Below are 214263 nucleotides of genomic sequence, written 5' to 3'. Positions count from 1 at the left end.
GGCTTCTCACGTTCTGGACCAGGCCGCACCACGCTGACCTTCACCAACACCCGCGATCATGCACCAGATCACACGTCAGCTGCGGAACCCAGGGGTGGGGGTGGCCGAGAGCCTGTCCGGGGAGCCGACGGGCGGCACCGGGCTCGTCCCGGCCCCGCCCTCGGACTCAGTTCGCCGGAGCGGGTCCCTTGCGCAAAATGCCCTCGTTGTAGAGAGCGGCGACCGCATCTGTGCTCAAGCCCAGTACGCCGGACATCACCTCGTCCGTGTGCTGGCCGATGAGGGGCGCGGGCCGACGCAGGCCGTTCGGACCGTGGTGTAGACGCCATGGGATGCCGGGCACCACGCGGGAGCCTGTCACCGGGTGGTCGATCTCGTCGAGCATGCCGAGGGCGTCCAACTGGGGGTCGCCGAGCCAGAGGTCTATCGGCGAGAGCGAGGGGAACGCAGGCACGCCGACGGACTGCAGCCTGCGGGTGACCTCCCACCGATCGAGCTCGCCGGACCAGTCGGTGATCCTCTTGTCGATCTCGTCCTCATGCTGCTCGCGGCCGGCGGCGGTGGCGAAGCGCGGATCCTCCAGTCGGGGAACGACCGAGCACAGGGCCTGCCACTCGGCGTCGGTCGTGCAGGCGATCGTCACCCACCTGTCCTCACCTGCGGCGGGATAGCAGTTGTGCGGGGTCCACTGCGGGTCGTGGTTGCCGCGAGGCGCCGGATCGACGCCGGTGGCCTGGTACTCCATCCACAGCTCTCCGAGGGTCGCTGCCGTCGCCTGCGTCATGGCGGCGTCGATGACGCTCGGCCCATCGCCGCCCGTGCGGGCGACGAGCGACGCCACCAAGGACCAGAGCGCCGCGACGCCCAAGCTGGGGTCGCCCACGGCGATGGCGGGTTCCATGACGTCACCCGGCTCGTAGCCGTTGGCCGCGAACTGCCCGGCGATGGCACCGCCGACCGGCCCGTAGGCGATGTAGTCGGCTCGTGGTCCCTGCTGGCCGTATCCGGTCAACGAGGCGATGATGACCGACGGATTCGCGGCACGGAGGTCGGCCTCGCCCAGGCCGAACCGCTTCATGGTCCCTGCGCTGAAGTTGTCGATGACGATGTCGCACTGCTTGACGATGTCGAGCACCAGTGCGCGTGCATCCGGCTTGCGCATGTCCACCGCGATGCTGCGCTTGTCGCTGTTGAAGACCTGGTACACCGCGGCAGTCTCGAGCGTCGGCTCCACGCCCTCCGGATGGATGGGCGTGCGTCGGAAGAAGTCCGGCCGATCGAAGGACTCGACCCGGATGACGTCAGCTCCGAGGTGGGCGAGGAGCTGTGTGCAGAACGGCCCCGCCCACACCCAGGTGAAGTCGCAGACACGCACGCCTTCCAGCGGCCGTGTTGCGTGCGCGGGCTGTGACGCCGGCACGCTTCGCGATCGAGGTCGCCAGTCGTCGCCGGGGACCGACTCCGTGTCTCGCAGATTCCACCAGGGCTGATCGATGTTGGTCAACGCGCCTGGGAGCGAGAGGCCGTCCGGCGCCTCGTGGAAGAAGCCCCGCTCCCGGAAGTGGTCGTCCTCAGCGAGCTGCGAAGCGCCGTAGACCGGTGTGACACAGACGCCCATCGCCTGACCGGTGTGGTAGACGTCGGCGACTTCCTTGTCCTTGAACCACTCGGCGAGGTACATGTCCAGCAGGTCGCGGTTGGCCTGCCGGTCGCGCGGCGTCGCGACGATCTCGAGGTCGGCCCACTCGGGGTTGCCGATCAGTTCGACCAGCGCTCGCCACTGGGTCTCCTCCGCCGCGAACGCATGAATGAGTCCGTCCCGGCAACGGTAGATGCCCCAAGGCGAGACCGCCTTGCTCCCCAGCCGTGTGGAGTTCTGGCCGAGATAGAGCGCCCGGGCCGGGGCCCACTCCGTCATCTTGGCCGCTGCTGCGAACATCGAGAAGTCGATGAGTTCCCCAACTCCCGTGGTGAGGGCCCTGTAGTGCGCAGCGAGGGCCACGCTCGCGGCGACCGTCGACACATTGATCGTTGCGTGGTGCCCGGGAGCCTTCAGCGGGGGCAGGCTGGGGTCGGTGGAGGCGGCAGGGGAGAGGAAGCCCCAACTCGAACCATGGATGACCGACAGCTCCTCGCCGCGGTACTCCGCATAGGGTCCGACGCTGCCCCAGGGGGTCAACGCGCAGACCACCAGTGCCGGCGACGACTTCGACAGCTGCTCGAAGTCGAGACCGCGCGCCCGGATCTCGTTGGGGGACAGGCCGTGGAGCACGATGTCGGCGTCTGCGATCAAGCGAGGGACGTCGACACCGGTGCTCGCCGATCTCTTGTTGCTGTTGAGCCACCTGTGAACCTCGAACGGACGGTCGGTGACCTGGTCGCCCTCGTCGTCGACCCGCAGAACATCCGCCCCGAGATCGGCCAGGAGCTTCGACGCCCAGGCGACGCCCACACCACCTGCGATCTCCAGAACACGGACCTCTGTCAACCCTGCCATCGGTCACCTCGAGCGTCGTCGATACATCGGAGGTCAGCTATTGAACTATAGAGTTTTCGGGCGGTCTAGATGCAGTCTGGCCGCTCGCGCGCCGCGGGGGAATCGTCCGTGCTGTGGGGTCGGCGGCCGCCGCGACGCACGGTTCCTTCGGCGGTCGACCGTCGGAGAGCGACGCTCGAGCCCGAGCTTCAGCTGCTTGCCTCACATACTCTAGGCCTATACTATCTAGGTCTGAGTCTTTGGGTCGATCGCGGAGGACAGTATGGGACGCGTCGAGGGCAAGGTTGCCTTCATCACCGGTGCGGCACGCGGGCAGGGCCGCGCGGAGGCTGTTCGCCTCGCGCAGGAGGGCGCTGACATCATCGCGCTGGACGTCGCGGCACCGGTCGAGACGAACATCGCGCCGGCGGCCACCATGGAGGATCTGAAGGAGACCGCCCGCGCGGTCGAGGCCCTCGATCGGCGGGTGATCCAGGGCCAATTCGACGTTCGCGACTTCGACGGCATGAACACCTTCCTCAAGGGAGCGGTGGCCGAGCTCGGACGCCTCGACATCGTCATCGCGAACGCCGGGCTCTGGAACTACGGGCTGACCGAGGAGATCACCGAGGAGGCGTGGCGGACGGTCATCGACGTCGTTCTCACCGGCGTCTGGCACACCGCCAAGGCGGCCGTACCCATCCTCAAGGAGCAGAGGCAGGGCGGTTCGATCATCTTCACCAGCTCGGTGGGTGGCCTCGCGCCCTACGCGAACGTCGCGCACTACGGTGCGGCCAAGCACGGCGTGGTGGGCCTGATGCGCACCTTGGCGTTGGAGCTCGGCCCGTCCAGCATCCGCGTCAACACGGTGCACCCGACGAGCGTCAACACGCCGCTGGTGCACAACGCTCCGACCTACGCCCTGTTCGCACCCGACCTCACGGAGGAGCAGCGCACGCCGGAGGCTCTCGAGCCTCGTTTCCAGGCGCCCCACGTGCTGCCCGTCGGACTCATCGAGCCGGAGGACGTGGCGAACGCGGTGCTCTGGCTGGCCTCCGACGAGGCGCGCTACGTCACGGGCGTCACGCTGCCCGTCGACGCCGGGAACCTGCTGACCTGAGCGTGAGTGCTCCGCAGGGTTGGAGTGCACACTGGAGCAGGTCGGCCTTGGAGGAACCATGAGCTCGAAGATCGTGTCCGTCGATGGGTGGACCCGCGCCGTGCTCGAGGAGGTGCTGTTTCGTGCGGCAACCCGTGTCGAGTCGGACGACGAGGAGCCGCGCGGCGATCTCCAGATCCCGTTGTCCTTCAGCATCACCGCCGACCCGGCCGGGGTGCTGACCCTGACGTTCTCAAGTGTCACCGAGGGTGACGTGGCCGTACAGCTCGAGCGCCCTTTCTAGTCGTTCAGGCCGGCCCGCCCGGTCCGGTCAGGCCGGGCTGTTCCGGCCTGCTGCATCTGTCGAGGAGACCGATGTCCCGACGCCATATCGGCCTGGGCCGCGAAGGCTCATCGAGCGGGCTGGCCGCGGTCCGCGTACTCGAGATCGCCGACGGTGTCGCCGTCGCGTGGGCTGCGAAGCTGTTCGCCGATCTCGGTGCGGACGTGCTCCGGGTGGAGGAACCGAACGATCGCGTGCGACAGCGTCCGTTCGATGTCCACCGCTGGTTGAACACGAACAAGCGTTCGGTGCGACGCGACGGTGGCTTTGCCGCGCTCCTGGCCGGTGCGGACGTCGTGATCCACGGGCTGGCGGCTGCAGATGCTCAGGCCGCCGGCCTGGACCACGCGACGCTGAGCACCATCGCTCCTCGGCTCGTGGTGTGCGCTCTCACGCCGTGGGGATCGACGGGCCCCTACGCCGGCTTCCGCGGCGAGGAGCTGTCGGTCATTCACGGCTCGAGCTGGGGTTTCCTCTCCCCGGCCGGCGCCACGCGCGTCGAGCTGCCGCCACTGAAAGCGCCGGGTCATCATGCGATGATCAACGTTGCGACATCGGCTGCGACCGCGACTCTCGCTGCGTTCGACGGTGCCCTGCGAACCGGGCAGGGCGAGTACATCGACTTCTCCATGTTCGGCGCGGCCGCGAAGATGACCGAGTTCGCTCCGGCCAAGGCGACGTTCTTGGGCAAGGACGCGTCGCGGTTGGGGAGCAAGTCGGTGATCCCGTGGGGCATCTACCGGTGCACGGACGGCCTGGTGCAGGTGTTGTGCCCCGAGGAGGATCAGTGGCGCGCCTTCCGGGCGATGATGGGTGACCCCGAATGGGCCCATCTCGATGTGTTCGACAGCGCTGAGACACGGTGGCGGAACCCTGATGTCGTCGACTTCTACCTCGCCGAATGGTTCTCGACGCAGACGGTCGCGGACGTCACCGACGCGGCGCAGAAGGTCGGCGTCTGCCTGACGCCGGTCAACTCCGTCTCCCAGTTCGCCGAGGACCCGCACGTGACCGAACGTGGGTTCGTCGTCGAGGATCCGACCGGGCTGCGCCTGCCGGGCGCGCCGTACCGCTTCGACAAGCCCTGGTTCGGCATCAGAACGGCCGCACCGGACCTGTGGGCGAACGACGGCGAGGGCTGGCGCGACGACCCGGCGTCCTTCGTGGACGAGGGCACGGACGAACCGGCGCCGAGTTCCGCACCTCACGGCCGCCCGCTCGAGGGCATCCGGGTCTGCGACTTCACCTGGGTGTGGGCCGGGCCCTTCTGTACCCAAGAGCTTGCTCACCTGGGCGCCGACGTCATCCGCATGGAGTCGCCCTCGAGGCCCGACTACTATCGTCGCGCCCCACTGCACCCGAAGGGGGTCACCCGATCCCTGAACACCTCGGGTGTGTTCCACATGTACAACACCGACAAGCGCAGCGTGGCGATCGACCTTCGGCACCCGGACGCGCGCGAAGTCGTCCTCGACCTCGTCCGGCACTGCGACGTCGTCGTCGACAACTTCAGCGTCGGCGTGATGAACGAGCTGGGGCTGGGCGTCGCCGACCTCCGCGCCGCCAATCCGTCGGTCATCGTCGCCTCACTGTCGGGGTACGGACAGACGGGGCCGAAGTCGCACTACAAGGCCTACGGCTCAGCTGCTGCCGCAATCACCGGCCTCGACGCCGCGAACGGCTACGAGCCAGGGGATGTGCTGGAGCCGGGGCTCTCCATCGGCGACCCGGGTACCGGCCTGGCCGCCGCGTGGGCCATCGTCGCGGCCGTCGTCGCCCGGCGCTGCTCGGGTGAGGCCGCAGTGATTGACGTGGCCATGGTCGAGGCGGTGGCCGCCACTGTCGGCGAACTCTGGATGGAGCAGGTCGCAACCGGTCAGGACCCGGCGCCGAGGGCCAACCGTGATCCCGGGTGGGCGCCACACGGGTGCTATCCGGCGTCGGGCGAAGACCGGTGGATCACCATCGCCTGCACGTCGGAGGACGAGTGGCAGGCGCTGTGCGGTGTCATCGACCCACGTCTGGCCGACGACCCGCGGTTCCGCACCGTCGACGATCGGCGTCGTCACGAAGACGAGTTGGACGCCATCGTGTCGGCGTGGACGCAGGCCCAGGACCGCTGGCAGACGTGCGAACGGCTGCAGGCCGTCGGCGTGCCCGCCTTCCCCTCGCTGTCGCCGCTGGAACTCTGGTCCGGAGACCCCCAGCTGGCTGCCATCGGCATGATCGACGTCATGGAGCATCCCGCGACCGGGTCTTTCGCGCTCCCCGGGGTGCCGTGGCGGCTCGCGAACGGACCGAACGGGCTGCGAGCGCCGGCTCCGTTGCTCGGGCAGCACACCGACGACGTGATGTCCGAACTCAACGGCTACGACTCGGAGGCGATCGCTCGCTTGCGCGGCTCCGGCGTCCTGCCGCTCGCGCAATGACGGCCGCTCCCAGAACTGAAGGGATCGACGATGAAGCCTGACGCGCCCGCCATGTACCCCGGTGCGTTTGCGCGCACGCACCCCGACAAGCCCGCCTACATCATGGCGAGCACGGGTGACACGACCACGTTCGCCGAGCTCGACACAGCGGCGAACAGGCTCTCGCAGGTGCTGCGCGATGCCGGGATCCAGCCTGGTGACCATGTCGCCTTCTGCCTGGAGAACCATCCGCTCTACCTGCAGATCGCGTGGGGCTGCATCTACGCGGGCGCTGTCTTCACACCCTGCTCGTCACGCCTCACGAGTGGTGAGCTCGCCTACATGGTCGAGGACTGCGGCGCGACGGTCTTCATCACCTCGGAGCGGCTGGCGGACCGCGCACGGGAGGTGGTCGACCTCACCCCGGGCGTTCGCCTGCGCCTCATGGTCGACGGGACGATCGAAGGGTATGCGTCGTACGAGAAGCTGACCGCCGCAGCGTCCTCCGACCCTCTGACGGAGCGCGTGGCCGGTATCGACATGTTCTACTCGTCGGGCACCACCGGGCAGCCCAAGGGCGTCAACCGCCGCTTCGTGCCGGAGCCGCTCGAGAGGGGGACGAAGTCGGCCAGGTCGACGACGAGGCTCGTCACGCGCCTGCAAGGCGCCTCCACCGAGAGCGTGTACCTCTCGCCTGCCCCGCTCTACCATTCGGCTCCGCTTCGATTCTGCCTCGCCATGACGGGCATCGGGGCCACCGTCGTGGTCATGGATCGCTTCGACGCGGAGGAGTACCTGTCGCTCGTCGAGCGTTTCAGGGTTACGCACAGCCAGGTCGTCCCGACGATGTTCGTCAGGATGCTCAAGCTCGACCCCGAGATCCGTCGTCGGTACGACCTCTCGTCACTGCAATGTGTCGCTCACGCCTCGGCCCCGTGTCCTGTTCCCGTGAAGGAACAGATCATCGAATGGTTCGGGCCCGTGATCCACGAGTACTACTCCGGCACGGAGGGCAACGGATTCGCCTACGTCACCACCGAGGAGTGGTTGGCGCACAGGGGATCGGTCGGGCGACCACTGGGCTGTCGTGCGCATGTCGTCGACGACGACGGCGTCGAGCTCGGCCCGCGTGAGGTCGGCACCATCTACTTCGAGGGCGGTGCCGGATTCGAGTACCACAACGACTCCGAGAAGACTCGCCAGGGCAGGCACCCTCATGGCTGGACCACCCTCGGTGACATCGGGTACCTGGACGAGGACGGATATCTCTACCTCACCGACAGGCAGGCCTTCGTGATCATCTCGGGTGGGGTGAACATCTATCCGCAGGAGGCGGAGAACGTCCTGATCACGCACCCGCAGGTCGTCGACGTCGCCGTGTTCGGCGTGCCCAACGCGGACTTCGGTGAAGAGGTGAAGGCCGTCGTCCAGCCCGTGACGATGCCGGCGAGTCAGTCTGATGCCGAGTCGCTGGTCGGTGAGCTGATCGCCTACTGTCGCTCCGCCCTCGCCGACCTGAAGTGCCCTCGGTCGATCGACTTCCGGGCCGAGCTGCCGCGCCAGGCAACCGGCAAGCTGTACAAGCGTCTCCTCCGTGACGAGTACTGGACGACGCCTGAAGGCGCATAGAGCTCGGGATCGGGGACGGAGTGTCTCCTCGCGTTCGTGATCTTCCACCACCTGGAGGACCGGGGCGAGACGAAGGAGAGTCTCATGTCTGAACCCGAATCCGCGTGTAGGCCTTGAGTTGCCTTCCGCGTCTGAGTTCGTGAACCAGGACTGGTCTGAAACACCCAGCCACTCAAGGGCTGGCTTGATCCGCTCTTGGGAGGTTGGAGATCATGTCGGACCCGTAGGCCCGCAAGGGGCGCAAGCGGCTGGCCCCGTCGGAGAAGTACGAGTGGTTCGTGCAGGTGCTGACCCAGCAGGCGACCCAGCGCGAGGCGGCGGCCAACTGGGGTGTGGACCGCTCCATGGTGGTGCATGTCTGCTGGGTGGCCACGCAGGGCGCTCTGGACGCGCTGGCCGCTTCGGTGCCCGGCCGGCCCGCCGGTTCGGCGGCCTCACCGGAGCAGACCAGACACGGGTCGTCACACCAGGACGGGCTCACCCGGGCCAGATGCGTGATCGCCTGCGCGAGCAGCGGTGCTGCCGCCTTGAGCCGCTGGTGGTGGCCGGGCTGGTTGGGCAGATACCGGAACAGGTGCCCGACCCGGCAGTAGGTCGAGTCCAACCAGGAAGTCCTCCCCGCAGCACTGTGCCGCCGCCATACCGACCAGTAGCTGCCCCGCGGACAACCCACGGTCCCGGGTATTGATCGGCACGACCGCGGCGTCGAGCCGCTCGATCACCCGAGCTGCTCGACCAGCTCGGTCACCGCGACCAGCCCGGGAGAACATGGTCAGCGACTCCTCCGGCGCGCCGAGCTGCACCCGCGCACGCCGGGCTCGCCGCTTGCGTACTCTTGCCACCCGATAGGTGTCCTTCCACCCGAGATCATCCAGTCGTCGTGAACCGGATCATCCCAGGTCAGCAAGGGCGCCCATCACCGTCTCTCACCCGCACACCGCGCAACTCGCGGATACGGGCCTGAGTCGGGACCTCAGCGGTACCGAGACGGTGGAGCATCGAGAATGAGCATCTTCGCCTCCACGTAGCTGTGCAGGCCCTCCGTGCCGCCCTCTCGCCCGATGCCGGATTGCTTGAAGCCCCCGAAGCACGTGGCGACATCGGTGCGCACGCCGTTGTGGCCGACGGTGCCGGACAGCAGCCGGCTGGACACGTCGCGGGCGCGGTCGACGTCATTGGTGAAGACAGATGCGTTGAGCCCGAACCTGGTGTCGTTGGCGATTCGCACCGCGTCGGCTTCGTTGGCAGCCGGGATGACGCTCAGCACCGGCCCGAAGATCTCCTCCCGACCGATGGTCGAGGAGTTGTCGACATTGGCGAAGACGGTGGGCTCGAAATACCAACCCCGATCGAGGTGCTTCGGGCGTCCGCCTCCGGTGGTCAGGGTGGCGCCCTCGGAGATTCCCTTCGCGACGAAATACTCCACCCGATCGCGCTGACGGCTGGAGGCCAGCGGCCCCATCTCTGTGCCCTCGGCGAACGGGTCTCCGACTACCACCTGGGAGAAGACGCTGGTGAGTGCCTCGACGAACTGATCGTGGCGGGGCTTGCTGACGATGATCCGGGTGACCGACGAGCACACCTGCCCGGCGATCCAGCACTCCGCACCCGACAACGCACGCGCCGCGGTCTCGAGGTCGTAGTCATCCAGAATGACGGCTGCGGACTTGCCGCCCAGCTCAAGCGAGAACCGAGCGAGCCGCTCTCCGCAGATCGACCCGATCCGTTGCCCGGCGGCGTTGGAGCCGGTGAAGGCGATCTTGTCGACGCGCGGGTCTCGGACGAGCTGCTCGGACACCTCTCGGTCCGCGGTGAGGAAGTTCAGGACGCCCGGGGGCAGGCCGATCTCGTCGGCGACCTCGGCGAGGACGTAAGCTTCGCCAGGCGCCTCAGGCGACGACTTGACCACTGCGGTGCAGCCCGCGATCAAAGCCGGCGCGATCTTCAGGGCAATGGTCCCGAAAGCGCCGTTCCATGGCACGATCGCGCCGACAACGCCGACAGGCTCGCGAACGATCATGCCGAACCCGTCACCGAAGCTCGTGGCAACAGGCTCCTCGAACGGGAATGTGTCGGCCAGGTCGGCGTAGTACTCGAACAGCTTCGCCTGAGTCTCGCCGTCGAACTTGGACATGGTGTAGAGGATCCCCGACTCGCGCGTCCAAAACTGCGCGAAGTCCTCAGAGCGGCGTCGGATCCCGTTGGCGAGTTCTCGCATGTACTCGGCGCGCTTCCGGTGGGACATGCGCGGCCACGGTCCTTCGTCGAACGCCGCCCTGGCCGCAGTCACCGCCGCCGACATGTCGGAGCTCTGCGCCTCCGGCACACGCAGAAAGATCTCCTCAGTAGCGGAGTCGTCCACCTCGAAGGTGGCGTCCGAGGAGGGGCGGACCCACTGCCCGCCGATGAAGAAGGCGTCCGGGTGGCTGAGTGCCGCCGGCGCCGTTTCCGCAATACTCATCTTCACTCCAGTTCGGATGGGAATCAGGCAGCCCATGTCTGGCGACAGGCGGGGTGGGATCGAGCAGGCAGACGTGTGCCGGGCCGGATGGCCGGCGGCTGCTCGCGCCCGGGTCCCACCCTGGTAGAAGCGTGACCGCCACAGTGCTCCATGACTCGATGGTTTAGTCTGCGACTAACTATAGCCCTGTGTGATGCGGTGCACAACCTGGCGTCGCGCCAAGGTCCACCGCTTGTCGACCTGAATACGGCGATGGCGCTGTCCAGTGAGGTGATCTCAGCAAGGAGTGGCGGGTGGCTGGGCCGACACGCCCAAGTGGGATGATCCGGGCAGGTCCGATGTGGACGCGGGGTCCTCAGGTGGAGGAGTTCTCACCACATGAACCTCTACCGCGACGAGGACCCCGCGTGATCGTCTATCGTGCCATGATCGACGCCCCCGGTGAACTCGTGCGGACGGTGTCAGCGCTGTTGCGCGCCGAGCGCCGCGCCCGCGGCACCCGGAAGGGCACCCGGGCACTGGCCGCCCAAGGCTGGTCGCACGTGATCGTCGACGGGAGGGTCTTCCGTACCGATCGCTGCGCCGAGACCACCACCAGCAAGAAGGGTGAGGCGATCAACGCCTGGTACTCCGGGAAACACCGCGCTCCCGGCGGAAACATCCACGCAGTCATGCGCCCCGACCCCGCTCCGGACAACCAGGCCTTCAACACCCCCGCTGCGGGCGACCCGCGGCCTCGGAGAACGCGGATTCGCCCTGCTCGCCGGACGCTGGCGAGCACTGCAACGCATCACCGCCAGCCCCTCCAGGATCATGCGGCTGGAAAACTTCAGCGCTCGATCATTGAGTTGTGGAGCGATGGTCGCTTGCCCTGTACGGTCTGCCTCAGCGCTCTCCGCGTGGCGGTCCAGCTGTCTGCGCTGCGCGCCGGGGAGGCTGAGCGCGAGGAGGGCACGTGGCAGAGATGCGTCCGACAGCGGCGGAGCACTACCGCAGCCAGGGCTGGTGGCCTGAGAGATCCGTCGGTGCAATGGTCAGGTCGCGGGCGGCACGAAACCCGGAGGGTCTGGCCTACATCGGGGATCGCGGCACGCTCAGCTGGGCGGAGTACGACAGTCGCGCCGACCACCTCGCGGCGCGACTGGCGGGCTTGGGCCTGCAGGTCGGCGATCGGGTCGCGGTGAGGATGCCGGACGGTCCGCCGCTCCACGTCGCGTACTTGGCCTGCGAGCGGGCCGGGCTGGTGATCGTCGGCGTTCCGCTGCGGGCTGGAGACCGGGAGGTCGACAGTCTCCTCCGAACGACCGAAGCGAGCGCGCTCATCTGCCCTCCGGCCGACCGGGATCGCGCGGCGGCCGAGTTCGTCCGGGAGCTCCGCACTCGCGGGGCCCGACTGAACTTCCACGTCGAGGTCCACGACGAGGAGGTCGTGTCGTTCGACTGGCGGGCCGGTGCGATGGAAGCGTTCCCCGACCAGGCTGCCCCGATCACCGGACGTGAGCTGGCTGTCGGCGACCTCTGGATGATCAGCCCGACGTCGGGCACCACAGGGCTGCCGAAGTGCGTGCAGCAGGTGCAGCTCAAGTTCATGTACATGGTCCGGCTCGCCGAGGAGGCCGCGAACCTGGGAGATGGCGACGTCATGATGGTCGTCGTGCCGAACTCCGTGGCCTTCGGCCTGTGGTCTGCGCACATGCTTCCCGCCCAGCTCGGCGTCCCCTGTGTCCTGCGCGAACGCTTCGACGCCACGGACATGATGCGGGCGATCGCCGAGCATCGGGTGACCGTGCTCGCCGCCGTGACGACGCAGTTCCTCCTCATGCTGACTGACCAGGCGTTCGCCGAGGCGGACCTGTCCTCACTGCGAGTCCTCTACACCGGAGGAGAGCGAATTCCGCCCGACCGGGCTCGGGAGTGGGAGGGTCGGACCGGCTCGACGATCCTCACGTTCTACGGGTCGAGCGAGATCGGACCCCTCACGTACACGAGGCTTGCCGACGACGCAGACGTGCGGCTCTCGACAGTCGGGCGCATCGTGCCCGGGACTGAGTGCCGCCTCTTCGACGAACAGGGGAAGGATGTCACCGCGTCCGGTGGACCTGCGCAACCCGGAGGCCGCGGGCCAGGGGTCTTCGGCGGCTACTGGCAGGACGACGAGGCCAACGCAGCGCTGTTCACGTCGGACGGCTTCCTCCTCATGCCTGACTTGGTCACAGTGGACGAGGAAGGGCTGATGCGGGTGGTCGGCCGAAAGGCCGACATCATCATCCGCGGCGGCAAGAATCTGAGCGCCGCCCGGATCGAGGAGGAGGTCGGCTCACATCCCGACATCGACCTGGTCGCGGCCGTCGCCGTGCCCGACCCCGTCTTCGGGGAGCGCGTGTGCGCGGTGGTGACGCTGCGAAACGCCCGGCGGAGCCTCTCTCTGGCCGACCTGTCTGACCATCTCGCCGACCGAGGGGTGGGCAAGGAGTACTTCCCGGAGCAGTTGCTCATCGTCGAGGACATGCCGCAGTCAGCAGGTGGGAAGATTGCGAAGAGTGAGCTGAAGGCCACGATCGCGGCACGGTCGACCGCCGGGTGAGCAGTCTGCGACTCGACGCGAGCAGAGTGGACCGCCCTCCTTCTTGAGCGCTGAGCCGCCGCTCAGCGCACATCACCGATGTCGACCGCAGGGTCGACACGAAGATCGACGAGGAGTGGCGGTCTCCCGCCGAGACTCTGCGACCGACCTCATCGAGGCCCGACTCACTGCGCACGGTCACTCCTGCGATGCCCGTTCCCCGCGCGACCTCGTCGAAGGACGGCCACGGAAGGAGCGAGAACTTCGGGTCGAGGCCCCGCCTTTCCAGTGAGGACCACTCCGGACCGCTCCAACGGCCATCATCACTGCCGCGCGCTCGTCGACCGCACCGACGTAGGGCAGACCCAGCGCCGAATGGCCCGGTGAACCTCTGTGGTCACCGCACTAGTCAGCGACTCGTCCGGAGCGCCGACCTGCACCCGCGCACGCCGGCCTCGCCGCTTGCGTACTCTTGCCACCCGATAGGTGTCCTCTCGACCCTGATGACTGTGTCGTCGCAAACACGATCATCGCAGGTGAGCAGGACACCTGTCGTTCTCTCACCGTCCGCGAGCGCCCACTACTCGCGGATACGGGCTGAGCACGCGCGACTGCACAGCGTCCAGTCGGACCGCACGTCCGTGGGCCCGGGGCCCCTGTGGAAAAGCCCGTCCCGCCGGAGACCAGCCCCGGCGTGTCGGGCCGGAGCACCGATCTTGCAAAGTCCCCCTCGTGATGCGGCCTCAGCCGACCGGCTCGATCAGCTCGGCGCCGTCGTGTCGTAGCGCATGGTGAATCTGATCCGGTCTCCGCGGATGCGGCGGCGCAGGTACATCGTGGGGATGAGGTCAGGGTCGACGTTGACGCCTTCGCGAAGCATCACCGGCCCGCCTGGGGGGATGGCCAGAAGGGCGGCGTCCTCCCTGTTGGCGACGCCGGCGGTCAGGGAGCGCCAGGAGTGGCGCAGTCGAAGGCCGTGGTGGTCCTGGAGGATCTGGAAGAGCGCGACGCGTTCGGTGACGTGGTGGGGGAAGCCGGGGAAGCGGGCAGCGTCGAGCCAGTAGCTGCTGACCAGGAGGGGCTGTTGGCCGGTGCGGACGAGAGTGTCGACGCGGACGAGTGGCCCGGGGGGTTCGAGGGCGTCGGTGGCGGCGGGGTCGGTGTCGTGGTCGGTCAGGTGGACGAGGGTCTCGGTCTGGTCCTCCTGGACGTGTTCGGCGAGGGAGGCGGTGCTGCCGGCGTCGGCGTCGGTGGAGGGCATGAGTGGGAGGTCGAGGTTCACGATCATCACCGGTTCGGCGACGTAGGTTCCCGAGCCCTGCCGGACGGTGACGTGGCCGGCGCGGGCGAGCTCGCCGATGGCCTGGCGGATGGTGAGGCGGTTGACGCCCCACTCGGTGGCGAGTTCGGTCTCGCTGGGCAGGCGTTGGCCGGGGCCGATTTCGCCGTCGCGGATGCGGCGGCGGATCTCGGCCTCGACCTGGCGGTAGACGGGCGGGTCGCCGCGGCGGCCGGTGCGGCTGGTGGTCATCGCAGTCCGGAGCGGACGAAGGCGTTGACGACCTGGCGTTGCAGGAGAAGGTAGACGGCGAGGATCGGCAGGCACAGGGCCCCGGCGGCGGCCATCATCGCACCGTAGTCGGTCCCGGCCTCGGTGATCAGGCTGCGCAGCCCGATCTGGACCACGGAGGCGGGGTCGGACAGGACGAGCAGGGGCCAGAAGTACTCGTTCCAGGCGGTGACGAACAGCAGGATCGCCAGGGCGGCCAGGGGGCCGCGCAGTGAGGGGACGACGACGGTCCACAGCGTGTTCCAGTGTGAGCGGCCGTCCATCCGGGCGGCGTCGAGCAGCTCACGCGGGAACGAGCGCATGTGCTGGCGCAGCAGCAGGACCGCGAAGGGCGCGGTGATCTGGGGAATGATCACGCCGGTGAGGGTGTTCAGCCAGCCCAGGTTCGACAGGAGCACGTAGTTGGGCAGCATCGTGACCTGGAACGGGACGAGCCAGGTCGCGACGAAGACGAGAAAGAGGATCCGTTCCCCGCGGAAGCGCCAGCGTCCGAAGGCGTAGGCGGCGAGGAGCGCGGTGAACAGCTGGCATGCTGCGACCCCGAGCGCCATGAGCGCGGTGTTGCCCACCAGTCCGCCGAGTGGCAGCAGCTGAGCGGCGGCACGCAGGTTGTCCAGACTGAGCCCGGTTGGCAGCACGGACTGGGTGAGCGCCTCGTCCCGCGGCCGCAGCGCCGTGAGGTACATCCACAGGATCGGCACCAGGCTGAACACGGTGATCGCGATCAGCACGCCGTGTCCGGCGGCGAGGCCGAACCGGCCCCGTGACAGGGACGGCCTCGCGATGGTGGTCGTGGGGTCAGTCATCGTGGAAGCTCCAGCGGTCCATCAGCCACACCGCACCCCAGGCCAGCAGCCCGAAGCCGAGGAAGAACAGCACGCTGGCGGCGGAGGCGAGCCCGACGTCGAAGGAGCCGAAGGCGGTGTCGTAGAGCAGGTAGTAGAGGTTGGTGGTGGAGTCCCCCGGACCGCCCTGGGTGAGGACCTGGATCATCGGGAACATCAGCTGGGCCGCCGAGAGGATGGTCAAGGTGACCATGAACAGCAGGGTCGGGGAGAGCAGGGGCAGGGTGATCCGGCGGGTGATCTGGCCCTCGGTCGCTCCGTCGGTGCGGGCGGCGGCGGCGTAGTCGTCGGAGATGCCCGACACTCCGGCGGAGACGACGAGGACCGCGAAGCCGAGCAGCTGCCAGCCGACGATGACCACGATCGACCACATGGCCCACGTGGGGTCGCGCAGAAACGAGATGGGCTCGACGCCGAGGAGCCCGAGCGCCTGGTTGACCAGGCCACCGGGGTCGAGCAGCCAGCGCCAGACGATCGCGGTGACGACCGGAGCGATCAGGTAGGGCGCGAAGATCGCGGTCCGGTAGAAGGCGCGGGCTCTGCCGTGGACGCGTTGGGAGACCAGGACGACCAGCACGGGGACGACGATGGTGAACGGCAGCAGTCCCAACAGGTAGAGCAGGGTGTTCGTGGTGGCCCGGCCGAGTTGGGGGAGGTCGAAGGCCTCGCCGTAGTTGGACCAGCCGGCCGGTCGGGCCGGGGAGGTCGGGACGAGGTTCCAGTCGTAGAAGGACAGCTGGATGGTCTGGACGAGCGGGGAGTACACCCAGATCGCCAGTCCCGCCAGCGCGGGGACGAGGTAGAGGTAGGGCGCGGCGCCGCCGGCGAGCCGGCGCAGCAGCGGGCGGCGGACCACCGGCCCCGGGACGCCGCGCGGAGCCGGCGGGGCCGGCTCCACGAAGTGCCCGGGGGCCGGGGCCGGTCGATCGAGCAGGTCGGTCATGAGGGTCCCGTCACGACGTGGGCATCAGGGACTGGGCACTGGCCTGTGCGGTGGCCAGGGTGGCGGCGGGGTCGGCGCCGCGGAAGACGATCTCGTCGGTGGCCTTGGCCAGGGTCGTGCGGATCTGCTGGTAGTTGGGGCCGGGGTAGGACACCCAGGGCTCGAGGCGGTCGAGCTGGGCGACGTTGGGCCGGACGAAGTCGGGGTGGGCGTCGGCGAAGGACTTGAGGTAGGCCGGGTCGTCGATCAGCGAGGCGCGCAGCGGGACGTAGCCGATGTTCGAGGTGATCGTGGTCTCGCTCTGTGCGCTGGTCAGGAACTTGATGAGCTCCCAGGCGGCCCGCTGTTTGGCGGGGTCCTTGGTCAAGATGAACAGCGCTGATCCGGAGTTGGTGGGGACCGACGGGGTGGTGCCGAAGCCGGGCATCGGCGCGGCGGCGGCCTGCCACTTGCCGTCGGAGGACTTGAGGATCGCGTTCTGCAGGGCGGCGGAGGTCAGCAGCATGCCGAGGTTGCCGCGCAGGAAGGCGTCCTGGGCGTCGTTGCCGGAGATGTTCGGCTGCGCGTTGGGGCCGGCCTGGGTGATTTTCTGCATGCCGGCGAAGGCGGCGACGGTGTTCGGGTCGGTCCAGGTCAGGGACTTGCCGTCGGCGGAGAGGAGCCGCCCGCCCGCGGAGCGCGCGATGCCGGTGAGGCACCAGTCGCCGCCGGAGGCGGCGTCGAGGCAGGACAGGTAGGCGCCGCCCGTCGTGCCCGGGACCTTGGCGATCGCCGCGGCCGCGGTGGCGACCTCGTCCCAGGTCTCGGGCGGGTTGCTCGGGTCGAGGCCGGCCTTGCGGAACAGGTCGGCGTTGAGGAACAGCATCGGGGTGGAGAACACGTAGGGGATGCCGTAGGTGGTGCCGTCGAGGTCGCCGAGGACCGCGGCGCGGGGCGCGTAGGGGTGCGGCCCGTCGGTGAGCAGCTTCTGGACCTCGTCGTGGCCGACGAGTTCGTCCAGTGGCTGGGCGCCGAGGTCGCTCGCGGTGTAGCGCAGGTCGGCGAAGGTGAGCTGGCCGACGTCCGGGGGGTTCCCGGCGACGACCTGGCGCTGCACGCTCTGGGCGATCTCGTTCGCGGCGCCCTGCGGCGGCACGGCCTCGACGTGGATGTTCGGGTGCTGCTTCTCGAACTCGGCGACCAGCTTGCGGGTGGTGTCGCCGAAGATGCCGGCGCTGGCGAGGTTGTAGGACTCCCAGCGGATCGAAACCTGCTGGTCAGGGGCCAGCTCGGGGATGATCGCGGTGGCGCTGTCCGAGCTCGCGGCGGTGGTGGTGGGGACGGCGGCGCAGCCGGCCAGGGCGGCGGCGAGGGCGACCACCAGGGCGGGGAGGGCGCGGCGGAGTGTCATGGACGGTGGTCCCTTCAGGACACGAGAGCGGGGGCCGGGGCCGGCTCCCAGGTGAGTCGACGGCCGCTCTGCCGCCCGAAGAGATGGATGTGCTCGGCGCGGACGGTGAAGGTCGCCGCGGCGCCGGGGGTGAGTTCGAGGGGCCGCGGTCCGCGGACGCTGACCCGGGCGTCGCCGACCAGGACCTCGGCGACCTCCTCGCTACCGAGGTTCTCCACGATGTCCACCCGTCCCCGCAGCTCGCCGTCGGCGGCCGGGACGAGGTGTTCGGGGCGGATGCCCAGCAGCACGTCGGGCACTCCGGGGTCGCCTCGGTGGGGCAATGACAGCTCCAGCCCCGCAGCGCGCAGTACCAGCCGGGAGTCGGGCCCGGTGCCCAGCTCGGCGGGCAGCAGGTTCATCGGTGGGGCACCCATGAACCCGGCGACGAACGCGGTCGCGGGTCGGTCGTAGATGTCCACCGGGGTGCCGAACTGTTCGATGCGGCCCTGGTCGAGCACGGCGACCTTGGTGGCCATGGTCATGGCGTCGATCTGGTCGTGGGTGACGTAGACGAAGGTCGTGTCCAGCCTGCGGTGCAGCGAGATCAGCCTGGTCCGCGTACTCGCCCGCAGCTTCGCGTCGAGGTTGGACAACGGCTCGTCCATGAGGAACGCCTCAGGCTCACGGACCATCGCGCGGCCCAGCGCGACCCGCTGTCGCTGCCCGCCGGAGAGCTCCTTCGGGCGACGACGCAGCAGCGGACCGAGATCGAGCAGATCGGCCACGTCGTCGACCCGGCGGCGCAGCTCCTCCTTCCCGGTCCTTCGCACGCTGAGCCCGAACCCGAGGTTGCGCTCCACCGACAGGTGCGGGTAGAGCGCGTAGTTCTGGAACACCATCGCCAGGTCCCGCTCACGCGGAGGCAGCGCGGTGACGTCCCGGCCGTCGACCAGGATCCTGCCCTCGGTGGGCTCCAGCAGCCCCGCGATCATGCGCAGCAGGGTGGTCTTGCCGCAGCCGCTGGGGCCGAGCAGGACGAGGAAGTCGTTGCGCTCGGTCGCCAGTGACACCTCCGCGACGGCGGTCGTGTCGCCGAACCGGCGCACGATCCCGTCGAGCTCGACGGCGGCCACTAGACCGCGGCCGCTTCGGCGGTCATCGCCTCGATCGCCTCGGCGATCTGCGGGACCTCGGCGGTGGTCAGCTGCGGCATCCCCGGCACCAGCGCGAACTCGGCGGTGACGGCGCCGTCGGCCACGGTGTACTCGACGTAGCCGAGCTCCTCGTGGGCGTCGGGCAGGGAGTCCTCGCCCGCAGCCAGGAACGCGGTGGCAGGCGCCCACACCTCGAGCGCATTCGCCCGCTGCGTCCGGCGGTAGCGGTGCAGGTGGCCACATCCGACCGCACGCAGCTCGACGCCCTCGAGCAGCGCGAGCAGGCGGTCACGGGCGACCGGGCCGACGTCCACCTGGTGGTCGACCGGCTCGTCGGAGACCGACCACAGCGGCTTGTGCAGGAACAGCAGCACGGGCTTGCCGGCGGGCAGCTCGACCAGGGTCTGCTCGAGCCAGCGCCACTGGTCGGCCTCGCGCTGCAACCCGGACCCGAGCAGCTCGCTGTCGACACCGATCAGAACGGCCTCGTCGGTGTCGTGGCGCCAGTGGTCGGGGCCGAACACCGCCTCGTGGGCGGCGACACGCGCGTCGGTCACGACGAGACCGGCCCAGGCGTCGACCCCCGGCATCCCGACGTCGTGATTGCCGGGGACGACCAGCAGCGGCGCGTCGATCAGGTCGAGGAGCTCGCGGGAGCGGGCTCGGTCGGCGGCGTCGTCGGGGTGCAGGACCTGGACGTCGCCGGAGTGCACGACCACGTCCGGGCGGACCTGCTCGTTGAGGTGGGCGGCGAGCATCCGGAACCCGGCCTCGGTCGGTCCGCCGGCCGCGGTCAGGTGGGTGTCGGAAATCTGCACGATCTTCATGGGACTCTCCCTGCTGGTCAGTCGGTGAGGGCGGCGTGGAGACGGTCGATCGCCTCGTCGGGCACGCCGTGCCCGACGAGGTAGGCGCGGGCGCCGTCGTACTCGTCCGCGAGCACCCGCAGCAGCGCAGTGACCGACTCGGGGCGGGCGCCGCGCAGCGTTTCGTCGGCGGAGTCCGTGGCACCGGACTCGGCGTGCACCGAGGCGAAGAACTCGGCCGTGAGGTACTCGGCGGTCAAGGCGTAGTCGGTCGCGACGACGTCGTCGGGCACCCCGATCGCGGAGAGCACCAGCGCGATCACCACGCCGGTCCGGTCCTTGCCCGCCGCGCAGTGCACCAGAGCGGGCAGCGCGCCCGGCGCGGCGAGATCGGAAACGATCTCCGCCAGTCGGGGGCCACGCTCGCGGATCAGGGCGACATACAGCTCGCCGAGGGGGTCGGAGGAACCGTCGTCCAGCGTCCCGAGCAGGGCGCGGGGGTCGAGGGGCCGGCGGACCACGGTCGGGACGACCGCGTCCAGGCCGGTCGGCAGCGCGACGACCTCGACGTCGTCCCGCAGGTCGATCACGGTCCGGAGCCCGAGCCCGGCCAGGTCGGTGTCGGCGGTGAAACGGGCGGCGTCGGATCGGAAGAGCCGACCCCACCGGGTCCTAGCGGCTCCGCCGATCGGATAGCCGCCGACATCACGCAGGTTGTAGGTCGCGCCGACCGGGAGCCGGCGCAGAGGAGCTGAAGTGGTCACCACGCCATTCATCTAGACGAAAGTGACGAGACCATCTCCGATCGGGTGAATCCTGTTTGACGCGGAGACATCTAGATGGATGGAATCACGTCACGACATCCGGCACCCCCTCGCTGGGGACCGGGCCCGGCCGACGACGCGACGGAAGCGGCAGACGGCGGACCGTCCTGCGGCATCCGATCCGCGGACCGGGGCGGCGGCACCGGCCCTCGACCCGGGGTACGTGACGACCGTGCCCGGCAGCCACGGGATCTTCCACGCCGACGGCGTCGACCCGGCCGTCCTCGAGGCCGACGCGCGGACGGCCACGACCACGCGGCGCGGCAGGCGAAGAAGACGAGGTCGAGCTCGTTGCGGACGTCAAAGTGCCAGTCCTCGTCGGACATCTCCGTCAGTGGGGCGAACCTCGGGGCCGAGGCGTTGTTGAACGGCACGTCGATGCCGCCGTGCTCTGCCGCTGCCGCGTCGATCCACGCGGTGGTCTGTCCGGAGTCGCCGAGGTCGACCGGCGCGGTGCCGGTCCTCCGCCCGCCGGTGGCGGTGACCTCCGCGACCGTCGCGTCGAGGTTCTCCTTGCGCAGGTCGCAGCCGACGACCGTGGCGCCCTCGGCCGCGAACCGAAGTGCGCTCGCTCGGCCCATGCCGCGGGCGGCACCGGTGCGGAGGGCGACCTCGCCCTCGAGACGCCCGCTCAGGGTCGCAGATGCCGGGCGAACCAGTCGCCCGCCTCGTTCGCGGCGACGGCCAGGCGGTCCTGGTCACTGTAGAGCGTCATGTGCGTGGTGCCGCCGAGGACGGTGAGGTCCTTCTTGGTGGTCGGCAGCGCGTTGAAGGCGCCGATCTCGAGGTCCCAGAGGGTGAGGTCGTCGTGCTCGGCGACGAGCATCTTCGTCGGCACGTCGTAGATCCGGCGGACGAAGGGCATGATGTCGTAGTTCAGCAGCAGGTCGACCGACTCCACCGTGGACAGGTTCTGGTAGAGCGGCGCCTCGGTCTCCTTGAGCGCCTTGAAGGTCGTGTAGGTCTCCACGAACGGCCAGGCGGAGATCTCGTTGTCCGGGTCGGGGCTGGCGTGCGGGAGGTACAGGCGCTTGTCCGGGTCGTCGTAGCGCAGCGCGCGGTCCTCGAGGATGGTCTTCCACAGGGTGCGGTACCCGCGGGTGCCGTGGACGCGGCGCATGTTCTCGTAGCCGTCGACGACGGGGATCTGCGAGACCACGGCCTTGACCCGGGGGTCGGTCGCGGCGAGCACCAGGACGTGTCCGCCGGAGTAGGAGATGCCCCACGCCCCGAGCCGGGCGGCGTCCACGTCGTCGCGGCGCTCGAGGTAGCTCAGGGCGTTCTGGTAGTCCCGGATCTGCATCCAGGGGTCGAGGTGCTGGCGGACGTCGCCGTCCGAGACGCCGAGGTTGCGGTAGTCGAAGACCAGGGCGCCGATGCCTCGGGAGGCGAACTCCTGGGCGTAGTAGGGCATCACGAGCTCGCGGACGTAGCACCAGCCGCCCGCGAGGACGACCGCGGGCGTGGGGCCGGTTGCGCCGTCCGGAGCGTAGTACCAGCCGCGGATGGTCTGCCCCTCGCTGGTGATCTCGATGTCGGTGCGGGTCATTGCAGCCTTTCAGTTCAGGACGAGGACGGGCTTGATCACCGAGTGGGGCCACGTCGCCCCGATGGCGTCGTCGGTCTTGTCGAAGTCGAAGGCGGCACCAGCCGGTCGAACGGGAAGCGGCCCGCGCGCCACTGGTCCAGCAGCGCCCTCCGTGTGGTCCCCGCCAGCCAGGCCCGGGTGTCGTGCGCCCCCACCACCGCGATGGACCGCGGACGGTAGAAGCTCGTGTCGTACTCGGGAGGCTCGCCCCTCGACGAGAAGCTCCTGCTCACGGGCCCGCAGCTCGGTCATCGTGCTCCTCCTCGAGGGGGCCCCGGACTTCGGTGCACCCCGTCGGAGGCTCGGGCGCGGAGGGTTAGCGGTGGCGTTACCGCGCGGCCTGCGGCCGCCGAGTAACGGCGCCGGTAATACGGGTCTGATGAGAGTGCCGTCACAACCCGGGCGCGCGGGACGTCTCCGCGCGCCCGCCGGGAAACCCGCCCCTGACGAGGAGGTCACGTGGAACAGCGAACGTCGGAATGGGACCCGCTGAGCGAGTACAGCGTCAAGTGCCCCGCCGAGCACGACAACGAGGTGCGCAGCAAGTGCCCCGTCGCCTGGTCCGACCAGTTCGACGGGTTCTGGGGCGCGTTCTCGCACGAGGCCATCACCCAGATCACCCGGGACACCGACTCCTTCGTCTCCGCACCGACCCAGACCTGGCCGCCGATGAACACCGGCGCGCCGTGGCTCCCCCTGCAGTCGGACCCGCCGCAGCACCGCCAGTACCGCAAGCCGCTCGTGCCCTTCTTCCGGGGCGAGCGGGTGGCGAGCTTCGAGCCGCGGATCACCGAGCTCACCAACGAGCTGATCGACAAGTTCGCCGACAAGGGACGTGCGGACCTCGCGTTCGACCTGAACATCCCGCTCCCGGCGATGGGCATCTGCCTGCTGCTCGGGCTCCCCGAGAAGGACTGGGAGTACTTCTACCGCTGGACCACGACGATCGTGGAGAGCTCCGCGGTGGGTGACCTCGCGGCGATCGGCACCTGCTTCCAGGAGGTGACCGCATTCGCCGACGAGTGGATCGCGCGGCGCCGCAAGGAGTCCCACGACGACATCGTCGACGCCATGCTGCGCAGCGAGGTCGACGGCAGGCCGCTCACGGACAACGAGATCCGCGGGACCTTCACCCTCATCTTCTCCGCCGGGCACCAGACGACCGCCGACGCACTGACGACGTCGATGATCTATCTGGCGAAGAACCCGGAGGACCGGCACCGGCTCGCGCAGAACCCCGACCTGCTGCCCGCGGCCACCGTGGAGTTCATCCGTCTCGCCGCGCCCATCCGGGCGCTGGCCCGGACGGCGGTGAAAGACACCGAGGTCGAGGGACGGCTGATCAAGGCGGGCGAGCCCGTCACTCTGATGTTCGGCGCGGGCAGCCGGGACGAGAAGGTCTTCGACAACCCCGACGCGTTCGACCCCGCGCGGGACAACCGCCGCCATCTCGCCTTCGGCACCGGCATCCACCGCTGCATCGGCGAGGAGCTCGCCAAGCTCGAGGTGCGGGTCGTGCTGCAGGAGCTGCTGCGGCGGATCCCGGACTGGGAGCTCGACGGTGAGGGCGACCGGTCGTCGTGGCCGACCAACGGCTACCACAAGCTGCCGGTCACCTTCCCGGTGGCGGGAGGTGCCCGATGAGGTCACGTGCGGCCGTCCTGACCGGGAAGAGCCGGGACTGGGAACTCGTCGAGGTCGAGCTCGACCCGCCCAAGCAGGGCGAGGTGCTGATCAAGTTCGTGGCCGCCGGGCTCTGCCACTCCGACGAGCACTCGCGGCGTGGCGAGTTCCAGCCCCGGCTGCCGATGATCGGTGGCCACGAGGGCGCCGGGATCATCGAGGAGGTCGGGCCCGGCGTCGTGGGTCTGGAGCCCGGTGACCACGTGGTGTGCAGCTTCATCCCGAGCTGCGGCAGCTGCCGCTACTGCTCGACGGGCAGGCAGAACCTCTGCGACCTCGGCGCGTTCGCGCTCGAGGGCTGCATGCCGGACGGGACCTTCCGCGCCCACGGGGACGGCCAGGACTACGGGCGCATGTGCCTGGTCGGGTCGTTCGCCCAGTACGGGGTGCTGTCGCAGCACTCCGTGGTCAAGGTCCCCGAGCACCTCCCGCTGGAGGTGGCCGTGCTCGTCGGGTGCGGGGTGCCGACCGGGTGGGGTGCGGCGATCAACGCCGGCGAGGTCCGGCCCGGCGACACGGCCGTCGTGTACGGGATCGGCGGGATCGGGATCAACGCGGTGCAGGGCGCCCGCGTCGCCGGAGCCCGGCACGTCGTGGCGGTGGATCCGCTGCAGTACAAGCGGGACACGGCGCTGAAGCTGGGGGCCACGCACGCCGTCGGCAGCGCCGAGGAGGCCCAGGAGCTGATCACCCGGCTGACCTGGGGGCAGGGCGCCGACCAGTCGATCGTGACCGTCGGGGTGCTGGAGGAGGAGGTCGTCCGCTCGGCCTTCGACGTCCTCGGCAAGGGCGGCGTCGAGGTGATCATCGGCCTGTCCTCACCGGAGGCGGTGAACATCAAGGTCCCCGGCTTCTTCCTGGTCAACTGGGAGCGGCAGATCCGGGGCAGCCTGTTCGGCTCGTCGAACCCGCAGTACGACATCCGCAGGATGCTCGCCCTCTACGAGGACGGGATCGTGAAGCTGGACGAGCTGGTCACCGCCCGCTACACCCTGGACGAGGTCAACCAGGGGTACGCGGACCTGGAGGCGGGCAAGAACATCCGCGGGATCATTGTGCACGAGCACTGAGCCCCTCCCCAGCACGACGGCGCCGCCCGGGTCGGACCCGGGCGGCGCCCTCGTGGTGGGGGTCAGACCGTGGCCGCGGTGGCGCGGTCCAGCGCCTCGATCTCGGCAGCGGGCACCCCGAGCTCCGCGAGCACCTCCCGGGTGTGCTGCCCGACCCCGGGCGAGGCCGTGCGTGCCGCCGCCGGTGTCCCCTCGAACGTGCAGGGGGTGTTCACCGTGCGGTACCGGGTGCCCGCATGCTCCATCTCCAGGAACGCCCCGGCGGTCGCCGTCCCCGGGTCGGCCACCGCCTCGCCGAGTGACCGCACCGGCGCGAAGGGGACGCCCGCCGCGGTGAGCCGCGCGGACCACTCCGAGAGCGTGCGCTGGCGGAAGAGCTCGTCGAGTGCCTCCACGAGGGCCGGGCCCGCCTTGGCCAGTGAACGCCGGTCACCGGAGCGGAAGCGTGAGTCGTCGTCGAGCCAGTGCGCGTCCAACGCGGTGAGCAGCGCGGACCACATGCGGTCGGGCAGCATGCACTGCAGCCAGAGCCACCTGCCGTCGGCGCAACGGAAGCAGTTGACCGTCGGCACGGGGGCCCGGGTACGGTCGTTCACGCGCTCACCCTCCGGTTCCCGCAGGGCGTCGGCGACGTCGGAGGCCATGAGCCACATGGCCGTCCGCAGCAGCGAGCCGGTCACGTGCTCGCCGACCCCGGTCCGCTCGCGGCGGAACAGCGCCGCGGCGATCGCCCCGGCGAGTGCCGTCCCGGTGGCCCGGTCGCCCATGCCGCCCGCAGGCTGCGGCGGCACCCCGTCACCGTCCGCGTAGAGTGCCGCGAGGCCGGAGGCCGACCAGAACGCGCCGTGGTCGTAGCTCGCGACGTCCTGTGCCGGGCCGAGCCCGTAGCCGGTGATCTGGCCGTAGACCAGCCGCGGGTTCCGGTCGCGCTGGCGCCGCGGGTCCAGCCCCGAGCCGGGCCAGCGCAGCGGGCCGCAGGTTGGTCACGAACACGTCGGCGCTCGCGAGCAGCCGGTCCGCGACCGCTCGGCGGCGTGGTCCAGGGGCGGTCCGGATCGCGCGGCCATCTCCGACCAGATCCAGGGCCCGGCGACCTCGCCGAGGCGGATGCTCGGGGCTACGTGTCGATCCGTGGGCGCAAGAAGGACATCGTCCTGCGCGGTGGGGAGAACATCCCGGTCACCGAGGTGGAGGACCTGCTGCACCGCCATCCCCGGGTCGGCGAGGTCGCGATCGTCGCGATGCCGGATCCGGTCATGGTGGAGCGCGCCTGCGCCTACGTCGTACCCGACGGCGTGGCTCCGACGCTCGCCGAGCTCACCGACTTCCTGCGCGAGCACCGGATCGCGCCCCAGAAGCTGCCCGAACGGCTCGAGATCGTCGAGGAGCTACCGAAGACCCAGTCCGGCAAGGTCCAGAAGTTCCGGCTGCGCGAGGCGATCCGCCGCACGATCGCCGAGGAGACCTCGGCGACCGCCTGACCGACCCAGCATCCCCGCACGACCTGAGGAGAACCGCACGTGGCGCGCTACAGCACGGCCGAGGCCCGGGAGTGGTCCGCTCGGAGATGAAGGGCGTCTGCAACGTCATCATCCCGTCCTACACCGCGGACCTGCGCGGGCTGAACGAGGCGGGGATCAGCCACGACGTCCGGCGCAACATCGAGCTGGGCTTCAGGGGCACCCTGCTCGTCTCCGAGACCGCGCTGACCACGGACGAGTACGTCCGGTTCGTCGAGGTCGCGGTGGACGAGGCGGCGGGGGAGCAGGTGCTGTTCTTCCACGCCAGCTTCAACACCCTCGAGGAGAACATCGAGCAGGCCAAGCGGGCCGAGGACGCGGGCGCCGAGATGGTGCTGCTGTCCTACCCGCCGAGCTTCTACCCGTCGTCGCTGCGGGACGTCTACGACTACACCGCCGCCTTCTGCGCGGGCACGAGCATGGCGGTCATGCTCTTCCCCGTCCCGCTGCGGGGGTTCGAGCGGCTGCACCCGGCGGGAATCCCGATCGAGATGCTCGAGCAGATGGTCCGCGACATCGTTGAGCGGCAGGGTAGCCATCGTCACGGGGGCTTCGTCGGGCCAGGGGTGGCCACGTCGGGGCCACCGACAGCGCGCGGCGGTCGACGCCCTCGCCCGCCCTGGCCGGCGCAGCGGGTGTGGCCCCCGGGGTGATGCCGTCTTCTGGGCAGTCCCTTCTCCTCGGAGTCGACTGCGTCCGTGTGGTGCGCAACGATGGCTCCGACGCTCCCGACGGTGAGCCCGGGCAACGCGGTCCCGGTGCCCCGGGCGCGCCCTGGAGTACGCGAGCACCCGGCCCGGACGATGGCCGGACCGGGTGCGGCGGACCGCCGGCGTCAGCGCGCCCGGCGGCTCACTTCAGCGCGTCGAGCAGGGCCTGCCGCTGCCGCTCGCCGAGGCCGGCGGCGCGGCGGGAGGCGTCGATGCCGGTGCGCTCGAGCAGCGCCGACACCTTGGCCGGGCCGTAGCCGGGGAGGCTCTTGAGCAGGTCCGCGACCTTGGTCTTGCCGACGATCTGGTCGGACTTCGCCCGGTCGAGGACGGCGGGGATGGTCTCCTCGCCCTTCGCGATCTTGTCGCGAAGCTCCTTGCGCGCCGTCCGGGCGGCCGCGGCCTTCTTGAGCGCCTCCTGGCGCTGTTCGGGGGTCAGGGTGGGCAGTGCCATGGTGAGTGCTCCTCTCCTGTCGCCATCGACCACCCGCTCGGGGGGTGCGTCGGTGGTCGTTCCTGGTACAGCGTGGCCCATAGCCTGGCAGAACGCCCAGGGCGCCACGCGAGAACCCCCAGTTCAGAGGCCCGAAAGCGCCGATAACGGCGTCATGGCACCGCGAACGGGCGGTTCGGCGGGTCAGGCGGTCAGCTGGCGGCGCAGCCGGACGTCGTCCCAGAGCGTCCGGACCGACACGATCCGGCCCTGCCGGACGGCCACCACCGAGACCGCCAGGACCCGCACCGGGCGCCCGGTCGGGGGCACGCCGGGCAGCAGCCAGGGCAGTTCGCGGTCGTGGGTGAAGGTCCAGCGGAGCTCGTCGACGAGACCGCGGGTGTCGACCGTGCGGGAGATCCGCCGGCGCGCCAGGTCGGCCGGCAGGTACGGGGTGACGGTCCCGGCAAGGTGCCGTTCGACCTCCGCCCGGTCGTTGCCGCCGGACATCGCGGGCATGTCGACGAGCACCGCCTCCGGGGCGAGCAGGGCTGTGGCGGAAGCCGCGTCGCCCCGCTCGTACACCGCCGACCAGAAGTCGTCCCAGACGCGCTCGACCTCGCGCATCAGGACCTGCATGGCCGGAGTCACAACCGAACGGTAGATCGCGGCCCGTAGATCGCCAAGGACGGTCCGCTACGCGGCTTCCTCGTGGTGTCTCGCGACCGCCTTCGCACCCGTCATGCTGATGAGGCGGTGCCCGCGGTGTCGCGCATAGCGCAGCGACCGGACCCAGTTGTAGAGCGTGCCCAGCCGGTTGCCCCAGCCGATCAGGAACATGACGTGCACGTAGCACCACAGCAGGTAGGCGAGGTAGCCGGTGATCCTGAACCCGCGCACGTCGGCGACCGCCTGGCGGGCGCCGATCGTGGCCATGCTGCCCTTGTCGAAGTAGCGGAACGGGGCGGGCGTGGTGGTGTCGCCCTTGGCCCGGTTCGCGATCTGCCTGCCCACGTAGGTGCCCTGCTGCATCGCCACCTGCGCGACGCCGGGCAGCCGGTCCACGGTGGTGACCATGTCGCCGATCGCGTAGACGCCCTCGGCGCCCGGCAGGCTGCAGTCCGGGTCGACGGCCAGGCGCCCGGCCCGGTCGGTCTCCGTGCCCGTGGCCTTGGCCAGCATCGCCGCCAGCGGCGACGCCTGGACGCCGGCCGCCCAGATCTTGGTCCGTGCGGTGATGGTGTCGACGCCCTCGGGGGACTTCACCGTGATCGAGTCCGCGTCCATGTCCGTGGCGGCGGTGTTGAGCCGGACCTCCACCCCCATCTTCTCCAACCGGTGCTGCGTGTACCTCTGCAGCTTCGGCGCGAAGGGCGGGAGGACGGACGGCGCGGCGTCGAGCAGGATGATCTTCGCCGAGCGGGTGTCGATGGTGCGGTACTCCTTCGGGAGCACGTACCGGGCGAGCTCCGCGAGCTGCCCGGTGATCTCGACGCCGGTGGGGCCGGCCCCGACCACGACGAAGGTCAGGTACGCGTCCCGCTCCTTCTCGTCCGACGCCACCTCGGCCAGCTCGTAGGCGCCGAGGATCTGGCTGCGGAGCATCCGCGCGTCCTCGATGCTCTTCATGCCGGGCGCGAAGTGGCTCCACTCGTCGTGCCCGAAGTAGGCGTGCGTGGCGCCGCCGGCGACCACGAGGTAGTCGTAGGGCAGGTCGATGTGCTGCTCGTTTGGGGCGAGCGCGTGCACCACCTTCGCCTCGACGTCGATGTCGACCACCTCGGCCAGCAGGGTGCGGGTGTTCGACTGCTTCTTCACCACCCGGCGCAGCGCAGGCGCGATCAGGCCGGGCGAGAGGATCCCGGTGGCCACCTGGTAGAGCAGCGGCTGGAAGAGGTGGTGGTTGGTCCGGTCGACGAGCGTCACGTCGACGTCGGCGTGGGCCAGCGCCTTCGCGGCGCGCACCCCGCCGAACCCGCCGCCGACGACGACGACCTTCGTCCGGCCCTCGCGGGCGGGGGTGTCCCCAGTGGTGCTCACGTCTGCCCCTCCCGGTGCGCCGGTCCCCGGGCCCGGGGGTGCCGGTGCCCGGAACGTGCCGGTGTCTGGTGTACCGCAGCCCGGGCGTCGTCGCAGGACCGCACACGACGAGGGTAGTCGGCGGGCCGCGGGGGCCCGTCGCCCGGCAGGGGTCAGTTCCCGCCGGTGCCGCTCCCGGCGCCGGCCTCGTGCCCGCTCCCGTCGACCGGCGCCGCCGCAGCGGCACAGGAGTCGGCGAGGGAGGTCGGGGCCGCGGTGCCCGCCGTGGTCTCGTCCGAGCCCGAGGACCCCGGGGTCGCGGCGGGGCCCGGTGCGGCCTCGGTCGTCGGCGCGGTCGCGGCCGCCGGGGGCGGGTCGATCGCGTCCTGCACGACCTTCTGCATGTACTCGACGTCCGGGCGCGAGGTGTCGAACCTCCCGTCGGGCTCGCCCGGGTCCGGGAGGTTCGGGTCGAACGAGATGCTCTGCAGGGAGAAGCCCTCGCCGGCCAGCGAGACCAGCGCCGGGAGCACCGCTTGCGGGATGTTGGTGTCGACGTTGTCCTTGGTGGCCTGCGCGACCTGCTGGAAGTTGGCCAGCAGGGCGGTCGGGCTCTGCTGGTCGAGCACCGCCTGGATGAGACAGCGCTGGCGGCTCATCCGCTGGTAGTCGTTGCCGTCGCGGCGGGAGCGCGCGAACCAGAGCGCCTCCTCGCCGTTCAACGTCTGGATCCCGGGCTGGATGTACCCGTCCGGCCGCACGTGTCGGCCATCGGCCGTGACGCCGTTGATCGGCAGCGGCACGGGGCCGACATCGACGGTCACGCCACCGACCGCGTCGATCAGCGTCGAGAAGCCCGCCATGTTGACCTCGAGGAAGTAGTCGATCGGCAGGCCCGTCATGTACGAGATCGTCGACTGCAACAGGTTGAGGCCGATGTCGTCCGTGGGGCCGGTGGGCGCCAGCACCGGGTGGTTGTGCGCGTAGGCGTACACCGCGTTGAGCAGGTAGTCGCCCGACAACGGGCTCGACGGGTCGTGGAAGCCGTCCGGGAACTCCTCGGCCATCGCCGAGCCCGGCGGGAACTCCGCCCGCTGGATGTTGCGCGGCAACCCGAAGATCGTGGTGCGGCCGGTCCTCGTGTCGATGCTGGCCAGCATCATCGTGTCGGTGCGGGTGCCGGTGCGGTCCGGACCGGCGTCGCTGCCGAGCAGCAACACGTTCAGCCGGGGCTTGTTGATCGCCTCGGCGGCGGCGGTGCCGCCCGCACCGCCGCCGAACAGGTCGTTGAGCAGCGAACGCTGCGAGTTGGCCAGGTCCGCCGCGTAGCCGAACGGCACCGCGACGGCCATGCACAGGGCCGCCGCGACGGTCACGCCCAGCACCTTCCGCCCGGTGCCCATGCTCCGCGGGCGCGCCAGGGCATAGGTCCGCGCGATCTGCGCGATCCAGCCGATCGCCGCGACGAGGGCGACGACCGCGCCGACGGCGAGGACCGTCGTCGACACGGCGTTCTCGAGCAGCGCCCTCCGGCTCATCGTCAGTGCCGCGAGGACGCCGACCCCCACGACCAGCAGGAACAGCCCGAGGATGAGGCCGCCGGTGCGGCGTCGGCGCAGGATCAGGTGGCCCGAGCCCGGGACGAGCGTCGACGCCGCCGTGGTCGCCAGCGCGGCGCGCAGGGTCCGGCGGGCCGTGCCGCTGCGGGTGTGCGGACGGTTCCCGCCGCTCCGCGTGGCGCCGACCTCGGCCTCGGCGCGCCGGCGGGCGGCGCGGTCCGCCGCCGCCTCGGTGGCCGGGGTGCGGCGGGGGGCCGCGCGGGTGCCCGCCCCTGTCCCGGCCCCGAGCCCGGTACGAGTCGCGGCCGGGTCTTCGCGGTCGGTGGTCCGGGTCGCGGCGGCGCGTGCCGAGCCCGGGCCCGCGAGTACGGCTGCTCCGGCCGCCGCGGATGCGGATCGTGCACCGGTCGGGAAGTCCGGCCGGGCAGGACGGCCGTCGATGCGGGTGTCGCCGGGACCACCCGGCCGGCCGTCGGGCGGCAGCGTGCCGCGCCGTCGCGGGGCCTGATCGGGGGACCGGCCGTCGGAGCCGACGGCGGCGCGGGTGCGGTGCGCGGCGGCACCTTGTGGCCGCCGCGTGCCCGGACGGTCGCCGGACCGCCCCTGCTGGGCGGGCTGCGCCGACGGATCGGGCCCTCCCTGGGGGCCGGGCTGTCCGGGCCCGGGCCGCCCCTGGCGGCCGGCCTGCCCGGATCGATCGCGCAGTCCCTGGTGGCCGGACTGTCCGGACCGATCGGGCTGCCCTTGCTGGCCGGGTTGCCCGGACCGAGAGGGCTGTCCCGGGTGGCCGGGTTGTCCCTGCTGGCCGGGTTGTGCGGGCCGGCCGGGCTGCTCGGGCTGTCCGGACCGGCCCTGCCGGCCCTGATCGGTCCGGCCCTGATCGGTCCGGCCCTGATCGGTCCGGCCCAGATCGGGCCGGTCCTGCCGCCCGGACGGGTCGAGTCGGCCGGGTCGCCCCGCGCCGGCCGGGGGACGTCCGGGGTCGGACGGGGCGCGGCGGGCCTGATCGCGAACGTGCCCGGACCCACCGGGCGCACCCGGGCCTCCGCCGGGCGGTGCGCCGGCGCTGCGGTCCCCGGGACCGGGATCGCGGGGGCGGGCCGGGGAGCCGGGACCGGGAGGCCGGCCGGGGCCGCGGCCCTGCGGCGGCCGCCCGCCCTCGGGACGCCGGGCGGGGGAACCGTTCGGGGACCCACCGGGAGGAGGTCCGCCCGCGCGCGCGGGCGGGCGACCGCTCGCTGAGCGATCGGACCGGTCGGAGCCGGCGGACCGCTCGGCGCTGCCGGGCCGGGCGGATCGGCCGGGATCGTGTGGTCGGCCGGGGTTGCCGGACCGGTCGGGAGGGCGCGGGCCCCCGGAGCGATCGGGGCCGCCCAAGCGATCGGGGCCGCCCCGCGGATCGAGGGCGGCCCCGCGGCCGCCGGGAACGCCCGCGCCGGGCCTGCTGCGGGAGGTCACGTCGGGGCCGATGGGTCCGGGAGCGCCGGGGCCGGGCACCGGCGGGGCGCCGCGGCCCGCCGAACCGCGTGGCGCGGACTCCGGGAGATCCGGGCGCGGGTCGCCGGGTGCGTGTCGTCGGGAGGGCCAGGGCTTCCGCGGGGCCGGGGTCTCGCTGTGGGGCCGGCCGGGCGTGCCCACGTGAGTCTCGCCGGAGCCGTTCGCCGCACCGGTGCCGGAGCCGTTGCCAGAGCCGTTCGGAGCCTCGTTCACCGCTCCGGTCCCGAAGCCGCGGAGCGCTCCGTTCCCCGATCCGTCGGCGGGCCGCCGGGGCGGCGCGGGCTCCTGCGCGAGGGGCCGTTCGGCACGCCGGGGCCAGGGCTCGGCGGGCGGCGAGGGACGGCGCCGGTCCGGGACGTCCCCGCCACCCCGGCCGTCGCGGAGATCCCGGGAGTCGCGGAGATCCGGGGCGTCGCGCAGATCCCGGGCGTCGCGGAACTCTCGCACGTCCTCGCGGGAGCGTCCGGTGCGTGCGTCGTCGACCACGTCGGACACCCCCTCTCCTTCGGACGACCCGGGACCGTACGTGCTGGTGCGTGAGGCGGGGATGTGCGGTGCCCCGTCTCGGGAGCACCGGGTCCACCGCCGGCACGCGGGATCTCGGCGGCGAGATCCCGGGGAGAATACTGCCCGTCACGGCCCGGCTGGGGGTACCCCTACTGGTAGGAGACGAACACCGGTCGTGCGGGTCCGACGGCGAGCGTCTCGACCGGTGCGAACAGGGGCCGGTCCTCGTCGTAGAAGTTCTTCCAGCCCCAGGTGACGCCAGGCGGGGCCCCCTGGTGCAGACGTTCCCAGGTGTTCATCTTCTCCGCGCGCGTGCCGAAACCGTCGGCATGGAGCAGGACGGACAATTCGTCACGTTCCGTGATCAGTTGCTCCCGGTCCCGGATCATCTGCGGCTGGAACTGGTGCAGCATCAGCAGCTTCTGCGGCAGTCGCGCCTCTCGGGTCAGGTCCGCGAGCCAGCTCGACACGTCGTTGACCTCGGCCGCGTCGACCGAGCCCACCTGCACACGGTGCTTCTGCCCCGGCCGCAGCCGCCATTCGGGGTCGAGCGCGAGTCCGACGTTCGGTCGCCGGAGCAGGTCCGTGTAGCGGCGGGCCTGGGTCAGGAAGTCGCTGCGGCCCGGCTGCAGGTCGAGCACGACGTACATGCCTGCCGCCGCGGCGGCGTCGACCCACGGGACCAGGTCCTCGGGCGCCGACCCTGCCGAGTAGTCGCCGTCGGCCCCGGGGGCCGAGCTCGCGACGGTCGCGATGATCTCGAAGGCCGGCACCACCGGTTCGGCGGTGTGCGGCGCGTACTGCGCGGCGAGGCGGCGGGCGCGCTCGACCGCGCCGTCGACTCCCTGCTCACCCAGCACGCCCAGCGCAGGGGCGCCCGGATGGCCGTAGAGGGCGACCATGGTGCGGCCCGGGAACAGGACGTGGCCCCCGCCGGGGAGCTCCGGCACGGGCGCTGGTGCGGGGGTGGTGGTCGTTCGCGGGACCGCTGGTGCCGCGGTGGACGGCGGTGCGGCCGCGTCGAGCGGTGCGGCGGCGCTGCCCGCGCACCCGGCGAGCGCGAGCAGGCCGGCGAGGAGGGGGAGCAGGAACCGGCCCCGCTGCGTCACAGCCATCGTCGGGCACGCTAGGTGACTCCCGATCGGGCTGCCCCACGACACGCGGTGCAGGCCGGGGGAGCAACCGCTCGGCTCAGCGGTCACGAGCGCGGACCACGACGGCCCGCACGGGCCCGTCGAGCGCGAAGGCCCGTCCGGAGGGAGCGGACGGCGAGGCCCCGGACGGGCCGTCAGCGGATGCGGGCGAGCGGGCCCGTCGGTCCCTCCTCGCGCGGCGGGCGCCCGCGCAGGATCCGCTTGAGCGCCGCGGTGTGCCGGCGGCTCACCGGCAGCTCCGGCGCGCCCGGCCCGTGCCCGATCCGCACGACGTAGCCGGAGCCCGACAGCCGCAGCTCGGTGATCAGCGGCAGCGACACGAGGTAGGCGCGGTGGATCCGGACGAACCCCGCCTCCCGCCAGCGCTCCTCGAGCACCGACAGCGGGATCCGGACGAGGTGGCCGCCCTCCGTGGTGTGCAGTCGCGCGTAGTCGCCCTGGGCCTCGACGAACCGCACGGTGGAGCGGGGGACGAGCTTGGTGGTGCCGGCCAGCTCGACCGGGATCACCTCGTCCTCCGGGGGCTCCGGCCGCGCCGGCTGGCCCGGTGGCGCCGGGTGCTGCTGCTGCGGTGCCGGGCGCCGGCTCCGCGCCCGGGTGGCGATCGTGCGGTCCAACGACCCGGCGAGCCGCTCGGAGCGCAGCGGCTTGAGCAGGTAGTCGACGGCGCCGATCTCGTAGGCGTCGACGGCGCGGTCGTCGTGGGCGGTCACGAACACGACCGGCGGCGGCGAGGCCATGGCCGACAGGACACGGGCGAGTTCCAGCCCGTCCAGGCCGGGCATGCGGATGTCCAGGAACACGACGTCCACGCCGGACTCGCCCGGGACGCTGCCGGGCCTGCTGCCCAGGATGCGGAGGGCCTCGGTCGCGTCGGGCGCCGTGAGCACGGTCCCGACGCGGTGGTCCTCGTTCAGCAGGTGGGCCAGTTCCTGGAGCGCCGGTTCCTCGTCGTCGACGGCCAGGACCGTCAGGCCGTCCGAGACCTGCGTGCTCACGAGCGCCTCCTCATGCCTGTCGGGGAGCGGGCCGGGGGAGCGGGCACCGCCACCTGTCGTGCCCCGACACCTGTGGGTGACTGCCGGGGCAACGCTAGCGAAGGGGTGCGGCCCGCTCGACGACCGGTCGACGGCTGTTCCTCCCACAGAGGCGAACGGCCTGTGCGGGGCCGCGGCACCGGCGTGTCCCGCGTGTCCAGTCCTCGGGCGACCGTCGGGGAACACCGGACGACCGCTCACCGTTCCGGTCCCCCTGGGCGCCGGGCCTCGCGCGCCGGAACCACCGCGTCCGAACCACCCGGGGCGGTGCCGCCGTAGGACCGCCCGCGCGACGCCGACGGCGCGGGGCGGGCAGCCGGCGAACCGCTGCGCCCCGGAGGGGGCTGTCGTCACGCTTCGTGAGCGCCGTTCCGGGCGCCCTGCCCCGAGACGTGCGGAGGCGCGGAATGGTTCCCGCCCGGTCCGGGATGTGACGTTGACCCGGCGTGACGGTAACCCGGTTGCCGCAGTAGCGGCGGCGAGGGCACTCTGGACTCCGTGATCGTGACTCGGGAGGTGGGAGCGGTGCCGCACGTGCCGCGTTCACCGCGTTGTCACGGTCGCCACGCGCGCGGCTGGTGTCGCGGTCACTGACCGTTCCCCGACCGTCGCCCGTCCCGGAGTCCCGATGCGCCGCCCCCCGTGCCCGTCCCGGTGCCTGATCCGTTCCCGAGCGGTCGTCACCCCGTCGATCGTCCGCGGACCGGGAGCGCCATGTGTCGGGCCGGCGTCCGGCCGCACCCCACGCCCCGGGCCGCCGTTCACGTTCGTCCGTAGGAGTACGACATGACCGCCCCGATCCACGACCCGGAGGCCGCCCCGGCGGCGCGGGCCGAGCAGGCCGCGAGCCTCGACCCGCCGACCGTCCGGCTGCCCAGGCCGGCCCGGGAGGATCGCCGCACCGAGATCGTCGACCGGCTGCTCGACGCGCTGGAGGACCTCGTCGTCCGGCACCGCGCCCTGGCGGGCGATCCCGAGCAGGTCGACCTGCACGCGGAGCTCATCGCCGCCGAGGTCGCCCACGAGCTGTCGGTGACCCGCTCGGCCCTGCGCCGGGCCCCGCACCTGCGCAGCACCGGCTGAGCGCGCCCGAAGACCCGACCGCCCGCCCCGACGGCCCGCGACGCGCCCCGCGTCCCGGGCCGTCGGCGTTCTCCGGCCCCGTCGCGCGGGGGAGGACGGATCCTGCCCCGTCGGACGGGCTGCGCGACGGGTTGGCCGGCTGCACTATGGCACCGAGTGCCGAAATAGTAGGCTGCGCGCAGACACACCGATCCGAGCTGCGAAGGGGCAGGCGCGATGGCCAGCACCAAGAATTGGTTCGAGACGATCGCCGAGGCACAGCGGAGGGCGAAGAAGCGCCTGCCCCGCTCCGTGTACCTGGCGCTGGTCGCGGGCACCGAGAAGGGCGTCACGATCTCCGACAACGTGGAGGCGTTCAGCGAGCTGGGCTTCCGCCCGCGCATCGCCGACCTGCCGCCGCAGCGGAACCAGGCGACCACGGTGATGGGTCAGGACATCTCGTTCCCGGTGATCATCTCGCCGACGGGTGTGCAGGCCGTCTACCCGGAGGGCGAGGTCGCCGTGGCGCGCGCCGCCACCGGGGCAGGCACCGCCATGGGCCTGAGCTCCTTCGCGAGCCGGTCCATCGAGGACGTCGCGGCCGTGAACGACAAGACCTTCTTCCAGATGTACTGGGTCGGCACCCGCGACCAGCTCCTGGCCCGCGCCGAGCGCGCGAAGAAGGCCGGGGCCAAGGGCCTGATCATGACCCTGGACTGGTCGTTCGACTCCGCCCGGGACTGGGACGCCCCGATGATCCCGGAGAAGGTGGACCTCAAGGCCGCGATGCAGTTCGCGCCCGAGGTCCTGCGCAAGCCGCGCTGGCTGTGGGACTTCGCGAAGTCCGGCAAGCTGCCCGACCTCACCACCCCCAACCTCGCGATCGACGGCGAGGCGCCGCCGACCTTCTTCGGTGCCTACGGCCAGTGGATGAGCACCCCGCCGGTGACCTGGGAGGACGTGGCCTGGCTGCGCCAGCAGTGGGACGGCCCGTTCGCGGTCAAGGGCATCATGCACCCGGACGACGCGCGCAAGGCCGTCGATGCCGGCTGCACCGCCATCTCGGTGTCCAACCACGGCGGCAACAACCTCGACGGCACGCCGGCCTCGATCCGCGCGCTGCCGGCGGTCGTCGACGCGGTGGGCGACCAGATCGAGGTCCTGCAGGACGGCGGCATCCGCCGCGGGTCGGACGTGGTGAAGGCCCTCGCGCTGGGCGCCAGGGCGGTGCTGATCGGCCGCGCCTACCTCTGGGGCATGGCGGCCGCGGGCCAGCACGGCGTGACCAACGTGCTCGAGGTGCTGCGCCAGGGCATCGACTCGACGCTGCTCGGCCTGGGCAAGGCCGGCATCCACGAGCTGTCCCGGGACGATCTGATCATCCCGGAGGACTTCGCCCTCAGGGCGAAGTGACCCGTCCGTCGCGTGCCCGTGGCTCCGTGGCGCACCCGGGCCCGGCCGGAGGTGCGTCACGGAGCAGGGCGGACTCGACGGGCCCGGGCCGGGTGCGAACGGGAGGTCCACCGGCCGCACGGCGCGGGTCACCGGTACAGGTCCGCGTGGGCCGCGCGCAGCGTGTACGTGAGCACCTTGCCGCCGACGGGGAGCAGCGCCTCGACCGAGTTCTCGCAGATCAGCAGCACCCGATCACCCGGGACGAGCCCGGCGGCGGCCAACGCCCGGGCGGTCCGGTCGGCCGTGTCGTCCGCCTCCCGGTAGGTGACCTCGGCGAACGGCTCCGCGCCGCAGGCCCCGTCGACGGCCCTGATCGCCGTCACGATCGCACGAATGCAGTCATCCTCGGTTCACTCGGCCGCGCCGGAATCCGGCTCCGGTGCGGGCTCGACGCCGAGGCAGGCGTGCGCCATCCCGTCGAGCAGGTCGGCCTGCCGCTCGTCGGCCAGCCCGCTGCGGAAGAACAGCGTCGACTGGATCGCGCCGATGGCGGCGTGCACGGCCAGTCGGAGTTCCCCGTCGGCCAGGTCGCGGCGCAGCGGGGCCAGCACGTGCACCCAGTCCTCGAGGTAGTGCCGCTGCAGCCTGCGGAGCCGCCGCCGGTCGTCCTCGGGCAGCGTATGGACCTCGCGGTGGTAGACGGCGAGCACGCTGCGATCCTCGATCGCGACCCGGATGTGGTCCCTGATCAGCGCGGACAGGTGACTGCGCTCGTCCCCGGGCCCGGTCAGCGCCGCCGCGGCGCCCTCCTGCAGCCGCCCCATGACCCGGTCGAGGAGGGCGACGAGGATCGCGGTCTTGCTGTCGAAGTGCCGGTAGACGCCCGAGCCGACGATCCCCGCCTCGGCGCCGATGTCCGCCATCCCGACGGTGTGGAAGCCGCGCCGGGAGGCCAGTTCGGCGGCGGCGGCGAGGATCCGCTCACGGCGCTCCGGGTCCCGCCGGCTGCGCCGGCCGGCCGTGCCCGACGCGGCGACGGTGGTGGGGACGGTCGACATCCGGCCATCATGGCAGCCGGGCGGTAGGGTTCGCCACGAGTGAACCCGAGATCACATTTCGGTGGCCGGCAGGGGCGCCGCCTCACGCGGAGGCGTGCGACCCTGCGGAGGGGATCCGGGTGCCGGTCCACCGGTCGGAGGAGGACGCGCGGGACGGACCCGCGGCGTTGCGCGACGAGCGGAACCCGGTGTGGAAGGGGAGGTAGCGATGCCCGTCTCGATGGCCGCGCTGGCCGACGACCTCGCGGCCGAGTCCGCGGAGCTGCGCGCGATCCTGGCGCCGCTGGACCACCACGGCTGGGCCCGCGACACCCCGGCCGAGGGGTGGACGATCGCCGACCAGGTGTCCCACCTGGCCTACTTCGACGACGTCGCCCTGCAGTCCGCGACCGATCCCGATGCCTTCCACGCCGAGCTGGAGCGCATCGGGGCCGAGGGTGGCGTGAACCCCGACGCGGTGGTCGCCCGGTTCCGCGACCTGTCCGGCCGCGAGGTGCTGCGCTGGTTCGACCTCTCGCGGGAGCGGCTGATCGACACCTTCCGCGGGCTCGACCCCGGGCTGCGGGTGCCGTGGTTCGGCCCGCCGATGAGCGCGGCGTCGTCGCTCACCGCGCGGATCATGGAGACCTGGGCCCACGGGCAGGACGTCGCCGACGCGCTCGGGGTGCTCCGCGAGCCCAGCGCCCGGCTGCGGCACGTGGCCCACATCGGCGTCGGGGCCAGGGCGTTCAGCTACGCGCTGCACGGTCGCGAGCTCCCGGCCGCGCCGGTCCGGGTGGAGCTCGACGCACCCGACGGCTCGCTGTGGACCTGGGGGCCGGCGGACGCGGCGGACCGGATCACCGGGACCGCCCTGGACTTCGCGCTGCTCATCACCCAGCGGCGGCACCGGGACGATCTCGCGCTCGTCGTCACCGGACCCGCGGCGCGGGAGTGGGTGGAGATCGGGCAGGCGTTCGCCGGTGAGCCCGGGACGGGCCGGGAGCCGGGGCTGTTCGTGGGGGGTGTCAGGGGCAGGCCGGCAGCGCCTCGCCGGTCTGGTCGGTGACCGCGTCCGGCGCGGTGACCTCCAGGATCGTGCGCACCACCAGCGCCGGGTCGTCGTACATCGGCACGTGCCCGACGCCGGGCAGCCGGACCCGCTCGGCCGCGGGGAACAGGGTGCGGAAGCGTTCGGCGTAGCGCGGGGCGGGCATCAGCCGGTCGTGCGCGGCCCAGGCGATCCGGACCGGGACCTCGGGGGCGGGCACGGTGAAGTCGTAGCCGAGGGCCGAGCGCAGCAGCGGGCGCAGGAAGCGGCAGCGGGCGTTGTCCCGCAGGAAGCCCGCGGCCTCCGCCGGGTCCAGCCGGTCGCCGTGCTCCACCCCGAGCCGCAGCAGGGCGCGGCGCGCGGGGGCGAGCCGGACCGCCCGGTCGAGGTACCGCTCCGTGCGGCGGGCGAGGTCGTGTGCCGGCACCAGCAGCCGCCAGACCCGGTGGACCTCCTCGCCGTCCGGCAGCCACCCGCCGGCGGGGGAGAGCGCCACCACGGACAATGCCCGCCCGCGCGCGGCGAGCTCGAGGGCCAGCCAGCCGCCGAGCGAGTTCCCCACCAGGTGCGCCCGGCCGATCCCGGCCGCGTCGAGCGCCGCCTCGACGCCGTCGACCAGCGCGGGCACGGTCGGGTGCACCCGCACCGGGAAACCCTCGCCGCCGACGTGGCCGCGCAGCGCGACGGTCCGGACCTCGTGCCGGGTCCGCAGGCCGGGCAGCACGCGGTCCCAGGCATGCACGCTGCCGCCGAGCCCGTGCAGGCACACGAGGGGCTCGCGATCGGTCTCGCGGGCGTGCGGGTCGACCATCCGGGCTCCTCCGTCGTCAGGTGACGACAGGGGAATCGTCCGGGCGGCCGGGAACGTCACGCCCCGGGGGAAACCTCCGCCGTCCGGGCGGGCGGGACCACCCGGTCGAGCCATCCCACCAGGTCGGCGACGACCTCGTCCCGGTTCGTCTCGTTGAACACCTCGTGCCGGGCGCCCGGCCAGATCCGCACCGTCACGTCCTCGACGCCGGCCGCCGCGAGCCGGTCCGTCAGGGGGTGCAGCAGCGCGAGCCCCCCGTTGACGGGGTCGGCGTCGCCGACCGTGACCAGGACCGGCAGGTCGGGCCGGATGCGCGCGACGCGGTCGGGGTCGGCCAGCGCCCGGCCGCCGGCGAACATCGCCTTCGACCCCGGCACGTCGAGCCCGAACCCGCACGCGGGGTCGGCGACGTACTCGTCGACCTCCGCCTCGTCCCGCGAGAGCCACTCGTAGCCGGTGCGCTGCTCGAAGGGCGCGTTGAACGCGGAGAGGTCGATCGGGCCGTCGAGGTCGAGGTTCGGCTCCAGCAGGTCGATCACGGCGGTGCCCGAGAGCACCAGCCCGTCGATCTCGCCGCTGTGGTCGAGCACCCACTGCTGCGCGGCGAACGAGCCCATGCTGTGCCCGAGCAGGACGACCGGACGGCCCGGGAACGCGGCCTTCCCGGCGTCGAGCAGGATCCCGATGTCGTCGACCAGCCCGGTCCAGCCGGCTGCGCCGAGGACGCCGTGCCGCTCCGGGGTCCCGGCGGTGGCGCCGTGCCCGCGATGGTCCTGGCCCTGCACCACGAAGCCGCGGCCGACCAGTGCCGCGGCCAGCCGGTCGTAACGGCGCAGGTGCTCGCCCATGCCGTGAGTGAGCTGCACGATCCCGCGCGGGGTGCCGGCGGGCTCCCACCGGTAGGAGGTGACCTCCGTGCCGTCGCGGCCGGTGATCGTGAACGTGGTCGGTGCTGGGGTCGGCTCGGTCACGGGACCTCCTCGTCGCGGTCGGGCGTGATCGTCGTCGGCGGCCCGGGAGGAGGTCAAGTGATCGGTCGGGGAAGGGGTCACGACGCCCCGCGGTTCCACGCCCCCAGCACGAGCAGGGTCTTGGTGCCGGTGACCGTGCCGGCGGTGCGCAGGGTGTCGATGACCTCCTGCAGGTGCGCGACGTCCCGGACCCGGACCCGGACCAGCGCGTCCGGGTCCCCGGCGATGGTGAACACGGACTGCACCTCGGGCACCGTGGTCGCGGTGGCCACGATGTCGGCGACGCGGGTGGTGCCGGTGTACCGCACCTCCGTGAACGCCTCGACGCCCCAGCCGAGTTTCGCGTGGTCGATCTGGGCGGTGAAGCCGGTGATCACCCCGACCTCCTGCAGCCGGTCGACGCGCCGCTTCACCGCGGCCACCGAGAGGCCGACGATCCCGGCCATGTCCGAGTAGGTGCGCCGGCCGTCCTCCTGCAGCAGGGCGAGCAGGCGGTGGTCGACGGCGTCGATCTCGGTCACGAGCGCTCCTCACGCAAACTCTTCCGGTCGTACCGACCATAGCGAGAGATTCTTTGCGTGTTTCGCCCGAGACCTGGCTCCTCGCTTGCGTGGCCTCCGGCGGTCCGGTGTGCTCGACGACACGTGCGCCGGGAACCGGTGCTCCGGGAGCGACGGGAGCCGATCATGGGCGTCGACACCACCGTGACCCTCGACGACCGCTACGCCGGCGACCGCGGACGGGTCCTGCTGACCGGGATCCAGGCGCTGGTCCGGCTGACCCTGGAGCAGCGCCGCCTCGACACCGACCGGGGACTGGACACGCGGGTGTTCGTGTCCGGCTACCAGGGTTCGCCGCTCGGCGGGCTGGACTCGGAGATGCTGCGCTCGCGGCGCTTCCTCGACCCGGCGGGCGTGGTGTTCCAGCCGGGTGTCAACGAGGAGCTGGCCGCCACCGCGGTCGCCGGCACCCAGCTGCTCGGGCAGCTCCCCGGCCGGCGGCACGAGGGCGTCGTCGGCTTCTGGTACGGCAAGAACCCCGGCCTCGACCGGGCCGCCGACGCCATCCGGCACGGCACCCTCGCCGGCACGGCCACGTTCGGCGGCGCGGTCGCCCTGATCGGCGACGACCCGGCGTCGAAGTCCTCGACCGTGCCCAGCTCGTGCGAGCCGATGGCGCAGAGCCTCGCGCTGCCGCTGCTGGCGCCGGGCACGGTGGCCGAGATCGTCGAGCTCGGGCTGCACGCGGTGGCGCTGTCCCGGGCGAGCGGGCTGTGGACGGGAGTCAAGATCGTCGCCGACGTCGCGGACGCCTCGGCGACCGTCGACGTCGAGGGCCTGCGCGTCGGGATCCCGGTGCCGCCCGCGCGACCGAGCCCCACGGCGGGTCCGCTCGTGGGCCCGGCCGCGCTCGACGCCGAGCACGACCTGCTCACCCGCCGCCTCGACCTGGCCCGAGCGTACGCCCGCGAGACCGGTCTGAACCGGGTCACCTTCTCCTCGCGGCAGGCCCGGCTCGGGATCCTCGCCGGCGGCACCGGCTACGCGGTGGTGCAGCGCGCGCTCGAGGACCTCGGGCTCGACGAGGCCGCGCTCGACGACCTCGGTGTGCGGCTGATCCGGCTCGCGATGCCCTACCCGACCGACCCCGCCGAGCTCGCCGCGCACACCCGGGGGCTCGAGGAGGTGCTCGTCGTCGAGGACAAGGTGCCGTTCCTGGAGGGGCACCTCAAGGAGGCCCTCTACCGGGTGCCGGAGGCGCCGCTCGTGGTCGGGCGGCGCGACGAGCGCGACCGTCCGCTGCTCACCGCGCGCGGACAGCTGGGCGCCGACGACGTGGCGCGCGCGATCGCGACCCGGATCGGGCCGGACCGGCTGCCCCGGACCGCGGCGGTGCACCTGACCGCGACCGAGCCGAGGGCACCGTCGCGGATCGGGCTGCCCCTGGCCGACACCGCGCGGACCCCCTACTTCTGCTCCGGCTGCCCGCACAACACCTCGACACGCGCGTCCGACGACACGCTGGTCGGCGTGGGCATCGGCTGCCACGCCATGATCGCGATCAACGGCGCGGGCCGCGGACACCAGGTCGGGTTGACCCAGATGGGCGGCGAGGGCGCGCAGTGGCTCGGCCTGGCCCCGTTCACCGACGACCGGCACTTCGTGCAGAACCTCGGCGACGGAACCTTCCACCACTCGGGCTCGCTGGCCGTGCGGGCGGCCGTGGCCGGCGGCGCGAGCATGACGTTCAAGCTGCTCTACAACGACGCCGTGGCGATGACCGGCGGCCAGCAGGCGGTCGGGCGGCTGTCGGTCCCGGAGATCACCACGTTGCTGGCCACCGAGGGTGTGCGCCGGGTCGTGATCACCACGGACGACCCGGGCAGCTATCGCGGCGTCGCGCTCGACCCGATCGCCTCGGTGCGCCACCGCGACGACTTCGCCGCGGCCGAGGCCGAGCTCGCGGCCCTCGACGGCGTGACCGTGCTGATCCACGACGACCGGTGCGCGGCGGAGGAACGCCGGCTGCGCAAGCGCGGGAAGCTCCCGACCCCGGCCGAGAAGGTCGTCGTGAACGAGCGGGTGTGCGAGGGTTGTGGCGACTGCGGGGACGAGTCGACCTGCCTGTCGGTGCAGCCGGTGGAGACGGAGTTCGGCCGCAAGACCCGCATCCACCAACCCTCGTGCAACTCGGACCTGTCGTGCCTGAAGGGCGACTGCCCGTCGTTCCTGCTGGTGGAGCCGGGTGTCCGCCCGCGGCGGGAGGTCCCGCCGCTGCCGGTGGCGCTCGTCGAGCCCGAGCCGCGGTTCGACGGCAGCGAGACGGTGATCCGGATGCCCGGCATCGGCGGGACCGGCGTGGTCACGGTGTCGCAGATCCTGCAGATGGCCGCGTACCTCGACGGCCGGTTCGCCGCGGGGCTGGAGCAGGTCGGTCTCGCGCAGAAGGGCGGCCCGGTCGTCTCCGACGTCCGGATCGCCAAGCAGCCGGTCCGGGGCTCGGTGCGGGCCTCCCGCGGCACCGCGGACGTGCTGATCGGTTTCGACCTGCTCGGTACGGCCGAGGCGGCCAATCTCGCCGTCGCGCGGCCGGGACACACCGTGGCCGTGGTCAACAGCGCCATCGTGCCGACCGCGGCCATGACGGTCGGGCGCGTCGTCCTGCCCGGCTCGGCCGACGACGCGCTGGAGCGGATCGCCGCCGCGACCGGCCCGGAGAACGTCCACATCGACGCACAGGGACTCGCCGAAGCGCTCTTCGCCGACCACATGCCCACGAACGTGCTGCTGCTCGGCGCCGCCTACCAGCACGGCTGCCTCCCGGTGAGTGCCGAGGCGATCGAGCAGGCGATCCGGCTCAACGGGGCCGCGGTCGGGACGACCCTCGCCGCGTTCCGCTGGGGGCGGGCCGCGGTGCTCGACCACGAGGCCGTGGTGGCCGCGGCGCTTCCCCCGGTCCGGGCGACGGTGGAGGTCTCCACCCGCTCCCGGGAGATCGCCGGTCCGATCGCGGAGGGGCTCGCCGAGGTCGTCGCGCTCCGGGTCGAGGACCTCACCGGCTTCCAGGACGAGGCCCTCGCCGCCCGCTACGCCGAGGAGGTCCGCCGGGTTGCGGCGATCGCCGCGGAGAAGGCCGGCGCGCCCGGCGAGCGGGTCGCCCTCGCCTACGCCCGTGGGCTGCACACGTTCCTGGCCTACAAGGACGAGTACGAGGTCGCGCGGCTGCACCTCGATCCCGTCGAGCAGGCGCGTCGCGCCGCGGAGTTCGGGCCGGACGCCGCGGTGTCGGTCCTGCTGCACCCACCGGTGCTCCGGGCGCTGGGGATGAAGAACAAGATCCGGCTCTCCGGGCGGACCGCCGAGCTCGCCTTCCGCGGCCTGCGCGCCGCGAAGAGTCTGCGCGGCACCCCGCTCGACGTCTTCGGGTGGGCGGGCGTCCGGCGCACCGAGCGGGCTCTGGTCGGCGAGTACCAGGCGCTGGTGCGGTCGGCACTGGAGGCGCTGACGCCGGAGACCGTGGACCGGGTGGTGGGGATCGCGGAGCTGGCGGACGAGGTCCGTGGCTACGAGGAGATCAAGCTCGCCGCCGTCGGGCGGTTCCGGAGCGAGGCGGCGCAGGCCCTGGCCGCCCTCCTCCGCGGTCAGCGGCACTAGCCGGAGCGGCTCCTGCTGTTCACGGGGAGGTGGCCGCGCTCGACCTGCGCCGCCTCGCCCGGCAACCGCCGGATCCTCGGGGCATCCTCGACGCGGGCCACGGCCTGCTGACCCAGATCCGCATCGGGAGGAACCTGGCATGAGCTCCGACACCGTCGTCGGGACGGAGGGCCGGCTGGTCCGCTCCGGCGTTCGCCGGGCCGGCCGCCGGCTCATCCCCCTGCTGATCCTGCTGTACTTCGTCAACTACCTGGACCGGGTGAACATCGGCTTCGCCGGGCCGAACGGGATGAACGAGGAGCTGGGCCTGTCGGCCACGCTGTTCGGCGTCGCGGCCGGGGTGTTCTTCATCGGCTACCTCCTGCTCGAGGTGCCCAGCAACCTCATGCTGCACCGCTTCGGCGCCCGCCGGTGGATCGCCCGCATCCTGGTGACCTGGGGGATCGTCGCCACGGTCATGGCCTTCACGCCGAACGCCACGGTGCTGATCGTGCTGCGCTTCCTGCTCGGCGTGGCCGAGGCCGGCTTCTTCCCGGGGATCATCCTCTACCTCACCTACTGGTTCCCGGCGGCGCAGCGGGCCCGCATGACGGCGTGGTTCATGACCGCGATCCCGATCTCCACGGCGCTCGGCGCCATCGTCTCGTCGCTGATCATCGAGCACGGCGACGGACTGTTCGGGCTCTCCGGCTGGCGGGTGATGTTCCTGCTGGAGGGCATTCCGGCGGTGCTGCTCGCCTTCGTCGTGTGGTTCTTCCTCACCGACCGGCCCTCGGCGGCGTCGTGGATGCCGCAGCCGGAGCGGGTCGCCCTGGAGCGCGCGCTCGCCGCGGAGGGCCGGGAGGTCTCCGAGGCCGGCCCGGGGTCCGTGCTCGGGGCGCTGCGCAGCCCGCGGGTGCTCGCGCTGTCCTGGGTGTACTTCGGGGTGGTGTACGGCCTCTACGCGCTCGGCTTCTTCCTGCCGACGATCGTGAAGGGCTTCGCCGCGCAGTACGGCACCCGGTTCACCACGGTGCAGCAGGGGCTGATCACCGCGATCCCGTACGTCGTCGGGTTGGTCGCCATGATCGTCTGGACGCGGCGCTCGGCGAACCCCACGGTGCGCGTGGCCGTGCCGGCCCTGGTCGGCGGGCTGGCGATCCCGGTGGCGCTGTACCTGGCGAACCCCTGGCTGGCGATCGTCGCCGTGACGATCTGCGCCTGCGGCGTGCTGGCCGCGCTGCCCGGCTTCTGGTCGCTGCCCACGGCGTACCTGACCGGCGCCGCCGCCGCGGCGGGCATCGCGCTGATCAACTCGCTGGGGAACCTGTCCGGGTTCGTGGCCCCGTACGTCACCGGTGCGCTGTCCGACGCCACCGGCAGCAACCGCCTCGGGCTCTGGGTGGTCGGGGCGTGCATGGTCTCGGCGGCCGTGGTGACCTGGCTGTTGCGCCGCACCCGACGCCGTCCCGCGGCGACGAGGGCCGACTGAACCACTACGGGTGGCGGCGCGCGACCACGGCGCGGGCCGCCTCCACGATCCGCTCCAGGCCCTTCCCGTGGGCGCCGTGCCAGTACACCCGCCCGCAGGAGCGGCAGCGCGCGAACTCGGCGTAGCTGCGTCGGGTCCCGGCCTCGAGCTCGCCGGCCACCTCGTCGGCGGCGACGGGTGCGAGCTCGCCGTTGCAGGCCGTGCACCGGGTGCAGGGGGCGAGCCGCGGGGCGAAGCGGTCGAGGACGTCCGCGAGCTGGTCGTCCGGGCGGTCGCCCCGCACGTGCGCCCCGGCCCAGAGCGCGCGGCGCATGAGCAGGCCGCGGTCCTGGGTGAGCAGGATCCGGTGCCGGGCGGCGCCCTCCCGGACCAGCTCGGCATCGGCGGCGTCGTTGCGGTAGGCGGCGTCGATCCCGAGCACCCGCAGCCGGCGGGCCAGGGTCCCGAGGCCGACATCGAGCAGGAAGCCGGTCGCGCCCGGCACCTCCTGCGGCCGGTCCACCGGCAGGATCGCGAGCGCGGCCCCGGGCGCCGGGCGGTCCTGCGGCGCGGCCGGGCGGCCGTCGAGCCGCAGCGCGCCGACCTCGGTGAGCGGGACGCCGAGGCTCTGCACCACGTGGCCGAGGGTCGCGTCGCCGTCCCACGCCACGGTGGTGCGCCCGCGGCGGTGCGCGCGCGGGAGCAGGAACCACAGCGCCGGGTCGGGGTGCACGACCAGCGCACCCGGTGTGCGGTGCCCCGGGGACATCACGGCGACGCTACCGGCGGCCGGTGGAGCCGTGCTGCGCCGTCCGGGGCACGAGCCGCTCATCACGTGGCACACCGGCCCCCCGGAACGGCACGATGCGGGACGTGATGGACCGCCCGTACGTGATCGCCTCCGCGGCGGTGTCCCTCGACGGCTACATCGACGACGTCGCCGAGGCGCGGCTGATCCTGTCCGACGAGGAGGACCTGGACCGGGTCGACGAGGTGCGGGCCTGGGCCGACGCCGTGCTCGTCGGGGCCAACACCATCCGCACCGACGACCCGCGGCTGCTCGTGCGGTCCGCCGAGCGCCGCCGGGCGCGCGTCGAGGAGGGTCGGCCCGGATCGCCCGCGAAGGTCACCCTGACCCGGTGCGGCAAGGTCGACCCGGGCGCCCGGTTCTTCACCGCCGGCGACACGCAGCGCTTCGTCTACACCTGCGACTCGACCGTCGAGGAGGTGCACTCCAAGCTCGGCGGCGTCGCGACCGTCGTCGGGGCGGGGGACCCGCTGGAGCTGCCGCGGATGCTCGCCGACCTGCGCGACCGGGGCGTCGAGCGGCTGATGGTCGAGGGCGGCGGGGCGGTGCACACCCTCTTCCTGTCCGCGGGCGTGGTCGACGAGCTGCACGTCGTCTACGCGCCCTTCTTCGTCGGGCAGCGGGAGGCGCCGCGGTTCGTCAACCCCGCGGACTTCCCCCAGGGTCCGGGCTCGCGGATGACCCTGGCCTGCGCCCGGCAGATCGGCGATCTCGTGTTCCTTCGGTACCACCCCCGCCATGACTGAGCTCGCCCTGTGGCTCGACGCCCCCGGTCGTGTCTCGCGGCACGAGGTGGAGGTGCCCCCGCCCGGGCCGGACGAGGTGCTGGTCCGGACCCTGTACACGGGCGTGAGCCGGGGAACCGAGGCGCTGGTGTTCCGCGGCGGGGTGCCCGCGAGCCAGTACCGCGCGATGCGGGCACCGTTCCAGGAGGGCGACTTCCCGGCGCCAGTGAAGTACGGCTACCTCAACGTCGGTGTGGTCGAGCAGGGCCCGTCCGCGCTCGCCGGGCGCACGGTGTTCTGCCTGTACCCGCACCAGACCCGCTACGTCGTGCCCGCCTCGGCGGTGACCCCGGTCCCCGACGGCACGCCGCCGGCCCGGGCGGTCCTCGGCGGGACCGTGGAGACGGCGGTCAACGCGTTGTGGGACGCCGCCCCGCTGGTCGGCGACCGGATCGCGGTGGTCGGGGGCGGGATGGTGGGGTGCTGCGTCGCCGCCCTGCTCGCGGGCTTCCCGGGGGTGCGGGTGCAGCTCGTCGATCCGCTGCCGGCCCGTGCCGCGGTCGCCGAGGCGCTCGGCGTCGCGTGGGTCCCGCCGGAGGAGGCGGCGACGGGTTGCGACCTCGTGGTGCACACCAGCGCCACCGAGGCGGGGCTCGCCCGGTCCCTGGAGCTGCTCGGGCCGGAGGGCGAGGTGGTCGAGATGTCCTGGTACGGCGACCGCCCGGTGCGGGTGCCGCTCGGCGAGGCCTTCCACCCCGGCCGGCTGACGATCCGCAGCAGCCAGGTCGGGATGGTGTCGGCCGCCCGGCGCTCCCGCCGGACCTTCGGCGACCGGATCGCCCTCGCGCTGCGCCTGCTGGCCGATCCGCGGTACGACGCCCTGGTCACGAGCGAGGGGTCCTTCGCCGGGCTGCCCGCGGACCTGCCGCGGATTCTCGGGGAGGGTGGTGAACCGTCCGGGCTCCTTCACCGTGTCACCTACTGACACCGAGGAGGAGCACGTTGTTCGGGATCACCGTCCGCGACCACATGATGGTCGCCCACAGCTTCCGCGGCGAGGTCTTCGGGCCGGCGCAGCGGCTGCACGGCGCCACGTTCGTGGTCGACGCGACCTTCCGGCGCGCCGAGCTCGACGCCGACGACCTCGTCGTCGACATCGGGCTGGCCACCGCGGCCCTGCAGGCGGTGCTCGGCGAGCTCACCTACCGCAACCTCGACGACGACCCCGCCTTCGCCGGGCGCAACACCTCCACCGAGTTCCTGGCGAAGGTCGTCGCCGACCGGCTGGCCGGGCGGGTCGCCGCCGGTGAGCTGGGGGAGGGGGCCCGGGGCCTCGAGGGCGTCGCGGTGACGCTGCACGAGTCCCACGTGGCGTGGGCGACCTACGAGCGGTCCCTTCCGTGACCGTGGCCGCGCCGGTGGTGGCGGCCGTGCTGCCCGCCGACGTCGATGACCCGCGGCGGCCCAGCGGCGGCAACGTCTACGACCGCCGGGTCCTCGCCGGCTGGGACGGGGTGCACGAGATCGCGGCGGCCGGGAGCTGGCCGCACCCGTCGACGGCCGACCGGGCTGCGCTGGCGGCGTCGCTGGGGTCGCTCCCCGACGGTGCGGCGGTGCTGCTCGACGGGCTCGTGGCCGGCGGCGTCCCCGAGGTCGTGGTCGCCGAAGCCGCGCGGCTGCGGCTCGTGGTGCTCGTGCACCTGCCGCTGGCCGACGAGACCGGCGCCGATCCCGCGCTCGCCGAGCGGGAACGGACGGTGCTGCGGGCCGCGGCGGCGGTCGTCGCGACGAGCGCGTGGTCGGCCCGGCGGCTCGCGGAGCGGCACGGCCTGACCGACGTCCCGGTGGTCACGCCCGGCGCCGACCCCGCACCGCCGGCGCCGGGGTCGGGCGGGGGCGCCCTGCTGTGCGTGGGCTCGGTGACGCCGACGAAGGGGCACGACCTGCTGGTCGGGGCGTTGGCGGAGGTCGCGTCGCCGTCGTGGACCTGCCGGCTGGTGGGGCCGCTCGACCGGGCACCCGGGCACGTCTCGCTCGTCCGGCGTGCGCTGGACGGGCACGGCCTGGCCGACCGCGTTCGGCTCGAGGGCCCGCTCACCGGTGCTGCGCTCGACGAGGCCTACGCGAGCGCCGACCTGCTCGTCCTCCCCTCCCGCGCCGAGGCCTTCGGCATGGTCGTGCTGGAGGCGCTCGCGCGCGGGATCCCCGTCCTCGCCACGGACGTCGGCGGGGTCCGGGAGGCGCTGGGCACCGCCGCCTCCGGCGAGGTGCCCGGGCTGCTCGTGACGCCCGATGCCCGGGAGATCGCCGTCGGGCTGCGGCGGTGGCTCGACGACGCCGCCCTGCGCGCCCGCCTCCGCCGCCTCGCCCACGAGCGCCGGGAGACGGTCCCGGGCTGGGAGACCCCCTCCGCCGCCCTCGCCGCGATCCTCGCGCAGGTGCGCCCGTGAACGCCCCCACCACTCCGGAGGGGAATGCTGGAGCCCTGATGCCCTCGGACCCTGCTGCGGAGGTGCGTGATGGAGCCATAACACCCTCGAACGGGGGGGCTGAGGAGCGTTGTGGAGCCATGACGCCCTCGGACCCTGCTGCGGAGGTGCGTGATGGAGCCATAACGCCCTCGAACGGGGGCGCTGAGGAGCGTTGTGGAGCCCTGACGCGCTCGGCTGCCGGCGCCGAGATGCGTCCTCGATCCGTGGCGCTTGCGGGAACTGTGGCGCTTGCGGGAACCGTGGCGCTTGCGGGAACCGTGGCGCTTGCTGGATCCGTCGCGCGTGCCGGGGCCGGAGCGACACTGCGCTCGGCGATGCCGAGGCTGGTGCGCTCGTCCCAGCTCCGGACCGTGGCGGCGGTCGCGCTGCTCGCGGTGGTGATCTGGCGGCTCGGAGCGGGTCCGGTGCTCGACGGGCTGCGCGCCCTCGACCTGCCCGCCGTCGTCGCGGCGCTCGGCATCGGCGCCGCGACCACGCTGTGCGGGGCCGCGCGGTGGGCCCTCGTGGCCCGGCGGCTCGGCATGGAGCTCCGGCTCGGTGCGGCGGTGGCGCACTGCTACCGCGCGCTGTTCCTCAACTCGATGCTGCCCGCCGGGATCCTGGGCGACGTGGGTCGGGCGGTCGAACACGGGCGCGCCGTCGGCGACGTCGGCCGCGGCGCCCGCGCCGTGATGCTGGAGAAGGTCGCGGGGCAGGTCGCGCTCGTGATGGTCGGCACGGTCGTGCTGGTCGCGGAGCCCGATGTCCTCGGCGCGCTGTCCCTGCCGAGCCAGGTGTGGGTCCCGGCGCTCGGCCTGCTCGTGGCCGGCGGCGTCGTCGGACTTCGGGTGGCCCGGGTCCGCGGCGTGCTGAGGACCCTGCTCGCCGACGCCCGCCGTGGGCTGCTCGCCCGCGACGCCTGGCCCGGGGTGGCCCTGCTCTCCCTCGCGGCGCTCGCCGGCTACCTGGGGCTCTTCCTGGTGGCCGCCCGCACCGTCGGCGCGACCGCGCCCCTCGAGCAACTGCTCCCGCTGCTGGTCCTGGCCCTGTTCGTGATGGGGCTGCCGGTCAGCGTGGGTGGGTTCGGTCCGCGCGAGGCCGTCGCCGCCGTCGCGTTCGGAGCGGTGGGCCTCGGTGCTGCGCAGGGCCTCTCCGCCGCCGTCGCCTACGGGGTCCTGGCGGTCGTGAGCACTCTGCCGGGCGGGTTGGTCCTCCTCGCCGGCGTCCTCCGCCGCCCCTCCGGCCGCCTCGCCACCGCCTGATCGCCGGCCGCGTGCGGTCGGAGCTCGCCCGGCGGCCCTCACCGCACGCAACCGCTGATCGGCCGGGCATGATCGGCGGGTGCATGCGTCCACGTCTCGGCGCGGATCCCGCGCACGACGAGACCCCGGCCCGCCCGGACCGGGGTCGATGTTCGAGAGATGTTCTGTGTGTCCGAGGACCGAGTTGGACCATAACCCCACCGTCTCGCACGCTGCTGACCTGCGGCTTTAGTGAACCCGCCGCTACCTGACTTCTTCGTCCCGAAGGAATGCTGACCGGAGCCCTGCCTGGTGTTCGTGCCGCTCAGCGCCTTGCCGACGTCCGGCGTCGTCCCACTACAGGGCCGGGTGGGTGTATTCGCGTAGTGGTGGCCCCTCAGCCGGGCTCTCACAGCGCGTGGGCCGGGCCGGTCGAGCTCCCCGACCCTTATCCGGGTCGTGATCCGTGAACAACGGCGAGGATGCGGTCGGCCGGGCCCGCAGCGTGGAGGTCAGGGGTTACGCGGCCGTCGCGCTGCTCGTCGACGCCCAGCGGTCGACCGGGTAGATCGGCTTCGATGTCGAGGCGTTGGCCCAACTCTCATACGAGAGTACGGATCAGCAGCCGCTTCCAGCGCGCCAGCAACGGCTCTGTGGTCGGATCTCGGTCGTGCAGTGCGTAGGTGAGCCCCACGCCGCGCATGCTGGTGAAGACCAGGTCGCGCACCTCGGCGAAATCAGGGTGGCTCGACAGCACCGGTCCGTACATCGCGTCCACGACGGTCTCGATCGTGCCGAGCAGCCTGCTCTCGGCGTGGAAGAGTGCCATGCGGAGTTCCGGTTCGGTACGTGCTGCCGTCCACAACTCCATCGCTGCCCAGAAGTAGGGCTGGCGAAACGTCTCCCACAACAGGTCGGTGGCATGTTCGATGCGCTCGGCACCGCTGGCGCGTCCATGCGGAGAGCGGGCGATCCAGTCATCCATCTCCGTCAGACGCTCTCGTGCCAGATGCTGAGCGGCCGCGATCAACAACTCCTCACGGGAGGGGAAGTGGTGCAGCAAGCGACCGCGTGTTACACCGGCGCGGGCCTGGATCGTGACGGTGGTGGTACAGCGGTAGCCGTCGCTGACCAGGCCCTCGATCGCTGCGTCGAGGATGAGGGAACGGCTGTCGGCGGTGCGTTGTCCTTGGGTACGCGGCAGACGTCGTTCTGGTGCGGCCACGACGAGACGATAGCCGACGGTGTGCGAGAGACGGGTCGGGTGCGGAGCTGAGACCGCACGCCCTGACTTGGGCGAACCCCTAGTCCTGATCACGCTGCGTCGTAGATCCGCATCGCAGAGGGCCGGTTGGCGGACCGACTACGGACCGAGCGGTCCCCCCGCCGCGCGCATCGCGAGCACGACGGCGAGGACGGCGGCGAAAGCGATCAGCGCCATGATGACGAGTTGCGGGTCGAAGGTCAGCTCTCGGAATCGGCCTCCCGACCGTTCGATCTCCGGCATCGGCGGTCCCATCCAGTCCAGCACGTGGAACCTCCGGTCGAACTCCTCGGCGTCGTCGACCCCCGCCAGGAGTTCGCGGGTGGGGCCGTTCGCCACGATCCGCCCGTTCGCCAGGACCGCGAGCCGGCCGTCGAGGGCCTTCGCCAGGTCGATGTCGTGGGTGGTGATGAGCATCGTCGCGCCGCTGCGCCGTTGGCTGGTCAGGATGGCCTCGACGGTGCGCGCGGTGGTGGGGGCGTCCAGGCCGAGGTCGACATCGTCGAGGACGATGAGCGGCCTGTCTCCCACCATCGCGGCGCCCAGGGCGACCCGTCGCCGCATGCGGGCCGAGAGCTGTTCGGGTAGCTGGTCGGCAACCGTGTCGAGGCCCAGTGTCTGCAGCCACCAGACCGTGGTGGCGTAGATCGACTCCTCGTCCACGTTCCGCAGGTGCAGTGGCAGGGCGAGGTTCTCGCGCACCGTCTGCGACCCGAACACGGACGGCTCGAACAGGGTGGCCCCGCCCAGCAGCACCCCCATCTCCGCGCGCAGCGCCTTCAACGACTTCGGGTCGAGATCCCACACCGATCGTCCGCCGACCAGGACCCGCCCGGTGTCGGGGGGGACCAGGCCGACCAGATGACGGACCAGCGTGGTCTTGCCCCCTCCGGAGGGGCCCATCAGTACGGTGATCTGGCCGGCCGGTATCTCCGCCCGCAACCTCTGGTGGACGACCTCGCCACCGAGCGAGGTCGAGATGTTCTCGAACCGGATGTCGGGCGCTGCGCTGTCGGGCACGGGATGACCTCCGATGGCTCGCACAGCCGACCGGCCCGTACGGACGGACGGATGGGCGCATCCTGCCCTACCCCGAATGGCGCAGTCGACCGGTCCACGAACCCGAGTCTCGACTGTTCAGGCCTGTCGTGACGGCATGTAACCTCCGCGCACGGACGGTCACCAGACGGTCCGACGGATTCGGGAGGCACACATGTCCGCCTATCGGTCGATCGTCGTCGGCACGGACGGCTCCACCACCGCCCTGCGCGCGGTGCAGCGTGCGGCGCAGGTCGCGCGGGACGCGCAGGCCCGTCTGGTGATCGTGTCGGCCTACACGCCCGCGAGTCGCGAGGACGTCGACGTTGCCGAGGACGCTCTGGGCGACGAGTCGTTCCTCGTCCGCGGATCCACGCCGGCGGAGGAGAACCTGCGCGTCGCCGCGACCGCGGCGAAGGAGCTGGGTGTCGAGGAGATCTTCACCCAGGCGGTGGACGGTGCCCCCGTCGACGTCCTGCGCAAGGCGGTCCTCGACCATCGCGCAGACCTTCTGGTCGTGGGGAACCGCGGTCTGAACACCCTCACCGGTCGCGTCCTGGGATCGGTCCCGTCGGCCGCGGCCCGCACCGCCGGTGCGGACGTCCTCATCGTGCACACGACGAGCTGACGGTCCGCGGCAGAGCTGTCGACATCGGCCCGCCCGGGCCACCGATGGCCCGCGGCGCCCGTCCACGTCACCGTCCGTCTCGTGCACACTCCGTTGCGTTGTAGTCCCGGTCACAGTGCAGTGAGGAGAACCCGACGATGACTTCCGCGGTGTCCGAGGCGATCGACGGCGTCCGCGACGTCCTCTCCCGAGCGGGGGAGAGCATCGTCATCGGGGGCAAGCCGGCCCCGGCCTCCGACGGCCGCCTCATCGAGACCTGCGACCCGGCCACCGGGGAGGCCATCGCGTCCATCGCCGCGGGAAGCGCGGCCGACGTGGACCGCGCCGTCGCCGCGGCGACCCGGGCCATGGGCCCGTGGGGCGACCTCAGTGCCGCCGGTCGGGCCCGGGTGCTCTTCGACATCGCGTCGCTGATCGAGGCCCACGCCGAGGAGCTGGCAACCCTCGAGACGCTCGACAACGGCAAGCCGCTCACCGAGTCGATGTTCCTCGATGTGGGCATCGCCGCCGAGGTGTGGCGGTACTACGCGGGCTGGTGCACGAAGATCGGTGGGCAGACGCTGCCGGTGTCACCGCCGGTCGGCACCTCGTTCGCCTACACCCGCCGCGAGCCGCTCGGCGTCGTCGGGCTGATCGTGCCGTGGAACTTCCCGCTGCTCATCGCGTCCTGGAAGATGGCTCCCGCGCTGGCGGCCGGCAACACCGTGGTGCTCAAGCCCTCGGAGATGACCTCGCTCAGCGCGCTGAGGCTGGTGGAGCTGGCGAACGAGGCCGGTATTCCCCCCGGCGTGGTCAACCTGGTCACCGGTTACGGGCACGAGGCCGGGCAGGCCCTGATCGAGCACCGGGGCGTCGCGAAGATCTCCTTCACCGGCTCGACCGCGACCGGGCAGAAGATCGTCACAGCGAGTGCGGCGAGCCTCAAGAAGCTCACCCTCGAGCTGGGCGGCAAGTCCGCCAACATCGTGTTCCCGGATGCGGACCTGCAGGGCGCCGCCCAGGGCGCGCTCACCGGGATCTTCCTGAACCAGGGCCAGGTGTGCTGCGCCGGTTCACGGCTGTTCGTGCACCGCAGCGTGCATGACGAGTTGCTCGGTGAGCTCGAGTCCGCGGCGCGGGAGATCCAGCTCGGGCACGGTCTCGCCGACGGCACCGAGATGGGCCCGCTGATCTCACCCGCCCAGCGCGAGCGGGTGGAGGGCTACCTGCGGTCGGGTTCCGAGGAGGGCGCCACCCTCGTGTGCGGTGGACAGCGGCCCGACGGCGACCTCGCGAGCGGCAACTTCCTGACCCCCGCGATCTTCAGCGACGTCCGGGACGACATGCGGATCTCCCGGGAGGAGATCTTCGGCCCGGTCCTGACCGTGCTGCCCTTCGACGACGAGGCCGAGGTGGTCCGCCGGGCCAACGACAGCGAGTACGGCCTCGCCGCGGGCCTGTGGACCTCGGACGTCACCCGGGCCCACCGGGTCGCCCACCGGCTGCAGGCGGGCACGGTGTGGATCAACCAGTACAACATGCTCGACCCGGCAGCCCCGTTCGGCGGCTACAAGGCCTCGGGCTACGGCCGCGACCTCGGCGAGGAGTCGCTGCTCGGCTTCACCCAGACCAAGTCGGTGTGGGTCAGCCTCGACTGAGGCCGACCCATCCCGGCGCCGCACACCGTTCCACCACAGAAGGAGAAGACACATGGGCGTGTTCACCGACGAGTCCGAGGTCTACACCTACCTCGGCGGCATCTTCGAGCTGGCGACCAAGAAGGACGGGCTGTCCGACAAGCTCGCCGGGTCCGGGGTGGTCCTGCGGATCCACTACACCGATCCCGACGCAACCATCACGGTCGACATGCCGAACAAGGAGGTCGAGACCGGCGCCGGCAGCACCAAGGAGCCCAACGTCGAGCTGTTCATGACCGCCGACACCGGCAACAGGTTCTGGCTCGGCAAGGTCAACCTCTCGGTGGCGATGGCACGCGGCACGGTGCGTGCCAAGGGGCCGGTGCCGAAGCTGCTCAAGCTGATCCCCACGGCCAAGGAGCTCTTCCCGGAGTACGAGAAGATGCTCACCGAAGCCGGCCGTGACGATCTCGTCAACGCCTGACCGCCGCGTGCCCGTCGAGATTGGAGTGCCGCCGTGCTGAGCACGATGCAGAACAGCCCGCTCACCGTCGGATCGGTGCTGCGGCACGCGTCCACCGTGCACGGTGCCCGCGAGACGATCACCGCCGTCGCGCCGGGGTCGACCCGGCGGACCAGCTACGCCGAGCTCGGTGAGCGGGCGGCGCGGCTGGCGAACGCGCTGCGCGGGTTCGGTGTCACCGGCGACCAGCGAGTGGCCACGTTCCAGTGGAGCAACCAGGAGCATCTCGACGGGTACGCGGCCATCCCGTCGATGGGCGCGGTGCTGCACACCCTCAACCTGAGGCTGCCCCCGCACCAGCTGTCCTACATCGCCGACCACGCCGAGGACGGCGTGCTGATCGTCGACGACTCGCTGGCACCGCTGCTGGCCCGCGCTCTGCCCGACATGACGACGGTGCACACGGTCCTGGTCACCGGCGGCGGAGACCTCGCGCCGTTGGAGGGCCACGGCAAGCAGGTGCTGCGCTACGACGAGGTCCTCGCGGCGCAGTCCCCGGTGTTCGACTGGCCCGAGGTGGACGAGAACTCGGCTGCCGCGATGTGCTACACCTCGGGCACCACCGGCAACCCGAAGGGGGTCGTGTATAGCCACCGTTCCATGTGGCTGCACTCCCAGGCGGCCTGTACGGCGAACGCGTTGGGCGTCGGTTACGACGACACGATCCTGGCGATCGTCCCGATGTTCCACGCCAACGCCTGGGGCCTGCCCTATGCGGCCATGATGGCGGGTGCCCAACTGCTGCTGCCGGGCCCGTTCCTGCAGGCCGCACCGCTGGTGGCGATGATCGAGTCGGAGCGGCCCACGATGTCGGGTGCGGTGCCGACGATCTGGAACGACATCCTCAACCACGTCCGGGAGAACCCCGGGCACGATCTGAGCTCGCTGAAGTTCGTGGCCTGCGGTGGCTCCGCGGTGCCGCGCTCGCTGATGCAGGCCTTCGACGAGCTCGGGGTCCGGATGGTGCAGGCCTGGGGGATGACCGAGACCTCGCCGCTGGCCTCGGTCGCGCTCCCGCCCGCCACTGCGACCCCCGAGGAGGAGATGCACCTGCGCGGTACGCAGGGTCGTGTCGTCGCCGGGGTGGAGGCGCGCATCGTCGACGACGAGGGCACGCCGCTGCCGCACGACGGCAAGTCGGTGGGGGAGCTCGAGGTCCGCGGGCCCTGGGTCACCGCCTCCTACTACGGGGACGAGGACCCCGAGAAGTTCCATGAGGGCTGGCTGCGCACCGGCGACGTCGGGCTGATCGATCCGGCCCAGTTCATCACCCTGACCGACCGGGCCAAGGACGTGATCAAGTCCGGCGGCGAGTGGATCTCCTCGGTCGAACTGGAGAACGAGCTGATCGGCCACCCGGACGTCCTGTCGGCGGCGGTGATCGCGGTGCCGGACGAGAAGTGGCAGGAACGCCCACTGGCCGCGGTCGTGCGCCGCCCCGGGTCGTCCGTCACGCCCGGCGAGCTGAACGATTATCTCGCCGACAAGGTCGCGAAATGGTGGCTCCCGGAGCGATGGAGTTTCATCGACGAGGTGCCGCTGACCGGAACCGGGAAGTACGACAAGAAGGTGCTCCGTAAGCGTTACAGCGACGGGGAGCTTTCTGTGGAGAACGTATCCGGCTGATCTACAACCGGTTTCCGCCGTCACGATGGATGCCCCGGAGTCGATGAGGACTCCGGGGCAACATCGCATTTCGACGGTTTACTTTTCGCCGCGTCCGAACGGGTCAGCCAACCTCGTCGCGGCGCCGCCCGGCTACGTGTCCGGCGAGCGCTCCGACCACCAGGGCCGCTCCGGCCGCGGAGACGATCTGCGCGAAGTCGAGACCGGCCCCGGCGGGCGGAAACCAGAAGACGAGCGGGAGTACGAGCAGGAAGCTGCCGAGTGCTGCGCAGGCTCCGTGCACAGGGGCGAGTTCCGCATCGCCCACCTGGCTGCCCGCCGCGGCGAAGGCGACCACCGAGACCAGTAGCAGCCAGAACTGGCCCACCACCGGCAGGTAGGCCTGCGCGATTGGGGTCATCAGCCCGCCGAGGAGTAGGACCGTCAGACCCGTCGACGCCGCTCTGACGGCCGCTGCCACGTCCACGGGGACGGGGGCTGGACCTCGCGCCGACGCGCGGCCTGCTGAGTTGCTCATCACAAGAAGTCTACAGTGGGCGATCCCCAGTTCCCGCCGGGCCGGCCACCGGACGGCACCACGGTTCGGAGGAACAGATGGCTCCTCGCCACCCGGCCGACAAGCAGGCGCCACCCGACCCGGCCGTGAGCGTCGACCGTGTCGAGCTCGCCCGGCTGTTCCTGTCGGCGACCGAACCGACCGAGGTCCTCGACGCGGTGGCCCGGGCGGTGTGTGAGCGAACCGCGTTCCGACGGTCGGTGATCATGGCTGTCGACCCGGTCCGGGGGGTTGTGCATGGTCGTGCGGGCTTCGGCGTCGACCCCACGAAGGTCGTCGCCGCCGGCGGACCGGTGGGGGACTACCGGGTGATCTCGAAGCTCAGTGGTTCGGCTGTGCCCCTGGTGGTACCCACCTCCGACGTGGCCGACATGGTGCCCGGCCAGTGTCTGCGGCTCTTCGACGTGCACGGCCCGATCGCCGTCCAGCTGCTGCGCAGTGACCGGCTGGGGCTGCTCGGGGTCGTGTTCTGTGATCACGGTGCGACGTCGGGCTTCCGGCCGAGTGCGGCGGACCTCGCGACGCTCACCGAGCTGTCCGAGGTTGCTGCCCTGGCGTTCCAGCAGGCGCTGCTGCTCCGACGATCGGTCTCGTTGCAGGAGCTGCGCGAGCGGTCCCGGATCGCTGCCGCGCTGCACGACGGGGTCACCCAGCAGTTGTTCGCCGCCACTCTGGAGGTCGAGGAGCTTCGCGCCGGCGGGGCACTGGACGAGCAGGCGACCGTCGGTCTGGAGCGGCTGGCGGACCGTCTCGGTACCGCCCTGCAGCAACTGCGGGTGGCGTTGGTCGAGATCGCCAGCGGGGGAGTGCCCTACGACCGCGGGACGCAGGAAGGCGACCAGGCGGTGGCGTCCAGGATCCGCAGCGTGCTCGCCCGGGTCGGGGCCGGTGGCGGGCCGACCCCGGACCTGGACGTCACCGGCGAAGGGCCCGAGCCCGACGCCGTGTCGGCCGACCTGCTCGTCCGGGCGGTGCGGGAGGGCGCGGCGAACGCCGGGCACCACGGGCACGCCACCCAGATCGCGGTGCACCTGCGCCGGGGCGGATCGTGGTGGACCGTCGAGATCGACGATGACGGGTCGGGCGATGCCGTCGATGTTCGACGGGTTCTGAGCGGGCACGAGAACAACTCGTTCGGCCTGCCGAGCCTGGCGAAGGAATGCGCGCGGGTCGGCGGACGCATCTGGGTGAGTGACGCGCCGCGCCTACACGGCCTGCGACTGGGCGTTGCGGTTCCCTTGACCGCCCGCTGACGGCGGTCGACCGGTCGACCCCCCGATCGGGGGGACTTCTTCCCCCCCAGTTGTCGGCGTATCCCCCCCATTCCTCGCGCGTTACCCAGATAACGCGATCGTAAGCTGCATCACGCGGGCGATTTCATCGCACACGACTGACGGTTGCCACTGTCGACAGTTGCTGCCCCGGCGCCGCTCGATGTGAGCCGACTTCGATCGATCAGGAAGGAACCGACCGTGAGTTCGCCGACGACAGTCTCGATCCCCAAGGACTCGACCAGACGTCTACCCCGGGTGTCCAACCCGCTCAAGGGTCTTGAAGGACCGCTGGTCCAGGCCGGCGAGATGACCCGGCTCATGTTCCAGGTCCTCTGGATGGCGGTGCGCCACCCACTGGGCTACTGGTCCGACGTCCGGGACCAGATGTTCGACATCCTGAAGCTCTGCTGGATCCCGATGGCGGTGTCGACCACCGCCTTCGGGCTGGGTGCGCCGGGCCTGCAGGGCGGCAACCTCTTCGCCCTCTTCGGCATCCCCGAGCGGCTCGGTTCGTTCTTCGTCATGGCGAGTGTCCGGGAGTTCGCTCCCTGGGTGAACGCCATGGTCGTCGCCGGCGTGGTGGGTACGGCGATCACCGCCGACCTCGGCGCCCGGCGCATCCGCGAGGAGATCGACGCCATGGAGGTCCTCGGCGTCGACCCCATCCGGACCCTCGTGCTCCCTCGGGTCGTCGCGCTGTTCATCATGACCGGCCTGCTCGACCTGGTGGCCATCATGTTCGGCCTGCTCGGCGGCTACATCGCGGCGGTGCCCATCCTCGGTGCCAACCCGGCTGCCTTCGCCGACAGTCTCTTCGCGAACCTCTCCGCCACCGACGTGTGGGGCAGCGTGGTCAAGACCGCGTTGTTCGGCCTGATCATCGGGGTCGTCTGCTGCTACAAGGGCCTCAAGGCGAGCGGTGGCCCGATCGGTGTCGGCAGCGCGGTCAACCAGGCGGTCGTCATCGCGTTCGCGGCGATCTGGATCTTCAACATGGTGTTCACGACGATCCTGCTCGGTCTGAACCCCGACATCCAGGTCTACAAGTAGAGGAGCGCGTGACATGACCAGCACGATGGATCGTCCCGGTCCCGCGGGCCCGCCTCCCGGACCTCCGAAGAAGCTCGGACCGAAGATCACCTTCGGTGAGCAGAAGGTCAAGGAGGCCTTCACCACCGGCGGCGAGATCGCCAAGTTCTCCACGCGGATCATCCGGGACCTGCCCGACGTCCGGCACTACGCGTCCGAGGTCTTCCGGCAGTCCGGCGTCCTCATCCTCTCCAGTGGCCTGATCATCTGGCTGATGATGTTCGTCATCGGCTACCAGTGCGGCCTGGAGGCTAACTACACCCTCAAGCAGATCGGCGCACCGCTCTACTCGGGCATCTTCTCCGCCTGGTGCGCCATCCGTGAGATGGGCCCCTACATGTGGGGCTACATCCTGGCGGCGAAGGTCGGATGCGGGCTGGTCGCCGAGCTCGGCTCGATGCGGATCTCCGACGAGATCGACGCCATGGAGGTCATGGGGGTCCGCTCGCGAAGCTACCTCGTGGGCACCCGCATCATCGCCACCTGGATCGCGATGCCGTTCCTCTACGTCGTCGGCCTCGGCATCATGTACATCGCCGAGTACCTGACCGTCGTCATCCAGCTCGGCGGCGTCTCGGCGGGCGGCTACTCCTTCATCTTCTGGCTCTACCAGAACCCACTCGACTTCGTCTACTCGCTCTCGAAAGTCATGGCGATGGGCACGGTCATCATCTTCGTCGGCTGCTACTACGGCTACAACGCCAGCGGTGGCCCGGTCGGCGTGGGACGAAACACCGCGAAGTCGATGATGCTCAACATGGTCCTGATCCACGTCGTCGGCGTTCTCGGCACCCAGCTGTTCTGGGGTCTCGCCGCCAACGCGCCGATCGCCAACTAGTCCACCACGTCGGGGCGACGCCGCCCCATCCCCGGAGGTCTCCGATGTCCCCGAGAGCCGAACCAGTCGGTGCCCATCCTCCAGCAGGCCTTCACGGGCAACGTGGACGGGACGTCGGCAGTGCCGCCGGACCGCCTCCCATGTCGGTGCGCAACCTGCACAAGGCCTTCGGGTCGTTCAAGATCCTCAGGGGGCTCGACCTGGAGTTCCAGGACAACGCGATCACGACGATCCTCGGGCCGTCCGGTACCGGCAAGAGCGTCCTCATCAAGCACCTGGTCGGGCTCCTGGAGCCCGACCAGGGCGAGGTGGTGATCTTCGGCCAGGACATGTGGCGGATCACCGAACGTGAACGTTACGAGCTGCGCAAGCGGTTCGGGGTCCTGTTCCAGGACGGCGCCCTGTTCGGCTCCATGAACGTCTACGACAACACGGCCTTCCCGCTGCGCAAGCACACTGACATGTCCGAGGGCGACATCCGCGAGATCGTGATGTCGAACCTCGTGGAGGTGGGCCTGGAGGCGGCCGTCGGGAAGTTCCCCAGCGAGGTCTCGGGTGGCATGCGCAAGCGCGCCGGGTTCGCCCGCGCACTGGTCATGAACCCCGACATCGTGCTCTTCGACGAGCCGGACTCCGGCCTCGACCCGGTCCGCACCAGCCTGCTCTGCGACCTGATCCTCAAGATCCACGCGGAGCACGGCGGCTGCTACATGATCGTCACCCACGACATCAGATCGGCCAGGAAGGTCAGCGACTACGTCGGCCTGATCTGGCAGGGCAACGTCGTGCACTACGGCGACGCCGCGGGGGCTTTCGGATCCGACGACCCGTTCGTCCGCCAGTTCCTCGCGGGCGAGTCCGCCGGACCCCTGGGGATGGACTGACGTGCAACGCATACTGACCGCGGTGGTGGTTGCAGTACTGGTCCTGGCCACCACCGCAGCCGGCGTCATGTCCTTCAGCGGCCCGTACCGGGTCACCGTCGTGCTCGACAACGCGGCCAACCTCATCGAGGGCACCCTGATCAAGGTCAACGGTTTCGACGCCGGCCAGATCGAGGATCTGGAAGTGGTCGACGGCCGGGCCCAGTTGACGCTCGTCCTCGACCGAGAGTTCGCGCCGCTGCACGACGGCGCCACCGCGAGCGTGGTCTGGAAGGCCCTGCTCGGCGAGCGGCTCGTCAACCTGACCGACGGGCCCGCCGACAACGCGGAGATCCCCTCGGGCGGGATGCTGACTGGGGACCAGCCCTCCCCGGTCGAGCTCGACACCGTGCTCGCCGCGCTCGACCCGCCGACCCGGGAGAAGCTCAACTCGTTGACCCGCAACCTGGACGAGACGCTGGCGGGCAGCGAGGGCGACCTCAACGCCACGCTGAAGACCGCGGGCCCGGCGATCGGCGCACTGGGTGACGTGCTGCGCGGCCTCGGCACCGACGGGGAGGCCGTGCGCCAGCTGGTCACCCGGCTCAACGAGACGATGACGATCCTGGCCCGCCGCGACGGTGACGTGTCGCGCGTGGTCGACCAGCTCGGCGGGGCCGTCGACCAGATCGTCGCGCAGCGTGAGGCACTCGGCGGCACCCTCCGGGAGCTGCCCCCCACACTCCGGCAGGCCCGTACCACGCTCGACAGCGTGCCCGGCACGGTCGAGGAGGTGACCCCACTGCTCGAGGCGCTCGAACCGGCGACCGCGCGGCTGCCGGGCGTCGCCGCCGACCTGCGCCCGCTGCTCAGCGATCTCCGCCCGGCCATCGCCGACCTGCGGCCCACCCTCGACTCCGCGTCGGAGCTGCTGCAGTTCACCCCCGGGCTGCTCGACAGCGGTACCGCGACGGTTCCGGCAATCGAGGAGACCGTCGCCGGGATCACCCCGGCGCTGGCCTTCCTGCGGCCGTACACACCCGAGCTGGCGGGCTTCCTGACCAACTGGAACTCGGCGAACGCCAACTTCGACCGCAACGGTCACTACGCCCGCATCTACGTCACTGCGGGCGCGGAGAACGTCAACGTGAACCCGGGCGTCCTGCCCCCGGGCACGACGAAGAACCTGGCGCCGCTGCCCGGTGAGCTGGTCGACCAGCCCTGGACGGACGCCTTCGGAGAGGGAATGCGATGAAGCTCTCGACGCCCCGCGCGCTCGCGGTGGGACTCGTCGCCGCGATCGGGGCCACCGGCGCGATGAGCGGCCTGGCCGCGGAGAACCCATCGGCGCAGGGCATGGTCGTGGTGGCCGAGTTCGACTCGGCCGGCCCGCTGCTGACGCGCAACGAGGTCAAGGTCGACGGTGTCGTCGTCGGTGAGGTTGGCGACATCGTCGTCGACGGCGACCACGCCGACGTCCTCCTCGACCTCGATCCCTCGGCACTGCCCCTCTACCAGGATGCGACGGCCACCATCCGGCCCATCAGCCTCCTCGGTGAGCGCTACGTGGACATCGAACGCGGCACGCCCGGCACGGCCACGATGGCCACCGGCGGTACGATCCCGCGGGACCGGACCGGTACCAACGTGGACCTCGACGAGATCCTCAACACCGTCGACGAGCCGACCGGCGAGTCGCTGGCGTTCCTGGTCACCACGCTCGGCGACGGGCTGCGCGACAACGGCGGCAACGTCGACGCCGCGCTGAAGGCATTGGCCCCGGCGCTGCGCGACACGGAGGGCCTGACGGCCGTCCTGGAGGACCAGAACGTCCTGCTCGGGTCGCTGGTCGACCGGGTCGAGCCGGTGGCCGGTGCGCTGGCCACCGACGGCGGCGCGTCGCTCGACCGGCTGGTGGCGTCCGCCGATCGGCTGCTGGCGGCGAGCAGCCGCCAGCAGGAGGCACTCGACCAGACCCTGGCCGAGCTGCCCGGTGCGCTGCGCTCCGCGCGGACCACGCTGGGCGAGCTCGCCGGCACCGCCCAGGAGACGACCCCGACGCTGCGCACGCTGCGGCCGGTCACGGAGGACCTCTCGGAGATCTCCGGCGAGCTGCGGACCTTCGCCGACTCGCTCGACCCCGCCCTGGCCCAGGCCGAGCCGGTGCTCCAGGAGGCGCGCAAACTCCTGGAGGAGGCGCAGCCGGTGGCGGCCGACCTGCGCACGGCCTCACCCGACCTGCGCACGGCGTCGGCCGACGCCCGCCCGCTCGTCGAAGACCTCACCGCCAACCTCGACAACGTGCTGAACTTCGTCCGGTACTGGGCGCTGACCACCAACGGCTACGACGGGCTGTCGCACTACTTCCGGGCCCACATCATCGTCAACCAGGACTCGGCGACGAACTTCCTGCCCCAGGCCGTGCCCGTTCCCCCGCTGTTCGGCACTCCGCCGCTGATCGGTGGCGAGCAGCCCGGCAGCGACGTCCCCGGCACACCCACCAGCCCCCCGGTCGGCGGCTCGTTGCTGCAGGCGCCCGGCCCCGACGACGACGGTGCCACCGGACTGACCCCCGAACAGGAGAGCGGCATGCTCGGTTCGCTGCTGGGAGGCGGCTCGTGAGGCTCCTCCAGAAGGCCTTCAACTCCCGCTCCTCGGCCCTGTTCATCGGCATCACGGTCGTGGTCCTGTTCGTCGCCTCCGTCGTGTTCGCCTTCCAGGCGCAGTACGGCATCCCCGGCGCGACCGTGACGATGGTCCGAGCCTCCTTCGACGACGTCGGCGCACTGCGCCGTGGTGACGACGTCCGGATCGCCAGTGCCCGCGTCGGCACCGTCGACGCCATCGAGTACTCCGAGGCACAGGGCGCGGTCGCCGTGCTCAAGCTCGACGGGGACCGCCCGATCTACCGCAACTCCAGCGCGGCGACGGCGTCGGTCGGCGCCCGCTCGGCGTTGGGCCAGAAGTTCGTCGACCTCGACCCCGGCAGCGAGGACGCCGGCCTGCTCGGCGAGGACGAGGTCATCCAGAAGCGGATCACCCGCGGCGCGCAGGAGGTCAGCGACCTGTTCAACGTGTTCGACCAGCCGACCCGCACCGCGCTGGGATCGACGCTGCGTGAGCTCGGCGGCGGGCTCGCCGGCCGGTCCGAGGACCTGGCGGACGCGTTCCGGACCTCCCCGGAACTGCTTCCCGACCTGGGCACGGTGTCCCGGTCCCTGAGCGCCGGTGACGGCGCCGACCTGGTCGGCCTGCTGCAGTCGGCCGACACCCTCGCCGGCCGCTTCGAGGGCCGGGAACAGGAGATCGCCTCCCTCATGACGAGCCTCAGCAACACTCTCGACGCGGTGGCGGTGGACGACACCGGGCCGTTCGAGCAGACCCTCGAGCGGGCCCCGGGCACCCTGCGGGACGTGCGGTCCGCCCTGGACACGCTCAACGGCCCGCTCGCCGACACACGGGTGGCGGTCACCGAGCTGCGCCCGGGCGCGGAGGCCCTCGGGCGGGCCACCCCGGACGTCCGGGGCGTGCTGCGCGAGGGCGTGGGGCCGCTCGACCGGGTGCCGGGCGTCGCCGACGTCGCCGAGCCCGCGGTGGTGGACCTGACCGAGCTGATGGCCGACGCGCGGCCGCTGACCCCCAGGCTCGTGCAGACGCTGCGGGAGGCCGCGCCGCTGCTGGCCGACGCCGCGCCGTTCTCCCCGGAGATCTCGCAGTTCTTCACCAACGCGACGAGCGCGCTCAGCAACGGTGACGCGGCGGGACACTGGCTGCGCTTCTTCCCGATCGTCTCGGCGGAGTCGGCGTCCGGGGTGCTGCCGGTCGAGGATCCGACGGTCGCCCGAAACGGTGACCCGGAGCCCGGCGAGCTCGAGACCGACCGCCAGCCGCTGCCGCTGCTGGGGGGGCGCAACTGATGGCCACCCCTACGTTCCGTCAACGCAAGCCGCTGTCACCGGTCGGCATCGGCATCCTGGTCACGATCGTCCTGCTGCTGCTGGGGGTGGCGCTGTTCAGCAAGGCGCAGATCCTCACCTGGCTCAGCCCCGGGGACACGATCCGGGCGAATTTCAGTCAGGACTACCGGATGCGCGCCTACCAGACGCCGGTCAAGATCGCCGGTGTCCCGGTTGGCGTCGTCACCGGAGTCGAGCGCGCGGACGACGGCTCCGCCCTGGTCGAGATGAAGCTCGACCCGGGTGAGAAGGACAAGCTCGGCTCCGCGCCGAGCGCGGCGATCCGCGCCACGACCCTGCTCGGCGGCAGCTACTACCTGGAACTCGAACCCGGCGGCGACCGGGGCGAGGTGCAGGACGACATCCCGGTCGACCGCGCCTCGGTGCCGGTCGAGCTGGACCGGGTGGCGGCGGCGCTGCAGCCGGACGCTCTCCTCGGGCTGCAGCGCAGCACCGGCCACCTCGACGACACCCTGTCCCGAGGTGGGTCCGAGGCCCTGCAGGATCTGGCGCGGACCGCCCCGGGCACCCTCGGGCCGGCCGGCGGTGTGCTGCAGGCCGCGCGTGGCACCCGGCCGGAGGTCGATCTGACCGAGCTGGTCCAGGGACTGGAGTCCGCGTCGCGCGCGCTGTCGGAGAACAACGGCCAGCTCGACGACGTCGTCACCGGACTCGACTCGCTCTCCGGCGTGCTCGACCGGCGCGGCGGTGACATCGCCGCGTCGCTGCGCAACGCACCCGAGACACTGCGCATCGCCAACACCGGCCTGCACAACCTCGACGGGACCCTCGCCGAGCTGCGGGACACCGCGGGACCGGCGCTGCCGGTCGTCGAGGAGCTCGACGAACTGCTCGACACGGCCGAGCCCGTCCTGGAGGAGGCCCGACCGGTGGTCGCCGACCTGCGCGGTCTGCTCGTCGACGCTCGCCCGCTGGTCGACGACCTCGTCCCGGCCACCCAGGGCCTCACCACCGTGCTGGACAACCTGGAGGGCCCGGTCCTCGACCGGGTGAACGGACCGGTGCTCGACACCATCAACTCCGGGTTCGACGGGACCGGTCCCTACGAGGGCGGTGGCGGTGACAACCCGTTCTACACCGAGCTGGCCTACATGGTCACCAACCTCGACAGCGTCTCGGCTCTCACCGACGAGAACGGTGCGGTCATCGGGTTCAACCCGGGCGTCAACGGCGGCAGCGTCGCGGGGCTGCCCGGGGTCAGCGTCGAGCAGCTGTTCGCCAACCTCGCCCAGTTCCAGGAGATCCAGCGATGAGCGCCACGACCCACAAACAGGGTTGGCTGCCCCGCATGTGGGCCCACGCCCGCAGCGAGCCGGGCCTGTTCCGCAACATCGTGGTCATGGCCGCGCTGATCGTGCTCGGCCTCGGGGTGGGTGGCTACATCCTGAGTCAGCAACGGTTCAACCCGCCGTGGGAGAACGTGCTGATCTTCGAGGCCACCTTCGACGCCACACCGGCGATCAGCCCCGGCAACGGGCAGGAGGTGCGGATCGCCGGCGTGGCGGTCGGCGACATCCGCGAGGCGCGGGTCTCCGACGAGGGCGACGCGGTGCTCACCCTCGCGGTGGCGGCCGAGTACCCGGTCTACGACAACGCCCGGGTCGTGTTGCGGCCCAAGAGCCCGCTCAACGAGATGTACGTCGAGGTCAGCCCGGGAGGCCCGCCCGGCATCCCGCTGGAGGACGGTGCGGTACTGCCCGTGGGGCAGTCCTCGGAGCCCATCCAGATCGACGAGGTGACGGGTTACCTGGACGAGAACGCCCGCTACGCCCTGACCAGCCTGCTGTCGGAGTCCGACACGGCGCTGGCCAACGCGCCCGCGACGCTGCCCGATGGGCTGCGGGGCGCGGACGCGGTGCTCACCGACCTGCAGCCGGTCGTGGCCGAGCTGGACGTGCGGCGGGACAAGATCGCCCGACTGGTGACTGCGCTGAGCCGGATCTCCTCCGCGCTGGGCCGCGACGACGAGCGGATCTCGCGGCTGGCTGCCAGCCTGCAGACGACCTTGACCACCGTGGCCGGGCAGAGCCAGCCGTTGGACGACGCGCTCGCCCAGCTGCCGGACCTCGACGCCCAGCTGCGTGCGGCCACGCAGGGCGTCACGGAGCTGGCCGGTGAGCTCGACCCCGCGCTGGTCAACCTCCGGGAGGCCACTGACGTGCTGCCGGGGGCGCTCTCCCGCACGAACGACTCCGTCCAGCGGCTGGACACGACCCTGGACACGCTCACCCCGGTGATCGCCGCGGCGCGCCCGGTGGTCGGTGACCTGCGGCCCGTGGTCGGCGACCTGAACGCCAGCCTCGACGACCTGGTGCCGATCTCCGAGCGGCTCGAACCGGTCACCGCGGGCCTCGTCCCGTACCTGACCGACCTGCAGGCATTCGTCTACAACACGAACTCCGTGACCAGCCTGCGCGACGCCAACCGGGGGATCCTGCGCGGCCTGCTGCAGGTGACACCGACCTCGCTCCCGCTTCCGCTCCAGGGTCTCGCGACCCCGACCCCTCGATAGGTGCCGGACATGCGCATACCACTGTTCCTGGTGCCGATCCTGCGGACCCTCGTGGTCCTGGCGTTCGTCGGCCTGTCGGCAGCCATCTTCGGATTCCTCTGGCTCAACTCCGGTGGCACCATCCCGCTCATCTCGCAGGCCGGCTACCGCGTGACGCTGGCGATGGACGACGTGGACAACCTGGTGCCGCAGTCCGATGTGCGGCAGGCCGGTGTCGTGGTCGGCCGGGTGCAGGACGTGCAGGTGGAGGGAGGCTCCGCGGTCGTCACCCTGGATCTAGACAAGGACGCCGGGCCGCTGCACGAGGGCGTCACGGTGACGATCCGCAACAAGACACTGGTGGAGGAGACCTACGCCGACATCGACGACGGCTCCGGCGCGGAGATCGCCACCGAAGCGATCCTGCCGCGCAGCGCCGCCCGGTCGAGCGTCCAGCTCGACGACGTGCTGACCAGCCTCGACCAGCCCACCCGGGACGCTCTGGGCAGCACCATCCGGTCCGCGGCGCTGGTCACCGACGGGTCCCGCGAGGACATCGCCGACGCCGTGGCCGGGCTCGGTGCGCTGGGTCGCGAGGGCGGCAGCGCCCTCGACGCGCTGGCCGCCCAGTCGGAGGACCTCGTGGAGGTCACCGGCAACACGACCGCCCTGTTGCGGGCGCTCGACACCGGCCAGGGCCGGATCACCGACCTGGTCCGCGACGCGGACCGGATCACCCAGGTGGTCACCGACAACCGGACCGATCTGGAGGCCGTGCTGCGTGAGCTGCCGGGCGTGCTGGACACCGCGCGGGACGCCAGCGGAAGCCTGAAGACGCTCGCCGGCTCGCTCGCCCCGGTGGCGGCGAACCTGGAGGCCGCCGCGCCCGACCTGTCCGCCGCGCTGCGCGAACTGCCCGAGACGTCGGCGGACCTCAGGGGCCTCCTGCCGTCGCTCGACACCACTCTCGAACGCGCGCCGGACACCCTGACGCGGGTGGGCGGCTTCACCGACGTGACCCGGGACCTCGTCCCGACGTTGCAGGTCAACCTGTCGGACCTGAACCCAGCGCTGGCCTACCTGCGCCCCTACGGCAAGGACACCGCGCTGTGGTTCGCAGGCCTGTCCCAGACCCTCGGAGTCTCGGCTGACGGGAACGGGACGGCGCTGCGCGCCTTCGTCGTCGTCAACGAGAAATCGGTGAACCAGCCGCTAAACACCCAGTTCGGCCCGCTGGAGAAGTACAACCCGTACCCCGAGGCGGGCGACAACTCCGACCCACGCCGGTCCTTCGACGGCGAGTACCCGCGGGTCGAGCGGGATCCAGTCCCCGAGAACTGAGGGGAAGGAGCCCACTGGCGGTGACCCGGCCCCCGGGTCACCGCCATCACGTGATGAGGATGATGGTGCGATGACGGTGACGAGGCCGGCAGGGTGACGGGCCCACGCGAGCAGGAATTCGGGGACGGCCCGCCCCGCCGTCTCGGGTCGCCGCGTTCGCCCGCCCGGTGGGTGGCACGGCTCGGATGGCGCCGATGGGTGGCCGGGCTCCTGGTGGCCGGCCTGGTCGGTGCGGTGCTGATGGGCCTGCTGAAACTCCGGGTCGACACCGGCGTGAACTCCGTCGTCGTGCCCGACGACCCCGCCGCCATCGCGCTCGCCGAGGTCGGGTCGTCGTTCGGTGGTGACCCCGTCGTGGTGCTGCTGGAGTCTGTGCAGCCTCGGCAGCTGCTGTCCGCCGACACATTGCCCGCCCTGCTGAAGCTGGAGGGGCAGCTCGCCCGCACCCCGGACGTGGCCGCGGTCTACGGCCCGGCCACGGTGCTGAACCAGGTGGCCGGGCGGGCGCAGGAGCTCCTCGCCGAACTGTCGGGTTACCGCGACGGGGTGCGTGCCGCCGCGGCCGAGCGGGTCATCGCCGAGGGCGGGTCCGAGGCTGCGGCCCAGGATGCCGCGGCGGCCGCCGTGGCCGAGTTCGACCAGCGCTACGGGGCGTTCATCGTGCAGGGGTTGCCGGGCGGGCTGCCCACGCTGCGCAACGACGAGTTCGTCAGCTCGGTGATCTTCGGAGGCGGCGGCGAGCCGCGCCCGCAGTGGAGATTCGTGGTGCCGGAGGCCTCGGCGGTCGCGGTGCTCGTCAGGCCCCGTCAGGATCTGGATCAGGCCGGCGTGGAACGACTGGTCGCCGACGTCCGGGGCGCGGTCGCGGTGGCGGGACTGGACGCCGAGCGGGTCACGGTGTCCGGGGTGCCGGCCGTCGCGGCCGCACTGGGCGACCGGGTCCGCACGGAGGTCCCGTTGCTCGGGGGCATCGCCCTGCTGGCGGTCGGGGCCTGGTTCCTCGCCGTGCGCTGGGCGGACCGGCGGCACCGGGTGCTGCCGCTGGCGGCCACCGCGGTGGGCACGGTGATCACCCTGGGGGTCTTCGGCTGGGTCGACCGCCCGCTGTCGTTGGGGGTCATCGCCTTCCTCCCGGTACTGATCGGTGTCGGCAGCGACTTCACCACCTACCTCGCCACCGGTGCGTCGCGGAGGCTGGTGCTGGTCGTCGGCGCAGCGACCGCCGCGAGCTTCGGCGCCCTGACGGTCAGCCCGATCCCGACCGTGCGTGACCTCGGGGTCACCCTGGCTGTGGGCATCGCCGTCGCCGTGCTGACCGGGGTGGCGGTGACCTGGCGGCGGGGCGCCCCCGTCGCGGCGGGACCGGAGCCGGAGCCGGCGCGCACGCCGGCGCCGCGGGGCTCGACGCGGACGCGGATCGCCGCAGCAGCCGCGGCCGTGGTGCTCGCCGGGGCGGGCTGGTTCGCGCTGGTCGATCTGCCCTTGCGCGCGGACCTGCAGGGGTTCGCCGGAGGTCTGTCCGTGGTCGACGACGCCGAGTACGTCGAGGACGTGCTGGGGTCGAGCGGGGAGTTCACGATCCTGCTCTCCGGCGGCGGCGCGGCGACGCCGGAGGCGCTGGAGTGGATGCGTGCCGCGGAGCAGGCGGTGATCACCGCCGAGGGGGACCGGCTGCGGCCGATCATCTCGCCACCCGGCCTGCTGGGCTTCCTCGGCGAGACGCCGACCGACGGCCAGCTCGCCTCCGCGCTGCGGCTGCTGCCCCGTTACCTGACCGGTAGCGTGATCAACTCCGATCGCTCGCTCGCGGTCATCACCTTCGGAACCCGGCTCGACGATGCGGAGCAGTTGCTGGACCTGCGGGAGTCCGTGCGCTCGGTGCTCCCGCCGCCTCCCGCGGGCATGCAGGTCGAGCTGACCGGCCTGCCGATGGTGGCCGTGGGGTCCTACGAGACGATCTCCGCGGACCGGTACCTGGCGAACGTGCTGGGCATCGTCGTCGCCGGACTGGTCCTCGCGGTCGGTCTACGAAAGCGCTCCGACGCCGTTCTCGCCGTGGTCGCAGCCGCGCTGGCCACCGGATGGGGCCTGGCGGCGATCTGGGTCGCCGGGATCGGGCTGACCCCGGTCACGATCGCGATCGGGTCGCTTACCGCGGCCGTCGGCTGCGAGTTCACGGTGCTGGCCGCGGAGGCGGCGCGCCGCAACGACCGATCGCTGCACCGTGCGGTGCTGCTCGCGGCCGCCGCGTCGGCCACCGGTTACGCCGTCCTGATGTTCTCCAGGTTGTCGGTGGTGGCCCAGTTCGGGTTGCTCCTCGCGGTGTCGGTGGGTGTCGCGATGGGTGCGGCGGTGTTCGCCGTATGGCTGGCTCGCATCTCGGGGCCGGCCGAGCCGTTAGACACCATGGACCGTGACCGCCGTCTCGTGGGAGTGCAGTGATGAGCCAGCAGGGCACGGAAGGTGTCGACATCGACGACGCCACCGGAGTTCAGACAGCGGACGTGGACGCCGCACCGGAGTCACCGGTGGCCGCGGCGAACGGCTCATCGGGTTCTCCCGACGTGGCCGGCGAGGGCGGGTCCGCACCGGAGGGCGGGGCCGGTGCCGAACCGGTGCCGGGTGATTCCGCGGACGGTGGTGATCCCGTCCCCGACGCCGGCGATCCCGCTTCCGACGGCGCCGAGCAGCCGGCCGGCACGGAGAGTGCCGACGCCGGCGAGGCGGAGGGTCCCGAGTCGGCGGAGGACGCCGAGTCCGCGGAGTCCGCGGGGACCGGGCCGAATCGGCGCGGGCTCCGGCTGCCCACCACATGGGCCGGTCGCGCGGCCGCCGCAGCCGTGGTCGTGGTGGTGGCGGCCGCCGCTGCGGGTGCGGTGTGGTGGCAGGCTTCCGCGTTGCCCGCCGATGCCGCCTACCGGCTCGACGGCCGCACCGTCACGGTCGAACAACTCGACCAGCGCGTCGTCGCGCTCCAAGCGCTCTACGGGGTGCAGGCCCCCGAGGACCCTGCGGCCGCGGACGGTTTCCGGCGCGACGTGGCCAAGTCGGTCGTGCTCAGCGACATACTCGACCGTGAGGCCCTGGAGCGTGGGGTGGTCGTCGCCGACAAACAGGTCACCGACACCCGCGATCGCTACATCGAGGAGCAGTTCGGCCCCGGCGGCCGCGACGCGTTCGTGCGGGCGTTGGGCAACGTCGGTACGTCGGAGGAGTCGGTGCTCGACGAGATCCGGCGGCAGATGACGGTCGGGCTGCTGATGCAGGACGTCGTCGGCACCGTCACGGTGACCGACGAGGAGTTGCGCGCCGCCTACGCCGATCGACAGGACACTCTCGGCACCCCCGAACGACGAACGCTGCGCAACATCGTCGTGGAGTCCGAGGAGCAGGCCCGGGCCGCCTTCGACGAGATCCGGGGTGGCGTCGCCTTCGAGCAGGTTGCCGCCGACCGCAGCCGGGACGAGAGCACCCGTGGCACCGGGGGGCTGTTGGGCGACCTCGCGCGCGACGAGCTGGAGGCTCCCGTGGGCGACGCCGCGTTCGCCGTGGCGCCCGGAGAGCTGTACGGGCCGGTGCAGGGACAGTTCGGATGGAACGTCGGGCGGGTGGATGCGGTGATCCCCTTCGTCCCCGCATCCTTCGACCAGGTCGCCGACGGGCTGCGGCAGGCCCTGCAGGTCGAGCGCAGCCTGGCGATCTGGCAGGACTGGATCGCCCAGCAGGTGCGGGACGCCGACGTGGTCTACGCCGAACACTTCCGCCCGGCCGATCCGGACGCTGCGCCGTCGTTCGGGTCGCCGGCGCCCGCCGAGGGCACGCAGGCGCCACGGTGAGCGTCGTGATCGTCAACCTGGTGGGGTCGGTGGTGCTGGGAACCGCCGTGCTCCTCGTCGGGGTGTGGGGACGCCGCAACGCCGCGAGCCTGCTGCCGGCGACCTTGCCCACCGAGCACCGCCGGCGCAAGGTGGTCGTGTATCGCCGTGGGGCGCTGGCGTGCCAGATCGCCGGGGTACTCCTGATCTCCGTCGGTGTCGTCTCCACCCTCTTGTGAGCGAACCGTGCACGACGCGCGTGCGAACATCCCTCCGAGCCGTTCGGCGGCCGTTGGGTCGGCCCGAGGGGAGACGGCGGTGATCAGACCGGGGCAGCGGCAGGCGACGGACCCCGCACGGATGCATTTCGAGGAGGGCCGGCTCACCGCCGTACTGGTCGACGACCACGAGTTGGTGTTGGAGGGGCTGCAGCGAGCGCTTGCCCGAGACGCCATCGACGTCGTGGGGGCATTCCTCGACGGGGAGGGCGCACTGGAGTTCCTGGCCGGGAAGATGGCCGCACACACCCGGCTCGACCTGGTGGTCGTCGATCTCCGGCTGAGTGGCCGCTCCGGGATCGGCCTGGTCGAGGACGTGGTCCGGCTGCGCCCGGACGTCCGGGTCGCGATGCTGACCAGCTTCGAGGATCGGGTCGCGGCGGTGGCCGCCGTCCAGTCCGGCGCGAAGGGCTTCTTCCTCAAGGACTCCTCGTGCGGCGAGTTGTCCGCGGGTCTACGCCGGGTCGCCGAGGGCCATCTCGTGATCGACTCGCGGCTGGCCCAGGCGGTGCTGGGCGGTGACCCGAGCTGCCGGTTCACCGCGCACGAGCTGTCGATCGTGTCGCTGGTCGCCGACGGCATGACCAACCGGCAGATCGGGGAGGAGCTGCACCTGTCGTCCTACACGGTCAAGGAGTACCTCTCGCGGGTGATGCGCAAGCTCGGCACGGCGACCCGCGCGGAGACCGTGGTGCGTGCGGTCCGCGAGGGTCTGCTGCCCGAGAAGTACCCGGGACAGAACTGGGAGAGCTGAACCGGCGTCGGCCGCGTCTCACGCCCGGACGGGCAGGGCCAGCCGGGCGACGAGCCCGCCCCCAGGACGTGCGGACAGGGTCAGCGTCCCGCCCATCGACGTCGTCAGCTCGCTGACGATCCACAACCCCAGACCCGCGGTGCCCCGCTTGTCCCCGAGACTCACGTACTTCTGGGTGACCTGGCCGAGCTGGTCCACCGAAAGGCCGGGCCCACGGTCGCGGACCTCGACGACGAGGTCGTCGCGCTCCCGGGCGAGGTACACCTCGACCGGTTCGCTCCCGCTGTACCGGGCGGCGTTCCCGGCCAGGTTGCCGATCATGCGGTGCAGCCGCTGAGGGTCGCACCGCACCGTCGCGTCAGGAGGGCGGACGACGATCGAGCGGCGTTCCTCGGGCAGCCCCGCGCCGGCGAGAGCGGCCAGGGCAAGGTCCTGCAGGCGGACGGACCGTTCACGGACCCTGCCGACCGCCCCGCCCTCTGTCACCGCCACCTCGGCGAGCCCGTCGAGCATGTCCTGGAGATGCTCGGCATTCGCGGTGATCAGATCCAGCATCGGATCGGGTGCCGACCGGGTGGCGGCCCGGGCGAGCGCGGTCAGCGCGGAGACCGGTGCGCGGAACTCGTGCAGGATCACGCGCAGGCCGTCGAGCCGTGCCTGCTGGGAGTCGAGCAGCCTGCTACGCAGGTCGCGTTCCTCGACGACGGCCTGGTGCTCGGCGATCACCTCGGCGCGGGATTCGGCCACCGCACGGTACTGCCTGTCGAGCCGCCGCACGAACACCCCGGTCAGGGTGGCCACCGCCACCAGGTAGAAGGTCCACCACAGCCCCGCGGAGATCTGCGCATCGACCGTCGTGGTGGACGGGCTGCCGACGATGCAGGCTCCGAGGTACGCACCGCCCACGAGCAGCGCGAACAGCTCGCCGCGGCGGCTCTCGGTGCGCAAACCGTTGGCGATGACCACGAGTGGGAGCACGGCGACCGCGAGGCTCACCACGCCTCCGGTCAGTGTGACGGCCAGCAGCGCGAGGACGGCGTCGGTACCCGACACCACGATCGGTCTCGGTCCGCTCCCGCGGGCCAGCCGGGCGAGGGCGAGCAGCACCGCGTAGCCGGCGGCGACGGCGACCAGGGCGAACACCACCGCCAGCGACGCGCGGACTGCCGGGTCGGTCAGCACGGCCAGCGCGCCCAGGGACGCGACCACGCCGATCCGGACCGCGATGACGATCAGGTCGTCAGGCCCGGATCGTGGGGTGTCGCGGTCAGCGAGCATCCGGCACGGCGAGGAAGCGGTGCGCGCTCGGCAGGACCATCGCGAACGCGCCCAGCGTCACCAGGACGAACGCCGCGACGGCATGCCAGGTGCCGCCCGCGGCGAAGACCACCGCGACGAACAGCCCGAGCCCGACGAGGACGAACCGGGGCCACGCACGACCCGACAACAGCGCCGCGGTCAGCACCACGGTCGACACCGCGGCCAGGATCGCGATCACCGCGGTCGAGGCGACGGCGGGCGGCCCGCTCACGGCGTCGGGGCCCAGCTGGGTGGCGACCCGGTCGGCCTCCGAGTCGAGACGGTTGGCTGCGAGTGAGTCGGCTGCGGCGTAGAGCTCGACGAGTGCGAGTCCGATCCATGCGACGGCGGCGAACCAGAGGGTTCCGGGGATCCGCATGGCGCCGCGGGAGCGGTGCGGGACGGGCCCGCTGGGCGAGGACATGGCGAGGATCGTAGCGGCCCGCGCGGTCCGTGCGTCGCCGCCGGCGCGTCCCGCGGTGGCCCACCCGGGCCACCGTTGGCGCGGCCGGCCCGGTGACGCAGCGGCAGATCGTTGTGACGCTGTGCACAGCATCTCGATGGTGAGGAGTAGTCAATGAAGACGAAGGCAGCAGTGCTCTGGGGCCTGGGCCAGAAGTGGGAGGTCGAGGAGATCGACCTCGATCCGCCCGGGCCCGGCGAGGTCCTGGTCAAGCTGACCGCGAGCGGCCTGTGCCACTCCGACGAGCATCTCGTGACCGGCGACCTCCCGTTCCCGCTACCCGTCGTGGGCGGGCACGAGGGAGCGGGCACCATCGTCGAGCTCGGTGCCGGGGTCGAGGACCTCGAGGTCGACGACTCGGTCGTCCTGACCTTCCTGCCGTCCTGCGGCCGCTGCTCCTACTGCGCCCGCGGCATGACGAACCTGTGCGACCTCGGCGGTGCCGTCATGATGGGCCCGCAGCTCGACGGGGGCTACCGCTTCCACGCCCGCGGCGAGGACATCGGGCAGATGTGCCTGCTCGGCACGTTCTCCGAATACACGGTCGTGCCGGTCGCCTCCGTCGTCAAGGTCGACCAGGGCACGTCGCTGGACAAGGCCGCGCTGATCGGGTGCGGCGTCACCACCGGCTACGGGAGCGCGGTGCGCTCCGCCGAGGTGCGTGCCGGCGACACCGTCGTGGTGCTCGGTGCCGGCGGCATCGGCATGAACGCCATCCAGGGCGCACGCATCGCGGGCGCCCGCTACATCGTCGCCGTCGACCCGGTGGAGTACAAGCGCCAGCGGGCCGCCGAGTTCGGTGCCACGCACGTCGCCGAGTCCGCCGACTCCGCCTGGGAGATCGTGAGCGGCCTGACCCGCGGTCAGCTCGCCGACGCCTGCATCGTGACGACCGGTGTGGCCGAAGGAGCCGAGACCGGCTCGGCGCTGGCCCTGGTGGGCAAACGCGGCCGGGTGGTCATCACGGCGATCGGTCATCCGGAGGAGACGACGATCACCGCGTCGCTGCTGGAGATGACCCTCTACGAAAAGACGATCAAGGGCGCGCTCTACGGGTCGTCCAACGCCCAGCACGACATCCCCCGGCTTCTGGAGCTCTACAACAACGGACAGCTCAAGCTCGACGAGCTGATCACCCGTGAGTACCGCCTCGAGGAGATCAACCAGGGCTACGACGACATGCGGGCCGGGCTCAACATCCGCGGCCTCATCCGTTACTGACAGCAGCGCGAACCGACCCCACCGCTACGACCTGAAGGAGACCGGACATGGCCATCGACCGGATCATCGAGCACAACAAGCGCAACGGCTGGGGCAGCTTGTCCCACGACGGTCTCCGCATGGAGTCGTTCCCGATGCGCCTGTTCCGCAAGGGCAACAAGAAGTTCTGGAACCCCGAGGACATCGACTTCTCGCAGGACAGGGCCGACTTCGAGGCGATGACCGAGGACGAGCAGCGGATGACGCTGGTCCTGGCCTCGCAGTTCATGGCCGGTGAGGAGTCGGTGACGCAGGACATGCAGCCGTTCGCGCACGCGATGGCGGCCGAGGGTCGGCTGGCCGACGAGGCGTATGTCACGCAGTTCATCTTCGAGGAGGCCAAGCACATGCAGGCCTTCCGGCTGTGGTTCGACGCGGTCGGCCTGAGCGCAGACCTGCACAGTCACGTCGAGTACAGCCCGGCCTACGACACGATCTTCAAGCAAGAACTGCCGAACTCGATGTACGCCCTGATGACGGACCCGACCCCGGCCAACCAGATCCGGGCCTCGGTCACCTACAACCACGTCGTCGAGGGCACCCTGGCGCTCACCGGCTACTACGCCTGGGCCAAGGTGTGTGCGAGCCGCGACATCCTCCCCGGCATGCAGCGCCTGGTGAAGCTCATCGGCGACGACGAGCGGCGCCACATGGCGTGGGGCACCTTCACCTGCCGTCGCCACGTCGCGGCCGACGACAAGAACTGGGACGTCGTCGACGAGCGGATGCAGGAGCTCCTGCCGCCCGCCCTGCAGCTCATCGTCGCCCTGTTCGACCAGTACGAGAGCGAGGGCAAGCCCACGCCGTTCGGCATCTCCATCGACGAGATGAGCGACTACGCGCTGGACAAGGTGAACCGGCGGATGGAGTCGATCGAGAGCGCGCGCGGCCGCGACGTCTACGAGATCGACGAGGACTACTCGCCGATGGAGATGGAAGACCACTTCGGCGACTCGGACGAGCGCGAGATCAAGGCTGCGCTGGTCGGCGCGAACGCCTGACGACGCCGGCGCCGGGCGCAGTCCACGCGGCGCGCCCGGCGCCGTCCCACCTACCCCCGAGGAGTCCCCGTGGCATTCGTGATCGGCCCGTCGTGCGTCGACGTCATGGACAAGTCGTGCATCGAGGAGTGCCCGGTCGACTGCATCTACGAGGGCGGCCGGATGCTGTACATCCACCCCACGGAATGCATCGACTGCGCCGCCTGCGAGCCGGTGTGCCCGGTCGAGGCGATCGTGCCGGGCCAGAAGGTCACGGCTGAGTGGAAGCCGTTCCAGGAGTCCGCGAAGGCATTGTTCGACGAGGTGGGGTCGCCCGGCGGCTCCTCGAACGTCGACGTGCTGACCGACACCAGCTTCGTCGCCGGATTCGAGAAGGACGAGGACTGAGGTCCGCGAAGGAGCCACTGCCATGCCCGACGACATCGACGTCGACCTGCTGCTGATCGGCGCCGGCCCGGCCGGCCTGTACGGCGCCTACTACGCGGGCTTCCGCGGGCTCCGCACCGCCGTCCTCGACGCCCAACCGCAGCTCGGTGGACAGGTCAGCGCGATCTACCCCGAGAAGAACATCTACGACGTCGCGGGCCTGCCGGCCGTGCGGGGCCAACAGCTGGTCGACGGCCTGGCCAGCCAGGCCGCGCAGTTCGACCCGACCTACGTCCTGGGTGAGCAGGCGGTGGAGCTGGAGCGCTCCGGGCAGCGGTGGACGATCCGCACGGCCACCGGACGGCGGATCCACGCCGGGGCGGTCGTGATCACCAGCGGGGTGGGCGCGGTGACCCCGCGGCCGCTGCCGTGCTCGGCCGAGGACTTCCTCGACCGCGGGCTGCGCTACTTCGTGCCGCAGCTCGACGTGCTCGACGGCAAGGACGTCGTGGTCGTGGGAGGCGGTGACTCGGCGGTGGACTGGGCGCTCGCGGCGTTGCCCCGCGCCACCTCGGTCACCCTGGTGCACCGTCGCCTGCAGTTCCGCGCGCACGAGCACTCCGTGCAGCTGCTGCGCGCCAGCGCCTGCCGGTTGATCCTCGACGCCACGGTGAACGCGGTGCGGGGCAACGGTGCCGTCGACGGCATCGAGGTCCAGGCGAAGGGCGAGGAGCCGGAGGTGCTCCCGGCCCAGGTCGTGGTCGCGGCGCTGGGCTTCCTGATGAACCTCGGGCCGATCAAGGACTGGGGACTGGAGCTGGACGGCCGGTCCATCCGCGTCGACACCGCCATGCGCACCAACCTGGACGGGATCTACGCCGCCGGTGACGTCACCACCTATCCCGGCAAGGTGAAGCTGATCTCCGTCGGGTTCGGGGAGGTCGCCACGGCGGTCAACAACGCCGCGGTCGCCCTCGACCCCGACGCGTCCCTCGCCCCCGGCCACTCCAGCGACGCCCTCCCCGCCACCTCACCCGCCGCGGTCTGAACCCGCGCAACGACTTCCGGCCACCGCGGCCGGGGAACCGACGGCATCCTGCCGCCGGCACGACCCGACGAAGGAGATCACATGGCTCGGCGCTCCAACTCCCTGACCAAGTTCCTGCAGGACGTCGTCGACAACAGCAAGGACCTCGTCGACGACCTCATCGACCGCGGCCGTGACGTCGAGTCCGACGTCCGCACCGGTGTCTCGAAGGCCGTGTCCAACGAGGACGACGACCACACCGACGCCGACCTGGCCCGGCTCCAGGCCTCGCTCGCGGAGCTCAGCGCCAAGGTCGACACCCTGGCCAAGGCGAAGCCGGCCACCACGGCCACCCGCTGATCGGTGCACCCCCCCGGCGGTGGGCCGTCCCGGCGGCCCACCGCCGCTCCGTAGGAGGACCACGATGGAGTGTCCGCCCATGCGGCTGCGGCGTGACGAGGCCGGGCTCTACGACCTCGACGGGCGGCACGTGGTCGCCTTCGAGCGCCTGGCCGACCACGTCCGGTCCGGCGGCACGTTCACCGCGGTCGCGCACGACACCGGCACCGACTGCACGCGTCTGGTGCTGGCCGACCTGCTGCGCCACCAGGCGCGGCAACAGTCCTCGGGCGCCCTCGCCCAGGGTCTGGGTACTCTGCGCGATGCCGTCACGGCACTGCTGCCCGCCGTGCTCGGCAGCGGCCCGTCGACCCGCGACCCCTGGGCGGGCGCCATCCGCCCGGACCGGCCGGCCGAGCGGCGGGCCAGGGAGGCGCCGGGTGACCGGCGCGATCGATCCGACGATCGGAACGGGATGGAACACGATGCGCATTGAGGCCGACGAGACGCGGTCGTTCGCCATCCCGGCGGAGCGGGTCTGGCCGCTGGTGAGCGTCGTGCACGGGTACCTCGACTGCATCCCCGAGGTCATCGCCTACGAGACCGACTCCGCGGACCTCACCGCCGCCTTCGACGCGCGGCTCAAGGTCGGTCCGGTGCAGTGGAAGATCCCCGGCAGCGCCGCGGTCACCCCCGTGGTCCCGGGACGGGAGGTGGCCGTGCAGCTCACCGCGCCGAAGCTGGTTCTCGGCTACGCGGGAACGCTCACCCTGACCGACGTCGGCTCCGGCGCCGTGCGCGTCGGCTACCGGGGCGCGATCACCTGCGAGCACGGCATGATCGCCCGCCTGCACTTCCTGCTCCGGCAGATCCTCGTCGACCACGTCGACCTCGTCCTGGACGGCATCGTGGGGCAGGCCGAACGCTCCTACCAGGCGGAGCAGGCACTGCTCGGGCGCTCCGGTGCGCCGCACCGGCGCTCCTGATGGCCACCCGCGACCGCGTCCGCCTGGTGGCGCGGGTGCTCGCCGGGCTCGTGGCGGGCGAGGTGGCCGGCTCGGTCGGCATCCGGCGCGGCGGCAGGGGCAACGTCGACGGCTCGCGGCGCCGCGCGCGGGCCGTGCGGGCCGCGCTGGAGGACCTCGGGCCGCTTTACATCAAGGTCGGCCAGATGCTCTCGACCCGGCCCGACCTCTGCCCGCCGGCCATGATCGAGGAGTTCCAGAACCTGCACGAGCAGGTCACCGTGCGGCCCTTCGCCGACTTCGAGCCGGTCCTCGAGGCCAACCTCGGCCCCGCCTGGCGCGAGATGTTCGCCGAGATCAAGCAGGACCGGCCGCTCGGCGCGGCCTCCCTCGCGCAGGTGTACAAGGCCACGCTGCGCAACGGGGAGGACGTGGTCCTCAAGATCCAGCGGCCCGCCGTCCGCGAGGCGATGCAGGACGACATGGTCGTGCTGCAGCGCGCCGTGCGGATGGTGGCCAAGCGCACCGCGCGGTTCAACGAGGTGATCGACATGGAGGCCATCCTCGACGTCATCTTCACCGCGATGCGCCCGGAGCTGGACTTCCGGATCGAGGCCGAGAACATGGAGCTCGGGCGACCGACCGTGGCGCGGTTCGACCGCCTCCGCATCCCCGAGGTCGTGCACGACACCCCGCAGGTGCTGGTGCAGACGGTGGCCTCGGGCGGGTCCATCCGCGACGTCAACCGCGACCGGTTCGCCGACGACGAGCGCGACGAGATCGGCCGCCAGCTGCTGGCGTGGTCCTACCGCAGCTTCTTCGTCGACCGCGTGTTCCACGCCGACCCCCATCCCGGCAACGTCTTCGTCCAGCCCGGCTCCCCGGCCTACATCATCGACTGGGGCATGGTCGGCAAGGTCGACACCCGCACGTCGGTCGCGCTGGCGCTGCTGCTGCTCAACATGGCGCTCAACGACGGCGCCGGGTTCGCCCGCTCCTGGCTCGAGCTCGGCCGCGCGACCACGTGGGCCGACCTGCCCGGCTTCGCCAGCGACGTCACCCGCTACCTCCCCACCGTTGGCGGGGCGTCGATGGACAACCTCAACCTCGGCGTCTCCCTGACCAACGTGCTTCGGTTCGCGACCGCCCGCGGCGTGGCGACCAGCCCGATGATCGCCCTGATCACCAAGTCGTTCGCCAACATCGACGGCTGCGTGCGCTACCTCGCGCCGCACCTGTCCATGGTCGACGTGTTCCAGGACGAGCTCAACGACATCCTGTTCGCGATGACGCGCGACTACCTGTCGCCGAACCTGGCGATCCGTACCGGGGTCGAGACCCTGCTCGCGGCGACCGAGGTCCCGCACGCCGCCCGCACGTTCCTCGCCGATGTCGTCGACAAGGACCTGACGTTCCGGATCGGCGACGCGCACCGCCGGGGCTCGCTGCAGGAGGACCGCGCCGACATGCGGGCCCGCCGCCGTGACCGGGCCCTCCTCATGGCGGCGGTCGGCGGGGCATGGGCGCTGGGCCGCGGCAGGCGTTGACCCGCTCCGGCCCGCTGGGCCCGGGATCCCCGTCGCTGCCGCGCTCGGGGCTGCCACCGGGGGCCGCGACCGCACGCCGCCCACCGCGCTGGACGAGGTGAACCGGCGGATGGAGTCCATCCAGGACTCACGCGGCCGGGCCGGGCTCCGGATCCTGGCCGAGGAAGCGTGTCACCACGGTCGCGATCTGCTCGGCCACCGTCGACGCGTCGTGCAGGGGGGTCACGACGTGGCTGATGGCGAGCCGGGTGGCCACCTCGGACGCGGTGGTGACGTCGCGCGGGTCCAGTTCGGGCCAGCGTTGCAGCAGGAAGGTGCTCGCCCGGTCGCGCGCCACCTGCACGACCGGCTCGCTCTGCGTGGTGAGCAGGGGGAGGAGCTCCTCGCTGCCGTGGCCGGTCAGGATGGCGCGGAGCAGGGGATCGTCGCCGGCACGCCGGACCGTCATCCGTACGGCCGCGACCCAGGCCGTGTAGAGATCCCGCTCGCCGCCGAGCGCCACCTCCACACTGTCGAGGAACTGCTCGGTGAGTCGGAGGACCAGGGCTCCGGCCAGGCCCTGCTTGCTGGAGAACTCGTTGTAGAGGGTCTGCCGGCTTACCCCGACCCGGTCGGCGACGTCCTGCAGCCGCAGGCCCCGCCACCCACCCGCGACGAGGAGGTGGGCGGCGACGTCGAGGGCCTCATCGCGCATGAGTCGATGGGTCCGCTCGGCGAGGGAACGGGCGACCATGCACGGAGTCTCGACGCCAGAGCCTACTGAGTCAAGGCGCTGGACACATTTTGCATCTGTGTCTAACGTGGTGCCATTCATTCCTTCGGAGGTACTCATGGTCCCGCAGATGGTCCGGGCGGCTCGCGAGCGGCTGTCCACGGTGTTGCTGGCGCCGCTGCCGGCTTCCGTCGATGCCGCAGTGCTGCGCGGTGCGGTCCGCGGTCGCCCGGTCGATCTCGCCACCGCGCCGCCCGGCCTGGCGGCCGTTCCGGGTCACCAGGGTCTGCCGGTGCTCGGGCGCACGCTCGAGTACATCCGGTACGGCAGTGACTTCACCCGTGCCCGGCACGCCCGTTACGGGCCGGTGTCCTGGACCGGTTTCCTAGGCGAGCGCGTGGTGATGGCCGCCGGCCCGGAAGCCACCCGTGCGGTGCTGGCCAACGCGGACAAGGCCTACTCGCAGGACGGGTGGCGCTACCTGATCGACCGGTTCTTCGGGCGTGGACTGATGCTGCTCGACTTCGACGAGCACCGCGCGCACCGCCGCGTCATGCAGCATGCCTTCACGGCCGACCGGCTCGCCGGCTACGTCGACCAGACGGTTCCGTGCGTCCGCGACACCGTTCCGACCTGGCCCACCGACCGATCCGTCCGGATCTACCCCGAGCTCAAGCGTCTGACTCTCGACGTCGCGACCAGGGTCTTCATGGACGAGCGCACGGGGCCGGAGACCGAGCGGATCAACCGAGCGTTCGTCGACTGCGTGCGCGCGGCGAGCGCTCTGGTGAAGTGGGACGTGCCCGGCACCCGTTGGCGCGCGGGGTTGCGTGGCCGGGCGGTCCTGGAGAGCTACTTCGCGGAGAACCTGCCGGGCAAACGCGCGCAACCGGGCCACGATCTGTTCTCGGCGTTGTGCCAGGCCCGTACACCGGACGGGGAGGCCTTCAGCGACGCCGACGTCATCAACCACATGATCTTCCTGATGATGGCGGCGCACGACACCTCCACCATCACCAGCGCCGCGGCGGCCTACTACCTCGCGGCGAACCCGCAGTGGCAGGAACGGGCGCGCGAGGAGTCACTCGCCCTGGGTGATGCGCCCCTGGACATGGCCGCCCTGCGCACCCTGCGCACGCTCGATCTGGTGGTCAAGGAGTCGCTGCGGCTCGTCGCGCCGGTCCCGGTCGTCATGCGCCGCACGGTCACCGACACCGCCCTGCTGGGCCACCACATCCCCCGGGGCACGCTGGTTCTGGTCGCCGGAGCGGTGAATCACTTCGACCCCGGCTGTTGGACCGACCCCGACACCTTCGACCCGGACAGGTTCGCCGAGCCCCGCAACGAGGACAGGTCGCATCGCGACGCCTGGATCCCGTTCGGGGGTGGCGTGCACAAGTGCATCGGGATGGCGTTCGGCACACTGGAGGTCACCGCGATCCTGCACGAGATGTTGCGGACGCATCGGTGGAGCGTCGAGCCCGGGTACCGGCCCCGCTGGGACAACACCTCGCTGCCCGTCCCGGCCGACGGGCTCCCGGTGCGCCTGACCCGGCTCACCGCGTGATCGCACAGGGGCTCGCGGGGGCCGACCCGGACGCGGAGCAGACGCTGATGGAGGTGCTGCTGACCGACCACGGGGCCCCCGGCCCGTACGCCGGGTACCGGCGCCTGCGCGAACGGGCACCGCGGCTGCGGACCGCCGCCGGTCTGCTCGTGCTCAGCGGGTACCGCGACTGCGAGGCGGCGCTACGCAACCGGGCGCTGGGCAAGATGGACGAGTCGCTGGGCTTCCAACTCGCCGCCGTGCCCGAGGACCTGCGTCGGCAGGCTCTGCGCCGGTTCCGTCGCACCATGCTGTTCCGCAACCCGCCCGACCACACCCGGCTGCGGCGGCTGGTGTCGTCGGTGTTCACCCCTCGGCACGTCGAGGCGCTGCGCCCGGCGGTGGTGCGGCGGATCGACGCGCTGCTCGACGGGTTCGCCGGGCGTGACGTCCTCGACGTCGTCACCGAGCTGGCCCTGCCGTTGCCGGTCGGGGTGATCGGCGACCTGCTGGGTGTCCCGGACATCGACCTCGCGGTCGCCGCGCCGTGGGTGCGGCACCTGGTGGCCCCGCTGGAGCCCAGCGCCGACGTCGCTGCGGTGGAGGCCGCGGTGCACGCCGAGGACCAGCTCGCGGCCTACGTCGGCGACCTGCTCGCCGAGAAGCGACGACGCCCTGGCGACGACCTGCTCAGCCGGCTCGCCACCGCGCGCGGCGAGGACCAACTCGACGACGACGAGTGCGTCGGCACCGCGATCCTGCTGTTCGCGGCGGGCTTCGAGACCACGACCAACCTGATCGGCAACGGCCTGGCGGCGTTGCTCGGGGCGCCGGTGCAGGCCGCCCTGCTGCGTGAGCGTCCCGGCCTGGCCGGGCACGCCGTGGAGGAGATGCTGCGGTTCGACGCCCCGGTGCAGACCGACGGCCGGACGGCACTGGTCGACACCGCGGTCGCAGACGTCGAGGTCGGGGCAGGCCAGGTCGTCCTGATGCTGCTCGGCGCCGGCAACCGTGACCCGGAGGTCTACACCGATCCGGACTCCCTGCACATCACCCGCCGTCAGGCCGCGCCCCTTTCCTTCGGCGGCGGCCTGCACTTCTGCCTGGGGGCACCGCTGGCCCGGTTGGAGGCGGTCGAGCTTTTCCCCCGCCTGCTGGCCCGGTTCCCCGAGCTGGCCACCGCAGGCACGGCGACCTGGCGTCCCGGCCTGTCGTTCCGCGGCCTCGCCCGCCTTCCCGTCGCGCCGGGCCGTCCGGCCTGACGTCCGAACCAGCCCTTCCGGAGGAACCATGAGCGCCACCCGATCCCCGTGGATGAACACCGACCTCGACGACTTCCGCGACATGGCCCGCACGTTCTGCGAGAAGGAGCTGGCTCCCCACCAGGACCGCTGGATGGAGCAGAAGCAGGTCGACCGGGAGTTGTGGAACAAGGCGGGGGAGGTCGGCCTGCTGTGCCTGTCGATCCCCGAGGAGTACGGCGGCGGCGGCGGCAACTTCGCGCACGAGGCCGTGCTGATCGAGGAGCAGGCCGCCTGCGGGGACAGCTGCTGGGGAGTGGCCCTGCACAACGCGATCGTGGCGCACTACGTGCTCGCCTACGGGACCGAGCAGCAGAAGCTGGGCTGGCTTCCGAAGCTGGCCAGCGGGGAGTGGGTCGGCGCCATCGCGATGACCGAGCCCGGCACCGGATCCGATCTCCAGAACGTGCAGACGAAAGCGGTTCGTGAGGGCGACGACTACGTGGTGAACGGCGCGAAGACGTTCATCACCAACGGTGGCCAGGCCGACGTGGTCCTCGTGGTGGCCAAGACCGACCCCGCGGCGGGTGCGCAGGGTATCTCGTTGCTCGTCGTGGAGGCCGAGCGCGCGGGCTTCCGCCGCGGGCGGATCCTGGACAAGGTCGGGCTCAAGGGCCAGGACACCGCCGAGCTGTTCTTCGACGACGTCCGCGTCCCGGTCGGGAACCTGCTGGGCGGTACCGAGGGCCAGGGCTTCGTCCAGCTGATGCAGCAGCTTCCCCAGGAGCGGCTGCTCATCGGGATCACCTCGGTGGCCGCGATGGAGATGGCCGTGCGGGAGACCGTCCGCTACACCAAGGATCGCTCGGCGTTCGGCCGTGAGGTCTTCTCGTTCCAGAACACCCGCTTCACCCTGGCCGAGGCCGCGACGGAGGCCCGGGTGTGCCGGGTGTTCCTCGACGACTGCATCACCAAGCACCTCGCCGGGGAGCTCGACATCCCGACGGTCGCGATGCTCAAGTGGTGGACCAGCGAGCGTGCGATGCGCGTGATCGACGAATGTGTACAGCTGCACGGCGGCTACGGCTACATGAGCGAGTACCGGATCGCCCGTGCGTGGACCGACCAGCGGGTGCAGAAGATCTACGGCGGGACCAACGAGATCATGAAGGAGATCATCTCGCGCACGCTCTGAACGAGGCCGGACCCGATCCGGCACGAGACCGGGGTCCGATACGGTGTCGACATCCGAGCGGGGGAGGCGCGATGTCCGAAGCCGTGGCCGGGGTGCGCTGGCCCGCGGAGTGGCCGAAGCGGTCGATGATCGGGCTCGTCCTGCGCTCGGGGTGCGTCCTCGGATTCGGTGCGCTGCTGCTCTGGACGGGCGTGGTGAGCATCGGTCGCGACGACGTCGGGTCCGTGATCGGGTCGGTGCTCGTGCTCGCCGGGGTGGCGCTCGTCGGCTCCGCGGTGATCGGGATCGTCGCCGCGGCGGCGCACCGCCCGCGGCGGCTGACCGTGGTTCGGGGGCGCTCCGAGCGTTTCGACGAGAACGGCGTCGCCGTGCCCGGGGCCCGTGGCGTCGCCGTCGCCTCGGCCGTCACGGCGGGAGCGGTCGCCCTCACCGCCGGGGCTCTGCTCTTGGCGCCCGGCCCGGCGTGGGTCGTGGCATGCCTCGGGCTGCTCGGCGTCGCCTGGCCGGTCGCGGCGGCGGTCCGCCGGCTGCACGGCGTCGAGGAGCTCGTCGTCGTCCCGGCCGGGCTCGAGTACCGCTCGCCGTCCGGATCGGTGGCTGTGGAGTGGGACGCCGTCGTCTCGATCGTGGCCCGGGCGCCGTACCGCGGACGCCTGATCGGGGTGGTGACGAGCGCGCCCGCGATGCGCAGACGGGGGACGGACGGGCCGTGGTCGGCCGAGGAGGTCCCGACCTGGAACGGCGGGCTGCCGCTGCCGGTCGACCGGCTCGACGCCGACCCGTTGCTGGTTCTCGACCTGCTCGACCGTGCCCGTACGGACCCGGCTCTGCGCGCCCGGCTCGGCTCGGACGTCGACCCGCGCTCCGCGGTGCGCTGACGCGACTTCCCCCGTCGCGCAACTGTCGCCGAGCGCACCGGGCGTTAACCGCGGCTAACTATTTTGGGCGATGACCGTTACCTCTGCCTGCCCGGCCCGTTGAGACCAGCATCACGGTCCATCTCCGGGCCACGAGCGGAACGAGGGGACGCGGTGACCGCAGCAGGTCGATTCCCTGGTAGCACAGCCCTGCAGGAGATCGGGCAGCTCCTGGCGCTCGCGCGGGAGGTCGGCCGTGCCCTGTTCCGCCCCCCGTTCCAGACCAAGGAGTTCATCCAGCAGTCGTGGTTCGTCGCGAGCGTGACGATGTTGCCGGCCGCGCTGGTGTCCATCCCGTTCGGTGCGGTGATCGCCCTGCAGTTGGCGTCGCTGACAGAGCAGCTGGGTGCACAGTCGTTCACCGGGTCGGCGGGCGTGCTGGCGATCGTCCAGCAGGCGGCGCCGGTCGTCACCGCGCTGCTGATCGCGGGGGCGGGCGGCTCGGCGATCTGCGCCGATCTCGGCGCCCGCACCATCCGCGAGGAGATCGCCGCGATGGAGGTGCTCGGCATCTCCCCCATCCAGCGGCTCGTCGTCCCCAGGGTGCTGGCCGCGATGCTGGTCGCGGTCGTGCTCTCCGCGATGGTCAGCGTCGTGGGCGTGTTGGGCGGCTACTTCTTCAACGTGGTGCTGCAGGGCGGCACGCCCGGGGCGTACATCGCGTCGTTCTCCGCGCTCTCGCAGCTCTCCGACATCGCGATCGGCGAGATCAAGGCGGCACTCTTCGGGCTGATCGCCGGGATCGTCGCCAGCTACCGGGGCCTGAACACCCCGCCGGGCCCACGTGGCGTCGGGGACGCGGTCAACCAGTCGGTGGTCATCTCCTTCCTCCTGCTGTTCCTGTTCGACCTCATCCTCACGGCGATCTATCTGCAGGTCGTCCCGCCCAAGGGATCGTGATGTCCGCCGAACGCGACAACCTGCGCCTGCTCGTCGACCCGCGGCTGCGGCGTGCTGCCGGTGCCCCCGTCCGGTGGCTGGACGACCTCGGCAGCCAGATGCTGTTCTTCCTGCGGACCCTCGCCTGGGGACCGCGCACCGTGCGGCGCTACAAGCGCGAGGTGATCCGGCTGCTGGCCGAGGTCAGCTTCGGCTCCGGTGCGCTCGCGGTGATCGGCGGCACCGTCGGCGTGGTCACCGCGATGTGCTTCTTCACCGGCAGCGTCGTGGGCCTGCAGGGCTTCGCCGCGCTCAACCAGATCGGTGCCGCGGCGCTGACCGGTTTCATCACCGCCTACTTCAACACTCGCGAGATCGCGCCGCTGGTCTCCGGTATCGCGCTCTCGGCCACCGTCGGCTGCGGCTTCACCGCGCAGCTGGGTGCGATGCGCATCTCCGAGGAGATCGACGCCATCGAGGTGATGGCCGTGCCCAGCCTGCCCTTCCTGGTGACCACCCGCGTCGTCGCCGGTCTGGTCGCGGTGGTCCCGATCTACGTGATCGGGCTGGTGTCCTCCTACGGCTCCTCACAGGTCGTCACGACCCTGTTCTACGGACAGTCGGCCGGCACCTACGAGCACTACTTCGAACTCTTCCTCCCGCCGGGCGACGTGCTCTGGTCCTTCGGAAAGGTCCTCCTCTTCGCGGTGGTGGTGATCATGGTGCACTGCCGGGCGGGCTACACCGCGAGCGGCGGGCCGGCCGGCGTCGGCGTCGCCGTCGGCAACGCGGTGCGCACCTCGCTGGTCGCGGTGACGCTGCTCGACCTGATGCTGAGCCTGGCCATCTGGGGTTCCACGACCACCGTCCGGATCGCCGGATGAGCGGGCAATGGAGCCGGACCGCGATCCGGATGCTCGGAGTCGGGTTCATCGCGATGGTCATCGGCGCCGTGGTGCTCACCGTGGCGCTGTACCAGAAGGCCTTCACCCCGGTCGTGCCGGTGACGCTGCAGCTCACGGAGCTCCCCGACCAGTTCGAGGAGTCCGCCGACGTCAAGCTCGACGGACTGATCGTCGGCGCCGTCGAGTCCATCACCCAGCGCGACGGGTTGGTCGAGGTGCGGCTCGGACTCGACCCCGCAGTCGTGGATCAGATCCCGGCCGACGTGTCCGCCCGGCTGGTGCCCAAGACCCTCTTCGGGCCGCGGTTCGTCGACCTCGCGACCACCGGGTCGACGACAGCGCCCCTGACGGAGGGCGCGGTCATCGGCCTCGACCGTTCATCGAGCGCGATCGAGCTGCAGCGCCTGCTCGACGGCCTGCTCCCGCTGCTGCGCCAGGTCCAGCCGCAGGACCTCGCGATGACGCTGAACGCGGTGTCCACGGCGCTGTCGGGCAACGGCGCGGACCTGGGGGAGACAGCGGTGCTGTTGCAGGACTACGTCGCCGAGCTCAACACCGTCCTGCCGGACCTGCAGGCCGACATCAGCGGGCTGGCCGACACCGCCGACCTCTACACCGACGCGGCCCCGGACCTGCTCGACGCCGCCGAGGACCTGACCGTCACCAGCCGGACCGTCGCCGAGCTGGAGGCGCAGCTCGCCGCGCTCTATCCCATGGTCACCACCGCGTCGGACGACCTGACGCAGTTCCTCGACCTCAACGGCACCACCGTCGTCGAGCTGGCGGCGGCGGCCAACCCGACCCTTGGCCTGCTCGCGCAGTACTCACCCGTGTTCGCCTGCACCTTCGACAACCTCGCCGTGATGGACGAGCGGCTCGCCCGCCTGTGGGGCGGCGGGCGCGAGTTCCCCGGCCTCTACCTCGACATCGAGGTCGGTGGCAGCCGAGGCAAGTACGTGCCGGGCCAGGACGAGGCCCGCTACGTCGACGACCGGGCCCCGTACTGCGTCCCCGGACCGCCGGAGGGGATCAACGCCTCTCAGTACGCCGGTGGGGAGCACCCGGAGTACTCGCTGCCCGGCGGGCCGATCGAGGACGGGTCCGACCATCCGCTGCCCCCGCGCTACCAGAGCGAGACCGACCCCGTGGCGAACCTGATCGGAGGCGGACGATGAGTGTCGACCTGCGTGGGGTCGTCGCACCGCTGGTGAAGATGCTCGTGTTCATCGTGGTCACGGCCGTGGCCACGACCGGTCTGGCGATCGTCATCACCAACTACAGCCCCGGGGACCGGACGAGCTACACAGCGCGGTTCACCGACGTCACCGGGCTGGTCGAAGGCGACGACGTGCGGATCGCCGGAGTCCGCGTCGGGTCCGTCGAGGACATCCGGGTGGTCGAGCAGACCCTGGCCGAGGTGCGGTTCACGGTGCTCGCCGACCGGTCGCTGCCGGGGACCTCGACGGCCGCGATCCGGTACCGCAACCTGGTGGGCCAGCGCTACCTGGCGATCGGGCGCGGCGACGCCGCCCCCGGACCGGCGCTGGAACCCGGCGCGACCATCCCGCTGGAGCGCACCACCGGCCCGCTCAACCTGACCGCCCTGCTCAACGGGTTCCGGCCGCTGTTCCAGGCGCTCTCGCCGCAGGACGTCAACCAGCTCTCCTACGAGATCATCCAGGTGCTGCAGGGTGAGGGCGGCACCATCCGCAGCCTGCTCACCCGCACCGCGGACCTGACCGGCGCGATCGCCGACCGCGACGCGGTGATCGGCGAGGTGATCACCAACTTCGACGAGGTGCTGGGTACGGTCGCCGACCGGGACACCGAGCTCGGCGCGGTGCTCACCCAGCTCCAGCAGCTGGTGAGCGGGCTGGCCGAGGACCGCCGCCCGATCGGCGACGCCGTGGCGGCGCTGGGGGAGCTGACCGACACGACCGCCGGCCTGCTCGACGAGGCCCGTCCCGCGCTGCGCAGCGACATCGCCGCGCTCGGTGACCTGTCCCGCCGGCTGGCCGACCAGGAGGGCGAGATCGAGCCCGCCCTGCAGAACCTGCCGATCAAGGCGGAGAAGATGGTGCGCAACTTCAGCCAGGGTGGCAGCTTCTTCTCGTTGTTCCTGTGCTCGGTGTCCACCCAGATCGGCTGGTCGGCGATGGGCATCGAGCCGGTCCAGCTCACCGACATCTACCCGGACGCCACGGTGCTGGCGCCGCAGCCGAGGTGCGTGCAATGAGATTCCTCCTCGAGGGCAACCGGATCCCCACGGCGGTGATCGGTCTGACGGTCATCGTCGCCTTCATCCTCGGTGCCTTCTTCGTCGACGAGCTCCCGGTGATCGGGAGCGGTCCCAGCTACCACGCCGAGTTCTCCGAGGCGGCAGGGCTGCGCGACGACGACGAGGTCCGGGTCGCCGGGGTCAGCGTCGGCCGCGTGGAGTCGATCGAGCTGGCCGGGGACCGCGTGCGGGTCGGTTTCACGGCCGACGAGGCCTGGGTCGGAGACGCCAGCTCGGCGTCCATCGAGATCAAGGACCTGCTGGGTCAGAAGTACCTCGCGGTCGAGCCCGCGGGGTCGGCCGCCCTGGAGCCCGGCGCGACGATCCCGCTGGAGCGCACCCGCTCGCCCTACGACGTGACCCAGGCGCTGGAGGGCCTCAGCGACACGGTGGGTGAGCTGGACACCGCGCAGCTCGCCGAGGGCATGCGGGTGGTGGCAGACACGTTCGCCGACTCCCCGGAGGAGGTCCGCGGGGCACTCGACGGGCTGTCGCGGCTCTCCCGCACCATCTCCAGCCGGGACGCCGAGATCGCGTCGCTGCTCGACGGGGCGAACACGGTCAGCGGCGTGCTCGCGGACCGGGACGAGACCTTCGCGCGGCTGCTCTCCGACGGCGAGCTCCTGCTGGCCGAGCTGTCCCGGCGCCAGGAGGCGATCGACTCCTTCCTCGCCGGCGCGCGCCGGATGTCGGCGCAGTTCACCGGGCTGGTGGAGGACAACCGCGAGCAGATCGGCCCGGCACTGGCCGAGCTGGAGCGGATCACCGCGATCCTGCAGCGCAACCGCGACAACCTCGCCCTCGGGATCGAGCGTCTCGCACCGGTCATCCGGGTGGGCGCGAACATCATCGGCAACGGCCGCTGGTTCGAGGCGTACTTCTGCAACATCGCGCCCCCGTCGGTGGGCCCGATCAACTCCGAGGGGTGCACGCTGTGAGCGCCGGGTCCTGGATCGAACAGCACTCCCGCCCGATCGCGGTCGGTGCGATCGCGGTGCTGGTCGCGCTCGGCGTCGCCGCGGCCCTCGGCGGGCCCGAGCCGCGCCGGGTCACCGCCTACTTCGGCTCGGCGGTGGGGCTCTACACCGGGTCTGACGTGCGGGTGCTGGGTGTCCCGATCGGCCGGGTCGCCGAGGTGGTGCCCGAGGGTGACCGGGTCCGTGCCGAGCTGGAGCTCGACGACGGATGGGATGTCCCCGCGGACGCGCTCGCGGCCGTGGTCATCCCCACCCTCGTGGCCGACCGGTACGTGCAGCTCGCCCCGGCCTACACCGGCGGCGAGCGGCTCGCCGACGGGGCGGTGATCCCGCTGGAGCGCACCGCGGTGCCGGTCGAGCTGGACGAGATCGTCTCGTCGGTCGACGACCTGACCACCGCACTGGGCCCCGAGGGTGCCAACCGCGACGGGGCGCTGTCGGAGCTGCTGCAGGTGGGAGCGGACAACCTGGACGGCAACGGTGCGCTGCTGGGCGACACGATCACCGAGCTGTCCGGGGCGACCGCCACGCTGTCCGGGTCGCGCGAGGAGCTGTTCGGGACGATCGCCGGGCTGCAGGAGTTCACCAGCACGCTGGCGGCGAACGACGACGACGTCCGCGCCTTCACCGAGCAGCTCGCGCAGGTCAGCGGCTTCCTCGAGGAGGACCGCCCGCAGCTCGACGCGGCCCTGCGCGAGGGTGCGGCCGCGCTCGGCACGCTGGCCGGGTTCGTGGCCGACAACCGCGAGGCGCTCGACACCGACGTCGAGCAGCTGGTGTCGGTCACCGGGGTACTGGTCGAGCAACGCGACGCGCTCGCCGAGATCCTGGACGTCGGGCCGATGGCGTTCAACAACCTGCTCAACACCTATGACCCGTCCAGCGGCACCCTGCACGCCCGGCTCAACGTCAACGAGCTGGCCTACCCGCCGCTGCTGACCGCCTGCGATCTGGTGGACCGGATCCTGCCCGAGCCCGAGGGACAGGTCACCGAGGAGGTCGAGGACCTGTGCCGGCCGGTGCAGAACGTGCTCGACGACGTCGTCCGGTTGCCCACCGGGACCGAGGTGCTCACGGCGCTGCAGACCGGCGACCTCGGGTCGCTGCCGCTGTCGCTGTTCCCCGAGCCCGGCGACGAGCGGACGGGTCTCTACCAGCCCGAAGGGGGCAGCCGATGAGTCGGCTCCGATCCGCGCTCGTCGCACTCCCGCTCACGGTGCTGGTCGCCGGCTGCGGCAGCGGCGGCGTGTACGACTTCCCGTTGCCCGGCGGCGCGGACGTCGGTGACCGGCCCTACACGGTGACGGTCCAGTTCCAGGACGTGCTCGACCTCGTGCCGCGGTCCATGGTCAAGGTCGACGGGGTCGAGGTCGGCCGCGTCGAGTCCGTCGCGCTGGCCGCGGACGGGTGGACCGCAGACGTGCTCGTCACCCTGCCCGGCGACGTGGCGGTGCCCCATGACGCGACCTTCAGCCTGCAGCAGACGAGCCTGCTCGGCGAGAAGTACGTGTCGATCTCCGTGCCCGAGGGGGCGACGGGCAGGATCGCCGCCGGCACCGTCGTCCCGCTGGCCGCCACCGACCGCGGGGTGGAGGTCGAGGAGGTCCTCGGCGCGCTGTCCATGGTCCTCAACGGTGGGGCCGTCGAGCAGGTCCGCACGATCGCCCAGGAGGTGAACGCGGCCCTGGAGGGCAACGAGACCGAGGTCCGGGCCCTGCTCGGAGACCTCGACACCTTCGTGGGCGGGCTCGACGAGCAGCGCGCGGAGATCGTGCGCGCGCTCGACTCGCTCAACGCGCTCGGCGGGCAGCTGCAGGCCCGCACCGGGCAGATCGCCGCGGTGCTGGAGGGGATCGGCCCGGGCCTCGCCGTCCTGGAGTCCCAGCGCACCGAGCTGGTCGGCATGCTGGCGTCGCTGGACCGGCTCAGCGACGTCGGGGTCGACGTGATCAATCGCAGCCAGGACGACGTCGTCGAGGACCTGCGGCTGCTCACCCCCACGCTCGAGCAGCTGGCCGTCTCGGCCGAGGACCTGGCCGTCAGCCTCTCCGTCGTGCCCACCTACCCGTTCCACGACGAGTACATCCGGGCCGAGCAGGGCGACTACGTCGACGGATTCATCCGGGTCAGCGGGGACCTCACCGACATCCTCGGCAACCTCGGCCGGACCCAGCAGCCGATCCTCGACCCGGAGATCCTGGGCGGGCCGCAGGCCGGTGGCGTCGAGCAGCCACCGCCGGCCTCACCGGGGGAGATCCCGCCCGTCCCGATCCCCGCCCTGCCCGGCGGCGGCGGGCAGGGCGGCCTCGGCGACCTCCTCGGCGCCGTCATCGGAGGTGGCTGATGCTCACCCGCACCGTCCGGATCCAGGTCACGGTCTTCCTGCTGATCGCCGTGCTCGGCGTCTCCTACACCGGCATCCGCTACGCCGACCTGGGCCGGTTCGTCGGCCTGGACGGCTACCGCGTCGACGTCGAGCTCGCCGAGTCGGGCGGGATCTTCGCCAACGCGGAGGTCACCTACCGCGGCGTCCCGGTGGGCCGGGTCGACCGGCTGGAGCTGCGCCCCGGCGGGGTCACCGCGGTCCTGGGGATGGACCGCGGTGGTCCGGACATCCCGGCCTCGGCGTCCGCGGTGGTCGTCAACCGCTCGGCGGTCGGCGAGCAGTACCTCGACCTGCGCCCGGACGCCACCGGCGGCCCGGCCCTGGCGGACGGATCGATCATCCCGGTGGGCCGGACCAGCGTCCCGCTGCCGATCGAGCAGGTAGTGGCCAGTGCCGACGGCCTCGTCCGATCGGTGCCGCTCGACGACCTGAGCACGGTCGTGGAGGAGCTGGGTCTGGCGTTCTCCGACACCGGTCCGGCGCTGCGGTCGCTGGTGGTGGACGGCCAGGCCCTGACCCGGGCGGCCATCGAGGCGAAGGACCCGACGCTGCAGCTGATCCGCGACGCCCGCACCGTGCTGCAGACCCAGAACGACCTGGCTCCGCAGGTCCGCTCGTTCAGCGACGACCTGCGGCTGGTCGCCGAGCAGCTGCGGACCTCCGACCCCGACCTGCGCGGGCTGGTCCGGACGCTGCCGCAGCTCGCCGGTGAGGTCCGGAACGTGCTCACCGACACCGGTGCACCCCTGGAGGGCCTGCTCGCCGACCTGCTGACCACCTCGCGCCTGCTGGAGCCCCGGACCGACGGGCTGCGCCAGCTGCTGGTCACCTTCCCGGTGATGTCGGCGGGCAGCTTCAGCGTGGTGCCCGAGGACGGCATCGGCAACATCCAGCTCGACCTCAACCTGGCCGAGCCGCCCGTGTGCACCCGTGGCTACGAGGGCACGGTGCGCCGCCCGGGGTCGGAGACCTCCGACGACATGCCCGCCAACTACGAGGCGCGCTGCGCGGAGACCTCCCCCAGCCCCATCGGGGTGCGGGGCGACGGGAACGCCCCCGACTACGGTCCGGCCCCCGAACCGACCGAGCCCGGCGGGTTCCGGCCCACGGGCACCCGCCTGTCCGCCGGGCAGGACGACGACGTCCCCGGGTTGGCCGGCGCCGCCGGGCTCCCCGGCCCCCCGGCGACGATCGCCGGACCACTGGAGGCGCAGCGATGACCGTGACCGACATCGAGCCCGCCCTCGACCCGTCCGGCGGGTCACCCGAGGCCGGGGCGGCCGGCCCGCTGTGGCGTCGGCTCGCCACCGGCGCGCTCGTCCTCGCGGTGTGCGGGGTGCTGTGCGCCGCCGGGTTCGGCGTGGCGCTCGCCCTGGCCGCCGGGTCGGAGGACGCGGGCGTGGCCCGCGCCCGGGACACCGTCCGGCTGGACGCCGAGAACGCCGCGGCGGTACTCAACACCCTGTCCCCGGACACGGCCGAGGAGGGCATCGACCGGTGGGAGGAGGTGGCGACCGGGCCGCTGCTCGCCGAGCTGACGCGCAGCCGCGCGGCGTTCGTGGAGACCATCCAGCAGGCCCGGCGGAGCACGGAGGCCCGCCCGCTGGACTCCGCCGTCGCGACGCTCGACCTCGCCGGCGGCACCGCCACGGTCCTGGTGTCCACCGACATCCTCACCACCCCGCCCGACGGGGAGCCGGTGACCAACCGGCAACGACTGGAGGTCGTCATGACCCGCACCGACGAGGGCTGGAAGGCCAGCGGCGTGCGCGTGATCGGGCTCAACCCGTGACCCGCGGCCGCCGGCCCGCTGCCGCCGCAGGTCCTGCTGCGACGAGCGCGCCTGTCCCCGACACCGCAGCTGCGCCGGTTCCGGCGGAGTCGGGGACCGATCCGGAGACCTCGGCCGCCGCCGAGCCGGAGGACCGGGCCGCCGGCGACCCTCCCGCCGTCCCCGAGGACCCGGCGCCCAGCGGCGGCCCGGGCCGACCGAGGGGCACGGCGGTGCGCGGCGAGCGGGCGCGCGCGCAGGCGGTCCAAGTGTGGCGAGGCATGATGGCGAGGCCGGTGCGCACCACCGTCGTCGCGACCGTGGTCGGCCTGCTCGGCCTCGGTGCTGCGGTGGCGATGGCGGCCCAGGCGGACGAGCTGCGCGGCCCGGCCGCGAACACCGCGCTGGTCGACCAGGAGAGCACCGCCCGGCTGCTCGGCGACGTCAACGCGGCCGTCGAGCGGACCTACGGCTACGCGTTCGACTCGCTCGACGCCGACGAGCGCGCCGCGCAGGACGCCGTCGTCGGCGCCTTCGCCGACCGGTTCCGCGAGGAGTTCGCCACCGTGCGGGAGCTGGCCCCGGCCCAGCAGGCCACGGTCACCGCCACCGTGCGGGAGTCGGCCGTGCAGAGCCTGCGGGGGAGTCGCGCGGAGGTGCTGGTGTTCGTGGACCAGACGATCCGCAACCTCGAGCTGCCCGAGGGAGCCGCCAGTGGCGCCCGGCTGGTCGTCACCGCCGAGCTGGTGGACGGGCGGTGGCGCATCGCCGACGTGCTGAGCCGATAGCGGGCGGGTCGCAGCCCGTGGATCCCGACGTGCGCGTCTTTCGGCATCGGGTTGACACCGCACGGATCCGGGACCCCCGCACGGGTCACCCGGTCGAGAGGACCTCTCGGAGGTAGGGCCCGATGAGTTCGGCGATCTCACCGGCCACGGTGTCCACGTCGCGGTCGGGCAGCACCACGTGGCTGACCAGCAGCCGGGCCAGTGCGTCGGCGGCTACCGCCACCTGGCGCGGGTCCGCGGAGGGACGGCGTCGCAGGACGTGGCCGGTGAGGGCCGCGGTGGCCCGGTCGATGATCGGGGCCGAGTCGGTGGTGACCAGGTCGAGCAGGCCGCTCTCCGCCCCGGTGAGCAGGCAGGTGACCATCGGGTCCTCCCGGGCCGCGTTCAGCAGGAACCGGCAGCAGGTGCGGACCGCTTCCTGCTCGTCGCCTTCCGTGCCCGCCAGGACGTCGGACAGCGCACCGAGGAGCAGGTCGGTACGGCGGAGCACGACCGCGCGGATCAGTGCGGGCTTCGAGCCGAATTCCGCGTAGAGCGTCTGCCTGCTGATGCCCACCGCGACCGCCACGTCGCCCATCCGCAGCGACTCCCAGCCCGATCGGCCGGCAACCTGGGCGGCGGCGTCGATCACGACCTCGCGCAGCAGGTGGCGCGTGACACCCGGGAATCGGTGCTGCCCTTGTGCCATGATGGCAGCCTGACAGATGGCGCATCGCTGTCAAGAAGACGGACACAACGCAACGAAGGGTCCACCGATGACGGAGCTTCCTCCGCGGCCAGCGGACGCTGTCCTGCTCGACCCGCACGGGGACCGCTGCTTCGGCTGCGGCCCGGACAACCCGGCCGGGGTCGCGCTGCAGGTCTACCGCGTCGGCGACGAGGTCCTGGCTGACGTGTCCTTCGCGCCGAAGCACGCCGGCGCCCACGGTGTCGTGCACGGCGGGGTGCTGGCGTCGGCGTGCGACGACCTGGTGGCGTTCCTGCTCTACGTGCTGCAGCAGCCGGCCGTGACCCGCAGCCTCCAGATGGACTACCTGGCACCGGTGCCGGTGGGGGAGCCGCACCGGCTGGTGGGTGGACTGGTGAGTCAGGAGGGTCGTCGGTTGACGATGGTGGCCGAGGGGCGCGCCGCCGACGGTGCGGTGCGGTTCTCCGCGCGCGCCGTGTTCGTCACGGTGGACCTCGCGCACTTCGAGCGGTTCGGCGCGGTCGACGGGGCCGACGTGGTCAGCAGGTTCCGTGTCGCACGACCCGACCCGGCGACGGCGGACACCGGACCGCCCCGCCCGTCGGTGCCCGGCACGATCGCCCGGGGTGCCTGATGGGTGGCTCGATGGTGGCCGGGTACCCGCACCGGATCGGCGGGCACTGCGGGTCCGGCTCGTTGCGTGACCTGCTCGAATGGGCCGGCCTGAGCTACGGCGACGTGCCGATGGGCGAGGGGGCGGTGTTCGGGCTGGGCGGCAGCCTGAGCTTCAGCTACCTTCGTGGCCCCGGCCTCGGGACCCCGATCTACCTGGTCGGGCGGGGCGCATCACTGACCGAGCAGTTCAGCGCGAACCTCGGCATCGCCCAGGAGCTGCGCTCGACCGACGATCCGGTGCTGGGCTGGGAGTGGGTGCGCGACGAGCTCGATGCGGGCCGCCCGGTCCTGTGCTGGGCCGAGATGGCCGAGCTGCCTTACCTGCGGGTGAAGATGCGGATGAGTCGCCACGACATCGTCGTCATCGGCTACGACGACGACGCGGGCACGGTTGTCGTGGTGGACAACGACCGGGCCGAGCCGCAGACGATCGGCCGCGACGACCTGGCGCGGGCCCGCTCGGCCGTCGGCTTCCCGGTGCCCACCCGGCACACCTGCTTCCGGCTCGGCTTCCCCGACGCACTGCCCGACCTGCGGGCGGCGGCGGCGAGGGCGTGTGCCGAGGCGGTGCACGGGATGTCCGACCCGGTCCCGGCGATGGGTGCGACGGCGGTCGCCGGGACCGCCGGGGTCGCTGCGTTCGTGGCCGACCTCGACCTCTGGGCCGAGCAGTTCCCGGGGGACGCGCTGGATCGTGCGCTGTTCAGCCTGCAGGTGTTCGTGGAGAAAGCGGGAACCGGCGGCGGGCTGTTCCGGCGGCTGCAGGCGGAGTTCCTGACCGATCTCGGCGGCTGGGTCGACGATCCGGCCGTGTTCGCGGCGGCCGCGGTGTACCGGCGGCTCGCCGACACGTGGTCGCGAACCGCTTCGGCTGCCGTGGGCGGGGCCCCGGCCTCCGACCGCCTCGCGGCGGTGCGCCGCGAGGCCGCCGCGCTGCCCGCCCTGGAGTGCGAGGGCGTCGACAGGCTGGCTGCGCTGGCACAGCGGCTGGCGCCCTGACCAGCACCCCACCGGGGGCCAGCCCCGGCGCGGGATCCCTCGTTCAGGGCACGCCACGCGCCCCGGGAGGACGGCGCGAACCCGCTGCCGTCACCGCGGGCGGGCTCGTTGACAGCCACACCCGGGCCGGTGCCGACCGCGTCCATCGCCAGGAGTGCGGCTCGGAACTCGGTCACCAGTCGCCGGTGCGGGCGAGGCGCCGTGACATGTCGACGCCGAGAAGGCTCTGGGAGCCGATGATCGCAGCGGCCGGGGCGGGGTCGCGGCCCTCGTGTAGGCGACGACCAGGTCGCGCAAGGCGTCGTGGATGGGGAGCCAGGCCCCGGTCTCGACCCAGAGGAGGTAGAAGCCGTAGATGGTCTTGGCGGGCGGGAAGTCGTGCGGGAACGCCGCCCAGGCGATCCCGCCGACCACCAGGTAGAAGATCGCGTCCAGGACCAGGCGGCAGGGGTGTCTCTGCGCGGATCCCCCGTCGGTCCAGGTGACGGGCGCACCAGGCTGCCGTTACGACCGCAGGTGAGCGACGGGTCGGTGGCGGTCGTGAGCGGAACCGCCGGTTCGCGGTATCGGCAGGCCCAGCGCCTCAGCGTGGAAGACCCGGGTCCTCGTGCAGGCGCTCGGCGACGGAGAGCTGCGGCTCGTAGGGCAACGGCGCCGTGTCGACAGCGGGGGCGAACCTTCCGGTCCGGTGAATCGTTAGCTCCGTGGAAAGTGCTTGTGCCTCGGGTCGCCGTGCCCAGGACCAGGACAGTGCCCGCTCACCGCTCACCGCCCGGCTCCCACCGGGCCGGCTCCAGCCCGTCGTCTGCCAGGAAGAGGACCACCGGATGGCCCACCACCGCACTGCCGCTACACCGCGACCTGCTCGCCCGCGTGTCGACGTCAGTCGACGGAAGTTCCTCGGTTTCGTCATCGCTGCCCCGACGCTGGTGGTGGCCGCGGAGATGGGGCGCCAGTCGCTCGGGCTGGGCCCGACCGCAGTCGCGAGCCCGCTCGTGTCGCCCCCGCAGGTCCCGGAGGCCTACGATCTGCTCGATCTCCTGCGCGAGACATCCCGCGCGACGGCGAATCTGATCCGCATCACGGTCAACCGCGACAGCACGGTGTCGTTCGCGCTCCCCCGCTCGGACAACGGGCAGGGCATCATCACGTCCACCCAGATGATCATCGCGGAGGAGATGGGCCTCGATCCCGACCAGGTGATCGTCACCCTGGCCGATGCCCGCCCGGAGCTGCTGTTCAACCAGATCACCGCCGGGTCGAGCACCACGTTCACCACCTACACCCCGATCCGGGTGGCGGCCGCGATCGCCAACAAGCGGCTGCTCGACGCGGCGGCGGCCCAGCTGGAGCAGGAGGTCGGCCTGCTCACCAGCCGGGCGGGCCTGATCACCAGCACCGTCGGGGCGGTGATCCCGATCGGTGACCTGGCCGAGGTCGCGGGCACCGACGTGACCGAGGAGGTGGAGGTCCTCCTCAAGCCCCGCGAGGAGTTCACGGTCGTCGGGAAGCCGCGCAACAAGTCCGACCAGCTCGCGATGGTGACCGGTGCGAAGAAGTTCGTCACCGACCTGGACATCCCCGACGCCCTGCCGACCATGGTCTGCCGGGCACCCACGCTCAACGGCACGGTCGACTCGGTGGACAACATCGACGAGGTCCGGCGGATGCCCGGCGTCACCGACGTCGAGGTGGTCGGCACCGGCATCGCGGTCCGTGCGCTGACCTTCGGCCAGTGCATCGACGCGATCCGGGTGTTGCGGGCCCGGTGGGGCCCCGGGACCGCCGAGGGCGCGAACGACGACTCGGTGCTCGCCGAGATCAAGGCGGCCGAGCTGCCGCTGGTCGTCCCGGCCGGGGTGGTGGGCGAGAGCCTGGAGAGCGAGCACACGTTCTACTTCCGCAGCGGCGCCTCTTTGGAGACCAACTCCGCCATCGCCGACGTGCGTGACGGGAGGGCCGAGATCTGGGGCCCGGCGAAGAACCCGATCGCCGCGCAGGCCGAGATCGCCAAGGTGATCGGCCTGCCGACGAGCGCGGTCACCTTCCATGTCATCGAGGGCGGTGGCTCGTTCGGCCGCAAGCTGTTCTTCGACGCCGCGCTCGAGGCCGCGGAGATCTCGAAGAAGATGGGCAAGCCCGTCAAGCTGATGTGGCACCGCGCCGACGACTCGCGCGTCGGGCGCGTGCACCCGCTGTGCACCTCGCGCGTGCGCGCCGTCATCGCCGGGGACACGGTGGTCAGCTTCGAGCAGCGTCACGCCAGCGTGGCGACCGAGACCAACCCGGGTCTCGGCGAGCCGCTGACCGCGGCGGTGTTCAAGCTGCCGGCCGCGAACTACACGCTGTCCCAGTCCATCTTCGAGCTGACGCAGGTGACGCACTACAACTTCGGGGTGAGCACCCGGTTGCTCAACGAGGTCGACCTGCGGTTCAACACGCAGTCCACCCGCAACATCTACTCGCCCGACGTCACGGCCGCCCGCGAGCTGATGGTCGACCGGATCGCCGAGCAGATGGGCAAGGACCCCTACGAGTTCCGCCGGGAGTTCCTCAAGTCCGACCGGGCGCGCGGGGTGCTGGACAAGGTCGCCGAGGAGGGCGACTGGGGCAAGTCGATGCCGGAGGGCACCGCGCAGGGCCTCGGCTTCCACTTCGAGTACAAGGGCGTGTCGGCCTGCCTGGTGGAGATCGACTGCCGGCCGGAGACGGTGAACCGGCCGATCCGCGAGGGCGTCACCGGGCCCCGCGTGACGAAGGTGACCTTCGCGATCGATCCCGGCCTGGTGATCAACCCGCGCGGCGTCGAGGCCCAGATGATGGGTGGCATCAACGACGCGATCGCCAACGTGTTGACCTCCAGCCTGCATCTCACCGAGGGCTACTTCGTCGAGGCCAGCTGGGACAACTACTTCTACACCCGGCAGTGGAACACCCCGATCGAGATGGACATCCACATCGTCGACTCCGGTTTCCCCGAGCCCGGCGGCATCGGTGAGGCCGGTGTGGCCTCCACCGGGGCGGCGGTCGCCAACGCCTACCGGCGCGCCACCGGCATCACGCCCGAGTTCTTCCCGATCAACCACAAGGACCCGTTCCCGTACGAGCCCAAGCCGGTCGTGCCGCCGGTCCCGCAGTCGCCCACCAATGGGCTGCAGTTCACCTTCTAGGAGCCGACATGCCCACCCACACGTTCACCCTCAACGGCGAGTCCGTCACGGTGGAGGTCGAGGACGACGTCCGCCTGCTCTGGGTGATCCGCGACATCCTCGGGGTCACCGGACCCAAGTACGGCTGCGGCATCAACGTCTGCAAGGCCTGCACCAGCCACATCAACGGCAAGGCCTTCAACCCCTGCGCCGTCCCGGTGAGCCAGATCGGCGCGGACGACGAGATCACCACGATCGAGGGCCTGGCCGACACCGTCGGCTCCGACCTGCACCCCATGCAGGAGGCCTGGATCGACAACGACGTCGCGCAGTGCGGCTACTGCCAGCCCGGCCAGATCATGGCCGCGGTGGCCAAGGTCCGCCAGTGCGCCGCCGAGGGCCGCAAGCTCGACGACTCGGCCATCGAGGAGATCCGCAACATCTGCCGTTGCGGCACCTACAACCGCATCCGCGAGGCGATCTACGCCGGCGCGGAGAACATGTGAGGAGCCCGGACATGAGGACACGCAAGCAGCTCGTCGTCGCCGCGATCGTCGCCGCCACCGTGCTCGGCGGCGCGGGTGTCGCGCTGGCCGACGTCTCCACCCCCGACGACCTGGGTCAGGGCGTCAACGCCGTCACCACCCTCGTCGAGGACCTGTTGGCCCAGGTGATCGACGCCGTCGACGCGCCGAGGCCGGAGGGCGCCGACGGTCTGGAGACCGAGCTGCCCGACGTGGACCCCCGCTTCGTCGAAGGCCCGCTCGGCGGCCTGATCAACGATGGTCCGCTGAGGTAGGACGCGGCGCACGCAGATGGCCTGCCTGTCCGGTGGATCCGCCACGCGGCTGGACGCCCCCCGATGCCGTGGCACTGCGGCTCGGGGGGCGTGGGTCACGGCGCGCTGCGTCGCCGCGGTGAGTCGTCCTGGGCGAGCTCGCGCAGCGCGGCCAGTCCCCGTTCGAGCCCGCGCAGGGCATCGACATCGATGCGCATGAGCAACCGCCGGCGCCGCTTCTGGCCGGCCGCGGCGATCTGTTCGACGAGGGCGAGGCCCTCGGGGGTGAGGCCCGCGAGCCGGACCCGGCGGTCGCCGGCGTTCTCGATGCGGTGCACCAGCTCGCGACCGACCAGCCGATCCACGATTCCGGTGACGGTGGGCAGAGTCACACCGAGAGCGTGGGCGAGGTCGCCCTGCGGGAGGGGACCATCCGTGTCGAGCAACAGGAGGATCCGGAGCTGTTGCATGGTCAGCCCACTGTCGAACAGCGGGTCCGGCCCGGCCCGGGTGATCGCCCGCCGCAGCACGGCCTCGTGCCGATCGATGGACGCGAGCAGCTCCAACCGTTCGCCGTCCATGACCTGCCCTCCGTGCCTCAGCGAAATCTCAGCTCCCGATGAAGCTTCGCCCCGACCGTAGTATTCACTGATCCCCATGACCTGGCTCGCGCGTCTCAGCCTAACCAACCGTGCCATCGTCGGACTGGTCACGCTGCTCGTCCTCGCATTCGGCGTGGTCGCGGCCACCTCGCTTCGCCAGGAGCTGCTGCCCTCGCTCGAGCTGCCCGTGCTCACCGTGGTGACCCCCTACCCGGGTGCCTCACCCGAGTCCGTGGAGCGGCAGGTCACCGACCCGATCGAGACGGCCGTCGACGGCGTCGACGGCCTGATCGGGTCCTCCTCGACGTCCAGCGGCAGCGTCTCCGCGATCACCCTGGAGTTCGCCTACGGCACCGACATCGACGAGTCCGCCACCGCGGTGGAGCGCGCGGTGGTGGGCATCGCGCTCCCCGACGGCGTGACACCGACGGTCAGCGCGATCACCACCGACGCGATCCCGGTGCTGCAGCTCGCGGCATCGTCCACGCTGGCCGACGACCAGCTCGCGGCGGTGCTGCGCGACGACGTGCGACCGCTGCTCGGCGCGCTCGACGGTGTCGGGCAGGTGACGTTGTCGGGCATCGCGGACCCACGTGTCACGATCGACCTCGACGCGGCGGCCGCGGCCGATCGCGGCGTGTCGCCCGCGGCGATCTCCCAGGTGCTACAGGCCAACGGCGTGCGGGTGCCCGCCGGCGAGCTGACCCCCGACACCCAACCGGTGGCGGTCGAGGTCGGCACCCCGATCACGGCGGTCGAGCAGCTGAGCGAGCTCTTCGTCGTCCCGGCGGCACCGGGTGCTGACCCGGTGCGCCTGGGCGACATCGCCGTCGTCACCGCCGAGCCCGCGCCGGCCACCGGGTACACCCGCACCAACGGTGCGGCGAGCATCGGGATCGGCATCACGAAACTGCCCGATGCCAACACGATCGCGGTGTCCGAGGAGGTCACCGAGGCGCTCGGGGAGGTCGCCGACCTGCTCGGTGGAGCTGCGCAGGACGCCGAGGTCACGGTGGTGTTCGACCAGGCGCCGTTCATCGAGCAGTCGGTCGAGGACCTCACCACCGAGGGCCTGCTGGGCCTGCTGTTCGCCGTGCTGGTGATCCTGGGCTTCCTGCTCTCGGTGCGGGCCACCGTCGTGACCGCGGTGTCGATCCCGCTGTCGGTGCTGCTGGCGCTGATCGTGCTCTACCTCGGCGGCAACACGCTCAACATCCTCACCCTCGGCGCGCTCACCGTCGCCGTCGGGCGCGTCGTCGACGACTCGATCGTCGTCATCGAGAACATCAAGCGCCACATCGGCTACGGCGGCCCGCGGCGCGCGGCGATCCTCACCGCGATCCGCGAGGTGGCCGGCGCGATCACCGCCTCGACGATCACCACCGTCGCCGTGTTCCTCCCGATCGCCTTCGTCGGCGGTCAGGTCGGCGAGCTGTTCCGACCGTTCGCGGTGACCGTCACCGCCGCTCTGCTCGCCTCGCTCCTCGTCTCGCTGACGGTGGTACCGGTGCTGGCATCGGTGTTCCTGCGCAGCCCGTCCGCACCGGCCGACGCGGAGAGCCGCGTCACCGAGGAGCCCACCGCGTTGCAGCGTGGCTACCTTCCGGTGCTCAACGGGGCGCTCGCCCGCCCGGTACTCTCGCTCGCGCTCGCCGTGGCGGTCCTGGGTGGAACCGTCGCACTGGTGCCGCTGCTGGAGACCAACTTCCTGGGCAGCACGGGCGGCGACACCCTCACCGTGACCCAGGAGCTCGATCCCGGCACCGGGCTGCCCCAGGCCGACGCCGCCGCACGGCAGGTGGAGGAGGTCCTCGCCGGCATCGACGAGGTCGAGAATTACCAGGTCACGGTCGGCTCCCCGGCCGGTGGCGCCGTGCTGCTCGGCCCACCCGGCGACCTCGAGAGCACGGCGACCCGGTTCGCGGTGACCCTCGCCGAGGACGCGGACGTCGAGGCGGTGGCCGCCGACCTGCGCGAGACGTTCGACGGCCTGAACGGCGCAGGCACGCTGACGGTCACCGCCGGGCAGGGCGGATTCGGCACCGACGAGCTCGCCGTCGACGTCCGCGCCCAGGACCCCGAGGTCCTGGCCGAGGCCGCCGCCACGGTCCAGCGGGCCGTCGAGGCCATCCCGGGCGCGGCCGACGTGCGCAACAACCTCGCCGCCGAACAGACCACGGTGGACGTGGCCGTGGACCGGCGGCTCGCCGCCGAACAGGGGCTCACCGAGGCGGCGGTGGGCCAGGCCGTGGCCACGGCGCTGCGTGGTTCCACCGCCGGCACGGTGACGATCGACGGGGTCGAGCAGGACGTCGTGCTGCGCACCGGTGACGCTCCGGCCGACCTGGCCGCGCTGCGAGCGCTGCCGCTGGGCGCGGTGACCCTCGCCGACATCGCCACGATCACCGAGACCACCACCGTGCCGACGATCGTGCGGACCGACGGCGAGCGCAGCGCACAGATCACCGCCCGCCCGGACGCCGATGATCTCGGCGCCGTCACCTCGGACCTGCGGGCCGAGCTGGACGAACTCGACCTTCCGGACGGGGTCACTGCGGAGATCGGCGGGATCAGCGCCGATCAGGAGGAGGCGTTCACCCAGCTCGGACTCGCGCTGCTGGCCGCGATCGCCGTGGTCTACCTCGTCATGGTCGTGACGTTCCGCAGCCTGCTGCAGCCGCTGCTGCTGCTCGTCTCGATCCCGTTCGCGGCGACCGGAGCGCTCGGTCTGCTGCTGATCACCGGCATACCGCTGGGTGTGCCCGCGCTGATCGGCATGCTGCTGCTCGTCGGGATCGTGGTCACCAACGCGATCGTCCTGATCGATCTGGTCAACCAGTACCGGCGCGACGGGCACACCGTGCGCGAAGCCCTGGTCGAGGGCTCGGCGCAGCGGCTGCGCCCGATCCTGATGACGGCCGTGGCCACGGTGTTCGCCCTGCTGCCACTGGCGTTGGGTTTCACCGGCGGCGGTGGCGGGTTCATCGCCCAGCCGCTCGCGGTGGTCGTGATCGGCGGCCTGGTCACCTCCACGCTGCTCACCCTCGTCCTGGTGCCGGTGCTCTATCTGCTCGCTGAGCGCCGTGGGGACGGTCGGTCGTCGGCGGACGACACCGCGGACGAGCGATCCGCCGGCCGCGGACCGGCCGGCGACTCGCAGGCACCGGCGCGGCGGAAACCTCTCGCCGTGGTGGCGCCGGGCGCCGGAGCCGGCGCGACCGCGGGCGCCTCGATGCCCGTGAACACCCCCGGAGTCGCCGACGGGTTCGCCGTGACTCCCGAGCCGCACACCTTCCAGAAGGCCCCGGCCGGCCCGGCGCTCTACGGACGGCTCACCGATCGCGACGGGAACCCGCTGGCCGCCGCCGCGGTCGCCGTGTTCGACAACACGGGCAGCCAGGTCGCCGCCACCTACTCGGACGGTCGGGGTGACTACCGCGCCGACCTGTCGGAGGCAGGGGAGTACCTGCTCGTCGGGCAGTCCGGCGGTCGTGAGCCCGCGACCGAGTGGGTCGAGGTCACCGAGGCCGCGGTCCGACACGACCTGGCCGTCGACGGCCCGGCCTGCGTGACCGGCCGGATCCGGACCGCCAGCGGAACGGGGGTGCCCGCGCTCGTCACCGTCGTCGACCTCGCCGGGCAGCGCGTCGCCGGCGGGCGGGCCGACACCGACGGGCGCTACCTGCTCACCCACATCCCCGCCGGGGAGCACCGGCTCCTCGCCGCACCCACGTCCGCGCCCTCGGCCTCGATACTGATCCAGGTGCCGCAGACCGGCACCGTCCACCAGGACATCGACCTCGCCCCCGCCGGCGAGGTGACCGGCACGGTCCGCTCGCGGCAGGGCATGCCGATCGGCGGCGCCGTGGCCACCGTCCGCGATGCCGACGGCACGGTGGTGGCGTCCGGCCGCACCGCCGCCGACGGATCGTTTCGGCTGACCGGGCTGCCCGAGGGCACCTACACCGTCACAGCCAGCAACGGCCTTCCCGCCACAGGCACCGTCGACGTGCGCCACGACGGGGCGGTCAGCACGAGCCTGGAGCTCGGTGATCCGGTCATCCCGAGCGAGGCGGAGAACGGTCGCGTCACCTGATACCCGGGAGAAGAACCATGCCGATGCCCATGACCTATCGCATACTGCTCGGTCACCGTCCCCCATCAGCCTCGGCCCGCCGGTCGGCGCAGCTGCGCCCGGCCAGCTCGTCGTCGAGCAGCTCCTGCCGGGACCTACACGACGAGCAGCGACATCAACCGGCCCACCGCGGGCACACCCCCCGCCCGAAGGACACGTACGCGTCTACCAGCAGCACCTCATAGACCATGGTGCTGACGGAACCGGTCCGCCAGCCGCTCGTCACCGTGCGTGACCCGACGCCCGCGTAGTGGGCGACGGTGGCCGCTGCGGTGTGCGACCCCGCGCTCCGCCCCTTCGCTGCCACCGCGCCGAGGTGCTCATGTCCTGTCGCCGACCGGACGACCCGCAACCCGGGCTCACCCGGGCGGGCCGTCGAGCGCGGCGAGGTCGGTGGCGAGCGTCGAGCCGGTGGAAGGGCGCCAGAACCTCGCCGGAGTGCTGAGCCAGTGGAGTTACACGACGTCGTGGCCGCGGCCGGGGTGCGCCGCGATCCCACTGATGTAGTCGCCGATCGCGCCGCCGCTGTGCCGCTCCAGCGCCTGGCCGAACGCGGCGTCGACCGCTGCGGCGATGGCCGGTCTCGCTCGGCCGATGGCGGCGGTGAGCTGGGTCATCTCACTCCCGCTGGGGATCCACCCGGGCTCGTGTCCGGCCAGCACGGCATCGGCGAGCCCGCCGATGAACCGTGCGGCCAGCGCGTCCACCGACGATCTGAGCTGTTCGGCGACGGCGAGCACAGCGTCGACCGGGAGGCCCGACGAGACCAGCTCGCGCAGGGCGTTGAGCAGCCGCGGACTCGGCACCCTGTACCGGCCCGCATCCTGTGGTTCGATCACGCCGATGTCGTGGAGCCGGGTGATGGCGGTGTCGAGGCCGTCCGGACCGGCGAACGGGCTCAGATCCGCCGGGGTGGTCATGGTCGGGATCTCGTCGCTCCAGAAGCCGGTGACGACCTGTTCGAGGCCGAGCACCGCGGTGAGGTCCCGCCCCTGCTCCCAGGCCGCGATGAGCTCACCGATGTTCTGCACGGTGTAGCCCCGCTCGAGCAGGCGGCCGACGAGTCGCAGCCGGGCCAGGTGGGCCTCGTCGTAGAGGCCGACCCGGCCGGCCCGGCGCGGAGGCGGGAGCAGACCACGGTCCTGGTAGGCGCGGATGTTGCGCACGGTCGTCCCCGCGGTGCGCGCGAGCTCGTCGATGCGGTACTCGCGGCCGTTCATCCGGCGCCCCGTCGGGTGGCCGGCCCGGCTTCCGAGGGTGACCGGTCGTCGGTGCTGTGCCACGCGAAGCCGAGGGATCCCCCGAGGACACCGAGCAGCGTCCCCACCAAGAAGCCGCCGATGTTGGTGGTCACCAACGAGGTCAACGACACGAGGATCACCGCCACGCCGGTGAACTCCCGGTGGCCCGGTGCGAACCAGAGGAATGCGGCGAGCGCGCAGAGGGCGCAGCCGAAGAGGAACCCGGAGGTCCCGGCCAGCCCGGGCAGCAGCAGCACCGTCAGCCGCCCGCCCGGTAGGAAGAGGATCACCAGGCCGGCCGCGGCGGTCAGGATCACCGCCGCCAGCGGGTGCGAGCGCCACCACCGGTGCCACCGGCCCCCTCCAGCGCCCCGGTCGCGCCGACGTCGTGCCGCAGCTGATCGGGGCATCAGAGGCATTCCGGCTGGTCCTGGCCCACCTGCAGGCGCAACCCCGACAGGGTGAGCTGGTTGACCGTCGCCCATCGGGCCGTCGCGCTGATGTCCAGCGCGAGACCGCCCGCGGTGACCGGCACCCCACCGGTGGACGTGTCCACCGGTGTACCGTCCGGCGCCGTCTCGCTGCGGTTGAGGAGGATCTGCTGTCCCGCTGCGCCCACGCCGTCGAGGCTCTCGATGGCGATCTGGGCATCGCCGACCACGATCGGCGCCGAGTCGTCGGTGACCGCGCGTAGCACGTAGGAGCCGAGCGGCGTGTCGACCGCGGTCGACACGCACGCACCGGCGATCGTGATGTCGGACAGCTGCAGGACGACGACGGGCTGGCGCGAGCCGTCTCTGTTCTGCACGAACGAGGGCAGTGCGCCGCGCGCCTCGGCGTCGAACCGCGCGGCGGTGAACTTCAGGGTCTGCCGCCCCTCCATCGCCAGCGCGACGGGCACCGCGCCGGTGGCAACCCCGGCAGTCAGCAGCCCCAGGGCCAGCATCGACGGCAGGAACACCATCGCGAACCGCCGCCCGCGGACGTGCCCGCCCGGGGAGGGCGGCGCGCGGTGTGTGCCGACATGCTGGGTCATCGCTGCCTCCCGGCGGAGCGCGGACCTCCGGCGGAGATCTCTACATCGTCAACTGTGACAGTGGTGAACGGTAACGCCATGTGATCCGGCTCATCCGCCTCCCCCGGTTGCGGGTCGAGCACCGCGGTGAGGCGAGAGCACTCCGGCGGCGACCGCCATGCCATGCGCGGGCTCCTTGGTGACGACGACACCGGAGTCGTCGGTCGCGGCTCCCACGCGCCTGCCGACCTGCGGTCCGCCGCCGGCCGGGCGCTATCGCGCCCGGGATGACCGTGGCGGTATCACCGGGTTGCCGGGCAGGGAGGATCGGGCGCGCTGCGGTCGATGCGTGGTCGGAGTGCGGGGTCCGCTGCGGGGACCGGTGTGCCGCCGGGACGGAAGAGCCTGCTGACGTCGATGGCGGAGCGCGGCCGGGTCGTGTGCCTAGAACAGGCCCTAGTCAGATCCGGTTCACATCCGGCGCCGAGCTCGGGGGCACGCCCAGGCAGGCGTGGGCGGTCACGTCGAGCAGTTCGGCGAGCCGCTGCTCGGTCAGCCCGCTGCGGTAGAACAGCGTCGCCTGCACCGCGCCGATGGCGGCGTGCACGAGCAGCCGCAGCTCGCCGTCGCCGAGGTCGGGTCGCAGCGGTCCGAGCACGCCGACCCACTCCTCGATGTAGTGGCGCTGCTCGCGGCGCAGCCGTCTGCGGTCGGCGTCGGGCAGGCTGTGCGCCTCGCGGTGGTAGACCGCGAGGATGTCGCGGTCGTGCAGGGCGACCCGGATGTGGTCGCGGACCAGCAGAGACAGCGCGACGTGATCGTCGTCGCACTCGGCGACGATCGTGCCGGCCCGGTTCTGCAGCCGCTGCATCGCCTGGTCGAGCAGGGCGATGAGGAGGTCGTTCTTGCTGGCGAAGTGCCGGTAGACGCCCGAGCCGACGATGCCCGCCTCGGCCCCGATCTCGTCCATCGCCACGGCGTGGAAGCCGCGCCGGGACACCAGGTCGGCGGCGGCGGCGAGGATCCGGCGGCGCCGGTCCGGGTCTCGCCGCCGAACGCCGTCGGCCGATGTCCCACTCGCCATCTGGTCATCATGACAGCCGAGACGGTACGGTCGCGAGTGAACAGGTCCTCACTTCGCCGTGGGGCCCGGGACGACAGGACGGGAACCGGTGGGCGAGGAAACGATCACGTACGAGGTCGACGACGGGGTGGCCTGGGTGACCATCAACCGTCCCGAGGCCCGCAACGCGCTGAACGCGGCGGCCCGCGAGGGACTGTTCGCCGCGACGCACCGGTTCAACGGCGACGACTCGGCGAGGGTCATGGTGCTGACCGGGGCGGGCGACCGGGCGTTCTGCGCCGGGGGCGACCTCAAGGAGATGTCCGAGACGGCGCTCACCGTGCCGCCGCCCGACTTCGCCCCGCAGTTCGGCCGCAACATCGACGTCGTCAAGCCGACGATCGCCGCGGTCAACGGGGTCGCGTTCGCCGGCGGCTTCCTGCTCGCCCAGCAGTGCGACCTCGTCGTGGCCGCCGAGCACGCCACGTTCGCCGTCAGCGAGGTCAAGGTGGGCCGCGGGTCCCCCTGGGCGGCGCCGCTGTCGTGGCTGCTGCCGCCTCGGCTGGCCCTGCAGATCCTGCTGACCGGCGACCCGATCTCCGCGGAACGCGCCCGCGAGGTCGGCATGGTCAACGAGGTGGTCCCCGCGGCCGAGCTCCGGGCCCGCACGCAGGAGCTCGCCGTGCGGATCGCCTCGAACGCCCCGTTGTCGGTGCTCGCGGCCAAGCGCACCGCGTACCTGTCGGCCGAGTACCCGTTGGCCCGGGCCTACGAGCTGGCCGAGGACATCTGGGAGCCGGTCTACCTCAGCGCGGACGCCCAGGAGGGCCCCACCGCGTTCCGCGAGAAGCGCACACCGGTCTGGAAGGGGTTGTAGCCGTGGCCGTGTCCATGGAGTCCGTCATCGCCGACATCGAGGCGGAGACGGCCGATCTGCGAATCCTGCTCGCCGGCCTGCCGGAGGGTCCCGACGGCTGGGACGCCCCGACGCCCGCCGCCGGCTGGGCCGTCCGGGACCAGATCAGCCACCTGGCCTTCTTCGACGACGTCGCGGTCCGTTCGGCCACCGACCCGGACGGCTTCACCGCCGAGGTGCTGCCCCGGCTGGCCGACGGGACGATCGCGCCGGACACCATCGCCGAGCGGTACCGGGCGATGCCGGGCGCGGAGCTGCTGGCCTGGTTCGACGGTGCGCGGGCCGGGCTGGTCACGGCGTTCGCCGGGATCGACCCCTCGGTGCGGGTGCCGTGGTTCGGCCTGCCGATGAGCGCGGCGTCGTCGTTGACGGCTCGGATCATGGAGACCTGGGCGCACGGCCAGGACGTGGCCGACGGGCTGGGCCGCACGCGCCCCCCGTCGTCGCGGCTGCGGCACGTGGCCCACATCGGGGTCGGGGCGCGGGCGTTCAGCTACCTGGCCAACGGCCGCGAGGTACCCACCGAGCCGGTCCGGGTGGAGCTGACCGCACCCGACGGGAGCCGGTGGACCTGGGGGCCCGAGGGGGCACCCGACCGGGTCACCGGCCCGGCGCTGGACTTCTGCCTGCTGGTCACCCAGCGCCGCCACCGCGACGACACCGCGCTGCTCGCCGAGGGCCCGCTGGCCGACGAGTGGCTCTCGATCGCGCAGGCGTTCGCCGGGCCACCCGGCGGGGGCCGCAAGCCGGGCCAGTTCGCGGGGGGTGCGGCATGAGGGACCCGATCCGCATCGGCAACTGCTCGGGCTTCTACGGCGACCGGATCTCCGCGGCGCGGGAGATGGTCGAGGGTGGCCCGATCGACGTGCTCTGCGGGGACTACCTCGCCGAGCTGACCATGCTGATCCTGGCCAAGGCCCAGGCGAAGGACCCGGCGGGCGGCTACGCCCGCACCTTCCTCACGCAGATGGAGCAGGTGCTGGGCACCTGTGCCGACCGTGGGATCAAGGTGGTCGCCAACGCCGGCGGGCTCAACCCGGCCGGGCTGGCCGCCGCCCTGCGCGAGATGGCGCAGCGGCTCGGGGTGCCGGTCCGGGTGGCCCACGTCGAGGGTGACGACCTGCGCGGCGACCTCGCCGCGATCACCCCGCCGGTCGGGGAGGCCAAGCCGGTCTCGGCCAACGCCTACCTGGGCGGCTGGGGCATCGCCGAGGCGCTCGGCGCCGGGGCCGACGTGGTGGTCACCGGACGGGTCACCGACGCCTCCCTGGTCGTCGGGCCGGCCGCCTGGTGGCACGGGTGGGCGCGCACCGACTGGGACCGCCTCGCCGGAGCCGTCGCGGCCGGCCACGTGATCGAGTGCGGCCCCCAGGCAACCGGCGGCAACTACGCGTTCCTCGACGAGGTGACCGACCGCCGCTACCCGGGCTTCCCGATCGCCGAGGTGGCCGCCGACGGCTCGTCGGTGATCACCAAGCACGAGGGCACCGGCGGGCTGGTGTCGGTGGGCACGGTGACCGCGCAGCTGCTCTACGAGATCGCCGAGCCGGCCTACCTGGGCCCGGACGTGGTGGCGCACTTCGACACGATCGCGTTGCGCCAGCAGGCCGAGCACCGGGTGGAGATCAGCGGGGTCACCGGGAGCCCGCCGCCGGAGACACTGAAGGTGGCGCTCAACGACGTCGGCGGGTTCCGCAACACGATGACCATGGTGCTCACCGGGCTCGACGTCGAGGCCAAGGCGGCATTCGCCGAGCAGCAGCTGTTCGACGTGCTGGGCGGCCGCGACCGCTTCGCCGAGGTCGACGTGCGGCTGCTGCGCTTCGACAGTCCCGATGCGCCCACCAACGAGCAGGCCACCGCCCACCTGCGGGTCACGGTGAAGGACTCCGACCCGCGCAAGGTCGGACGGGCGTTCTCCAGTGGGATCATGGAGGTCGCGCTGGCCGGCTACGCCGGCTTCCACACGACCACCCCGCCGACGTCGGAGTCGGCCTACGGGGTCTACCGGCCCGCGGCCGTCCCCCGTTCGTCGGTGACCCAGCTGCTCGTCCTGCCCGACGGCGAGCAGCGGGTGATCGCGGATCCGCCCACCGCACCGGTGCCGGCCGGAGCGGCCGCTCCCGCCGCGGAGACCGCGGCGCCGGCCGGGCCCACCCGCCGCGCCCCGCTGGGCGCCGTGCTCGGTGCCCGCTCGGGCGACAAGGGCGGCAACGCCAACATCGGCCTGTGGGCGCGCGACGACGCCGGGTACGCCTGGGCACGTGCGCACCTGACCGTCGACCGGCTGCGCGGGCTGCTCGGCCCGGAGGTGTCCGACCTGCGGATCGAGCGGTTCGAGCTGCCGAACATCCGGGCGTTGAACGTGGTCGTGCACGGCCTGCTCGGCGAGGGCGTCGCGTCCTCCACCCGGCCCGACGCGCAGGCGAAGGGACTGGGGGAGTACCTGCGGTCCCGCCTGGTCGACGTGCCCGACTCATTGTTGACGGGGAACTGACCGCACGAACGACGCAGACCGGGCCCGGCGCCGCCGTGCCCCGATCGAGAGGTGGAACCACGTGGGTACGTTGGACGGCAAGGTGGCCCTGGTGTCCGGGTCCGGTCGCGGGATCGGGCGCGCGATCGCTGAGAAGCTGGCCGGGGAGGGTGCCCGGGTCGTGGTGAACGACCTGGACGCCGACCCGGCGAAGGAGGTCGTGGCGGCGATCGAGGCGGCCGGTGGCGTCGCGGTCGCCTGTGCGGGCAGCGTCACCGAGGACGGCTTCGCGGAGCGGTTCATGGCCACCGCGGTCGACGAGTTCGGCGGGGTCGACATCATCGTCAACAACGCTGGCTACACCTGGGACTCGGTCGTGCAGAAGATGAGCGACGACCAGTGGGACGCCATCCTCGACGTGCACCTCAAGGCGCCGTTCCGGATCCTGCGGGCCGCCCAGCCGGTGATCAGCGCCGCGGTCAAGCAGGCCAGGGCGGCCGGTACCGAGGTGCCGTGCCGCAAGGTCGTCAACATCTCGTCGATCGCGGGCACCGGCGGCAACGCCGGGCAGGCCAACTACTCCGCGGGCAAGGCCGGGGTGATCGGCCTGACCAAGGCGTTGTCCAAAGAATGGGGCCGCTACAACGTGACGGTCAACGCGGTGGCCTTCGGCCTGATCCGCACCCGGCTGACCGAGGTGCCCGCCGGCGGCGACGGCAAGATCGACATCGCGGGTCGCCAGCTGGCCGTCGGGGTGAACCCGGAGCTGCTCGACGCGATGGAACGGGGCATCCCGCTGGGCCGGGCGGGCACACCGGCCGACGCGGCGGGCGCGGTCTACCTGCTCTGCATCCCCGAGTCCGATTACGTCAGCGGCCAGGTCGTCATCTGCGGCGGGGGATTCACCGCCTGAGCGGTGCGGCCGTCCTGACCGGGCGTCACGGTCCGTATCGACAAGGATGTCCCGTTCCGGGACACCCATTGGTGTGACGCCGACCATATGGTGCGCTCCGACCTCAGGGAACGGAGCCACCGATGGCGAGTGCCGAGTCCACGTACCTCACCGACCTCTACGCCGACTGGTCGGCGCGGATGGCGGCCGATCCCGAGATGGGACTGCCGGCGCTGCGTGACCTGTTCGAGGAGTGGCACCTGGCCACGGTGGAGCCGGAGGGTGTGACCTACGCCGAGGTCACCGCAGGCGGCGTGCCGGCGCTGTGGTGCCGGCCGGTCGACGCCGTCGCCGACCGGGTGCTGCTGTACACCCACGGGGGCGGATTCGTGGTCGGCTCCCGGCACAGCCACCGCAAGCTGGCCGGTCACCTGGCCCGCGCCATCGGCTGCCACGCGCTGGTCGTGGACTACCGGCGGGCCCCCGAGCACCCCTTCCCCGCCCAGCTCGACGATTGCGTGAGCGCCTACCGCTGGCTGCTCGCCGAAGGCATCGCGCCCGGTCACATCGCCAGCTGCGGTGACTCGGCCGGCGGCAACCTCGCGATCAGCGTCGCGCTGCGGCTGCGCGCGGACGGGGACCAGCTCCCCGCCGCCCTCGTCCCGATGTCGCCGTGGCTCGACATGGAGCACAAGGGCGAGACGCTCGACACGAACGCCGGGTTCGACGCGCTGGTCCAACGGCCCATCCTGACGGCGATGTCGACCATGTTCCTCGGGCCGGACGGCTCGGCGGTCGACCCGCTGGCCAATCCGCTGCTGGCCGATCCCGCCGGGCTCCCCCCGATGTTTATCAACGCCGGTGGGGCGGAGACGCTGCTCGACAACGCGGTGCGCTTCGGGGAGAGCGCCCGCCGGGCGGGTGTCGACGTGACCGTCGACGTCGTTCCCGGGATGCAGCACGTGTTCCCGTTCCTGGCCGGTCGCGCCCCCGAGGCGGACCGCGCCGTCGCCGACATCGCGCGCTGGGTCCGGCCCCTGCTCGGGCTGACCTGACCTGCTCGTCCCTCCTGGCCCGACGACGGTCGGAACAGAGCCGCCAGGGCTGGATCGGCCCCGTTCGTCCGACGCCCCACCCGCGCACTGATCGATCCAGGAGACGGGATACCGGCCATCATACTGTCGGTACGCAAGTCTCGAAGTGGTCTAGAACGACGTCGCCCTGGTGCTGCGCGGGGTCAGCCTGCACGTGCCGCCGGGCGCCGTCGTGGCGTGCTCGGTGTCAGCAGAGCAGGCAAGACGATCTTGCGGTCACGGGCCTGCTGCCTACGCATCGTGGGCGCATCACGAAGGGCACCGACTCACTCGACGTGCTCGGCTACAACATGGCCCGGGGCCAGAACGGCGGTCCTGGAGGAGGCGGTGGCGCGCGGTGACCTCGGCCGCGAGGGATCCTGGCTGCGCCCAACGGCCTGGGCACCGTCAGTTTGGACGGACTGAGCGGCGACCACGGATACGGACCCGCCGCGAACCGGACACCCCAGGACGTCCACGATCTTCGGCGTGGACCTCGGCAAGCCGCTGGGCCTCGCGGTGCTGGAGCACACCTTCACTAGTCCGGAGGCCGAGTCCTTCGACATCGCGGCGGCGGACCTGTAGGCGGGACCCGCACCGGTGTCAGCCGACCAGTTCGACGATGGTCGCATTGGCCATCCCGCCACCCTCGCACATGGTCTGCAGCCCGTAGCGGATGCCGCGGTCGCGCATGTGGTGGACCAGGCGGGTCATCAGGATGGCGCCGGAGGCCCCGAGCGGGTGCCCGACGGCGATCGCCCCACCGAGCGGGTTGACCCGCTCGGGATCGGCACCGGTCTCGGCCAGCCAGGCCAGTGGGATCGGGGCGAACGCCTCGTTGACCTCGAAGGCGCCGATGTCGTCGATCGACAGCCCGGCCCGGCCGAGCACCTTCGCGGTGGCGGGGATCGGCGCGGTGAGCATCATGACGGGGTCCGCTCCACCCACGGCCCCGGAGTGGTAGCGGGCGATCGCGGTGAGCCCCAGCTCGCCCGCCCGGGTCGGGGTCGTGACCAGCAGTGCGGCCGCGCCGTCGGAGATCTGGGAGGCGTTGCCGGCGTGGATCACGCCGTCGGCGTCGAACGACGGCTTCAGCGCCCCCAGCTTCTCCGCGGTCGTGCCGCGGCGCAACCCCTCGTCGACGGTGTGCCCGGGAGCCTCCGGGATCGTGACGAGCTGGCCGTCGAACGCGCCGGAGTCGATGGCGGCCGCGGCCCGGGCATGGCTGAGCGCGGAGAACTCGTCGAGCACGGAGCGGGTGAGGCCCCACTTCGCGGCGATCAGCTCGGCGCCGCGGCCCTGGTGGAAGGTCCCGCCCCCGAGCTCGGTCTCGTAGCGGCGCAGCGCCCGGGGGCCGTAGGGCAGGCCGACGTCGCGCCCGGCACCGAGCGGGACCCGGCTCATCGACTCCACCCCGCCCGCCACCACGAGGTCGTACTGGCCCGACATCACCACGGCGGCCGCGAAGTCGAGGGCCTGCTGGCTCGAGCCGCAGGCCCGGTTGACCGTCGTCCCCGGAACCGTCTCGGGCCAGCCGGCCGCCAGCACGGCCGACCGGGCGGGGTTCGCGGACTGGTCACCAACCTGGCTGACGCAGCCCCACACGACGTCGTCGACGAGCGCGGGGTCGATGCCGGTCCGCGCGACGAGGGCCTCGAGCACCCTCGCTGCGAGGTCAACGGGGTGCACCCCCGCGAGCGCACCGCCGCGTTTGCCGATCGGCGTGCGGACGGCCTCGACGATCACTGCTTCGGGCATGCCGGCCTCCTTGTCGCTAAAGCTTTTGGATTAGCCTAATCATCATGAGCATGAACCGGGTAGTCGGCTGCGTGTGCATGCCCTCCTCCGGGCCTGGCCGCGCGGTTGACAGTGCCCACCCCCGATGTTCGAATCAGCCTCGACATCGAGAATCACATGTCGACCGGGAGGGCAATGATGCTGGTCGGGCACCCCGGCCGAGGTGGGGACCCGACGGAGCTCAGGGGGCGCGGCGGGCTGACGGGTTCCGGGTTCCCCAGGAATGATCAGCTGATCGACGCGCTGCCGGTCGAGAAGATCCTCGAGAGTGATCCGACCGCGCGGATCGACAGGCGCGAGCCGGCCCGGGTTGGTGCCGCGTGAGCGTGCCTTTGGCGGTGCGGGCTTCCGGTTTCGGAGTGATGCTGCCGAACTTCGACCCGCTGCGGCTGGGGACACCGCCGCTGCTGGCCGCCGCGCGGCTGGCGGAGGACCTCGGGTTCGACTCGGGCTGGGTCGGTGACCACCTGAGCTTCCATCCGCCGGTCCTGGAACCGTGCGGAGCGTTGGCAGCGGTCGCCGCGGTCACGCAGCGGCTGGTGCTGGGCACCGGGGTGCTGCTGCTGCCGATGCGCAACCCGGTGTGGACGGCCAAGCAACTCGGAACGGTCGCCGCGCTCGCGCCGGACCGCCTCGTCGTCGGGGTCGGCGTGGGCGGGGAGAACCCGGCCGAGTTTGAGGCCGCCGGCTATCCCGTGGCGCAGCGGGGCCGCCGGCTCGACGAGGCCATCGTCGTCGTCGATGCACTGCTGCGCGGCGAGGCCGTGGACCACGCCGGCCCGCTGCTGCCGGTGCGCTCACCCAAGCTGGAACCGGTGCCGTCCTCGCGGCCCCCGCTGGTGGTCGGCGGCCGGTCCGCCCACGCGGTGCGCCGCGCGGCACGGTTCGCCGAGGGCTGGTTCGCGGTGTGGCTCGAACCCGAGCGGGTGCGCAGCGCGATCGAGCAACTGCGGGCGCACGCCGAGGAGTTCCGCCGCCCGGTGTGCACCACCGTCATGCTGGTGTTCGTGCACGTCACCGACGCCGCCGAGACGGGTCGACGGGAGCTGGAGCGGTTCGTCGCCGGCCAGTACGGCATGCCCGTCGAGGCCATCGAGCGGTGGTGCGTGATCGGTGGCGAGGACCGCGTGGCCGACGCGCTGGCCCGGTACCGTGACGCCGGGGCCGAGGCGTTCGTGATGATGCCGACCGCCGTCGACGTCCTGGGCCAGTACGAGCGGCTCGCCGGTGTGCGGGACCGGCTCGCCGCGTCGGTCTGATCGACGGCCCCGGCTACGGGGCGAACTTGCGGCCCAGGAGGTGCCGGGCGACCACCAGCTTCGCGACCTGTGCGGTGCCGTCGGCGATCTCGAAGGCCATCACGTCGCGCAGCCGCTGGCCCTGGGGGCTGTCGCTGCCCCACCCCGCGTGCCCGAAGGTCAGCAGCGCCTGGTGCACTACCTCGCCGGCGGTCTTGGGCGCGAACCACTTCGCCATGTTGGCGGCCACCGTGTGGTCCAGGCCCTGGTCCTTGCGCCACAGGGCCTCGTAGCAGATGTGGCGGGCGCCGGCGAGCCGCGTCGCCTGTTCCACCAGGGGGAACGCCACACCCTGGTTGCGCCCGATTGGGCCGCCGAAGGCCTCCCGCGTCCGGGCGTAGTCCAGGGCGTCGTCCAGTGCCGCCTCGGCGATCCCGACGCACATCAGGCCGATCACCGCGCGGGAGTAGTCGAAGCCCTGCATCACCGAGACGAAGCCGGCACCCTCCTGCCCGATCAGCTGGTCACGACCCACCGGCACGGAGTCGAAGTGCAGCGACGCGCGCCCGATCGCCCGGCCACCGTGGTCGTCGAGCGCCGTGCGGGCGATCCGGTCGTCGTGCAGGTCGACGTAGAACGCGCTGACGCCACGGGCGCCCGGCCCGCCGGTCCGGGCGAAGACGATGCCGGTGTCGGCCAACATGCCCATCGAGATCGAGGTCTTCTCCCCGGTGAGCCGCCAGCCCGCCCCGTCGGGCTGCGCGCGCAGGGAGAGGTTGGCCGCGTCGGACCCGTGCTCGGGCTCGGTCAGCACCAGTGCCGAGAGCACCGAGCCGTCGGCGATCGGCGGCAACCAGCGGGCCAGCTGCTCCTCGCCGGCGTTGCCGACCAGGATGTCGGCGTTCAGCGCGGCGACCAGCAGGATGTAGCAGGCGTTGATGTCGGCCCGGGAGACCTCCTCGGCCGCCAGGCCGGTGGTGACGGCATCCGCCTCCTGGCCGCCGAAGCGCTCCGGGATGCGCAGGCCGGTGAGGCCCATCGACGCCATCTCCCGGGGGAGTTCCGGGCGCATCCGGCCCGCCCGGTCGTCGAGCTGGTAGTGCGGGGCGAGGACCTTCTGCGCGAAGGTGGCGAGCTCGCGCCGGAAGGTCTCCTGGTCGGCGTCGAAGGCGTAGTGCACGGGCTGCTCCGATCTGCTGGCATTGCGTCATCGGGATGATCAGTATCACGATTGTCCCGACCGTATCCGGTCCGCCGGTCGGGCACTACCCGAGGACGAGCAGCACCTGGCCCTCGGTGACCCGGCTCGCCCTCGCAGGCGGAGAGCGTTCGCACCGTTCCGCCCGTCTCGGCGTGAACGGGGGTCTCCCTCTTGATCGACTCCAGGATCGCCAGCACGTCGCCGGGCTGCACCGCCTCACCCATACCTTCGACACGCTGGCGATGGTCTGGGCACGGTCTCGGCTGGCATGGGCACTCCCCCGGGGACGGCGGGTGGGTGGGCTGACAGCAGACGCAGGCCCGACGGTGGACGGATCCGACAGTAGCGTCGCCGCGACGCGATACAGCTGCCCACCATGCCGTCCCACATGGTGAACCAGCGGTTACGTCCTGCCTGCACCTCGCACGGCCATGGAGGAGGCCATCCTCGTCACGGCCGACCTGTCCCACCGCGCGCTGGAGCAGGAGCATGCGCTCAACCAGCCCGACGTGCGGATGCTCGTCACCTCGCGCGGTACCCGCCGGCGAGCGGCCGGGACGGTGCGCGCCGGGTCAGCCCGCGGCAGAGTCGACGTCGCCGGGGAGCCGGGCAAGCAGAACCGCCGCAGCCCCGGCGCTCAGCAGCCGCTCCACCGCGGCGTCGTCGAGCTCGGTCGGCATGTGAGCGGCGGCGTTGATCAGCGACAGCACCGCGGTGACCACACCGCGTATCTCCGCGGTGCCCAGGTCGGGCCGCACCTGCCGGAGCGCCTCGGACCAGATTGCCTCGTAGTCACGCTGGCGACGCCGCAGTGCGCGCAGCGCGATCGGGGACAGCGCCCGGTGCTCGCGGACGTACACCGCCACGAGCCGACGGTGGCGTGACCCGAACCCGGCGTGCACGGAGATCAGTGCGTTCAGGACGTGATGCGGATCGCCCGCTTGGGCAGCGCGCCTCGCACCGGCCAGCAACTCCGTCATCGCCGTGTTGCACAGCTCTCGGAGGATGGCGTCCTTGTTCTGGAAATGGCGGTACACCGCCGGACCGGTGACGCCCGCGGCCGCTCCGATGTCGTCGATACCGACTGCGTGGTAACCCTGTCGGGAGAACAGCTCGGTGGCGACCTCGAGGAGCACGGTGCGGCGGAACCCAGCCACGTCGTCACCTCACCAGGGATACCGTCGGTCGTCGTCCTCGTGCGGGCGAACGAGGGCCATTCTATGGGCACGGCCGGATCCCGCAGCAGCGACCGTGCATCGATCGTTCCGGCGGCCCGACGCCCCGAGCATGCGGCCACGTCCCGACTGCGCAGCCCACGCTGGGCGCGGTGGACCCACGGGGGTGGGTCAAGGCCGCGCTGGAGTTCAACGCCGAGCTGTGCGCACGGTTCGGGGTGCAGCCGATGACGTTCGACGGCCGGTCGGACGCCCTGCTGCACGAGCACACCGCCGACGGCGGCACGTACATGGAGTACGTCCGCGACCGCGGGGTCTACCCTGACCTGCCGCTCAAGGATATGCTCACCACGCTGCGCCAGGAGTACGGCAGCGCCCTGCTCCACGACGATGCTCCCGCGGGTGTCGACGAGTTCACGCCTGCGGGTCTCGGCGTCCGGCTGAGCGTCCCGACGCGGCCCTCCTCGGAGACGCCGTCAGCGCCGGACGACCCCGCCCTCGACCCCGGTGAACCGCTTGCGCAGCTCGGTCTTGAGCAGCTTGCCGGTGGCATTGCGGGGCAGCTCCGCCACCAGGTGCACCTCGCGCGGGCACTTGAAGTGCGCCAGCCGATCGCGGCACCAGGCGATCAGGTCCTCGGCCGCGGGCTCCGCACCTGCCGCGGGGTCGGCCACCACGACGGCGACGACCCGCTCGCCCCACTTCTCGTCCGGCCCGCCGACGACGGCGGCGTCGAGCACTCCGGGGTGCTGGAAAAGCACCTGCTCCACCTCGATCGGGTAGACGTTCTCCCCGCCGGAGATGATCATGTCCTTCTTGCGGTCCACCAGCGTGATGAAGCCTTCGGGGTCGATCCGGCCCAGGTCGCCGGTGTGGAACCAGCCGCCGCGGAACGCCTCGGCGGTGGCCGCCGGCTTCATCCAGTACCCGATGAACACGTTGCGCCCCCGCACCAGCAGCTCCCCGACGGTGTCGGGGGGCAGGTCCCGGTCGTCGGGGTCGACGATCCGCGCGTCGACGTGCACCGCCACGCGCCCGATCGACCCGGCCTTGGCGGTGACGTGGTCGGTCTCCAGGATCGACACCAGCGGCGCGGTCTCGGTCATCCCGAAACCCTCGCTGAACGGCACGCCGCGCTGCTGCATGAAGTCGATCACGGTCAGCGGGACCGGCGACCCACCCCCCATGGCCAGCTTCAGCGCCGACAGGTCGTAGCTGTCGAAGTCCGGCACCCGGGTGAGGGCCGACCACATCGCCGGGACCATGAACTGCACGGTCGCCCGGCTCTCCGCCATCGCCTTGAGCGTCCCCACCGGGTCGAACGAGGGCAGGATGACGCTGGTGCCGCCGGCGTAGAGCAGCGGGAGGGTGTGCACCCCGAGACCGCCGATGTGGAACATCGGGGCCACCGCCACCGTCACGTCGCTGCCGCGCAGGCCGTGGGCGGTGCCCAGGACGTTGATCGCGTTCCAGAGCAGGTTGTCGTGGGTGAGCATGGCGCCCTTGGGGCGGCCGGTGGTGCCCGAGGTGTACATGATGAACGCGACGTCGCCGCCGTCGACGTCGCCGCCGAAGGACTCGGGCGCCCCGCCGGCCAGGAACGCGTCGTAGCCGATCTCGCCCTCGCCCGCCCGGCCCCACACGCGGATCCGGTGCCGGACCCGCACCCCCGGCTCGGCGAGCGCGGCCAGTGCCCCCTCCGCGAGCGGCTCGTGGAAGGCGAAGACGTCGGCGCCGGAGTCGGCCAGGATGTACCCGATCTCCGGCCCGGCCAGCCGCACGTTGATCGGCACCGTGATCGCGCCGATCTTCGCGCAGCCCAGCAGCAGCTCCATGAACTCCACGGAGTTCACCAGCAGTACCGCCACCCGGTCCCCCTTGCGGACGCCCAGGTCACGCAGTGCCGACGCGACCTGGTCGGTGCGCCGGTCGACGTCGGCGTAGCTGTGGTGGTCGTCCCCGGAGACGAACGCGGTGCGCTCGCCGTGCAGGAAGGCCCGCCGGGTGACCCAGTGACCGATACCGCGATCCATACCTGCTCCTCGCCGTCCCGCGACGGCTGCTCGTCGATGAGTGGGTGTCAGTGGCGGCCCGAGCCCCGACGGCCGCGGACGACCGTCGGCAGGCCCGCCGTGGCGGAGCCTGCCGACGACCGGAGTGCGTCAGTACGAGCGTGGCAGCTTGAGGCTGTGCTGGGCCACGTAGTTCAGGATCATCTCGCGGCTGATCGGTGCGGTGCGCATCAGCCGGGCCGGGCCCCACAGCGTGGCCAGCCCGTACTCGGTGGCCATGCCGTTGCCGCCGTGGGTCTGGATGGCCTGGTCCAGCGCCAGGATGCCGGCCTCGGCCGCCGCGTACTTGGCCATGTTCGAGGCCTCGCCGGAACCCGGGTCGCCCGCGTCGTGCAGCGACGCCGCCCGCTGGGTCATCAAGCGGGCCAGCTCGACCTGGATCTTGGCGTGCGCGAGCGGGTGCGACACGCCCTGGTGGGAGCCGATCGGCACGTCCCAGACCTTGCGCTCCCGGGCGTAGCTCGCGGCCTTGTCCAGCGCGTAGCGGCCGATGCCGTTGCCCAGCGCCGCGCCCATGATCCGCTCCGGGTTCAGGCCCATGAACACCTGGCGCAGGCCGTCGTTCTCCTCGCCGATCAGGTTCTCCGCGGGCACCCGCACGTCGTCGAAGAACAGCGTGAACTGCTTCTCCGGGGTGACGGCCTGCACCGGGATGACGGTCCTCGTCAGCCCCGGCGCGTCGGTCGGGACCACGATCAGGCTGAGCCGGCCGCGGCCGCGGTCGTCGGTGGAGGTGCGGGTGACGACCAGGATGGCCTCGGCCTCGTCGACGCCGGAGATGTAGTACTTGGTGCCGTTGAGCACCCACTCGCCGCCGACCTTCCTGGCGTGCGTGGAGATGTTGTGCGAGTTGGAGCCGGCGTCCGGCTCGGTGATCGCGAACGACATGATGATCTCACCGCTGGCGATGCCCGGGAGCCAGCGCGCCTTGAGCTCGTCGCTGCCGTAGGCCTGGATGATCGTCCCGCAGATGGTGGGGGAGACGACCGTCATCAGCAGCGGGCACCCGGCCGCGGCCAGCTCCTCGCCGACGATCTGCATGTCGTAGATCCCGCCGCCACCACCGCCGTACTCCTCGGTGATGTTGACGCCCAGGAAGCCCTGCTTGCCCACGGCGTTCCACAGCTCGGTGCTCTTCTCACCGGCCAGTGACTTGGTCACGTAGTAGTCGTGCCCGAAGTCCTTGGCGATCTCGGTGACCGCCTTGCGCAGGTCGCGCCGTTCCTCGGTCTCGTGCAGCTCCATGTCGCTCCCTACCCTTACGGTGACGCGCCGCCGGACGGCGGATCGTGTGGTCCGTACTACGTCTCGTCGGCGACGGGCTCGACCACGGCGAGCGGGTCGCCGGTGGCGACCTGCCTGCCGACCTCGACCGGCAGCTCCGCCACCACCCCGTCGATCGGGCTGGTCACCGAGTGCTCCATCTTCATCGCCTCCAGCACGACCAGGGGCTGGCCCGCGATGACGGCGTCCCCGGCGGCCACGTGCACCCGGATCACCGACCCGGGCATCGGCGCGGTCAGCGATCCGGCCGGCTTGAGCGTGCTGGGGTCGACGAAGCGCGGGATCCGGGTGAACGTGCTGGACCCCGCGCTGCTGTCGACGTAGGCGGTGTCGCCGTCCAGGAGCACCTCGTAGCAGCGCCGCACCCCGGTCGCCTCCAGCACCACGCGGTCGGGGCCGTGGCCGAGCACGACGATGTCCTCGATCGGCTTGCCGTCGACCTCGACCTCGACCCGGTCGCGGTGCAGCGCGTAGGACACCTGCAGCTCGGTGCCGGCGGACGAGGTCCAGCCGGCCCGCTGCAGCTGCGAGGGGTTGTTGCGCCATCCCGCCGGCAGGTTCGGCTGGACCCGGGCGGCCGCCCGGTGGGCGGCGACCCCGGCGAGGGTGGCGGCGACCGCGTGCAGCCGCTCGCTGTCGGCGTCGAGCAGCGGCCCGCCGAGCTCGGTGGCGTCGTGCCGGTCCAGGAAGCCGGTGTCGGTGCCGAGGCCGGCGAACTCCGGGTGTCGCAGCACCCGGACCAGCAGGTCGCGGTTGGTCGTGAGGCCGTGGATCCGGGCCCCGGCCAGTGCCGCGGACAGCGTGCCGAGCGCCTCGGCCCGGGTGGGTGCCCAGACGATGACCTTGGCCAACATCGGGTCGTAGTGGTGGCTGACCACCGAGCCGTCCCGCACCCCGGAGTCGACCCGGACGCCGGTGAGGTCGGGGAAGCGCAGCGTGCGCAGCGTGCCGGTACGGGGCAGGTAGCCCTTCGTGGGGTCCTCGGCGTAGAGCCGGGCCTCCACCGCGTGGCCGGTGATCGTCGGCTCGCGGACCTCGGCGGGCAGCGGTTCGCCCATCGCCACCAGGAGCTGCAGGCGGACCAGGTCCAGCCCGGTGACCAGCTCGGTGACCGGGTGCTCGACCTGCAACCGCGTGTTCATCTCCAGGAAGGCGAACGTGCCGTCGTCGGCGCCGCCGTTCGCGTCCAGGACGAACTCGACGGTGCCCGCGCCCACGTAGCCCACGGCCTTCGCCGCGGCGACCGCCGCGGCGCCCATCCGGGCCCGCAGCTCCTCGCCGACGACCGGGGAGGGGGCCTCCTCGATCACCTTCTGGTGGCGCCGCTGCACCGAGCACTCCCGCTCGAACAGCGCGACGGTGCCGCCGTGGGTGTCGGCCATCACCTGGATCTCGACGTGCCGGGGGCGCTGCACGTATCGCTCCAGGAACACGGTGCCGTCGGCGAACGCCGAGGTGGCCTCGCGGGCCGCCGAGGCGACGGACTCCTCGAGCGTGTCGGCCGACTCGACGATCCGCATCCCGCGCCCGCCGCCACCGGCGCTGGCCTTCACCAGCAGCGGGTAGCCGACCTCGGCACCGAGCTTGCGCAGCGCCTCGGCGTCGAGTCCGGTGGCGTCCCCGCCCGGGAGCACCGGGACGCCGGCCTCGGCCATCATCGCCTTCGCGGTGAGCTTGGAGCCCATCGCGTCGATCGCGTCGGGCGGCGGCCCGACGAACACCAGCCCGGCCGCGGCGCAGGCCCGGGCGAAGGCGGCGTTCTCGGACAGGAAGCCGTAGCCGGGGTGCACGGCGTCCGCTCCGGTGTGCAGCGCGGCGGCGATCACCCGGTCGACCTGGAGGTAGGTCTCGGCCGGGGAGGAGCCGGGCAGCCGCACCGCCTCGTCGGCGTCGTCGACGTGCCAGGCGTCGGCGTCGGCGTCGGAGTAGACCGCGACGGTGGCGATGCCGAGGTCGCGGCAGGTCCGGAAGACCCGCCGGGCGATCTCGCCACGGTTGGCGACCAGCAGCTTCTTGATCACGGGCATCGCCATCACATCCGGAACACGCCGTAGCCACGCTGGCCACGGACCTCGTCGTTGTGCACCACGGACAGGCAGAGTCCGAGCACGGTTCGGGTGTCGCGCGGGTCGATGATCCCGTCGTCGTAGAGCCGCCCGCTGTTGGCCAGGGCCACCGACTCGCGCTCGATCTGACCCTCGACGGCGGCACGCATCTGGGCGTCGGCGTCCTCGTCGAAGGGCAGGCCGCGGTCCGCCGCGGACTCCCTGGCCACGATCGAGAGCACGCCGGCCAGCTGCGCGGGGCCCATCACGGCCGACTTGGAGTTCGGCCAGGCGAACAGGAAGCGCGGGGAGTAGGACCGCCCGCACATGCCGTAGTTGCCCGCGCCGTAGGAGGAACCCATGACGATGGTCAGGTGCGGCACGGTGCTGTTGGACACCGCGTTGATCATCTTCGCGCCGTCCTTGATGATCCCGCCCTGCTCGTACTCGGCGCCGACCATGTATCCGGTGGTGTTCTGCAGGAAGATCAGCGGCGTGTCGACCTGGTTGGCCAGCTGGATGAACTGCGAGGCCTTCTCGGCCTCCTCGCTGAACAGGATGCCGCGGGCGTTGGCCAGGATGCCGACCGGGTAACCGTGGATCGAGGCCCACCCGGTGACCAGCGACGTGCCGTAGAGCGGCTTGAACTCGTCGAACGCCGAGCCGTCGACCACCCGGGCGATGACGTCGCGCGGGTCGAAGGGGACCTTCGGGTCGACCGAGGCGATGCCGAGCAGCTGGTCGGGGTCGAGCAGCGGCGGGTCGGCGGGCATCGTGGGGCCGGGACCGAGCTTGCGCCAGTTCAGCCGGGCCATGATCCGGCGCCCGATCCGGATGGCGTCCTGCTCGTCCTCGGCCAGGTAGTCGGCCAGGCCGGAGGTGCGGGCGTGCATGTCGCCGCCGCCGAGCGACTCGTCGTCGGACACCTCGCCGGTGGCCATCTTCACCAGCGGCGGGCCGCCGAGGAAGACCTTGGAGCGGTTGCGGATCATCACCACGTAGTCGCACATGCCCGGGATGTAGGCGCCACCCGCGGTGGAGTTGCCGAACACCAGCGCGAGCGTGGGCAGGCCCAGGGCGCTGTGCTGGGTCAGGTCGTGGAACAGCTGGCCGCCGGGGACGAAGATCTCGGCCTGGGTCGGCAGGTCCGCTCCGCCGGACTCGACGACGTTGATGATCGGGAGCCGGTTCTCGCGGGCGATCGCCATCCCGCGGAAGACCTTGCGGAAGGTGTACGGGTTCGACGCCCCGCCGCGGACCGTCGGGTCGTGGCCGATGATCATCGACTCGACGCCCTCGACGACCCCGATCCCGACGACCACGCTGCCGCCGACCGGGAACTTCGTGCCCCACGCGGCGAACGGGCACAGCTCCAGGAACGCGGTGTCCGGGTCGAGCAGCAGCTCGATCCGCTCGCGGACGAGCAGCTTCCCGCGCTTGCGGTGGCGCGCGACGTACTTCTCGCCGCCCCCGCCGTTGGCCAGCGCGAGCTGCTCGGAGATCGCGGTCAGCTGTGCCGTGAGCCCTTCGCGGTTGCCGATGTAGTCCGGGCCCTGCGTGTCGACCCGGTCGGGCAGCACGTCAACCAACTTCTCCTCCATGGCGGCATCGACGTCGATCTCCTGACCGGTTACGTTAGCGGCTACTAACGTCCTGCGACAACGGGGTGCGCACGTTCGGTGGTGCGGATCCCGGCCCGGCACACCGGAGGAGCCCCCATGACCCAGCTGGACCACCGTGACGTATCGGCCACGGCGCAGGATCCGTGGACGACGCCGGAGCGGCTCGCGCTGCGTGAGCTGGCCGTGTCGTTCACCCGCCGGGAGATCGCCCCGCACCTGCCGGAGTGGGAGGACGCGGGGGAGCTGCCCCGGGCGTTGCACCGGAGCGCGGCCGAGGTCGGGCTGCTCGGCATCGGGTTCCCGGAGGAGGTGGGCGGCAGCGGCGGCGACCTGCGGGACCTGGTGCTGCTCACCGAGGCCGTGATGGAGGGGGGCGGGTCCTCGGGGGTGCTGGCCGGCCTGCTCACCCACAACATCGCGCTCCCGCACCTGGTCGCGTCCGGCGACCCCGACCAGATCCGGCGCTACGTCGCACCCACCCTCGCCGGGGAGATGATCGGCAGCCTCGGCATCACCGAGCCCGACACCGGCTCCGACGTGGCCGGGATCCGGACCACCGCACGCCGCGAGGGCGACCACTACATCGTCAACGGGGCGAAGCTGTTCATCACCTCCGCGGTGCGGGCCGACTTCGTGACCACCGCGGTGCGCACCGGCGGGCCGGGGGCGTCCGGCATCTCGCTGCTCGTGGTGGACCGGGGCACGCCGGGATTCACCGTCTCGCGCTCGCTGCGGAAGATGGGCTGGCTCTGCTCGGACACCGCCGAGCTGGGCTACTCCGACGTCCGGGTGCCCGCGGCGAACCTGGTCGGCCCGGAGAACAGCGGCTTCGTCCAGATCATGCGGCAGTTCCAGGTGGAGCGGGCGTTCATCGCCGTGCAGTGCTACGCCACCGCCCAGCGCTGCCTCGACCTCACCCTGGAGTGGGTCAAGCAGCGGGAGACCTTCGGCCGGCCGCTCTCGACCCGGCAGGTGGTCCGGCACAAGGTCGTCGACATGGCGACGGCCGTCGACGTGGCGCGGACCTACACCCGCGCCGCGGTCGACCGCATCGTCGCCGGCGACACCGACGTGCGGATGGTCTCGATGGCCAAGAACCAGGCCGTCGAGGCCTGCGCGCTGGCCGTCGACACCGCCGTGCAGCTCTACGGCGGCATGGGCTACCTGCGCGAGACCGAGGTGGAGATGCACTACCGCGACTCGCGGATCCTCGGGATCGGCGGTGGCACAACGGAGATCATGAAGGAGATCATCGCCAAGCACATCGGCCTCTGACCAGCCCGACCAGTCCTGCGCACATCGACGAGCGAGGAGCTCCCGTGAAGTACGACGAGTACGAGTACCTGACCTTCGAACGCCCCTCCGACGGCGTCCTGCTGATCACCATCAACCGGCCGGACCGGCTCAACGCCACCAACAAGCGGCTGCACTGGGAGCTCGGCAACGTCTGGCTCGACGTCGACGCCGACGACGAGACGCGGATCGCGGTGATCACCGGTGCGGGCAAGGCGTTCTCTGCGGGCGGCGACCTCGACATGGTCGTCGACCAGGTCAAGGACTTCAAGCAGATCGCGGCCATCGCCAAGGAGGCCGCCGACCTGGTCTACAACATCGCCAACTGCCAGAAGGTGGTGATCTCGGCGATCAACGGGGTGGCGGTCGGCGCCGGACTGGCCGCGGCGCTGATGGCCGACATCTCGGTGATCGCCGAGGACGCCCGGCTCACCGACGGGCACCTCCGGCTGGGGGTCGGTGCGGGCGACCACGCCGCCATCATCTGGCCGATCCTGTGCGGCATGGCCAAGGCCAAGTACTATCTGCTGACCGCCGAGTTCATCGACGGCAAGGAGGCCGAGCGGATCGGGCTCGTCTCGCTGTGCCGGCCGGTGGCCGAGGTGCTGCCCACCGCGCTGTCCGTCGCGGCGAAGCTGGCCGCGGGCCCGCAGCACGCGCTGCGCTGGACCAAGCGCTCGCTGAACCTCTGGATCCGCGACGCCAGCCCGATCTTCGAGGCCTCGCTCGCCTACGAGATGCTCAACTTCTTCGACGACGACGTGCTCGAGGGCGCCACGGCGATCAAGGAGAAGCGGGCGCCCAGGTTCCCCTCGGCGTCCGGCGGCTGAACGTACCGGCCCGGTGCCGGTCGACCCGCGGGTCGACCGGCACCGGGCCGGACACGAGGCGCGGCGCCCGGTCAGCCCTGGAAGTGCTCCCGGTGCCGGTCGCGGAGCACGTTCTTCTGGATCTTGCCGGTCGCGGTCCGGGGCATCTGGTCGGCGAACAGCACCGCCTTGGGCACCTTGAACCCGGACAGCCTGCTCCGTGCCGCGGCGAGCACGTCCTCCTCGGTGAGCTGCACACCGGGCTTGGGCGTGACGATCGCGGCGATCGCCTCGGACCACCGCTCGTGCGGCAGCCCGACCACGACGACCTCCTGGATCCGGGGCTCGGCCTCGTAGAGCGCCTTCTCCACCTCGATGGACGCGACGTTCTCGCCGCCGGTCTTGATCACGTCCTTCTTGCGGTCGGCGAACCACAACAGCCCGTCGGCGTCGAACCGGCCGACGTCCCCGGAGTGGAACCAGCCGTGCGCGAACGCCTCGGCGGTGGCCTCGGGGTTGCGCAGGTAACCCTCCATCGCGTGCGGGCCGCGATAGACGATCTCGCCGGTCTCGCCGTCGGGCAGCAGGTTCCCGGCGTCGTCCATGATCCCGACCTGGACGTTGGGCACCGGCAGGCCGACCGAGCCGGCGTGGCTGAGCTGGTACTCCGGCGGGAACACCGTGGTGATCGGGTTCATCTCGGTCTGCCCGAAGCCGAGCGCGAAGTCGCAGCCGAACACCTCCATCGCCCGGCGCAGGTCGGTGTCGGGCATCGGCGCCATCGCGTAGATGGCCAGCCGCAGCGTCGACAGGTCGCGCTTGTCGACGTCGGGGTGGTCCATCAGCATCCGGTACATCATCGGCAGCCCGAAGACCTGGGTGATCCGCTCGGACTCGATCGTGGCCAGCAGCGCGGCCGGGTCGAACGCGCGCATCAGCAGCAGCGTCCCGCCCATGTAGAGCAGCCCCGTGGTGAAGCCGTTGAGCTGCGCGGTGTGGAACAGCGGCATCATCGCCACCGACCGCTCCCGGCCGTCGATACCCAGCACCAGCGGGGCGTTGAGCGACTCGATGTAGACCGCGACGTGGCTGCTGACCACGCCCTTGGGAGCGGAGGTCGTGCCGCTGGTGTAGAGGTAGCTGATCGGGTCCCGGTCGCCGACCACGCACTCCGGCTCGCCGGTCCCGGCGTCCCCGACGAACGTGGCCAGATCCCGCCAGCTGCCCGTCGACCCGGCGGCCCACTCGGCTCCGGTCCCGGGGGCCACGACCACGTCGACGACACCGCTGCCCTCGGTGAGCCGGAGCGCGCCGTCGACGAGCCCGGCGAGCTGGCTCTCCACCACCACGCCGCGGGCCCGGGAGTGCTCCAGGACGTAGGAGACCTCGGGCGGCCCCCACGCGAGGTTCACCGGCACGCAGACGACACCGGTCTTCGCGCAGGCGTAGTAGGTGGTGAGGAACTCGGTGCTGTTGCCGCTGGCCAGCGCGAGCACGTCGCCGCGCCGGTACCCGGCGGCCAGCAGCGCGTGGGCCAGCCGGTTGACCTCCGCGTTGAGCTGCGCGTAGGTCAACCGGCGGGCGCCGTCGATGACCGCCTCACGGTCGGGGTTGCGCCACGCGCTGCGGGTCAGCATGTCGCCGACGTTGACCCGGGTGACGAGGTTGGTGTGCAGGTCGTGGTCGATGGTCACGGTTCCTCCGGAGGGTGCGGGTGGGCCCGGTGTCGGCGGCTCAGGATGCGGGCACGAAACGGACCAGCCCGATGTCGCCCACGCGCTCGAACGCGGCGCGGACGGCCATCCCGGGCCTGACGGATCCGGGATCGCACTGCTCCACGGTGGACAGCATCTGCGGGCCCTCGGCCAGCCGCACGATCACCACCGGGTAGGGCGCGGCCCGCGGCAGGTCGTTCCACGGGGGCCGGCTGACGACCGCGGAGACCACGACGGTGGCCTCCCCGGAGACGTCGGTCCAGCGCAGCTGCGCGCAGTGGCAGCGCGGGCAGAACGGGCGGGGGTAGTGGAACAGCAGGTCGCACGCGGTGCACTGGCGCACCGCGAGCCGGCCCTGGGCCGCGGCCTCGAAGTGGCCGCGGTTGACGTCGTCGACGCGCGGCAGGACCTCGGGGTCGGCCAGGCCGTCCAGGTAGGTGGTCACGAGCCCTCCAGTACGACGGTGACGTGGCTGCACAACATGGATCCGTAGGCGTGCACGACGGCCCGGTCGGCGCGGTCGACCTGGATGCCGGCGGCCCGGCCGGTCATCTGCTGGTAGGCCTCCAGGACCCCGCAGATGCCCGAGGCCGTGCCGGAGTGCCCGAACCGCAGCAGGCCGCCGTTGGTGTTCACCGGCAGCCGCCCGCCCGGCCGGGTGGCGCCCTCGCGGTAGAGCTCCACCGCCTTGCCGCGCTCGGCCAGGCCGAGCTCCTCGATCAGCATCAGCGGGTTGGAGCTGAACGCGTCGTAGAGCTGCGCGAGGTCCACGTCGGCGGGTCCGAAGCCGGCCTCGGCGAACGCCTTCGCCCCGGAGCGGACCGCCCCGGTGCTCGACAGGTCGGGCATCGAGGTGAGGAAGCCGTGGGTGTGGCCCTCGCCGATGCCCACCACGTGCACCGGACGGTGCCGGAGCCCGGCCGCCCGCTCCGGCGAGACCAGCACGAACGCGCCGCCGCCCTCGCACGGGATCGAGCAGTCGAGGTAGCCGAAGGGCCCCGCGATGTGCCGGGCCTCCAGTACCTGGGCCACGGTGAACGGTCCCGCGCCCGCCCCGATCGCCGTCGGGTGCGCGACGGCCCACTCCTGCTGGGCCGCCACCGCCTCGGCGAACACCTCCCGGCCCTGCCCGGTCTCGTCGAGCCAGGACTGGGCGATCAGCCCGTACAGGGTCGGGATCGACGGCGCGTAGGGCAGCTCGTAGTCCGGGTGGCAGGTCATCGTCATCAGGCTGCGGCCGACATCGCGGATCGGCGGGAACACCCCGGCGGACACGCACAGCACCGCCGAGCACTGCCCGCTCTGGATGGCGCGGGTGGCGACCCCGAGCATCGCCAGGTGGCTGCCGCCACCGAGCTGCACGCCGAGCTGCAGGCTGAGGTTGTGCAGCCCGAGCGAGTCCTGGATCTCCTCGGACAGGAAGGTGTGTTCGACGGACTCACCCATCATCGAGCCGACGCACAGCAGGCCGTCGATGTCGTCGGGTGCCATGCCGGCGTCGTGCAGCGCCGCGACGGCGGACTCGAGGTGCAGGCCGAGGAACGGGCGGTCGAGCCGGCCCGGGGTGACTTCGGCGAAGCCGGCCAGGGTGGCGAGCGGGTCAGACATGGTTCCAGACGTTAGCAGTGACTAACATCGCTGACCACCGGCTGCGGCGTGCGGGCCGGGTTCCGATACCGTGACGCCGGTGAGCCTGTCTGCCCGGCCGGGCGCCGTCCCGGCCCCCGAGGAGTCCCCCGACGGCGCCGCGCCGCTGTTCAGCATCGAGTTCGGCAAGATGCTGTGCATGGGCTGCCGGCCCGCCGGCCGGTGCCGTTTCGGCCTGGTACTGCGCCGGGGCGAGAACGGCGCCGTCGAGGGTACGGCCAGGTTCTCCGCCGAGCACGAGGGTGCCGGTGGCGTCGTGCACGGCGGTTCGGTGATGGGCGCGCTCGACGAGGCGTGCGGCGCGGTACCGATCGCGGCGGCGGTCCTGTCGGTGACCGCCGAGATGAACGTGGCGTTCCGGCGTCCCGTCCCGCTGGATCGCGAGCTGGACGTTCGGGCCTGGCCCGAGTCCCGCGACGAGCGCGGGCACTGGATCATCCACGCCGAGCTGTACCTGTCCGGCGACGACCGGCCGCTGTGCCACGCCCGCGCCCGTTTCGTCGAGCGCGACCCGGACAAGCACTACGGCCGGTTCAAGGAGTGGCTCGACGGCCGGGAGGGCGTCGCGGGCTGAGCGCGGTCGCCTGCTCAGTTGACCCCCCGGTCCTTCCCGGCCCAGTACGGCGCCCGCAGCTCGCGCTTGAGGATCTTCCCGGCTCCGGACTTGGGCAGCGCGTCGGCCCGGAAGTCCACGGAGCGGGGCACCTTGAAGCCGCCGAGCCGGGACCGGCAGTGCGCGACCAGGTCCTCCACCGCGGGCTCCGCGCCGGGCCGCGGCACGACCACGGCGTGCACGCGTTCGCCCCAGGAGTCGTCCGGGACGCCGATCACGGCCGCCTCCAGGACGTCCGGATGGGTGTAGAGCACGTTCTCGACCTCGGCCGAGTACACGTTCTCGCCTCCTGAGATGATCATGTCCTTGACCCGGTCGACGATGTAGACGTACCCCAGCTCGTCGGCCCACGCCGCGTCGCCGCTGTGGTACCAGCCCTCGGCGTCGAGCGCGGCCGCGGTTTCCTCCGGACGGTTGAGGTAGCCGACCATGATGTTCGGGCCCCGGGCCCAGATCTCGCCGACCTCCCCGGGCGCGGCCCGGGTGCCGTCCTCGCGGTGGATCTCCACCTGCACCCCGATCACCGGCGCCCCGGCCGACCGCAGCCGTCCGGCGAACGGCTGCTCACCGGCCGCCCCGCGCCGGTGGTCCTCCGGGGTGCACTGGGTGAGCAGCGGGGCGGCCTCGGTCATCCCGTAGAGCTGGCTGAAATCGCACGGCAACAGCTTCATCGCGGCCTGCTGGAGCTGGTCGGGCATCGGCGAGGCGCCGTAGAGCAGCAGTCGCAGGCTGGACAGGTCACGGTCGGCGGTGCCCGCGTGGTTCACCAGCATGTTGATCATCGATGGCACGATGAGCAGCAGGGACACCTGCTCCCGCTCGATGACCCGGCCGACCAGCTCGGCGTCGAAACCGGGGACGAAGACGTGCACCCCGCCGATCCAGGTCACCGCGTAGGTCTGCGACCCGTCGGCCAGGTGGAACATCGGCCCGGCGTGCAGGTACCGCTCGTCCGGGGTGTGTCGGATGGCGAGCAGGGCGTGCTTCGCGTTCGCGACCAGGTTGCGGTGGCTGAGCAGCACGCCCTTGGGCCGCCCGGTCGTGCCGCCGGTGTAGAAGATGCCGGCGATGTCGTCGGGGGCCGGGTTCACCGGGGTCGCCGGCGCGTGGGTGACCAGCACGTCATGGGAGGCCGCGCCCTGCGGGGCGGGGCCGTCGCCCATGTGCACGAGCGTGGTGAGCGTGGGGCAGCGGTCGAGCAGCGAGCGGCCCACCGCCAGGTGCATGTCGTCCACGGCCAGGGCGACGGTGCCGCAGTCGTCGATGATGAAGGCGAGCTCCTCCTCGTTGAGCCGGAAGTTGAGGTCGTTAAGGACGGCGCCGATGGCCGGCACACCCAGCCAGTACTCCAGGTGTCGGTACCCGTTCAGCGCCAGCACGCCGACCACGTCGCCGGCGCCGATGCCGAGTGACTGCAGCCCTCCGCCGAGCGCGTCGACGCGCTCGGCCAGGGTGGCGTAGTCGAACCTGACGTCGCCGTCGACGACCGCGGGGCGCTCGCCCGCGACCAGCGCGGCACGCTCCAGGGCCCAACGCAGAGACTCGGTCATGGGTGATCCTCCATATCTTCGTCCACGTGACCATGGTCACGATGGTCCAGGTACGGTGGTAGTACACAGGTCCAGATGGGTGATGGAGGCGACAGCCCGGGTTCCCGGTCGGTGCAATGATTATGCGAAAGCTGGGTGTGGGTGAGACGCGATCCGAGTGCGGCCTGCTGATCGAGGACGGCGAGCGGATCGTGTTGTGTGCGCCGTGCCGGGCGCCGGTGTGGTTCGCCGGGGTACGAGCCGGACACCGGCGCTGCTGTTCCCGCCCCTGGTGGCCGGATGGACGACGAACGCTGGGAGATGACGATGCCAGGTGTGGACGGACGGGTGGCCATCGTGACCGGGGCCGGTCGCGGTCTCGGCCGCAGCCATGCCCTGCGGCTGGCCGCGGGCGGTGCGCAGGTACTGGTGAACGACCCGGGGGTCGGTCGAGGGGGAGAGGGTGGCGACGGCAGCCCGGCGCAGGGTGTGGTCGCGGAGATCACCGCCGCCGGCGGGGTCGCGGTCGCGGACCACCACGACATCTCCACCGACGACGGAGCCCGGGCGGCGGTCACCGCCGCGGTGGAGGCCTTCGGCGGCGTGCACATCGTGGTGAACAACGCCGGGATCCTGCGGGACACGACGTTCCACAAGATGACCACCGAGCAGTGGCAGGCCGTGGTGCGCGTGCACCTGGACGGCTCGGCCTTCGTCACGAGGGCGGCCTGGCCGCACCTGCGCGAGCAGCGCTACGGGCGGGTGGTGATGACCACCTCGGGCGCCGGCCTGTTCGGCAACTTCGGGCAGGCCAACTACGCCGCCGCGAAGCTCGGTGTCGTCGGCCTCATGCACACCCTCGCGCTCGAGGGCGCGCGCTACGGCATCCGCGTCAACTCTGTCGCCCCGGTCGCGCTGACCCGCATGACCGACGGGTTGCTCGACGCCTCCACCGACCTGGACCCGGCCTGGGTGTCGGCGGCGGTGGGCTGGCTGTGCACGGAGGAGTGTGACCTCACCGCCGAGATCGTGCGGGTGAACGGGCCGCATTTCAGCCGGGTGCGGCTCGTGGAGTCGCTCGGGGTGGACTTCGCCGAGCCGCCGACGGACGACGCACTGGCCGATCGCTGGGCCGAGATCGCCGACATGGTCGGCGCGAAACAGGGTGAGGCCGCCGTCGCCGTCGCCCGCCGGACCGGATCCTCCTGACGGCCGACGGCGGCACGAGCCTGTCGAACCCCTCCGGCGGGGCGAACATCTGGACCGGAGGTGTCGCGCCGGGTGCCGTCCTACCGATCGCACCGACCGCCGGTGCCTGGCCTGCCGGACCGGTGGTCCTTCACGCCCCCCCGTCAGGCTCCAGGGCGATCTTGACCACGCCGTCGCGGCGGAAGCCGAACAGCTCGTACGCCTCGTCGGTGGCCGAGAGCGGCATCCGGTGGGTGAACAGCTGCGACAGGTCGGTCGGGCCGTGCTCGGCCAGCGCGAAGAGCCGGCGCAGCCGATCGCTCCCGGACGGGCAGAGGCTGGTGACGATCTTGCGCTGGTAGAACCCGAGTCCGACCGGGACGTCGAGGCTGCGGTGCGCCGCGTAGACCCCGACGCTGGACACGGTGCCGTCCAGGCGGGTGCACTCCAGCGCCGCGGCGAAGGTCTCGGCCCGGCCGAGCGCCTCGATCGCGACGTCCACGCCGCGCTTGCCGGTCAGCTCCCGGATGCGGGCCACCGCGCCCTCGGGCTCGACCACGACGTTGGCCCCGAGCCGCATCGCCAGCTCGGCGCGCTCCGGTACCCCCTCCACCGCGATCACGAGACCCGCGCCGTGCATCCGGGCGCCCGCGGTGGCACAGAGCCCGACGGGTCCCTGGGCGAAGATCGCGACCGTGTCACCGGTCTCCACGTTCGCCCGCTCGACCGCGGAGAACCCGGTGGACATCACGTCGCCGGCCAGCAGGGCGCGCTCGTCGGACAGGCCCTCGGGCACCTTCGCCATGTTGATCGTCGCGCGCGGCACGACGAAGTGGTCGCCCTGGCAGCCGGCCAGTGCGTTGGAGATGCCCGGCACCTTGCCCAGGACCAGGCAGGCCTGCAGCTGCCCGCGCAGGCAGTTGCCGCACTCGCCGCAGCCGACGACGCAGGACGCGACGACGCGGTCGCCGACCGCGAACCCGCGGACGTTCTCGCCGAGCGCGACGACGGTGCCGACCGCCTCGTGGCCCATCCCGACCTGCTCGACGCCGCGGGGCATCGGGAACTCGTGCAGGAAGTGCAGATCCGAGCCGCACACGGTGGCGAGCCGGGTGCGCAGCACGGCCTCGTCCGGCCCCGGTTCGGGGACCGGGGCCTCGAGCAGTTCCAGCTTGCCCATCCCGGTCTTCGACCAGGTCCGGTTGACCGTCGTGGTGGTCATCATCGTCCTCCGCTTCGCCTGCGCATCGACCACATCTGTGGTGCCCGCTCGGTCTGTACCGCCGTGTCCCAACCGACCGCCGGCGGGCCGGTCTCCATCCGGAAGCTGCGTACCGCGGCCCTGGCCAGCGCCGGGTCCTTGGCCACGCCCGCGGCGAAGTCCATGGCCCGGGCCTCGACGGCGCCGTCGTCCACGGACTCCCACGCCAGGCCGAGCGCGACGGCCCGGTCACCGTCGATCTCCGCGCCGCCCAGTGCCATCGCGGCCGCGGCCTCGCGCCCGGCCAGCCGCGACAGCAGCACGAAGTGCCCGCCGCCGGGGTGCAGCCCGATCCGCAGGAACCCCGACATCAGCCGGGCGTTCCCGGCGACCACGCGCATGTCCGTGGCCAGGGCCAGGTTCATCCCCGCACCGACGGCGGCGCCCCGGACCGCGGCGATGGTGAACGCCCGGACCCGGCCCACCCGGGTGAACGACTCGTAGATGACCGACAGCCCGGTGTAGGTGGCGTCGTCGGCCGGATCGGAGCCCGCGCCGGCCAGGGTGCCGGTGTGCGCCCCGGCGCAGAACCGGCCGCCGGCGCCCCGGATCACCAGCGCCCCGACACCGTCGTCCGCGTCGACCCGCTCCAGCGCCGCCACCATCTCACCCGCCATCTGCGGCGTCAGCGCGTTGCGCCGCTCCGGTGCGTTCAGCGTCAGTACCGCGACACCGTCGCCGATCTCGAGATCTACCTCCACCGTTCCTCCTGTGCCCCGTCGGTCATTCCGCGACCACACCGGTCGCGATCAGCTCGTCGATCTGCTCGCCGGTCATCTCCAGCCCGCCCAGCACCTCCCTGGTGTGCGCCCCGGGCCGGGTCACCACCGGACCCGCGGTGGTGACCCAGCCGCTCATCCGCGGGACCGGGCCGACCTGGCCGGGCGACGGCAGGACGCCGCGGCGGTGCGCGGTGGCGAAGGCGTCGGGCAGCGACCGGACCGGTGCGACCGCGGTGTCGACCGCGCCGAGCCGCTCCAGCCAGGTGGCCAGCGGGGCCCCGGCGAAGGTGTCGGTGAACACCGTGCGCATCTCGTCCCACCGGGTCGGGTCGTCCTGCTGCTCGATCAGCTCGGGCCGGCCGATCGCCGTGCAGAGGTTGGCGAAGAACTTCGGCTCCAGCGCGCCGACCGAGATCCACTGGTCGTCGGAGGTGCGGTAGCAGTCGTAGAAGGGCACCGCGCCGGAGAGCAGCCCACCACCCCACGACGGGTCGGGCGCGCCGGCGCCGATCCAGGCGGGGACCACCTGGAGCAGGCTCAGCAGGCCCTCGTACATCGACACGTCGACATGGGTGCCGCGGCCGGTGCCCGCCCGGCCGGTCAGCCCGGCGAGGATGCCGAACGCGGCCAGCAGCCCGCCGGCGGCGTAGTCGGCGGCCATGTTCAGCGGGATCCCGGGACGCTGGCCGGCCCGGGTGCTGGCCGAGAGCAGCCCGGCCTCGGCGATGTAGTTGAGGTCGTGCCCGGCGTGCTGGGCGAGCTCGCCGGTCTGCCCGTACCCGGTGAGCGAGCAGTAGACCAGTCCGGGGCTGGTGGCCGACAGGGCCGGGTATCCGAGCCCCAGCCGTTCGCAGACGCCCGGGCGGAACCCCTCCACGAACACGTCGCTGCGCGCGGCGAGCCGCAGGGCGATGTCCAGGCCGGCCGGATCCTTGAGGTTCACCACGATCGAGCGGCGCGACCGGTGCAGGGGGCTGAGCCCGAGGCGCCGCGCCTCGCGCCCGCCGTGTGCCCCCAGGTTGCTCACGCCGCTCCCGGGCCGGGTCGAGGGCGGGGCCTCCAGGGTGATCACGTCGGCGCCGAGGTCGCCGAGCAGCGTCGTCGCGAACGGACCCGGCGCCAGCGCCGAGAGGTCGAGCACCCGGACGCCGGCGAGCGGCCCTGTGCCTGCGGTCATGTCGTCGTCCTCACGTGGTGGTCGGTGGTGGGGCGGTCGAACAGGGTCGTGGCGAGTCGGGCCCGGTGCGCGGCCGGCGTCCCGCAGGCCAGCTCGAGCGCCTTGCCGCGCTTGAGCCACAGGTGCAGGTCGTGCTCCCAGGTGAAGCCGATGCCGCCGTGGCACTGCAGGGCGTGCTCGTTGGCCGCCCGCCCGGCATCCGAGGCGGCCACCGCGGCGACCGCGGCTGCCGCGGTGGCCTCCGGGTCGTCGGTGGCGAGCAGGTGGGCGGCGACCCGGACGGAGGGTCGGGCCATCTGCACGGCCACGTGCGCGTCGGCCAGGCGGTGCTTGACGGCCTGGAAGGACCCCACCGGGCGGCCGAACTGGTGGCGCTGCCCGACGTATCCGACCGTGACGTCGACCAGGTGGGACGCGACGCCGAGCAGCAGCGCCGCGTTCGCCACGGCCGCCCGGTCGAGCAGCCGCCGGACCGGCCCGGCACCGGGCAGCAGCGTGTCCGGCCCGGTGTCGGCGGTCACGCTCGACAGCCGCCGGGAGCGGTCGAAGGCGGGCTGCGCGACGCTGGTCCAGCATCCGCGCTCGACGGCGTGCAGGCCGTCGGGTGCCGCCAGGATCAGCAGGTCGGCGTCGGCGCCGCAGGCCACCAACGGCCGGCCGGGCAGCGCCACGGTGGCCACCGCCGCACCCGACGCGATGGCGGGCAGCCAGCGCTCGCGCTGGGCGTCGGAGCCGCGGTCGTCCAGCGTCAGCGCGGCCAGCGCGGTCTCGGCCAGTGGCAGCGGGAGGGCGGCCCGTCCGGCCTCCTCCAGCAGCACCGCCACCTCCAGGTCGCCGAGGCCGAGGCCGCCGAACCGCTCGGGCACGGCGGCGCCGAGGAAACCGACCTCGGCCAGCTGCGCCCACAGCCCGCGGTCGAGCCCGGCGCCGTCGTCCCAGGCGGCGCGGACCCGCGACGGCGGGCACTGCGCGGACAGGAAGGAGCGCGCCCCCTCGGCGAGCGAACGCTGGTCCGTGGTCAGGTCGAGGTCCACCGGGGCTCCCGGGGCAGGCCGAGCACGCGCTCGGCGATGATGTTGCGCTGCACCTCGCTGGTCCCGGCGAAGATCCGGGACGCCCGCGCGTGCCAGTAGCGGCGGTGCAGCCCCGGCGCGGCCAGGTTCAGCGACGCCTGCGGCGTCAGCTCGGCGAGCGGGCCGAGGATGCGCAGCGCCGTCTCGAAGATCCGGGCCTCCATCTCCGACCAGTACAGCTTCGTGATGCTCGCCTGGGCGTCGGTGGGCACGCCGGCCGCCAGCCGGCTGGTCACGAGCTCGATGTGCCGGCGGAACTGCTGCACCTCGACGAACCGGGCGGCGACCTCGTCGCGCACCACGGGGTCGTCGGCCACCCCGGCCCGGTGCGCCAGCTCCACCAGGTCGTCGACGTCGCGGGCGAAGCGGGCATGGTCGCCGAGCCCGCCGCGCTCGAAGCCCAGCGTGGCCATGGCCACCGCCCAGCCGTCCCCGATCCCGCCGACGACGTCGGTCAGCGGCACCCGGACCCCGGTGAGGAACACCTCGGAGAAGCCCGGCTCGCCGTGCAGCTGGCGGATCGGCCGCAGCTCGACGCCGGGGGAGTCCATCGCGATCATCACGAAGGTCAGGCCCCGGTGCCGTTGCTGCGCCGGATCCGTGCGGACCAGCGCGAACATCCACTGCGCGAACGCCGAGAGCGAGGTCCACACCTTCTGCCCGGTGATCACCAGCTGGTCGCCGTCGAGCTCGCCGCGGGTGCGGACCGCGGCCAGGTCGCTGCCGGCGTCGGGCTCGGAGAAGCCCTGACACCACAGCTGCTCGCAGCTGAGCATCCCGGGCAGCCAGCGCTGCTGCTGCTCGGGCGTGCCGAGGGCCATCACGGTGGGTCCGGCCATGCCCAGCGCCAGCCGGTTCAGGCGCACCGGAGCGCCCGAGCGCACGTACTCCTCCCCGAACAGGGCCTGCTCGATCAGCCCCGCGCCGCCGCCGCCGTGCTCGCGCGGCCAGTGCAGCGCCGCGTACCCGGCGTCGTGCAGCTGCCGCTCCCACACCCGGTGCGCGGCCACCCCCTCCGCGGTGTAGGGCGGCGGCAGCGGCTCCGCCGGCACGTGGGCGGCCAGCCAGTCGCGGGCCCGCGCGCGGAAGGACGTCTGCGCGGGGGAGTAGGTGAGGTCCACCTCAGATCCTCGTGATCGTCGGCCAGAGCTCGTCCGGACCGGCGGTGACCACCGCGCGTCCGAGCTCGGCGGCCCAGTGCTCGTCGGACCCGAACTCCTCGCGCCACGACCACAGCCGCCGCGTCAGGTGGTGCAGCCGGTGCTCCTGGGTGAAGCCGATCGCGCCGTGCACCTGGTGGGCGATCCGCGCCGCCGGGCCGGCCGCCGCGCTGGTGCGGGCCTTCGCGGCGGCGACCGCCAGCCCGAGGTCGGCCGGGTCCGAGCCGCGCGAGAGCGAGGCGACGGCCGCGTCCGCGGCCGCACCGGCCGCGGCGGCCAGGCCCGCGAGCACCGCGACCTGGTGGGCGACGGCCTGGAACCGGCCGATCGGACGACCGAACTGCTCGCGCTCGCCTGCGTAGCGCACGGTCAGCTCCAGCACCGTGCCCAGCGCGCCGGCCAGCTGCACCGCCCTGGCCAGCGCCCCCAGCCGGTGGAGCTGCGCGGAGGTGCCCGCCGGGACCTCCGCGACGTCGTCGGTGGGGATCTCCGACCCGGCCGCGACCAGGTCGTCACGGGGTTCGCCGGCCAGGTTGTCACCGGCGGCCAGCGTGAGATGCGCCGGGTCGAGCAACGCGACCAGCTCGGGACGGTGACCCCCGCCGACGCCGGCGACCAGGATGCGGGTGGCGAACCTGGCGTAGGGCACCCGCGGCGCGGTCCCGTCCAGCACCACCCCCGCCCCGGTCCGCCGGATCGTCAGCCCGGGACCGAGCGCGACCGTGCTCGGCCCCTGCGGGAACGCCAGCCCGGACACCGCGCAGCCGGCGGCGACCGGGAACAGCGCCTCGGCCAGCGGCACCGGCCCGGCGTGCGCGGCGACCACGCGCAGCACGGCCGCCGCGTCGGCCGGCTCCCCGCCGGACCCGCCGAGGTGCTCGGGCACCCCGACCGCGGTCATGCCGGCCTCGACCAGCGCGGCCCACAGCGGCTCGCTCCACGAGCCCTCGGCGGCGGCGACGACCTCGGGCGGGCAGCGGTCGGCCATGATCTCGCCGACGGTCCGCTCCAGCAGCGCCCGGTCGTCGGGCGCGTTCTCCGCGCTCATCGCCGTCCCTCGCCGCGCTCGGTCCGCGCTGCGCGCGGGCGCTGAGACACCGGTTCGTTCGCATGCTCGCTCATCGCAGCCCCAACCCGCGGGCCACGATGCCGCGCAGCACCTCGTTGGTGCCTCCGCGCAGCGTGAAACCCGGCGCGTGCAGCACGGCGCGGGCCAGCTCGCGGGCGAACGGGTCCGCGGCGGTGGTGCTCGGCTCCACCGGGGCCACCGAGCGCGCGACGTCGATGATCTCGTTCTCCAGCGTCGTGCCGACGTCCTTGACCAGGGCGGCGGCGACGTCGGGAGCCTCGCCGCGGTCCAGCGCGGCGGCGATCTGCACCGAGAGCCTGCGCAGCGTCCACAGCTGGGCGACCAGCTGCCCGATGGCCACCGCCTGGCGCCGGTCGTCCGGGTCGGCCACCCGGACGAGCGCGGCCAGCAGCGGCAGCGTGGACAGGAACCGCTCCGGACCGCTGCGTTCGAAGGCCAGCTCGGAGGTGACCTGGCGCCAGCCGGAGCCGATCTCGCCGAGGACCATGTCGTCACCCACGAACACGTCCTCGAGGAGGACCTCGTTGAAGTGGTGCTCGCCGTCGAGCAGCCGGATCGGGGAGATGGTCAGCCCCGGCGACCGCAGGTCGACGACGAACTGGCTCAGCCCGTCGTGCCGGGCGGCGTCGTCGCGCGGCGAGCTGCGGCACAGCGTGATCATGTAGTCGCAGCGGTGGGCCTGGCTGGTCCAGACCTTGGTCCCGTTCAACCGCCACCCGGCACCGTCGCGGCGCGCCGTGGTGCGCACCGAGGCCAGGTCCGACCCGCTGTCCGGCTCGCTCATCCCGATCGCGAAGAAGGACCGGCCGCGCGCCATATCCGGCAGCAACCGCTCGCGCTGCTCCTCGGTGCCGTAGCGCAGCAGTGCCGGCCCGCTCTGCCGGTCGGTCACCCAGTGCGCGACCACCGGCGCCCCGGCGGCGAGCAGTTCCTCGACCACCACGAAGCGGTGCAGCGACGGCTGCTCGTGGCCGCCGTAGCGGCGCGGCCAGGTCATCCCCAGCCAGCCGCGGTCGCCGAGCCGGCCGGAGAACCCGGCGTCGAACCCGGCCAGCCAGGCGTCGCTGGTGCCCTGGATGGTGCCGCGGTCGCGCTCGGCGCGGAGGAACTCCCGGACCTCGCCGCGCAGCGCCTCGGCCGCCGGCGGCAGGCCGGCGTCGGGGAGCCGGATCGTCGCGGTCGTCGTCGTTGACGTCGTGGGCATGCTCAGCGCCAGGGCGAGAAGTCGGGCTTGCGCTTCTCCATGAAGGCCTGCGAGCCCTCGGTCTGCTCGCCGGAGGCGAAGAAACCGGGGTTGACCTGGTTGAGGATGGTGAACCGCTCCTGCTCCTCGCGGATGTGCGCGGTCGAGTCGTCGAACGACTTCTTGATCAGCTTGAGCACCGTGGGGCTGAGCGCGAGCAGCTCCGCGCACCAGCGCTCGACCTCGGCGTCGAGCTCCTCGGCGGGCACGACGGCGTTGACCAGGCCCCAGTCCAGCGCCTGCTGCGCGGTGTAGCGGCGGCAGAGCATCCAGATCTCCTTGGCCCGCTTCATCCCGACCACCGTCCACAGGTGGCTGACCAGCCAGCCCTCCGCCGGGCTGGCCACCCGCGGGCCGTTCTGGCCGAACACCGACCGGTCCGAGGCGATCGTGAAGTCGGTGACGTAGGCCATGTGGTGACCGCCGCCGATGGCGTAGCCGTCGACGCGGGCGATCACCGGCTTGAGGCATTCGCGGAAGGCGCGGTAGAGCTCCTTCATCAGCTTGTCGAACGAGTCGTCGCCGGCACGGAAGGTGTCCTCGTTCTCGACGCTGACGTCGCCGCCGGCGGAGAACGCGCGCCCGCCCGCGCCGGTCAGCACGATCACGCCGGCCTGGCTGTCCGCGCCCGCCCGCCAGATCGCGTGGGCGAGCTCCTTGACCGTGTGCGGGGTGAACGCGTTGAGCTTGTCGGGCCGGTTGATGGTCACCCGGGCGACCGCGTCCTTGACCTCGTACAGGATGTCGGAGTATTCCTCGACCGTTGCGGTCATGATCCGGCGCCTCCCTTGTCGGGTATGATGATTACGAGGATCGTAGGGATGCCGTGGGGGCAAAGTCCACCACTCGCCCGACCCACCGATGACGCTGAGGAGACGACATGACCGGTGTAGACGGACCGACCGCCGACGGGGACGCCCGCCGGGTCGCATTCGTGACCGGTGGCGCCGGGGGGATCGGCACCGCCATCTGCCGGCAGCTCGCGGCGGCGGGCCGCACCGTCGCCGTCGCCGACCTGTCGCGGGAGGCGGCCGAGAAGGTGGCCGCCGACATCGACGGCATCGGCGTCCCGCTCGACGTGACCGACCCCGACTCCGTGGCGGCGGCGGTCGCCGAGACCACCGAACGGCTCGGCGCGCCGACGATCGTGATCAACGTGGCGGGCTGGGACGAGCTCAAGCCGTTCCTGGAGACCGACGAGGACTTCACCCACAAGGTGCTGGAGATCAACCTGAACGGCCCGATCAGGGTGCTGCGGGCCACCCTGCCGGCCATGGTCGAGGCCCGGTACGGCCGCGTGGTCAACATCGCCTCCGACGCCGGCCGCGTGGGCTCCTCGATGGAGTCGGTGTACTCCGGGGCGAAGAGCGGAGTCATCGGCTTCACCAAGACCATCGCGCGGGAGTTCGCGAAGTACGGCATCTCGGCCAACACGGTCTGCCCCGGGCCCACCGACACCCCGCTGCTGCGCCAGATCACCGCCGGTGAGCGCTCCGGCAGCATCATCGCTGCGATGACCAAGGCGGTGCCGATGCGCCGGATGGGCACCCCCGACGACGTCGCGCCGGCCGTGGTGTTCCTCGCCTCGGACGCGGCCGGCTACATCACCGGGCAGACACTGTCCGCCAGTGGCGGACTGACGATGAGCGGCTGACGTGCCGCCGGCGGACGCCGAGCCGTACCGCACGAGTCTCGGCACCTCCTCGCCCGACGTCATCCGGCTGCTCGGCCACGACCTCACCGAGGAGCTGATGGGGTCGGTGTCGTTCGCCGACCTGGCGTTCTGGCTGGTCGCGCTGCGCCGCCCGACCGCGGGGGAGAGCCGGCTGTTCAACGCGGTGCTGGTGGCGTTGACCGACCACGGCTTCACCCCGATCGTGCTCGCCGCCCGGCTGACGCTGCTGGGGGCACCCGAGGCCGTGCAGGGTGCGATGGCCGCGGGCCTGCTGGGTGGCGGGTCCCGGTTCCTGGGCACCACCGAGGACACCGCGGCGTTCCTCGCCGACGGCCTGGCCCGCGAACCCGGACGGGCCGACCCGGACGCGCTCGCGGCCGACCTGGTCCGGGAGCGGAAGGCCGCGCACCGCACCGTGCCGGGGCTCGGGCACCCGTTGCACAAGGACGGTGACCCGCGCACCCCGGTGATCCACCGGATCGCCGAGGAGGAGGGGGTGGCCGGGCCGCACCTCGACCTGCTCGCCGCCGTGGGCCGGGTGCACCCGGCGATCCTCGGCCGGACGCTGCCGGTCAACGGGGCCGGGGTCTGCGGGGCGGCGCTGGCCGATCTCGGGATCCCGCCGGGGCTGGTCCGGGGGGTCGCACTGGTGGCCCGCTCGGCCGGGATCCTCGGACACCTGGCCGAGGAGATGCGGGACCCGATCGGGCGCCGGGTCTACGACTCGGTGGACCGCAACGCCGTGTACGTCGCCCCGGACCCCGGGTGAACCGGTGCCGCCGCGTCGCTACAGGTGCAGGCCGATGTTGTCGATGAGGTGGGTCGTGCCCAGCCGGGCGGCCACCAGCAGGCGGGCCGGGCCGGGCCCCGGGTCGACGTCCAGCGCGGCGCCGCGCAGCTCCAGGTAGTCCACCGCGAGCCCCCCGTCCCGCTCGAGAACCGCACGCGCGGCGTCGAGCACCGCGGCCGGTCCGTCCGCGGCCGCGGCGGCACCCGCCGCCAGCGCCCGGAACAGCGTCGTGGCGCGGGACCGTTCGGCCGGGGTGAGGTACACGTTGCGGCTGGACAGGGCCAGGCCGTCCGGTTCGCGGACGGTGGGGACGGGCACCACGGTCAGCGGGAAGTTCAGGTCGCGCACCATCCGGGTGATCAGCGCGAGCTGCTGGTAGTCCTTCTCGCCGAAGTACGCGAGGTCGGGTGCGACGATGTGGAACAGCTTCGCCACGACGGTGAGCACCCCGGCGAAGTGGCCGGGCCGGACCGCGCCCTCCAGCTGGGCGCCCAGCGGACCCGGCACGACCGTGGTGTCCGCACCCTCGGGGTACATGTCGGCGACCCCGGGCAGGAACACCAGTTCGACGCCCTCCTCCCGGCACGCGGCGAGGTCGGCCTCCAGCGGGCGGGGGTAGCGGCCGAGGTCCTCACCCGCCCCGAACTGGAGCGGGTTGACGAAGATCGACACGACCGTCGCGGTGTCCCCGGCGGCGCGGCGGGCATGCCGGATCAGCTCGCGGTGCCCGGCGTGCAGGGCGCCCATCGTCGGCACGAACGCGATGCCGCGGCCGGTCGTGCGCAGGGCCCGCACCGCTGTGGCGAGGTCCCCGGGGCTGCGGTGGATCTGCGGCCCGCCCACGGTGCGGTCCTCGGGTGTCCGGGTGCCGTCCACTGGTCCTCCTCGTCGAGGTTCGTCGGCCGGACGGCGTGTCGGGGCGGGCGCGGACCCGGTGCCGGTCAGACCGCCGGTTGCCGGTCGAAGCCCTCGTAGCCGTTCGCCGCGACATCCTCGCACGTCCGGCGGTAGAGACCGAAGCTGCCGAAGAAGAACAGCGGCCGGCGGGCCTTGCCGGGGATGTTCGCCCCGTCGTACCAGGACCCGGACGGCCCGGCCACGATCCGCTCGGCCTGGGCCCGCACGTGGTCCGCCCACCGCTGCTGGGCCTCGTACCCGGCCTCGACCACGGCGAGGTCGCGGCGCAGGGTGTCCTCGATGCAGGTGGCGATCCACTCGACGTGGTGCTCGATGGACACCGGCAGGTTGCCGAAGGTGGCGCCGGGACCGGTGATGGTGAACATGTTGGGGAACCCGGCGACGGCCAGCCCCAGGTAGGTGCTCGGCCCGTCGGCCCACGCGTCGCGCAGCGCCAGGCCGTCGCGGCCGGTGATGTCGATCCTCGTGAACGGTCCGGTCACGGCGTCGAAACCGGTGGCGAGGACGAGCACGTCGAGTTCGATCTCCCCGGCCGTGGTCCGGATGCCCCGCGGTGTCACCTCCTCGATCGGCGACTCCCGCAGGTCGACGAGCGTCACGTCGTCGCGGTTGTAGGTCTCGAAGTAGTCGGTGTCGATGATCGGCCGCCGGCCGCCGAACGGATGGTCGGTCGGTGTCAGCCTCGCGGCCGTGTCCGGGTCGGCCACGGTCTCCCGGATCTTCTCGCGGACGAAGTCGGCGGCGAGGTCGTTGGCCCTGATGTCGGTGAGCAGGTCGCGGTAGGAGCCGAACACGAACCGGAACCCGCCCTGGTCCCACAGCTCCTCGAAGGTCTTGCGGACCTCCTCCGGGGTGGCGTCCAGGGCCGAGCGGCCGTTGTGCTGCCAGGGGAAGCCGCTGAGCGACCACTTGGCCTTCGCCCAGATCGCGTCGTAGTCGGCCCTGATCTCCGCCAGCACCGCCCGGTCGACGGTGTGGTGGCGCGCGGGCACGGTGAACTGCGGGCTGCGCTGGAACACGTGCAGGTGCGCGGCCTGCTCGGCGATCACCGGGATGGCCTGCACGCCGGTGGAGCCGGTGCCGATCACCCCCACCCGCCTGCCCGCGAGGTCCACCGGCTCGTGCGGCCAACGGCCGGTGTGGTGGCACTCGCCGGCGAAGGTGTCGAGGCCCGGGATGTCGGGGGTGTAGGGGGCGGCGGCGAGCAGACCCATCCCGGTGACCAGGAACCGGGCGGTGACGGTGTCACCGGCGCTGGTCCGCACCCGCCAGGTGCCGTCGGCGTCCTGGTACCGCGCGGCCTCGACGCGGGTGCCGAGGCGGATGTCGCGCAGCAGGTCGAAGCGGTCCGCGACGTGCTCGAGGTAGGCGAGGATCTCCGGCTGGCGCGGGTACTTGCCGCTCCACTCCCACTCCTGCAGCAGCTCCTCGGAGAAGGAGTAGCAGTACACGTAGCTCTCGGAGTCGCAGCGTGCCCCCGGGTACCGGTTGAGGTACCAGGTGCCGCCGACCCCGTCGGCCGCCTCGATCACCACGGCCCGCAGGCCGAGCACGTCACGCACCCGGTGCAGCATGTAGAGGCCGGCGAACCCGGCTCCCACGATCACGACGTCGACGTCGAGGTCGGTGCTGTTCGATCCGGTCACGGTGCTCACCTCGGGGTCTGCTGGGTCTGGTTCAGTCCGTCCAGGACGATCTCGGCGTACATCCGGCCGATCTCGCGGGCGGCCATCGGCCCGGTGCGGTACCACTGGTAGGCCCAGGCCGACATGCCGATGATGCCGAAGGCCAGCACCCGGGCCGAGGCCACCGGGCGGAACGATCCGTCGGCGATCCCGGCCTCCAGGATCGTGACGACCTGTTGCTCGTACTCGTCGCGCTTCTTCTTGACCTCGACGAACCGGTCCTCGGACAGGAAGCGGCGCTGCTCGAAGAAGATGGTCTGGTAGCGCTGGAACCGCTCGGCGCCGACGAGGTTCTCCTCGATCAGCTGGGCGAGGGTCTCGCGCGGCGAGCGGCCGGCCGACGCGGCCGCGCGCAGCATCTCGAGCTGGCTGTCGATGAAGGCGTCGTGGATGAGCAGCAGCAGGTCCTCCTTCGCCGCGAAGTGGTGGTAGAACGACCCCTTGCTCACCCGGGCCCGCTCCACGACCTCCTGCACCGAGGTGGCCTCGTAGCCCTTCTCGTAGAAGCAGTCCACGGCCGCGGTGACGATGGCGTCGAACGCCCCGCCCCGGGACGACGCCGGGCGGGAGCCGGGAGCGGATGCGGTGGCCATGGGCGGGATGGTAGCCAGCGCCGGGGCCGGGACCTGTGGGCTCATCCCGGGCCCGGGTCGCCGACCCGGCGCCGGATCTGCGAGCGGACCCCGGTCTGGCCGCGGTTGACCCCGACCAGGCCGGCGTCGCCCGGCCGGGTCTGCAGCCGGTTGCCCAGGTCCGGGCCGATGGCCGTGAGGCCCCCGTCGACGGAGATCGCCTGCCCGGTCACGAACTCGGAGTCCTCGCTGGCCAGGAACAGCGCGGTGCCCGCGATGTGCTCGGGGCGGCCGTGGTCGGGCCACGGCTGGACGGTGGGCAGCAGCTCGCGCATCTGCTCCTCCCGGCCCTGGTGCAGCAGCGGGGTGAGGATCACGCCCGGGCAGATCGCGTTCACCCGCACCCGGTGTTCGGCCAGCTCGACCGCGACCGACCGGCTCAGGTTGATCACCGCGGCCTTGGCCGAGGAGTAGGCCTGCGGGCCGGCCCCGCCGGACAGACCGGCGACCGAGGCGGTGTTGATGATCGACCCGCCCGCACCCTGGTCGATCATGACGCGGGCCGCGTGCTTGGTGCCCAGGAACACCCCGCGGACCAGCACCGCGAACGTGTAGTCCCAGTCCTCCACCTCGATGTCGGTGACCGGCCCGAACGCGCCGCCGACGCCGGCGTTGTTGAACATGACGTCGAGGCGGCCGAACTCGGCGACCGCGGTGCCGACCGCACCGGCGACGTCGTCCTCGTCGGCGACGTCGGCCGCCACGAAGCGGACCGCGTCGGCCACCCCGGCGGCCCCGGCCGCGGCCAGCATGGCCTTGCCGCTCTCCGCGTTGAGGTCCACCGCGACCACCCGCGCCCCCTCCGCGCAGAAGCGCAGCACCGTGGCCAGCCCGAGACCGCTGGCCCCGCCGGTCACGACGGCCACCTTGCCGGCCAGCCGGTTCACGAGGTCGCCACCCGCGACGCCGGGGCGACCACACCGGGGGCGCCCGCGTAGTGCTCGGCGTACTCGACCCGCAGCCGGAACTTCTGGATCTTGCCCGACGACGAGCGGGGCAGCTCGTCGAGCAGCACCAGGGCCTTGGGGACCTTGAACCCGGCGAGCCGCTCGCGGCAGTGGGCCTCGAGCTCCTCGACGGTCACCGTGGCGCCCGGGCTGCACCGGACGAACGCCGTGACGGCCTCGGTCCAGCGCTCGTGCGGCAGCCCGACGACGGCGCACTCGGCCACCGCGGGGTGCCCGGCGACGGCCAGCTCGACCTCCAGCGAGGCCACGTTCTCCCCGCCGGTCTTGATGATGTCCTTGCGCCGGTCGACGAACCAGACCACGTTCTCCTCGTCGACCCAGCCGAGGTCGCCGGTGTGGAACCAGCCGTGCCGGAACGCCTCCGCGGTGGCCTCGGGGTTCTTGAAGTACCCGGTCATCGCCTGGGGCCCGCGGTAGACCAGCTCGCCCAGCTCACCCGCGGCCAGCAGGTTGCCCTCCTCGTCCATCGCCGCGATCCCCATCGTCACCGCCGGGGCGCCCCAGGACGTGGTCTTGGTGTGGGCGTGCTCGGGGCGCTGGATCTCGTTGACCGGGGTGAACTCGGTCTGGCCGGAGATCAACCGGCACTGCGCGTTCGGGAACCGGGAGGCGAGGACCGCGACGCGCTCCGGGGACAGGCTGGCCGCCCCGATCACGCACAGCCGCACCGAGGACAGGTCGCGGTCGCCGATGCGGGGCTGGTCGAGCAGCCCCACCCACATCGGGCCGGTCATCAGAGTCGTGGTGACGGCGTGGGCGGCGACGGCGTCCAGCGCGGCGTCCGGGTCGTAGCTGCGCGAGATCACGGTGGCGGCGCCCGCGAACAGGTGCGGCAGCCACATCGCGTTGAGCTGGCCGGTGTGGAACAGCGGCATCACCGACAGCGTCACGTCGGTGTGCTCCAGGTGCATCGCCAGCGCCGTGGACAGGGCGCTGATCAGCACCGCGAGGTGGCTGGTGGCCACCCCCTTGGGGTGGTCGGTGGTGCCGGAGGTGTAGAGCAGCTGCAGGGTGTCGGCGTTCTCGACCAGCACCTCCACCTCGTCGGCCGGGCCGGTCATCAGGTCCGCGAACGGGGCCACCCGCTCGGTGGCCCCGCCGACGGGCCGGGTGTCGCGCGGCGGCCCGTCGTCGACGACGTACAGCGCGCGCAGCGCCGGCAGCGCGTCCAGCAGGGCCCGCGTGTGGCCGGCGAACGCCTCCTCGGCCACCAGCACGGACGCCTCGGCCTCGTCGAGCATGAAGCGCATCTCGTCGGTGGTCAGCGCCACGTTGAGCGGTAGGTAGACCAGCCCGGCCTTGGCCGCGGCGAGGTAGGTGACCGGGATGACCCAGTGGTTGCGCGACACCACCCCGACCACGTCGCCGCGCCGCAGGCCCGAGGCCAGCAACGAGCGGGCCACCTGGTTCACCGCGGCGTTGAGCGCGCGGTAGGTGAGGACGACGCCGCCGTCGACCACCGCGGTCCGGTCGGGGAACCGGGCCGTCGTGCGGGTGAGGACGTCGCCCACGCAGGCGCGCTGGATGAGGTTGGCGGCGAGCTCGGCGTCGTAGGTCCCGGTCACGGTGCCACCTCCCGGGCCGACCCCTGGACCGACTCCTGGGCCGCCTCGACCTCGGCGGGCACGTAGAACTGGCGGGACCACTTGCGGAAGTTCTGGTAGGTGGGCGACTCCTCCCGGACGATCGGCGCCCGCAGCGTGTAGCGCATGTTGGACCAGATCGGGAAGTCCATCTCGGTCTGCCGGATCTGCTCCTCGAACACGCGCTGCTCCCGCTGGTCGGGCGGGGAGCCGGGCACCGCGTCGGGCCCGCGCTTCTGCCACATGGAGAAGAAGACGTCGGAGGTCTCGGCGTCGATCGGGGTGGAGCAGACGAACTGGGCCGCCTCGACGTAGTCCATCATCCGGAAGCAGATCAGCCCGACCCCCCACACCTCGATCTCCAGGCGGCCCGCGATGGTGCCGCCGGGTGTCAGCTCGGCGCCCTCGCGGCCGTAGGGGTACTCGTGCAGGACGTAGGCGTAGGGGCCCTCGGTCTCGAACTTCTCGATCGCCGTGGACCTCGGGGCCCGGTGCACGTAGTGGAAGTGCATCGGATCGACGGTGTTCTCCGCGACCACCTGCGGCTGGAACCTCACCCCCGCCCACAGCTTGACCGCGTGCGGCTGGGCCGGCAGGTAGTCCGGGTGCTCGAACTCCGGCAGCGTCGGGGGCTCCCAGGTCGGCGGCGCGCCGTCGGGATGGTGCCAGACCAGCACCACGCCGTTCGCGGTCCGGGTCGGGTAGCTGCGCAGGCAGGTCTTCACCGGGCGGGCGCTGTAGGGGATGTCGACGTTGCGGCCCTGCCCGTCCCACGCCCAGCCGTGGAACGGGCACACGATGTCGTCGCCGCGCACGGTGCCGCCGGCGCCGAGGTCGGCGCCGAGGTGCCCGCAGTAGGCCTCGACCGTGCGGTAGCCGCCGTCGCCGCCGCGGAACAGCACCAGGTCCTGGCCGAAGTAGCGCATCCGCCGGACGCCGCCGGGCTGCAGGTCGTCGGCCCACCCGACCTGGAACCAGCCGCTGGGCGCGGTCGGGTAGGGGAAGCCCTTCATCGGTTCTCCTCGGTGTGGTGGGCCGGCTCGACGTGGAAGTCGGCCAGGTCGGCGGTCCGGGTCATGTCCCAGTAGTCGATGACGCGCCACGGCGTGTTCGTGACCACGCGCCCGGCGGAGTTGCGGTAGTAGGTGCTCATCCCGGGGTGCGACCACACCATCCGGTCGTGCGCCGCATCCACCCGCGCGACGTAGTCGTCGTGCACCTCGGCCCGGCACTCCAGTGCGCCGATCCGGCCCTCGCGCATCCGGCGCAGGGCGTCGCCGATGTAGCGGGCCTGGCACTCGGCGATGAACATGTAGCTGCCGCCTGCCCCCGGGTTGACGTTGGGTCCGTACATCAGGAACAGGTTCGGGAAGCGCGGCACCGTGATGCCCAGGTACGCGGTGGCGTCGTCGTCACCCCAGACCGCACGCAGGTCCGCCCCGCCGCGCCCGCGCACCTGCAGCGGAGCGACGAACCGGTTCACCTGGAACCCGGTGCACAGCACGACGACGTCCGCCGGGTGCAGGGCGCCGGTGCCGTCGCGCACCGCGTCGGCGGTGAAACCGGTGACCGGCTCGGTGACCAGGTCGACGTGCGGGCGGGTCAGCGCCCGGTACCAGCCGTTGTCCAGCAGCATCCGCTTGCCGTAGGGCGGGTAGCTCGGCACCGCCTTGGCCTGCAGGTCCGGCCGCCCGGCCAGCTCGGAGCGGATGTAGCGGGTGAAGTACTCCCGGTGCCCGTCGTTGACGGCGTTGAGCGAGCGCTCGGGATGCTCCCACCCGGGGTCGACCTGCAGGGAGGGGTGCACCCGGTCGTTCCAGGTCCAGGCCAGGCGCAGCCGGTACCAGGTGCGGTAGAACGGCACGTTGTCGAACAGCCACCGCGCGTCGTCGTCGATCGGGTCGAAGTACCCGTCGGCGGGCGCGGCCCACTGCGGTGAGCGCTGGAACACCGTCAGCGAGGCGGTCCGGTCGACGATCGCCGGGACCGTCTGCATGGCGCTGGCCCCGGTCCCGACCACGGCCACCCGCCTGCCGGTGAGATCGAGGTCGGCGGGCCAGCGGGTGGAGTGCACGACGGTGCCGCGGAAGTCGTCCATCCCCGGGAGGTCGGGCACGATCGGGATGCCGAACAGCCCGGCCGCGGTGACCAGTACGTCCGCGGTGAGCTCGCGCTGCACCCCGTCCCGGTGGCGGACCAGCACGGTCCACCGCTGCGCGGCCTCGTCGTAGCGCGCCTCGACGGCCTCGGTGCCGAACTGGATGTCCTCCCGCAGGCCGTAGTGGTCGGCGAGGTCGGCGAGGTAGCCGGCGAGCTCGTCGCGCTTGCCGAAGTGGCCCGACCAGGCCCGCGGGAAGAACGACAGCGAGTACAGGTGGCTGGGGGTGTCCACGCCGCAGCCCGGGTAGGCGTTGGTCAGCCAGGTGCCGCCGACGTCCTCGTTGCGCTCGACGACCACGTGCTGCACACCCGCCTCCCGCAGCGCCACGGCCAGCGTCATCCCGGACACCCCGGCGCCGACGATGAGCACCGTCTGGCCGGTGCCGGCCTGCGGGCGCGGCCGTGGCGTGCGGGCCGGGGCGCCCAGTTCGGCGGCGGCGAGCCGGCCGTACTCCTCGGGTACGGGCTCGCCCATCGCCACCGCGAACATCTCGGTCAGCAGCGCGGTCGACGGATCGGTGACGGCCGCCGGCGTCCCGCCGGACCAGTCCAGCACGGCGTCGGTGACCGCGTCGAGGACCTCACGGCGACGCTCGTCGGGCAGCCCGCCGGAGTCGTTCGCGCCGAGGCCGCGGTTGCGGCCGGGCCGGTACGGCGGCTCGAGCCAACGGCCGTCACCGGTCAGGTGGTGCAGCACCATCAGCAGGGTGGGGATGTTGCCGGCCTCGACGGCGGACCGCAGGCGGGTCCGGTCCACGGCGGGGGCGAGTACCTCGGTCACGGCGGCTCCGTCGGTGGCGTGGGGGATGAAGCCCACCATACTGACCGGTCGGCATGGTGGCAACGGGTCGCGGGCCGGACAGGTGGCCGCACCGTCGTCACCGCCCGAGGAACCGGGCCGGGCGGCGTGCCAGGAAGGCCGCGGCGCCCTCCCGGGCATCGTCGGAGGCCAGCACCGCGAGCGCGGCGTCGCGCTCGGCGGCGACGCCCGGCGGTGCTCCGCGGAGTAGGTGCGCTTGATCGCGGCGACGGTCAGCGGCGCGTTGCCGGCGATCACCGCGGCGAGGGCCCGCGCCTCGGCGGCCGAGATCCTCCGGCGCGCACACGCGCCCGACGACGCCCAGCCCGGCGGCCTCGGCGGCGTCGAAGTGGCGGCCGGTGAGCAGCAGGTCCGCGGCGGCGGCCGTACCGATCTCGCGGGTGAGCGCCCCGACCGCGCCGAACGGGTAGAGGCCCATCCGGGCGGCCTGCGTACCGAACCGCGCGCTCGACGCCGCGAGGCGCAGGTCGCAGGCGAGCAGCAGGGACATGCCGCCCCCGAAGCACCCTCCGTTGACGGCCGCCACCACCGGGACCCCGATCCGGGTCGGTCCCAGCAGCAAGGCCTCCAGTACCGCGAGCGCGGCACCGGGGTCGCCGATCTCCCGCAGGTCGGCTCCCGAGCAGAAGACCGACCCGGTGCCGGTGAGCACGACGACGCGCGCGGCGGGATCGGCATCGACGTCGGACCACACCCGGGCCAACGCCTCGGCGGTGGCCGGGTCGAGGGCGTTGCGAGTCCGGGGCCGGTCGAGCCGGACGGTCCACACCGGGCCGTCCCGGTCGACGTGCAGGCCGGGGGTGTCCGGACCCGGCTGCGCCGGGGGCCCCGTCCGGGTCATGCCCCGGCCCGTCCCGTCACCGGGCAAGGAGATCGGTGGTGTAGTCCTCCTCCAGGCTGCGCTCGCGGGCCCCGATGCGGAAGGCCTCGAACACCGGGAGATGGTCGTCGAAGTCGTCGATGCCGTTCTGCTCCAGCACCCACTTGACCTTCTTCACCGCCGGGCGCGCGGCCTCCCACATCGCGTCGGCGTCCTCGCCGGTCGTCACCCGCATCGCCCGGCCCAGCAGGCGGCCGTGGGTCTCGGCGAAGTGCCCCGGCGCCTGGTCGGCGGGACGCATCCAGAAGTTGGACTCGTCGCTGGTGACCAGCTGCGGCAGGGCCAGCATCCCCATCGCGTAGAGGATGCCGTCGCTGGCGAGCTTGGCCAGGAACCGGCGCTCGTCGGTGCCCAGCGGCGGCCGGTCGCGGTCGCGCATCCGCTTCTCGAACAGCAGCCGGCCGTACGCGACGTGGCGGCGTTCGTCGACGTCGACGTGGCGGTAGCCCTCCTTGAGCGCGGGCCACGCGATGCCGTCGACGATGCGGTCGAACAGCACCATCCCCACGATCTCCGGGGCCAGGATGCTGACCTGCAACAGCCACGGGTTGTCCCCGAGCACGACCTTCTCGGTGTAGGTGGGCCACATCCGCGACTGCTTCCACTCCACCCACCGCAGGTTCTGCACCGCGCGGTGCTCCAGTTCGGTGCGCGGGGTGAACTCGAACGGGAAGCCTGGGATCATCGTGGTGGCGACCCGGCGAAAGAACTCCTCGTGCACGAACTCGTCGCGGCCGGTGGCCATGCACAGCAGGATCAGGCCGTGCTCCTCGTGCCGCTCGTAGAGCGTGGAGAGCGGGTGCAGGAACTGGGGTGCGGCGGCGTACTCGAACATCGCCCCGAGCGCGCCGTGGTAGGCCACGGCAAGTCGCTCCTCGGGATCCAGCGCGTCGACGTCGACCGTGTCCCAGGCCAGGCGGGTCGGGTTCCAGGTCAGGTCCTTGGCCCGCTCGTAGACGTTGAGCGCGCGGCGGTCCTCGACCCGCCAGTCGACCGGGTAGATGTTGGGAGCCAGCACCGGAGGTGGGGTCCAGCCGTGGTCCATCTCGATCGTCATGTCGCCTCCTGTCCGACCCCGCCGGGGTCGGTGTCGTCCTAGGGCATTGCGTATCCGCCGTTGACGCCGTAGGTCTGCCCGGTCACCCAGGACGCGCGGTCGCCGGCGAGGAACGCGACCGCGGCGGCCGCGTCCTCGGGCTCGCCCGTGCGGCCCAGCGGGTACGCCTTCGCGATGCGGTCCCACAGCTCGGGGGCAAAGCTCGCCTCCGCCTGCGGCGTGCGGGTGGTGCCCAGCGCCACGCAGTTGACCCGGACGCCGTGCCGCCCGACCTCCTTGGCCAGTGCCTTGCTGAACCCGATCACCGCGGCCTTGGCCGCGGAGTAGACGGCGGTGCGGGGTTCGCCGACCCGGGCCGCCTCCGAGGTGATGGTGACGACCGACCCCCGGCCGCGCGCGATCATGCCGGGCAGCGCCGCATGGGTCATGTTGAGCACACCGTGGGTGTTGACCCCGAACTCGCGGGCCCAGTCCTGCGGGCCGGTCTCGGTGAACGGCTTCACGATCCACATCCCGGCGTTGTTGACCAGGACGTCCAACGGGCCGATCGCCCGTTCCGCCTCCGCGACCATGGCGGCGGCGGAGGCGTGGTCGCTGACGTCCCCGGTGATCGCGACGACGGTGCCGCCCGCGGCGCCGAGCTTCGCCGCCGCCTCCCGCGCGCCCTCGGCGTCGACGTCGGCGACGGCCACGCTCGCCCCTTCGGCGACGAGCAGGGCGCTGATCGCATAGCCGATCCCGCGGGCCCCGCCGGTGACCAGCGCCGCGCGTCCGTCGAGTCCGAGATCCATGGTGCTCCTGTCGGTAGGGCCGGCTCAGACGCCGGAGACGCGGCGTTCCCGGCCCGCCCAGTGCGGCTCGCGCAGCGCCTTGCGCTGCAGCTTGCCCACCGGGCTCTTGGGCAGCTCCTCGGTGCGGAACTCCACCCGGCCGGGCTTCTTGTAGGAACCCAGGGCGCCGGCGACGAGGTCGATGATCTCCTGCTCGGTCACCGCCGCCCCGGGGTCGGTGACGCAGACGGCCATCGGGGTCTCGCCCCACCGCTCGTGCGGGACGCCGAAGACCGCCACCTCGCGCACCGCGGGATGGGAGGCGATGGCGTTCTCCAGCTCGGCGGGCCAGATGTTGAACCCGCCCGAGATGATCATGTCGTCCATCCGGTCGAGCACGTAGAGGTAGCCGTTGGCGTCCATGGTGCCGACGTCGCCGGAGAGCACCCAGCCGTCCACCAGACGGGCGGCGGTCTTCTCGGGGTCGTTCCAGAACCCGGTCATCTGACCCTCGCAGCGGATCGCGATCTGACCCTCCTGCCCGACGGGCAGCGCCTCGTCGTCGGGCCCGCGGATCTCCAGCTCGGCGAACGGCAGCGGTCGCCCGGCCGAGCGCAGCGGGGTGGAGCCCTCGACGGTGGAGAACCACTCCTGCGGTCCCATCGCGCACGCCGGCAACGCCTCGGTCTGGCCGTAGAGCTGGTGGAGCACCGGCCCGAACAGGTCGCGCGCGGCCAGCGCGGTGGCGTCCGAGATCGGTGCGCCGGCGACCAGGACGACCTTGAGCGCCGAGAAGTCCCGGCGCTGCGCGTCGGGGTGCTGGGTAAGGGCGCCGAGCAGCGCGGGGACGCAGAACATGTACCCGACCCGCTCGCGTTCCATCGCCTCCAGGCACCCGGCCGGGTCGGCGGCCGGCAGCAGGACGTTGGCGGCGCCCTGCAACCACATCGGGAGGTAGAGGTAGCCCGAGCCGTGCGAGATCGGGCCGACGTGCAGGCAGACGTCACCGACCTGCACCGGGGGGAGGTTGTAGGTCCAGTCCCGGCCCGAGGCGATCCAGGTCCGGTGCGTGTTCGCGACGCCCTTCGCCCGCCCGGTGGTGCCGCCGGTGTGCCGGATGATGAAGTAGTCGTCCGGCTCGATCCGCGGGTCGGGGTCGGTGTCGGGCTGGGCGGCCAGCCAGTCCTCGTAGCCGTCGTCGCGGACGAGCACGTGCTCGAGGTCGGGCAGCTCGTCGACCAGCCCGGCGACGTCGGGCAGGTAGCGCTGCGAGACCACGAGCGCCCGGCAGCCCGTCCCGGCCATGTTGTCGGCGTGTGCCTGGCGGGCGTCGCGGGCGTAGAGCGGGACGCGGACGAGCCCGGCCGCGGCGGCCCCCGCGTACATGTCCTGCGCCCCGATGCCGTTGTCCTCCAGCACCGCCACCCGGTCGCCCGGGTCCAGGCCGAGCGCGAGCAGGCCGTTGGCGAGCCGCAGCCCGCGCGACCAGGCCTGCGCGAAGGTGAGCCGCCGGTCGCCGGAGACCACCGCGGTCCGCTCGGCGTAGTGCTGCGCCGAGCGGCGCATCAGGCCCCGGACGTCCATCGGTCATCGACCTCCTCGTCGGTGGATGTCGAGTGTGCTGGAGCACGCGACGGCCGTCAACAGAATGTCGTAGAAAGGCGTCACTACCATGCGCGGGCACAGGGGTCGGACGACCGGGGGAGAGCGATGGACGCGCGCGGCGGACCGGCACCGGTCGGCGGGTGGAACGGCAACGGCGCGCCGCGGGCGTCGCGGAGCGCCCGGTCGCTGCTGTTCACCGTCGTCGGGGAGTACCTCCGGGATCCGGGATCGGCGCTGTGGACCGCGGGTGCGGTCGCCGCGCTGGGCCGGCTGGGGGTCGAGGAGCGCGCGGCCCGGCAGGCCCTGACCCGGACGGCGCGGGACGGCTGGCTCGTGGCCGAGCGGCACGGCCGCCGCACGCTCTGGCGGCTGACCTCCCGGGCCGCCGACCACTTCGCGGAGTCCGCCGAGTCGGTCTACCGGGCCAGGCGGCACCCGACCGGCTGGAACGGCGACTGGACCGTGCTCGTCACCTCCGTGCCCGAGTCCCGGCGCGAGCTGCGGCACCGGCTGCGCACCCGGCTGCGCTGGGCCGGGTTCGGGCCGCTCGGACAGGGTGTGTGGATCTCCCCGCGGGTGGGCTCGGAGCAGGCCGCCCGGCACGTGCTCGACGAGCTCGGCCTGACCGCCAGCGCGGTGTCGGTCGTTGGCCGGATCGGCGGCCTCGGCTCCGAGTTCGAGGTTGTGAACCGGGCGTGGGACCTCGGTGGCCTGGCCCGCGACTACGCCGCCTTCGCCGCCGAGTTCTCCGACCGGCGCGGGCCGGAGGAGCGCGAGCCCGCGGTCGTGTTCACCGAGCAGACCCGGATGGTGCACCGCTGGCGGGAGTTCGCGCTGCGCGACCCCGTGCTGCCGGCCGACCTGCTGCCCGCCCGCTGGCCCGGTCACGACGCCCGGGACCTGTTCTTCCGCCGGCACGACGCCGACCACCGGATCGCCGCGGCCTGGCTCGGTACGCTCGGCTGAGGGCCGGGACGGGGGTCGCCTGCTCACATGCGACATCCTGTTGAATGTCGCTGATGAGATGTCGTACGTTGTGCCGGTGGCAGCCCCCATCGATCTCCTGACCGCCGACGCGGTCGCCGACCCGCACGCGACGTTCGCGGCCCTGCGGGACCGTGGCCCGGTGGTCTGGAGCGACACCCACCGGGCCTGGATCATCACCGGCTACGACGGCGTGGCCGAGGCGTTCCTGGACTCCGAGCGGCTGTCCTCCGACCGGCTGACCCCGTACTGGGCCCGGCTCAGCCCCGACCGCGCCGCCCTCCTCGGGACCACGTTCGACGTCCTGCGCGGCTGGATGGTGTTCCACGACCCGCCCCGCCACGCGCTCCTGCGCAACCCGGTGCGCCGAGCGTTCACCCCGCGCCAGGTCCAGCGGCTGGCCCCCGGGATCGAGCGGATCGCCGCCGAACTGCTCGACGGGATCGCCGAACGGGGCGAGTGCGACCTCAAGGCCGAGTTCGCGTTCCCGCTGCCCGCGCTGGTCATCGCGGACCTGATGGGGGTGGAGGGCGCCGAGCGGCACCGCTTCAAGGACTGGTCGGCCAAGCTGGCCGCGATCGTGTTCGGCGAGTCCGACAACCCTCGGCGCGACGCCCGGGCGGCCGAGGGCAGCGCCGAGTTCGTCGACTACTTCAGCTGGCTGGTCCGGCACCGCCGGGAGCACCCGGGCGAGGACCTGGTCAGCGCGCTGCTCGCCGCGCAGGCCGAGGAAGGGGCCGGCGAGCTGAGCGAGCTGGAGCTGGTGGGCGCGTGCACTCTGCTGCTGTTCGCCGGCCACGAGACGACGACGAACCTGCTGGCGAACTCGGCGCTGGCCCTGCTGGGCCGGCCCGACCAGGCGGCCCTGCTGCGCAGCAGGCCGGAGACCGTCGACACGGCCGTCGAGGAGCTGATCCGCTTCGACGGGCCGGTCAAGACCATGGTCCGGGTCGCGGCCCGGACCCACGAGCGCGGGGGGGTGACGCTCGAGCGGGGACAGACCGTCTACCTGTCGGTGGCCGGCGCGAACCGCGACCCCGCGGTCTACGACCGCGCGGACGACCTGCGCCTGGACCGCGTCCCGGGGCGACCCGGCATCAGCTTCGGGCAGGGCCTGCACTTCTGCCTCGGGGCGGCGCTGGCCCGGCTGGAGACCCGGATCGCGGTGCCGGCCCTGCTGGCCAGGTTCCCCGATCTCGCGCTGACCGGCGACGACCTGAGCTGGGAGCCGCAGATCCTGACCAGGGCCGTCCGCGAGCTCCCGGTGTCGGTCGGGACCTGACCACCCGGCGGCCGGTCACGGGCCCGGTCCCGAATCGGCGGGCACCCGCTCAGCTCTCCGGTGCCGGGGTGCGGAAGCCGTGCCGATCCAGGAAGCGCCCGATCGCGGCGAGCCCCTCGTCGTGTGCGGGGTGCGTCGGGAGCTGCAGGAACGCGTGCGGTGCGCCGTCGAGCACCACGAGCTCGTGCGGGACGCCGACCTCGGCGAGGTGCGCGGCGAACGCCGTGGACTCGACACACAGCGGGTCGCGCCCGCCGACGGCCACCAGCGTCGGCGGCATCCCGGCGCCGTGCCCCTCGGGGCTGAGCCGGGGGTCACCCCGGACGGCCTCGAAGTCCCCGGGCGGCAGGTAGAGCTGGGTGTGCGCCTCGTGCCCGGCCAGCAACGGGGCCAGTACCGGAAGGGCCCGGTGGTAGTCGTAGACGCCGTAGAGCAGCAGGGCCCCCGAGACCGACCGGCCCGCCGCCGTACCGGTGAGCACGCACGCCGCGAGGTTCGCCCCGGCGGAGTCCCCGCCGACCAGGATCCGGGCCGGGTCGCCGCCGAACTCCGCGGCGTGCCCGGCCGCCCAGCCGACGGCGAACTCGGCGTCCCCGACGGCGGCCGGGAACCGGTGCTTGGGCGCCCTGCGGTAGTCGACCGAGACGACCAGCAGGCCGAGCGCCGCCAGCTCGGTGGCCAGCCGGCGATGGGTGTGCGGTGCGCCCATCACCCAGCCGCCGCCGTGCAGGTAGACGAGCACCGTGAAGGGCGGCTCGCCGAGCGGGACGGTGATGTCGGCACCCAGCCGCCAACCCGCCACCTCGCGCATCGGCACGCCGTGGTGCACCGCCGCGACCGGGGGGCCGTCGGCGTTGACGTAGTCGTCGTAGGAGCCGAGCAGGGCGGCGGGGGAGATCCCGTCGGGTGCCCGCAGCGTCAGCTGGAACTCCAGCAGGGGGCCGGGAACCGTGGCCGCCGGGTCGCTCACTGGTGCACCCTCCTTGTGTCCGAGTCGGATCGTTGATCCAGGATTCGGGCGCACCTGAGGTTCCCACCGGGCCATCGCCCTGCTCGCTCGACCGGAGAGGTCCGCGATGAGTTCTGCGAGGTCCGGTGGCCCAGGACGTGCCGACTGGCTACAGGGCTGAGCACCGTCGAGTGCCGATCAGTGAGCGACCGGCTGCCGCGTCCCGGGACCACCGGGTGCCTTCCCACTGCTGCAACAGCGAGGAGGCGACCATGAGTGTCCCCAAGAGCAAGACCCCCGTCGACAACGGCACCGGCGACACCGGCGGCACCGGCGACACCGGCGACACCGGCGACACCGGCGACACCGGCGACACCGGCGACGGTCCTACACCCACGGCCGGGGTGTACTGGGCCAAGGACGACCACGCGGTGGCCGTGGTCGACCCCGACGGGGAACAAACCGCCCGGTTCACCGTCACCCACGACAAGGCGGGGTTGCGCGAACTGGTCCGCCGCCTGCTCCGCGCCGGTGTGACCGAGGTCGGAATCGAACGCCCCGACGGCCCGGTCGTCGACGCCCTGCGCCAGGCCGGGCTGGTGGTGTTCGTGATCCCACCCGGCCAGCTCAAGAACCTCCGGTCGCGCTACGGCTCGGCCGGGAACAAAGACGACCGCTTCGACGCCTATGTCCTGGCCGACACCGTGCGCACCGACCACCGGCGCCTGCGCCCGCTGCTGGTCGACCCCCCGGTCACCACTGCGCTGCGCCAGACCGTGCGGGCCCGCCGCGACCTGGTCGCCCACCGCGTCGCGGTCGCCAACCAACTCCGCGCCCACCTGCAGATCGTGTTCCCCGGCGCGGTCGGGCTCTTCGCCGACATCGACTCCGAGATCAGCATGCGCTTCCTGGAACGCTTCACCACCCAGGACCGCGCGGACTGGCTGTCCCCACGACGGTTCGGCTCCTGGCTGGCCTCGGTCGGCTACTGCGGCCGCGTCGACCCCGCCGTGCTGCACGCCCGCCTCGCCGACGCACCCCGCGGCCACACCGGCCACGACACCACCGCCAGCGCCGCGGTCACCGCCGCCTACATCGCGGTACTGCGCGCGCTGACCGGCCAGATCGCCGAGCTCGCCGCACAGATCAGCGAGCAGCTCGACCTGCACCCCGACGCCGCCATCTTCACCAGCCTGCCTCGTTCCGGACGAGTCCGCGCCGCCCGCCTGCTCGCCGAGATCGGTGACGCCCGCGGCCGGTTCCCCACCGCCGACTCGATGGCCTGCCTGGCCGGGGTCGCACCCTCCACCAGACAGTCCGGGAAGGCCAAAGCCGTGTCGTTCCGCTGGGGCGCCGACCGCGAACTGCGCGACGCGATCTGCGATTTCGCCGGCGACAGCAGACACGACAACCCCTGGGCCGCCGATCTCTACCGACGAGCCCGCGCCCGAGGACACGACCACCCCCACGCCGTCCGCGTCCTGGCCCGCGCCTGGGTCGGAGTCATCTGGGCCTGCTGGACCACCAACAACCCCTACGAACCCGACCGACACCGAGCACTCCAACGCATCCTCAACCAAGACCAACCGGCGGCGGCTTGACACAGGGCAACTCATCGGGCCCCCGCGTCGAGCGCCCGCAGCTCGACCCGGCGGATCTTGCCGGTGATGGTCTTGGGCAGCTCGGCCAGGAAACCGATCTCCCGCGGGTGGTTCCAGCCGCCCGCGGTGCGCTTGCAGTGCTCCTTGAGCTCGGCCACCAGCTCGTCGCCCGGTTCGTGGCCCGGGTTCAGCGCGACCCAGGCCTTGACGATCTGGCCACGCTGCGGGTCGGGCTTGCCGACCACCCCGGCCTCGGCGACCGCGGGGTGCGACAACAGGGCCGCCTCGATCTCGGTCGGCCCGATCCGGTAGCCGCCCGAGGAGATGACGTCGTCGCGCCGGCTGCTGTACCAGAAGTAGCCGTCCTCGTCGATCCTGGCCAGGTCGCCGGTCCACTGCCAGCCGTCGCGCAGGACGGCGGCGGTGGCCTCGGGCCGCTCCCAGTAGCCCTGGGTGAGCGCCGGGTAGTCCGGCCGGGAGACGATCTCCCCGATCTCGCCGGTGGGCAGCTCGGTGCCCTGGTCGTCGACCACGGCCACGGTGAGCCACGGCAGCGCCGGGCCCAGGCTGCCGGGCTTGATGGTCATGCCTGGGCGGTTGCTGCACAGCGCCGCGCCGTTCTCGGTCTGTCCGTAGCACTCGACGATCGGCGTGCCGAACCGGGTCCTGGACCATTCCAGGGTGTCGGGGTCGAGCGGTTCCCCGACGGTGCCGAGCCGGCGGATCGGGACGGGCCCGCCCGCCCCCGGCAGCCCCGCCTCGCCCGAGCGTAGCATCCGGTAGGCGGTGGGCACCGCGAACAGGGTGGTGACGCCCTCGTCCCGGATGATCGACCACCAGCGGGCGGCGTCGAACTCGCCCTCGTAGGTCACGAAGCCCTGGCCGTAGCCCAGCGAGCCCAGCGGCAGCAGGACACCGGTGATCCACGCCAGGTCCGAGGTCGGCCACATGACGTCCTCGGGCCGCAGCTCCAGGGTCAGCGCGACCAGCGCGAGCGCCCCGACCAGCAGCTGGTGCCCGTGCACCGAGCCCTTCGGTCGCCCGGTGGTGCCGCTGGTGTAGAAGAGGAACGCCGGGTCCTCGGCGGTGGTGTCGGCCACCTCGACGTGCGCCGGAGCAGCGGCCAGCCGGGCGGTCAGGCCGCCCGGACCGTCGTCGTCGATCAGCACCACGGTGGCCCCGACGGCGGCGGCCGCCGCGCGCACGGTCGGCTCGTAGGCCCGGGCGGTGACGATCACGCTCGGCCGCGCGTCCTGCACCCGGACGGCGACCCCGTCCGGGCCGAACGTGGTGGACAGGCAGCTCCACACCGCGCCGACCTTGAGCGTGCCGAGCAGCAGGGCCCAGTGCACGGGCAACCGGGGCATCATCGTGAACACCCGGTCGCCCCGGGTCACGCCGAGCCCGCGCAGCGCGCCGGCGACCCGGTCGGAGGTGTCGGCCAGCTCGGCGAAGCCGATGTCGCGCGCGGACCCGTCGGCCCCCAGCCAGCGGATCGCCCGGGCCCCGGAGTCGCGGTAACGGTCGCACACCTGGACCGCGAGGTTCATCCGGTCCGGCACCCGCCACCGGAAACCCTTGGCGATCTCGGCGTTGCCGGTGTCGCGCAGCGCTGCGTAGTAGTCCGTGTCGACGTCGGTCACGGGGACTCCCGTTCAGGGGTGTTGTGATCTAGATCATCGTGATTATCATCCTGATAGTGCGGGCAGGCAAGGCTGCTCGCCGACGGGGAGGACGACGTGGACTTCACCCTGACCGAGCGCGAGCGCGAATGGGTCGAGCTCGGGCGCACGCTCGCCGCCGAGTTCGCCCCCCGGGCCGCCCGCTGGGACACCGAGTCGACCTACCCCGAGGAGAACCACAAGCGGCTCGGCGAGCTCGGCCTGCTCGGCGCCGCGCTGCCCACCGACGTCGGCGGCGGAGGGGCCAGCCTCGTCGAGTGCTACCTGCTGGTCGAGGAGATCAGCAAGGCGTGTGCCAACACGGCGCTGCTGGTGCACGACCAGAACGTCTCCGGCCGGATCCTCGCCACCTACGGCGGCCCCGGCCATCGCGAGATCCTGGAGCGGCTCGCCGCCGGCACGGCGGAGGTGACCATCGCGATGACCGAGCCGCAGGCAGGTTCGGCGCTCTACGAGCTGACCACCACCGCCCGCCGGGACGGCGACGAGTGGGTCGTCGACGGCGGCAAGACCTACAACTCCTTCGGCGACCGCGCCGCGGCGCACCTGGTCTACGCCCGGTTCGTCGAGACCGGCTCGGCACCCCCGTCGGGTCCGGAGGGCATCGGCGTCGTGCTCGTCGACGCCGACCGCCGGGGGGTGTCGGTCACCCCGATGGGGCGCAAGCTCGGGATGCGCGGCGTGGAGGAGGTCGACCTGCACTTCGACGGGGTGCGGGTACCCGCCTCCCACGTCGTCATCGAGGGCCGGCCGGGCTCCACCGAGGGCTTCACCCGGCCGCTGGAGGTCTACAACGCCACCCGCGTCGGGATGGGGGTGATGGCGCTGGGGATCGCCCAGGGGGCGATGGACCTCGCGATCGCCCACCTGCGGACCCGCCACCAGTTCGGTCGCCGGCTCGCCGACTTCCAGGGCCTGCAGTGGATGCTCGCCGATGCCGCCGTCGCGGTCGAAGGCGCCCGGTTGCTGTGCTACCGGGCGCTCTCCGAGGTCGACGCGGGCCGCACCTCGGCCTACCACTCGGCCTGCGCGAAGATCGCCGCCACCGAGGGCGCGTTCCGGGTCGTCGACGACTGCCTGCAGATGCTCGGCGGTGCCGGGTACTTCGCCGAGGCACCGCTGGAGCGGATGCTCCGCGACGTGCGGATGTTCAAGATCACCGGTGGGACGACCCAGATCCTGAAGAACACGATCGGGCGCGCCCTGGTGGGCAGGCCCTGATGGCGGCGGCCGGCCCGGCGGGGTCGGGTCCGCCGGTCGTCGTCGAGTCCGTCGGCCGGGTCGGCGTCGTGCGGCTCGACCGGCCCGGCAAGCTCAACGCCCTCGACGGACCCACCATCAGCGCGCTGCGGGCGGCCGTCGCCCGCTGCGCCGCCGACGACGGGATCGCCGCGGTGCTCCTGGAGGGGTCCGGGCGCTCGTTCTGCGCCGGCGGGGACCAGAGTGGCGGCGCGCAGCCCCCGCGGGGTGCCTACGGCTGGTACGCCTACCTCGCGGCCGAGGCCAACGCGCTGGTCCGCGAGCTGCTGGGGATGCCCAAGCCGGTGGTGGCCGCCGTGCAGGGCCATGCCTACGGCGCCGGGATGTGCCTCGCGCTGACCGCCGACCTGGTGGTCGCCGCCGACGACGCCCGGTTCTGCATGCCATACCTGAAGATCGCCAACAAGCCCGACTTCGGGGCGTCCTACCTGTTGCCGCGCCGGGTGGCGAGCCTGTCGGTCGCCAAGGACCTGATCTACACCTCGCGCGTCGTGGACGCCCCCGAGGCGCTGCGGCTGGGGCTGGCCAACCGGCTGGAACCGCTGGCCGGGATGCGGTCGGCCGCCCTGTCGCTGGCATCCGACCTGGCCGCCGGTCCGGCCCAGGCCCTGGCGCTGTCCAAGGCGATCCTGGACCGCTCGCTCGACTCCGACCTCGACACGGTGCTGGCCATGGAGGCCATGGCGCACGGCATCGTCAAGATCTCCCGCGACCACGCCGAAGGTGTCGCGGCGTTCTTCGGCAAGCGCCCACCGACCTTCACCGGGGAGTAGCACGATGGACTTCGACTTCACGCCCGAGCAGGACGCGCTGCGCGCGGCCGTGCGAGAGATGATGGACCGGGAGGCGCCCGAGGAGTACCTGTCGCGCCTGGACCGGGAGCACCTGTTCCCGCACGAGCTGTGGCGCCGCTGGGTCGAGATGGACCTGCTCGCGATGCCGTTCCCGGCCCGGTACGGCGGCCTGGACGGCGGGGTGCTCGAGTTCGTGATCACCGCCGAGGAGATCGGCCGCAAGGGCTACGACCTCTCCGGTGCCTACGGGATGGCGGTGTTCCTCGGGCTGCTGCTGGTCCGCCACGGCTCGCCGGAGCAGGCCGGGGAGATCGTGCCGGGCATCGTCCGGGGCGAGCGCAGGCTGTCGATCTCGATCACCGAACCGGAGGCCGGGTCGGACGCCGGGGCCATGCGCACCTTCGCGCGCGCGGACGGCGAGGACTTCGTCATCGACGGCCAGAAGGTCTTCTCCACCGGGGCCGGTCTGCCCGACAACACGATCCTGCTCTTCGCCCGGACGAGCCGCGAGGACCGTAAGGCGATCTCGTGCTTCCTCGTGCCCAACGACGCGCCGGGTCTGAAGGTGGTCCGGCTCGACACGCTGGGCCGGCACTCGATGGGCACGTTCGAGCTGTTCCTCGACGGAGTCCGGGTCCCCGCGGCGAACCTCGTCGGCGAGCTGCACGGGGGCTGGGACATCCTGCTCGCGGGCCTGGAGCTGGAGCGCACGATGACCTGCGCGGCCTACGTCGGCAACGCCCAGACCGTGGTCGACCAGGCGCTGGCGCACGCCCGGGGGCGCGAGCAGTTCGGCAGGCCGATCGGCGACTTCCAGGCGATCGCGCACATGCTGGCCGACATGCAGACCGCGGTGGACGCCGCCCGGTTGCTGACCTACCGGGCCGCGACGCTGGTCGCGCAGGGACGGCCGGCCCGGCAGGAGGTGGCGATGGCCAAGCTGTTCGGGTCCGAGACCTTCGTCGACGTCGCGAACAAGGGCATGCAGGTGCTGGGCGGCTACTCCTACATGATGGAGGTCCCGATGCAGCGCCACTTCCGGGACGCCCGCATCACCACGGTCACCGCCGGCACGTCGCAGATGCAGCGCAACCACATCGCCCGGGGCATGGGCCTGCGTCCGCGCTGAGCGCCGGCACATGTCCCGTTGCGCGACACCTTTCCGGACCACGTCTGACGCACGATGGGGTCCGGGCGCGTGTGACGCGGCCCACCGCACCGACCCGGGGCGTGGACGACCCGCCCGGGGTCACGAGGGGAGCATGCATGAGTCAAACCCAGTCGGACACGGTCGAGGAGCTCGACGTCCTGGTGATCGGCGCCGGTTTCGCCGGCATCTACCAGCTCGACCGGCTGCGGTCGCTCGGGTACTCGGTGAAGGTCTACGAGGCGGGCTCGCGGATCGGCGGCATCTGGTACTGGAACTGCTACCCGGGCGCCCGCGTCGACAGTGACGGGCCGATGTACCAGTTCTCCCGCGAGGACCTCTGGCAGGACTGGGAGTACTCCGAGCGGTTCCCGGACTGGAGCGAGGTCCGGAGGTACTTCGACTACCTCGACGAGAAGATGGACCTGAGCAAGGACATCCGGTTCGACGCCCGGGTCACCTCCGCCGAGTTCGACGAGGAGCGCACGCAGTGGGTCGTGCGGGCCGCTGACGGGTCGACGGTGCGGGCCACCTTCCTGGTCCCGTGCACCGGCTTCGGCTCCAAGCCCTACGTCCCGCCGATCGCCGGGCTGGACTCCTTCCGCGGCGAGTGCCACCACACCGGTCTGTGGCCGCAGTCCGGCGTCGACCTGACCGGCAAGCGCGTCGGGGTGATCGGCACCGGGGCCAGCGGCGTCCAGGTGGTCCAGGAGGCGGCCCGCGACGCGGCCGAGCTCACCGTCTTCCAGCGCACGCCGAACCTGGCGTTCCGGATGGGCCAGCAGACGCTCACCCCCGAGCAGCAGAAGGAGATCAAGGACGGCCAGGCGGCCCGCTACGCCATCCGCCCCACGACCTTCGGCGGCTTCGACTACGACTTCCTGCCGGTGTCGGCGTTGGATGTCACCGCCGAGGAGCGCGAGGCCACCTACGAGCGCCTCTGGGGGATGGGCGGGTTCACCTTCTGGCTCGGTACCTACCAGGACGTGCTGTTCGACACGTCGGCCAACGACACCGCCTACGACTTCTGGCGGAAGAAGGTGTGGGAGCGGATCGACGACCCGGTGGTCGCCGAGAAGCTGGCACCGGTGGTCCCGATCCACCCGCTGGGCGTCAAGCGCCCGTCGCTGGAGCAGAACTACTACGAGGCCTACAACCAGGACAACGTCACCCTGGTCGACCTGCGGGAGAGCCCGATCGAGGAGGTCACCGCCACCGGGGTGCGGACCGCGGCCGGCGAGGTGGAGCTCGACGTGCTGGTCCTCGCCACCGGGTTCGACTCGGTCACCGGCGGGCTCACGGCGATCGACATCCGGGGCACCGGCGGGATCACCATGCGGGAGAAGTGGGCCGACGGCGTCAGCGCCTACCTGGGCGTAGCCACCGCGGGATTCCCGAACCTGCTGTTCCTCTACGGGCCGCAGAGCCCGTCGGGGTTCTGCAACGGGCCGACCTGCGCCGAGATCCAGGGCGAGCTGATCGTCCGGATGATCGACGACCTGCTGCGCAGCGGCCGCACCCGGGTCGAGGCCGAGGTCGACGCGGAGAACGCCTGGCGCGAGCACGTGGCCGAGCTGGTGGTGCCCTCGCTGTTCGACCGGGCCGACTCCTGGTACATGGGGGCCAACATCCCCGGCAAGACCCGGCAGATGCTCAACTACCCGGGCGGCCTGCCCACCTACCTGACGAAGTGGGAGGAGTCGGCCGCGAAGGACTACGCGGGGTTCACGATCACCTGACCGGTGCCGTCGGGTCGGCGGCGACGCCGGCCCGACGGCGGGGGACCCGGGGCGTCAGTCGCGCTCGGCCCCGACGATCGAGGCGAACGAGACGCAGGCACCCGGCGCGCCGCCGAGGTTGTGCGTCATCCCGAGCCGGGGGCTCGCGAGCTGCCGCTCACCGGCCTCGCCGCGCAGCTGCAGCCACATCTCGAACAGCATCCGCAGCCCGCTGGCGCCGATCGGGTGGCCGAAGGACTTCAGGCCGCCGTCGGGGTTGACCGGCAGGCCGCCGTCGAGGTCGAAGAAGCCGTCCAGGACGTCCTTCCAGCCCTGGCCGCGCTCGGAGAAACCGAGGTCCTCCATCAGCACCAGCTCGGTGGGGGTGAAGCAGTCGTGCACCTCGGCCATCGAGATCTCGGTGCGCGGGTCCTTCACCCCGGCCTGCGCGTAGGCGTCCTCGGCGCAGCGCACGACCTCGGTGAACGTCGTGTAGTCGTAGGCGGGGTCGAGCGGGCCCTCGGCCGGGCCGGCGACGAACGACAGCGCCTTGATGTAGATCGGCCGGTCGGTGTAGCGGTGCGCGTCCTCGGCCCGCACGATCAGGGCCGCGGCCGCGCCGTCGGACACCCCCGAGCAGTCGAAGATGCCGAGCTGGCCGGCCACCAGCGGCGAGCAGGAGATCGTCTCCTTCGCGACCTCGGAGCGGAACTGCGCGCGTGGGTTGCGCGCCCCGTTGACGTGGTTCTTCCAGGCGATGTGGGTCATCACCTCCTTCATCGCGTCCGCGTCGACCCCGTACTTCTTCGAGTACGACGGGGCCAGCAGCGAGAACATCGCGGGTGCGGTGAGCTCGGACTCGGTGCCGTCGTTCGCCGGGGTCGGGATGACCAGACCGGAGAACCCGGAGTCCTTGAGCTTCTCCACCCCGACGGCCATCACGCAGTCGTAGGCGCCCGACGCCACCGCGTAGGCGGCGTTGCGGAACGACTCCGAACCGGTGGCGCAGTAGTTCTCCACGCGGGTGACCGGCTTGTAGCCGATCTTGAGCGGCCGGGACAGGGTGAGGCCGGAGGACCCCGACCCCATCGTGCCGAGCCAGAAGGCGTCGATGTCGTCCTTCTCGACGCCGGGCACCGAGCCGATGCACTCGGTGACGGCGTCGATGAGCAGGTCGTCGACCGAGCGGTCCCAGTGCTCGCCGAAGGGGGTGCACCCCATGCCGACGATGGCGACCTTGTCGCGGATACCGTTGCTGGCCATGACTAGTGCTCCTTCCTGACGGGACGTGCCTTCCAGAAGTAGTTGTGCACGCCGCCGGCGGTGTGGAAGCGGCGGAAGGTCATCTCCACCCGGTCGCCGATCGCGACCGCGGCCGGGTCGGCGTCGGCGAGCTGGCACCCGTAGCGGCCGCCGCCGTCGAAGTCGATGACGACGTCGACGACGGGCGGGGCGAGGGAGAAGGCCAGCTTGTCGATGGTGAACGTGGCGACGGTGGCCCGGGTGGCCGCCAGCGGGACCGGCTCGGCGCGGTCGACCGTGCCGCAGTGCACGCACACCCGCTGCGGGGGGACGTTGACCGTCGAGCAGGCCAGGCAGCGCGAGCCCTCGAACGCGTACTTCCAGCGCTGGGAGCGGGCCGCGGGCGGCCCGGCGGGCCGCTCCGGGTCGGGGCGGCGCGGGGGTTCGCGGTCCAGGAACCCGCGCCAGGTCAGGAAGTCCGGGTAGGACACCTCGCGGGAGACGGCGAGCTGGTCGCGCACCCCGTCGCCGGTGGGGCGGCGGGTGATCGCGTCGGTCACCCGCAGGACCGTGGCGTCGGCCCCGTCGGCGGCCACGACGAGCAGGACGGTGTCGCCCGGCGCGGCCCGGTCCAGGACGTCGGCCAGCACCAGGCCCGCGTGTGCGGCACCGGCGAACCCGACCTCCTGCTCCAGCCCGTCGGCGCGCGAGGCCTTCGGGAACGCACCGAGCGCCGCCCGGGCCGCCCGGGCCTGGGGGGAGGACACGATGACGTGGGTCGGCGCCTCGACCTGCGCGGACTTGAGGGCCCGGGTCACCGCGTCGGTGATCAGCGGCAGGTAGGCCTGGGTGCCGAAGCGTTCCTCCCACACCCGGCTGTAGGGCTCGCCCGGCACCCGCCAGCGGTCCAGGAACTCCGCGGACACCGAGGCCTGGGCGAGGATCTCGGCGACGACCCGCTCGCCGGTGCCGAACCCGAAGGCGACGGCCCCGTCGCCACCGGCCGACTCGTCCGCCGAGCCGGGACGCCCGGTCCGGATGTCGGACAGCACGGCCATCCCGCCGGTGGCCGCGGCGGCCCGCAGGGCGCCGGACGCGCCGCGGACCGCCGCTCCGAGGTCGGTGGCGAATCCCTCCCGGCTGCCGCCGACCGCCGCGTGGATCGCGGTGGCGTTGGTCTTGTCGGCGTAGGCGGGCGCGGTGGTGGCGAAGTAGAGGGACTCGGGCGTCGGCGCGCCCCACAGGGCCCGCCGGGCCGCCTCGACGCCCATCGACGTCGAGTCCTCGTCGTAGCCGGCCACGGTGCGGGTGCCGGCGCCCCCGCCCTGGCCGAGGGTCGACCGGATCGACGTCCGGTCGAGGCGGTGGTAGGGGAGATAGGCGCCGTAGGAGACGATGCCGCGCCGCGCGTCGGAGCTCATGATCATCCCATCCCGGTCGGGAGCTGCAGGGTCGCCTCGCTGGGCACGCACGGCCCCTCCTCGCTGGAGACCATCAGCTCCAGGTCGACCAGGCCGGTGCCGTCCACCTCGCGCTTGCCGACGACGCGGCCGGTGAGGGTCGCGGTCTGTCCCGGGTAGATCGACCTGATCATCGAGATCTTGCGGCGGCGCAGCAGCGCGTCCGGACCGGCCCAGTCACCGAGGCCGCGGTCGATGAAACCGTGGAAGAACAGGGTCGAGAGGTAGATCGTCCGCTGGCCCTGGCTGCGTGCGTACTCCGGATCGTGGTGGCCGGGGAACCAGTCCCAGGTGGACGCGGCGTTCATGCAGATCCGCTTGTAGGTGACCGGGATCGAGACCGGGGTGATCTCGTCGCCGACCGCGACGTCGTCGAACCGCAGTCCCGCGGCGGTGCTGGTGGTCATGCCTGCTCCTCGGTCCCGGCAGCGGTGTCCGCGATGTCGTAGCGGAACAGCACGTTCGTGTTGCGCGCGATGACCTCGCCGTGCTGGTCGCGGTAGGTGGTCAGCGAGGTGATGAACACCCCGGTGCCGATCCGGGTCGTCTTCTCCGGCGACACCGACACGATCTCCTCGACGATCGACACGTGGTCGCCGACCCGCGGCCGGCGCTCCAGCTCGGTGGTGGTGGAGGCGTTGATGATGTGGTGTCCGGGCAGCGGCACGTTGAGCGCGAACAGCGAGTCCTCGCGGTGCAGGTGCTCGGGGGTCCACTGGGGGTTGAAGCCCAGGGTCATCAGCAGGCCGGGCGGGCACTCGTCACCCTCCCAGTACCGCGGGTTCGCGTCCTCCACCAGCGAGCAGTAGTACAGGACCATCGACCGGTCGATCGGGAACCAGGCCTGCTTGGGCTCCGAGGTCCGACCGGCCCAGGCCCGGCCCTCCTCGATCGTCCCGAAGGCCATCCCGAGGCCGGTGACGTCGTCGGTGGTCGAAGAGCTCACGCTCGTCCTTTCCGTCGGTGGTGCGGTCCGGTCGGAGAGCCGGACCGGTCCGCTGGTCGGCGCACTAGGCGATCCGCGCGACGGCGGTCGCCCTGATCGCCGGGTCGCCGTTCTGGCGGGTCACGACCAGGGCGAGGTCGGCGAGCCGTTCGCCGTCCTGCTCGCGGACGCCGGTGACGGTGCCGGTGAAGCCCAGCACGTCACCGGGCCAGACCTGACCGGTGAAGCGGATCCGGTAGGCCCGGACGGCCGCCAGGCCCACCCAGGCCGCCAGCCGCTGCCCGAGCAGGCCGCCGTGCAGCAGGCCCATCCCGAACACCCCGGGCATCCCGGCCGAGCGCGCGAACTCCTCGTCGTGGTGGATCGGGTTGAAGTCCCCGCCGGCGCCGGCGTACCGGACGATGTGCGAACGGGTCAGCGGGCCGAACTCCGAGGCCGGCATCTCGTCGCCGACGGCGAGGGCGACGGGCGCGGTGGGGGTCGCCACCCGGGTGCTGCTGCTCATCGGGGTCAGCCTCCGGTCTCGACGAGCACGTCGGTCTGGCGGACGACGAGCTCGCCGCGCTGGTTGGTGAAGTCGGTCTCGATCGAGACCATGGTCATCGTCCCGCCGCGCCTACCCTCGCGCGTACTCACGCCGGACACCCGGCGCGAGGCGGTGAGCTCGTCGCCGACGACCACCGGGCCGTGGTACTCCCAGCCGCACTCGCCGTGCAGCACGCGGCGCAGGTCCAGCCCGAGAGTGGCGACCATGTTGTCCTCCTCCCGCCAGTGCGCGGAGGACACGACGAACGTCGGCGGCACCGGGATGTCGGTGAAACCCGCGGCGCGGGCCGCGTCGAGGTCGGTGTACACCGGGTCGGGGTCGCCCAGCGAGCGGGCGAATTCGCGGACCTTGGACCGGTCCACCGGGAACGTCATGGTCCCCAGGTCCCGGCCGGTGAGTGAGTCGTCAGCCACTGCCTTCACCTCCTGCGGCGGGTGCGCATTCGCGGATCATGCTGTCCAGGTTCTGCTGGACGCGTTGCGGGGTGAGCCCCATCGACGGTGAGTACAGCATGATGTGGTCGAGCACCCCCTCGTAGCGCTTCAGCCCGGCGCGCACCTGCTCCGCGGTGCCGGCCACGGCCATCGTGTCGATCATGTCGTCGGTGACGGCGGCGAACATCGCGGGCAGGTCGCGGCGCCCGAACGCCTCCCGGATGGCCGCGCCCTGTGCGGTGAAGCCGTTGACGTCGAGCACCGTGTCGTAGGACTTGACCGAGGAGTAGAAGGCGATCTGCTGGGCGGCCTCGCGCCGCGCCACCTCGGGGTCGTCGTGGATGGCGCAGATCACCATCGAGATCAGCTCGACCTCGCCCGGGTCCCGGCCGGCGTGCGCGGCGCCCTTCGCGATCGCCGGGCGCACGATCTCCTCGACGTAGGTGGTGGTGAACAAGGGGTGTCCGGCGAGGCCGTCGGCCACCCGGCCCGCCACCTCGCACATCCGCGGGCGCACCCCGGCCGTGACGATCGGGACGGTCCGCTGCGGAGGTTCCAGCTCGCCGGTCGGCACCAGGTTCATGTGGTAGAAACGGCCCTCGTGCCGCACCGGGCCCTCGTGCAGGTTCCAGATGCGGCGGATCAGCGGGACGAGCTCCTCCATGCGCAGCGCGGGCGCGGAGGTGTCCGCGACGCTGTGCCAGTCGCTCATCATCCGCTTCGTGCCGTTGCCCAGGCCGAGCACGACCCGGCCGCCGGAGAGCTCGTCAAGGTCGCGGGCCTCGGTGGCCAGCACCAGCGGGCTGCGCCCGATCCCGTACATGATCGACGAACCGAGCCGGCAGCGCTGCGTGCGGCCGGCCATCGCCGCCATCGAGATCGACCCGGAACGGGAGTAGAACTCCGAGGTCCAGGCCGCGTCGAAGCCGGCACGGTCGGCGGCCTGCGCCGTGTCGACGAGTGTCTTCAGGTCGGCGCCGAGCACCGACACCCCGTAGGTGCTCATGCCTTGTAGTACATGCCGCCGGAGATGGTGTGCACCTCTCCGGTGATGTACCGGGACTCGTCGGACGCCAGGAACAGCGACAGCGCGGCGACCTCCTCGGGCTGACCGGCGCGACCCAGCGCGGCGGGCTCGACGAGCTTCTGCAGCTCGCCGGGCGGGTAGATGCGCTCCAGGAAGGGGTTCCAGATCAGGCCGGGCGCGATGGCGTTGACCCGGACGCCCTTGGGGCCGAGCTCGGCGGCCGCGGCCCGGGTGAGGCCCATGACGCCGGCCTTGGCCGCGCAGTAGGCGGACTCGCCCATCGTCGACCCGATGTACCCGGCCACCGAGGCCATGTTCACGATCGAGCCCGAACCCTGCTTCATCATCGCCGGCAGCACCGCGCGCAGCGTGCGGAAGGCGGCCTTGAGGCAGATGTCCTGGACGAAGTCCCAGGTCTCGTCGTCCATCTCCCAGATCGGGGCCAGCTTGTTGATCCCCACGTTGTTGTGCAGCACGTCGATGCGGCCCCACCGGTCGGTGGCCGCGCGCACCATCGCCGCGATGTGCTCGGGCTCGCGGACGTCGACGGTCATCCCGATCGTCTCGACCCCATGGGCGTCCTCGATGTCCTTGGCCAGCTGCGCCGGCCGGGAGGCGTGGGCGTCGGTCACCACGACCTTGGCGCCCTCGGCCGCGTAGCGGCGGGCGACGGCCTGGCCGATGCCGGCCCCGGCCGCCCCGGTGACGATGGCCACCCTGCCGGCCAGCCGGCCGGTACCCGCGACCTCCAGAGGAGCGGGCATCGTCGCCGTCATGAGGTGCAGCCCTCGACGGGGCCGAACCCGGCGCGGGTGAGCGCTCGCACGGCCCTCGGCCCGGACGACTCGGTGACCGGGTGAGGCAGGTACTGACGGTGGTGTGCCATATGCGCTCCTCATCGAACGGGCAGCATGTTAACGGTCGTTACCGTACAACGCTGGGGCGGCGGGGTCACGCCTCGATCCGGGACCGGGACCGGGACCGCTGCAGGGGGCGGCCGGGCGGGTCACCCGGCCGGGGCCGCACTGTGGCCGCAGCCGGTCGATCGCGGGGTCGGGTAAGAACGGGGCGTCCCCGGACGCGGCTGCGTCGTGCGGACGGGACGACGCCGTCGCCGTGGCAATTAACGGCGGTTAACGGCGGCGTTCGGCCCGGGTGGCGTAGCGGCGTTCCGGTGACGGGCCGTACGGGCGACCGCGCGTGTCCCGAATCGCGTCATCCGCCGGGTGTCCCCGCGGCCTACCGTCGACGGTGTCCGTTGGAGAACTCGTGTCGAGAGGTGACCGCATGGGCGCAACGGGACGGGCCGCGATCTTCTTCGGCTCCGGGAAGCCCTTCGAGCTGATCGAGTACCCGGTGCTCGACCCCGGTCCGGGCGAGGTGCTCGCCCGGCTGGACTACACGAGCATCTGCGGCTCGGACGTGCACTACTGGCGGGGTGAGGACCCGGTCATGGAAGACCTCGCGGCGAACGGCCTGCTGCTCGGTCATGAGACCGTCGGGCACGTGGAGCGGCTCGGCTCCGGGGTCACCACCGACTCCGCAGGACAGCCGCTGGCCGAGGGCGACCCGATCGTCTTCGCCTACTTCCGGCCGTGCGGCCGCTGCCGCGCCTGCACCCAGGGCCGGGTGAACGCCTGCGAGACGGTGATGGGCGGACTGCTGCGCCCGCCGTCGGAACCGCCGCACTTCGTCGGCGCGTTCGCCGACTACTACCACCTGCGCCGCGGCCAGTACGTGCTCAAGCTCCCCGACGGCATGACACCCGAGCACGGCATCAGCGCGAACTGTGCGGCCGCCCAGTCCTGGATGGGCCTGTTGCGTGGCGGGGTCGGCCCGGGCGAGCGGGTCGTCGTGCAGGGCGCCGGCGGGCTGGGCCTCTACGCGGTCGCCGCGGCGAAGCGGATGGGGGCGGGCCAGGTCGTCGCGGTCGACGCGATGGCCGACCGGCTCGCGGCGGCCACGGCGCTGGGTGCCGACGCCACGGTCGACGTCACCGAGTTCGGTGACCCGGCCGGACGGGTCGACCGGGTGCGCGAGCTCACCGGCGGGGGCGCCGACGTGGTCCTGGAGGTCGCCGGGGTGCCGGGCGTGGTCGACGAGGGGGTCCGGATGCTCGCCCGCGGTGGCCGCTACATCGAGATGGGCCAGATCACCCGCGGGTCCGACGTGTTCCAGGTGCCCGCGCTCGCCCTGCTGATGCGCAACATCTCGCTGGTCGGGGTCGCGCTCTACGCCCCGCAGATCCTCCGCGACGTCGTCGGGATGCTCGGCGACCTGCGGGCCGACCCCGTCATCACCCGTCTCGGCTCGGGTCGCCGCTACCCGCTCGAGGACATCGACGCTGCGTTCGCCGACGCGGTGTCCCATCGCAGTGCCGAACGCCCCGTGCTCGATCTGGCCCAGGGAGGACCCGCATGACCCAGGTGACCGACACGGTCCCGACGCCCGCGCTGCTCGTCGACAAGATGGTCGTGGGCGGGGAGCTGCTCGACGCCCGCAGCGGCGAGACCTTCGCGGTGCACAACCCGGCGGACGGGTCGGTGATCACGCGGCTGCCCGCGGCCGGCGCGGCGGACGTCGACCACGCCGTCGGGGTCGCGCGCGAGGCGCAGCGCGCCTGGGCCAGGCGGTCGGTCGCCACCCGGGCCGGGCTGCTGCGTCGGTGGGCCGACCTGTGCGAGGAACGGGTGGCGGACCTGGCGAAGATCGAGAGTCTCGATGTCGGCAAGCCGATCGCCACGGCCCGCGCCGTGGACGGGTCGATGCTGATGGAGAACATGCGCTACTACGCCGGCATGCCCGACAAGCTCGAGGGCCGCACGATCCCGGTCTCCGGCCGGTTCGTGACGATGGTGCTGCGGGAGCCGATCGGCGTCGTCGCCGGCATCACGCCGTGGAACTTCGCGCTGGTCGGCGCGACGGGCAAGGCGGTCTCCGCACTCGCCGCAGGCAACGCCATCGTGATCAAGCCGTCGCCGCTCGCGTCGCTGTCCGCGCTGGCGCTCGCCCAGGTGGCGTTGGAGGCCGGCATCCCGCCGGGGCTGGTGAACGTGGTGACCGACGCCGCGTCGGCGGCGGGCGAGGCACTCGTGCGCCACCCCGGGATCGGCCACGTGTCGTTCACCGGCTCCGACGCGGTCGGGCGCAAGGTGGCGGCCGCGGCCGGCGGGGAGCTCAAGACCTGCACGATGGAGCTGGGCGGGAAGTCGCCGCTGGTCGTGTTCGACGATGCCGACATCGCGGGCGCGGCCAAGGCGGCCTTCCTGGGGATCTTCCTCAACGCCGGGGAGATGTGCACCGCCAGCTCCCGGCTGCTCGTGCACCGCGCGGTGCACGACGAGCTGCTCGCCGCCGTGGTCGCGACGGCCGGCGGGCTGCGGATCGGCGACCCGGCCGACGAGTCGACCGTCCTCGGTCCGGTGATCTCGGCTGCGCACCGGGACCGGATCGAGGGCTACGTGCAGGTCGGCCGCGACGAGGGCGGCGATCTCGTGACCGGCGGGGCCAGGCCGGACCTGCCCGGCTTCTACGTCACCCCGACGGTGTTCGACAACGTCGAGCCGACCGCGCGGATCGCCCGCGAGGAGATCTTCGGCCCGGTGCTGTCGGTCATGTCCTTCGCCGACGAGGAGGAGGCGCTGCGCATCGCGAACGACGCGACCTACGGGCTGGGATCGGGCATCTTCACGAGCCGGATCGACCGCGCTCTGCGCTTCGCTAACCGGATCGAGGCCGGGAACGTCTGGATCAACGCCTACAACCTGCTGCACCCCGCTGTGCCCTTCGGCGGGTACAAGAACTCCGGGTTCGGCCGCGAGGGCGGCTTCTCCGGGATGAGCCACTTCACCCGGGAGAAGTCGGTCTGGTTCGCCGCGGGCTGACCCCACGCGGGCTGACCCGGAGTCGTCGCTGCGGCCGAGGATGCGGATCAGACCGTTCGGGGGCTGGCACGGCGAGTTACCGCCCCTAACGTACCCGGCGACGTCGTCACGTTCGCTCGATGAGGAGGACCCGTAACCGCGACCACCGACACAGCTCCACACCTGGTTCGCTCACCCCTGTGCGGCGAGCCGCTGCCGCTCGACGGGGCGCAGACGCTGCCCCAGGTGTTCGCCCGGACGGCAGCCCGGTTCGCCGACGACGTCGCGCTGCGCACGGTCGGCGAGCAGCGAACGCTGACCTGGAGCCAGTACCGCGACCGGGTCGCCGACGTCGCCGGGGGGGGCTGAGCGGTCTCGGCGTGCTCCGCGGCGACAGCGTCGGGCTGATGCTGGCCAACCGGCCGGAGTTCTTCGTCGTCGACACCGCCGCCCAGCACCTCGGCGCCACCCCGTTCTCGGTGTACAACACCTCCTCCGCCGAGCAGGTCGGCTACTTGTTCTCCGATGCGGACAACCGGGTCCTCGTCACGGAGCGGCAGTTCCTCCCGGTCGTCCGGGCGGCGCTGGCGCTCGGCGGCTCCGTCGAGCACGTCGTGGTGGTCGACGGGGCCGGCGAGGACGCGACCGTGTCCCTCGACGACCTTGTCGCGGCCGCACCCGCGGGCTTCGACCTCGACGCGGCGAGCGCTCTGGTCGAACCGGGCGACGTGGCGACGCTGATCCACACCTCGGCGCCACCGGGCCGCCCAAGGGCGTGGAGCTGACCACGCCAACCTGGTGGCGCAGTGGAACATGCTGGTGCGCACCTGGCCGATCAAGCCGGGTGGCCGGGTGGTATCCTACCTGCCCGCCGCGCACATCGCCGACCGCACGATCGGCATCTACCTGGCCAACAACCTCGGCTATACCGTCACCTGCTGCCCGGACCCGTCCCGGCTGGCCGCGGCCCTCGCCGAGTGCCGACCGACGATCTTCCTCTCGGTGCCCCGGGTGTGGGAGAAGCTCAAGGCCGCGGTCGAGGCGCAGGTCGCGGCCGCCGCGCCGGAGTTCCGGGCCGTCTTCGACGACGCGATGGAGGCCAACCTCGCCCGCGTCCGGGCGCAGCAGGCCGGCACCGAGCCGGACGCGGAGACGGCGCGCCGCGCGAGTTCGGGGGAGGAGGCGGTGCTGGCGCCCCTGCGCGCCAGGCTCGGCCTGGACACGGCCGAGGTCCGGCTGGTCGGCGCCGCGCCCACGCCGATGCCGGTGCACGAGTTCTTCGCCGCACTCGGCTTGATGATGGCCGAGGTGTGGGGCATGTCCGAGCTCTCGCCGATCGCCACCTGGAACCCGCCGGGAAGGATCAAACTGGGCACCTGCGGCACAGCGCTCCCGGGGGTGGAGGTGCGGCTCGCCGAGGACGGGGAGGTGCTCGTCCGGGGCCCGATCGTGATGCGCGGCTACCGCAACCAGCCGGAGAAGACCGCCGAGGCCGTCGACGAGCAGGGCTTCATGCACTCCGGCGACGTCGGCCGGATCGACGCCGAGGGCTACCTCACGATCATCGACTGCAAGAAGGAGCTGATCATCAACAGCGGCGGGAAGAACATGTCGCCTGCCAACATCGAGGCTGAGCTCAAGTCCGGCAGCCCGTTGATCGGCCAGGCCGTCTGCTTCGGCGACGCCCGGCCCTACAACGTCGCCATCCTCGTGCTGGACGCCGAGGCCGTCCCCGCGTTCGCCGCCGCGCACGGCCTGGACGCCTCGGACCTGGCGGCCTTCTCCCGGGAGCCGGCGGTGCTCGCCGAGGTGGGCGAGGGCGTCGCCCGGGCGAGCGCCACGCTGTCGCGGATCGAGCAGATCAAGCGGTGGACGCTGCTCCCGCAGGAGTGGCTGCCGGCCGGTGACGAGCTGACCCCGACCAGCAAGCTGCGCCGCAAGCCGATCGCGGCCAAGTACGCCGCGGACATCGAGGCGCTCTATGCCGGGTGACCGCCCGGCACCCCGGCGACGTCATCCCACCGACGTCCCGGGGGTGCCGGTGACAGTGAGGGTCTGGCCGGTCAGGTAGGCGCTCTCCGCGCTGCACAGGAACGCGATCACCGGCGCGACGTCCTCCGGGGTGCCCGGCCGACCCAGGGTGTTCGTGCGGGACTGCATCTCGTAGAAGGCCCGGCGGCGCTCCGGCGGGATCGACTCGCTCATCTCGGTGACCGCCCGCGGTGACACGACGTTGACGGTGATGCCGGACGGTGCGACCTCGCGGGCGAGGCTGAGCGAGAAGCCGATGACCCCGGCCTTCGCCGCGGCGTAGTTCGCCTGGCCCACATTGCCGACGAGGCCGGCGACCGAGGCGGTGTTGACGATGCGGCCACCGCGCCCACCGGCCCGCCAGGCCCGTACCGCAGCCCGGCACACGAAGAAGGTGCCGTCGAGGCTGGCGGTGATCACCGAGTGCCATTCCTCGTCGGACATCTTCGCCACTGTCCGGTCCCGGTTGACCCCCGCGTTGTTCACCACGGCGTCGAGCGGGCCGAGCGCGGTCGCGGCCTCCAGCACCTGCTCGGCCACGCCGGGGGCGCCGACGTCGCCGGCGGCGACGGCGGCCCGGCCGCCCGCGGCCTCGATCTCCGCGCGCAGCGCCGCCAGTGCGTCCCCGTCACGGGCGTTGAGCGCGACCGCGGCGCCGCGGCGGGCGAGGTCGAGCGCGTACCCGCGGCCCAACCCGCGGCTGGCCCCGGTGACGAGCACGACCCGCCCGTCGAGGCGGACCCCGGCGGCCATCAGAACGCCGTCCGGTACATCGGGGCGCGTCCGGTCGCGGACGCGGTCAGGGCGTCGACGATCCGCCTGCGCTCACGGAACGGCGTCCGGCCGGATGACGGGGTCGGCTCCTGCATGATCGTCTCCATTGCTCGGGAGGGCAGTGGGTGACACGTCTGCGGTCGGCCGATCCGGGCCGACCCCCGGGTGCCGGGAACGCCTTGTCGGGGCAAGCCGACCCTAGTAGGACCGGGGCAGGCCGAGGACGTGCTCGCTCACGTAGTTGAGCACCATCTCCTGGGAGATCGGCGCGATCCGCATCAGCCGGGCCTCCCGGAAGTAGCGCTCCACGTGGTACTCGACGGCGTAGCCAAAACCGCCGTGGGTCTGCACCGCACGGTCGGCAGCGAAGAACGCGGCGTCGGCCGCGAGGTACTTCGCCGAGTTGGCCTCGCGGGCACAGGGCCGACCGCGGTCGTAGAGCCACGCTGCCTTGCGGGCCACCAGCTCGGCCGCGTCCAGCTGCATCGTCGCCTCGGCCAACGGGAACGCGATGCCCTGGTTCTGACCGATTGGGCGGTCGAACACCACCCGCTGCTTGGCGTAGGTGACGGCCCGGTCCACCGCCGAACGACCGATGCCGACCGACTCGTGGGCGAGCAGGATGCGTTCGGGGTTGAGACCGTCGAGCAGGTAGCGGAAGCCCTGCCCCTCCTCCCCGATGCGACACGCCTCGGGCACCCGCAGGCCGTCGATGAACAGCTCGTTGGAGTTGACCGCGTTGCGGCCCATCTTGGGGATCTCGCGGACGTCGATGGCGGAGCGGTCCATCGGTGCCATGAACAGCGTCATCCCGTCGGTACGCTTGGCGCAGTCCTCCAGCGGGGTGGTGCGGGTCAGCAGCAGCAGGTACTCGGCCTGCTGGGCCTTGGTGATCCACACCTTGCGTCCGTCCACGACGTAGCCGTCACCGTCGCGGCGCGCCCGGGTGGTGATGCGGCTGGTGTCGGTGCCGGCGTCGGGCTCGGTGACCGCGAAGGACACGTGCAGGTCGCCGGAGACGACCCGGGGGAGCAGCTCCTGGCGCAGCTCCACGGATCCGTGCTTGACCAGCGGGTTCATTCCGAACAGCGTGAGGTGGATGGCGCTGCAGCCGTTCATGGCCGCACCTGAGGAGGCGACCTCCTGCAGCAGCAGCGCCGCCTCGGTGATGCCCAGCCCGGCGCCGCCGTACTCCTCGGGGATCGCCACGCCGAGCCAGCCGCCGTCGGCGAGTGTCTGGTAGAACTCGGTCGGGAAGCGGTGCTCGGCGTCGCACGCCGACCAGTACGCGTCGTCGTAGCGGGCGATCACCTCGCGCACGCCCTTGCGCAGTGCATCGTGATCCTCGTTCTGCTCGAAATCCATGGGTCTCCTTCATTCGGCCATCGTGCGGCCGCCGCCCGACAGGATCTGCCCGGTCAGCTGGGAGCTCGTGTCGGAGCAGCGGAACAGGACGGCATCGGTCGCGTCGGCGGGGTCGCCGAGCCTGCGGATCAGGTGGGCGGCGAGAGGCCCTTCCTCGCCCTGCAACGTGTCGATTGCCGGCTGCGCGCCTGGGCGCTGGTGCCGGGGGAGACGGCGTGGCCGCGGGCTGCTGCCGCCGGTCACCGCCGCGACCGGGCCGTTGAGGTCGGTCCCTACCGTCATGGTGTCCCTTTCGGGCGAGTGGGCTACAGTGGGCTGTCCCGGACGGCGGAGAAGTCGGGTTCGCGCTTCTCGACGAAGGACGCACGACCCTCCGCGGCGTCGGGACCGGTGATGTCGAGCGTCGCCGAGAGCCACTCGACCTCGAGGAAGCGCTCCAGCGGCAGGTCGTGGGCGGCGCGGACCATCCCCTTGGTCAGGCGCAGGGCTTCGGCCGGCCCCCGGGCCATGGCCGCGGCCATCGCGACGGCGTCGGCGAGCGCGGCACCCGGCTCCGCCAGCTGCCCGACCAGGCCCGCCGCCGCGGCCTCCGCCGCGGTCATCCGGCCGCCGGTGAGCAGCAGGGCCGAAGCCCGTTGCCGGCCGAGCGCCCGGGTCAGGAACCAGGCGGCACCGCCGTCGGGCACCAGCCCGCGCAGCACGAACGGGGCGCCGAACACCGCATCCCTGGCCGCGACGACGACGTCGCAGGCCAGCGCCAGGCTCCAGCCGATGCCCATCGCCGGGCCCTCGACGGCGGCGAGCACCGGTTTGGGCAGCCTGAGCAGATCCTCCAGCACCCGCTGACCGACGAGCAGCCGCGCCGCAGGTGCCCCGATCCCGGTGCCGCGCGAGGGGGAGGACTTGACGTCCCCACCGGCGCAGAACGACCCGCCCGATCCGGTCAGCACGACCGCCCGGCAGCTGTCGTCGGCAGCCACCCCGGCCACCGCCGGACCGAGCTCCTCCCACGTCTGCCACCCGACCGCGTTCCGCGCGGCCGGCCGGTTCAGGGTGATCACCGCGACACCCGGTTCCGGTCGGTCGACCAGTACGACCCGCTCGCCCATCAGCGCGCCCCTCCCATCGCCCCGACGGGTTCGGCCACGAGCTCGGGGTCCGGGCCCGCCGGGGCCGGGTCGGCGAGCGCACCCAGGTGCGCCGCGAGCGCGATGCGGGCCGCGGCGAGGCCGGCGCCGCCGCGCCCGGACAGGGCGGCGCGGTAGAACAGGTGCACGCCCTGCTCCCACGTGAAGCCCGCGCCGCCATGACACTGCACCGCCGCCTCTCCCGCCGCGAGGTAGGCGCCCGAGCACCACAGCCGGCTGGCGACCACGTCGGCGGGCGCGCCGGGGGCGGCGGTGGCGAGGTCCCACGCCACGCGGTAGGCGAGCGAACGGGCCCCCTCGACCTTCGCCGTCACATCGGCCAACCGGTGCCGGACGGCCTGGAAGGATCCGATCGGGCGGCCGAACTGGACCCGGTCGGTGCAGTAGGCCACGGTGCGGGCGATCACCTCCGTGCTGCCGCCGACGGCCTCGGCGTCGAGGAACAGGCTGTGCCCGGCCGCGCAGGCGTCCTCGTGTTCGAGCAGGTCGGAAGGGGTGTGCACCGAGGCGGCGTCGACCGCGACGGCGTCGAGGGTCACGTCGGCCACCGGCCGGCGCAGGTCCACGCCGGACGGTTCGCCGACCGACACCCCGGCGCGGTCGAGCTCGACGAGTGCCACCGCCGGACGCCCGTCGAACTCGACCGCGACGACGACCGTGTCGGCGCCCGCAGCGCAGGGCACCTGCGACAGCACGCCGCTGACCCGCACCCCGTCCCCGCCGCGCACCGCGGCCAGGCGCCGCGCCCGGCGGCGCGGCACGGCGTCCGGGCCGGGCGCGTCGATCCCCGGCACGAGAGCCGTGACCAGCGACCCGTCGCGCAGCCGTTCGAGGCCGGCGGTCCAACCGGTGGCCAGCGCCAGCGGCATGAGGTAGCCGGCGACGGCGTCGACCGGCCCGGTGACCGGTGCCGCGCCGAACGCCTCGGCCACGTGCAGCGCCGCGACCCGCGCGGCCGGGTCGGCACCGTCCTCGGTCCCGGAGGCGAAGTGCTCCAGCCACTCCGACCCGACCAGTTCCCGCCAGGCGGCGCGCCGCGCGGCATCGCCGGGCTCCGTGCCGGGGTCGGGCATCCGCTCGCGCAGGAACTCCAGCAGCGCCGACCGCAGCGCGGCCGCCTCGTCGTCGATCCGGTAGTCCATACCGCTCCTCGTCCGTTCAGCCGCGGTCGCTCGGCATGCCGAGCGACTTCGCGATCAGGTTGCGCTGGATCTCCGAGGTACCGCCGTAGATCGTCTCCGCCCGGCTGAACAGCAGCGCCCGCAGCCAGTCCGACCAGCCCTGGCCGGCGCCGGTGACCTCCGGGCCGGCCGCCTCGACCAGGGTGGCGAGCTGGGCCTGGTGGCCCTCGCTCCACAACACCTTGGCCACCGGTGCGAGCATCCCCGGCTCGCCGCCGTCGGCGATCGTCGCGAGCACCCGGCGCACGGTGCTGTCCACCGCGCGGCTGCGCACGAACGCCTCGACCAGCACGTCGTCGGCGTGGCCGTCGCGGTGCAGCTGCTGGTTCATCAGCTCCAGCTCGCGGGACAGTTGCAGGGCCCGCTGGGCCAACCCGGTCGACCGCTCCCGGGCGAGCGCGTAGGTGGCCACCCGCCATCCGTCGCCGATCCCGCCCACCACGTCGTCGGCGTCGACCGTGACGTCGTCGAGGAAGACCTCGCAGAACTCGCTGCTCCCGGTGATGTTGCGCAGCGGCCGGACGGTGATGCCCGGCCGGTCCATGTGCAGCACCACCATCGTGACGCCGTTCGCCACCCCGGCGACCCGCACCATCAGGTAGCAGCGCTGGGCGAACATCGCGTAGGAGGTCCACACCTTCTGTCCGGACACCACGAACCGGTCGCCGTCGGGAACCGCCCGGGTGGCCAGCCCGGCCAGGTCGGACCCGGCTCCGGGTTCGGAGAAGCCCTGGCACCAGATGTCGTCGTGGGCCAGCATCGGGCCGAGGTAGCGGTCCTGCTGGGCCTGGGTGCCGAACGCCATCAGGGCCGGCGCGAAGATGCCCATCCCGTTGGTGTTCATCTGCTCGGGGGCACCCGCCGCGACCAGTACGTCGAGGAACGCCAGCTGCGCGTCGACGCCGAGCCCGCGCCCGCCGTGGGCGACCGGCCAGTGCGGCGCCAGCCAGCCACCGCGGTGCAGCATGCGCCCCCACTCGCGGCGCATCCGGACGTACTCGGCGTCGTCACCGGTGCCGACCGGCACGTCGCGCCAGTGCGCGGGCAGGTGCTCCCCGACCCACGACCGCAGCCCGTCGCGGTACGCCGTGGCCTCGGCGGACAGGGCCAGGTCCATCAGGACTTCCGCTGGCTGACGCGAACGCCGGTGACCTCGCCGGCGATCATGTTGCGCAGCACGGCGGTGGTGCCGCCGCCGATCCCGAGACCGAAGGCGTCGCGCACGTAGCGCTCCATCGGGTTGCGGGTCAGGTAGCCCTTGTGGCCGAGCAGCTGCAAGGCCTCGGAGGTGACCATCAGGGCCGCCTCGTTCGCGGCGAGCTTCGCCATCGCGGTCTCCCGGATGCCGGGGAAGCCCTGGACGTCGGTGCGGGCCGCGCGCCACAGCAGCAGTCGTGCGCCGTCGATGGCCGTGGCCATGTCGGCGATCTTCCACTGCAGGCCCTGGAACTCGACGATCGGGCGCCCGAACTGCTCGCGCTCCTTGGTGTAGGCGACCGCGTCGTCCAGCGCGCTGCGGGCCAGGCCGATCGACATCGCCGCGTTGCCGCAGCGTTCCGGGTTGAACTGGCGGATGAGGAACCTGGCCCCGTCCCGGGAGCCCTTCCTCGGCTCGAGCACGATCTGGTCGGCACGCACCGGGACGTCGGTGAAGCGCATGATGCCCTCGGCGATGGCGCGGCCGCCCATCTTCGGCTCGGTCTCGATCGGGGCGAGGCCCTCGACGTCACGGTCGATCAGGACCGCGCCGATGCCGTCGGGGCCGGCGGTGTCCGGCGCCCGGCAGAACACCAGGAAGGCGTCCGAGCGCAGCGCACCGGTGATGTGGCACTTCTCGCCGTTGAGCAGGAACCCGTCGCCGTGCGGGCGCAGCGTGGTCTGCAATGCGGTGCCGTCGGAGCCGGCCTGGGGCTCGGTCATGGCGATCGAGAAGCACACCGAACCGTCCGCGACCCGCGGCAGGTACTCCTTGCGCTGCTGGTCGGTGCCGATCCGGGCGATCACCCGGGGCGGTCCGTTCACCTGCATCTGGATCGTCATCGCGCTGGCCAGGCAGCCCGCGGACAGCTCCTCCAGCACCAGGCACGCCTCGAACGTGCCGAGGCCCTGGCCGCCGTACTCGACCGGGACGGTGAGACCGGCCATGCCGGCCTTGCGCAGGACGTCGAACTGCTCCTCCGGGAACTCCGCGCGCTGGTCCCACTCGGCGGCACGGGGTCGCAGCTCGTTCTGGGCGATGGTGCGGGCGCGGGCGACCAGGTCGGCCTGGGCGTCGGTCAGCTGGTCGAGCGGGATGGTCATGCGGTTCCCTCCGTGGCGGGGTGGTCGGTCGTGGTCGCTGCGGCCGACCGGGAGCGCAGCTCCCGGACGGCCCTCTCGCGCACCTGCGCCTTGTCGATCTTGCCGCCGGCGTTGGTGGGCAGCGTGGGGACGAGGACGAGCTCCTCGGGCAGCTTGACCACGGCCACCTCGCGCTCGCGCAGGAACGCGCAGAGCCCGGCGAGATCCGGTGTCGCGCCCGCGACGGGGACGACGACGGCGCAGGCCCGCTCGCCGAGGCGGTCGTCGGGCACCCCGACCACCGCGACGTCGGCGACGGCGTGGTGCTGGGCCACCAGGTGCTCGATCTCGGCCGGGAAGATGTTGGTGCCCCCGCGCAGGATCATGTCCTTGATCCGCCCGACGATCCGCAGGTTGCCGCGCTCGTCGAACCGCCCGACGTCGCCGGAGTGGTACCAGCGCTCCGCGTCGAACGCGGCCGCGTCGTAGGCCGGCTGCTTCAGGTAGCCGTAGGACTTGCTCTCCCGCCAGCAGACCTCGCCGGCCTCGCCCGCGGCCAGGACGGCACCGTCGGCGCCGACGAGCCGGACGTCGACCCCGGTGCAGATCGCGCCGACGGTGGTGCGGCGGACCTCGTCGTCGTCGTCCACGGACGTCATCACCGGCACCCCGCCGTCGGTGGAGCCGTAGATGCTCTGCACGCGGCAGCCCATCCGCTCCTCCAGCTCCCGCGCGGTGCTGGGCGGCAGCGGGGCGCCCGCGTTGTTGAAGCGCGTGAAGCGGGACAGGTCGGCGTCCTCCAGGTCCAGCGGCAGCAGCATCACCATCTGGGTCGGGATCGCGGTGGCGTACGTGGCGCCCTCGGCGACGATCAGGTCGAGTGCGGCCCGGGGTGACCACCGTTCCAGGATCGCCGCCGTCGCGCCGAGCAGCAGGGGGGTCAGGACCGGGAAGATGTAGCCGGTGGAACCGGTGCCCGCGGGGGCCAGGCCCGCGGCGACGTCGTCGGCAGTCAGCCGCAGCCGGGGCACGACGTTGTGCAGCAGCAGGGCCTTGAGGTCGTTGCCGCCCCACACCGCGGCCTTCGGCGTGCCCGTCGTGCCCGAGGACGACATCACCAGCGTGGGCGCCCCGGCCGGGACGCGCAGGGCCGCCAGCTGTGCGTCGGTGAGCGGGTCGGCCGCGGCGGCCAGCGCCTCGATCGTCTCGCCGCTCCCGCCGCGGGCGGGGAGCACCGCGCGCAGCCCGGGCAGCTCGGCCCGGATCGACGCGGCGAGGCCGGCGAAGTCGAAGTCGTCGCCGTCGATCCCGCCCGTACCGGGCACCACCAGTACCGCGGCACCCACCGCGGCCAGCAGCGGGCGCAGCTCGGCGCCACGCCACGCGGTGCTCAGCGGCATGAACAGCGCACCGATCCGGGCACACGCGAGGTGCAGGGCCGGGAGCAGGGTGCAGCCGGGCAGCTGTGCGGCGACCGGCGTGCCGGCTCCGACCCCCAGCCCGTGCAGCACCGCCGCCAACCGGGCCGAGAGGTCACCGAGCTCGCGGTAGCTCAGCCGCCCGCGCGCGTCGACCACCGCGGGCTTGTCCGGCCGGGTGCGGGCGTGCTCACCCACGATGTCGGCGAGGGTCCGCTCGTCCCACAGGCCGAGCTCGTACATGCGCGTGACGCCCGCGTCGTCGCGAAGCGGGAATGACTGCTGCGCTGCCGCCATCGCCTGCCTCCGTTCATCATAAGAATTATGAGGTAGTGGCCGTGGTGGGGCAACGGCTGGACTCCATGTCGCCGAGGCCGGGCCGGTGGGTCGGATCGGCGACGGCCCGCACCGCGCGGGCCCGTTCGCCGCGGCTGAGGCCGCGCAGGTCGGCGGCACCGTGCTCGGTGACCACCCAGCCGACGTCCGCCGCCGGCGTCGTGACGGGCCCGTCGAGCCGTTCGACGATGCGGGACGCGCCGCGCGTGGTCACCGACGGCAGGGCCACGATCCCGACCCCGCCGACCGACGCCGCGGCACCGCGCAGGAAGTCGACCTGGCCACCGATCGCCCCGAGGTACCGGCCGGCCACCGACTCGGCGCCGACCTGCCCGTCCAGGTCCACCTGCAGGGCCTGGTTCACCGCGGTGAAGCGGGGCAGCGCCGCGGTCACCGCGGCCGGATGGACCTGCTCGACCGGCCGCATCTCGACGCGGGGGTTGCGGTCGAGGTAGCGGTAGAGCCGGTCGGTCCCCAGCGCCGTGCCGGCCACGACGGCCGGTGGCCCGTCGCCGGTGGCCAGTGCCCCGCTCTCGTCCAGGTCGACCAGCCAGTCCCCGACCAGCCCGCTGTGCACGCGCAGCCCGCGGTGGCCGCGCAACGCGCCCGCGACGGCCGTGGCCAGCCCGCCGACGCCCAGCTGCAGCACCGCCCCGTCCGGGACCAGCGCCGCGACGTGCGCGGCGATCCGGGTCTCGATCTCGCCTCCCGGCCGATCGGGGACCGGCGTCGGCCCGCGGTCGGTGGCCACCGTGGCGGCGAACACCGAGCCGTGCACCCGGCCGGGCCCGTGCGTCACCGGCACCCTCGGGTCGACCTCGGCAAGCACCACCCGCGCGCTCCCGACCGCCGCCATCAGGTAGTCCACGCTCACCCCGAGGCCGTGGTACCCGTCCGCGTCGGCCGGTGAGACCTGGCAGAACGCCACGTCCACCGGTTGGCGGCCGGACCGGATGAGACCGGGGAGCGACGACATGTGGCAGCGCAGCACCTGCACCGGCCCGCCGGAGAGCACGCCCAGGGCGCCGTAGGAGCGCAGCGCCACGCCGGGAGCCGCGGCGAGCCGGTCGTCGAAGGTCATCCCCACGAACGCGGTGACCCCGCCCAGCCCCGGAGCCTGCGCCAGCAGCGCACCGATCAACGCCCGCGGCTCGCCGCCGGCCTGCCCCCACGCCACCGTGTCGCCCGGGCGGACGAACTCGCGCAGGTCGATCACGGCGGGACCGGCGTCATCGCTGCGGGCGCAGCTGCTCGGCCCGGTCGCGCAGCGAGTACCGCATGAACTTGCCGGTGCTGGTCATCGGGAAGGACTCGACCAGCTCGACCGCCTCCGGCCACTTGGTCCGGCTCAGTCCCTTCTCCTCGAGGAAGGCCGTGAGATCGGCCAGTGCGACGTCGTCACCGGGGGTCGCGGGGACGACGAAGACCGCGGCCCGCTGACCGAGCCGCTCGTCGGGCATGGCGACGACCGCGGCCTGGCCGACCCGGGGGTGCTCGTAGAGCAGCTCCTCGATCTCCCGGGGGTCGATCTTGTACCCGCCCCGGTTGATCAGGTCGTCGCGGCGGGACACGAAGTAGCCGTAGCCGTCGGTGTCGAAGCGGACGATGTCGGCGGAGCGGAACCACCCGTCGGGGGTGAACATCTTCGCCGTCGTCTCCGGCTGGCCGTAGTAGCCGACCACGAAGTTCGCCCCGCGCGACCAGAGCTCGCCCTGCCCGGGCAGCTCGACGTCCTTCCCGTCGTCGTCGACCAGGCGCATCTCGATCCCGTCGATCACGGAGCCGATGCTCCGGCTGGTCACCGAGATCGGGTCGCCCGGCCGCGTCATGTGCGTGACACCGGCCTCGGTGTAGCCGTAGAAGGCGGCGATCTCGGCACCGAGCTGGGCGTTGAGCGCGTTGAGGGTCTCGGCCGGGCAGGGGGCGCCCGCGTAGCAGATGCCGCGCAGGCTCTGCACGTCACGCGAGCCGAGGTCGGGGAACCGGGCGAGGTCGATGAGCATCGGCGCCGCCCCGAGCAGGTAGGTCGGCTTGTCGCGTTCGAGGAGCTCGACGCAGCGGTTCACGTCCCAGCCGGTCAGCAGCGTGAACGCCGCGCCGCGGCGCAGCGCCGAGAGCACGCCCAGGCCCAGCCCGGTCAGGTGCGCGATCGGCGTGACGATGATCCACTGTGCGTCGCGGGGGAACTGCTGGCCCTGCTCGAAGCTCTGGATCCAGAACAGGTTGTTGGCGTGGGTGTGCAGCTCCGCCTTCGGTCGCCCGGTGGTGCCGGAGGTGAACATGATGAAGAACGGGTCGGCGCCGGTGGGGCGCAGTGCCTCGATGTCGTTCGCCGGCTCCGCCGCGGTCAGGTCCTCGAAGGAGAGCAGCCCGTCGCCGCCGTCGCCGCCGACCACCACGATGTGCTCCAGCACGGCGATCCGCTCGCGCATCGTGCGGGCCAGCGGGACGAAGTCGCGGCCCTTGAACGAGGCCGGGACGACCAGTGCCCGGGCCCCGGTCAGGTTCAGCACGTAGTCGAGGTCGTGCTCGTCGTAGACCACGTGCAGGAAGACCGGGATGATCCGCACCCGGGCGCAGGCCAGCAACGTCAGGCAGAACTCGCTGGAGTTCGGCAGCTGCATCGCGAGCCGGTCGCCGGGCCGCAGGCCCAGATCCAGCAGCGAGCTCGCCAACCGCCGGGTCCGCTGCTCGTACTCGCCGTAGCTGGTGCGCCGGCCGTCCTCGTCGATGATCGCCAGCGAGTCCGGCCGCTCGGCCGCGTGCCGCTCGAGGTCGTGCACGAAACTCTGCTCGGTCCAGGCGCCGTCGTCGACGTAGCGCTGCAGCACCTCGCGGGTGACCCAGGTGTCGTCGCGGGCGGCCAGCTCGTCGAGTCGGTCGCTGAGCTTGTCGGTCATGGTGCTCCCCGGTCGTGGTGCTGGTCAGTCGTTGAGGCCGAGCTGGCCGGCGATGATGTTCTTCTGGATCTGCGACGTGCCGCCGAAGATGGTCATGACGAGGCTGTCCCGGACGTAGGACTGCATGTCGCTCTCCATGCTGTAGCCCATCCCGCCCATGAACTGCATGCCCTGCAGGGCCGCCTCCTTGGCCGTCTCGGTGGCGAACAGCTTCGCCATCGAGGCCTCGGCCGGGGCCGGGTCGCCCTCGTCGAGCAGTTCGGCGACGTGCCGGACCAGCAGCCGCGCGGCGAGCAGCTTGGTGGCCGTCTCGGCGAGCCCGTGCTGCAGCGCCTGGAACCGGCCGATCGGCTGGCCGAACTGGTGGCGGTCCTTCACATAGCGCAGCACGTCGTCGAACGCGCGCTGGCCGACCCCGACCGCCTCCGCACCGATGATCATCCGCTCGCTGTTGAGCCCCTGGACCAGCGCCTGCCACCCCGAGTCGATCCCGCCGACGATGTCGGCGTCGGTGGCCCGGACGTCCGCGTAGCGGGTGATGGTGGTGTCGATGTGCCCGAGCATGTCCAGCTTGGTCACGTCGACCCGGTCCGTCGGCACCAGGAACAGCGAGATGCCGCGGTGCTTGGACGCGTCCGGGTTGGTGCGCGTGACCACCAGGACCCAGCGCGCGTGGTTGGCGTTGCTGGTGTAGATCTTCTCGCCGTTGATCCGCCAGCCGTCGCCGTCGCGGCGGGCGTGGGTGCGCACCGCCGCGGCGTCCGATCCGGTGTCCGGCTCGGTGATCGCGATGGACAGCACGTCACCCCGGGCCACCCCGGGGAGCACGCGCTGCTTCTGCTCCTCGGTACCGAACCTGATCAGCGCCTGGGCGGTGATGACCGTGGTGAGGTACCCGGTGACCGGCAGGCGATGGTAGGACAGGCGTTCGGTGAGCAGCGCGACGTCGGACAGCTCGCCGCCCGAGCCGCCGTACTCCTCGGGGATGGTCAACCCGAGCCAACCGGTGGCGGCCAGCTTCCGGTAGAGCGTGTCGTCGTGCGCGACGGTGCCGCCCGCGGTGATCTCGCGCAGCTTGTGCGGCGGGCACTCCCGCTCGCAGAATGCATCCACCGCCTTGACGAAGTCGGTCTGTTCCGGGGTGAGCCGCTCCCGAAGGGCTGCCATCTGAAAACCTCGCTGTTTTCCTGATAAGGATCACCCGGTACGTTAGCGTCTCCCGGCGACCGCGTCACTAGGCGCGACCCACTGTGCACGACCTCGTTGAGGAGGATCCGGATGAGCACCGTCGAGCAGGCCCACACCTCGGAGCTGGTGTCCCGGGACGGCACCCGGGTGGTGGTCTACCGGTGGGACCCGGTGGGCGCCCCGCGCGGCGTCGTCCAGATCGCGCACGGCCTGGGCGAGCACGCGCGCCGCTACGCGGAGACCGCGGTTGCCCTGAACGAGGCCGGCTTCGTGGTCTACGCCAACGACCACCGCGGCCACGGTGCCACCGCCGGCGACCCGTCCCGGTTCGGGGACTTCGGGGAGGACGGCTGGAACCGCCTGGTCGGGGACGTCGGCGCGCTGCTGGAGAAGGTCCACGAGACCCACCCGGGGCTGCCCGTCGTGCTGCTCGGGCACAGCATGGGTTCGCTGGCCACCCAGCAGTACCTGCTCGACCACAGCGACCGCGTCGACGCGGTCGTGCTGTCCGGGACCACCGCGTTGGACCAGCTGGCCGCGGCCATCGACCTGGACCAGCCGCTGGAGCTCGCCGGGTTCAACGCCGCGCTCGAGCCGACCCGCACCGAGTCCGACTGGCTCAGCCGCGACGAGGCGGTCGTGGACGCCTACGTCGCCGACCCGGCCTGTGGCTTCGGCACCGACATCCCCTCGTCCAAGCTCATGTTCGGGTCCGGCACCCAACTGGCCGACCCGCAGCGGCTGGCCGGGATCCGCACGGACCTGCCGCTCTACGTGGTCGCCGGTGACCAGGACCCGATCAACGCCGGGCTCGCCCTGCTGAACCTGCTCGTCGAGCGCTACCGTGCGGCCGGGCTCACCGAGGTCACGGTCGTCACCTACGAGGGCGGCCGGCACGAGATCCTGAACGAGACCAACCGGGCCGAGGTGGTCGCCGACCTGGTGGCCTGGCTGGACCGGGTGCTCGGCGCCCGCTGAGCCGCGACCGCCCGACCACGACGGAGGCGACGAGATGACCGTGACCGAGACCGGGTTCCAGCACGTCCGGATCGAGGTCGACCGCGGGGTCGGCCTGCTGACCGTGGACCGGCCGCCGGCGAACGCGCTGGACCTCGCGCTCGTCCAGGAGATCTCGCTGGCGGCGACCCGGACGGCGGCCCGCGACGAGGTGGGCGCGCTCGTCATCACCGGGGCCGGGCCGCGGTTCGTCGCGGGGGCCGACATCAAGATGATGAACGCGCTCGGCGCGGACCAGATGCCCCGGTTCATCAGCGGCATCCAACGGGCGATGGACGACATCGAGGCCATCCCGCTGCCGACCATCGCCGCGGTCAACGGGCACGCCATGGGGGGCGGCATGGAGCTGGCACTGGCGTGCGACCTGCGGATGCTCGCCGAAGGGGCCCGGATCGGGCTGCCCGAGGTGAAGCTCGGGCTGCTCCCCGGGGCGGGCGGCACGCAGCGGCTCGCGGAGGTCGTGGGCAAGGGCAGGGCCCTGGACCTGCTCTACACCGGACGCCAGCTCGGTGCCGCGGAGGCCCTGGCGCTGGGGCTGGTCAACAGCGTGCACCCGGTCGACCGGCTGGTGCCCGACGCGGTGGAGTACGCCGCGGGCATCGCGGCCGGGGCCCGCCCGGCGCTGAGCGAGCTCAAGGCGTGCGTGCTGGCGTACCTCGACGGTGGCCGGCGAGCGGGGATGCGCGCCGAGGCGTCCGGGATCGAGCGGCTCTTCGGCACCGCCGAGGCCAGGGAGGGGATCGCGGCGTTCGTGGAGAAGCGGCCGCCGCGCTTCGGCCGGGGGGCGGGCCGGGACTGACGGGTCGGGCTCGGCGGGGCGGGTTCCCGACCACCCGGTCGGATATCGGACCCCGCGTCGATCGTCGATCGCCTGGTAACCTCGGAGCCCGAACGGGGAGCTGGTCGGATGGGCGGGGGGGTCGGAGCGGCACGGCAGCCGCCGCCGGGGCGGGTCGCGCGGCGCCGCGACCGCAAGGTGCAGGACATCCTCTCCGCGGTGGCCGAGGTGCTCGCCGAACGGGGCTACCACGGCCTGAGTCTGGATGAGGTCGCCGATCGGCTGGACCTGACCAAAGCCTCGCTCTACCACTATTTCCCGAGCAAGGAAGCGCTGGTCAGCTCGTGCCTCGACCAGCTGGGCAGCTCGCTCAACGACCAGCTGCGCGGCGTCGTCGAGGCCAACCCGGGCACCGCGACCGAGCAGCTCGGCCTGCTGATCAGGAGCCAGCTCGACCTGATCGTCCGCTCCCGCCCGGAGATGGCCCGGCTGTTCATCCAGCCGCACGACTGGCCGGAGCCCTACCGCCGGCGTACCCGGCGTCTGCGTGAGCAGCACGACGCCATCTTCCGCGCGGTGGTGCGCCGCGGCATCGCCCTCGGTGAGTTCGTCGTCGACGAGGACGTGGCGATGCACAACCTCTACGGCGCGATGAACCACGTGCCGGTGTGGTTCCGCGGCCGCCGCAAGAAGGACCTCGACGCCGTCGCGGTCGCGGTCGCGTCCAACCTCCTGCGCCTGTTCCATCCGTCGGCCGGACCAGGAGCCGGAGCAGGTGCTGATCCCCGGGCATCACGGGCGGACTCCACCACGTGATCGTAAACCGACGTCTCGGGCGAACTTCGAACCGACGGTTGAGAATGTGGTGCGGCGTACCTCGCCCGGGCGCGACCGGACGTCTATGGTCCGGGGTATGGCCGATACCAACCCTCCCGGTTCCGTCCCGACGGCGACGATCAGCCCCAGCTCGTGAACGGCGTCCGCCCGGGTGAACGGGTCGTGTTCGACGGGGCCGCAGGAAAGATCGTCGGTGACCGCTGGGACGGGGTCGGCGAGCACCGTGGCGCCGTGCTGCTGCTGCACGGCGGCGGCCAGACCCGGCACTCCTGGTTCCGCACGGCCGCCGCGTTGGCCGACCACGGCTGGACCTCGATCGCGCTGGACGCCCGTGGGCACGGCGACAGCGACTGGTCGCCCGAGGGTGACTACGGCATCGACGGGCTGGTGGCCGACCTGGCGTCCGTGGTGGCGGCCCTGGACGAGCGCCCGCTGCTGATCGGGGCGTCGATGGGCGGGATGACCTCGCTCGTCGCGCAGGGCGAGCTGGGGGAGCTGGCCCGCGCGCTGGTGCTCGTCGACATCGTGCCGCGGGCGGAACCCGCCGGCGTGGCCCGGATCATGGCGTTCATGAGCGCGAACCCCGACGGGTTCGGTTCGCTGGACGAGGTCGCGGAGGCCGTCCGGGCCTACAACCCGCACCGCAAGCGCGCGCCGACCCCGGAGGGTCTGCGCAAGAACGTGCGGCAGCGGGAGAACGGCCGGTGGTACTGGCACTGGGACCCGGCGTTCCTGCAGATCGACTCCGAGCCGCGCCGCTCCACCACCCACGAACGGGCCGCAGCGGCGGCGCGCCGGATCACCGTGCCGACCCTGCTGGTCCGCGGGGAACAGTCCGACATCGTCAGCGACGAGGGGGTCGCGGAGTTCCTCGAACTCATCCCCGGTTCGCGGCACGTGGACGTGTCCGCCACCGGGCACATGGTCGCGGGCGACGACAACGACGCCTTCACCTCCACGGTGCTGGGGTTCCTGGCCGACAGCGACATCTGACCGGCGGCCCGCGGGCCGCCGGTGGGAGTGGGGCCTGATCCGCGGCCGCAGCTACGCCGAGTGCACCTGGCTGACCCTGCGCGGCGAGCTGCCCACCGCCGCGCAGGCCGCGGTGTTCGAGGCCGTGCTGTGCGGGCTGATGTCGTACCCGGCCGCGCGCGGGCCGAACATCCTCGCCGGGCGCATCGCGGTCTCGGTGCACCCCGACCCCTCCGTCGGGATCCTCGCGGCGCTGTCCTGTGCGGGGCGCCGGACCATCTCGCCGGAGCACACGGGGGAGATGCTGTCCGCCGCGCTGGAACGTCTCGGGGACGACCGGACCGATGCCGGCCTGTCGGCCGTCGCCGCCGCCGTGGCCCAGGAGCGCCGCGACGCGGGGGCGCCGCTTCCGGGGGCCGGGCACCCGGAGTTCACCGACCAGGACCTCAGGGCCGTGGCGGTGCTGGCGGTCGCGCGCCGGCACGGTGTCGAGGGCACCGCGAGCCGGCTGCACGACGCGATCCTCGCCGCGTACAACGCGTTGCGGCCGGGCCGGCGGCCGCTCCCGCTCAACATCGACGGTGCCATGGCCAGGGTGCTCACCGAGCTCGGGTTCGGGCCGCCGCAGATGTACGTGGCCGGCCTGATCTCGTTCCTGCCCGGGATCGGGGCGCACATGCTGGAGGAGATCGAGAGCGGGGACCGGTTCCGGATGCCGGCGCCCGACCGCGAGGACTACGCCGGACCGGCGCGGCGCCCGGTCCCGCCGCGGGCGCGACCCGAACCGGGCTGAGCGCGACGTCGAGGGGCGTGCGGCACGGCACCGTGGCGCACCGGGGCGAGGTGTCGCGATGTCGTACACGTCGGCGCCGTCCACGGCTTCTACCGTGACCAGCATGGACAGGGACCACCAGGTCGGCGCCGCACTGGCGGAGCTGCGTCGCGGCCGGATGGTCCTCGTCGTCGACGACGAGGACCGCGAGAACGAGGGCGATCTCATCGCCGCCGCCGAGCTGGCGACACCGGAGATGCTCGCGTTCGTCATCCGCCACACCAGCGGCCTCGTCTGCGTCGGCATGGACGCCGCGCTCGTCGACCGGCTCGAGCTGCCGCCGATGGTCGCCGAGAACGACGACCCGAGGGCGACGGCGTTCACCGTCTCGGTCGACCTCAAGAACGTCACCTCCACCGGGGTGTCGGCCACGGACCGGGCGGCGACGATCCGGGCGCTGGCCGATCCGGGGACCCGGCCGGGGGACCTGTCCCGACCCGGGCACATCTTCCCGCTGCGGGCCCGCGAGGGCGGCGTGCTGCGGCGGGCCGGGCACACCGAGAGCGCCGTGGACCTCTGCCGGCTCGCCGGGCTCGCCCCCGCCGGTCTGCTCGCCGAGGTCACCAACGCCGACGGCACCATGGCGCGACGTCCCGAGCTGGCCCGCTTCGCCAGGCAGCACGAGCTGGTCTCGATCACCGTCGCGGACCTGGTGCGGTACCGCCTGCGGACCGACACCCTCGTGGTGCGCCAGGCGTCGGGCCGAGTGCCCAGCCCGTACGGCGAGTTCACGGTCACGACGTACCGTTCGGAGCTCGACGGCTGCGAGCACGTCGCGCTGGTGATGGGAGACGTGAGCCAGGCCGAGGAGCCGGCCCCCGGCGACAACGTGCTGGTGCGGGTGCACTCCGAGTGCCTCACCGGGGACGTGTTCGGGTCCCGCCGCTGCGACTGCGGCGAGCAGCTCCAGGCGGCGATGGAGCGCATCGGCACGGCCGGCCGCGGTGCGGTGGTCTACCTGCGCGGCCACGAGGGCCGCGGGATCGGGCTCAGCCACAAGCTGCGCGCCTACACCCTGCAGGACGGGGGTATGGACACCGTCGAGGCGAACCTCGCCCAGGGGCTGCCCGTCGACAGCCGGGAGTACGGGGTCGGTGCACAGATCCTGCGTGACCTCGGCGTGCGACAGGTGTGCGTGATGACCAACAACCCGGCGAAGTACCACGGGCTCGCCGGGCACGGGGTGAGGATCGCCGCCCGCGAACCGCTCATCGTCGCCCCGAACGCGGACAACATCGCCTACCTGACGACCAAGCGGGTCCGGATGGACCACCAGATGGGGTCCGTGGCCGACCCGGATGCGACGGCGCTGCGGTGAGCGCGCAGGATCCTCCGCTCGCGCCGGCGGGACTGCACCTGTTCAGGGACGCCATGGCGTCCTTCCCGAGCGGGGTCACGATCGTCACCACCGCTGACCCGGCGGGCCGCTGGTGGGGTTTCACGGCGACGTCGTTCTGCTCGGTCTCGATGGAGCCGCCGCTCGTGCTGGTGTGCCTGGCGACCAGCGCCGAGTGCGCCCCGGCCTTCCGGCGCGCCACGAGATGGATCGTCCACGTGATCCATCCGGAGCACGCGCAGCTCGCGATGCGCTTCGCCACCCGCGGCGCGGACAAGTTCGCCGACGCCGGCTTCGTCGCCGACGACAACGGGCTCCCGGTGCTCGACGTCGCATCGGTGATCCTCGACTGTTCGGTGCACGATCGTCATCCCGCCGGGGACCATACGATCCTGGTCGGGCAGGTCCAGAACGTGCGGACGGGTCCGGAGACGCCGGCGGTGTACTTCCGGCGTGCCTTCCACCTCCTGCCGTGATCGAGGACGGCAGGCAGGTAGGAGGTCATCTGCCCGACGGCGCCCGGCGTGTGCCCCGGCGCTGAGCGACGGTCGCCGCGAGCCGGATCAGCCAGTGCGACCAGAGGTAGCTGCGGGTCCGCTCGAGCTCGCCGTCCTCGCCGAAACCGGTCTCGACGAGGGACAGCTCGGTCTGATCGCCCTCCTGCCGCAGCTCGATCGTGGTGCGCAACGGCCCCGACCAGTCCTCGGCCTGCCACACCAGCGAGAGCCGCCGCGGCGGGTCGATCTCGGCGACCACCCCGGCGACGGTGGGGAAGCCCTGTGCCGCGACGCGGACCTCCCCGCCCGCCACCGGGTCCAGGACCACCTCGCCGGTCATCCACTGCGCGACCGACTCCTCCGAGACGAGCACCTCGAAGACGGTCCCGACGCCGGCCTCGACCGACATCCTCCGGTCGAGTCGGAGCTCGGTGGCGTCGGCCGCGCGGCCGAAGCGATCACCATCCATGGTGGGTCTCCCGGTTCTGTGGTGCGGGGGCCGTGCTCATCACGTCAGGAGGTCCAACAGGACCGACGGCGCGTCGGCGGCGCCGGTGATCGGGGCCCACCGCGCCCCGGCCCGGGCGGCCAGGTCGGCCGCCTGTTCGCAGTCACCGGCCGGCGCGAGGATCAGCAGCTCGGGAAGACGCGCGGCGGCGGGCACCGGGTCCTCGTCGTCGGTGGCCCGGCAGTCCGAGAGCAGCACGACGACCCGCCGCGCGGCCCGGGTCCGGGTCAGCTGGTCGCCGGCCGCCCGCAGTGCTGCCGCCAGCGCGGTGACCCCGTGGCCCCGCAGGGCCAGGACGTCGTCGACGACCGCCGCCGGCGGACGCACCGAGTCCATCGGGCGCAGCACGGTGGACTCGCGGGCGAACGCCAGCACCGCGTGGTCCCCGGGTGCCCGCCACGTGCACGCGGCAGCCGTCAGTGCCGCCGCGGCGAGCCGCGCGCCGCCCATCGATCCGGACGCGTCGACCAGCAGGCACAGCGCCAGGGTCGGGCGCGCCCACGAGCGGGCGGTGAGCTCGTCCAGGCCCGCCGCGCGGCCGAGTGCCCGCGACTCCACGACGGCCGCCATCGACGCGTCGAGGTCCAGGTCACCCCCGCGGTCGGCCGGAACGGACCGCAGCCGCCCGATCCCCCGGTCGCGGGGCGGGCCGGTTCGGGCCCGGTCGAGGACGATCCGCCCGGCCAACCGGCGCGCGGCGGATCGCAGTGACTCATCCGTCGCCCCGGCCATGTCCACGAGCAGGGCCAGGGCCGCGTCCGGATCATCGGCCAGCGCGTCGTCGAAGGCGGCGGGGTCCAGGACCCCGACCTCCGGCGAGATCTCCGCGAAACGGGCGCGCCGGGCGAGCTCGGCCCGTGGGGTCGTCCGGTCGCGGGCCGTCGGCCGCGCCCGCGGCGCGCGGTCCGGTGTCTCCGGTAGGCCCGCCGTCGGCGGCGGGCTCAGCGTTCCCCCGGTGCACCACCGTCCTCGGTGTCCCCGGGATCCGGCTGCTCCGGCTCGGGCTCGGGGCCGAAACCGTCCTCGTAGAGCTCGCGGACGACGGCCTCGGCCTCCCGCGTGCACGACTCCAGCAGCCGGATCCGCCCCGACAGTGCGACCATGGCCGCGTCCAGCCCGACCCACCAGTCGGTCACCGCGGTCCTGCGGCGTCGGGCCAGGGCGGCGGCGAGGCGCACCATGTCGATCGCGCCGCGGACCGAGGAGCCGATCCTGATGTCGGGGTGCCGGCGGGTGGCGCGGACCAGCTCGACCACCTGGGCCCGCCAGGCCTCGGGCACGGCGGGCGCCCGCAGCCCGACGATCCCGGTCTCGTCGCGCGCGTCCTGGTAGCCCATCGTGATCCGGCAGACCCGGTCGTAGATCGCCGAGGAGATCCGGGCGGTGCCGACGGCGTCGAACGGGTTCATCGCCGCGATCAGCCGGAACCCCGCCGATGCGGGGATCACGCCGAATCGCGGCACGTGCAGCTCGCCCTCGCTCATCACCGTGATGAGCACGTTGAGGGTCTCCTCCGGGATCCGGTTCGCCTCCTCGACGTAGAGCAGCGCGCCGGATCGCAGCGCCTGGGCGAGGGGCCCGTCGACGAACGTCTCGGGTCCGTAGCCCCGGTCGAGGACCTGGGCCGGGTCGAAGTGGCCGATCAACCGGGCCGGGGTGAGCTCGGCGTTGCCCTCGACGAAGACGAACGCGGTCCGTTCCTCCTCGGCGACGGCGCGCAGCACGGTCGTCTTGCCCGTGCCGGGCGGGCCCTCCAACAGCACGTGGGCACCGCTCTCCAGGGCGGCCATCAACAGCTCCACCTCGCGCGCCCGGCCGACGACCGAGGCCCCGAGGTGCCCGTGCGGGCCGGACGCGACCGCGTCCGGCCCGCCCGTCGGGAACGCAGCGACCATCAGTGCTCGTGCACGATCACGCCGCGCACGTTCTTCCCGTTGAGCAGGTCGTCGTAGCCCTCGTTGACCTGCTCGAGGGTGTAGGTGCGGGTGATGATCTCGTCGAGCTTGATGTCCCCGCTCTGGTAGAGCCCGAGGATCTTGGGGATGTCGACGGTGGGGTTGCAGTCGCCGAACAGCGTGCCCTTCAGCGTCTTCTTGAACAGCGTCATGATCGAGCCCGGCAGCTGGATGTTGTTCACCGCCAGCTTGTTCAGACCGGTCAGCACGATCGTGCCACCCTTGCCGGTGTTGGTGAACGCGTCGGTGATGATCTCCTCGGTGACGATTCCCGCGGTCACGATCGTCTTGTCGGCACCGTTCCCGTTGGTCATCGCCCGCGCCAGGTCGCCCGCTTCGGCCGCGGTGGCCACCGCGTGGGTGGCGCCCAGTTCCAGCGCCTTCTCGCGCTTGTTCTCCAGCGGGTCGATCGCGATCAGGTTCTTGGCGCCCGCGTACCGCGCGCCCTGCACCGCGTTGATCCCGATGCCGCCGACACCGGCGACGATCACCGTCTCACCCGGCTTCACCGCGGCGGCGTTGACCGCCGAGCCCCACCCGGTGGGCACACCACAGCCGACCAGGACGGCCTTGTCCAGCGGCAGGTCGTCGTCCACCTTCACACACGAGTTCTGGTGGATGGTGGCGTACTGGCTGAACGTGCCGAGCATGCACATCGCGCCGTAGTCGCCCTTGGGCCCGGTGAACGGGAACCGGTTGCCGGGGAGGTAGCCCTCCAGGATCGTCGCGCCCATGTCGCAGATCGCCTGCTGGCCGGTCGCGCACCAGCGGCAGGTCCCGCAGTTGGGGATGAACGAGCACACGACGTGGTCGCCGGGCGCGACCCGGGTGACGCCCTCACCGACCTCCTCGATGATCCCCGCCCCCTCGTGCCCGAGGACCATCGGGAGCCGTGCCTCGAGGTCGCCGTGGGCGATGTGCACGTCGGAGTGGCACAGACCACCGTGCGTGTAGCGGATCAGCACCTCGCCGGCCTTCGGACCGTCGAGATCCAGTTCCTCGATCTCGATCGGCTTGCCGATCTCGTAGACGACGGCGGCCTTGGTCTTCACGGGTACTCCTCAGGGTGGGTGGTTGGGTGGGTCGCGGAGCGTGACGGGCTACGCCCGAGCGGGAACCGGCTCGACCGCCGGGTAGAACTTGTCGGCATGGATGCGGGCCTCCGGGAGGCCCTTCGCCTCGAGCAACCTGCCGACGGCGTCACACATCTCCGGCGCACCGCACAGGTACGCGTCGAAGGTCGAGGCGTCCGGGATGTCCTGCGCGATGGACCGGGTGAGCCTGCCCGCCCGCGCACCGGGGACGTCCTCGGCGCCGCCCTGCGAGAGGCACGGCACGAAGGAGAATCCCGGCAGGCGTGCCGACAGCGCGGCGATCTCGTCGCGGTAGACGAGATCCGCGGCCGTCCGCGCCCCGTAGTAGAAGCGGATCGGGACGTCGACGCCGCGGTCCGCGGCGTCGGTGAGGATCGACAGGATGGGAGCGATCCCCGAGCCGATCGCCGCGGCCACCACCGGGCGGCCCGTGTCGCGCAGGAACATCGTGCCGAACGGCGCCTCGAGATCGAGCCGGGTACCGGACTCGAACCCCTCGAGGTAGCCGTCGAACACCCCCCCGGGGATCCGTTTGATGCAGAAGACCAGCTCCCTGCCCGACCCCGGCGGGTTGAGCAGGGAGTACGAGCGGCGCTCCCCGGTGCCCGCCACCGCGATCTCGACGTACTGCCCCGCGTGGAACCGGACGGGCTCGTCCACCTCCACCCGGAGCTCGACGAGCGCGGGCGTCAGCCCGCGCACGCCGAGCACCGTCGCCTGGCGTGGAGCAGGCGGTTCCATCGGCGGCAGCTCCTCCATCCCCTCGTGCTGATCGATCTCGATCACGAGATCGGTCTGCGCGAAGGTGCAGCACAGCAGGATCGCGCCGTCCTCCCGCTCGCTGCGCGGGATCGCGTAGACCGACGCCGCCGAGTCGTCGACATCCCCGTCGACCAGCCAGTGCTTGCAGGACGAGCAGTTCCCGTGCCGGCAGCCGTAGCGGAGGTTGACCCCACTGTGCAGTGCGGCGGTCAGGATGTCCTCGTCCTCCCGGACGGCGAACTCCTGTCCGGTCGGTACGAGGGTGACGCGTGCCATCCGAGCCCCCTCTCAGGCCGCGGTCGGATCGAGCTGCGACATGTCCGACGTCACGACGAAGGCGTCGTCCTCGGTGTGGGCCCGCCCGTAGTAGCTCGACATGACGACCAGGAACTTCGCCATCGTGAGCGGCTTGCCCAGGTACTCCTCGACCTCGGCGATCGGGATCCTGATCGTGCCCTCGGTCTCCAGCAGGAAGAAGGTGCTCCGATCCTGTACCCGGATGTCGGGACGGCAGTCGGTCACGTAGTCGACGGTCGCCTGGGCCTCCTCGCTCTTCATCAGCACCAGGCCGATCGTCCGGCGACCGCCGTCCGCGTCGCTCATGAGGCCACCTCTGTCGGAACGCGCAGGCCGACCTGCTCCAGCACGTCGTGGGTGTGCGCCAGCACGCGCTCGCGGGCCTGGTCACCGACCCCGTCGGCGGCCGGCGCCCGGTCGAACAAGGGCCGGAAGCCGTCGACCGCGGCGAGCGCGTCCGGGTACCACGAGTCGACCCAGCCCTGCATGATCTCCAGGTTCCGCGCGGCCGGGACCGTGCGGCCCTCGCGGTCGCTCTCCGCGGTCAGCATGGTGGCCAGCTGCCGCGTGGCCGCCCGGTTGCGGATGCGGTCCGCCTCCGCGGTCATCTCGATCACCGGGGTGACCGCGTCTCCGTGCCAGGGCGCCAGGCGCCGGAAGAACTCGCTGCCGGCGAACGCGGTGAACATCGGCTCCACGACCAGGTTCGTCATGAGGACCATCTCGCACCAGTCCCCGGCCGACATCAGCCGCTCCACCAGCCGCCGTGCCGGCTGGAGGATCGGATCGTTGAGCCAGGCGTCCATCCCGTTGCCCTCGTCGTAGCCGTCGATCTGGCTGTGCAGATCGAGGCTGTAGAGGGCAATGGCCTGCTGGTGGCGCAGGCGGTCCATCCCGCTGAAGGTGTAGGTCATCGACAGGGTGTCCGACAACGCCTCCCGCGTGACGAAGGCGTGCGCCCGGAACATCCCCCACTCGAACGACGCGAACGCCTCGTAGTACCGCGAGAGCAGCGCCGCCCACTCGGGCGCGACGTCCTGGAACGCCCCGTTGAGCTTCGCCGAGTCGATGGCCCGTTGGATCGAGCGCTCCTGCTGGGCCTGCAGCTTGATGTAGGGCCGCTGCCACAGCGCGGACGGGTCCCGGTACTCGAACCAGTTCGGGTGCACCATGGCGGTCGTGCGGGCGTCCTGGCAACCCAGGCCGTCGGGCCGCAGCAGGTACCAGCCGCCCGTGTCGAACTGGCCCATGTCGGGCTGGGCGTTGCAGATGACCGCCTCGTACTCCGAGAGCCTGCGCTTCTGCGGACGGATGTAGGTGAGGTCGCGCGGGGTGTAGAAGCCCTCCGCGACCGCCTCGATGTCGACCCCGTCCGAGGTCAGCTCGATGGTCATCAGATCGCCACGAACGCTTCGCCCGGAATCGTCTTGAGCGGGTCCTTGATGACGACCCCGGTGCGCCGGATGTCGTCGATGGTCCACAGCGACGCCTCGTCGGTGCGCAGGTGCGGCTGTCCCATCAGGGTCTTGCCGTCCGAGCGCAGCAGCCCGGCGTCCACGATGTAGCGCCACAGCTCCACGTTGTCGTTGACCTCCCACCACGTCATTCCGCAGTGGCGCTCGGGCGCCTGCCGGAAGATGTGCTGGCAGGCCTCCGAGCAGAACGCGTGCCGCTGGCCGGCCGCGTCGATGTTGAGCCGGATCTCGTTGATGTCCGGGCGGGGCAGCACCGCGGGCATCTGGCAGGTGCGGCAGATCGGCGGCATCTCCGGGAACAGCGTCAGCGCGAGCTGGCCGTTGCGCGGGTCGCTCATCTCCCGGTAGGCCGTCCAGAACCCTCCGAAGTGCTGCTCCCAGCCGGGGTACTTGTCCTCCAGGAACGCGAAGTCGTCGTCGAACATGCAGTCCGAGCGCCAGGCGTGCACCGGCCACAGCGCCGCCGACACCATCGCCGAGGTGTGCCCGCCCCAGTCGACGTGCCGGCGCGCGTCGTGGATCCAGCGCGGCACCTGCAGCCCGAAGGGCTCCAGCCGCTCGATGTAGCTACCGGCCCAGTCCTCCCAGATCCACTGGTTCCAGTACTCCTTGTAGGACTTCATCCGCACCTTGGAGAAGTAGTCGTAGACCGCGCCCTGGAAGTTGTCCAGGAACACGTGCTGGCGCCAGAAGGCCGTGTCGAAGTCCTCCTGCAGCATCGGCAGGTTGTCCGGCTCGGACAGCACCGCGGCCAGCGTCGAGTAGCCGTTGGCCATGTGCCGCGACTCGTCGGACTGGATCGACAGGAACACCGACGGCGTCGCCTGGTCCCCGTTCGCGGCCGCCACCTCGGTGACCGCGACGAACAGCGGGTTCGTGTAGGCGGTCTCCGCGACGACCTGCAGGTTCAGCGAGTTCGTGATCGGGTCGTCGTTCATGAACGCCTCGAACACGGCCCGGCCCGGCCGGCCGATCGGGTCGAACGCCCGCATCTGGAACCCGGAGTTGAAGCCGGCCGGATCGGGAGCGTGCTTGGCGAAGTACCTCATGAGGTACGCCTCTTGGTTCGTGTGCCGCACCTCGTCGATCATCTGCGCGAGGTAGCCCTGCCGCAGCTCCGGGTTCTCCACCGTGTCGACGAGCATCGCCGTGCACTTCATCGCCGCGTACTCGCCGAAGTCGACCAGCGCCAGGACCGGCTTCATCGCCTCCATGAAGCGGGGTTCGGCATCGGCGGCGTTGTTCATCCGGCCCAGTGCGTCCTCGAGCGCCCCGTACTGCCGGTCGTCCTTCTCCTCCTCCATGCCCACGTACTCGCGGACCAGGGTCCGGAAGGGGTCCTTGGTCTTCGGAGGGATCTTGTACTTGGTGGGGTAGAGGGCGTCCCGATGGAAGTAGCTGGGCTCCCAGTCGAACTGCTTGATCTTCTCGTGTTCCGCCGAGACCGATCCTGCCATGCGTCTGCTCCTGTTCGTCCGGCCGTGCCACCGGAGACGACTCTCACACTCATCGGGCCTGGACACACCCTCCGATCGGAGGTCCGGGGCGGTCGCCGGTACCTGGTTGAGGTCCCGGACGGCGAGTACCGTCGTCGTCATGTCTCATCGACGAGGCTCGTCGCCGTCCGCGGCCCGACCGGTCCCGGGCCCGGTCCGGGTCCTGCTGGTCGACGACCATCCGATCGTGCACCAGGGCGTGGAACGGCTGGTCGAGGGCGCCTCGGACCTGCACCTGTGCTCGGCGGCGCTGACCGCGACCGCCGCCGTGCGGGCGGTCGCGCGTGAGCGGCCCGATGTCGTGCTGCTCGACCTGCACCTGCCGGACATGTCGGCCCCGGTCGCCGCCGCGGCGTTGCGCTCCGCGCGACC

Annotated in this window: 194 protein-coding genes and 3 pseudogenes (1 of these 197 cut by a window edge); 99 read left to right on the top strand and 98 right to left on the bottom strand. The window is 72.2% G+C overall.

Going from position 1 to position 214263, the window contains the following annotated elements; all coding sequences use genetic code 11:
* Positions 1–166: 166 nt before the first annotated feature.
* Positions 167–2497: a CaiB/BaiF CoA-transferase family protein gene (locus ACL02T_RS08035; protein ID WP_412829970.1), complete on the bottom strand. Its 2331-nt coding sequence runs from the start codon at positions 2495–2497 to the stop codon at positions 167–169.
* 262 nt (positions 2498–2759) lie between these two features.
* Here ACL02T_RS08035 and ACL02T_RS08030 point away from each other — a divergent pair, with 262 nt between their 5' ends.
* The 4 genes from ACL02T_RS08030 to ACL02T_RS08015 all read left to right on the top strand — a co-directional run bounded on the left by ACL02T_RS08030 (position 2760) and on the right by ACL02T_RS08015 (position 7955).
* Positions 2760–3596: a mycofactocin-coupled SDR family oxidoreductase gene (locus tag ACL02T_RS08030; protein ID WP_412829969.1), complete on the top strand. Its 837-nt coding sequence runs from the start codon at positions 2760–2762 to the stop codon at positions 3594–3596.
* A 58-nt stretch (positions 3597–3654) separates the two neighbouring features.
* Entirely contained in the window at positions 3655–3879 is a 225-nt protein-coding gene (locus ACL02T_RS08025; protein WP_412829968.1) for a hypothetical protein, read from the top strand.
* Between the two features lie 71 nt (positions 3880–3950).
* Positions 3951–6347, top strand: coding sequence for a CaiB/BaiF CoA-transferase family protein (locus tag ACL02T_RS08020; RefSeq protein ID WP_412829967.1), 2397 nt, complete (start codon positions 3951–3953; stop codon positions 6345–6347).
* A gap of 30 nt (positions 6348–6377) precedes the next feature.
* A complete protein-coding gene (locus tag ACL02T_RS08015; RefSeq protein ID WP_412829966.1) occupies positions 6378–7955 on the top strand; it encodes an acyl-CoA synthetase in 1578 nt (525 codons plus the stop codon).
* Between the two features lie 445 nt (positions 7956–8400).
* Here ACL02T_RS08015 and ACL02T_RS35145 read toward each other — a convergent pair.
* Positions 8401–8562, bottom strand: a pseudogene (locus tag ACL02T_RS35145) (IS982 family transposase); the annotation flags it as partial.
* A gap of 366 nt (positions 8563–8928) precedes the next feature.
* Entirely contained in the window at positions 8929–10416 is a 1488-nt protein-coding gene (locus tag ACL02T_RS08005; protein ID WP_412829964.1) for an aldehyde dehydrogenase, read from the bottom strand.
* A gap of 964 nt (positions 10417–11380) precedes the next feature.
* Here ACL02T_RS08005 and ACL02T_RS08000 point away from each other — a divergent pair.
* A complete protein-coding gene (locus tag ACL02T_RS08000) occupies positions 11381–13000 on the top strand; it encodes a class I adenylate-forming enzyme family protein (RefSeq protein WP_412829977.1) in 1620 nt (539 codons plus the stop codon).
* Between the two features lie 739 nt (positions 13001–13739).
* On the opposite strand, the gene ACL02T_RS07995 is transcribed toward ACL02T_RS08000, so the two are convergent.
* From ACL02T_RS07995 to ACL02T_RS07955, 9 genes are all read right to left on the bottom strand, one after another.
* On the bottom strand, positions 13740–14510 hold the full coding sequence (locus ACL02T_RS07995; protein WP_412829963.1) for a GntR family transcriptional regulator: 771 nt from the start codon (positions 14508–14510) through the stop codon (positions 13740–13742).
* Positions 14507–15355: a carbohydrate ABC transporter permease gene (locus tag ACL02T_RS07990; protein WP_412829962.1), complete on the bottom strand. Its 849-nt coding sequence runs from the start codon at positions 15353–15355 to the stop codon at positions 14507–14509. Before ACL02T_RS07990 ends, ACL02T_RS07995 begins: the two co-directional genes overlap by 4 nt.
* Positions 15348–16337: a carbohydrate ABC transporter permease gene (locus tag ACL02T_RS07985; RefSeq protein WP_412829961.1), complete on the bottom strand. Its 990-nt coding sequence runs from the start codon at positions 16335–16337 to the stop codon at positions 15348–15350. The genes ACL02T_RS07990 and ACL02T_RS07985 overlap by 8 nt, the downstream gene beginning before the upstream one ends.
* A gap of 10 nt (positions 16338–16347) precedes the next feature.
* On the bottom strand, positions 16348–17727 hold the full coding sequence (locus ACL02T_RS07980; protein ID WP_412829960.1) for an ABC transporter substrate-binding protein: 1380 nt from the start codon (positions 17725–17727) through the stop codon (positions 16348–16350).
* Positions 17728–17741: 14 nt separating this feature from the next.
* Complete coding sequence (locus tag ACL02T_RS07975; protein WP_412829959.1) at positions 17742–18842, bottom strand: ABC transporter ATP-binding protein; 1101 nt, start codon at positions 18840–18842, stop codon at positions 17742–17744.
* Complete coding sequence (locus ACL02T_RS07970) at positions 18842–19690, bottom strand: metallophosphoesterase family protein (protein ID WP_412829958.1); 849 nt, start codon at positions 19688–19690, stop codon at positions 18842–18844. Before ACL02T_RS07970 ends, ACL02T_RS07975 begins: the two co-directional genes overlap by 1 nt.
* A gap of 17 nt (positions 19691–19707) precedes the next feature.
* Positions 19708–20433, bottom strand: a complete 726-nt coding sequence (locus ACL02T_RS07965) for a tyrosine-protein phosphatase (RefSeq protein WP_412829957.1) — start codon at positions 20431–20433, stop codon at positions 19708–19710.
* Positions 20434–20504: 71 nt separating this feature from the next.
* A complete protein-coding gene (locus ACL02T_RS07960; RefSeq protein ID WP_412829976.1) occupies positions 20505–21128 on the bottom strand; it encodes an SDR family NAD(P)-dependent oxidoreductase in 624 nt (207 codons plus the stop codon).
* On the bottom strand, positions 21125–22042 hold the full coding sequence (locus ACL02T_RS07955) for an alpha/beta hydrolase (RefSeq protein ID WP_412829956.1): 918 nt from the start codon (positions 22040–22042) through the stop codon (positions 21125–21127). Before ACL02T_RS07955 ends, ACL02T_RS07960 begins: the two co-directional genes overlap by 4 nt.
* Positions 22043–22540: 498 nt before the next feature.
* Between ACL02T_RS07955 and ACL02T_RS07950 the strand changes: the two genes are divergently transcribed.
* Positions 22541–23725 (top strand): cytochrome P450, encoded by a 1185-nt coding sequence (locus ACL02T_RS07950; RefSeq protein ID WP_412829955.1) that lies wholly within the window; start codon positions 22541–22543, stop codon positions 23723–23725.
* Entirely contained in the window at positions 23722–24834 is a 1113-nt protein-coding gene (locus ACL02T_RS07945; protein WP_412829954.1) for an NDMA-dependent alcohol dehydrogenase, read from the top strand. The genes ACL02T_RS07950 and ACL02T_RS07945 overlap by 4 nt, the downstream gene beginning before the upstream one ends.
* Before the next feature lie 62 nt (positions 24835–24896).
* Here ACL02T_RS07945 and ACL02T_RS07940 read toward each other — a convergent pair whose 3' ends face one another.
* Both ACL02T_RS07940 and ACL02T_RS07935 read right to left on the bottom strand, forming a co-directional pair.
* Positions 24897–25781, bottom strand: coding sequence for a CoA transferase (locus ACL02T_RS07940; protein WP_412829975.1), 885 nt, complete (start codon positions 25779–25781; stop codon positions 24897–24899).
* A gap of 19 nt (positions 25782–25800) precedes the next feature.
* Positions 25801–25890: pseudogene (locus ACL02T_RS07935) on the bottom strand (hypothetical protein); the annotation flags it as partial.
* A 65-nt stretch (positions 25891–25955) separates the two neighbouring features.
* Between ACL02T_RS07935 and ACL02T_RS07930 the strand changes: the two are divergent.
* Both ACL02T_RS07930 and ACL02T_RS07925 read left to right on the top strand, forming a co-directional pair.
* Positions 25956–26315 carry an AMP-binding enzyme gene (locus ACL02T_RS07930; RefSeq protein WP_412829953.1) on the top strand — a complete coding sequence of 120 codons (360 nt, stop codon included), beginning with the start codon at positions 25956–25958 and terminating at the stop codon, positions 26313–26315.
* Positions 26316–26386: 71 nt separating this feature from the next.
* The gene (locus ACL02T_RS07925) at positions 26387–27007 is read left to right on the top strand and encodes a dihydrodipicolinate synthase family protein (RefSeq protein WP_412829952.1); all 621 of its coding nucleotides are present in this window, start codon (positions 26387–26389) and stop codon (positions 27005–27007) included.
* Between the two features lie 199 nt (positions 27008–27206).
* On the opposite strand, the gene mihF is transcribed toward ACL02T_RS07925, so the two are convergent.
* The 4 genes from mihF to ACL02T_RS07905 form a co-directional block, all read right to left on the bottom strand.
* Positions 27207–27518 (bottom strand): integration host factor, actinobacterial type, encoded by a 312-nt coding sequence (mihF, locus tag ACL02T_RS07920; protein WP_412829951.1) that lies wholly within the window; start codon positions 27516–27518, stop codon positions 27207–27209.
* Positions 27519–27701: 183 nt separating this feature from the next.
* On the bottom strand, positions 27702–28148 hold the full coding sequence (locus ACL02T_RS07915) for a nuclear transport factor 2 family protein (RefSeq protein WP_412829950.1): 447 nt from the start codon (positions 28146–28148) through the stop codon (positions 27702–27704).
* A 45-nt stretch (positions 28149–28193) separates the two neighbouring features.
* Positions 28194–29537: an NAD(P)/FAD-dependent oxidoreductase gene (locus ACL02T_RS07910; RefSeq protein WP_412829949.1), complete on the bottom strand. Its 1344-nt coding sequence runs from the start codon at positions 29535–29537 to the stop codon at positions 28194–28196.
* Positions 29538–29689: 152 nt separating this feature from the next.
* The gene (locus ACL02T_RS07905) at positions 29690–31084 is read right to left on the bottom strand and encodes an LCP family protein (protein WP_412829948.1); all 1395 of its coding nucleotides are present in this window, start codon (positions 31082–31084) and stop codon (positions 29690–29692) included.
* A 540-nt stretch (positions 31085–31624) separates the two neighbouring features.
* On the opposite strand from ACL02T_RS07905, the gene ACL02T_RS07900 reads away from it, so the two are divergent.
* Positions 31625–32317: a hypothetical protein gene (locus ACL02T_RS07900; protein ID WP_412829947.1), complete on the top strand. Its 693-nt coding sequence runs from the start codon at positions 31625–31627 to the stop codon at positions 32315–32317.
* Between the two features lie 911 nt (positions 32318–33228).
* Here the strand turns inward: ACL02T_RS07900 and ACL02T_RS07895 are convergent.
* Together ACL02T_RS07895 and ACL02T_RS07890 are read right to left on the bottom strand one after the other, a co-directional pair.
* On the bottom strand, positions 33229–34194 hold the full coding sequence (locus tag ACL02T_RS07895) for a hypothetical protein (protein WP_412829946.1): 966 nt from the start codon (positions 34192–34194) through the stop codon (positions 33229–33231).
* Positions 34195–34367: 173 nt separating this feature from the next.
* Positions 34368–35231: a LytR/AlgR family response regulator transcription factor gene (locus ACL02T_RS07890; protein ID WP_412829945.1), complete on the bottom strand. Its 864-nt coding sequence runs from the start codon at positions 35229–35231 to the stop codon at positions 34368–34370.
* Positions 35232–36056: 825 nt separating this feature from the next.
* Here ACL02T_RS07890 and ACL02T_RS07885 point away from each other — a divergent pair.
* Together ACL02T_RS07885 and mftD are read left to right on the top strand one after the other, a co-directional pair.
* Positions 36057–36353: a hypothetical protein gene (locus ACL02T_RS07885; protein ID WP_412829944.1), complete on the top strand. Its 297-nt coding sequence runs from the start codon at positions 36057–36059 to the stop codon at positions 36351–36353.
* Positions 36354–36569: 216 nt separating this feature from the next.
* On the top strand, positions 36570–37745 hold the full coding sequence (gene mftD / locus ACL02T_RS07880) for a pre-mycofactocin synthase MftD (protein WP_412829943.1): 1176 nt from the start codon (positions 36570–36572) through the stop codon (positions 37743–37745).
* Positions 37746–37873: 128 nt separating this feature from the next.
* On the opposite strand, the gene ACL02T_RS07875 is transcribed toward mftD, so the two are convergent.
* Both ACL02T_RS07875 and ACL02T_RS07870 read right to left on the bottom strand, forming a co-directional pair.
* A complete protein-coding gene (locus ACL02T_RS07875) occupies positions 37874–38110 on the bottom strand; it encodes an AMP-binding protein (RefSeq protein WP_412829942.1) in 237 nt (78 codons plus the stop codon).
* 27 nt (positions 38111–38137) lie between these two features.
* Complete coding sequence (locus tag ACL02T_RS07870; RefSeq protein WP_412829941.1) at positions 38138–38785, bottom strand: TetR/AcrR family transcriptional regulator; 648 nt, start codon at positions 38783–38785, stop codon at positions 38138–38140.
* Positions 38786–38993: 208 nt separating this feature from the next.
* Here ACL02T_RS07870 and ACL02T_RS07865 point away from each other — a divergent pair, with 208 nt between their 5' ends.
* Entirely contained in the window at positions 38994–39833 is an 840-nt protein-coding gene (locus tag ACL02T_RS07865; protein ID WP_412829940.1) for a TIGR03084 family metal-binding protein, read from the top strand.
* On the opposite strand, the gene ACL02T_RS07860 is transcribed toward ACL02T_RS07865, so the two are convergent.
* From ACL02T_RS07860 to ACL02T_RS07850, 3 genes are all read right to left on the bottom strand, one after another.
* Positions 39793–40626, bottom strand: a complete 834-nt coding sequence (locus tag ACL02T_RS07860; RefSeq protein WP_412829939.1) for an alpha/beta fold hydrolase — start codon at positions 40624–40626, stop codon at positions 39793–39795. The two genes, ACL02T_RS07865 and ACL02T_RS07860, sit on opposite strands and share 41 nt — an antisense overlap.
* A 56-nt stretch (positions 40627–40682) precedes the next feature.
* Complete coding sequence (locus tag ACL02T_RS07855) at positions 40683–41597, bottom strand: alpha/beta fold hydrolase (protein ID WP_412829938.1); 915 nt, start codon at positions 41595–41597, stop codon at positions 40683–40685.
* A gap of 77 nt (positions 41598–41674) precedes the next feature.
* Positions 41675–42118 carry an Lrp/AsnC family transcriptional regulator gene (locus tag ACL02T_RS07850; protein ID WP_412829937.1) on the bottom strand — a complete coding sequence of 148 codons (444 nt, stop codon included), beginning with the start codon at positions 42116–42118 and terminating at the stop codon, positions 41675–41677.
* A gap of 165 nt (positions 42119–42283) precedes the next feature.
* Between ACL02T_RS07850 and ACL02T_RS07845 the strand changes: the two genes are divergently transcribed.
* Positions 42284–45751 (top strand): indolepyruvate ferredoxin oxidoreductase family protein, encoded by a 3468-nt coding sequence (locus ACL02T_RS07845; RefSeq protein WP_412829936.1) that lies wholly within the window; start codon positions 42284–42286, stop codon positions 45749–45751.
* A 139-nt stretch (positions 45752–45890) separates the two neighbouring features.
* Positions 45891–47222 (top strand): MFS transporter, encoded by a 1332-nt coding sequence (locus ACL02T_RS07840; protein WP_412829935.1) that lies wholly within the window; start codon positions 45891–45893, stop codon positions 47220–47222.
* A gap of 4 nt (positions 47223–47226) precedes the next feature.
* Here ACL02T_RS07840 and ACL02T_RS07835 read toward each other — a convergent pair whose 3' ends face one another.
* On the bottom strand, positions 47227–47970 hold the full coding sequence (locus tag ACL02T_RS07835) for a Mut7-C RNAse domain-containing protein (protein ID WP_412829934.1): 744 nt from the start codon (positions 47968–47970) through the stop codon (positions 47227–47229).
* A gap of 107 nt (positions 47971–48077) precedes the next feature.
* Here ACL02T_RS07835 and ACL02T_RS07830 point away from each other — a divergent pair, with 107 nt between their 5' ends.
* From ACL02T_RS07830 to ACL02T_RS07810, 5 genes are all read left to right on the top strand, one after another.
* Positions 48078–48755: a RibD family protein gene (locus tag ACL02T_RS07830; RefSeq protein WP_412829974.1), complete on the top strand. Its 678-nt coding sequence runs from the start codon at positions 48078–48080 to the stop codon at positions 48753–48755.
* The gene (locus tag ACL02T_RS07825; RefSeq protein ID WP_412829933.1) at positions 48748–49719 is read left to right on the top strand and encodes a zinc-dependent alcohol dehydrogenase; all 972 of its coding nucleotides are present in this window, start codon (positions 48748–48750) and stop codon (positions 49717–49719) included. Before ACL02T_RS07830 ends, ACL02T_RS07825 begins: the two co-directional genes overlap by 8 nt.
* 17 nt (positions 49720–49736) lie before the next feature.
* Positions 49737–50138, top strand: coding sequence for a 6-pyruvoyl trahydropterin synthase family protein (locus ACL02T_RS07820; protein WP_412829932.1), 402 nt, complete (start codon positions 49737–49739; stop codon positions 50136–50138).
* Positions 50135–51184 carry a glycosyltransferase gene (locus tag ACL02T_RS07815; protein WP_412829931.1) on the top strand — a complete coding sequence of 350 codons (1050 nt, stop codon included), beginning with the start codon at positions 50135–50137 and terminating at the stop codon, positions 51182–51184. Before ACL02T_RS07820 ends, ACL02T_RS07815 begins: the two co-directional genes overlap by 4 nt.
* Positions 51185–51540: 356 nt before the next feature.
* On the top strand, positions 51541–52467 hold the full coding sequence (locus ACL02T_RS07810; protein WP_412829930.1) for a lysylphosphatidylglycerol synthase transmembrane domain-containing protein: 927 nt from the start codon (positions 51541–51543) through the stop codon (positions 52465–52467).
* Between the two features lie 580 nt (positions 52468–53047).
* Here the strand turns inward: ACL02T_RS07810 and ACL02T_RS07805 are convergent.
* Complete coding sequence (locus tag ACL02T_RS07805) at positions 53048–53671, bottom strand: TetR/AcrR family transcriptional regulator (protein ID WP_218601620.1); 624 nt, start codon at positions 53669–53671, stop codon at positions 53048–53050.
* A 138-nt stretch (positions 53672–53809) separates the two neighbouring features.
* Entirely contained in the window at positions 53810–54730 is a 921-nt protein-coding gene (locus ACL02T_RS07800) for an ABC transporter ATP-binding protein (RefSeq protein WP_218601621.1), read from the bottom strand.
* A 193-nt stretch (positions 54731–54923) separates the two neighbouring features.
* Here ACL02T_RS07800 and ACL02T_RS07795 point away from each other — a divergent pair, with 193 nt between their 5' ends.
* The 4 genes from ACL02T_RS07795 to ACL02T_RS07780 all read left to right on the top strand — a co-directional run bounded on the left by ACL02T_RS07795 (position 54924) and on the right by ACL02T_RS07780 (position 59141).
* Entirely contained in the window at positions 54924–55376 is a 453-nt protein-coding gene (locus tag ACL02T_RS07795; RefSeq protein ID WP_218601622.1) for a universal stress protein, read from the top strand.
* Between the two features lie 137 nt (positions 55377–55513).
* A complete protein-coding gene (locus ACL02T_RS07790; RefSeq protein WP_218601623.1) occupies positions 55514–57013 on the top strand; it encodes an aldehyde dehydrogenase family protein in 1500 nt (499 codons plus the stop codon).
* Positions 57014–57065: 52 nt separating this feature from the next.
* A complete protein-coding gene (locus tag ACL02T_RS07785) occupies positions 57066–57476 on the top strand; it encodes an SCP2 sterol-binding domain-containing protein (RefSeq protein WP_218601624.1) in 411 nt (136 codons plus the stop codon).
* Between the two features lie 33 nt (positions 57477–57509).
* Complete coding sequence (locus ACL02T_RS07780) at positions 57510–59141, top strand: long-chain fatty acid--CoA ligase (protein ID WP_218601625.1); 1632 nt, start codon at positions 57510–57512, stop codon at positions 59139–59141.
* Between the two features lie 103 nt (positions 59142–59244).
* On the opposite strand, the gene ACL02T_RS07775 is transcribed toward ACL02T_RS07780, so the two are convergent.
* Entirely contained in the window at positions 59245–59541 is a 297-nt protein-coding gene (locus ACL02T_RS07775) for a hypothetical protein (RefSeq protein ID WP_344252467.1), read from the bottom strand.
* 194 nt (positions 59542–59735) lie between these two features.
* Between ACL02T_RS07775 and ACL02T_RS07770 the strand changes: the two genes are divergently transcribed.
* The 14 genes from ACL02T_RS07770 (at position 59736) to ACL02T_RS07705 (ending at position 76417) form a co-directional block, all read left to right on the top strand.
* Positions 59736–60950 carry a sensor histidine kinase gene (locus ACL02T_RS07770; protein WP_218601627.1) on the top strand — a complete coding sequence of 405 codons (1215 nt, stop codon included), beginning with the start codon at positions 59736–59738 and terminating at the stop codon, positions 60948–60950.
* 219 nt (positions 60951–61169) lie between these two features.
* Complete coding sequence (locus ACL02T_RS07765; RefSeq protein ID WP_412829929.1) at positions 61170–62021, top strand: MlaE family ABC transporter permease; 852 nt, start codon at positions 61170–61172, stop codon at positions 62019–62021.
* Between the two features lie 13 nt (positions 62022–62034).
* Positions 62035–62898: an ABC transporter permease gene (locus ACL02T_RS07760; protein WP_218601628.1), complete on the top strand. Its 864-nt coding sequence runs from the start codon at positions 62035–62037 to the stop codon at positions 62896–62898.
* Between the two features lie 44 nt (positions 62899–62942).
* A complete protein-coding gene (locus tag ACL02T_RS07755; RefSeq protein WP_218601629.1) occupies positions 62943–63782 on the top strand; it encodes an ABC transporter ATP-binding protein in 840 nt (279 codons plus the stop codon).
* 1 nt (position 63783) lies between these two features.
* On the top strand, positions 63784–65016 hold the full coding sequence (locus tag ACL02T_RS07750; RefSeq protein WP_226363626.1) for an MlaD family protein: 1233 nt from the start codon (positions 63784–63786) through the stop codon (positions 65014–65016).
* Positions 65013–66383, top strand: coding sequence for an MlaD family protein (locus ACL02T_RS07745; RefSeq protein ID WP_218601630.1), 1371 nt, complete (start codon positions 65013–65015; stop codon positions 66381–66383). Before ACL02T_RS07750 ends, ACL02T_RS07745 begins: the two co-directional genes overlap by 4 nt.
* Positions 66380–67678, top strand: a complete 1299-nt coding sequence (locus tag ACL02T_RS07740) for an MlaD family protein (RefSeq protein WP_218601631.1) — start codon at positions 66380–66382, stop codon at positions 67676–67678. The genes ACL02T_RS07745 and ACL02T_RS07740 overlap by 4 nt, the downstream gene beginning before the upstream one ends.
* Complete coding sequence (locus ACL02T_RS07735; protein WP_218601632.1) at positions 67678–68991, top strand: MlaD family protein; 1314 nt, start codon at positions 67678–67680, stop codon at positions 68989–68991. The genes ACL02T_RS07740 and ACL02T_RS07735 overlap by 1 nt, the downstream gene beginning before the upstream one ends.
* The gene (locus tag ACL02T_RS07730) at positions 68988–70250 is read left to right on the top strand and encodes an MlaD family protein (RefSeq protein WP_218601633.1); all 1263 of its coding nucleotides are present in this window, start codon (positions 68988–68990) and stop codon (positions 70248–70250) included. The genes ACL02T_RS07735 and ACL02T_RS07730 overlap by 4 nt, the downstream gene beginning before the upstream one ends.
* A gap of 9 nt (positions 70251–70259) precedes the next feature.
* Positions 70260–71570 (top strand): MlaD family protein, encoded by a 1311-nt coding sequence (locus ACL02T_RS07725; RefSeq protein ID WP_218601634.1) that lies wholly within the window; start codon positions 70260–70262, stop codon positions 71568–71570.
* Positions 71571–71768: 198 nt separating this feature from the next.
* Positions 71769–74012, top strand: a complete 2244-nt coding sequence (locus ACL02T_RS07720; RefSeq protein ID WP_226363627.1) for an MMPL family transporter — start codon at positions 71769–71771, stop codon at positions 74010–74012.
* The gene (locus ACL02T_RS07715) at positions 74012–75406 is read left to right on the top strand and encodes a peptidyl-prolyl cis-trans isomerase (RefSeq protein ID WP_218601635.1); all 1395 of its coding nucleotides are present in this window, start codon (positions 74012–74014) and stop codon (positions 75404–75406) included. Before ACL02T_RS07720 ends, ACL02T_RS07715 begins: the two co-directional genes overlap by 1 nt.
* Positions 75403–75624, top strand: a complete 222-nt coding sequence (locus tag ACL02T_RS07710; protein WP_218601636.1) for a hypothetical protein — start codon at positions 75403–75405, stop codon at positions 75622–75624. Before ACL02T_RS07715 ends, ACL02T_RS07710 begins: the two co-directional genes overlap by 4 nt.
* 79 nt (positions 75625–75703) lie before the next feature.
* On the top strand, positions 75704–76417 hold the full coding sequence (locus tag ACL02T_RS07705; protein ID WP_412829928.1) for a response regulator: 714 nt from the start codon (positions 75704–75706) through the stop codon (positions 76415–76417).
* Between the two features lie 18 nt (positions 76418–76435).
* Here the strand turns inward: ACL02T_RS07705 and ACL02T_RS07700 are convergent, their stop codons facing one another.
* On the bottom strand, positions 76436–77695 hold the full coding sequence (locus ACL02T_RS07700) for a sensor histidine kinase (protein ID WP_218601638.1): 1260 nt from the start codon (positions 77693–77695) through the stop codon (positions 76436–76438).
* Positions 77685–78140 carry a hypothetical protein gene (locus ACL02T_RS07695; protein ID WP_218601639.1) on the bottom strand — a complete coding sequence of 152 codons (456 nt, stop codon included), beginning with the start codon at positions 78138–78140 and terminating at the stop codon, positions 77685–77687. The genes ACL02T_RS07700 and ACL02T_RS07695 overlap by 11 nt, the downstream gene beginning before the upstream one ends.
* A gap of 153 nt (positions 78141–78293) precedes the next feature.
* Here ACL02T_RS07695 and ACL02T_RS07690 point away from each other — a divergent pair, with 153 nt between their 5' ends.
* From ACL02T_RS07690 to ACL02T_RS07655, 8 genes are all read left to right on the top strand, one after another.
* The gene (locus ACL02T_RS07690) at positions 78294–79400 is read left to right on the top strand and encodes an NDMA-dependent alcohol dehydrogenase (RefSeq protein ID WP_218601640.1); all 1107 of its coding nucleotides are present in this window, start codon (positions 78294–78296) and stop codon (positions 79398–79400) included.
* 47 nt (positions 79401–79447) lie between these two features.
* The gene (locus tag ACL02T_RS07685; RefSeq protein WP_218601641.1) at positions 79448–80440 is read left to right on the top strand and encodes a R2-like ligand-binding oxidase; all 993 of its coding nucleotides are present in this window, start codon (positions 79448–79450) and stop codon (positions 80438–80440) included.
* A 69-nt stretch (positions 80441–80509) separates the two neighbouring features.
* Positions 80510–80827, top strand: coding sequence for a ferredoxin (gene fdxA, locus ACL02T_RS07680; protein WP_218601642.1), 318 nt, complete (start codon positions 80510–80512; stop codon positions 80825–80827).
* A gap of 22 nt (positions 80828–80849) precedes the next feature.
* Complete coding sequence (locus ACL02T_RS07675) at positions 80850–81854, top strand: NAD(P)/FAD-dependent oxidoreductase (protein ID WP_218616478.1); 1005 nt, start codon at positions 80850–80852, stop codon at positions 81852–81854.
* 81 nt (positions 81855–81935) lie between these two features.
* Entirely contained in the window at positions 81936–82193 is a 258-nt protein-coding gene (locus tag ACL02T_RS07670; protein WP_218601237.1) for a hypothetical protein, read from the top strand.
* Positions 82194–82257: 64 nt separating this feature from the next.
* Entirely contained in the window at positions 82258–82668 is a 411-nt protein-coding gene (locus tag ACL02T_RS07665; protein WP_344252459.1) for a hypothetical protein, read from the top strand.
* Complete coding sequence (locus ACL02T_RS07660) at positions 82658–83158, top strand: SRPBCC family protein (protein WP_218601239.1); 501 nt, start codon at positions 82658–82660, stop codon at positions 83156–83158. The genes ACL02T_RS07665 and ACL02T_RS07660 overlap by 11 nt, the downstream gene beginning before the upstream one ends.
* Positions 83158–84684, top strand: a complete 1527-nt coding sequence (locus tag ACL02T_RS07655) for an ABC1 kinase family protein (protein ID WP_218601240.1) — start codon at positions 83158–83160, stop codon at positions 84682–84684. Before ACL02T_RS07660 ends, ACL02T_RS07655 begins: the two co-directional genes overlap by 1 nt.
* Before the next feature lie 127 nt (positions 84685–84811).
* Here ACL02T_RS07655 and ACL02T_RS07650 read toward each other — a convergent pair whose 3' ends face one another.
* A complete protein-coding gene (locus ACL02T_RS07650) occupies positions 84812–85417 on the bottom strand; it encodes a TetR/AcrR family transcriptional regulator (RefSeq protein ID WP_218601241.1) in 606 nt (201 codons plus the stop codon).
* Positions 85418–85514: 97 nt separating this feature from the next.
* Between ACL02T_RS07650 and ACL02T_RS07645 the strand changes: the two genes are divergently transcribed.
* From ACL02T_RS07645 to ACL02T_RS07580, 14 genes are all read left to right on the top strand, one after another.
* Entirely contained in the window at positions 85515–86963 is a 1449-nt protein-coding gene (locus tag ACL02T_RS07645; RefSeq protein WP_218601242.1) for a cytochrome P450, read from the top strand.
* Positions 86960–88204 carry a cytochrome P450 gene (locus ACL02T_RS07640; RefSeq protein WP_218601243.1) on the top strand — a complete coding sequence of 415 codons (1245 nt, stop codon included), beginning with the start codon at positions 86960–86962 and terminating at the stop codon, positions 88202–88204. Before ACL02T_RS07645 ends, ACL02T_RS07640 begins: the two co-directional genes overlap by 4 nt.
* Positions 88205–88232: 28 nt before the next feature.
* Positions 88233–89378: an acyl-CoA dehydrogenase family protein gene (locus ACL02T_RS07635; protein WP_225924727.1), complete on the top strand. Its 1146-nt coding sequence runs from the start codon at positions 88233–88235 to the stop codon at positions 89376–89378.
* Between the two features lie 71 nt (positions 89379–89449).
* Positions 89450–90256 carry a PH domain-containing protein gene (locus ACL02T_RS07630; RefSeq protein ID WP_218601244.1) on the top strand — a complete coding sequence of 269 codons (807 nt, stop codon included), beginning with the start codon at positions 89450–89452 and terminating at the stop codon, positions 90254–90256.
* A gap of 153 nt (positions 90257–90409) precedes the next feature.
* Entirely contained in the window at positions 90410–91195 is a 786-nt protein-coding gene (locus tag ACL02T_RS07625; protein WP_412829927.1) for an MlaE family ABC transporter permease, read from the top strand.
* Complete coding sequence (locus ACL02T_RS07620) at positions 91195–92058, top strand: MlaE family ABC transporter permease (RefSeq protein ID WP_218601246.1); 864 nt, start codon at positions 91195–91197, stop codon at positions 92056–92058. Before ACL02T_RS07625 ends, ACL02T_RS07620 begins: the two co-directional genes overlap by 1 nt.
* The gene (locus tag ACL02T_RS07615; RefSeq protein ID WP_218601247.1) at positions 92055–93254 is read left to right on the top strand and encodes an MCE family protein; all 1200 of its coding nucleotides are present in this window, start codon (positions 92055–92057) and stop codon (positions 93252–93254) included. Before ACL02T_RS07620 ends, ACL02T_RS07615 begins: the two co-directional genes overlap by 4 nt.
* Positions 93251–94315 carry an MCE family protein gene (locus tag ACL02T_RS07610; protein WP_218601248.1) on the top strand — a complete coding sequence of 355 codons (1065 nt, stop codon included), beginning with the start codon at positions 93251–93253 and terminating at the stop codon, positions 94313–94315. Before ACL02T_RS07615 ends, ACL02T_RS07610 begins: the two co-directional genes overlap by 4 nt.
* Positions 94312–95295 (top strand): MCE family protein, encoded by a 984-nt coding sequence (locus ACL02T_RS07605; RefSeq protein ID WP_218601249.1) that lies wholly within the window; start codon positions 94312–94314, stop codon positions 95293–95295. Before ACL02T_RS07610 ends, ACL02T_RS07605 begins: the two co-directional genes overlap by 4 nt.
* On the top strand, positions 95292–96512 hold the full coding sequence (locus ACL02T_RS07600; protein ID WP_226363628.1) for an MCE family protein: 1221 nt from the start codon (positions 95292–95294) through the stop codon (positions 96510–96512). The genes ACL02T_RS07605 and ACL02T_RS07600 overlap by 4 nt, the downstream gene beginning before the upstream one ends.
* The gene (locus ACL02T_RS07595; protein ID WP_218601250.1) at positions 96509–97678 is read left to right on the top strand and encodes an MCE family protein; all 1170 of its coding nucleotides are present in this window, start codon (positions 96509–96511) and stop codon (positions 97676–97678) included. Before ACL02T_RS07600 ends, ACL02T_RS07595 begins: the two co-directional genes overlap by 4 nt.
* Entirely contained in the window at positions 97678–98940 is a 1263-nt protein-coding gene (locus tag ACL02T_RS07590; RefSeq protein ID WP_218601251.1) for an MCE family protein, read from the top strand. The genes ACL02T_RS07595 and ACL02T_RS07590 overlap by 1 nt, the downstream gene beginning before the upstream one ends.
* Positions 98937–99512, top strand: coding sequence for a nuclear transport factor 2 family protein (locus tag ACL02T_RS07585; protein ID WP_218601252.1), 576 nt, complete (start codon positions 98937–98939; stop codon positions 99510–99512). Before ACL02T_RS07590 ends, ACL02T_RS07585 begins: the two co-directional genes overlap by 4 nt.
* Before the next feature lie 275 nt (positions 99513–99787).
* Positions 99788–100279 (top strand): hypothetical protein, encoded by a 492-nt coding sequence (locus ACL02T_RS07580; protein WP_218601253.1) that lies wholly within the window; start codon positions 99788–99790, stop codon positions 100277–100279.
* An 85-nt stretch (positions 100280–100364) separates the two neighbouring features.
* Here the strand turns inward: ACL02T_RS07580 and ACL02T_RS07575 are convergent, their stop codons facing one another.
* Positions 100365–100967 carry a TetR/AcrR family transcriptional regulator gene (locus ACL02T_RS07575; protein WP_218601254.1) on the bottom strand — a complete coding sequence of 201 codons (603 nt, stop codon included), beginning with the start codon at positions 100965–100967 and terminating at the stop codon, positions 100365–100367.
* 67 nt (positions 100968–101034) lie between these two features.
* On the opposite strand from ACL02T_RS07575, the gene ACL02T_RS07570 reads away from it, so the two are divergent.
* Positions 101035–101601: a PaaI family thioesterase gene (locus ACL02T_RS07570; protein WP_218601255.1), complete on the top strand. Its 567-nt coding sequence runs from the start codon at positions 101035–101037 to the stop codon at positions 101599–101601.
* Entirely contained in the window at positions 101601–102641 is a 1041-nt protein-coding gene (locus tag ACL02T_RS07565) for a BtrH N-terminal domain-containing protein (protein ID WP_218601256.1), read from the top strand. The genes ACL02T_RS07570 and ACL02T_RS07565 overlap by 1 nt, the downstream gene beginning before the upstream one ends.
* A gap of 90 nt (positions 102642–102731) precedes the next feature.
* Here the strand turns inward: ACL02T_RS07565 and ACL02T_RS07560 are convergent.
* Positions 102732–103103, bottom strand: a pseudogene (locus ACL02T_RS07560) (transposase); the annotation flags it as partial.
* 365 nt (positions 103104–103468) lie between these two features.
* Here ACL02T_RS07560 and ACL02T_RS07555 point away from each other — a divergent pair.
* The 3 genes from ACL02T_RS07555 to ACL02T_RS07545 are packed head-to-tail and all read left to right on the top strand — an operon-like array spanning position 103469 to position 106589.
* Positions 103469–105811 (top strand): molybdopterin cofactor-binding domain-containing protein, encoded by a 2343-nt coding sequence (locus ACL02T_RS07555; RefSeq protein ID WP_218601257.1) that lies wholly within the window; start codon positions 103469–103471, stop codon positions 105809–105811.
* 8 nt (positions 105812–105819) lie between these two features.
* Positions 105820–106296, top strand: a complete 477-nt coding sequence (locus ACL02T_RS07550; protein WP_218601258.1) for a (2Fe-2S)-binding protein — start codon at positions 105820–105822, stop codon at positions 106294–106296.
* Positions 106297–106307: 11 nt separating this feature from the next.
* On the top strand, positions 106308–106589 hold the full coding sequence (locus tag ACL02T_RS07545; protein WP_218601259.1) for a hypothetical protein: 282 nt from the start codon (positions 106308–106310) through the stop codon (positions 106587–106589).
* 95 nt (positions 106590–106684) lie between these two features.
* Here ACL02T_RS07545 and ACL02T_RS07540 read toward each other — a convergent pair whose 3' ends face one another.
* Positions 106685–107149 (bottom strand): MarR family winged helix-turn-helix transcriptional regulator, encoded by a 465-nt coding sequence (locus ACL02T_RS07540; RefSeq protein ID WP_218601260.1) that lies wholly within the window; start codon positions 107147–107149, stop codon positions 106685–106687.
* Positions 107150–107225: 76 nt separating this feature from the next.
* On the opposite strand from ACL02T_RS07540, the gene ACL02T_RS07535 reads away from it, so the two are divergent.
* The gene (locus ACL02T_RS07535; protein ID WP_218601261.1) at positions 107226–111266 is read left to right on the top strand and encodes an efflux RND transporter permease subunit; all 4041 of its coding nucleotides are present in this window, start codon (positions 107226–107228) and stop codon (positions 111264–111266) included.
* Positions 111267–111760: 494 nt separating this feature from the next.
* Here the strand turns inward: ACL02T_RS07535 and ACL02T_RS07530 are convergent, their stop codons facing one another.
* From ACL02T_RS07530 to ACL02T_RS07515, 4 genes are all read right to left on the bottom strand, one after another.
* On the bottom strand, positions 111761–112525 hold the full coding sequence (locus ACL02T_RS07530) for a MerR family transcriptional regulator (protein WP_218601262.1): 765 nt from the start codon (positions 112523–112525) through the stop codon (positions 111761–111763).
* Positions 112522–112956 (bottom strand): DUF6114 domain-containing protein, encoded by a 435-nt coding sequence (locus tag ACL02T_RS07525; RefSeq protein ID WP_225924728.1) that lies wholly within the window; start codon positions 112954–112956, stop codon positions 112522–112524. The genes ACL02T_RS07530 and ACL02T_RS07525 overlap by 4 nt, the downstream gene beginning before the upstream one ends.
* The gene (locus tag ACL02T_RS07520; RefSeq protein WP_218601264.1) at positions 112956–113582 is read right to left on the bottom strand and encodes a DUF6230 family protein; all 627 of its coding nucleotides are present in this window, start codon (positions 113580–113582) and stop codon (positions 112956–112958) included. Before ACL02T_RS07520 ends, ACL02T_RS07525 begins: the two co-directional genes overlap by 1 nt.
* Before the next feature lie 439 nt (positions 113583–114021).
* Complete coding sequence (locus tag ACL02T_RS07515; protein ID WP_412829926.1) at positions 114022–114645, bottom strand: TetR/AcrR family transcriptional regulator; 624 nt, start codon at positions 114643–114645, stop codon at positions 114022–114024.
* Positions 114646–114733: 88 nt separating this feature from the next.
* On the opposite strand from ACL02T_RS07515, the gene ACL02T_RS07510 reads away from it, so the two are divergent.
* The 5 genes from ACL02T_RS07510 to ACL02T_RS07490 all read left to right on the top strand — a co-directional run bounded on the left by ACL02T_RS07510 (position 114734) and on the right by ACL02T_RS07490 (position 119963).
* On the top strand, positions 114734–115501 hold the full coding sequence (locus tag ACL02T_RS07510; protein ID WP_412829925.1) for an enoyl-CoA hydratase/isomerase family protein: 768 nt from the start codon (positions 114734–114736) through the stop codon (positions 115499–115501).
* A 2-nt stretch (positions 115502–115503) separates the two neighbouring features.
* Positions 115504–116316 carry a TIGR03084 family metal-binding protein gene (locus ACL02T_RS07505; RefSeq protein ID WP_412829924.1) on the top strand — a complete coding sequence of 271 codons (813 nt, stop codon included), beginning with the start codon at positions 115504–115506 and terminating at the stop codon, positions 116314–116316.
* A complete protein-coding gene (locus ACL02T_RS07500; protein WP_412829923.1) occupies positions 116313–118037 on the top strand; it encodes an acyclic terpene utilization AtuA family protein in 1725 nt (574 codons plus the stop codon). Before ACL02T_RS07505 ends, ACL02T_RS07500 begins: the two co-directional genes overlap by 4 nt.
* Before the next feature lie 61 nt (positions 118038–118098).
* The gene (locus ACL02T_RS07495) at positions 118099–118929 is read left to right on the top strand and encodes an SDR family NAD(P)-dependent oxidoreductase (RefSeq protein ID WP_412829922.1); all 831 of its coding nucleotides are present in this window, start codon (positions 118099–118101) and stop codon (positions 118927–118929) included.
* 122 nt (positions 118930–119051) lie between these two features.
* Positions 119052–119963, top strand: coding sequence for an alpha/beta hydrolase (locus ACL02T_RS07490; protein WP_412829921.1), 912 nt, complete (start codon positions 119052–119054; stop codon positions 119961–119963).
* Positions 119964–120584: 621 nt separating this feature from the next.
* Here ACL02T_RS07490 and ACL02T_RS07485 read toward each other — a convergent pair.
* Positions 120585–121739, bottom strand: a complete 1155-nt coding sequence (locus ACL02T_RS07485) for a thiolase family protein (RefSeq protein WP_412829920.1) — start codon at positions 121737–121739, stop codon at positions 120585–120587.
* Positions 121740–121895: 156 nt separating this feature from the next.
* On the opposite strand from ACL02T_RS07485, the gene ACL02T_RS07480 reads away from it, so the two are divergent.
* On the top strand, positions 121896–122102 hold the full coding sequence (locus ACL02T_RS07480; RefSeq protein WP_412829919.1) for a hypothetical protein: 207 nt from the start codon (positions 121896–121898) through the stop codon (positions 122100–122102).
* 38 nt (positions 122103–122140) lie between these two features.
* Complete coding sequence (locus ACL02T_RS07475; protein WP_412829973.1) at positions 122141–123037, top strand: LLM class flavin-dependent oxidoreductase; 897 nt, start codon at positions 122141–122143, stop codon at positions 123035–123037.
* 13 nt (positions 123038–123050) lie between these two features.
* On the opposite strand, the gene ACL02T_RS07470 is transcribed toward ACL02T_RS07475, so the two are convergent.
* The 6 genes from ACL02T_RS07470 to ACL02T_RS07445 form a co-directional block, all read right to left on the bottom strand.
* The gene (locus ACL02T_RS07470; RefSeq protein ID WP_412829918.1) at positions 123051–124196 is read right to left on the bottom strand and encodes an acyl-CoA dehydrogenase family protein; all 1146 of its coding nucleotides are present in this window, start codon (positions 124194–124196) and stop codon (positions 123051–123053) included.
* Between the two features lie 593 nt (positions 124197–124789).
* Positions 124790–125374, bottom strand: a complete 585-nt coding sequence (locus ACL02T_RS07465; protein ID WP_412829917.1) for a TetR/AcrR family transcriptional regulator — start codon at positions 125372–125374, stop codon at positions 124790–124792.
* 494 nt (positions 125375–125868) lie between these two features.
* The gene (locus ACL02T_RS07460; RefSeq protein ID WP_412829916.1) at positions 125869–127425 is read right to left on the bottom strand and encodes an acyl-CoA synthetase; all 1557 of its coding nucleotides are present in this window, start codon (positions 127423–127425) and stop codon (positions 125869–125871) included.
* A gap of 129 nt (positions 127426–127554) precedes the next feature.
* A complete protein-coding gene (locus ACL02T_RS07455; protein ID WP_412829915.1) occupies positions 127555–128709 on the bottom strand; it encodes an acyl-CoA dehydrogenase family protein in 1155 nt (384 codons plus the stop codon).
* 56 nt (positions 128710–128765) lie between these two features.
* Complete coding sequence (locus tag ACL02T_RS07450; RefSeq protein ID WP_412829914.1) at positions 128766–130781, bottom strand: ATP-binding protein; 2016 nt, start codon at positions 130779–130781, stop codon at positions 128766–128768.
* Positions 130781–132394, bottom strand: a complete 1614-nt coding sequence (locus ACL02T_RS07445) for an acyl-CoA carboxylase subunit beta (RefSeq protein ID WP_412829913.1) — start codon at positions 132392–132394, stop codon at positions 130781–130783. The genes ACL02T_RS07450 and ACL02T_RS07445 overlap by 1 nt, the downstream gene beginning before the upstream one ends.
* Positions 132395–132511: 117 nt before the next feature.
* Between ACL02T_RS07445 and ACL02T_RS07440 the strand changes: the two genes are divergently transcribed.
* Together ACL02T_RS07440 and ACL02T_RS07435 are read left to right on the top strand one after the other, a co-directional pair.
* A complete protein-coding gene (locus ACL02T_RS07440; RefSeq protein ID WP_412829912.1) occupies positions 132512–133690 on the top strand; it encodes an acyl-CoA dehydrogenase family protein in 1179 nt (392 codons plus the stop codon).
* A gap of 44 nt (positions 133691–133734) precedes the next feature.
* Positions 133735–134538: an enoyl-CoA hydratase/isomerase family protein gene (locus ACL02T_RS07435; protein ID WP_412829911.1), complete on the top strand. Its 804-nt coding sequence runs from the start codon at positions 133735–133737 to the stop codon at positions 134536–134538.
* 71 nt (positions 134539–134609) lie between these two features.
* Here the strand turns inward: ACL02T_RS07435 and ACL02T_RS07430 are convergent, their stop codons facing one another.
* From ACL02T_RS07430 to ACL02T_RS07420, 3 genes are read right to left on the bottom strand one after another with little or no spacing between them, the layout of a single operon-like run.
* Positions 134610–136211 carry an AMP-binding protein gene (locus ACL02T_RS07430; protein ID WP_412829910.1) on the bottom strand — a complete coding sequence of 534 codons (1602 nt, stop codon included), beginning with the start codon at positions 136209–136211 and terminating at the stop codon, positions 134610–134612.
* Between the two features lie 40 nt (positions 136212–136251).
* Complete coding sequence (locus ACL02T_RS07425; RefSeq protein ID WP_412829909.1) at positions 136252–136677, bottom strand: Zn-ribbon domain-containing OB-fold protein; 426 nt, start codon at positions 136675–136677, stop codon at positions 136252–136254.
* Positions 136674–137840 (bottom strand): thiolase family protein, encoded by a 1167-nt coding sequence (locus ACL02T_RS07420; protein WP_412829908.1) that lies wholly within the window; start codon positions 137838–137840, stop codon positions 136674–136676. Before ACL02T_RS07420 ends, ACL02T_RS07425 begins: the two co-directional genes overlap by 4 nt.
* A 79-nt stretch (positions 137841–137919) precedes the next feature.
* Here ACL02T_RS07420 and ACL02T_RS07415 point away from each other — a divergent pair, with 79 nt between their 5' ends.
* Complete coding sequence (locus tag ACL02T_RS07415) at positions 137920–138453, top strand: PaaI family thioesterase (RefSeq protein WP_412829907.1); 534 nt, start codon at positions 137920–137922, stop codon at positions 138451–138453.
* Between the two features lie 14 nt (positions 138454–138467).
* On the opposite strand, the gene ACL02T_RS07410 is transcribed toward ACL02T_RS07415, so the two are convergent.
* Complete coding sequence (locus ACL02T_RS07410) at positions 138468–140042, bottom strand: long-chain-fatty-acid--CoA ligase (protein ID WP_412829906.1); 1575 nt, start codon at positions 140040–140042, stop codon at positions 138468–138470.
* Between the two features lie 279 nt (positions 140043–140321).
* Here ACL02T_RS07410 and ACL02T_RS07405 point away from each other — a divergent pair, with 279 nt between their 5' ends.
* The gene (locus ACL02T_RS07405) at positions 140322–141230 is read left to right on the top strand and encodes an SDR family NAD(P)-dependent oxidoreductase (protein ID WP_412829905.1); all 909 of its coding nucleotides are present in this window, start codon (positions 140322–140324) and stop codon (positions 141228–141230) included.
* A 130-nt stretch (positions 141231–141360) separates the two neighbouring features.
* On the opposite strand, the gene ACL02T_RS07400 is transcribed toward ACL02T_RS07405, so the two are convergent.
* The 8 genes from ACL02T_RS07400 to ACL02T_RS07365 form a co-directional block, all read right to left on the bottom strand.
* Positions 141361–142434, bottom strand: coding sequence for a zinc-binding dehydrogenase (locus tag ACL02T_RS07400; RefSeq protein WP_412829904.1), 1074 nt, complete (start codon positions 142432–142434; stop codon positions 141361–141363).
* Entirely contained in the window at positions 142431–143171 is a 741-nt protein-coding gene (locus ACL02T_RS07395) for an enoyl-CoA hydratase-related protein (RefSeq protein ID WP_412829903.1), read from the bottom strand. Before ACL02T_RS07395 ends, ACL02T_RS07400 begins: the two co-directional genes overlap by 4 nt.
* Positions 143172–143193: 22 nt before the next feature.
* Positions 143194–144369, bottom strand: a complete 1176-nt coding sequence (locus tag ACL02T_RS07390; RefSeq protein ID WP_185717104.1) for a CaiB/BaiF CoA transferase family protein — start codon at positions 144367–144369, stop codon at positions 143194–143196.
* Positions 144366–145403 carry an acyl-CoA dehydrogenase family protein gene (locus tag ACL02T_RS07385; protein WP_412829902.1) on the bottom strand — a complete coding sequence of 346 codons (1038 nt, stop codon included), beginning with the start codon at positions 145401–145403 and terminating at the stop codon, positions 144366–144368. Before ACL02T_RS07385 ends, ACL02T_RS07390 begins: the two co-directional genes overlap by 4 nt.
* Complete coding sequence (locus tag ACL02T_RS07380) at positions 145388–146563, bottom strand: acyl-CoA dehydrogenase family protein (protein ID WP_185717106.1); 1176 nt, start codon at positions 146561–146563, stop codon at positions 145388–145390. Before ACL02T_RS07380 ends, ACL02T_RS07385 begins: the two co-directional genes overlap by 16 nt.
* Before the next feature lies 1 nt (position 146564).
* The gene (locus tag ACL02T_RS07375) at positions 146565–147650 is read right to left on the bottom strand and encodes an acyl-CoA dehydrogenase family protein (RefSeq protein WP_412829901.1); all 1086 of its coding nucleotides are present in this window, start codon (positions 147648–147650) and stop codon (positions 146565–146567) included.
* A gap of 70 nt (positions 147651–147720) precedes the next feature.
* Positions 147721–148896, bottom strand: coding sequence for an acyl-CoA dehydrogenase family protein (locus tag ACL02T_RS07370; protein ID WP_412829900.1), 1176 nt, complete (start codon positions 148894–148896; stop codon positions 147721–147723).
* Between the two features lie 2 nt (positions 148897–148898).
* Entirely contained in the window at positions 148899–149708 is an 810-nt protein-coding gene (locus tag ACL02T_RS07365) for an enoyl-CoA hydratase-related protein (RefSeq protein ID WP_412829899.1), read from the bottom strand.
* Between the two features lie 107 nt (positions 149709–149815).
* Here ACL02T_RS07365 and ACL02T_RS07360 point away from each other — a divergent pair, with 107 nt between their 5' ends.
* The gene (locus ACL02T_RS07360; protein ID WP_412829898.1) at positions 149816–150589 is read left to right on the top strand and encodes an SDR family NAD(P)-dependent oxidoreductase; all 774 of its coding nucleotides are present in this window, start codon (positions 149816–149818) and stop codon (positions 150587–150589) included.
* Between the two features lies 1 nt (position 150590).
* Positions 150591–151379: a citryl-CoA lyase gene (locus tag ACL02T_RS07355; RefSeq protein ID WP_412829897.1), complete on the top strand. Its 789-nt coding sequence runs from the start codon at positions 150591–150593 to the stop codon at positions 151377–151379.
* Between the two features lie 18 nt (positions 151380–151397).
* On the opposite strand, the gene panC is transcribed toward ACL02T_RS07355, so the two are convergent.
* The 11 genes from panC to ACL02T_RS07300 all read right to left on the bottom strand — a co-directional run bounded on the left by panC (position 151398) and on the right by ACL02T_RS07300 (position 164457).
* A complete protein-coding gene (panC, locus tag ACL02T_RS07350; RefSeq protein WP_412829896.1) occupies positions 151398–152276 on the bottom strand; it encodes a pantoate--beta-alanine ligase in 879 nt (292 codons plus the stop codon).
* Positions 152277–152341: 65 nt separating this feature from the next.
* The gene (locus ACL02T_RS07345) at positions 152342–153964 is read right to left on the bottom strand and encodes a flavin-containing monooxygenase (protein WP_412829895.1); all 1623 of its coding nucleotides are present in this window, start codon (positions 153962–153964) and stop codon (positions 152342–152344) included.
* A gap of 5 nt (positions 153965–153969) precedes the next feature.
* Positions 153970–154596: a TetR-type transcription factor C-terminal domain-containing protein gene (locus tag ACL02T_RS07340; protein WP_412829894.1), complete on the bottom strand. Its 627-nt coding sequence runs from the start codon at positions 154594–154596 to the stop codon at positions 153970–153972.
* 41 nt (positions 154597–154637) lie between these two features.
* Positions 154638–155522: an SDR family NAD(P)-dependent oxidoreductase gene (locus ACL02T_RS07335; protein WP_412829893.1), complete on the bottom strand. Its 885-nt coding sequence runs from the start codon at positions 155520–155522 to the stop codon at positions 154638–154640.
* A complete protein-coding gene (locus ACL02T_RS07330; protein ID WP_412829892.1) occupies positions 155519–157168 on the bottom strand; it encodes an AMP-binding protein in 1650 nt (549 codons plus the stop codon). Before ACL02T_RS07330 ends, ACL02T_RS07335 begins: the two co-directional genes overlap by 4 nt.
* Positions 157165–158199 carry a Rieske 2Fe-2S domain-containing protein gene (locus ACL02T_RS07325; RefSeq protein WP_412829891.1) on the bottom strand — a complete coding sequence of 345 codons (1035 nt, stop codon included), beginning with the start codon at positions 158197–158199 and terminating at the stop codon, positions 157165–157167. The genes ACL02T_RS07330 and ACL02T_RS07325 overlap by 4 nt, the downstream gene beginning before the upstream one ends.
* Entirely contained in the window at positions 158196–160127 is a 1932-nt protein-coding gene (locus ACL02T_RS07320) for an FAD-dependent oxidoreductase (protein WP_412829890.1), read from the bottom strand. The genes ACL02T_RS07325 and ACL02T_RS07320 overlap by 4 nt, the downstream gene beginning before the upstream one ends.
* Positions 160128–160224: 97 nt before the next feature.
* A complete protein-coding gene (locus tag ACL02T_RS07315) occupies positions 160225–161007 on the bottom strand; it encodes an enoyl-CoA hydratase/isomerase family protein (RefSeq protein WP_412829889.1) in 783 nt (260 codons plus the stop codon).
* A gap of 16 nt (positions 161008–161023) precedes the next feature.
* Positions 161024–162103 carry a hypothetical protein gene (locus tag ACL02T_RS07310; protein WP_412829888.1) on the bottom strand — a complete coding sequence of 360 codons (1080 nt, stop codon included), beginning with the start codon at positions 162101–162103 and terminating at the stop codon, positions 161024–161026.
* A gap of 38 nt (positions 162104–162141) precedes the next feature.
* Positions 162142–162894 (bottom strand): SDR family NAD(P)-dependent oxidoreductase, encoded by a 753-nt coding sequence (locus ACL02T_RS07305; RefSeq protein ID WP_185717121.1) that lies wholly within the window; start codon positions 162892–162894, stop codon positions 162142–162144.
* A gap of 24 nt (positions 162895–162918) precedes the next feature.
* A complete protein-coding gene (locus ACL02T_RS07300; protein ID WP_412829887.1) occupies positions 162919–164457 on the bottom strand; it encodes a class I adenylate-forming enzyme family protein in 1539 nt (512 codons plus the stop codon).
* Between the two features lie 126 nt (positions 164458–164583).
* Here ACL02T_RS07300 and ACL02T_RS07295 point away from each other — a divergent pair, with 126 nt between their 5' ends.
* Both ACL02T_RS07295 and ACL02T_RS07290 read left to right on the top strand, forming a co-directional pair.
* Positions 164584–165444: a PaaX family transcriptional regulator gene (locus ACL02T_RS07295; protein WP_412829886.1), complete on the top strand. Its 861-nt coding sequence runs from the start codon at positions 164584–164586 to the stop codon at positions 165442–165444.
* 76 nt (positions 165445–165520) lie between these two features.
* Positions 165521–166744: a cytochrome P450 gene (locus tag ACL02T_RS07290; RefSeq protein ID WP_412829885.1), complete on the top strand. Its 1224-nt coding sequence runs from the start codon at positions 165521–165523 to the stop codon at positions 166742–166744.
* A 49-nt stretch (positions 166745–166793) separates the two neighbouring features.
* On the opposite strand, the gene ACL02T_RS07285 is transcribed toward ACL02T_RS07290, so the two are convergent.
* Positions 166794–167714 carry an alpha/beta hydrolase gene (locus ACL02T_RS07285; RefSeq protein WP_412829884.1) on the bottom strand — a complete coding sequence of 307 codons (921 nt, stop codon included), beginning with the start codon at positions 167712–167714 and terminating at the stop codon, positions 166794–166796.
* 251 nt (positions 167715–167965) lie between these two features.
* Here ACL02T_RS07285 and ACL02T_RS07280 point away from each other — a divergent pair, with 251 nt between their 5' ends.
* Positions 167966–169294 (top strand): IS110 family RNA-guided transposase, encoded by a 1329-nt coding sequence (locus tag ACL02T_RS07280; RefSeq protein WP_412829883.1) that lies wholly within the window; start codon positions 167966–167968, stop codon positions 169292–169294.
* 11 nt (positions 169295–169305) lie between these two features.
* Here the strand turns inward: ACL02T_RS07280 and ACL02T_RS07275 are convergent, their stop codons facing one another.
* Positions 169306–170937: an acetate--CoA ligase gene (locus tag ACL02T_RS07275; protein WP_412829882.1), complete on the bottom strand. Its 1632-nt coding sequence runs from the start codon at positions 170935–170937 to the stop codon at positions 169306–169308.
* Between the two features lie 96 nt (positions 170938–171033).
* Here ACL02T_RS07275 and ACL02T_RS07270 point away from each other — a divergent pair, with 96 nt between their 5' ends.
* From ACL02T_RS07270 to ACL02T_RS07255, 4 genes are all read left to right on the top strand, one after another.
* On the top strand, positions 171034–172197 hold the full coding sequence (locus ACL02T_RS07270; protein ID WP_412829881.1) for an acyl-CoA dehydrogenase family protein: 1164 nt from the start codon (positions 171034–171036) through the stop codon (positions 172195–172197).
* Positions 172197–173009, top strand: a complete 813-nt coding sequence (locus tag ACL02T_RS07265; RefSeq protein ID WP_412829880.1) for an enoyl-CoA hydratase/isomerase family protein — start codon at positions 172197–172199, stop codon at positions 173007–173009. The genes ACL02T_RS07270 and ACL02T_RS07265 overlap by 1 nt, the downstream gene beginning before the upstream one ends.
* A 4-nt stretch (positions 173010–173013) precedes the next feature.
* Positions 173014–174159, top strand: coding sequence for an acyl-CoA dehydrogenase family protein (locus ACL02T_RS07260; protein ID WP_412829879.1), 1146 nt, complete (start codon positions 173014–173016; stop codon positions 174157–174159).
* A gap of 137 nt (positions 174160–174296) precedes the next feature.
* A complete protein-coding gene (locus ACL02T_RS07255) occupies positions 174297–175916 on the top strand; it encodes a flavin-containing monooxygenase (protein ID WP_412829878.1) in 1620 nt (539 codons plus the stop codon).
* 54 nt (positions 175917–175970) lie between these two features.
* On the opposite strand, the gene ACL02T_RS07250 is transcribed toward ACL02T_RS07255, so the two are convergent.
* The 8 genes from ACL02T_RS07250 to ACL02T_RS07215 all read right to left on the bottom strand — a co-directional run bounded on the left by ACL02T_RS07250 (position 175971) and on the right by ACL02T_RS07215 (position 182315).
* Positions 175971–177158: an acetyl-CoA acetyltransferase gene (locus ACL02T_RS07250; RefSeq protein ID WP_412829877.1), complete on the bottom strand. Its 1188-nt coding sequence runs from the start codon at positions 177156–177158 to the stop codon at positions 175971–175973.
* A gap of 2 nt (positions 177159–177160) precedes the next feature.
* A complete protein-coding gene (locus tag ACL02T_RS07245; RefSeq protein ID WP_412829876.1) occupies positions 177161–178558 on the bottom strand; it encodes an OB-fold domain-containing protein in 1398 nt (465 codons plus the stop codon).
* A gap of 2 nt (positions 178559–178560) precedes the next feature.
* Complete coding sequence (locus tag ACL02T_RS07240) at positions 178561–179004, bottom strand: MaoC/PaaZ C-terminal domain-containing protein (protein ID WP_185717132.1); 444 nt, start codon at positions 179002–179004, stop codon at positions 178561–178563.
* Entirely contained in the window at positions 179001–179543 is a 543-nt protein-coding gene (locus ACL02T_RS07235) for an FAS1-like dehydratase domain-containing protein (RefSeq protein WP_412829875.1), read from the bottom strand. Before ACL02T_RS07235 ends, ACL02T_RS07240 begins: the two co-directional genes overlap by 4 nt.
* 64 nt (positions 179544–179607) lie before the next feature.
* Entirely contained in the window at positions 179608–180048 is a 441-nt protein-coding gene (locus tag ACL02T_RS07230) for a MaoC/PaaZ C-terminal domain-containing protein (RefSeq protein WP_412829874.1), read from the bottom strand.
* Between the two features lie 5 nt (positions 180049–180053).
* A complete protein-coding gene (locus ACL02T_RS07225) occupies positions 180054–180503 on the bottom strand; it encodes a MaoC family dehydratase N-terminal domain-containing protein (RefSeq protein WP_412829873.1) in 450 nt (149 codons plus the stop codon).
* Entirely contained in the window at positions 180496–181530 is a 1035-nt protein-coding gene (locus tag ACL02T_RS07220; RefSeq protein WP_412829872.1) for an LLM class flavin-dependent oxidoreductase, read from the bottom strand. Before ACL02T_RS07220 ends, ACL02T_RS07225 begins: the two co-directional genes overlap by 8 nt.
* Complete coding sequence (locus tag ACL02T_RS07215; protein ID WP_412829871.1) at positions 181527–182315, bottom strand: SDR family NAD(P)-dependent oxidoreductase; 789 nt, start codon at positions 182313–182315, stop codon at positions 181527–181529. Before ACL02T_RS07215 ends, ACL02T_RS07220 begins: the two co-directional genes overlap by 4 nt.
* Positions 182316–182838: 523 nt before the next feature.
* Here ACL02T_RS07215 and ACL02T_RS07210 point away from each other — a divergent pair.
* From ACL02T_RS07210 to ACL02T_RS07190, 5 genes are all read left to right on the top strand, one after another.
* Complete coding sequence (locus tag ACL02T_RS07210) at positions 182839–183972, top strand: zinc-binding dehydrogenase (protein ID WP_412829870.1); 1134 nt, start codon at positions 182839–182841, stop codon at positions 183970–183972.
* Complete coding sequence (locus ACL02T_RS07205) at positions 183969–185435, top strand: aldehyde dehydrogenase family protein (protein WP_412829869.1); 1467 nt, start codon at positions 183969–183971, stop codon at positions 185433–185435. The genes ACL02T_RS07210 and ACL02T_RS07205 overlap by 4 nt, the downstream gene beginning before the upstream one ends.
* A 225-nt stretch (positions 185436–185660) precedes the next feature.
* Complete coding sequence (locus ACL02T_RS07200; RefSeq protein ID WP_412829868.1) at positions 185661–185783, top strand: hypothetical protein; 123 nt, start codon at positions 185661–185663, stop codon at positions 185781–185783.
* 11 nt (positions 185784–185794) lie between these two features.
* Entirely contained in the window at positions 185795–186199 is a 405-nt protein-coding gene (locus tag ACL02T_RS07195; RefSeq protein ID WP_412829867.1) for an AMP-binding protein, read from the top strand.
* A gap of 13 nt (positions 186200–186212) precedes the next feature.
* Positions 186213–187406 carry an AMP-dependent synthetase/ligase gene (locus tag ACL02T_RS07190; RefSeq protein ID WP_412829866.1) on the top strand — a complete coding sequence of 398 codons (1194 nt, stop codon included), beginning with the start codon at positions 186213–186215 and terminating at the stop codon, positions 187404–187406.
* Positions 187407–187427: 21 nt separating this feature from the next.
* On the opposite strand, the gene ACL02T_RS07185 is transcribed toward ACL02T_RS07190, so the two are convergent.
* The 11 genes from ACL02T_RS07185 to ACL02T_RS07135 form a co-directional block, all read right to left on the bottom strand.
* Complete coding sequence (locus tag ACL02T_RS07185) at positions 187428–188198, bottom strand: SDR family oxidoreductase (RefSeq protein ID WP_412829865.1); 771 nt, start codon at positions 188196–188198, stop codon at positions 187428–187430.
* A 219-nt stretch (positions 188199–188417) separates the two neighbouring features.
* Positions 188418–189584, bottom strand: a complete 1167-nt coding sequence (locus ACL02T_RS07180) for an acyl-CoA dehydrogenase family protein (protein WP_412829864.1) — start codon at positions 189582–189584, stop codon at positions 188418–188420.
* 9 nt (positions 189585–189593) lie between these two features.
* Positions 189594–189866, bottom strand: a complete 273-nt coding sequence (locus ACL02T_RS07175; protein ID WP_412829863.1) for an SDR family oxidoreductase — start codon at positions 189864–189866, stop codon at positions 189594–189596.
* Positions 189867–189889: 23 nt separating this feature from the next.
* The gene (locus ACL02T_RS07170; RefSeq protein ID WP_412829862.1) at positions 189890–190693 is read right to left on the bottom strand and encodes an enoyl-CoA hydratase/isomerase family protein; all 804 of its coding nucleotides are present in this window, start codon (positions 190691–190693) and stop codon (positions 189890–189892) included.
* Positions 190693–191874: an acyl-CoA dehydrogenase family protein gene (locus ACL02T_RS07165; RefSeq protein WP_412829861.1), complete on the bottom strand. Its 1182-nt coding sequence runs from the start codon at positions 191872–191874 to the stop codon at positions 190693–190695. The genes ACL02T_RS07170 and ACL02T_RS07165 overlap by 1 nt, the downstream gene beginning before the upstream one ends.
* 16 nt (positions 191875–191890) lie before the next feature.
* Positions 191891–193030 carry an acyl-CoA dehydrogenase family protein gene (locus tag ACL02T_RS07160; RefSeq protein ID WP_412829860.1) on the bottom strand — a complete coding sequence of 380 codons (1140 nt, stop codon included), beginning with the start codon at positions 193028–193030 and terminating at the stop codon, positions 191891–191893.
* Positions 193030–194214 carry an acyl-CoA dehydrogenase family protein gene (locus ACL02T_RS07155; protein ID WP_412829859.1) on the bottom strand — a complete coding sequence of 395 codons (1185 nt, stop codon included), beginning with the start codon at positions 194212–194214 and terminating at the stop codon, positions 193030–193032. The genes ACL02T_RS07160 and ACL02T_RS07155 overlap by 1 nt, the downstream gene beginning before the upstream one ends.
* Positions 194211–195908 (bottom strand): AMP-binding protein, encoded by a 1698-nt coding sequence (locus ACL02T_RS07150; RefSeq protein ID WP_412829858.1) that lies wholly within the window; start codon positions 195906–195908, stop codon positions 194211–194213. Before ACL02T_RS07150 ends, ACL02T_RS07155 begins: the two co-directional genes overlap by 4 nt.
* Before the next feature lie 25 nt (positions 195909–195933).
* Positions 195934–197163 carry an acetyl-CoA hydrolase/transferase family protein gene (locus ACL02T_RS07145; protein ID WP_412829857.1) on the bottom strand — a complete coding sequence of 410 codons (1230 nt, stop codon included), beginning with the start codon at positions 197161–197163 and terminating at the stop codon, positions 195934–195936.
* A 13-nt stretch (positions 197164–197176) separates the two neighbouring features.
* Positions 197177–198847 carry a class I adenylate-forming enzyme family protein gene (locus ACL02T_RS07140; protein ID WP_412829856.1) on the bottom strand — a complete coding sequence of 557 codons (1671 nt, stop codon included), beginning with the start codon at positions 198845–198847 and terminating at the stop codon, positions 197177–197179.
* Between the two features lie 24 nt (positions 198848–198871).
* Positions 198872–200014 carry an acyl-CoA dehydrogenase family protein gene (locus ACL02T_RS07135; RefSeq protein WP_412829855.1) on the bottom strand — a complete coding sequence of 381 codons (1143 nt, stop codon included), beginning with the start codon at positions 200012–200014 and terminating at the stop codon, positions 198872–198874.
* Between the two features lie 111 nt (positions 200015–200125).
* Here ACL02T_RS07135 and ACL02T_RS07130 point away from each other — a divergent pair, with 111 nt between their 5' ends.
* From ACL02T_RS07130 to ACL02T_RS07100, 7 genes are all read left to right on the top strand, one after another.
* Positions 200126–201013, top strand: coding sequence for an alpha/beta hydrolase (locus ACL02T_RS07130; protein ID WP_412829854.1), 888 nt, complete (start codon positions 200126–200128; stop codon positions 201011–201013).
* A gap of 34 nt (positions 201014–201047) precedes the next feature.
* Positions 201048–201851 carry an enoyl-CoA hydratase/isomerase family protein gene (locus ACL02T_RS07125; RefSeq protein ID WP_412829853.1) on the top strand — a complete coding sequence of 268 codons (804 nt, stop codon included), beginning with the start codon at positions 201048–201050 and terminating at the stop codon, positions 201849–201851.
* Between the two features lie 108 nt (positions 201852–201959).
* Complete coding sequence (locus ACL02T_RS07120; protein ID WP_412829852.1) at positions 201960–202646, top strand: TetR/AcrR family transcriptional regulator; 687 nt, start codon at positions 201960–201962, stop codon at positions 202644–202646.
* Between the two features lie 153 nt (positions 202647–202799).
* On the top strand, positions 202800–203660 hold the full coding sequence (locus ACL02T_RS07115; protein ID WP_412829851.1) for an alpha/beta fold hydrolase: 861 nt from the start codon (positions 202800–202802) through the stop codon (positions 203658–203660).
* Positions 203661–203772: 112 nt separating this feature from the next.
* Entirely contained in the window at positions 203773–204432 is a 660-nt protein-coding gene (locus ACL02T_RS07110) for a citrate/2-methylcitrate synthase (RefSeq protein WP_412829850.1), read from the top strand.
* Positions 204433–204535: 103 nt separating this feature from the next.
* Entirely contained in the window at positions 204536–205789 is a 1254-nt protein-coding gene (locus tag ACL02T_RS07105; RefSeq protein ID WP_412829849.1) for a bifunctional 3,4-dihydroxy-2-butanone-4-phosphate synthase/GTP cyclohydrolase II, read from the top strand.
* A complete protein-coding gene (locus ACL02T_RS07100) occupies positions 205786–206283 on the top strand; it encodes a flavin reductase family protein (RefSeq protein WP_412829848.1) in 498 nt (165 codons plus the stop codon). Before ACL02T_RS07105 ends, ACL02T_RS07100 begins: the two co-directional genes overlap by 4 nt.
* Before the next feature lie 25 nt (positions 206284–206308).
* Here ACL02T_RS07100 and ACL02T_RS07095 read toward each other — a convergent pair whose 3' ends face one another.
* The 8 genes from ACL02T_RS07095 to ACL02T_RS07060 form a co-directional block, all read right to left on the bottom strand.
* Positions 206309–206773 carry an SRPBCC family protein gene (locus tag ACL02T_RS07095; RefSeq protein ID WP_412829847.1) on the bottom strand — a complete coding sequence of 155 codons (465 nt, stop codon included), beginning with the start codon at positions 206771–206773 and terminating at the stop codon, positions 206309–206311.
* Positions 206774–206812: 39 nt separating this feature from the next.
* A complete protein-coding gene (locus ACL02T_RS07090; protein ID WP_412829846.1) occupies positions 206813–207544 on the bottom strand; it encodes a VWA domain-containing protein in 732 nt (243 codons plus the stop codon).
* Positions 207545–207753: 209 nt separating this feature from the next.
* Entirely contained in the window at positions 207754–208707 is a 954-nt protein-coding gene (locus tag ACL02T_RS07085; protein ID WP_412829845.1) for an AAA family ATPase, read from the bottom strand.
* Positions 208707–209819, bottom strand: a complete 1113-nt coding sequence (locus tag ACL02T_RS07080; protein WP_412829844.1) for an NDMA-dependent alcohol dehydrogenase — start codon at positions 209817–209819, stop codon at positions 208707–208709. The genes ACL02T_RS07085 and ACL02T_RS07080 overlap by 1 nt, the downstream gene beginning before the upstream one ends.
* Before the next feature lie 48 nt (positions 209820–209867).
* Positions 209868–210899, bottom strand: a complete 1032-nt coding sequence (locus tag ACL02T_RS07075; protein WP_412829843.1) for a 2Fe-2S iron-sulfur cluster-binding protein — start codon at positions 210897–210899, stop codon at positions 209868–209870.
* A gap of 12 nt (positions 210900–210911) precedes the next feature.
* Positions 210912–211226: an MmoB/DmpM family protein gene (locus ACL02T_RS07070; protein WP_412829842.1), complete on the bottom strand. Its 315-nt coding sequence runs from the start codon at positions 211224–211226 to the stop codon at positions 210912–210914.
* On the bottom strand, positions 211223–212314 hold the full coding sequence (locus ACL02T_RS07065) for a ferritin family protein (protein WP_412829841.1): 1092 nt from the start codon (positions 212312–212314) through the stop codon (positions 211223–211225). Before ACL02T_RS07065 ends, ACL02T_RS07070 begins: the two co-directional genes overlap by 4 nt.
* On the bottom strand, positions 212314–213852 hold the full coding sequence (locus ACL02T_RS07060) for an aromatic/alkene/methane monooxygenase hydroxylase/oxygenase subunit alpha (RefSeq protein ID WP_412829840.1): 1539 nt from the start codon (positions 213850–213852) through the stop codon (positions 212314–212316). Before ACL02T_RS07060 ends, ACL02T_RS07065 begins: the two co-directional genes overlap by 1 nt.
* Before the next feature lie 139 nt (positions 213853–213991).
* Here ACL02T_RS07060 and ACL02T_RS07055 point away from each other — a divergent pair, with 139 nt between their 5' ends.
* Positions 213992–214263, top strand: partial view of a response regulator transcription factor gene (locus tag ACL02T_RS07055; RefSeq protein ID WP_412829839.1) — the start only. It continues 373 nt past the right edge of the window; 272 of the gene's 645 nt are visible here — the first part of the coding sequence; its start codon is at positions 213992–213994; its stop codon lies off the right edge, out of view.

The organism is Pseudonocardia oceanicola (assembly GCF_047200735.1).
Taxonomy (GTDB): domain Bacteria; phylum Actinomycetota; class Actinomycetes; order Mycobacteriales; family Pseudonocardiaceae; genus Pseudonocardia.
The sequence above is the reverse complement of the archived record's forward strand: the minus strand, read 5'-3'. Positions and strand labels throughout refer to the sequence as shown.

Coding starts and splice junctions, on each gene's coding strand:
- ACL02T_RS08035 (WP_412829970.1), bottom strand. CDS start 2,497: ATGGCAGGGTTGACAGAGGTCCGTGTTCTGGAGATCGCAGGTGGTGTG.
- ACL02T_RS08030 (WP_412829969.1), top strand. CDS start 2,760: ATGGGACGCGTCGAGGGCAAGGTTGCCTTCATCACCGGTGCGGCACGC.
- ACL02T_RS08025 (WP_412829968.1), top strand. CDS start 3,655: ATGAGCTCGAAGATCGTGTCCGTCGATGGGTGGACCCGCGCCGTGCTC.
- ACL02T_RS08020 (WP_412829967.1), top strand. CDS start 3,951: ATGTCCCGACGCCATATCGGCCTGGGCCGCGAAGGCTCATCGAGCGGG.
- ACL02T_RS08015 (WP_412829966.1), top strand. CDS start 6,378: ATGAAGCCTGACGCGCCCGCCATGTACCCCGGTGCGTTTGCGCGCACG.
- ACL02T_RS08005 (WP_412829964.1), bottom strand. CDS start 10,416: ATGAGTATTGCGGAAACGGCGCCGGCGGCACTCAGCCACCCGGACGCC.
- ACL02T_RS08000 (WP_412829977.1), top strand. CDS start 11,381: ATGCGTCCGACAGCGGCGGAGCACTACCGCAGCCAGGGCTGGTGGCCT.
- ACL02T_RS07995 (WP_412829963.1), bottom strand. CDS start 14,510: ATGACCACCAGCCGCACCGGCCGCCGCGGCGACCCGCCCGTCTACCGC.
- ACL02T_RS07990 (WP_412829962.1), bottom strand. CDS start 15,355: ATGACTGACCCCACGACCACCATCGCGAGGCCGTCCCTGTCACGGGGC.
- ACL02T_RS07985 (WP_412829961.1), bottom strand. CDS start 16,337: ATGACCGACCTGCTCGATCGACCGGCCCCGGCCCCCGGGCACTTCGTG.
- ACL02T_RS07980 (WP_412829960.1), bottom strand. CDS start 17,727: ATGACACTCCGCCGCGCCCTCCCCGCCCTGGTGGTCGCCCTCGCCGCC.
- ACL02T_RS07970 (WP_412829958.1), bottom strand. CDS start 19,690: ATGAAGATCGTGCAGATTTCCGACACCCACCTGACCGCGGCCGGCGGA.
- ACL02T_RS07955 (WP_412829956.1), bottom strand. CDS start 22,042: ATGACCCGCACCGACATCGAGATCACCAGCGAGGGGCAGACCATCCGC.
- ACL02T_RS07945 (WP_412829954.1), top strand. CDS start 23,722: ATGAGGTCACGTGCGGCCGTCCTGACCGGGAAGAGCCGGGACTGGGAA.
- mihF (WP_412829951.1), bottom strand. CDS start 27,518: ATGGCACTGCCCACCCTGACCCCCGAACAGCGCCAGGAGGCGCTCAAG.
- ACL02T_RS07895 (WP_412829946.1), bottom strand. CDS start 34,194: ATGGCTGTGACGCAGCGGGGCCGGTTCCTGCTCCCCCTCCTCGCCGGC.
- ACL02T_RS07885 (WP_412829944.1), top strand. CDS start 36,057: ATGACCGCCCCGATCCACGACCCGGAGGCCGCCCCGGCGGCGCGGGCC.
- mftD (WP_412829943.1), top strand. CDS start 36,570: ATGGCCAGCACCAAGAATTGGTTCGAGACGATCGCCGAGGCACAGCGG.
- ACL02T_RS07870 (WP_412829941.1), bottom strand. CDS start 38,785: ATGTCGACCGTCCCCACCACCGTCGCCGCGTCGGGCACGGCCGGCCGG.
- ACL02T_RS07865 (WP_412829940.1), top strand. CDS start 38,994: ATGCCCGTCTCGATGGCCGCGCTGGCCGACGACCTCGCGGCCGAGTCC.
- ACL02T_RS07860 (WP_412829939.1), bottom strand. CDS start 40,626: ATGGTCGACCCGCACGCCCGCGAGACCGATCGCGAGCCCCTCGTGTGC.
- ACL02T_RS07845 (WP_412829936.1), top strand. CDS start 42,284: ATGGGCGTCGACACCACCGTGACCCTCGACGACCGCTACGCCGGCGAC.
- ACL02T_RS07840 (WP_412829935.1), top strand. CDS start 45,891: ATGAGCTCCGACACCGTCGTCGGGACGGAGGGCCGGCTGGTCCGCTCC.
- ACL02T_RS07835 (WP_412829934.1), bottom strand. CDS start 47,970: ATGTCCCCGGGGCACCGCACACCGGGTGCGCTGGTCGTGCACCCCGAC.
- ACL02T_RS07830 (WP_412829974.1), top strand. CDS start 48,078: ATGGACCGCCCGTACGTGATCGCCTCCGCGGCGGTGTCCCTCGACGGC.
- ACL02T_RS07825 (WP_412829933.1), top strand. CDS start 48,748: ATGACTGAGCTCGCCCTGTGGCTCGACGCCCCCGGTCGTGTCTCGCGG.
- ACL02T_RS07810 (WP_412829930.1), top strand. CDS start 51,541: ATGCCGAGGCTGGTGCGCTCGTCCCAGCTCCGGACCGTGGCGGCGGTC.
- ACL02T_RS07795 (WP_218601622.1), top strand. CDS start 54,924: ATGTCCGCCTATCGGTCGATCGTCGTCGGCACGGACGGCTCCACCACC.
- ACL02T_RS07790 (WP_218601623.1), top strand. CDS start 55,514: ATGACTTCCGCGGTGTCCGAGGCGATCGACGGCGTCCGCGACGTCCTC.
- ACL02T_RS07785 (WP_218601624.1), top strand. CDS start 57,066: ATGGGCGTGTTCACCGACGAGTCCGAGGTCTACACCTACCTCGGCGGC.
- ACL02T_RS07775 (WP_344252467.1), bottom strand. CDS start 59,541: ATGACCCCAATCGCGCAGGCCTACCTGCCGGTGGTGGGCCAGTTCTGG.
- ACL02T_RS07770 (WP_218601627.1), top strand. CDS start 59,736: ATGGCTCCTCGCCACCCGGCCGACAAGCAGGCGCCACCCGACCCGGCC.
- ACL02T_RS07760 (WP_218601628.1), top strand. CDS start 62,035: ATGACCAGCACGATGGATCGTCCCGGTCCCGCGGGCCCGCCTCCCGGA.
- ACL02T_RS07755 (WP_218601629.1), top strand. CDS start 62,943: ATGTCCCCGAGAGCCGAACCAGTCGGTGCCCATCCTCCAGCAGGCCTT.
- ACL02T_RS07745 (WP_218601630.1), top strand. CDS start 65,013: ATGAAGCTCTCGACGCCCCGCGCGCTCGCGGTGGGACTCGTCGCCGCG.
- ACL02T_RS07735 (WP_218601632.1), top strand. CDS start 67,678: ATGGCCACCCCTACGTTCCGTCAACGCAAGCCGCTGTCACCGGTCGGC.
- ACL02T_RS07730 (WP_218601633.1), top strand. CDS start 68,988: ATGAGCGCCACGACCCACAAACAGGGTTGGCTGCCCCGCATGTGGGCC.
- ACL02T_RS07725 (WP_218601634.1), top strand. CDS start 70,260: ATGCGCATACCACTGTTCCTGGTGCCGATCCTGCGGACCCTCGTGGTC.
- ACL02T_RS07715 (WP_218601635.1), top strand. CDS start 74,012: ATGAGCCAGCAGGGCACGGAAGGTGTCGACATCGACGACGCCACCGGA.
- ACL02T_RS07700 (WP_218601638.1), bottom strand. CDS start 77,695: ATGCTCGCTGACCGCGACACCCCACGATCCGGGCCTGACGACCTGATC.
- ACL02T_RS07695 (WP_218601639.1), bottom strand. CDS start 78,140: ATGTCCTCGCCCAGCGGGCCCGTCCCGCACCGCTCCCGCGGCGCCATG.
- ACL02T_RS07690 (WP_218601640.1), top strand. CDS start 78,294: ATGAAGACGAAGGCAGCAGTGCTCTGGGGCCTGGGCCAGAAGTGGGAG.
- ACL02T_RS07685 (WP_218601641.1), top strand. CDS start 79,448: ATGGCCATCGACCGGATCATCGAGCACAACAAGCGCAACGGCTGGGGC.
- ACL02T_RS07675 (WP_218616478.1), top strand. CDS start 80,850: ATGCCCGACGACATCGACGTCGACCTGCTGCTGATCGGCGCCGGCCCG.
- ACL02T_RS07670 (WP_218601237.1), top strand. CDS start 81,936: ATGGCTCGGCGCTCCAACTCCCTGACCAAGTTCCTGCAGGACGTCGTC.
- ACL02T_RS07665 (WP_344252459.1), top strand. CDS start 82,258: ATGGAGTGTCCGCCCATGCGGCTGCGGCGTGACGAGGCCGGGCTCTAC.
- ACL02T_RS07660 (WP_218601239.1), top strand. CDS start 82,658: ATGCGCATTGAGGCCGACGAGACGCGGTCGTTCGCCATCCCGGCGGAG.
- ACL02T_RS07655 (WP_218601240.1), top strand. CDS start 83,158: ATGGCCACCCGCGACCGCGTCCGCCTGGTGGCGCGGGTGCTCGCCGGG.
- ACL02T_RS07650 (WP_218601241.1), bottom strand. CDS start 85,417: ATGGTCGCCCGTTCCCTCGCCGAGCGGACCCATCGACTCATGCGCGAT.
- ACL02T_RS07645 (WP_218601242.1), top strand. CDS start 85,515: ATGGTCCCGCAGATGGTCCGGGCGGCTCGCGAGCGGCTGTCCACGGTG.
- ACL02T_RS07635 (WP_225924727.1), top strand. CDS start 88,233: ATGAGCGCCACCCGATCCCCGTGGATGAACACCGACCTCGACGACTTC.
- ACL02T_RS07630 (WP_218601244.1), top strand. CDS start 89,450: ATGTCCGAAGCCGTGGCCGGGGTGCGCTGGCCCGCGGAGTGGCCGAAG.
- ACL02T_RS07620 (WP_218601246.1), top strand. CDS start 91,195: ATGTCCGCCGAACGCGACAACCTGCGCCTGCTCGTCGACCCGCGGCTG.
- ACL02T_RS07615 (WP_218601247.1), top strand. CDS start 92,055: ATGAGCGGGCAATGGAGCCGGACCGCGATCCGGATGCTCGGAGTCGGG.
- ACL02T_RS07610 (WP_218601248.1), top strand. CDS start 93,251: ATGAGTGTCGACCTGCGTGGGGTCGTCGCACCGCTGGTGAAGATGCTC.
- ACL02T_RS07605 (WP_218601249.1), top strand. CDS start 94,312: ATGAGATTCCTCCTCGAGGGCAACCGGATCCCCACGGCGGTGATCGGT.
- ACL02T_RS07595 (WP_218601250.1), top strand. CDS start 96,509: ATGAGTCGGCTCCGATCCGCGCTCGTCGCACTCCCGCTCACGGTGCTG.
- ACL02T_RS07590 (WP_218601251.1), top strand. CDS start 97,678: ATGCTCACCCGCACCGTCCGGATCCAGGTCACGGTCTTCCTGCTGATC.
- ACL02T_RS07585 (WP_218601252.1), top strand. CDS start 98,937: ATGACCGTGACCGACATCGAGCCCGCCCTCGACCCGTCCGGCGGGTCA.
- ACL02T_RS07575 (WP_218601254.1), bottom strand. CDS start 100,967: ATGGCACAAGGGCAGCACCGATTCCCGGGTGTCACGCGCCACCTGCTG.
- ACL02T_RS07570 (WP_218601255.1), top strand. CDS start 101,035: ATGACGGAGCTTCCTCCGCGGCCAGCGGACGCTGTCCTGCTCGACCCG.
- ACL02T_RS07565 (WP_218601256.1), top strand. CDS start 101,601: ATGGGTGGCTCGATGGTGGCCGGGTACCCGCACCGGATCGGCGGGCAC.
- ACL02T_RS07555 (WP_218601257.1), top strand. CDS start 103,469: ATGGCCCACCACCGCACTGCCGCTACACCGCGACCTGCTCGCCCGCGT.
- ACL02T_RS07550 (WP_218601258.1), top strand. CDS start 105,820: ATGCCCACCCACACGTTCACCCTCAACGGCGAGTCCGTCACGGTGGAG.
- ACL02T_RS07545 (WP_218601259.1), top strand. CDS start 106,308: ATGAGGACACGCAAGCAGCTCGTCGTCGCCGCGATCGTCGCCGCCACC.
- ACL02T_RS07540 (WP_218601260.1), bottom strand. CDS start 107,149: ATGGACGGCGAACGGTTGGAGCTGCTCGCGTCCATCGATCGGCACGAG.
- ACL02T_RS07535 (WP_218601261.1), top strand. CDS start 107,226: ATGACCTGGCTCGCGCGTCTCAGCCTAACCAACCGTGCCATCGTCGGA.
- ACL02T_RS07530 (WP_218601262.1), bottom strand. CDS start 112,525: ATGAACGGCCGCGAGTACCGCATCGACGAGCTCGCGCGCACCGCGGGG.
- ACL02T_RS07525 (WP_225924728.1), bottom strand. CDS start 112,956: ATGCCCCGATCAGCTGCGGCACGACGTCGGCGCGACCGGGGCGCTGGA.
- ACL02T_RS07520 (WP_218601264.1), bottom strand. CDS start 113,582: ATGACCCAGCATGTCGGCACACACCGCGCGCCGCCCTCCCCGGGCGGG.
- ACL02T_RS07515 (WP_412829926.1), bottom strand. CDS start 114,645: ATGGCGAGTGGGACATCGGCCGACGGCGTTCGGCGGCGAGACCCGGAC.
- ACL02T_RS07500 (WP_412829923.1), top strand. CDS start 116,313: ATGAGGGACCCGATCCGCATCGGCAACTGCTCGGGCTTCTACGGCGAC.
- ACL02T_RS07490 (WP_412829921.1), top strand. CDS start 119,052: ATGGCGAGTGCCGAGTCCACGTACCTCACCGACCTCTACGCCGACTGG.
- ACL02T_RS07485 (WP_412829920.1), bottom strand. CDS start 121,739: ATGCCCGAAGCAGTGATCGTCGAGGCCGTCCGCACGCCGATCGGCAAA.
- ACL02T_RS07480 (WP_412829919.1), top strand. CDS start 121,896: ATGTCGACCGGGAGGGCAATGATGCTGGTCGGGCACCCCGGCCGAGGT.
- ACL02T_RS07475 (WP_412829973.1), top strand. CDS start 122,141: ATGCTGCCGAACTTCGACCCGCTGCGGCTGGGGACACCGCCGCTGCTG.
- ACL02T_RS07460 (WP_412829916.1), bottom strand. CDS start 127,425: ATGGATCGCGGTATCGGTCACTGGGTCACCCGGCGGGCCTTCCTGCAC.
- ACL02T_RS07455 (WP_412829915.1), bottom strand. CDS start 128,709: ATGGAGCTGCACGAGACCGAGGAACGGCGCGACCTGCGCAAGGCGGTC.
- ACL02T_RS07450 (WP_412829914.1), bottom strand. CDS start 130,781: ATGGCGATGCCCGTGATCAAGAAGCTGCTGGTCGCCAACCGTGGCGAG.
- ACL02T_RS07445 (WP_412829913.1), bottom strand. CDS start 132,394: ATGGAGGAGAAGTTGGTTGACGTGCTGCCCGACCGGGTCGACACGCAG.
- ACL02T_RS07440 (WP_412829912.1), top strand. CDS start 132,512: ATGACCCAGCTGGACCACCGTGACGTATCGGCCACGGCGCAGGATCCG.
- ACL02T_RS07420 (WP_412829908.1), bottom strand. CDS start 137,840: ATGTCTGACCCGCTCGCCACCCTGGCCGGCTTCGCCGAAGTCACCCCG.
- ACL02T_RS07410 (WP_412829906.1), bottom strand. CDS start 140,042: ATGACCGAGTCTCTGCGTTGGGCCCTGGAGCGTGCCGCGCTGGTCGCG.
- ACL02T_RS07405 (WP_412829905.1), top strand. CDS start 140,322: ATGGACGACGAACGCTGGGAGATGACGATGCCAGGTGTGGACGGACGG.
- ACL02T_RS07400 (WP_412829904.1), bottom strand. CDS start 142,434: ATGATGACCACCACGACGGTCAACCGGACCTGGTCGAAGACCGGGATG.
- ACL02T_RS07390 (WP_185717104.1), bottom strand. CDS start 144,369: ATGACCGCAGGCACAGGGCCGCTCGCCGGCGTCCGGGTGCTCGACCTC.
- ACL02T_RS07375 (WP_412829901.1), bottom strand. CDS start 147,650: ATGAGCGCGGAGAACGCGCCCGACGACCGGGCGCTGCTGGAGCGGACC.
- ACL02T_RS07370 (WP_412829900.1), bottom strand. CDS start 148,896: ATGCCCACGACGTCAACGACGACGACCGCGACGATCCGGCTCCCCGAC.
- ACL02T_RS07365 (WP_412829899.1), bottom strand. CDS start 149,708: ATGACCGCAACGGTCGAGGAATACTCCGACATCCTGTACGAGGTCAAG.
- ACL02T_RS07360 (WP_412829898.1), top strand. CDS start 149,816: ATGACCGGTGTAGACGGACCGACCGCCGACGGGGACGCCCGCCGGGTC.
- ACL02T_RS07340 (WP_412829894.1), bottom strand. CDS start 154,596: ATGGCCACCGCATCCGCTCCCGGCTCCCGCCCGGCGTCGTCCCGGGGC.
- ACL02T_RS07325 (WP_412829891.1), bottom strand. CDS start 158,199: ATGAAGGGCTTCCCCTACCCGACCGCGCCCAGCGGCTGGTTCCAGGTC.
- ACL02T_RS07315 (WP_412829889.1), bottom strand. CDS start 161,007: ATGACCCGGACGGGGCCCCCGGCGCAGCCGGGTCCGGACACCCCCGGC.
- ACL02T_RS07310 (WP_412829888.1), bottom strand. CDS start 162,103: ATGACGATCGAGATGGACCACGGCTGGACCCCACCTCCGGTGCTGGCT.
- ACL02T_RS07305 (WP_185717121.1), bottom strand. CDS start 162,894: ATGGATCTCGGACTCGACGGACGCGCGGCGCTGGTCACCGGCGGGGCC.
- ACL02T_RS07300 (WP_412829887.1), bottom strand. CDS start 164,457: ATGGACGTCCGGGGCCTGATGCGCCGCTCGGCGCAGCACTACGCCGAG.
- ACL02T_RS07295 (WP_412829886.1), top strand. CDS start 164,584: ATGGACGCGCGCGGCGGACCGGCACCGGTCGGCGGGTGGAACGGCAAC.
- ACL02T_RS07280 (WP_412829883.1), top strand. CDS start 167,966: ATGAGTGTCCCCAAGAGCAAGACCCCCGTCGACAACGGCACCGGCGAC.
- ACL02T_RS07265 (WP_412829880.1), top strand. CDS start 172,197: ATGGCGGCGGCCGGCCCGGCGGGGTCGGGTCCGCCGGTCGTCGTCGAG.
- ACL02T_RS07260 (WP_412829879.1), top strand. CDS start 173,014: ATGGACTTCGACTTCACGCCCGAGCAGGACGCGCTGCGCGCGGCCGTG.
- ACL02T_RS07255 (WP_412829878.1), top strand. CDS start 174,297: ATGAGTCAAACCCAGTCGGACACGGTCGAGGAGCTCGACGTCCTGGTG.
- ACL02T_RS07250 (WP_412829877.1), bottom strand. CDS start 177,158: ATGGCCAGCAACGGTATCCGCGACAAGGTCGCCATCGTCGGCATGGGG.
- ACL02T_RS07245 (WP_412829876.1), bottom strand. CDS start 178,558: ATGAGCTCCGACGCGCGGCGCGGCATCGTCTCCTACGGCGCCTATCTC.
- ACL02T_RS07240 (WP_185717132.1), bottom strand. CDS start 179,004: ATGACCACCAGCACCGCCGCGGGACTGCGGTTCGACGACGTCGCGGTC.
- ACL02T_RS07230 (WP_412829874.1), bottom strand. CDS start 180,048: ATGAGCAGCAGCACCCGGGTGGCGACCCCCACCGCGCCCGTCGCCCTC.
- ACL02T_RS07220 (WP_412829872.1), bottom strand. CDS start 181,530: ATGAGCACCTACGGGGTGTCGGTGCTCGGCGCCGACCTGAAGACACTC.
- ACL02T_RS07215 (WP_412829871.1), bottom strand. CDS start 182,315: ATGCCCGCTCCTCTGGAGGTCGCGGGTACCGGCCGGCTGGCCGGCAGG.
- ACL02T_RS07210 (WP_412829870.1), top strand. CDS start 182,839: ATGGGCGCAACGGGACGGGCCGCGATCTTCTTCGGCTCCGGGAAGCCC.
- ACL02T_RS07205 (WP_412829869.1), top strand. CDS start 183,969: ATGACCCAGGTGACCGACACGGTCCCGACGCCCGCGCTGCTCGTCGAC.
- ACL02T_RS07185 (WP_412829865.1), bottom strand. CDS start 188,198: ATGGCCGCCGGGGTCCGCCTCGACGGGCGGGTCGTGCTCGTCACCGGG.
- ACL02T_RS07180 (WP_412829864.1), bottom strand. CDS start 189,584: ATGGATTTCGAGCAGAACGAGGATCACGATGCACTGCGCAAGGGCGTG.
- ACL02T_RS07175 (WP_412829863.1), bottom strand. CDS start 189,866: ATGACGGTAGGGACCGACCTCAACGGCCCGGTCGCGGCGGTGACCGGC.
- ACL02T_RS07170 (WP_412829862.1), bottom strand. CDS start 190,693: ATGGGCGAGCGGGTCGTACTGGTCGACCGACCGGAACCGGGTGTCGCG.
- ACL02T_RS07165 (WP_412829861.1), bottom strand. CDS start 191,874: ATGGACTACCGGATCGACGACGAGGCGGCCGCGCTGCGGTCGGCGCTG.
- ACL02T_RS07160 (WP_412829860.1), bottom strand. CDS start 193,030: ATGGACCTGGCCCTGTCCGCCGAGGCCACGGCGTACCGCGACGGGCTG.
- ACL02T_RS07155 (WP_412829859.1), bottom strand. CDS start 194,214: ATGACCATCCCGCTCGACCAGCTGACCGACGCCCAGGCCGACCTGGTC.
- ACL02T_RS07150 (WP_412829858.1), bottom strand. CDS start 195,908: ATGGCGGCAGCGCAGCAGTCATTCCCGCTTCGCGACGACGCGGGCGTC.
- ACL02T_RS07140 (WP_412829856.1), bottom strand. CDS start 198,847: ATGACCGACAAGCTCAGCGACCGACTCGACGAGCTGGCCGCCCGCGAC.
- ACL02T_RS07135 (WP_412829855.1), bottom strand. CDS start 200,014: ATGGCAGCCCTTCGGGAGCGGCTCACCCCGGAACAGACCGACTTCGTC.
- ACL02T_RS07130 (WP_412829854.1), top strand. CDS start 200,126: ATGAGCACCGTCGAGCAGGCCCACACCTCGGAGCTGGTGTCCCGGGAC.
- ACL02T_RS07125 (WP_412829853.1), top strand. CDS start 201,048: ATGACCGTGACCGAGACCGGGTTCCAGCACGTCCGGATCGAGGTCGAC.
- ACL02T_RS07120 (WP_412829852.1), top strand. CDS start 201,960: ATGGGCGGGGGGGTCGGAGCGGCACGGCAGCCGCCGCCGGGGCGGGTC.
- ACL02T_RS07105 (WP_412829849.1), top strand. CDS start 204,536: ATGGACAGGGACCACCAGGTCGGCGCCGCACTGGCGGAGCTGCGTCGC.
- ACL02T_RS07095 (WP_412829847.1), bottom strand. CDS start 206,773: ATGGATGGTGATCGCTTCGGCCGCGCGGCCGACGCCACCGAGCTCCGA.
- ACL02T_RS07090 (WP_412829846.1), bottom strand. CDS start 207,544: ATGGCCGGGGCGACGGATGAGTCACTGCGATCCGCCGCGCGCCGGTTG.
- ACL02T_RS07085 (WP_412829845.1), bottom strand. CDS start 208,707: ATGGTCGCTGCGTTCCCGACGGGCGGGCCGGACGCGGTCGCGTCCGGC.
- ACL02T_RS07075 (WP_412829843.1), bottom strand. CDS start 210,899: ATGGCACGCGTCACCCTCGTACCGACCGGACAGGAGTTCGCCGTCCGG.
- ACL02T_RS07070 (WP_412829842.1), bottom strand. CDS start 211,226: ATGAGCGACGCGGACGGCGGTCGCCGGACGATCGGCCTGGTGCTGATG.
- ACL02T_RS07065 (WP_412829841.1), bottom strand. CDS start 212,314: ATGACCATCGAGCTGACCTCGGACGGGGTCGACATCGAGGCGGTCGCG.
- ACL02T_RS07060 (WP_412829840.1), bottom strand. CDS start 213,852: ATGGCAGGATCGGTCTCGGCGGAACACGAGAAGATCAAGCAGTTCGAC.